Raw genomic sequence first — 228828 nt, 5'->3', positions numbered from 1 at the left:
TAGCATTTATATACAAAGTTTTATGGACCGACAAGGAAGAGAAATAATTTTTCCCTAAGTTATTCAACAATTGAGTGCGATTCTGTAGCAAAGATCAGCGCTCGTTTTCATTAAAGGGCCATTTAATTGAATAAAATACAATTGTAGGTTTGTCATAAAGTTTGATTAAATGAATGGATATCAACTTTGATATGAGAGTAGATCTAAAGAGCATGTTTTGAAAAAAGATTGATCAAAACATGCTCTTATTTAATGTAGCAGATTAAATTTTATATAAAAAAGTTTGATTATTTTTTAAACCCTAGTTGTACTATTGGCCAATTTGTTTAAGTACAGGTTTGTCATAAAGTTTGATTAAAAGCACCTCATGCCACCATTCAAATTCATATTTAAGAAGCAACCATTGAATTAGATGTACTCAAGCGATATTCTGCAACCCCATCCGCCTAGGATTTGTTATTTCTACCATGGTGTTTCAGTTTTATGTTCAATAACTTGTACTACTTTCGGTTCAACAGCTTTTAACATTTGTTCACTTGAACGATTGCTTTTAGGAACATCATCATTATTTTCACCTTGAATTTGTCCTTCAGCCTGTGTATTTGCAATCACATCAATCACTTGTTGTTTAGAGACATTTTTAGATGCTGCAATCTCGACAACAGATTTACCTTTTGCTAATTCTTTTTTTAATTCTGTTGGGCTAATTTTTAGTAAAGAAAACAGTTTTTCATCGTTTAAAAAGGAATCAGCAGTATAATCAGGCTTACCATTTGTAGAGAAAAAACCTTCTACTTTATTGTTTAAAGGTGTAGTCTCACCTCCGATTAGAGAAACACTGATTGTATTGTCTTGAACAAATACCTGGTAGAAAGGTGTTTTTGATCCCTTTTTGGTGTAATTCAACATAAACGTTTTTTGATCCGGGTTCTCCATTTGCTCCATAGCAAACTCGTACTCTTCGATGTTGCCAAACATTTTATCAATTAGATCATCTACCTTCGACCTGATTTCCTGATCGGTTAAGGCAGTGAGTGGTTTCTCCTTTGGCTCCCAATTCTCCTGATTCACGTGTTCAATCGCACCTGTAATACCATTTGTATGAAGGGAAATCTTTTTGCCAATTCCTCCTTTTTCCTGCAGTATGATGCTTGTTTGGACACCTTGAACCTTGCTTGCATTGATAATCTCAAATGATTTTGTTTCGGGAAATGCGTTATACAGCTTCTCTAGTGTTGCTTTGCCATCCTCATCCACCTTGACTTGTTCAACAGTCATTGGTGTTCTAGTAAGCATTTCAATCAGGTTAGGGGCCGCAAATGCTGCGGTTGGAATCAAAATCGCAGTAGCAACTAATCCACTCATTAATCGTTTTTTCATATTTATTTCGCTCCTTTTTCGTTGGAAATATTGAGAATAGGATTGTTCTATTCGTTTGGAAATGGCTGGAGGGCATTCCATAGTTTCTGCCTCTTTGTGCAGATATTCACGGATTTTACGTTCAATTGGCATTGATTTCTTCCATCCTTTCTGGGGGGAGATTACTTAAGTTTTTTCGAAGCACCTGAAGACCAGCATGATACCTGGACTTGACTGTACCCAGAGGAATTTCGAGCAATGTCGCTATTTCCTCAAGTTTATAGTCGTGAAAAAAGCGGAGGACAATCACCGATCGTTGTTTATCGGTCAGTTTTTGGATTGCCTGTGTTATCATTTGCTTCGTCCCATCCATCAACACAGAAGGTTGATCCCAATGAGGCTCTTCCTGAGAAAAGGCACGGATGCGTTCAAAAATTCGGAATCTCCGCCAGCTCTTGACCCGAAATCTCTGCACTTGACGGATTACCAAGCCGTTTAGCCAGAAGTGGAAAGGTCTGTTCGTATCATAGTTAGCAAGTGAGGTCCACATTTGCATATATATCTCATTCATGACATCTTCCCGATCCTGCTGATGATCCACCAGAAAGGAGACTGTCCGGTAGACGTCCTGATAGGTGGCATCATACATCGTACGAAACGCCTGTTGATCACCTTCCTTCATTTTTTGGAGTAATTGGTACATATATTCATTTTGCATTCAGAGGATCCTCCTAAGTAAGCTTACACACTATATTGTCTCTTTATCAAAAAAAGGTTCGGTTCTTTGTTTTTTTGCAAACAGCTGAGTGTCGGCGGCCATCAATCAGGAAGACAATCAGGAGTACAACGACTCTATGCCAGCCGTGGTTCATTTGCTAATAAGCAATCAGGGGATAAACGTGATAATTGGATCATCGATGACTATTTCTGTGAGTGGGAAAGAAAAGAGCTTGGATTGGCCAAATAGTGGTGAATTATCATCGTACAATCGAATATTATTTTAATAGCATTTAACAAGCTGGTTTTTCAGTTCTAGATTTACGTGAAGGTACACCAAAGCGTGAACATTTTAGTAGGGAAGAAGAATTTATTAGAAGACAAGGAATTCCGATTTTACTGGCTTTTTCTTGTTTGAAGTAAATAAATTTCCTAATATTGATTCTTGAACTAATAGGGGCTTTAGTCAATAATGATCTTCCACAATCGGTCGCTTTCCTGAAAACAAGAAAGTTCCTTTTAGATTAATTAGAGTTCGAAACTATCACTATTTTTTAGGGTGTTGAATATCCTTGTATGAAAAAATCTTGCATTGAAATAATAAAATTTATCTTTTATTTATTTTGAATATTCTGTTTTTATTGTTGGTAATCCAGAACAATCTCCTTTATTGCCGTTGGAAGAAACAATTGTCATTGCTGATGAATTAGGTCTAAAACATCCTCCAGACTCTAAAACAAATGAGCCAGTTGTAAAGACAACGATTGTTACTATAACAACGAGTTATTGAAAAGTTTGAGATTGAACGAGTTTATTACGAGCGAAGGCAAATTGATTGGGTCATTGCAACTGATTTGGAGATTACTAGTGAAATGGCTCGGAATATTAGCTATATTCATGAAGGTATGATTAGTTTGTAAAATAAGGGGTGGGGAGGTATTTTTGTTCAAACTTTATTTTAAAGCAACATCTTATATTTACTGTAGCAATAAGTAGACAAATCTCAACAAAGGAATCTAAAGGGAAAATAGAATACAAAATCGATTGGCTTGCGACTAGAGATTTAATATATGTAAAGGGAGTTCCTTGTACATAGATTTTAGTAAGTGCTATTTTATATGGTTTAAAGTAAAATAGTAGTAAGGTATTTCACCATCAACTCAACTAATCTGATTAGTTGAGTTTTATGTTTTTATAGAAAAGCTACTAAAATATTGTAAAGAAGATGTGATGATTAATGGGGAAAATTGCTATATTAGCAGAGAAACCATCTCAAGCAAGAGCATATGCAGACGCCTTTAAAGTGAAGCAAAAAGAGAAAACCTTTATTGAACTGGAACCTTGTGCTACTTTTCCTCATGGTGCAGTTATTACCTGGGCAGTTGGTCATCTTGTTGAATTAAAGGAGCCGAAAGAATATCAAAAGGAATGGGAGAAGTGGTCGCTTGCTTCACTACCGATCATTCCGCAAAAATTTGAAGATAAAGTGGTCTCTAAAATGTATCCACAATTCAATGCAGTCAAAAAAATCTTTAGTGATCCCCAAGTAACAATGATTTATAACTGCTGTGATAGTGAACGTGAGGGTTCAAATATCTTCTACTCACTTTTGAAAATGACAAAAGTAAATAAGCCCGTTAAACGATTATGGATCAATTCATTAGAAGTAGAGGAAATCCGAAAAGGTTTTAATCATATGCAAGGTAATGAGCGGGATTTGCTTATGTACCAAGAAGCCAAAACGCGTCAAATTAGCGATTGGTTAGTAGGTATGAACTGTAGTCGCCTCTATACGCTACTGTTGCAGAAAAAGGGCTTCAAGGGCAGTATCTCCATCGGACGAGTACAATCGCCAACCGTCTATTTAATTTATAAAAGACAGCAGGAAATTGAACAGTTCAAGCCTGAAAAATTTTATGAAATCGAAGGGGTTTTTAAAGCTCAACATGGTGTTTATAAAGGGAAGGCGAAGCTAAAGACAAAAGAGCGGGCTGAGGCAGTGCAGTTATTGCAACAGCATGGGATTGAACCGAATGATACAGGTCTCATTACAAGTGTCACGAACAAAACGAAGCGGATGGCACCACCTAAACTACATGCGCTATCAACTTTACAAGCGGCTGCCAATAAACGTTGGAAATACAGTCCATCACATGTGTTGAAACTTACGCAATCACTTTATGAGAAAAAGCTCGTTTCTTACCCACGTACCGATTCACAGCTCATTACGCATAATGAGTTTGCTTATTTAAATGAATCCTTAGGAAACTATCAGCAGCTCGTGGGAAAAGCATTTCAGCCAATCAATAGAGGGAAGAACAAGCGCTATGTCGACAGTGCCAATGTTGGAGAGCACTATGCGATTATTCCAACGAAAAAAATACCGACGGCCAAAGCGTTGCAATCCATGAATGCTGATGAACGAAATATTTATTTTGAAATCCTCAATACGACACTCGCTATGTTTCATCAGGATTATGAATACGATGAAAAAACGATTATCACGAATGTCAAAAATGTAGAGTTTAAAACAGTAGGGAAAACAGAGCTTGTCAAAGGCTGGAAAGAATTATTTTCAAATGAGACAGAGGTGCAGGCGCGTGAGGAGTCTTTACCTGTTGTCTTCCAAGATGAGCTGGTACAAAGTAAGATTGCTATTGTAGAAGGCACGACAACACCTCCGAAGCCCTATACAGAAGGTCAACTCATTACGATGATGAAAACCTGTGGTAAATCGGTTGAGGATGAAGAGGAAATCGAGGTGCTGCAATCGATTGAAGGGATTGGGACGGAAGCAACTCGGAGTGGCATTATTGAGACGATTAAGAAGCATGGATTTATTGAAGTACGAAAAAATATCGTGAGCATTACACCGAAAGGACAGCTTTTATGTCAGGCAATTGAAGGAACATTATTGTCAAGTCCTTCTATGACGGCCAAATGGGAAATTTACTTACATAAAATTGGCCATGGGGAAGGCTCTGCCAAGCATTTTATTGAGAGCATAGGCAAGTTTATTCATCAATTAATAGCAGAGGTGCCTAAACAGTTAGAGGCACTGACAATTGAAGCGGAGCAGTTTAAACCAGCCGTGGTAAAAGATATTGCCATGTGTCCAGCATGCAAGGAAGGGAAAATAGGCTTGCGTAAAACCTTTTATGGTTGTTCGAATTATAAAAATGGTTGTAAGCAAACGTTCCCACAAAGGCTATTAGGAAAAAAACTAACGGAAAAAAACATCCATGATTTATGTAAGAGTGGGAAAACTGCTATGATGAAAGGCTTTAAATCAAAGAATGGCAAACAATTTAATGCAGCCCTACGTTTGGTAGAAGGAAAAATTGAATTTGAATTTAAAGAAAAGTAAATGCTGTTAGTTTCAAAGGACTTCCAACATGAAAGTAGGATAGTGTGTTTGTATAGGACATGCTATCCTATTTTTAAGTAAATCAGTCACCTAAAAGGAGCGATGTAATGACGACTATAAAAGAAATTGGCAGCTTATGTCTGACGGATAGTGATGGATACATAATTAATCATGCAGATTGGAATAAAATCAACCCTATTTTTCTTGCTGTCATCAACGATGTGGTTCATACCTATCGCACCCTTCTCCAAGATGACTTACATAGCATTTATATAAGGGGATCGATTCCAAAGGGTATAGGTATTGAAGGAGTAGCTGACTTAGACACAATAGCGGTCACGAAGCAAAATCCTAAAAAACAGCAGGTAAAGCGGATAAAAGATGTAGAGCAAGCGTTAACTCAAAACCATCATTGTGTAGATGGGATTGAGCTAAGTGTATTCGGCAAAGAAGATATTTTAAATACGACATCTTTTTCAATCATTAGTTTCATCCTCCAAACCCATAGTATATGTGTGTTTGGAGAGGATTTAATACCTCGATTACCAAGATATAAAGCGAACGAGGCTTTAGCGAATGACCACCTTATCCAATTGCAGGGGCAAATAAAAAATGCCTGTGATGATCTTCAAGATAATTCGGATAGAGAGGATATTAAAGATTGTTGTAAGTGGATTATGAAAATTATAGTAAGAGCAGGGCTTGCACTTGTCATAACGAAGGAAAACACCTATACAAGGGATTTATACCCCTCCTATAAACGGTTCTCAGAATATTTCCCTGACAAGGAAAGCGACATGAGAAGGGCACTTGAATATGCAATAACACCCATAATCGATACGAACGTTTTGTTATTGTTTTTAAATGAATTTGGAACGTGGATGGTCAGTGAAGCGGAGAAATGGTTACAATTCTATAACCCTACTAGAGAATTAAACATGAAAATCGTATAACTCGAGACAAATAGAGAAAGGTAATCACATATGCGTTGTGATTACCTTTTGTTTTTGTTGTTAATTGAAATTTGGTGTTCTGCTTTATCTTTCAAAAGGGTTGTCAATATAAGGGCCTTTAATGGTAATACGCATTAACTGGGTCGCCATAAATTTGGGGGTATAGGGCATATCATTTTCTAACCACCAGACGATTACTTCAAGAAAGGCGGCTGCATAAAAACGGACGGCCATTTCGCGCGGCACGGTCAGCTTTTGGTCGTCAGGCTCCATCATTTGAATGCCGCTCGAGACAAAATTGATAATAATGTCTTTAAGGCCATCGGAGAAATAAGGGATATTTTTTTCTGTGAGATAGACCTTGTATAGTTTACTATTCAGCGCTATTTGTTCAAATAAATGCATAAATGTCTCATGTGGCTGGTCATAATTTGGTAATAAATCAAAATCCTTCTTCTCTTCGAAGGGTGGGTGAATACTACTTACAAGCTCATGCAAGGCTTCTTCTGAGCTTTGATAGAGAAGGTCTAATTTATCACGGTAATGTAAATAAAAAGTGGCACGGTTTAATGTAGCCCGTTGTGTAATATCTTGTACCGTAATCTTTTCATAGCCTTGTTCATCAATTAATGCCACTAGTGCATCTCTTAATAATTGGCGCGTTCTGATGACGCGAGGGTCCATTTTTTTCGACATTTTGAAGCTCCTTGTATTAAATTTTCTATTTAAACAACAGTCCGATTGCAAGTGTTGTGAAAGCATCATTATGGGCTTTGGTGTTGTTTGCCCTTTTTCAATTGCGCGTTATAATTATATTAACGACACCGTGTCGATAATACAACTAGTTGTTAACGTGTTCACGAATTGTTCATTTATATAGAAGAAAGGGAGATTTATGATGGGTCGTTTAAATGGGAAAGTAGCAATTATTACAGGAGCAGCAATGGGAATGGGCGCTTCTGAGGCAAAACTATTTGCACAAGAAGGCGCAAAGGTTATTGCAACAGATGTACAAATCGAGCCCTTGAATAATTTAGTAAAAGAAATTAAAGAAAATGGTGGGGACATTCTTGGTCTTCAACATAATGTTACTTCTGAGGATGAGTGGAAAGCAGTGATTGCCGAGGCTGTAAAGGCATATGGCAAAGTGGATATCCTCGTCAACAATGCGGGCGTTTCATCACCTAAAACAATTGCCAACATGGAAATGGCTGAATGGAATAAAATTATGGATATTAACCTGAATGGTTGTATCATTGGCATGAAATATGTGATTCCTGAAATGCAAAAAGCTGGCGGTGGTTCAATTATCAATATTTCTTCGATCGGTGGAATCGTGGGAATGGCTGGTACAAGCCCTTATACAGCAGCAAAAGGAGCGCTTCGTGTGCTTTCTAAATCGGCTGCGATTGAATATGGTAAAGATAAAATTCGTGTGAATTCTGTTCATCCAGGCATTATTGTAACACCAATGACAGCGCCTACGATGGAAGAGGGCGGTGCATTGCCATACTATCAAGCTTACACGCAATTACCATACTTCGGTGAACCTGAAGATGTAGCTTATGGCGTAGTGTTCTTAGCATCAGACGAATCCCGCTTTATGACAGGCGCAGAGCTCGTAATCGATGGCGGCTGGACAGCCATTTAATCCAATAGCAAAATCAAAACTAGGCATCACTCGACGTGAGCCTAGTTTTTTTATATGGACGAGGGTGAATACCGGCAAATCGAGTGAAGATAAACGCGGTCATACCTGCGATTAAGCAATAAATCCTCGATAACGAGCGATAAACCAAATAAATAAAAGAGAAATCCCTGCTGAAGGAATCCTTGATACATACAAAAATAGCACAGACATAGTGGATATTTGTGCATATCATAAATGGAGTAAGCGTTTTCTTCATTTATATAGAAGAAAGTCAAAACCGAAAATTTCACGATTATGTGAACGTCACGAAAAAAAATTCACAAAAACCTTAACTATTTCATGTGAAATCCGTATAATAAATCAAACAGTACGAAAATTGTCCATATTTCTCGAAAAATTGCGTGAATTTTTTAAATTGTATTGACGTAGGAAACGATAATTTGTACACTGTGTACAGTCAATTGTTTTGTGGAGGAATACAATTAATTTGAAAAAGTTAGGATTTGATAGATATGATCGTGTGTAAATTTGGTGGAACATCTGTAGCAAGTGCAGAACAAATACAAAAAGTAGCAAACATTGTAAAATCTAATCCGGCGCGTAAGATTGTTGCCGTTTCAGCACCAGGGAAACGTTCTGGTGACGATATAAAAGTAACTGACCTATTAATACAATTAGCAAATGCAGCGTTACTACAAGAGAATACAGAGGAAAAATTGCAAACTGTTGTGGATCGTTTTAGAGCGATTGCTGATGGTTTGGGGCTAGATAATGCCATTTGTGACGTAATCGCAGAAGATTTACGTGAACGTGTACAAGGTGACAAAACAAATGTGGAATTATTCATCGATAGTATTAAAGCAGCAGGTGAAGATAATAACGCCAAGCTTATTGCCGCTTACTTTAATGCCATTGGTATGCCCGCACGCTATGTCAGTCCTAAAGAAGGTTTAGTGGTCAATGATTTACCAGAAAGAACCTTTGCATTACCTGAAGCGTATGCTAATTTAGCCCCTTTAAAAGACACAAAAGAAATTATTGTGTTCCCAGGGTTCTTCGGTTACACTAAAGCGGGCGTATTGCGAACATTTGACCGCGGTGGCTCTGATATTACAGGCTCTATTTTAGCAGCAGCCGTTGAAGCGGAGCTGTATGAAAACTTTACGGATGTGGATTGTGTGTTCTCCGCGAATCCGAAAGTCGTCAACGATCCAGTGGAAATTAAAGAAATTACGTATCGCGAAATGCGCGAATTATCATATGCAGGCTTTTCAGTGTTCCATGATGAAGCGTTAATGCCTGTCTACAAGATTGGGGTGCCCGTTAACATAAAAAATACAAATAATCCATCAGCCCCAGGTACACGTATTGTACCAAGCCGTCCTGCAACAGGTCGTCCAGTTACAGGTATTTCGGCAGACAGTGGCTTTTCAACTTTATATGTCTCTAAATATTTGATGAATCGTGAGGTAGGCTTTGGACGTAAGCTACTCCAAATTTTAGAAGATGAAAATATTTCTTATGAACACACACCATCTGGTTTAGACGATATTTCTGTCATCATGCGTTCGAATCAACTAACACCAGAAAATGAAGCACGCATTCTTAGTCGTGTGAAAGAAGAGCTACATGCAGAGTATGTAGAAATGCGTCACGGTTTTTCCATGATCGTGATTGTGGGCGAAGGGATGCGTCATAACACAGGATTAGCTGCCCGTGCTGCCACAGCGATTTCAAAAACTGGCGCAAATATTGAAATGATCAATCAAGGTTCTTCTGAAGTGAGCCTCGTGTTTGGTGTCCTTCAGGAATATGAAAACCGCATTTTACAAGCGTTATATGAAGAGTTTTTTGCCCATGCAAAAGCATAATGACACAATCGTCACTAATCCAAGTGTTTCTTGCTTGGATTAGTGTTTTCTTTTTGCTGAGAATACGGTAAAATCGAGGGCGTACATAGTTGGGAGGGTTATTCGTGAAGAATTTAACAATTGGTATGCTTTTTTCGGTCATTGGAATACTTTTTGTCTGTTTAACGATTATGGATATTTTACCGTCATCGACAAAAACAATGAAAATTGTCTACATAGGCATTGGATGGGTCTTTATTATCATCGGCTCTGTCATCCGCTTTAAGAATCTCAAACAAAAGCAGCAATAACACTTTGAAAATGGAATTGTGACAATCGCCAAAGTTATGATACAATTTCAAAGAAAATAAATAATTTGAGTATTATGAAGTTGTTATTCTGTACAAATGTTCAGAAGGTTCAAATTTTAATAAAGAATCGACCGTACAAATTCTTCTTTGTAAGAATTTGTTTTTTTATGTTCCGTAACAACTTTATCGCGAGGAGGCGATTGATTGCCTATACTTACTAAGGATTGCATTCATATTTTTGACGATTATGTTGCCCTTCAAACAGCTTCAGCCATGAAGGTTGTATCCTCAGCCATGCATAACCCAGGCTTTGGTCATTATACGCATCTGATGAATCGAACGGTGCCTATTACCTATGATGAGCGACAGCCACATCAGGAATTGCTGCAGTTTTTGCAGGCACAGCATTTCCCGCATGACAATACAGTGGCTATGATGACGGCTGTCCAAGCCAAGTTTGCGACTATTCGTGACTTTACATATGAGGGAATCCACCTTGTCATTATGATTACCGCAGGACTTGGCAATGCGGTAGATATTACCCGTGCTTTTCATCGAGAGGAGCAGTATCATCCAGGCACTATCAATACTTGGGTGCTGATCAATGGCAAGCTGTCTGATGAGGCACTTTTTCAGGCAATGATTTCAACTACGGAAGCCAAGGTCAAGGCTTTAGTAGATGAGGGTGTTACAGATCCTACGACAGGCACGCTAGCTACAGGTACATCTACTGATAGCTTGCTTATTGCCTCGACAGAAGAAGGGGACTTCCATCAATATGCAGGTCCCATCACTATGCTTGGTAAGGTCATTGGCTATGGTGTTTATAAAACGATGTGTGAGGCGGTTAGGAAATACAAAAAAGATAAAGAGGAGAGGTCTAAATGATTGCTATCGTGATTGCCTGCATCATAGGGCTTATTTTTGATTTAGTAGTAGGGGACCCTCCGAAGCTTCCTCATCCTGTACGCTGGATTGGACACTTGATTCAATCGCAAACAGCTTTATGGAATAAGGGCAAATGGCGCAAGCTACGTGGGACAGTGATGGCACTTGCTGTTGTTGGCACGACCATGTTTGTGGTGACGCTAATTCTATTACTAAGCTATCAGGTGAGTATCATTTTTGGCATCCTTGTAGAGGGTCTGCTGATTGGTATCGGACTGGCACAGCGGAGCTTGAAGGAGGCGGCGATGGCTGTCTATGAGCCGCTTGTCAAAGGGGATTTTGCCGAAGCACGTGTTAAGCTGTCTTGGATTGTCGGACGTGATACCGATAAACTAGGTGAGGATGAAATTGTGCGTGGTGTGGTAGAAACGGTTTCTGAGAATACAAGTGATGGTGTGACAGCTCCACTCTTTTATGCCTTTCTATTTGGGGCAATTGGTTTATGGGGCTATAAGGCTGTCAATACCTTGGATTCGATGGTGGGCTATAAAAATGAAAAATATAAAGACTTTGGTATGTTTTCAGCCAAGCTTGATGATGTCCTGAATTTTATTCCAAGTCGCATTACAGGCTTACTGATCGTGCTTGGTACGAAAAATGAAACAGATCGTTCGCTTGGAAAGCGCTTAAAGCGTTGGGTACAGGACGCTAAGAAGCATCCTAGTCCAAATAGTGGCTATTTAGAGGCAGCGACTGCAGTGCAGCTTGGTGTACAGCTAGGGGGAAAAAATACGTATCAGGGCGTTGTCTCTCATCGAGCAATTATGGGGGAAAAATTAGTGCCATTAACGAAAGAGCATATTGCAACGTCCATTATTCATATGCGTATTGCCACAGTACTGTTTGCGCTTGTTATGTTAGCAGTGGAGGTGTTAATTTATGCGGTTACCTAATCACGGAGCAAATCCGCAAAATGTTTATCAGCAATTAGGCTTAACGATGCCTGAGGTGGTATATGATTTCAGCGAAAATGTCAATGCGGCAGGACCACCAGCCTTTGTGGAGGCACGTTGGCGTACTTTTTATCCACTAATTCAACGCTATCCAGATCCAGATGGGGAGCCTTTTTTAACGAAGGTCGCAGCTTTTCATCAGGTAGAAAAGAATACGATTTTACTAGGCAATGGGGCTTCAGAGCTTTTTAGTGTACTAGCAAGACGCTATGCCAATAAGCGTGTCATCATTGTGCATCCAACTTTTTCAGAATATGAGCGAACATTGCGTGCTGCAGGTGCTACGATTGTTCCTATTGTCGTGACGGATTTTATTAATTACACATTGCCATTAGAGCAGCTACAGCAGGAAATGATGACGGCAGATGCTGTTTATCTTTGCACGCCTAATAATCCGACTGGCGTACTGCCAAATAAGGAAGATTTACTCGCCTTAATCGCACACGGAGCAATCGTTAACTGTGAGCTTGTTATCGATGAGGCATTTATGGATTGGGTAGATGAGGCGCATTCGCTGATTCAGTTTAGTGCCCAAAACCCACATGTAATTGTCGTTCGTTCGATGACTAAAATGTATGCGATCCCAGGTTTACGACTTGGGTATTTGGTTGCGCATGCTACAATTGTGGGCGCCTTAAAAGAAATGCTACCGCATTGGAATTTAAATGCCTTTGCGCTTGTAATTGGGGCAAGCTGTTTAGACGAGCAGCACTATTGTCAGCAGGCAATTACCTATGCCGCTGCGCAAAGGGAATGGCTGCATCGTTACTTACAGGACAATGGCTGCCAAGTAACGAATAGTGTGACGAATTATGTATGCTTCTCCTTACCGAAAACACAGCAAGCGGACGCCTTTTTCACCTATTGTCTTGCACAGGGTGTTGTGCTGCGTCACACAAAAAACTTTCAAGGTATGCAGGGTGAGTGGTTCCGTATTGGCATAAAAGACATTGCAGCCATGACATCTTTACATAATTGTCTACAAACGTGGTTTAACCTAAATAAGGGGAGAGAAAAGTGACAACTTTTTATCTAGTAAGACATGGGGAAACACACTGGAATCAGGAGCATCGACTACAGGGGTGGCTGGATTCTCCATTAACGGAAAACGGTAGAGCAGCGGCTGAAAAACTTCACAAGCAACTGCAACAGATTCCTTTTACCGCTGCTTATTGTAGTTCAAGTGGTCGTGCAAGAGAGACGATGGCTATTTTGATGGCCAATCGCAAGCTGCCTATTGCCTATGAAGATGATTTACGGGAGATCTATTTAGGGAAATGGCAGGGGCAGACAATCGACGATATACTGGCGACACATAAGCTTGATTATGAGCTATATACGAACTACCCTGCGCAGTTTGTGGCGAGTCATACAGAAAGCTTTGGAGCTGTAACAGAAAGAGCGATGTTTACATTAAAAAAAATAGCAGCCCAACATCACAATGAAACGATCCTCATTGTCTCCCACGCTGTAACGATTAAATGCATTATCAATGCTATTTTACAGCGCAGCATTAGTGAGCTGTGGGCAGCCCCATACATTCATGGGACAAGTGTGACAGTGATTGAACGGCAAGGTCAACAATGGCTTGTGAAGGATATTGGTAATCTACATCATTTACAATAGGAGGTGTCCTACATGGCGCTTATTTTTATTACAGGTGGTGTACGTAGTGGTAAATCCCATTTTGCCGAGCAAGCAGCGCTTCAGCATTATGAGGCACAGACATGTACAGCGAAACGCTTGCTCTATTTGGCCTCGGGTATTGCCTTAGATCATGAAATGGAAAAAAGAATCTTACGGCATCAGGCAGATCGCCAGGCACAGCCTATTCAATGGCTGACGGTGGAGGCTCCCTATGCAATTTCTGAAGTATTTGAGACACTTCAGGATGGAGATGTGGTGCTGTGGGATTGCGTGACAACTTGGCTGACCAATGCTTTTTACGAAGGGTATGACAAGGGGACACCCTGTTTACAACAGCCTGGTTGTTTAGCTAAGAAGCTACAGGCCGTCAAGCAGACGATCCAATCACTACTGAAGAAGGATTTGACTTTTTTTGTGGTATCCAATGAACTGTTTGATGAACCTCCTTATGCTAGTGAGGAAGTAGAATTATACCGACGAACGCTCGGACAGTTCCATCAATGGTTGGTTTCTATGGCACAGGAGGCCTATGAAATGAACTATGGCATTGTAAAGAGATGGAAATAATCAAGAAGGAAGGCAAGAGGATGAAAAATTTTTGGCATAGCCTCCTACTGGCATTTCAATTTTTTACGGTATTGCCAGTACATAAAGAGCTTCCGCTAACAAGGTCCACCATCACAGGCATGTTTGCTTGCTTACCGTGGATAGGTGCTTTAATGGGAACAACGGTGGCAGCTGTGCTTTATAGTCTTATGCAGTGGACAGCCAGCAGTGAAGTGATGCTAGCTTTCACTGTGATAGGGCTATTTGCTTTATGGACAGGTGGTTTGCACTTAGACGGCTTTATTGATATGGGCGATGCCTATTTTTCCTATCGAGATCGAGAAAAACGATTGGAGATTTTAGATGACCCCCGTGTGGGAGCGTTCGGAGTATTGGCTGTGGTGTTTTTATTAATGGGGAAATTTGTTATTCTACATGAGCTTTTAGTGCAGCAGAAATTCGACTTGTGGATGGTACTATTCGTTCCATTTCTAACAAGGGTGGGCATGAGCTTTTATTTTATGTCACTTCATTGCTCAAAGGAAAAAGGTCTTGCTTATTTTTTTAAGTCTCATATGAATGCTAATCGATTAAAAGTGTTCATGCTGTTATCGCTCGTATTGGCGATGACGGTTATTTTTATCAGCACGCAGTTCTTACTTCTTCCTGTTGTCCTAGTCGTCGTTTTAGCCATTGCACTTTTTATTTTTCGACAATTTACGTTGCGTAATTTTGGTGGAGTATCTGGCGATTTACTGGGTGCCTCCATTGAAGGGATGGAGGTTGTGCTATGGGTGACATTGTTACTGTGTGCTTAATACGGCATGCGCCTACAAAAGAGAATCTTGAAAAGCGTTACCTTGGGTGGACGGACGCACCATTAGCAGATACAGCCAAGCTTGCTGTTGTGGATGCATTGGTTAAAAAGGTATATGGCAGTGATCTACAGCGCTGTCGTCAAACGGCTGCTCATTATTTTCCCAATGCTAGCTATCAGGCAGAGGCATCCCTTCGAGAGACGAACTTTGGTGCATTCGAAGGGAAAAACTATGAGGAGCTAAAAATGGATGCTCACTATCGGGCATGGATAGATGATCCAATCCGTACACCCCCTCCACAAGGTGAGGCATTCGATGATTTTATGAAACGTGTTGTAGATGGATTTCATTATTTACCGAAAAATGAGGATAGCTATTATTTAGTGGTTCATGGTGGGGTTATTCGTGCCTTACTTGTTGCCTTTGCGCCAACAGAACAGCCCTTTTGGTCCTATCAAGTGCCACATGATAAACAATTTGTTTTAACATTTACAAGAAAGGCTTGGGAGGAGGGAGCACGATGCATGTCTTTATCGGAGGTGCCTATAACGGCAAAACCGACTATGTGAGGCGCTTGTATGAACCGCAACAGATGGTGATGATTGCTGGTGAACTACCTGAGGTAGCGCCCGCCTGTGATGTCCTTGTCCTAAAGAACTTAGAAAAATGGCTTGTGACACAAAACTTGGAGGAAGATGAACAAATCGTACAAAAGGTGCTAGCAACCTTACAAGAGCTTGAACAGCATTGTACACTCGCACTTATTGTGACGGATATGGGGCGTGGGGTTGTGCCAATGGAAAAACAAGCCCGACAGCTACGTGATACCTGTGGTCGTCTATATCAAGCTTTGTTCAAGGAAGCGGAGCAAGTTGTACGGATTTGGTATGGAATAGCTGAGCCATTGAAGTAAAGTAGACATTCAACAGAAAAGAGGGAATGAAATGGAACGACAAAAATTAAGAAAATTGATTTTGACGGCGATGGTAGCGGCCATCTGTGCAGTAGGAGCAATGATTAAGGTACCAGCGTTTATTTCAACGGCTGCACTGGATTCGGCTCCTGCCTTTTTAGGTGTTGTCTTTCTATCCCCCATCTTAGCAGGGGTTGCTGGATTAATCGGCCATTTTATTACAGCATTAACATCTGGATTCCCCCTAGGACCTTTACATATTATTATTGCGGTAGAAATGTTGATTGTTGTATGGGTCTTCGGGGTGATGCATAAAAAAGGCATGCACTTTTGGAAATGGCCAGTTGCCTTAGTATTAAATGGTATTGTTGCGCCACTACCATTTTATTTTATTATTAGTCCAGCATTTTTCTGGGGTGCTTTAGGTAGTATTCTAATGGCAACGGTGATCAATTTAATCATTGTTGCGGTAGTAATGCCCGTCCTATCAAAGGTTTTTGTGCGTAAGGAAGGTCGTGCACAGTGAGAAATGCGATGAAAGTAGGGGCATTCATTGCGACCATGGATAATGCCGCGGCCATTGGACAAAAACCGCAAGATGTTGTGTCGGCACCAGACCAATTGACAGCCTACATGACAGCCCGTGTAACGTTTTTAGAACAGCTTGCTGCACAGGCACTACCTATTCAAGTTCTACTTGCGAATTTTTCTGGAGATGCCGCATGGCCTCGCTATGAAAAAGGTATACAGCAAGTGTTTACAGAGGCAGGCCTTACATGCCCAGCCATTACGGGGAGTACGGAATCCAATATGCCCACATTGCAGTCAGGCTTAGCTGTTACAATGCTTGGAGAAATTCAGCAGCAGCGTCGAGCATTTGACCACGATCAGCTTAGCTGGTACACCTATGGCCTGCCGCTTGTGGGTGAAGAGGTGTTGGCACAGCCTGAAGATGTGGCGCAGTTGCTGCCTGTTTTCAAGGCATGGCAGTCAGAAATTGTTCAGCAAGTATGGCCAGTCGGATCAAGGGGGCTGCAAGGAGAATTTGCCCGTCTGTTTGGGGAGCGACATGTGGAATGCGCCCTTGATGGTGCAAAATCAGCAGGCCCCTGTACGGTCATTTTGCTAGGCATTGCTCCAGACAATGAATCACAGGCACAAAAAATTTTCCTGCGAAATTTTGAGAAACTACGCATTTCTGAAAAGTGATGGGGCTTGTTTTGGGCAAATGATCGTTTCTTGGGACAGGGCCAGATAATTCAGAGCGAGTGTTATTTTACTTCTGTAGTATCCTTGCTCTGGGTAGTTCCTTACATATTAACAGGATGACGTTGAATCTAAAGTAGCTGGCTGTTGCTTGTAAAGGAAAAGGCCTGCTCTGAAAGGGGAGGAAGTCGCTCTTAAGGAGAGCAAAGAGGCCGCTCCAAAGAAGGATAACCCCGCTCCAAAGTAGAACTTCGCTCTAAAAAGTCACCACCCTCCAAAATCTGCTTAGAAATTAGATTTTTTCTCCTTATGAAGACACTACACCACAATCAAACCACTCCAATAATATTACGAGACCCGAAAAATTATTTATCAAATGGGAATGATTTTCAGTTATAATAAGGAACGAATGGGATTTGAATAGAACGGAGTCGAATGTATGCAGGCAGTTAAACAATTAGGGCAGTATTTGGGGCCTTATAAATTTTTCACGCTGATTGCACCGTTATTGATGGTGCTAGAGGTGACGATGGATTTAATTCAGCCGACCATCATGCAACATATGATCGATACGGGGATTGCCAATGGGGATAATCGTTACGTATTGAATATGTTTGTGTGGATGCTTGGCAGTGCAGTGCTCGGACTTATTGGTGGGGTTGGTTGCTCGTATTATAGCTCGAAGGCGGCGATTCATTTTGCCTCGGATATTCGACAGGTTCTTTATGAGAAGATGATGACTTACTCAGCCAAGGAGCGAGATGCTTTTACAACGGGGAAGCTGATTACGATTTTAACGAGTGATGTGGAAAGTATTCAGCGTGCCTTTATGATGACGCTGCGTATTTTTGTGCGTGGGCCCTTGCTCTTTATCGGCGCAGTCATTATTGTGTTTGTCACAGCACGTGAGCTTTTTTCCATATTGCTCATTATCGTACCATTGTTGGTTATAGCGATGTATTTTTTTACGAAATATTCGGGTGTATTGTATCGTCGTGTTCAGGAGGCCATTGATGCCGTCAATACGAAGCTACAGGAAAATTTGGCGGGTATTCGTGTAGTTAAAGCCTTTCGCCGTGAAACACAGCAGGTAGCACAGTTTGGAGAATTAAATGAGGCGTTGACGAAACGTTTTATTACAGCTGAGCAAATTGTCGGCGTGCTTGTACCCTTTACGATGTTTGTTGTCAATCTAGGGATTGTAGCCGCGCTTTGGCTTGGAGCCATTAAGGTAGACGCGGGTACACTGCAAGTGGGCGTTATTCTTGCGTTCATCAATTATTTAACGATTATTTTAAATGGACTGATGTCCTCTAGTATGGTGCTGATGCAGATAGCGCGAGCCTTGCCTTCAGGAGAACGCATTGTGGACGTGTTAAACAAAGAGATTGCTGTTAAGGAAGCGGAACATGCGCTGACCGATCCAATAAAAGGGGCCATTGACTTTGATCAGGTGAGCTATCGTTACTATGAAACAGCTGAGGATGTCCTCAAAAAGATTTCATTTTCGGTGAAACCAGGGCAAACGGTCGGCATTATTGGGAAAACAGGTAGTGGTAAATCGACGCTGGTGAAGCTATTACCTCGCTTATTTGATCCCTCTGGTGGCGCAATCCGCATAGACGGAAAACCGCTAAAATCCTACTCACTCGCAACCCTACGTGAGCATATCGGATTTACCTCACAGAAAGCATTATTGTTCTCAGGACCGATTGAAAAAAATATTCGTCTCGGTAAGGATGATGCTACAGCTGAGGACATACAGCAGGCATTAGAGGCTGCCTGCGCCAGTGAATTTGTAGAGCGACTTGATAAGGGCTTAGCACATGAATTATCACAGGGTGCTACGAATCTTTCGGGTGGGCAGAAGCAGCGCCTTGCATTAAGTCGTGCGTTTATTCGAAAGCCTGCTATTTTGGTGTTGGATGATACAACGTCAGCGCTCGATAGTGCATCAGAACAACAAGTGCAGCGAGCTATTGCCACCTATTATCAAGACACAACGACCTTCATCGTAGCGTCGAAAATTGCCTCCATTCAGCAGGCAGATGTTATTTTGGTACTAGAGGATGGCGACATTGTTGGGCAAGGAACCCATCAGCAGCTTCTACAATCAAATGCGCATTATCAAGCAATTTATGCGTCACAGCAAAAGGCTGGTGAACAAGGATGAGTCAAGGTCAACCAAAGCAAATGAATTTTGGACGTGGACCGCGTATGGGAGGACCAGCTGAGAAGGCGAAAAATCAAAGGGAGACATTGTCACGTGTGTGGCATTATGTCAAGCAACAAAAAATAGGGCTGTTTTTCTCTATCTTTTTTGTCATTGCCTCGACCTTTTTAAGCCTTGCGGGGCCCTATATGATTGGGCATATTATTGATGATTATATTATGAAAAAGGATATCGACGGAACGATTCGTTTAGGCATCCTATTGGCCGTTATTTTTTCAGTAGCCTCTATTCTGACATGGCTGCAAACCTATGTCATGATTCATGTGGCGATGAAAACCATTCGGACATTGCGTCTCGAATTATTTCAAAAGCTTCAAACACTGACATTACGCTTCTTTGATCGGCGTGCACTTGGGGATTTAATGAGCCGTGTGACCAACGATATTGATAATTTAAATACAGCACTTGCGCAAAGTGTTACGCAAATCGTGTCGTCCATTTTAACTGTAATCGGTGTCAGTATCGCCATGTTTACATTAAGCTGGCAATTAGCAATCGTGACATTGATTATTATTCCGCTGATCGTTTTCACAACCAAGCAAATCATTAAACGCAGCAGTAAAAATTATGCAGCACGACAACGGGATCTTGGGAAGCTCAACGGCTATATTGAGGAAATGATTACAGGTTCGGAGGTACTTACGCTTTTTGGCAAGGAGCAGCAAACGATTGATACGTTCCATCAGCAAAACGAAAATCTACGAAACTCTGCCCAACGAGCAGAAATTACCTCTGGCTTACTAGGTCCGATTAATAACTTTATGAATAATTTAGGCCTTGCTGTCGTCATCGGAACAGGTGCCTTTTTAGCAGTAAAGAGTATTGTTACAGTGGGGATTATTGCCGCCTTTGTGACCTATACACGGCAATTTTTCCGTCCGCTTAATCAGCTATCTAATCTATTAAACACCTTCCAGTCTGCTATTGCTGGGGCAGAGCGTGTTTTTGAGATACTAGATGAACCCTCAGAGGTAGCCGACAAGCCTAATGCGATCAAGACGGCATCGCTCAAGGGGGATGTTGTTTTCAAGCAAGTATCATTTAGCTATGGGCCAAATAAGCCTGTGTTAAAAAACATTGACTTCCATGCCAAGGCAGGAGAGACATTTGCTCTTGTTGGCCCAACAGGCTCAGGCAAAACAACGATTATCAATTTATTAACACGTTTTTATGACGTCGATCAAGGTGAGATTTTAATTGATGGGCATAATATTGAACACTATCAGATGGCGACGATTCGCCAAAGAGTTGGTGTGGTTTTACAGGACACCTATTTGTTCTCGGGAACGATTCGTGAAAATATTCGCTTTGGTAAGCTAGATGCGACAGATGAAGAGGTTGTGGAAGCGGCAAAAATTGCGAATGCCCATCATTTTATCAAATATTTACCTGCCCAATACGAAACACCCGTGCAGGCAGGAGGAGCCAATTTAAGTCAGGGGCAGCGTCAGCTTATTGCGATCGCCCGTGCGATATTAGAGAATGCAGATATTTTAATTTTGGATGAAGCGACATCTAGCGTGGATACCCAAACAGAGGTCGATATTCAAAAAGGCTTACAGCATTTAATGCAGGGACGCACAAGCTTTGTCATTGCCCATCGTCTGAAAACAATCGAAAATGCCGATCAAATCCTCGTGATTCAGCAGGGAGAAATTGTCGAGCAGGGCAATCACCAAGAGCTGATGCAGCAGCAGGGGATCTATCGTCATCTTCAACAAAAACTATTGTTAGAGCAGGTAGAATAGGGAATAATAAAGGTACATCTTCCAGAGGGCGAGGGATTGACATGTATGAATTAAAGACCAAAGAAACCGATGTAAGTGTCATTGAATTTATTGAAAGTGTAGACCATCCAAAAAAGCGAGAAGACGCCTATCGATTATTGGACATTTTTACAGAGGTCACAGGCTATGAAGCCAAAATGTGGGGACCGAGTATTATAGGCTTTGGTAAATATCATTACAAATATCAAACAGGCCATGAAGGGGATGCCCCACTAGCTGCTTATTCCCCTCGCAAAGCGAAAATTAGCTTATATTTTGCTCCAGGGGATGAACGAGAGCAACTTTTACAACAATTTGGTAAACACACAACAGGAAAAGCCTGCGTTTATATTAATAAGCTAGCTGATGTGAATGAAGACATCTTAAAAGCCCTTATACAACAAACGATCGATTTTTTACGAAAAACCTATCCAGATGCTTAATCAAGAGAGCTGCCTATTAGTTAGGTAGCTTTTTTGTATGAAATTTATCTATTTTCTCCAAAAGTTTAGTAGAAATTTATTTTTACCGTGTATCCTTGCAAGTATCAACGAAATGAGGAGATACGTATGAAAAAGAAAGCAAAGAAAATGATTGTCTATATGGGGGCATTGATTGTGCTTGGAATGGTGATAATTTGTATTTATCACTATAGCTTAATACAGAAGGAGTCAGCTATTTTACAACCTAACGGGACATTAAGCAATGTAGATGGTCAAAATTTCCATGTTTATCAGGAGGGGGCTGGCGAGGATACATATATTTTTATGGCTGGCTCAGGTATCGCAGCACCCGTATATGAGCTAAAAGGGCTGTATCGTAAGTTTTCACAGCATCATCAAATTGCAGTAGTGGATCGAGCTGGCTATGGCTATAGCGACGTAGCCCATGATGATAGAGGAATCGATACGATTTTAGCGCAAACACGACAGGCACTTCTGCAAAGTGGGCTTAAACCGCCCTATGTCCTTGTGCCACATTCCATTTCAGGGCTAGAGGCCATTTACTGGGCGCAAAAATACCCAGAGGAAGTAAAGGGCATCATCGCGCTAGACATTGGCCTACCTAGTCAATATGTAAAGCATAAAATGGGGACGGTCGATCGTTGGATGGTGAGAGGCATGCACCTCGCTACTAAACTCGGCTTACATCGACTTTTGCCAACACAGGTCTATAATCCGCAAGTACTTCAACTGTCGTTTTTAACAGCACAGGAAAAGGAAATCTATCAGGCGTTGTCCTTTAAGCAATTTTTTAATGAAGATATGCAAAATGAGCTGTTGCAGGTCTACGAAAATAGTTTACAATCAGAACAGCTCAAAAAGCCGCAAGACACGCCTATCTTACTGATTGATGCGATTGCGGAAGAAAATAAACATTCGAAATATACGAAGCAAAATCGGCAGGATTATGCTGACTTTGCAAAGCAATTCACTTATGCACAGGTGAAAGAGGTCAGTGGGACACATAGTATTTATCTCTATCAGCCAGATGAAATCTATCAACTGGCAATGGAATTTATGAAAACAACGGGTGATGAGAAAGGTCGATAAGTATGAAAGGATTTAGAATCTTAATTATAGAAGACGATCACATGATTGGTGATCTACTGCAAAAAATAGTACAGCGTGAGGGCTATGAGGCAATCTGGAAAACAGATGGCAAGGATATGATGGCGCTGATTCAGCAGGTGGATTTAGTCATAATGGATATTATGCTGCCAGGAGAGGATGGCTATCAATTGAGCAAAAATATTAAACGATTAGGCTTAAATATTCCAATCATTTTTCTATCGGCACGTAATGATATTGAAAGTAAGCTAGAGGGGTTGATGGTCGGCGAGGATTACCTGACAAAGCCATTTGATCCGCGAGAGCTGTTGCTAAGAATGCAAAAAATGCTAGCACAACAGTATGGTACACTTACGCAAATTCAGCATTTATTGATCGATGGGGAGCGCCGTCAAGTATTTCATCATAGTATTCATGATGAAATCGCCCTAACAGCGATTGAGCGAAAAATTTTCTTTTATTTATTTGACAATCGTGACCGAGTATTAACAAAGGAACATTTTTTTGATTATCTTTGGCCGCTCGATGAACGCAATCATAATATTTTGAATGTCCATATTAAAAAAATTCGAACAAAGCTACAAGACCCAGCAGGTACTATTGTGCAAAATATTTATGGAGAAGGGTATCGTTTAAATACCTATAATAAAAAATGACCTTAAAAACAAAATACCGTACTTTGTTATTTGTAGCCATTGGGAGTGTGCCGGTTGTACTATTAGGCATTAGTGTGGCCATGTCAATTTTGTATGACAAGGCCTTTAAAATGAAAAATGACGGCATTCCGTTTCATGAGTCCTATGCCTATCCTGTGATGCTGATTACGTTTGTGCTAGCGTTAGGAATGCTCGCATGGCTATTTTCCACATCGATCCATTCGTTACTATCCAAAATTACACTACTTAATAAAACGATACGAGAACTAGCAAGTAATGAGCGAATACCTGACACGTTAACGATAAAAAGTGAGGATGAAATTGGACAGCTTAGCCAATCTGTCAATCTTTTAATTGAGCGTACAACTTACCGAGAATTAGAGCTTGCCCAGCAGCAGGAGCTTCAAAAAGAGCTGCTACAAAAGTTGCGACATGACATTCATACGCCGTTAACGGCTATCCGTTTGCAGCTGTTTTATCTAGAGGATCAGCTACAGGGGCAGCCCAAATTGGTGGAATCCTTACATGCACAAATTCACTATATCACGAATTTAACGAATGCATTTCAGTTACAGTCCTTTGATACGAGTGAACAGTCCTATGTCATGCAGGAGGAGGTTCAACTTGTCCCATTGTTACAAATGATGATAAAGAAGTGGCAGTATCTATATCGCATGCAGAATATTACGCTGCATTTTCAGCACGATGATTTACAAGCAACTTGGCTTAGCAATGAATTGTGGCTACAGCGTTTATTCGATAATGTCTTTCAAAATACATTAAAGCATGCCCAAGCATCCAAGCTAGAGGTGACGATCAAGGACGGGCAAGTTGTCATGTGTGATGATGGTATTGGCTTTACGACGGAAGATGAGCATGGCGGACTTGGGCTTAAAATCATTCAGGATATTGCTAAAACATTGAATATCGAAGCTTCCTTACAATCAAACAAAAATGGCACGACCTTCTACTTTACACACCAATAAAAAACAACGGCAGCCTTTGCCGTTGTTTTTTCTTTTACACTGATTTTCGTTGCTGTAGTAAGAACAGGGCAAGTCCTAGTAAAATGACCACAATACCGATCCCCTGTTGAACGGAAATCATCTCATCTAAAATAAAATAAGCTAATATACATGTGCCGATTGTTTCGCCTAAAATACTCATGGAAATCACCGTTGTACTTAACCATTTCAATAGCCAATTAAAAATGGTTTGCCCGAAAATCGTTGCAATGACAGCCAGCCCTACAAGGGACCACCAGGTGGAGGCTGAATAATCAAAAAACGATTCTTTCATAAAGAGGGCATAAACGGCTAAAAAGATCGAGCTACTGCCATAGCCGATAATAGAATAGGGAATGAGCGATAAATCCTTGCGCACTGATTGCCCAATAAAAAAGTAGGCTGTAATAATACCTGCCGCAATAAAGGCAAGAATATCGCCATAAAGGGCTTGTCCACTAATCTGGAAATCTTGCCAGCCAATAATGAAGCAGCCGATGATCGCTACGAAGCAGCCAACAATCGCTCCTTTTGAAAATCGCTCTTTAAATAAAAAATAGCTGCCTACTAAAGAGAATAGTGGCTGAAGTGTCACAATGACGGTTGAACTAGCCACAGATGTGTAGTTTAATGATTCAAACCATAACACATAATGACAGGACAAAAATAAGCCTGATAAAATGCCGAGTCCCCATTGTTTTTTCGAGAGACTTGTAAGCTCCTGCCGCAAGCTCTTCTGTGCCAATAAAAATGGAAGAAGTACTAGCATCGCAAAAAATAGTCGATAAAAGGCTGTAATCGCTGGTGGTGCATCAGCTAGCTTAACAAAGATTGCTGAGGTAGATAATGCAAATACTGCAAAAAATAACGAGATGTAATAAAACATGATGTACTCCTAAGCATTTACAAGATTAATAATGACAAACCTATTATAGTGTAGTCCGCATGAATAATATAGGGTTTTTAGAATATTAGCACAAAATAGGTTTATGGAGCTAATTCTGCTCAAGCAAGGATTCAATGACCTGTTTTAATTGCAGAATGAAGGGCTGCTTACTGTCATCTTTTTTATAGATATAAACTGTTTCGATCGCACTGTGAAGCCCATCTAAATCATAAAAATACAGGTCGGGACAAGGATAAAGTGCTAGTAATTTGGTATTTAATACAGCCAATGTATGCTCGATTTCAAGAAAATCTAAAATACTACTAACTGATTTAATTTCCTTCATCGTAAAAGGTACCTGCTTGTCAGTGAGCCATTGTGCTAATGCATGGGTATACATGCAGCCCTTACTTAACACAAGCAATGTGACAGGTGTTCGTTGATCAAAGTCGATGATATGAGCGGAGCTTGAGATAACTTCAAACGTCTCTGTGGCTAGTACATCATAGTGTAGATCGCTATAATGCTTGATTGGATTACTTGTCAATGCACAATCTATTTCCGCCAGATGGACTTTGTGATTTAAGGCTGTACTTGATTCCACAGTGAAATCAACATCTATCGGACTTCGACTAGTTTGCAGTGCGTTCATGATGGATGGTCCATATATTTTTATGGTTGTATGAGATGTACCAACCAAAATGCTCGTTTGTGTAGGGCCGATGGTATGTAAAAAGTCTTTATACTGCTCGGCAACTTTCTTTAAAAACTGTAAATAATGTTGACCTACCTCTGTCAGCTTTAAGCCTTGGGGTGTTCGTTTAAAGACGTCCTGCCCAATTTCACGCTCCATTTTTTTCACCTTTGCTGTTAAGGCAGATTGTGTATAATTGGTGATTTCAGCCGATTTACTCAAGTTTTGCCTCTCTAAAAGCTCCATTTTTAAGGCAATTTCTTCAATGTTCATGTTGTTCCTCACATACCTATAGATTTTTTTAATAGCCGCTATCATTTTCCTCCATTTTACGTACGCTAGCTGTCCACGTACACTCTAGATAATGAAAAGGTAGACTGCAAAAGCAGTAACCTGATGGAGGGTTTTTATGCATACATATTATCGATGGGTCATCTTGCTTGTGGCTACGCTTTCGCAAACAGCCGCAACCTTTGTGACCTACGGAATGGGGCCAGTTGCCTCTTTTTATCAAATGGAATGGCACTTAACGTCCTTCCAGACAGGGCTAATTGTTTCAGCCGTCAATATAGGGCCAATTTTCTCCATGCTGCTATTTGGTTATCTCATGGATAAAAAGGGAGAAAAGCAGATTATTGGATGGGGCTCGATACTACTAGGCATGTCAGCCTTATTGCTAATACCCGTGAATCATTATACGACATTGCTTCTCGTATTAATAGTTGTGGGGATATGGTATGGCAGTGCGCAAACAGGTGGCAGTACTGCTATTGTGAAATGGTTTCCTAACAAGCATCGAGGACTGGCTATTGGGATACGCCAAACAGGTATTCCGATTGGTGGTGCATTGGCTTCCACTTTGCTGACCTATTTGTATCAACATCATCATCTATCCTCTGTCCATTTAGCACAGGGCTTGATGGCGATTGGTGGGGGACTATTATTTTTATTGCTGTACAAAGAACCAAAACAGCATGACTCCGCTACGGCACCTCTCATTCCTTTTAAAGAGAAGATGCGTGCTATTCGGCACAATCGAGCGCTCTATCCTTTATTTTTTGTGGGCATGGTCATGATGTCCCTCCAAATGATTATCATTGCTCACTTTATGAGCTATTTACATCATGAAGGTGGGTATACATTAACCGAGGCGGGGCGCTATTTAAGTCTGATTTTATTTGGTGGGATGTTTGGGAGAATTGTACTTGCTTGGATGAGTGATCATTATTTCGCTCTAAAACGAGAGCCATTATTAGTGCTCGTCATGCTCGCTACATTCCTGATGGTTGGCTTTTTGCCCTTTGTCATACATAGCAAGGGCCTCATGATTTTATTTTGCAGTCTATTTGGGTTTTTAGCGCTTGGCTGGTATTCCATATATATCACTTGTGTCACGGAGCAATCCGATTCGCAAGCAGTAGGACTAACTGTTAGTGCAGCGTTAACGATTAATCAGTTCTTTATTGTCTTGGCACCAACGGTTTATGGTTTATTAGTTACTGTTTTTTCCAGCTATCAGCTCGCTTTGGATGTTATCGCTGTGATGGTTATACTGGGGGCATTTCACTTATACAGAACATCCCAAGGTAGTCTAACTTCTGAAAGTTCGGTAAAATAATGGAAAAGAGGAAATGGAGGTTGCGACGAATGACCAGTTCGATTTGGATTGAGGCAAAGATAGATAAAGTATGGCAGGCGATTACAGAGGAGCAATCCCTCTCCCGATGGTACGCACCAGGCTCCATATGGGACATCCCTATACTAACAGCTGGAGAAAAGATGACATTTACCTTAATGCCAAATGCGCATAACCAGCTTTCTGAAAAACTGCCGATGGAGCTAACGATTCAGCAAGTGAAGAAAAATGAGGAATTTTCCTTCTATCTAGAAGTTCCTGAAACATTGATTGCTATTACGCTAGCCCAACAGGGTAATGGCACTACGGTGAGCTTTAATGCGTCAGGCTATGATGCCTCTCTTGCGAATTTAAAGGCATTGCTGGAGGGGCATGACATTCCTTATCAGTAAGCCTCTCTACGTCTTAGGTCTTAGATGAATTTCGAGCGGAGGGTCGTATTTTAATTTCCTCCCTTCTATATAATGAAATTATTGGTAGATTATACGGTGGGAGGAAATAATAGTGAAAAAATTAGTGGGTTTAGGTGTCGTGATAGGCACGTCAGCATTGGTATTATCGGGGTGCTTTTCCTTTATTCCAAATAAAATGCGAGAGGAAGCCATTTTGGTGGAAAAGGATAAAGCGAAAGCATTAGAGGTAGACATTGATTTAGGTGTTGGCGAAATGAATGTATCGAGTGGTGCAAAGGAATGGGTTGAGGGCAACGCAGAATATAATGTAAAAAAGCTAGCCCCTCAGGTAGACTATGATCTACATGGCGATACAGGAGAAGTGGAAATCAAGCATAAGGGCTCAACGAAGCTGGGGCTCTCCAATATTAAAAACACATGGGCGATTCAACTGAACGACAGCATCCCCATGGATCTAAATGTGGAAACGGGTGCCTCTCTTGCCAATCTTGATTTACAGGGTCTTCAGCTGGAAAAGCTCGATATTGAAGCGGGTGTCGGTGATCTAACGGTTAATCTAGGTGGCGACTGGAAAAAGAGCTTTACAACGACTATTGAAACAGGTGTCGGTCAAACAACCGTTATTTTACCTTCAAAGGTTGGCGTGAAATTAACGACAGAAAAAGGCATTGGCTCGTCTAATGTGGAGGGCCTTATATCAAAAGGGAATGGTGTCTATGTCAACGAAGCTTACGACAAGGCGGATGTCGTGCTAGAGGTCAATTCGGAATTGGGCATCGGGGAAATTACCTTTAAGTTAGATCGATAGAAAATGGAGTAGGCTACTTTCATTGAAGTAGTCTCTTTTTGTATGGCCAAAAAAATAAATAAAAGTGAAACCTTTTGCTTGGATAAAAGACTCTAAGTATGGAAGGAGGGGAAACAAGCATGGAACATGATTTATCTATCGTTAAACAAGCGATTGCGGGGCAGAAGGAAGCCTTTGAACAGCTACTTGTGCTAGAGGAAGAAAAACTATATTACACGGCGTTATCGTATGTTGGTCAAAAAGAGGATGCGCTAGATGCTATTCAAGAAGCGGCATGTAAAGCCTATTTAACCGTTCATCAACTAAAAAATCCAGCATTTTTCTCGACATGGCTGTTCCGCATTTTAATTCATGAATGCTATCGTTTGCTGAAAAAGGGCAAGAAAATGATTCCCTATGAGGAGAGGGAATTATTAGAGCGGTTGCATGATCAGGAGCAGGTCATAGGGAATCCTATTGATTTAGCAGAAGCTATCCAACAATTAAACCATTCCCAGCAGATGGCGCTCCTTTTATTTTATTATCACGATTTACCTATTAAAGAAATTTCAGACATGATGAAAAAGCCTGAGAACACCATCAAAACCTATTTGCATCGTGGTAAAAAACAGCTAAAACGACAATTAGAAAGGAGTGCAATGTTCAATGAAAAAGTCAGTGACCCTACCTGAATTTCCACGGGATGAGGTACGAGCAGCGATTGCACAAGGTATTCAACAAGCACAAGGTAAACCAATTCAAATGAAAAGAAGAAGCAAGCGTAAACCATTCGTATTTATTGCCAGTACTGTTGCCGTTTTTAGTTTAACCATTGGCACAGCCTATGTATCACCAACATTTGCGAGCACATTGTCCAAGCTACCAATTATCGGTTCCGTATTCAATGACTCAGGCTTGCCTGGGCTAAAACAAGCCAGTGAACAGGGACTAACCAAAGCTGTTGGCGAAACACAAACCATCAATGGGATTTCGGTCACAGTAGATGAGGTGCTTTATGATGATTCTCGTATAACGGTTGGGGTAACGATGCAATCTGAGCAGGAATTGAGTGAACTATATTTTGGAGCAGGCTTGGAATTTACCATTAATGGCGCCCAACCAACTGTCAGCTCAGGTAGCTATTCTGAACAGAGGTTAAGTCCTACGGTTCGGACAGGTATTGCGACGTTTGATGTCAAACAGGTTGAGGAAATGCCAGATTTCTTTCAATTGGGCTTAATATTAGCAGGCGAAAAGGGAGAAAAATGGACGTTTTCGACCCCGATTGAAAAGATTACAGAGATTGTCCATGTTCCTGTGAATCATCGACAGCAGTTTGAAGGCATTGAGCTTGATATATCCAACATCTCCTTCAGTCCATCGGGGATCTCCCTTGACTATGAAGCAAAGATGAATGGAATCCTCGATAACCCACCAGCATCTATAGAATTTTTCATAACAGATGGGCAAGGCAGGGAGATCGCCTCTCATTCGGGCGGTGGAAAAGCGCAATTTGATGATGGGGTGTGGAAATTAAGCAGCACGAAAGCCTTTGATCCAATAGCACAACACGTTGGAAAATTAACCATTACGCCTTATGTTGCTATTCCAACAGGGGGTGGGAGCGTTCAAATAGATGCTGATGGCAAAGAAACACATCTTCCATTCAATCCATCAGCCTATAAAGAAGTGAACTTCCAACCATTTACAGTAGAAGTACCCGTACAATAATAGGAGCGTCAAATACATCCTTTGTATTTGACGCTTATTTTATGGTAGTTTTAAGAAAGCAATGTTTCAAAGGAGCGAATAGATTGAAGACCTATACATACAAGCAACCAGCGGCCATCGAGTCAACAGAGGCCGTTAAAATTTTAAATGAAGCGGGGGAGGTATCGTCCACCGTTCAACGCGTGTATTCCAATGCACTAAAAAAAGCATTCGATAAAACGATGGACTATCGTTATTTCGTTCGTTTTGATGTTCACGATCGCAATGGTCAGCCGCTTTTTACGTGTAAAAAAGTATCCCGTCGCGGGCGCGTGCATTTCCGTGGCAAGGATTTGGTAACAGGTAAAGACTATATGATTGCCTATGATGGCTGGCAAATTATGATTCCTGATTTAGTTATTACCGATGGCGAACAGCAGATCAAGCTCAACAAAGAAATGGAGGACTGGTCTGTTTTTACTGTGAATGAGCAGCCTATCGCACGCTGGCAAGCGACTTTCTGCGAGACGCATTTTAACATTACACTACAAATTGAAGACAGCAGTCCCATTCAGCAGGAAGCCTTTTTTATTGCCATCGGACAGGCAGTGCTGTTTGTTGGGGCTTAAATAAAGGTAGATGGAAGAAAGGGCTTGATGAAATGCTAAACATATTACCAGCAAAAGAGATTTATTTACAGGGAAATGAGCATGCCCTACTGCTTTTACATTCCTTTACAAGTCATACAAGAGATATGAAGACAGTAGCCACTGCACTACATAACCAAGGCTATACTTGCTATGCGCCGCTATATCGTGGACATGGCACTCATCCAGAACAGTTATTACACTATCAGGTAGACGACTGGTGGCAGGATGTAGTGAATGCTCATCAATTTTTATTGGATGAAGGCTATCAAAAGATTTCGGTCATCGGTCTATCCATCGGGGGAATTTTCGCATTGAAGCTTGCTCAATTAGAAAGGCTCGAGCAAATCATTGTCTTATCTGTGCCGTTTGATAAGGAGCCAGAGCAATTAAAACAAAGGATTATGGACTATGCCCATAATTACAAAACAATAGAGGGCAAGCCACCACTTCAAATCGCTCAGGAAATGGAGCCATTTGAGAACATGCCATTACATGCAATGAACGTATTCCAAACATTTATCCAAGCAACGATGGAACAGCTTGATAGAATTATCATTCCTATCGCTATCTACTATGGTGAAAAAGACGATGCCTTATACACGCAAAGTGCTGAAACGATCTATCAGCACGTTCATTCATCTAGAAAGCAGAAGAAAGGCTTTGGAAATTCTAAGCATCTCATGACATTAGGACGAGATCAAGAGGCTATCATAAAGGAAATGATAGAATTTCTTCAAATTTAGGGAGAATTTCATTTTATAAAAGGAGTGGGGGTGCTCCGCTTCAAAGAGGGGTAAAAGCGCTCGCTCAAGAGAGAGCCCCGATTCTAAAAAAACAGCCACCTCTAACCATAGAGGGGCTGTTTTACTTATATTTCCAATATCTCGTTCGCTAATTTTTGTCTGCTCATCCAGTAGCCTTGGAGGGTAAAGACAATGAGGGTTGACCCTAGGAAGGCGAGACTTGTGAGGCCCAATGTTAGAAAGTCATAGGACATTGGAGAGCCTTCATCAATGAAGGCTACCATTCTCGTTAAGACGAACCCCAGAAATGTCCCGACCATGAGACCATAAAGGACGAACGATAGGACTTGTGTCAGTATGAGCTTCATCAGCCCATTTGGTGACAGACCAATTAATCGTTGGATGGCATAGTCACTGCGTTTTGTATAAATGGTATGCAGTAATGTTTGGAGGACACCAAGCCCCGTGGCAGCTATTAAAATAACAAAGACGCCAACAAATAAGCTCCACCGTTGGAAGAACATTTCATTGGATTGTGCTAATATGGTCGCTTTATCTGTCAACTTCAGGGCTGGCCAGCGCTGTCCCAAGAATGACAGCTCCACCAATGCCTGCTCTGGGTGGGATGTTTCGACCATAATGTCTTCGATAATTGGGTGATCCTGTGCCGTGAGGAATGATGACCAATCAACGATTAAATCAGCACGGTGAATAGGTGTATCAGTAATTCCTATAATTTGTAACTCACCAGTAGGTATATCCTGCTGGGCCGTAAAATCATAGGTACCCATCGTTACACGATCACCCACTGCCAAATGATAATGCTCGGCAAAGCCCTTTGTCACGACAAGGCCATTTTGTAAATTTCCTTCCTCAATTTGAGGCAACTTCTTTAATTGCATAAATTTCTTAATATCAATGGTTGTATAGTTCTCTGGTAGCCATTCATCACCGAGTTGTAGAGCAATATACGCATTATTACTTTGTGTATACGCGTACTGTACGCTTGGCAATGCTTCTATTTCCTCTATAATTGCAGGCGTGATCGTTGGATCATTTAATTCATTATTGATTTTTATGGCTGTTTCGTATTGTGATTCTGTGTAGGCAAGGTCATTGTGTTGTAAGGTTTTCATTAATGAACTTCCAAAGGTTAAAATAACCATTAATCCTATCATGCTGAGCACCACGGGTATATTTTTGCGTACTTGCGGCATGAGCTGCTGGCATGCTAAATAGGCTTCCTTGCCAAGTACCCTTCGAATCGGCTTTAAAGCCAGATGAAGGATGGTTGTAAATAGATAGGGGATTAGTAACAGTAAAATCCCACATACAAGTAGTGTTCCGAGTAAAATAAACAGGGCACCTTGATCGCTTCCTGTCCCAGCTAAATAGGCTTGTAAAAAGAAGAAGGTAGCTGTCACACCTACAATACTGACAATAATTGTTTTCCATTTTGTCCAACGTAGCTGTAAATTTTCATTATCTGTCGCGATTTGTAATGGCAGTAGTCGAGAGCTTTTCGCTACTTGCCATTTTGTCATCACTTGAAGAATGATGAAGCTGGAAAGGGCAATTAAAAGAATAAACACAATAGGAAGCTCTGTTTTAGCTTCGGGTAAATGCAAAAAGCTAATTAATTGTGGTAGCCAGCTTTTTATTACCACAAGGCTCAGCGTTGTTCCAAGCGTAACGCCAAAGCTAATGATCAGTGATAGTTGGAGCTTGACTATATGTCCAACCTGTTTCACGGATGCCCCGAGAGCCCGTAAAATCATGAGCTGCTCTTTGATTTTATAGAATAATAGCTGGAATGTGGACAGCAATAGGACACTTGAAATGAGTAAAATAAAAACAGATAGTACAATCATAAAAACCATTAAGCTCTGTAAATTTCTTTTAATGACATCGTAATCACTCATAACATCAACACGTAATGTTTCATCCAGTTGTTTGATTTCTGCGCCTACTGCCTTGGCACGCCCCTCATCAGTTTTAATGAGCGCAAATATGCCTGCCGTTTGTGGCTGACTGTTGTTCATCCATGCCTTAACTACGTCATTCGCTAAGAGGATGATATTAGGACTGTCAGTGCCTTTCATCGTCGGTAAAATTTCTTGCACGATAAAATCCTTTGATTGAATATGAATGGAGTCCCCAACTCGTTTGTTGAAAAGACGGGCAACATTTTCCGAAAGAATGGCATCATTCGGTCCAAGATTGACCGCAAAATGGTAGCGACTTTTCACAAGGTCATCATTTTCGACGCCAACGGTATAAAATGCGGTGTACTTTTCATGTTCAACGATTGTGTGAGCTATCGATAAGCGGGACACTTGTGTGACGCCGGCTAGAGTAGAAAGCTCCTCTATTTGATTTGTCGTCAACAATTTTTGCTGATCGGGATTATAACCAACCATTAAATCCATTTCCCCATACAACGCTTGGATGTCTGCCTTCATCTGGCTATTCGCATTCCAAATGTAGACGGTCATCGTCATCACCAGGCAAATTGAGATCGTAATAATACTAATACTCGTTAGGACATTTGCCCAAGCGGCACGAAAAAGCTTGAGGGCAATATTACGCATCGTAAACATTAGCGATCCCCCCTCGTTATTTCCTTGAATTTCATTAGAATACAATCTAAATCCTCTTCATTTTGTCGGTTTTGATAGGAATCCACAATCGCCCCATCATGGAAGAACAATACCCGATTGGCATAGGTAGCCACATAGGGGTCATGTGTGACAAGTAATATCGTTTGCTGGTTCTTTTTTTGCAGAGCAACAAGCAGTTCTAAAATTTCATCTGTTGTATGAACATCCAAAGCCCCAGTTGGCTCATCTGCCAGTAAAATAGGAGGATTGGCAATAATCGCTCGCGCAATGGCGACACGTTGCTTCTGTCCACCAGAAAGCTCATGTGGTCGATGCTTTGCCCAAGCAGCGATGTTTAAGGTTTCCATCATGTGCTGCACACGCATCTTAATCTCCTTGCTAGGAATATCATTTAAAATAAGGGGAAGTGCAATATTATCCTCGACGGTTAAATCCTTTAGCAGATGAAAGGATTGGAAGATAAAGCCGATATTTTCTTTTCGGAATTGCGATGCTTTTGGCTCTTGATAAATAGCCTGCGCTTCCTTGCCAAATAAAAATAATGCGCCATCTGTTGGCTCATCAATGGCACTGATCATATTCAGAAGAGTACTTTTACCAGAGCCGCTTGTCCCCATAATCGCCACCATTTCTCCTTGATAAATGGTGCAATGGATATTTTTCAAGGCATTCACAGTATGATGCTTTTGCTGATAAATTTTGGACATCCCTTCAACACGTAGCACCTCTGTTAAACGTCCTTCAGGGATGGGTATTGCATTAATGACTTCTTTCAGCGGATTGAACCCACTCATCGAGATATGCCCCCTTTAATTGTTGTCGTAATGCATGCAAGCCACGGCGAATATGTGTTTTCACGGTACCTTCAGGGCATTGCAAAATCGCCGCAATATCCTTGACAGAGTAGTCTTGATAAAATCGTAGTAATAGCACCGTTTTGTACTTTTCCTCAAGCCTGCAAAGAGCCTGCCATAAATCCAGCTCTTCTTCGATGTATGTAGGAGATGCACTTGTTAAATCCTCGAAAGTTTGTGGTTCAACAGGCATAACTGTTTTTTTCTTCGCAATATAGGTTTTACAGCAATTTATCATAATGCGGGTAAGCCAAGTGGCAAAATAGTGAGGCTCCTTTAATTGCGGTAGCCCCTCATAGGCTCGAATAATGGTTTGCTGAAAAACTTCTACGGCATCGTTTTCATTTTGTACGTAGACATAGGCCATTCGGTAAAGCTTATGCTGCTCCTGCTCAATGAGCTGATAAAACGCCTGCTCATCACCTTGTTGGGCTAAGGCTACAAGAGTTTGTTGGGTGCTCGTAATGAAAATCGCCTCCTTTTCGACCATTAGACTCAGCAAGTCATCATTTCGATTCAAGTTTTTTATTTTTATTGAGAAACGTCATAAGCATACCCATTTAATAGAAGGTTATCAATTTACTGCTATAATGATAGTGGCTTCATCAAAAAAAGGAGTGAGTTTATGAGCAGAAAGCCTATTTATGTCGAGATAGACATTCAGGCTCCTATAGAGAAAGCATGGGATTATACACAAAATCCTCATCTGCATGAGCAATGGGATTTACGTTTTACATCGATTACATATATGCCGAAAAAAGCACCCGAGGAGCCACAGCGTTTTACCTATGAAACGAAGGTCATGCCAGGCTTACAGGTAAGCGGCTGGGGAGAAAGCAAGGGGGAGCATCATAAAGAAAATGGCACGCGAACATCCTCACTGCATTTTGGTACGCCTCAAAAGCGCTCACCCATAGCGGAGGGAAAAGGCTATTGGCAATATATCCCGCATCAACAGGGGCTGACATTTCTGACCCAATATGATTATGATACACGCTATGGCAAGCTTGGCGTATTCTTTGATTTATTTTTTCGTCCATTAATGGGGTGGGCGACGGCACTCAGCTTTGATGTTTTAAAAAGATGGCTAGAAAAAGGAGAAAATCCTACCGCACAGTATAGACGATTCTTTTTAACAATGCTTCTGTGTCTATTCTTTTGCTTTGTCTGGTTCTATCATGGTCTTGTACCGAAGATCATCCATTTGCATCCGCAGGAATTAAAGATGACCGCTTCATTACTAAACCATGCAGATCAGCTAGTTATGTGGATAGGGGTTGCGGAAATTCTCTTTGCTTTTTGTTGGCTTTACCCGCGAGGAAAACGCTGGCTCTTTGGCATGCAAATCATCGTTTTTCCGCTCTTGACGATAGCTGCTATTGTTGCGGACCCGACAAGTGTACAAGCACCCTTTAATCCACTTACCTTTAATAGTGCTTTATGGGTGTTGTCGATTGTCGGATTTAGCTTAAGTAAGGATGTACCGAGTGCTAAAAGTTGTAAAAGAAAGCGAGGATAACAAGGATGACGATCTATCAAACATTATTAGGGGATGATTTTGCAAGACTTCATCCGATGCTACAACAGCGTTATGCGTTACCAATTGATGAACCATTTTTTGCTAAGGGTGTGATGCATCAAATAAAATCTGGTGCTAAATGGATGTGTCCCTTCTATACACTGGCTGCGAAAACGCGATTTCTGTTCCCAGAGTCAGGGGAGGATATCCCCTTTACTATTTCGAATACATGCAGAGCCCTGCCAAGTGGGGAACTAGACGTGCTATGGGAGCGCACCTTTTATTTCCCGCAGAAAACAAGGCATTTTGATGCAAGGATGACCATTGATCCAATCCAAAAAATTGTGAAAGATTATTTAGGCACACCCGCTCTTTTTTATTCCGATTTGCACTTTACGGTGACACGAGCGGGGACATTGGTCATTCGTTCAGGTAAGCAGCGCTTTGTCCTCTCGCGTTTCGAATGCCCGATGCCTAGACTGTTAGAGGGTCGAGTCATTGTAGAGGAAGGCTTTGATGAATCGAAAAATGTCTTTACCATTCATGTCTCCATCCATAATCCATTCATAGGGAGGCTCATGATGTATGCTGGTGAATTTACGCAACAATCGAAGTAATTTCATTTTTTTACTAGGGATTTTGTTCACGGTGATGTGCTTTGTGCTTAGTGGGCAACCCAATTACTTATGGTTACTAACCGTTGCTCAACTAGTTTTCGTTCCCACCATGGTATCAATGGTTGTGGATGTTCAGAAAGTCGGCACAGCCATTATTTTAGGGATGATGCTAGCCGTTACACTGCTGCATTGGTCGACGGATGGCGTTTTGGTTAATGTTTTGGCAGGCATGTATGTACTGTATACCTTCTATATCGCCATGCAAGGCGTGAAAAGATTTTTACAACGAGGTTTTACAAATATTGCGGAGTTTGCTATCGACATGGGGCTTTTCTACCTAGCCCTCGGTGGTCTGTGGTTTTTCGCCTATGTCACCAACATGGAAACTGGTTTTTCACCATTAATCACGTGGTTAACGGCCATTCACTTTCATTATTCGGCTTGTTTATTACCCATTTCAGTCGGACTTTTAGGTCGATTACATGATAGTAGCGGCTATCGTGTGATGGTGATGATGTTGCTGGCAGGACCAATCCTTGTTGCGATAGGTATTGCCTTTTCCATTCTCATCGAAATCATCGCAGTCGTTCTTTATATTTTCGCCATTTACGGCTTGTTTTTCGTAGCGCTCAAAACAAAGCTTCCGTTTGGACAGGGGCTATTGCTGAGGACTTCCTATGGAGCGCTCTGTCTGACGATTCTTGGATCTTGTCTGTATGTTTACAGTCGTGTCAGCGGAAACGTTTCCATCGGCATTCCAGAAATGCTTCAATTCCATGGTGTGATCAATGGTGTTTTCTTTGGGGGGATAGGGGTCATCGCCTGGCTAATGGCTGTCCCCCCAACAACACAGCGTCCGTTTGAGTTCCCTGTAAGCCAAATTCGCGGGAAACTACATCATGAGAATATACCACACCCTGGCTTGGTCGATGCCTTACAGGATTTTGTCGATACTACAAAGCTACCGCCTGTCATTCCACATTTTTATGAGTATACGACGACCTATCGGCTGCTTTCGACGGTGCAATGGAAGGCTTGGTTTCGACCTTTTGCCTTTCTGTACCAAGGAATGAGCCGTTTGCTCCAACAGCTCAATTTACCCTTTTCCAGTAAGCAAGTTGAGATGACGGGTAGCATTGTTCAGGTCGATTCTGCACGAGATAGCCGTCCGTCTCCACGTGCATGGATTCGGACAATTCATCAGCAAACCGTTTTTGTCGCGATTTATTCGAAGCACACAAGCGACGAAACGACCTATATGAATATAGCCTTACCACTCCCGTTCTCAACAATGGTTGGCATTTTGTATGCCTATGAAGAAAATGGTCAGCTACACCTAACAAGTCGCCATGATGGAGATGCAGGAATTTATTTGGCGATAGGAAAAAATGTGATGAGGCTACCTCTACAGGAGCATTTTCAAATTTCTGCGGTAGATGACAAGACATTGTCAGCACGCCATCAGATGACGTTATTTGGTATTCCATTCCTACAAATTGATTATCATATTAAAAGAAATGCATAGATTGGCAGGAATTTCTTCAACCGAACGAGAAGGTCCTATTATAGAGACAAATATCAAGGAGTGATGGATGGCTTGCGTTTAACAAAAGGAATTTCTGGTTTCGATGCAGCGCATTTAATTCAGCAGGACATGCGCATGTTTCAGTCGATGGTGTACCATTTAGTGACAAGTGAACAACGAGCGAAAGTACGGCAATTTATCGATCAAGCGCCCTTTGTCTATATGCAGGCAGTAATTGAAATCGATGGAGAAACACTGACAATTCTTCATCATCGTTTGATGCCGTATATCGCCTTTGCCAAGCAGGAGGAGAGTAGCTTTACCTTTTTATCCAAGTCTCACCTGCATAAATACTTTCCTATGCGAAAATGCTTGGAAGCGGAAACACTTACAACATTACTAACAAAAGATGAGGCGTTCCATAGCCTATCTGCTATAGAATGGAAATACGTTACTTATTTTAATAGCCAAACCATTGGCGATGTAATGTTCAATAGCTGGGATTAAGTCTAGTACTAAAGGCGCACGATAAAAGATGCTATAAAAAACATTATATTGACCAAGTTATTTCTGGAAATATAGCAAAAATTCCTAAAACCGCTAATCTTCCTAATTAAATGGTAGATTTTTAAGGATGGAATAGATTAGGAAAATAAGGGGTTTTTGCAAATGAAGTTCAAAACAATCAGTAGACGCATTGTTTTTTCCTTTAGCATTGTGATTGCAATCATGATAGGATACATTGTTTACAATTACTTTGCCATCAAGCAAAGCAATGATGCGACAGAGCAAATTGTACAGCAAGAATTACAACTATTAATTATCGATTACGAGCAGGCACAGTCCATTGATTTAAGAATAGCGGCAGCTAGAGGCTATGTGCTTTCTGGGAGAGAAAAGTATAAAGAGATATTTCAGGATAATGTTGCAAAGGAACTAAACAACGAAGAAAAACGATCAGCATTATCTTCCTCACGCGAATTCGGACAATTTGCGGAGATGTCTAAGGAATGGAACCGTTATATTGAGCAAGAGGTATTTGCGGTATATGACCAGGGGAACACCAATCAGGCTACTCAAAACCTCACAAAAATGGATAACACAGCTACGACCATTCGTGAAGGCTACGAAGGTTTAGCAGCGCAACGAAAGCTAGCCATTAATGAGGTAGGGACAGACAGCATTGCCGCTGGAGAGCAGAAACAGCGAATCGCCATTATCGTAGGTATTGTGATTGTTCTTCTAGCAGTGATAATTGAGCTATTAAGTGCTCGTGGTATTTCAAGACCAATCGTGACGTTAACCAAGCGTATGCAACAAATGACTAATGGTGATTTAAGTGAGCCGCCTTTGAAGGTTCAATCGAAGGATGAAGTAGGGCAACTGATGGAAGCGACCAATACGATGTCAGATATTTTAAATCGTCTATTAAAGCACATTCAAACGGTGTCCAATGATGTAGCGGCACATAGTGAGGAGCTTCTTCAGTCAACTTCAGAGGTCAAAACTGGGACAGAGCAAATTGTTCATACGGTTACGGAAATGGCAAGTGGGACAGAATTACAGGCAGATCATGCCTCTGATGTCGCTTCCGTCATGAATGATTTTACTAGCAAAGTCACTACGGTTCATCACGGCAGTAAAGATGTTCAACAGTATTCGCAGAATGTAAAGGCTTTAACACAAGAAGGTAGAAGCTTAATGACCACTTCCACCAAACAAATGGAAGCCATCCAGCATACAGTGAAGGACGCGGTGAATCAGGTAAATGGCTTAAGTAAGCAAACACAGGAGATTTCTAAGCTTGTAGCGGTCATTCAAACGATTGCTGCCCAAACTAATTTACTCGCATTGAATGCAGCGATTGAAGCAGCCCGAGCTGGGGAACAGGGGAAAGGCTTTGCCGTGGTGGCTGACGAGGTTCGGACATTAGCTGAACAGGTCGCCCTCTCCGTTGATGATATTACAGCGATTGTCAGAAAAATTCAGGATGATTCCGATACAGTAACCTCCTCGCTAGAGCAAGGCTATGAGGAAGTCGAAAAGGGCACAACACAAATGGCTGCAACCAATACGACATTCTATCGAATTGCGGATGCTATTGAGGCCATTGCGACAGGCATAGAAGGTATGTCAGTGGAGCTAGCAGAGGTTGTTCACAATACTGTCACGATTAATAAAGCAGTCGATGAAATTGCTGCGGTCTCCGAACAGTCAGCGGCGGGTATTCAGGAAACATCGGCTACCATTGAGCAAACTGCAAGCTCCATGGCGGAAATTAAACATAGTGCCGAGCATTTAGCAGAAATGGCTGAACAACTAAACGCCCTGATTCGTCAATTTAAGCTATAGTAATTAGCTGTGGATTTCAAACTTCCCTCACATTTCATCTGTATACTAAAGCATTGGAAGGTGGAATCATTTTGAGAAAATATTTACTTTTATTATTGATGAGTACTTTATTCATGGCACCCGTTGCCTACGCCCATACGATGGATAAAAGTACACTATTCACGGATGTCCCTGAAACAGCCGCCAATATTCAGGACATTATGGTACTACACAGTATTGGGCTTCTTGGGTACAATGGCAAGGATATGGCCTTAAACCCAACAGACAATCTTTCACGCAAGGACTTTGCAGGCTGGGTAGGTGGCTTTTTCAGCCTTGAGGGAGCAACAGTGGATGAGCTAGCACAAGCAGCTCAAAAAGAGGATTACGTGTCTTCGCTAGAGGGAGATATTACGTACAAGGAAATAAATACAGCACTTTTTCATCATAAACTTGAGCTAGCCAATCCTGATGCAACCATGACGAAAGAAGAGTACATTGCATTCTTAACAAAGCACCTAACATTTGATATGGACGGACATACGCTTATTCAAATGGGCGGCTTTGCAGAAGGACCAACGGGTACGATTGAAGACGTTGTCACAGGTGACCAAACAGGAATCATCATCGACGGTAAAACATACATGCTGTCAGGACACCCTCGCATCTTTGCCGATTCAACAGATGCCAAAAGCTGGGTAGGGCAACAGCTAGAACGTTCTATTTTTACAACAGCAGCGGATCACCATCATGATCATGACGGTGGGCAAGAGGAAAGCCACGGGGATCATGCAGAAGGCCACGGCGACAGCCACGAGCATGAAGCATCCGCCTCCAATGAAGCAACACTACAATATGTGCAAATTAGCACTGCACAAGTGGTAAAAGAGGATGCCAAAGAAATGGAGTCTTCGAACGCTACACCAAGAGAAGAGCAACAAGCAGCCGCAGCAGATGACACAGCATCCAACTCAAACACAGTTTGGATGATCGCTATCCTAGCAGCACTAGCCGCTATTTTTGTTATTGTATTTGTGAAACGCAAGAAATAATGTAAATGAAAAAAAACCAGCAATGACCGAGGGAATTCGGTTGTTGTTGGTTTTTTCATTTTTCCCCACTTTCATTAAACCGTCAAACATTCCAAATAAACACCTGCATATTCCAGCAATTTTACACAAAATTGAATAAGCACAAGCATGTTCGGTATATAAATAGGGTACGAACATTTTTTGGTTAGGAGTGTGTAAATGGCTGTACTTGTGGTGAAGAGGAGCATAATGCATCGTTATCAAAGTATCGGGCAGGCGATTGAAGAGGCGGCGCCTGGGGATATGATTGAAATTCGGGATGGGATTTATGAGGAAAGCTTGGATATTGCCAAGCGGCTGACGTTGTATGGGGTTGGCAATGTGACCATCAAAGGTGGCGTTTTTATTCGCTATCAAACACCTGTTGCGATGCGTAATTTACGGTTCCGGCAAGGGCAGGGGCTATATGTGAAAGGCGATTTACAGCTAGAGAATTGTGTCATTGAGGAGCAATTGATTCGAACGCAGATGATGGTGAGCTATGGTAGTTTGCTGATGAAAAATTGTGCAGTGCTTGCTACGCCACTGAATCATTTTGGTTTGCGTGTGGCGAATGGCTCCAGTGTTATTCTAGTCGACACGACATTTGAGCATCATAGGAAGGCACAGATTATTGCTCAAAACTGTGAGCTGACCTTGACGAATTGTATGCTGTTGGAAGGGAAGAAGCATGGTGTTTTTGCGATTCGCCATGTCAAGCTGACAATGGAGGACTGTGAAATTCATGGGCATGACAAGGCACAAGTAATGGCTGCGTCGAGTGAGATGACGATGACCAATTGTTTAGTGCACCAAGGGCAAGGGGTGGGCATTCAATTGTTTGATAGCACGACTTTCAGGATGGATGGCTGTGAAATAAAAGAGCATCTTGATACGAATATGGTGGTTCATCGCAGTGATCTAATGGTATCTGATTCTATTTTTTCAGATGGTCAAAGTCATGGGTTGTATCTTGGAGAAAAAACCGAAGCTAAGTTCTATGATTGTCAAGTTTCTCGGCATGTCAAGGCGCAGGTGTTGATTGAAAATAGCAAGGTGGAATTTCATACATGTCATGTTCGCAATGGTATGGCTGTCGGACTTACCATTGTGGATGAAGCAAATGTTTCGATGAACCAATGTAAAATTCAAAACCATCAGCAATTTCATATTATTGTTGATGCTAGTGGATTAAAGCTACAGCAATCGATTATTCAATTTGGGCAATCAGGTGGTGTTTATGGTAATGAACATGCCAAAATCATGATGCATCATACAACGATACGAGAGCTGCAAAGCCACCATATCTATATCAACAATGCCCGATTATTTACACAATATTGCACGTTTGAACAAATGGAAGGAAACGGAATCACTTGCATTGATGCAATTTTTGAGATAGCTAATAGCTATTTTAAAGATGGTCAAGAAAGCTCGTATGCCATGATTTGGTCAGATCAATCAATGGGGCGTATTGAAAATTGTAGGGTGGATAAGGCGGCTAGACCATTTTTAGCGCTGTCCAATAAATCATTATTGGAAATGCGTCATACAGATATAGCTGCGGTAAAGGCTCCAGCGGTGGTCCAGGAAAACAGCCAATTATTTGTACAAGGACATGTGCAGTCAGCAACATGGCAGAAGGATGCAGCATCAAAGGTTTCGCAAATGGAGGACATGAAATTAGAAATAATGAAACATGATATTAAAAAAATAATATAAAAGCCGATTATACAAATAAGACAAGTAGTTTCAATTTTGAAATTACTTTTTTTGTGGATTCGCGTATTGATATTTCATATATGTGAAAAATGGGTAAAGGAATACGTTTGGGTTGTTAATTAAATTTAAATTGTGAAAAAAACTATAATTCGACAAAATGCAAGAATATTTTTATAATGGTATAGATGTCTTGTTGCAATTACTGCAATATTTTGAAATATTCCACAGGAAAACTTATACAATCTTTGTATAAGTTATAACCAACATAATAAAAGTTTTTACTGAATGTAAAATAAATATTAAATAAATGTGGATAATAGATTGATTATTTTCTATGTTTAAACCTATAATTAGTAAAAATGGTTCATGCAATAAGATAAATTTTCGTTAATTATGAAATGGGAGTAATGATTTTACAATAATAAATAGAGAGAGTATTGGGGTGATATGAGTATGTTTGGGCTGACAAAAGAAGAAATTATGTTAATGCTAGAGGAGATGGAATTAGCAGAGAAGCACAAGAATGTGATTGCTGATATCTTACATCTAAATAATATGCGAATCGAACAACAACTCGCATTAATGATCCATTTAATCATAGATGAGCGCGAACGAAATATTTCCAACAATACATATCTAAACTAAAAAAATGTCGAAAAATCACAGGTGCTATGTTTGCAACGCCTGTGATTTTTTTGTCAGCCATTTTTATAATTTTTTTGTGAAGCAAATGATGCGATTAGCTTCTGTAAAACCGAGCTGAAGATGAACCCTTAGGCTTTCGTCATTGTCCCATTCACAGTCACTGGCAAACTCTAGACAGCCCCTATGCTTTGCCCATTGCTCACATTTCTCCACAAGCAGTCTTGCATAGCCCTGCTGGCGATATTCCTCTCTCACAAAAAGGCCTTCTAAATAGCCGACTGGACTCGAGTCAGTCCCTTCTACATAGTCTGTTCTTAACTGGCATTGGGCAAATCCAACTGCTTCGTCATCGTCATAGACAAGGAAAATAGCTGCGTTTTCTTCCTTTAGCAGCTGTGTCATCTTTTCGGTAAATTCCTCTCGTGTATGATTGGGCCAGAGCAGTAAGGCTAATGAGGCTGCAGCATGAGCGTCCTTCTGGTTTGCTTGTTGAATCATAAAATCTTCCTCCTTTGTAAAAAATGAAACAATTTGTTTTGAAGTACGTACAAACTAGTAAGCGTTTTTATTTTAAAGCTCTAATTCTATTTTAACAATCTTACTTGAGGGGGGGAATCCAATCATGTCACTCTTACAAACGTTAATTGAACAAGCGAAAAAGCCAAATGGATGGATTGGCTCAACGATGCTACAAATTATGAATTTTGCCCATCGTGGTATGAATGCATGGTTCATCAGGCAAGGAGCTATCAATGACGGTGATCGTGTGTTAGACATAGGTTGTGGTGGTGGGAAAACGCTCCAAATTTTATCCAAATTAAATCCAAATGGTATAATATATGGGATAGATTTTTCCACACAGGCAGTGAAGGAATCAATCAAATTGAATAAAGCAAATGTTGCCAGGGGTAGCGTCATTGTGAAAGAGGCAAGTGTTTCAAGCATTCCATACGATGATCAGTTTTTTGATGCGATTACAGCCTTTCAAACACACTATTTTTGGCCATCCTTGGAGCAGGATGTAGAGGAAGTATGGCGGGTTCTGAAAAACGGTGGGAAATTTATTATCATAGCAGAGCTCTACAAAATGAACTATCATATGAAAGCCTATCAAACACCTGAGGCAACGAAGCAATTATTAGAACGTATCGGTTTTCAAACCGTGTATGTCACCGAAAAATCAAGTAAAGGATGGCTTTGCATTACAGCTATTAAGTAAAGGATACATAAAATGGAGGGTATAAAAATGAAAAGATGTGATTGGGTCAAGCTAGATGAACCTTTGTATGTGGAATACCATGACAAGGAGTGGGGTGTACCTGTCTATGATGACCAGCATTTATTCGAGATGCTTTGCTTGGAGGGGGCACAGGCTGGCTTGAGCTGGTGGACGATTCTCCAAAAGCGTGAAGGCTATCGTGAGGCATTTGATCAATTCGATGTGGAAAAAATTATCCATTATACAGCAGACAAGCTAGAGGAATTGCAGCAAGACACACGGATTGTACGCAATAAATTAAAAATAGCTAGCGTGGTGACAAATGCTAAAGCATATCTCCAAATACAGGAAAAGCATGGCTCATTCTCAGATTATATTTGGGGCTTTGTAGATCACAAACCAGTTTTGAATGAGTGGGCATCCATCAAAGAGGTGCCTGTGACGACAGAAATTAGTGATCGTATGAGCAAGCAATTGAAGAAAGATGGCTTTAAATTTATCGGTAGTACAATTTGTTATTCCTTTATGCAGGCAGTAGGCATGGTAAACGACCATACAACAGATTGCTGCTGTCGACAAAAGGAGCTAGCGGATGGCAATTGAACATATTCGGGCTCAACTAGCCACGCAGGCCACGATTTTTCAAACGGGTGGTATTCGACCTACACATGATTTATTGGAAAGCTGGATTGGCTATGTGGGCTGGTCCTTACCAGAAGAGCAGCCACCATCTGGCTATCAGCCGCTCGCTACGTTTTTTCTAAAAGGTCTACCCTATGTACCGATGGCATTACAGCCTTTTCACTTAGTCACAGTCTTTGTCGATGAACGTCTATTAGATCATCTCATGGAGGATGATCTTAGTTCTTATTTTAATATTAGAACGTACACCTCTTTGGAAGGCTTAGTAAAGCGCGAATGGCAGCATGAACAAATTCGCGCGTTTCCACTCCTACCACAGCATATCACGAACGACTATCCAACATGGGATGGGGGCGGTATTCCTGCTCAATTGGAGGAAGAGATTTTGACGTTGGAGCATGAAGAGCAGCTCGACTATTTTGAGGATATTGTTGAAGACCTCTATCCACTCCATAAAATTGGTGGCTATCCAAGCTTTTGTCAAAGTGGCGTTGATTTCGGTGACGATGCGCCATTTGTCCTCCAAATTGCCTCCGATGCAAAAGCGCGTTTGAACATCGTGGATCATGGTAATTTTTATTTTTTCTACAATCCAACCATCCAGACTTGGCACGTCTATTGTGATTTCTACTAAAGGGATGGCGGCTTGTCTCTTTCATGAATTGTCATCATGATGAACTGGTAAATCAGATATAAGCCAAGGTACGCCCCTGTAATTAGAAAGACAGGGTTTAAGAACACAGCATGGATCGTTGTCATAAAGACTACATCCTCAAGAATAATGTTCGTTATAGCTGTAGCGGCAATCGTGCTAAACAGAATCGCAGCAAGGACACCTAGTATGTTGAAAAGAAGGCGAAAGCTAGCCCATTTGTGCTGAAGATATGCCATAAGGCTGGGGATGCCAATCGTGGCAGTCAGCATGAAAATTGTCATAACATCACATCCTTTCTTTCAGATTGCCCTTGTTCGTTCCTGCATAAACATAGAAAACGATAGGAGGGAAACCGATTGCGATGGCAAGAAGGAGAGTTAAAAAGCACTAGGAAGGTGAAAAAAGTGGAGCATAAAACGATGGTCAAAAATGGCATTGGCTTTGGTTCGGTTTTAGCGATTACGATCTCCTGGAGTGTGCATCACTCCATCATTTGGGCAATCATTCATGGCTGTTTTAGCTGGCTGTATGTTATTTACTACGCCATCATGCGCTAAGCTTGTAGGTCAGCCTATCAACTAAGATGTTGTTTGAATAAAAATAACATTGGGTACATAAAAACAAAGCGTTCATAATTTTTAATGAGCAAGCATAAATAACAAAGTGCTCTTTTCCAAAGTACCAATTGTATGAACGTAGAAGAAAGGTTGATAGAATGACACATCAAGTAACGGCTTTAAGTAATGTTAATGGTAATGCTACAGGCGTGGAAGGTATATTACAAAATGTAGCATTTATTTTATCGACGTTTACGATTCCTTGTCCGCTCCGCGAATATGTGACAAGGTCTGATATTCGTAAACCCTTCCAGCGTATGAAGAAAATAAACACAAAACGCCTTATAGAATGTATCCAACGTTTTGAGCCACGAGCTGTCGTAGTAGATGTTGATTATCTTGGCGATGTGAATAGAGGGAAATTAGAGCCCATTGTCAAAGTCATTGTCAATGAATAGCTGAAAAAATATGAATTCTGCCAGGTATGGTTTCACGAACCTGGCAGAAGATTAAATGTGCTTATAGTGGTAGGATTATGGTATATGAATTGTTGTCAAGTAGGATAATGGAACAGTTACGCGTTTCTAATGGCAATAATTTGCTGGCAATCAATGATAAGTGGTGTTGGTGCTGCTGCCTCTATCTCTAAGAATGTAGCACAGCAAGTTTTAGGATCTAAGCTGATAAAGGAAATTCCTGCAAAGCTACCGCCACCTGCTAAAATAACATCTACCAAAGTACCAGGAGATAAGCATCTTAATAGATGACAAATACAGCCTTTACACTTGTGATCTTTGGAATAATCCTTCTCGTAGTAGTACTCTTCCTCCTCTTTTTTGCAAGAGCAAGAATCCTCCTTATGTTCCCATTTACAATGGTCATCCTTTTCATGACACTTACATCGCTGGTGCTTCTGTTCCCATTTGCAATGCTCATGCTTGTGTTTGCATTTGCATCCTTCTTGTTTGTGTTCACATTTTTTTTCTAAATGACAATAGCATTTTACATATTGTTCACAGCACTTTTCTTTTTTATGATTCCAATTCATATATTGACTATATCTACTATCCTGCATCTTTTAATCTCCCTTTTTGTTAGTTTTTTAGTAATGGTAGCGCTAACCTTTACATTTCTAATCTATGAAGCCACAAACAAAACTTCTTGGTAATTTGCCCTTTGTACAAAAAGAAAATTATTTTTTAATAATTAAAGAGAGAAATAGCTATACATAGCTGTGAGAATAATAACAATTTCAGGGAAAAAGATTGCTAGACTTCCGCCTGTAAATTTCATGGAGAAATGGAGCGAGTGTATGAAAAATGTCCTGCAAATCTTCTTTTTATTCATGTGCTTACTGGTTGTGGTGTCATTGTGGATGGTACAAAGGGAGCCTTCAATTATAACCCCGAGCCCTGAAAGAGCGACTATCTATGCAGAGGAGCTTGGCGAAAAATTACAAGCTACGAATTTTACAAAACAAGTGTTACAGGCGATACGGTCGGCAGGCTACTCGCCTGATAGTACAGTTGGTTATCTAATAGACTCTCCAGCGCATCAAGTCATCACTATTCAATTACACGATGGGGAAGAAATTGATGTAAGTACAGAAAGTGAAATTCAATCGATTATCGATGAGCTAGCTGAAAAGAATAATATGCATCTATTTATGGTTGATGTTCAATTACTAGAGCGTGAATAGTAGAGGGGAGGCACTGTGATCTGTGCCTTTTTACATATATATGGAATTGTAATATAATGATAAAAGAGGTGAGAGAAATGAAAATATTAATATTAGGCGCGAGTGGTCGTGTCGGCAGCCATCTGGTGGAACTAGCAATAAAGGATCAGCATGAGGTCACCCTATTAGTCCGAAATCCCGATAAATTACCGCACCATCATCAACAGCTGTGTGTAATGAAAGGGGATGTTTTAAACAAGCAGGATATCGAGCAGGCAATGCATCATGTGGATGTGGTGGTGAGTGCATTAAATACAGATGGAGGCACTACATTATCGGCTAGCTTACCATTGATTCTTGAAGCGATGACAAAGCAACAGGTGACAAGAATCATTACGATTGGAACAGCAGGGATTCTACAAAGTCGTGTAACGCCGACTCTTCTTCGTTACCAATCAACGGAATCGAAACGAAAATCGACCTTTGCTGCACAGGAGCACCAACGTGTATTCGAACAGCTACAGCAATCTGCAATGGATTGGACAATTGTTTGTCCTACCTATTTACCTGATGGGGCCTGGACAGGAAACTACCGCGTTGAACGCAACTTCTTGCCAGAGGGAGGTAGCGAAATTTCAGTAGCGGATACAGCAGATTTTGCCTACCAACAAATCTTTAGCAAGGATTTTTTGAGAACGCGCGTCGGACTTGCCTACTAGAAAAGGGGAGCTATGGTGAAATATATTCATGCCATCATCGGGATGACAATCATTGTCGTAGGATGTGCCTATCTCAGTACAACCATAGAAGAGGCACCTGTGAGAAATGTGCTGCTGAAAGTCTATGGAGTTATCATTGTTTTCATCGGGTCATTCTACCTCAAAAAAATTGCGAAATTTGGTAAGCAATAAGCACTTTTACATAAGGATAGTCTAAATGGACTTATGACTTTAACCTTTTTTTATCCTAAATCGTCCAAATGATAGCTATTTTAGTGAAAAAATATACTGTTATTTTCCTTTTTATAGAAGGTTTGCTATACTTTATGTCGAATATATCTATTGAAGAGGTGATTGTATGGACAAGGAGATATCAAATAACTATCAATATCCTAAACACCTAACAAGCCTTGATGGAATCGAAACGACAGAATTATATGTCATCAAGATAACAAAGGAACAAGTGGATAGGTTGATTGAGGATATCGATCAAACATTAAAGACGTCGACATGACGTCTTTTTTCATGCCAAAAAAGGCCACCTTCCAAGGAAAGTGACCTCAAAACAGGAGAGCTGTGGAAAGGCTAGATTTGCTTTACACTACTATTTGTATGTAAAAGTAATCTTGTTAGCTAGCCATTTGCCTGAAAGATAGATGAAATTTACTCGATTTTCTAGCAACTCAGTTCACTATCCATATATGTACTACCTCAGTTCTTCTGACATGAAAAGGAGTAATTCAAAGCCAAATAATCGCGGATGATAGTAGGCTGTCCGCCATTTTCAAGACATAGCTTACTGGCAATTTTAATTTCCTTCTGATTATAGTGAGATTGTGCTCCAATCAAAAATATGCCTGACAGTATCAATAATGTACCGATGCCCAACACATATTTTATAACCCTTTTCACTCATCTTACCTCCATTTCGATACGTTCACCCTACTGTCTAACATATGTTGAAGCATGAAAGCATTATGTTTAATTGACAATTTGTATACATTTGTATACAAATAGTTTAAATTAATGTATACAAATGTATACAAAAGGGGTGTTTTAGAAATGAGAGGATCTGGATTTAGAGAGCATATGAGAGAGGGACATCACCGTGGAGGACGCCACAGAGGCATGGAAGGTGCGCCACAGCGAGGAGCAAAAACGTTCCGACGCGGCAAAGCGATTTCATTTTTAGAGATGCTGCATGTGAAGCGAGCTACCATTAAACAGCAATTAGAACAGCCAGAATATCAATCGATTCAGCAAATTTTAGTCGGTGAATTAAAAGCCATCGATCTGGTTATCCAAGAATTTTGCCAGTTGTTTGATATTCAAGAAAATGAAACCAACGACAGTCTACAAGAGGAAGATAACGCACATGAAACAAATGAATAACTATATAGATGAGGTATTTTATCAGGACGATGCCCTATTAGAGGATGTCCTGTCCTCTATTGCCGAAAATGGTATGCCTGCTATTTCTGTCTCTCGATCATCAGGAAAGCTGTTGACGATGCTTGTATCGATTACTAGGTCAAAGGCTATTTTAGAAATTGGTGCTCTTGGCGGCTATAGTGGTATTTGTCTGGCGAGAGGAATGGAAGGGAAAGGCAAACTGACATCCCTAGAGTTAGAGGATAAATATGCACAGCTAGCCGCCAAAAATCTTGACAAGGCAGGCTTTGCCGAGCAGGTAACGTATATGACAGGTCCTGCATTGGATAGCCTTGAAAAGCTTGTGGCAACGGGACAGTGTTTTGATTTTTTCTTCATTGATGCTGATAAGGATAACTATGAAAATTATTTAGCCTATTGCATACAGCTAGCAAGCCCTGGTGCATTCATTGTGACAGATAATGTCCTAGCAGGAGGCAGTGTAGCAGACCCTATGGCTACACCCAAGCGCTATACAGCCATCATGAAAAAGTTCAATGTCACAGTGGCTAATCATCCGCAGCTGGATTCGATTCTTTTACCCATTGGGGATGGTATGACGGTTTCAAAAGTTATAAAATAATGCATATCAGAAATTAACTATTAATGGTAAAATATTGTTAGCAAACGATAAGGGAGAGATGCTTTTGAAGCAAGCACTAGTGGTCATTGATGCACAGCAAGAATTAATCGAGGGAAATCAGGATGAACAAGCCGTCTATCGCAAGGATGAATTGCTTAAAACAATCAATGCCGTTATTCAAAAAGCTATTGAGGCAGGGGCACATATTATCTTTGTACGTGATCAGGATGTAGCGGGTGGAGAAGGGGAAGGCTTTCAAGTACATCAAGCGATCCAAGTACCTACTACCGCTGTTTATTTTGATAAACTGGCTACAAACGCTTTTTATAGGACGGGATTACTCGATTACTTACAGGCCAATGAGGTAGAGCATTTGGTGATGATGGGCTGCAAAACCGAGCATTGCGTGGATACAGCAGTTAGAGCAGCAACTATACAGGGCTTTGATGTCACTTTAGTGGGAGATGGCCATTCAACAAATGGTTCCGACTACTTATCACCAGAAGATACGGTTGCACACCATAATGACATCCTACATGGCCATTATAATGTGGATCATTTCTCACTTGTACGAAACGCCGACGAAGCATTATTTGAACCAACACATAATAGTTATCGCTAATTAAAAAATGACCAAGAATCTAGGCTCTTGGTCATTTTTACATATAGAAGTGATTGAGCAACCAACCTATAACAGTACTGAAGATACCAACTACTATCAAAACCAGCCCATGGGTTGGTGCTTGATAATCCTTTTTAAGTACAATTCCCATACAGATAGCCATGAGCCCACAAAAAGCTTGGAATAGGAGAAGAGCAGCTATCACATTGACCCAACCGATGATTAAAAGTAATCGCTTACTATTGCTTTCATGTACCATTTATTGTTCTCCTTCATCATTGCTATGTAAATAAAGTACCGTACCTAACACGCCTAGTAGTAGGGTTGAAAAAATAATAGACATAATCGCTTGATAGACAATGGCGGTTATAGCCAAAAACAGTAAAATAATCAGTATGAGGAGGCGCAGTAGGAATTTTGTTTTTTTACGAATGGCGAAAAAATCCTGTAGAATAATGAGTAAAAAGCTCACTCCAAATAGGAGAGCATATTCAAGAATGATTAGAGGATGCACATTCGATACACCCTCACCACGAAAGTATTTTAAAATAATTATAGGAATGAGTATGTATTTTAAATACTTGTACCACTGGAAAAGACGATCCATGTTGCTGCCTCCAGCTCAATAGACTGTTTTTACAAATATTGTAACGGAAATTATGAGGCGACACAAGAATCTTTTTTTTCATAGGGCCACTGTGCGAGCAGTGACCCTAAGTATCAAGTCAGGAGGTGTAAGGCTAAAATTAGCTTTACACTATTATATGTATGTGAAAGTAGCTTCAAAAGCTAGTTATCTGCCTGTTCAATAGATTATTTTTTGGAAGGCGACTAAATGGGGCACCAATTGTCGGATGGAAGGCTACTATTCCTGCTAAAGTAAAGATAAGGAAGGTGATAGAAGTGGATTCTTTAACAAGGTTGAATGAGGCGATTACGTATATCGAGGCCAATCTAACAGAGGAAATTGAAGTGCAAGAAGCTGCGAGATTAGCTTATTGCTCGGAATACCATTTTAAACGTATGTTTTCCTTTCTAGCAGGCATCTCGCTATCAGAGTATATTCGTCGTAGGCGTCTGACGCTTGCCGCACTGGAACTATCAGATTCATCTATGAGAATTCTCGATATCGCGATTCGTTATGGCTATCGCTCTGCAGATGCATTTACAAGAGCCTTTCAGCAAATGCATGGCATCACACCATCGGAGGCGAGGCAAAATGGTCAGCACCTAAAAGCGTTTCCACGAATGACCTTCCAACTTACCATACAAGGAGGTTGTGAAATGAATTACCGACTCGAACAAAAAGAAGCGTTTCACATCGTGGGTCTTATGAAAAGAGTACCTATCGTCTTTCAAGGAGAAAATCAAGCGATAACTGAAATGGCACGTGCATTAACAATGGAGGATATTGGGCACCTAAAAAAGCTGTCGAATGTAGAACCAACAGGAATCATCCAAGCCTCCACAAACTTTTCTGAGGACAGAATGGAGGAAAAGGGCGAGCTGGATCATTATATCGGCGTAGCCACAACCGAAACGTCTCACCATTTTTCACAGTTGGATGTACCCGCTTGTACGTGGGCTGTCTTTCAAGCGGTTGGACCATTCCCACAAACACTGCAGGAAACATGGGGGCGCATTTATGCGGAGTGGTTCCCATCATCTGGCTATGAACAGGTTGCTGGTCCAGAAATCGTGCACCATACAAGCACGAATTTTTCCTCACCAACCTTTACAAGTGAAATCTGGATACCACTTCAGAAAAAGAAGCCTCTTGCATAATGCGAGAGGCTTTTACTGTATTTTCGTTCCATTGGGCAGCTGCTGATCGGGCGTTAACAGGATTACATCTCCTTCCACAGGTACACCACCAATGACTAATACCTCTGACTTAAAACCCGCAACGCGACGTGGCGGGAAATTAACAATCGCCACTACTTGCTTCCCAATGATGACTTCGGGTGTATAACGCTTCGTAATTTGTGCGGAAGACTGTTTAATGCCCAATTCTTCACCAAAATCAATTTTCATTTTAATCGCAGGAACCCGAGCCTTTGGCAGTTCCTCAGCCTCTAATACCGTGCCGATTCGTATATCAAGTGCTATAAAATCTTCTATTGTCGCCATCACTGTACTCCTTAAGCTTTTATGACAATGTTAGCATTTAATAGAAAAAAATACAAAAAAGAAGAGCACATAGCGTGCCCTTCTCTCGTTAACGACGATGCTCTACCAGGTCAATCGCACCTAACACAATGTGTGCTAAGCCGAAGCCAAAAATCGTATTGGCCACCATTTTGTTAGAGCCATGTTTTTGCTTCATTGCATAGCCTGCCGCCGTAACAGCTGACCCGAGTATAGTGGGGATTAAACCTTCACGAATTCCATTCATAAATTGATCCCTCCGTCGTATGATTCGGCGTGAGTTTCACACCATACTTACTATGAACGTTTGGCGCGGATACTATACTAGGCATCAACCGTATCAATCATGAAAGCAGTGATCTCCGTTTGATCTGCATTTGTATAGGCCTTGCAAAAAAGAACCACAGCACTTTCTTCATCATCAAACCATAAATAGCGAATTTCTGTTGTAAAACAACTTTGGTCATTCATTTCATACACATCAATAGCTACGGAAGCTTCATCCAGCGGCCATGTTAAGATACCTTGCAAGGCGAAAACCTCCTGCAGAAATATAGCAGTATCCTCTGTTAATATCTTCTCCTGTTGAAGTTTCTCGTATCTATTATGTACTAAATCATCTAAGGTCATTTTTGTTAATGCTTCTATTTTGTCTTTCATTTGCATAGCCTCCCTCCTTATAGTTATTTTACTGGAAAAGGAAAAATTTTGTATAGGTAAATAGGGATTTATTGAAACGAAAAAGAGCGGTTAGCCGTATAATAAACGAAGGGGAGCTGAAAATGAAGTATATAGGCATTGGCACCATCTTGTCCATTCTAGGTGTTATATGCTCCATTCTCATATGGGGTACAGAGAAAGCCCATTTGCTTTCAGGGCTACTCGGTGGAATTTTCATCGTTTCTGCCATGTTATTGTCAGGAGCCATCGCAAGCGGAGATCGAATGCGCGCCAATTTCGCAACAGAAACCAATGAAGACAGAAACGAACGCAATCTTCTCATGAATAATGCGTTACTATTAGCCATACCAAACATTATCGTAGCAATCTTTGTGTATTATCTATGAAGCTAATAGCAGCAATCAATTTAGAATAAGTATTGTATTCAACACATTTAGCATTCAATCCACTGATTTGAATGAGCAACCCATTCTAAGCGATTCTATCGGTCAAAATGAGCAATGTACCCGTCAGATTAGACATTGTATCCGTTACATTTAGCATTCTATCCACCGATATGAATGAGCAATCCATTCTAAGTGTTTCAATCGGTCAAAATAAGAGTTGTATCCGTCAGATTAGACATTGTATCCGTCAAAATTAGCATTCTATCCACCGATTTGAATGAGCATCCATTCTAAGCGATTCTATCCACTGATTTGAATGAGCAACCCATTCTAAGCGATTCTATCCATCAAAATGAGCGTTGTATCCGTCAGATTAGACATTGTATCCGTCAAAATCAGCATTCTATCCACTGATTTGAATGAGCAACCCATTCTAAGCGATTCTATCCATCAAAATGAGCGTTGTATCCGTCAGATTAGACATTGTATCCGTCACATTTAGTATTCTATCCACCGATACGAATGAGCAATCCATTCTAAGTGATTCTATCCATCAAAATGAGCATTCTATCCACCACATTTTACAGGCTATCCACCAATCGTTACATATAAAAATCATAAAAAGTGTCACATCTACCCTAGGTGTGGCTTTTTTTGTTGCATTTAATAGAGAGGAGTACATTTGCAATAGAGAGGTGGTACTATGCAATTAACAGATGGTACACAGATATTTGACACGGACATCATTGATGAGGCTGCTAAAAAGAGGGAGCGTGATGAGCAGGAGCGGGAGATGCTCAACGCCTTTGCCCGCTATGCATACCTACGATATAAGCAAATACGAGACAAAGTAAATCCGCGGAAATGCAAATATATGTATATTCATCAGGTGCGTCAGCAGTTAGCATTACCGGCTAGACTACAACGTGTTTGCAAGCTGCTAACGATGACGGAAGAGGAAGTTCTCTACATTGTTGAATTTGTGCGGAAGTATTTGAAATACGTTAAATAAGCCTCATCTTCATAGATGGGGTTTTTTTACATAATTTCTAGGGAGAATTGTTTCTCAACAACCGCTCCATATAGTATGATGAACGTGTATAAAGGAGTGAGCGTAGTTGAGATTGATTAAATTTCTAGTGGTAATTGCTATATTTGTTGGTGTAGTGGGGTATGGTGTACTACATTTCGGCACAAAATTTGCCTCTGAAAAAATTGTAGATACCTTGTCGACAGAATTAGAAAATAGCGGACAAAAGGAAGAAATCAAAAATACCATTGAAAATGATCCACAATTAAAAGCCTATATGGAAGAGGCGAAAACGGTCGATAGCAGTACATTACCGTTTACGACTAAAGAAGAGGCAACGAAAGTCTTAATTCAAAAAGTGGGCATTACCGATTTGAACGACTTGCGTGTAAAATTGCAGGACGGCTCGATGACGCAGGAAGAAGCCCTGAAAATGGTGGAAGGCAAATTATCCGATGAAGAGATTGCGGCTTTAAAAGTCATTGTCTATAAAGAGCTTTACGAATAACAAACAGCAGAAGCAATTGTTTGCTTCTGCTTTCATTTTCCATTACAGATCTCTGCTGATTGACGTAAATCTCGGACATGAATAAACACATTATTCACCTTCTTGGTAAGAGGGGACGACGTTGCAAATTTCATTCTTTCTACCATCTTTCACTTGTTCTTAAAAGAGCATGCTTCATGGCATGTTCTTTTTTTATGTCCCATTTTTAAAAATTTTCTTTATCTAGTTAGAAAGGACATTAGATGGAAAGAGGGATCGTCATGATTTATCGAGTAGCCAAAAAGGAGAATTATGTGGTTTTGGATAAAGCATTTTTAAAGGATGAGCAATTAAGCTGGAAAGCAAAGGGTCTGCTTGCCTATATGCTGTCTTTGCCAGATGATTGGTCATTTAGTCTTGCAGATTTAGCAATACGTAGTAAATGTGGGCGGGAAGCGACAGCCAAAATTTTGGACGAACTCATAGAGGCGGGCTATCTTCAAAAAGTACAGGAACGAGGAAAAGACGGCAAGTACGGTGGGGTAGAATTTTTCGTCTATGAAGCATCAAAACGTGCTGCTATACCGTCAACGGTCGTACCATCGACGGAAAAGCCCACACTACTAAATAATAATTTACTAAATAATCAATTACTAAAAGATAAAGATGATAAGGAGTCTACTAACACTGCCTACCACTTTTATGTGCAACAAGGCTTTGGCACACAAACAGCCTATATTGCTAGTAAAATTCGTCATTGGCTCACTATTTTTTCAGAGGACATGGTCATCTATGCGATGAAGCTAGCGGTGGTGCATAATGTTTTACGCTGGCGGTATGTCGAGAGCATCTTACAAAATTGGTGCAATCAGAACATAAAGAGTCTTGCAGATATTGCTATCGACCAGCAGCGTTTTCAAGCCCGCAAGCAGCAAGTGTCATCACATTCTAAAGCCAGAAGACGGAAAATCATTCCGCAGTGGTTTCAGCAGCGTGATCAGGAACAAGAATCTCGGCCAACAATTGATTTTGCAGCAGAACGACAAAAAATTTTAGCCCTCTTACGGAGTGAATAAATTCTCCGCATACCATATAGGCTTAATCGATGAAAAGTTATCATGATCCTGTAAAATCATGTGAATTCTTTCCAACGCATCATCAAAGGAGCGTGGGTCATAGTGACGAGTCCAAACAATGGTTGAAAAGACAGTCATGGCTGCATAGAGAGCATATAAACGCCAAAACATATCGTCTGGTGCAGATGAAAAATAGCCATCAATCTGGCCAATACAATAGGGGATACTTTGTCGTCTACTAAACAAGGCAAGATTATAAAAGTCATGATAAGGATCGCCCACATCATAGCCATTAAAATCTATCACCCCATTGTAAGTATGTCCTTTACAAATAATATGACCAAGATGAAAATCATCATGAAGCAGGGTGATGGGGCGTTGCTTTAATAGCGGTAAGTGCGTTTCAATAAAGCGCAATAGTTTAGCTTCTTGTGGAAGTTGATAGGCATCTTGTTGGTATGCCTTCAAATAGGTAGAAAACTTTTTGAGCTGTGTTGTCTCCCAATGAATTATTTGCGGAGGGCTCACTTGATGTATTTTTCTCAATTCTTTCCCCGCCGCAAGACCAAGGTGGAATTGCTCAGAGTCAGAAAGTTCCTGAATAATTTCATCTGCTGGTGTTTCTTCTAAAAAGCTAACGACCATTGCGGATACATTGGCTTCCTGAAACAAGGTATAGTTAACGGCTTTATGTGTTCTTACACCCTGCTTTGCTAACTCTTGGAGCAAGGAAAACTCTACTGCACGTTTGTCATGATGTGCTAGATCTGACAAGCGCACCAAATAGCGCGTTTCACCAACTGTTACCAGATACTTGCTATCAGGTGAATAGCCTTTGTTAATTTTCACTAGCTGTGTAAAGCCGTGTAAGCTTGGTAATTGACGAATAATCTCTACTGCCTGCACACTTTCTTTCCTCGCTTTCAATATTTTAGAAGAACTAAAATACTACAGAAAATAATACTTTGTCAATGCTTGGAAGCGAGAAAAGAGGTTATAAAATCATAATGAAAAAATAGTAAAAGAGCACAACTAACTAGAAAACACTTTTGTGCGCGCATTTACTAATAGTAAGTGGATGTCCTTGTGACATTCACACTTCATAGCTTCGAGGAAAGAGAGGTGAAACGATCGCAGTAGCCTTAAGCGCGAAAAGAAGCTAATAAGCCAAAAAAGGAACCTCTAATTATCTGTTGTTTACCCTAAAAAACCCAAAAGGAAGAAAAGAATAACATAGCATCAGTCGCTAAAAATAATAGGAAAGGACGGTGCAACATGAGTTATGTTATTGAAAAACAGATGATGTCAGGGCTACCGAATCAAGCGCTAACGGCAGTCAAATACGTTGTGGCGCATGAATCAGGTAATGGCAGCAATACAGGTCCAAATGCATTGGAAAACGAAATTGCCTATATGAATCGAAATAAAGCCAATGCCTTTGTTTCTCACTGGGTAGGCGGTGGTGGAAGAATCGTACAAGTAGCCCCAGTCAATCGCGTGCAATATGGCTGTGGACCAAAGGGAAATCCGTATAGCTATGCCCAGGTGGAATTGGCACGGACTGCTGATAAGGAACAATTTAAAAAGGACTATGCGGCTTATATTTGGCTGTTACGTAAGCTTGCGATAGAGGCAGGGATTCCCACTGTTTTAGATGGTAGCGGCAACGGCATTAAGTCACATCGATGGATTGCAGAAAATCTAGGAGGCACTACGCACAAAGATCCATTTGACTATTTAAAAAGTATGGGGATTACAGAAGCACAGTTCCAGCAAGATATTAAAAATGGGCTTGAGGAGGGATTAACAGTGTCACAATATAATGAGCTAAAACAAGAAATAGAAACGTTGAAAAGCTTACTAGCTGAAAAAGCTAGTTTACAAACAAGCAGAGAAGTGGGAGCAGCCCATAAAGAGGCTTGGGAGTGGGCTATTAGCGAAGGCATTATCCGAGGCGATGGAAGTAAGAACATGAATCCAGCAGGCGCCTTAACAAGAGAGCAAATGGCGACCATGCTGAAACGCTATTACGACAAATTTATAGCCAACTAATTGTGTAGGATAAAGCTCCTATGTCATCACGAGCTTTATCCTTTTTCATTGAATAAAGGTTTTTTCAAAATTTTGTCGAATGTAGTAGAAGAGAGGAGGGGTTTTGATGTTAACTAAAATAAGAAAAGTAAAATTTGAACAAGAAAGAAAAAATCCATTATACCAGGTGGTGATGGAATGTCCCGATGGTAAGCAACTCTATGTAAAATTTGATTATACGTATAAAACAAAAAATTTCTGGCCATTAGAAGTGAATTATAATAAAAAGAACTATGGTGCAAAGCTAGCATGGTATACAAATGAAGTCGAGAATATGACAGTGGCTTTATTTCTAGAAACGATTGCTGGTAAAATCAACAAGAAGTATGATTTTAACTTTAAGAAACAATAAAAAAAGCAGCACCTTGTAGGAGCATACTGCTTAAGACTTGTCCATTATTTAGTTGAGATATAAACAACAAGTGCTGCCTCATCAAATGTTACATTTGCGCCAAGTGCTTGACTGACAAAGCGTAAAGGCACCATTGTTGTACCTTGATATATTTCAGCAGGATGGCTGAGTGTGATTGTTGATGCAGAACCATTTGTATCAACATAAGCCGTTTTATTCCCCACACCAATCACAATTTTTTTACTGTCCTTTGTTGCCGTTACTTTTTTCGTTGCATTATCATAGCTAACCGATGCCCCAAGAGATTCAAAGATTGCCTTCATTGGCACTAAGGTTGTGCCATTTTTCATATAAGCGCTAGGCGTATAATTTTGCTTCACGTCATTTAAATAGACAGCAACCTTCGTTAATACAGGTGCTACCGTTGCTTTAGGGGCTGGCGTAGAATAACTTTGACCGCCTGAAGAAGACCCTGCATCATTGCCACCATTGCCATTATGATAATGATAGCCAGAACAAAGCCCTTTAGCCTTTGATTTGTCAGAACAGTTGTGACCGCCATTGCTATCTAAACGCCCTGGATGTGCGCTCGCAATAGAGGCTGTGGTGAAAAATAATGTAAGCATCGCCATCAACAAAACCAATTTCTTCATATAAATCCTCCAATTATCAAAATATGTAATTATTATACTATTGAAAAGAGAATTTTGATATGTTTTTATAGGAAATTAGTTTTAACCCATTAAAAGGCACTACCAGTCAAGATTGGTAGTGCCATTTTGTTATACGGTTAATTGATTTTCGTTTTGGAGATCAATGGCTTTTTGGAGCAGTCGATGCAGAACGGCTGCCAAGGTTGCAATCGTACTGGTTACAAAGATGCTGATAAGTGTCAGCGTAATAATTCCTGTAATATCTTCCTGGCCAGTAAACATTATCATAATTGATGCAATACCTAGCGCAAGGCCGGCTACAATAGTGAGAGCACAATTTTTGATCGTTCTCAAAGCCCGTACAGATGATTTGGAGAACGCTTTATGCTGGTCGATGTTCGTTAAGAGGCGATAGGCCTGATACAACGCCGTGTAATAGGGAATGCATAGTGCATACACATAGAGTAAAAAAAGATAAGACAAATAGGAGGATTCGGGATGTGCCGCTGCATCTCTACTGGCTATCCCAGGTAGCCAAAATAGTCCTAAAGCTAATACAGGGATACCTAGCAGCATAATCACACTCTTTAGGAAAATGGTTGAGCCCTTTTTATGTTTCATACAAAACACCTCACTGGTAATGGTATATTGATTTTAAAATAAAATTTATCGTTTTTCAATAAAAACATATTGCTATTCATTGATTTTTTTCGTTTTAAAAGACATCCATCCTTATAGGATAGATGCCTTTTAAGTGGGATGATTAACATCTTACATATTTACGTTTAAAGCCAATTCTGCCTCGCTCTATTTCCTTTTGAATTGTTTCATAAGCATTTAGCTGTGTGCTTTTCTTGTTGTCTCGCTTCATTTCTACAGGACCAATCGCTTGTGCGGTTGCTACTGCTTGTTCGTGGAGCGGCACATAGGAAATAGCCACTGTGTATAAAAAATTATTCATGGCCGATTTTGTACGTTCGGGTACGTCGTGGATGGTATTTTTCACGACATCCAGCATGTTAGCCAGCTTGCTCTCGGAAAATTCGCTATCCTTGCGATTCCCTAATAGCCAGCAATAGCAGCTCCAGCCCGCAGACATTTTCAGTTCCTCACCACTGGCAATCCACGCATCCGCCACCTCCTGAGCAATCGGTGCCTCTGCTAAAGTAACCGCTACTACATAATCCGACAGCATATAAAAATAAGCTGCCTCCATCCATCGATTAAAATCTTCCACAGTCATGGCTTTTGGATCTGCTATGATGCCAGCAAAGTACATCGCATCATAGTTGCCCGTAGCATAAAGCTCTTCTGCAAGACTCTGATCTATTTTAATTTTCTTCGCAATAGGCTTCATGGCACCTGTTGCCACACCAAATAACGGCTCATGGGCGCCATTTGACATATACATTTTTTTCGTCCGTTCTTTGCCAAGAGCCTCTAGCTCCTGCATCACCAATTCAGCATTCATAATAGCACTTCCTTTTCTTTAAATATCGATTGCCTTGAGACAGCTAGTATTATTTACACCATATAGCGTTTTAGTTCCTTCTAAGTGGTCGCTTAAGAACCGATCCACCATTTGAATAAGCTCTTCAACGGAAAAATCAAGCTCGCCCTGTAGCCAGCTAATGGTAACAGCCGTAATGGATACAGTGAAAAAATGGGTCACAAAACTCATATATTTTTTCTCTACCTCTTGACACATTTCCGCAATTTGCTTCACAAAGTCTTCAATAATGCTATATATTTCTTGATGAAAAAAGCGATTAAAATGCTCATGGCCCATGGAGTTAATAGCATTTAGTGCAAACGCTCGATTTTTTTCTAAGTACAATAATATATCTCGATAGCCTTCTTGCCAAAGGCTTTCATCCTTATAATCATCCAGTAACTCAATTGCCTCTCGCTCTAGTGTCCACTTCAATAAATCATAAATATCCTCAAAGTGATAGTAAAACGTCTGTCGATTTAATTGTGCTTTCTCCATGACTTCCTGTATGGATATCTTTTCTAATGGCTTGAGTACCATTAATTCTTTTAAGACACTGGCTAATTGCCTTTTTGTTTTTTCACTTTTTTTCATACAGATCACCTTTTTTACAATTTTGCATTTTTGTCTGAATTTATACAGATCACGTTATCTGTCTATATCTTGCTCTTCCTTTCTTGATATACAGTATAGTCAGTTCTAATTGGAAAGGAAGAAAAGCATGAAAAAGTCATGGATATTGAGTCCTGTTTTTTGGGTGATAACAGTTATCGTGATGCTGATGATAATGCCTAATCTTGAAAAACTTGTACTAGATAAAGGACAAATCACATTGCCTAGTGACTTAGAGAGTGTCATTGGCACAGAGCTGTTAAACGATATTCAAAACGAAGGGAAGGATACCTATTCGTTTGTCTATGTATTTCATCAAGAAAAGGGTTTAACAGCTACTGATTATTTGGCAATCGAAGGGGTCCTTCATCATTTAAACACAAATAAGCTTCTTATCACAAATGCGCTCTTCCATACAGACAGTGAGCAGGCGGCGAATCAATTGGTTAGTAAAGACCATACAACCGTCATGGCACAATTGTCAATCGATAGAAAGATCGGTACAGCCAGTGAAGCAGCAGCGCTATTAAGGGCGGAAGTAAAAAATTTACCAATGGATACATATGTAACAGGAGCCGATATTGTGATGGATGATTTCTCTGCCACAACCCAAGATGGTGTGAAAAAGACTGAAATCATTGCTATTGTCTTTATCATTGCCATATTAGTGATTATTTTCCGTTCACCGATCATTCCATTGATCTCGCTTTTAACAGTAGGGGTGGCTTATGCTGTATCATTATCCATCATCGCCTTACTTACTAATTATTGGGATTTTCCGTTTTCTAACTTTACACAAGTATTTTTAGTTGTCATATTATTTGGGATTGGTACAGACTACAATATTCTTTTGTTTACTCGCTTTAAAGAGGAATTGGCTAAAACAAATCATGTCTTAAAGGCGATACAAAACACCTACAGAACCGCAGGCAAAACCGTATTACTAAGCAGTTCATCTGTGTTAATAGGCTTTACGGTGTTGTATTTTTCAAAATTTACCTTGTATCAAAGTGTTAGTGGAATCGCGATTGGCATTTGTATCTTATTGGCGGTTTTGATGACATTAAACCCATTCTTTATGGCATTGCTTGGCTTTAAGCTGTTTTGGCCAAGTAAGGTTATATCAGAGCATACTGAAAATAAGCTGTGGGGTTTTTTAGCAAAAAACGCCTTTGCAAGACCTATCGTTGGCATTATCTTTGCCTGTATCCTCACTGTACCATTTATTTATCACTATTCAGGAGAGCTTAATTATAATGATTTAGTAGAAATCGATGACAAATATGAATCGAAGCAGGCAATTAGTTTGATTGAAAAACATTATGAGCCTGGTATGAGTGCGCCCGCCACACTTGTCATCCAACAAAATGAATCGCTCGCAAGCACTGATTATTTACGTGCATTAGATGAATTAACTGGCATTATTGCGAATACACCTGGTGTAGCGAAAGTCTATTCTCCGACACGTCCAGAGGGGGAGCGTATTGCTGATCTTTATGTGAATGAACAAGCAAATACACTACAGGGGGGCTTAGGAGAAGCACAGGAGGGTGTCAGTTCCATTCAAGAAGGACTACAGGATGCCACCAATCAATTATCGAAAGAACAAGATGTCAGTGGTGTCCAAAATTTAATTAATGGCACCATACAATTACAGAATGGGGCTAGTGATTTAACGAATGCTTTACAGGGATTAACGAATGGCTTAGACAATGCAACAAATGGTTCTACCGATTTAATAGACGGGACAGTATCCCTAGAAGCGGGACTTGGGGAGCTTCAGCAAGGGCTCAATCAATTACAAACCTCCTATCAACAAATTGATACGGGCTTTCAACAATATCGTTCCGTTTTTTCTCAAATCGAGCAGCTAATCACGTCCTCTAAACAAGCGTTTGAAGGTATTTTAGGGGCCATGAATGCGTATGTCCAAGCAAACCCGGAAGCAGCAGAAGATGACAACATCCAAACAACTATAAGGACTGCTCAGCAGGGACTAAGTTCGTTAAATGCATTAGATGCTGTATCACTTTCAGCCCATTTTAATCAATTAACACAGACTTTTGGGCAAGCCAATACTTCCTTAGGTAATGCTCAATCAGCCATTGTGACTTTAAAAGCAGGCGCTCGTACTCTAAAAAATGGTGTCAATGATTTATCCCAAGGAATAGGGACAGCAGCACAAGGAGCCAATCAAATAACGACTGGTTCACACAATTTAACCAATGGATTAGCTGAGGTAAAAGCAGGTCAACAGCAATTACAGCAACAATTAATTAGTCTACAGGATAGCATGGTGGAACTGCGCAATGGATTAGGCGAAGGAGCAGAAGGGCTAGAAGATATCTACGCAGGATTAGATGATGCAAATAGCTATTTACATGAATTGTCAAACAAAGAAACAGGGACATTCTTTATACCAGCAGAGGTGTTACAGGGTGAGTTCCAGGAAAGCTTAAATGCCTATATGACCGATGATCGTCATGCCGCAACCTTCATGATTATTCTGGATGTCAATCCCTATAAGGAAGAAGCTATGACGATTATGCGTGACATCAAGCATCGAGTAGACAGCTATGTGGAAAGTTCGTTATTGCAGCAAGCAAACGTCTATTTAACAGGTAAAACAATGAGTAATATCGATTTACAAGAAATTTCTTCAGCTGACTTTATACGAAGTGCAGTACTGATGCTTGCCGGCATTAGCGTGATTTTATGGTTAATCACACGCTCCTTTTTACAAACACTTATTATTAATGCCAGCTTATTAATCGCGACATTTTCCAGCCTTGGTATAACTGAAATGATAGCGAAACAGCTGCTAGATTATGACATGCTTAGCTGGAATGTACCGTTCTTTACGTACATTATGATTGTCTCACTTGGTGTGGATTACTCAATTTTCTTGATGATGCGCTATAACGAGACAGCACAAGCAGGACTGAAGGAAATTATTCCGACAAGCCTACAGATGGGAAGCATTATTTTAGCAGCGGCTGTTATTTTAGGTGGCACCTTTGCTGCATTAATGCCATCTGGCGTTATTACGCTGATTCAGGTAGCGATGGCAGTCATTATTGGATTAGTGATCTTGACGTTTATGATGATGCCAATTTTTATTCCAGCTTGGTTTGGGTTTGCCGACAAAATAAAATTATTCCTAGCAAATAGAAAAGAGAAAAATCTGTAATGTCATCTATTTTTTTAGAATAGAAAAAATACTATTATATGAAATGAAGATGTGGATTTGGTATTTTCCAAATCCACATTTTAGCTAGAGCCTATTCCAAATAAACATAAATTGAGCTGCATCCGATTCGAGGGCAATTTGATGATAGTCTGTTGAATCATCATCTGTAATCAAGCGACCTTTTTGCACGTTTAAAATGGCATGTTTAACAGAGTCTGGATGTTCAATCGTATAGTGGGAGTCTTTTAGAAGAGTGAGGGCAGATCGACATTTATGTTTATCGATGCGCTCATTTTTTCCTTTAAAATACAGCTTAATTAAATAGGGCACATCGTCAATGATTAAACCGAGCTCAGGATTGGAACGCACAATTAAATCGTCACAATACCAATTTGCCTTACCTGGTTCAAACCACTGAACGTTTTTATTTTTTAAGAATTTTATATAGGCTTTAACGGCTTCTTGGTAATTTTTCTGGCGTGCAGGAAGGGCATTATCCACGATGTCGAGTAAATAGGTATCATTAAAACGCTGCTCATGGTATTTTTTTAATCCATCACGCAAGGCTTTCCAATAATCTTTTATTGGATGGTACTCTCCCTGATATTTGATATCCTTCACAAATTTTGTTTTTGCTGCACTTCCCTTCATTGTGAAGTCTGTAAATTGTGTTAAACCAATAGATGGCTTTGTGAGCGTCGTCATTTTTCCATCACCCTTCTTTCATCATCGATGACATACTATAGATTAGTATTATATTGGAAAGGGTACATGTATATGATTGATGGGCTTGTTAACAATCAGCTCCTAACAGTATTCTATTACAATAAGAAAATCAATTTTTTAAAAAAATATGTTTAGATGTGTTTTGACTGGGAATATAAATAGCGAGCTAGTAAAAAGCTCAAAAAAATATTTAGGAGGAATAGAAATGGCTAACAAGCAAAACAATCGCAACAGAAACAACAATGAAAACATGACTGTCGAAGAAGCGGGACGTAAAGGCGGAGAAGCTACCTCCAAAAATCATGACCGTGATTTTTATGAAGAAATAGGACGTAAAGGCGGCGAGGCTACGTCTAAAAATCATGGACATGAATTTTATCAAGAAATTGGCCGCAAAGGTGGAGAAGCTACGGCAGAAAACCACGGCGAAGAATTTTATGAAGAAATTGGCCGCAAAGGCGGAGAAGCTACCTCTGAAAAGCACGACGACGATTTTTATGAAGAAATAGGACGTAAAGGTGGAGAAGCACGCAGTAAACAGCGTAGTAACAACTCCAACGGCAATCAAAATCGTCGAAATAACAATAATAACTAATCACTTTTAAATAGCTTGAAACCCTTCACACACAGGGCGTTTGTAGTTTTAAACTACAGGCGCCTTTTTTGTTGTTAAGTTCCTCTCAATCCACAGGATAAATTTGTTGAATTTCTCCTAATTGTAGTATATATTTAATCCGCTTCTATTTGTTTTTAGAGGAAATGAGGATAGAGAGAATGACACAACTTAAAGATAAAGAACTATTTCAGGTAATTCAATCCGTCGTGCAGGCTGTGAACATGACGGTCAAGATAAAACAAGATGATTCAGGTATTAATATGAGCTATAACTTTATTGGGGATTATGTAGGATTTGATGCGAAACGATTAGTAGAGGCAAGAAATGAACTAATGCTTCCAACTTCACTTGAAATTTATGTCAAAACAATGACCCTTCATGAGCTAGGTCATGCAGTGGATCGACAAGCATTACAGGCGTCACTTCCACGTACAATTGAAATCTTTACGATGAAAAAGCAACATGCCTTAAAAGAAATATATCGTCAGGAACAACTACTAGCCATGCTGATTGAAGAACATGAAATGAATATTCAATTTGAGCAAACGGCTTGGGAAAATGCATGGATGCTTAACCATACACATCACTTAGTTCCTGAAAAGGACTTTGACTATATCAAACAGCATAGCCTAGCGACCTATCAGCGTTTATATGAGCAAGATTTACAAGCTTATCACCATCTTTTGAACCAGCAGATGGTGCAATTAGTTTAGCTAGAAATAATCATTTCATACCGTCGCGGGAATAGATCAAACCAAATAGGGCAATGTAATACTACTTGGAGGTGATCATTTTGACAAAGGGCAAGCAATATAAACGTCAGTCAGAGTTGGCGGAATTAGCGACAGATTTAAGTCCAGATGATTTAGATGTGCGCGAAGAAAATGCTTTAACACAAGAGCAAAAGAAAAATTCGAGCGAAGGAAATCGTTCAAAAAAATCTGCCACACGCAAATCGCAATCATAACGTAAACACCACAATCATTTCCGATTGTGGTGTTAATTTATCTATTGCCACTTTTACATAGAACTGTACTACCGAGCGTTGATTTAATGTTACAATTTATAGAATGAATGAAAGGAGCTGGAATAAATGATTTTATTTATCGTATTTGTTGGAGTTGTCGTTGTCATAGGCATCGTCAGTAATGCAAATAAAAATCACAGCAAATCAAATGAGCACAATCACCATATCCATTCCACTAACGAATTTTCAACTAATGATGCATATCTTTCCTCCCAGGACAGCCAACAGTGTGCTGATTCTAGTGCTACTACGAGTGACTCATCCTGTGGCTCCGGTGGGGAATGAAGGTGGCCCATTCTGAATTATGGAGATATTGCTAGTAAATTGGCTTATGAGAATTCAAAGTAATCGAACTAAGAGCAAATTTTTATAACGTGATCAAAAGCGGAGGAGGTCTGTTTTGCACCGATCTCTTCCGAAGTACATATGTAAAATTTCATCACCTCACCACTAGTAACTATTGTTACTAGAGAAATTGTGAACTGTTCTTTAAGATATAGCGAAAATGAAGCAACAGGCGTAAGATAGAGGAATAGATAGAGAGAATTTGGAGGTAGTAGTTGATATGATTCGATTCGAAAATGATTATGCAGAAGGTGCCCATCCACAAATTTTGCAGCGGTTAGTGGCTACAAATGAAGAACAATCTCCTGGGTATGGTATGGATGAGCATTCCGAAAAAGCAAGAGCGTCTATTAAAAAAGCGATTGCAGCGGAGCAGGCAGACATTCACTTTTTAGTGGGGGGGACACAAACGAATACGACCGTGATAGCGTCTATTTTGCGTCCTCATCAGGGCGTCATTACTGCTAGTACAGGTCATATTGCGGTACATGAAACAGGAGCTATTGAGGCAACTGGTCATAAGGTGCTGACATTGCCTAGCGATGATGGCAAACTAACTGCGGCACAGGTGAAAGCCTGCTATGATGCGCACTGGCTGGATAGCACACATGAGCATATGGTGCAGCCAGGCTTAGTGTACATATCTCACCCTACAGAAAATGGCACGACCTATAGTAAGGCAGAATTAACAGCCTTACGTGAAGTTTGCCGAGACTGTGACCTACCACTGTTTATCGATGGTGCTCGTTTAGGCTATGGTCTAGTGGCACAAGACAGTGATTTATCACTCGCTGATATCGCTAAGCTTTGTGATGTATTTTATATTGGTGGCACTAAAATGGGTGCATTGTTTGGCGAAGCAGTCGTGATTGTTAATCCTGCGTACCAAAGGGATTTCCGCTACATGATCAAGCAAAGAGGAGGGCTGCTTGCCAAAGGTCGATTATTAGGCATTCAGTTCGAAACGCTATTTGAAGATACGCTCTATATGGATATTTCGCATCATGCGGTAGATATGGCAATGCTGATACGACAGGCATTTCTCGATAAAGGCTTCGCAATGCGCTATGATTCAAAAACGAATCAGCAATTTCCAATTTTACCAAACCATCTACTTCCAACGTTAGAAGAAAAATATTCCTTCTCCATTTGGGAAGCATACGATGATACTCATACAGTTGTGCGCTTTTGCACAAGCTGGGCTACGACCAAAGAAAATGTGGATCGTTTACTAGACGACATCCACCAATTAGTATAGCCAATCAAGCTGCACCTTCCGTCAAAGGGTGCAGTTTTTTCCTATTATTCCCTAACTCTTGCTATACTATAAATAACAGGAAAGGTGGAAGCGAATGACTAAATACGTAGCACTTTTAAGAGGTATTAATGTAGGTGGGCACAATAAATTAAAAATGGCTGAATTGAGAGACGCGTTGCAACCATTAGGACTCCAAAATATTCGGACCTATATTCAAAGTGGCAATATCCTGTTTGAATCGAGTGAATCAGAAGAACTTTTACAACAGCAAATTCAAGAGACCATTCAAACTACCTTCACTATCACGAGTACAGTAATCGTTCGTACAGCTGAAGAATTTTGCTCTATTGTGAACAATTGTCCTTTTTCAGATCAAGACTTAGCAGATGCAAGAGCTGTAGCTACAGGGGAAAGTCTCCATGTTGCACTACTTCCAACAGTTCCAACTGAAGAGAACGGTGCTAAGTTATTACAATATGCAAGTGAAAAAGAGCGTTGCATGATCAAGGGGAGAGATGTCTATCTTTTATTTTACGATAGCATTCGCAATGCCAAGCTTAGTCAACAACTGCATAAGCTAGAGGTGCCTGCTACAGTTCGCAATTGGAAAACGATGATGAAGCTTGCGACAATGATTGGTGAGTAGAGAAATTCATCTTTTCTAAAAGGAGGCGTGTTTAGATGAGACGGGATCAAGTAGGTTATTTTATTTATCCTTTTTTATACTTCATTGTTAGAACGGTGAATCAATGGAGGAAGCATGAGTCGATTGCATGGGGAGAAAATGTGACGATGATGGTCATCACAATGGTCTTCATCTATTTCTTTGTTTGGATGTGGAATTGGTCCAAAAAGCCGTATCAATGGGGAAAAAAGAATAATAAAGAAACATAAAGCAAGAGAGCAAATTTCATTTATTGAAATGATGCTCTCTTGTTTTTTATTTGAACTTTTCGGGTTTTGTGGCTTTAATAGAGGCAATTTCTCCACATTGCGTACAGACAGTGAAAATAAGGGGTGAACCTGAGGAAAAGATGGTATTCATGGGTCTTAAAGCAGCATAGCCATCTAATTTTCCTTCAGAAAAAGATTGCCCGCCACAGGCTTTACAACTATATGTATTTGTTTCCATATTCTCACCTCATAATGTAAGTTTAAGGAAATTATAGCATAGAAAAAACTACAGCGATATGCATCACTGTAGTCAGAATTGGTTGATACCCTTTGAGGTTTTCAAAAGTATTATAGCATAACAACTTATTCATTGTATAGATGAAGGAAAATAACTAGATGTTGCGACTTCATGTGACTTTATCGAATTGGCTATTTGAAGGAAAAGATTGGGTGTTTTCTGATTGGTGATATCTTTATTCCTGAAAATATGCTGTTTAACTACGTTATAGACATAGAGAATGTTTAGTGAATCATTTATGCCATCTTCACGATCTTTGTAAAATCAACAAGTTCACAGTGGAGCTATAAAATGCTAAAGGTTATTAGTTTAAAATTAAATAGTTTAATGTTAAACTATTTTACGTTAGGAGAGCTAATTTGCTCTTTTTCGTGTGATTTGAAGGAGGAATTGAAAATGGATCGAGTAAAAAATAAAGTGGCATTAGTGACAGGTGGAGCTTCTGGTATTGGTTTATCAGCAGCTAGCTTGTTAGCAAAAGAGGGCGCGAAAGTAGTCATTGCTGATTTTAATGTAGAGGGTGCTAAAGAAGCAGCAGCAACTTTAGTCAATGATGGGTATGAGGCGGCAGCTGTTTTCCTTGATGCAGGGGATGCTTCCTCCATTGAAGCGGCCGTGAACTTCACTGTAGAACGATACGGCTCATTAACGGTGCTCTTTAATAATGTTGGGCTAACTAACCTGAAGAAAGATTTAGATATATTAAATATTGATTTAGATGAGTGGGACCGCTTAGTCAATGTGAATTTAAAATCCATATTACTAGGAAGTCGTTTTGCCATTCCATATATGCAAAAAGCGGGCGGCGGTTCAATTATTAATACGGCATCCATGGCTGCATTCGCTAGTGACCAAATTCGTACAGCCTATGGGGCAACAAAAGCAGGTGTGGTGAATATGACAAGAAACATTGCCACACAATTTGGGAAGGATCATATCCGTTGTAATGCGGTTGCACCAGGTCTCATATTAACACCTGCCGCAAAAAACAATATGCCAGAAGAAATGCTGGCCATTTATGCGAAATTTAATGCGCTACCATATCATGGGGAAGCGGATGATATTGGCCATGCAGTTGTATTTTTAGCCTCTGACGAATCAAAATTTATGACGGGCCAAACATTACAAATTGAAGGCGGACATTACCTCGCTAACCCAACCATCGCTGATACGAATAACTGGCTAGCATCTTTATAGTTAATCAATAAAAGAGGTTGTCTTAAAATAGACAACCTCTTTATTAGTTGGCACAAGCTTAGCTACATTTGAGGAGCTTCCAACCCAAACTGAGCCCATTCCTCTTTCGCTGGACCATAAATACCTGGAACAGTTAAACCAGCCTGACGCATCAGAACCGTCATTTGACCGCGATGATGACTTTGATGCTGTAGTAAAAATAATAACAGGGAACCATTGGGCATTTGTTGACCAATAAATTCAATCGTTTCAGTCATTGTCTTGTCAGTCCATTGCGATTGTATCGCTTCCACAAAGGCTTCACTCGCTTGGTGATAGCCATCTGCAATGAACTGAGCAGAGGTAGGAACTGGAAAATCCTTTGCTGGGGCTTCAAACGCTAAATTCGAATTCGAGGTAATAATTCGAATTGCAGTAACCGTGTGCCAAGCAACCCGTCCTAAAGTCCAGTTTTCCGGAGTGATTGCCTGATGTAGTGATTCATCTGTTAGATGATTAAGTAATTTTTGCGTAGCAGCGGCTTCAAATGCCCAAGACTGTAAAAAATGATCGATTGTTTGAAACATGAAATCCCCCCCAAAATAGCCTATGATGTCTTATTTTCCTATGCTCCTAAAAGAAAAGCAAGATAAAGCACTGCATAAAGGGGAAGGGCAATCGAGAGCAGGATGTACATGCTCCATTCACCAATCGATAATTTTCGTTGCCACCTCGTTAATTTTAGCTGTCGACAATAGACCATACTAGCAAGTAAAAAAATTAATAAAGTAAAATCCTTTAAGTTATCTAAAAAGATGTTCAGAATATCAGCTCCTTTAGGCATTGGCAATATATGTGCCAACAAGACGTTCAATGACCATAAGCTGAGCCAACATAAAAAGTGCGTTTCTATCTAACATAGAAACGCACTTCCATTTATTCATCTCGAAGGACAATAAAAACACCACTAAAAATTAATAGGGAGCCTATCCAAAAGGAAAGCCCAATCGTCTCTCCTAATAAGAGCCAGCCTAAAAATGTGCCGACAATTGGTTGAAAGAAGAAAAATAAGCCGCCACTAGACGCATTCATTAGTTGAAGCCCTTTATTCCACAATAAAAAACCACCAGCTGTTGAGATAATGCCTAAGTAAAGCAAGCCTCCTGAAATGGTCGGTTGTAAAACACTTGCCAGATCTAAATTCTTTAGCCTTGGAAGGACAAAAGGGGTCAATAACATCACGGCAATCATAGATGTATAGGTTGTGACAACAATTTGTGAGTAATGGCTTGGTACCTTTTTGACGAATACCGACATCAGTGCCCACGTTAAGGCAGCAAGCAGTAAATAGAGTCCACCTAATTGCTGTGTCACATCGATTTGACCATTGCCTACAACGATCCCGACACCAATCGTGGCAAGAGTGATAGACAAGCATTTTTTCAGCGTAATGCTTTCTTTTAAAATCAAACGGGCGAAGACAACCATAAAAGCAGGGGTTGTAGCAGTAATAATTGCCCCCATCTGCGCGGTGGATAGCATTGTGCCCATTTCCTGTGTCACAATTGAAATCGTGTTCCCAATAAGGCCAACAAGAAAAATGATCAGCCAATCTTTTTTAGCTATTTTCCAGGATTGCCTCATCATGACCCCAATGATCCCAAGTGCAATCACCGCGATCAAATAGCGCATCCAAACAAGCTCTAATGGTGGCACAACCTCCACCACTACTTTAACAACTACATACATGGCACCCCAAATACTCGCAGCAAGCGATAAAAAGATAGCACCGATTATTAGATTTCTCATGTTTTTTTCCTCCGTTTTCATAGATACCTATGCCCTTAACGGAGAAAAAGCGCTTCTACCGTTAAGGAAGAAGAAGTGCTGGTACGTCCTGTTCAAATAATGGAGCAAACATCATAATAATCCCACCATCCTCAAGTCATTTTTTATTAGTATAATAGAATAGACATCGTTTTCATAGGGAGATTTCATGAAAGCAAAAAGAGGGGGATGAAAATGGTAATACTTCAATATGTGATGGAAGAGAAGGATTTGCCAATCATAAAGGAGGTCTATCAATCTGTTGGGTGGATGAAACATGATGAACAGATTATCAAACAAGTTTTCGATGCAAGCACACATCAAGTATTCGCTGTGGTAGATGGAAAAATAGTGGGCTTTGCCAGAGCTTTGTCAGATGGCGTCTTTAATGCCGCCATTTACGATGTGATTGTGCATCAAGCCTATCAAGGCACAGGGATTGCTCGTTTACTTCTGGAGGATATGATCGCACAGTTAAGGGAGGTATCCTGCATTCAGTTAATCGCCACAACAGGGAATGAACCGTTTTATGCAAAAATGGGCTTTAGAAAATTGAAAACGGGTATGGCCATCTATAAAAATCAGCAACTAGCTCAAGAATATCTGGATTAAAGGGAAGGGTCGGAAACCCACCAATGGTTTCCGACCCTACATTTTTAGACTGGATGAAATAGCTGTTAGTGGATACCTGCTTATAGTGCCCTACACTCCACTCATTCAAGTTGATTAAATCCTTAAGGAATTTGGGGACAGGGCAATTCCAATCTACATTTGCTATTGTTAGTGGGAAATTATCCTCAGCCGGATTAGGTGTATGGATATTAACTGAATCCAAACCAGCATCCTCCTCTACAAACTCCATCCATATTTGATAAGGTTTTCCCAATGTCGAGAGCCTTTCTGATAAGCGGTTATATAGGGCTATATGTGCTTTGATGTGCTCTCTTCTTATCTTTAAACCATCATTGCCGTACCCGTAAAAATCAAGGTGAATGTGCCACAAATTAAACCAACCTTCTTCGTCAATGTCTACAATAGATAGCTCTGTGGTTGTTTGTCGCCATAAGTTACGGAAATAACGCCTTTTCCCACGAAATTTTTTCAAATTACTGTTCCTCCATTTAAAAAGCTGTTCCTTTCATTACGTTGCCTTTTATTAAAATAAAGGCTTTGGCAATCCACTAAGATGCGCGATAACAGAGATTTGCCCAACATGGTAAGCTTCATGTGAGTAAACATGATGAAACAACCAGTTACGTGTAGGGACGGAAGGTGGCGTCCAACCATCGGAAAACTTCGGCACCTCGACTATTTCATTGAGCTGCGATTCGTCTAATGTATGTAGAATGTCATCTGTATAATTTCTAATTTGAATATAGCTATCTAGTATTTCCTTAGGCGAACAATCATCGTGAAGGTTTAATATACAAGGATTTTTAAGTCCAATTTCATTCACCCAATAGTCTTCGCTACTTGATAAATGAGAAATAATCCATGCTACATTATTTGGATAAAAATCAGATGTCTTAAACCAAAACGCCTCATCAAGTGTCCTTAGGTAAGGTATTAACGTTTTCCTTAGATCATTACGATATGGAAATAGCACATCTATACATCCTTTCTTTTATTAATAGGTTTATTGTAAAGGAGCAAGCACAGGATAGGAAATGAATCCTTTTTTCTCAGATTAAAAGAGGTCTGGAATATTAAAAAAATCACCTAGAGGAAGGTGATTAGATCGGATTGATTTTAAGTTCTCTTAGAATTAAAAGAACGCCCACTCCATACACGATAGAAATGGCTAAAGGTACAAGTGTGAAGGCTTGATCAACAAAGAAGCCACCTAAAATCAGGGCAGAAAAGCAGACGCCTAGAGTCACAAATAAATAAGCCTTACTTTTATAAATCCATATGTATGGCAGAAAATGAGAGCCTGCAAGTAAACCAATTGTAAAGGGAAGATATTCAGGTATGTTCATATACACAATGATAAATACAGGTATGTAAAAAGCTTGAGGAGCGGCAACGATTCCTCCTAACGTCCCTAAAGGATTGCCAGTAGCGTTTAAATTAATCCCAAGAATTTTACTAATGCCTAAACCAATAGGGAAAATGGCACCTAAGCCAAATATCCAACTTAAACGAACCGCTTCGATTGGCAAAACTAAGGGCATTAGAGTAAAAAGTAAAAAGACAACCGCACCAGAAAGTAAAATGGGAAATCCCTTTTTTACTTCAACAATCATTTCCTTTTGTAAATCTTCCAGTGTTTTATCCATCAACGCACCATCCTTCATGAAATAAATAGAATATAACCTATAATATACCAGTATATTTCTATTTTTACCACAGATGATTTGAAATGGAGTTTTTTGTAAAGTTTGAAGGTGATCGAATCCTATGTCCCCCGAAAAATTATGAAGACAAAGATAATTATTAAAATTGTTGAAAACACTTGTAAAGAGAAACGAACATTAGCAATCATTCCTTTCAACTTTCTTACATTTTAAATACCTATGGAGATTTGACAATATTGATTTTGGGGTTACAAAAACGCCATCTTCTCAAACATCAAACATGGCTAAAGGTTACTCGCTTTTTTTTTGTCTCAATGTTAGCATTGTAGAATATTGGAGGTATCATATGGGACGAGATAAAAAATTTTCTGAACAAGACCTTTGGCATCATACGCATCAGCTTTTGCTATCTGTTGGATATCAAGGGTTTACAATGAGCTTGCTTGCACAAAGTATCGGCGTATCAAGGGCCGCAATTTATAAACAATATCCAAATAAAGAAGAACTTATTATTCAATTTATGGTTTGGCAAATGGAAAAAAGCATCGAGAACCTTTCAAATGTTAATTTTTCGCAATCATTTGAACAACAGCTTGAGGACTTACTTGTTCGTATGTTTGATATGCGCGACCTACATCAAATTTTAGGATTCGCCTCACAAATTAATGACGTATCGCTGGTTGTGAAGCAAAAAAAGGAAGTATTAAATAACATGCATGGTGGACTTTACATACCACTTCAACAAGTAATTAAACAGGGGAAGGAAGAGGGGATAATTGCAGAAGATCGTAACAACTTTATTTTACTTAGCTTCATTTTTCAATTGATTGACATGCCAAACCATCTCAATATGCCTATAGAAAGCTTTTTAAAGGAGATCAAATTGCTTATTTTACATGGTATTTCAAAATAAGTAACAAGTATGTCACTTATTTTAGTTACACAGGTGTAACTTTTGTGTATAATGAAAAAGAATTCATATTTAGCAGGATTCAATCTTTGCTCATATGAATTCTATTTCTAATATGGAGGCTACATCATGTTTTTAGCACTAAAAGAATTAAAATATGCGAAGTTCCGCTATGTAATGATGACCACAATTATCATTTTAATCGCATGGCTCGTGTTCATTTTATCAGGACTTGGCAACGGTTTAGCGACTTTGAGTGCCGCTACACTGAAAAATATCGACGCAGAATACGTTGTCTATGAAGAAACAGCAGGGGCTACATTCGCAAAATCGATCCTGTCAGAAAATCTGCAAGATGATTTAGAAAAACAAAAAAATGTAGATAAAGTCGCTGCGTTTGGCGCTTCTACAATAGCAGTCGGCAAAACAAAGTCAAAAGATGCTGATTCGAAGGAAGATGTCGCATTTTTAGGCGTTGAGCCAGACGCATTTTTTATGCCAGAGGTAATCGAGGGTGAAAAATTATCATACGACAACAAAAAAGGTGTTGTTATTAACGATACGTTAAAAGAAGCAGGCTACAAGATTGGTGATATTTTACTAGTAGCAAACTCTGACATGAAATTAGAAGTGGTAGGTTATGTAAAAGGAGAAACCTATAATCACTTACCTGCTATTTTCACAGTACTGGAAAACTGGCGTGATTTTCAATATGCAGCTCCTGGCTCTGACAATGATACGGACAAGGCTGTACAAGCTTTCTTCCTAAAGGCTCCAAACTTAGAAGATCCATCTACTATCGATAAAGCCGTAAAAGATGTTGAAACGGTTACAAAGAAAACAGCAATCAACGGTATGCCTGGTTATAAAGAAGAAAACGGCACTATTATGATGATGCTTGCTTTTTGTATCGTTATCTCTGCATTCATTATTGCTGTATTCTTCTACGTCATTACAATGCAAAAGACACAACAATTTGGTGTCATGAAAGCAATTGGCGCTAGCAATGGTTTCATCGGTAAAGCAATTGTTGCACAAGTAGCGATTCTATCAGTATTAGGTATCGTTATTGGTATCGTCTTCACATACTTAACGGCTAAAATTTTACTAGAGGGTATGCCATTTGACTTAGAACCGACCTTAATCATTACCTATGCGATTGTTTTATTAATTATTGCATTATTAAGTTCAATTGTTTCTGTACGTCAAATCGTTAAAATCGATCCATTAACAGCATTAGGGAGAGTGGAATAAATGGCGCTATTATCATTACAAAATGTTTCTAAAAGCTATAAAGAAGGCGCTAGCACTGTCCAAGCATTAAAGCAAGCAACACTTGAAGTAGAAGCTGGGGAGCTAGTAGCCATTATCGGTCCATCAGGTTCGGGTAAAAGTACACTACTTTCAATTGCAGGCGCTCTATTACAGATGTCAGAGGGTACTCTAGAAATTAACGGCAGGAATATTGTTCATCTTTCAGCAAAACAATTAGCAAGTTTCCGTTTAAAAGAGCTTGGTTTCATTTTACAAACATCTAACTTAGTACCTTACTTAAATGTACTTGATCAATTACTACTGGTGAAAAAAATGGGTGGTAAAGTGACAAAAGATGATAAAGAGTTTGCAAAGCAACTACTTACAGAGCTTGGCTTAAGTGATAAATGTAAAAAAATGCCGAATGAATTATCAGGTGGTGAGCGTCAACGTGTTGCGATTGCACGCGCATTCATGAATAACTCAAAAGTGATTTTAGCCGATGAACCAACTGCTAGCCTTGACTCTAAACGGGCACTTGAAGTCGTAAAGCTTCTTGCCAAAGAAGCAAAAGAACGTAATAAAGCTGCCATAATGGTAACCCATGATGAACGAATGCTACAGTTCTGTGACCATGTATATCGTATGGAAGATGGCGTGCTCACGCAACAATCTTAATCAATACAAAATAGAGGCTGGTATTTAGCTTTCATCAAAAAGGATTCGTGCTTTTGTGTCAGTAAAAGTGCGAGTCCTTTTCGTTATAGAAAGGAATATTAAATGATTTTTATTGTTAAAACGATCAACCTAAGCTAGGAAAAACATTTGATGATTATGCACGTTTATCAAGCCTCTTCAAAAACTACTACGCAGGTCTTTGGGATGGAACCCTACAATAATCTGTATGCTTTAAAGCCTGTTTTTGATGCCATAACGGAGTATGCTAGGCTGCATAATAAAGGCGGATTTCATGCGTTTATCCCTGATACAAAGGAAGGAATAGCAGAGAGCCGAAACTTTTGCTCACTCTATGGCATTGATGTGGAAGCTGCCACAGGTTTATCCAATGGGGCTTTTACCTGTTATTTTTTAAATATAAATGTTTTTAATCAAGAGTACATATTTAGAAAAGCTACCTTTATATTGAATATGCCATTTTCAATATAAAGGTAGGATAAAAAAATTAATATTTGACTTTAGTGATAATAGGGGTTTCAACTCTACTATTCAATTTTTGGAATAGCCAGATAGCAAGGAATAAAGCCATGCTTACAGTACCAAAACCGACCCAATTCAAATTTAGGACAGAGGTATGACTGATGACAAACCCGCCTAATGCAGACCCCAGTGCAAAACCGAATTGGATAAAGGAGGTATTTATGCTGAGGGCAATGTCTGGATTTCGAGGTACTAGTGTAACAAGAAGGAGCTGCTGGGCAGGAGAAATACTCCAAGTTGCTACCATAAAAATCATTAAAATCAAGATCAATACAAAGAGATTGATACCAGCTAGTGCGAATAAGAGGAGCGTTACTGCTTGTAACAGCAAGCCAAAACAAATGGTAAAACGCGAACCCTTTGCATCAGCCAATTGCCCGCCCACTCTTGAGCCAAGAAAGCTACAGATGCCAGCTAAAAATAGAATGCCACTAATTTCGGTCATAGAAAGAGGGGATGTGGCTTGTAAGAAAGGCGTAATATAAGTAAATAGGGTAGCGTAGCCACCGACATAAAATAAAGTAATCGCCAGGGCAGTTAGAATTTTTGAATCTTTTAAAATCGAAAGCTGCGACCTGAGTGTAACAGCTTCTTCCTCTTTGATAACTGGAATTTTTTTATAGATGATAAGCAGTGGAAGAATAGTTAATAAACCGATCAGCATAAATAAAACTCTCCATCCAACTATTTCGCTAAAAAATGTGCCAATTGGAACACCCAGCACGAGCGAACTACTTAGTCCCATCAAAATGATGCCGATAGCACGGCCTCTTCGTTCTTTTTCAACTAATCGAGTAGCTACTGCCATGGCTACCACTGTAGCAATTCCTCCGCTAACCCCTTGAATAATTCGTATCCCTAGTGCGTACTCAAAAGAAGAGCTGATAAACATGAATCCGTTACTAATAATGAACACACTAACGTTAGCCATAAGCAACTTTTTGCGATCCACATTGATCGTGAGCGCAATGAGAATTGGAGCGAAAATAGCTGCTGCTAGGGCAAATAAAGTCACTAATAACCCAGCTTCTGAAATCGTTACTCCAAAGTCGACGGCAATCATTTCAATAACGCCTGTAATAATGTACTCAACGGTTCCGATTAGAAAAACAATGAGTGATAAAACATAGATAATCAGCTTATTTTTCAACTCAATTCACGCTTCCTTCAGCTATTTATAATAGGTATTTGTATCTCCATTAATTGGACGTTTTGGGTTGTAGATAATGGTAAATAGATTTCTCTACCTGGTTCGTTTTCCTTGACTTGATAGTTATTTTCTACAATCCAGTTAGCTAAATCAACACAGGCTGTACAAGCAAAGTTAGAATCTGAACGAAAGGTCATTGTGGCCATCATTGGCTCAGAAGGAAGAGTCCGTAGTTGAAATGTTTCAGGGAATGATGAAAGCTCCTTGGTTAAAAAATAGCCGACTTCAAATTCAAACTCGTCTTCTTTCTCCTCTATTTCTTTCCATAAAACAACCTGAGGACTTTGAGCTAATTGGCGCATTTCCTTTGTGAGTAATTGATTAAATGTACGAAACAGATCTGGAATATCTTCTTCTCTCCCGCGTGCTTTCAAAGAAAGGAATTGCTGAGCATCCACTGCCTTGATGCGGATTTCTTGATCTGATTCCACCTGACCCTCTCGTTCTAAAAGTTGCATACGTTCTTCAATTCGTGCAAGCTTGGCCTGTTCCGTCTGGATAATATGTTGAATCTCACTTTTTTTCAGCTTAAACATCCCTTGTATATCTTTTAACGAAATATCTTCGTGGAGCAAACGTATAATTTGTGGCAAGGTAAACCCCAATTCCTTATAGAGAAAGATCCGATTGAGCTCTAGTAGCTGGTCTGCTGAATAGTATCGGTAGCAAGTATCAAGGTCCACCTTTCTCGGCTTTAATATGCCAATCTGATCATAATAGCGCAATGTTTTCAAGGATACTTTGCTTAGCCTAGAAAATTCACTGATTTTAAACAAAATATCACCTCCAATCTAATAACTTAATGCAAGTATACAGTTTCCTGTGCAGGGGAAAGTCAAATGCTTTTTAAATAACCTTACTACAATCTAATGTAGTAAGGCGCTTGTGAATATTTCAATGAATGTTAAATATATAAATAACAATAATAATATAATTAAAAACAACTATTATTTATTGTTAATCAATAAATTTCGTGTTAAATTTATAGTGTCATTAAATAAGTGAGGTGCTTTCAATGAATGTTAAACCAGGTTTAACATCTTTTTTAAAGGTAATAATTCTTCTGGCTGGGATGGCCATTCTTGCCCTATGTATATTTTTTGTACCTCCTATGGCTCATTTCGCATCGAGTTTGTATCCGAATTTTTACCCAATGAATTATCTCATTTTCATTGTGATGTATGGATCGGCTGTACCTTTTTACATTGCTCTCTATCAGGCTTTTAATCTTTTACGGTACATTGAAGCGAATACAGCTTTCTCGGAATTATCTGTAAAAGCATTAAAGTACATAAAGTGGTGTGCGATAATAATCAGTGGCTTGCATGTCTTAGCTTCACCCCTTTTTCATTTTATAACAAACAAAATGGATCCTCCTTTTGGAATAGTGGGACTCCTCATCATTTTTGTTTCACTAGTTATCGCCATTTTTGCGGCTGTCCTCCAGCGGCTTCTACAAGAAGTGACGAATATAAAATTAGAAAATGATTTAACGGTCTGAGATGGATGATATGGTGATATTAGCCAAACGAAAACTGCTCATAGAAGAGATGTAGAACCTATAAGTTAGAATTCGGAATCCTATGGAAGTTTAATAGTGACGCAAGTAAATTTCTAGATAGATATGTAGTTTAATCTTTTAAGGGGGCTGATCCACTTTTATTCTACTTTTGCTATACTTTATGAAATTGAATAGTATAGGAGGCTATAAAAGTGGATTGGAAGATAAAAAAATTTGATGAATTAACCGTAAAAGAACTATATGAGATACTGAAGGTTCGTGCGGAAGTTTTTGTTGTAGAGCAAAAATGTGTCTATCAGGATCTAGATTCAAAAGACGAAAATGCTTATCATTTATTTGGTGAAGACCAAGGAGAGGTAGTTGGGTATTTAAGAATTCTACCCAAAGGAATAGCATATCAAGAAGCAGCAATCGGAAGAGTGTTAACAAAGCAAACCTACAGAAAAAAGGGATTGTCTCTGGAAATGGTTAAAAGAGCAATTGATTACATTCTAGATGATATTGGAGAAGACGCAATCCGCATTTCTGCGCAGGCATATTTGCTAAAATTCTATGAGGGCTTCGGATTTGAAAAGACATCAGATGTTTATTTAGAAGATGGAATAGAACATATAGAAATGCTATATAAAAGGCTGTAATTATCAGACACCTTGCGTTTAAAGAGGAGGATAGCCCTCGAATAGAAGGATAGAATTCAAAAAGTGGAGGATAAAACTGAAAAAGTAGCGGATAGAACGCTCAAAGTGAAGGATAGCCCTCGAATAGCAGGATAGAATTCTAAAAGTGGAGGATAAAACTGAAAAAGTAGCGGATAGAACGCTCAAAGTGGAGGATAGCCCTCGAATAGCAGGATAGATTTCTAAAAGTGGAGGATAAAACTGAAAAAGTAGCGGATAGAACGCTCAAAGAGGAGGATAAAACTGAAAAAGTAGCGGATAGAACGCTCAAAGAGAAGGATAGCCCTCGAATAGCAGGATAGAATTCTAAAAGTGGAGGATAGCCCTCAAATAGCAGGATAGAATTCAAAAAGTGGAGGATAAAACTGAAAAAGTAGCGGATAGAACGTTCAAAGTGAGGGATAGCCCGCAAATTAGGAGGATAGCCCTCAAATAGCAGGATAAAATACTAAAAGATGATAAAATAGCAGATTAACAAATTGTAAAAATTGAGCGCTATCCGAGCATAAGGATAAGCGCTTTATTTTTTTCTTGAACTTTTAAGCCCTTAAACTAGTATTTAACCTTCAACCCTAGTAATGAAGCAAAACCTATGGCTTGTTCAGTAGAGACTTCACACCCATTTAAACTTTCTGGAGTTACTTGAAGTCTTTTAAATTTACATGTACTGATGTCTATTCCTTTTAAGGGAGTTTGAGAGAAATCAACATCATTTAGATCACTTTCCTGAAACGCTACTTTATTAAGTAAACAATCATAAAAATTCGCACCTTGCAGGGAGGTGCTATCAAATAGCACTTGTTTAAAGCGCACTTCGGGGAAATTGCATAAGTTTGCAAGGCAATTTTCAAATGAAACATTGCCGAGGTTTGCTTCAGTTAAATTCAACCCTAATAATTTACAGTTTTTGAAGGCCACTCTATGAATGATGCCTTCACTTAAGTTAGTGTTAGATAAATCACAGTTTTCAAAAATGACGTCCGTTAAATCAATTTTTTGAAAGGTACAATCGATGAATGTGACATTTTTAAAGATAACATTAGAGACGATTAATCGTTCAATATCCTCGTGAGCAATGACCGTATCCGTAATCTTGCAATTTGTTAAATAGGGTTCCTCCTCATAAAAAATATCCTGAAAATTTGCTTTGTCAAGATTCGGGGATATTTTTGGTGATATAAGTTGGAAATTGTATGACATATTAGCACACCCTTCAAATATAAATAAAAGCTTCTCCTATTTAGTATAAGTGTAAACCTAAAATAAGAACACCGTCTATACGGTGCTCTTATCTGGTTTATACAAAGGATTCACCATCTTACTAAAAACGGAGGCTAGCACCTGTTGAAACAGCATACCGAACACAACAGGCATGGCGACTTTACCTGGAAAGTACGTTGTGGCCACGATGACACCGACAGCAATATTTCTCATGCCACCCGTAAAAACAAAGGTTGCCATTTGTGGACCGTCTTTTAACAGATATCGACCAATGAGGTAAGCAAATAGATAGCCTGATACTGCAAGGAAGAACACTAAAAGCACCACGAAGAAGAGATGCATGTTGATATCCTTTAAGTAGGGAGCAATGGCACTGCTATTAATCAGTATGACAGCAAAGCTTTGAAAAAGGAGCAAGTTTTTTACCGATTTTTTGAGGGATGGCTCCTTTCGAAAGTTCATTCACTAAGATACCTAAAATCGTGGGTAAGACAATCATCCATAGTAAATTCAGAATCAGGGATGCCACATCCAACTCAATTTTTTCACCCGAAACGATATAGAGGATGAAGGGGAGGATGATGGGTGAAAGGAGCGTATCAATTAAAATAATTGATAAGCCTAACGGTAAGTTCCCTTTGCAAATATTGATCCAAATAACACTCGTTACACCTGTTGGAAGTGCAACTGCTAAGACAAAACCAACAGTCAACAAATGGTCATCAAACAAAACAGTGGATAAGAAATAAGCCCATAAAGGCATCAAGAGATGAAGAAAAAGAATGGAGAATAAAATAAGAACTGGATGCTTCATGAAAATTTTTACATCTTTAAATTTCATATGTAAGCTTCCTGAGAATGTCATGAAGGCAAATAGCCAGGAGACGAGGAATAATAAATGATGTCCAATACTTTCTAAGAATACACCTACAATTAAACTTAATGGTGTCAGGATCGCAATGTATTTTTGGAGAAATACATTTAGTTTTTCTAACATACAAAGACCTTCTTTTTTTATCTGATTTTATCACTTTTATTATAATCGTAGGTAAATTTACCGCAAAAAAAGCAGAAGATTTACTCCTGCTAAGAATTTACATGTTTTTTATTGGTTTCTTTAGTGAACGGCATCCATACAATGCCTACAATCAATAAAATATTACCTGTCCACCTAACCCATAAATAATAAGGCTGGTCTTTTAAAAAGTACAACGAAGCTAGGATAATAACCATCCCAATACCAATCATTAATTTTAAATAAATCGGAGTTTTTGCCATTCTCCTGCCTCCTTTCTATCTTTTCATGAATATATATCTATATCACTCTTTTACCTATCCAATGCGCAGTAAAGACAATGGGGAAAAATAGTATGCCAAAAGGCAGGCTTATCAAAACGATATGCCAAGTAAGGATGCCACTAGTAAACAAAGATTTAAATAAAATAATGCTATAGGGAATAATGATGATGGCTGATGTTATAGCTCCTGGTGTAACAGAACGAAATAAGAGCGATTGTCCAATATGGGTAAAAGCATGGATAAAGAAAACAAGTGTAACAGCTGTGAAAAAATAGATAGTAAAAGTGACTCCGTTTAGAAAATAGTAGTTAGCCAGAATGGTAGAGAGACTGACAAACAAGAAGATAAATAAGACAGCAACCGCAAATTGTGCGGTGCTCATTGAAAATTGTTTTACCACTTTATCGGCTAATTTTTGGGGTAATCTTTCATACAGCTTATGACGATTATGATGTAACCATTTCTCTACCATAATAATTTCTTCAAAATCGTGAATAATAAATAAAATAGGAAACAACCAAATTAGTGTTTGAACATTCAACCATTCCATATGAATACCTCTCTCCTTATCTCTATGCTTGAAGTGTGACTGAAAATACCATATTTATATAATATATGTTAATAATAACATATTGAAAATAGAAAAAGTGTAAGCAATTATTGAATCTAATTAAAAAGAAATCGGGGATGAAGCTGTGAGTGAAATCGATAAACGTAATAGACTAAACAAGGAACCATTCTCATATCAAACGACAAAAAAGGGGACTGTCGTTATTTATTATGAAGGGAAGCACATTAAAATCGTCAAGGAGAAAGAGGCTGAGCGTCTACTAGCAAAAATTCAGCAGGTGGAGGGGCAGATAAAGGAAATCCAGCTATTGTTAGCTAAAATGACGGGAAATTTTAAACGAGGTAACGAGAAATTGGCTAAACATAAAAAGGGAATGAAGGCTGAAAAAGGTTTATTGAGATAATAATTATGCAAAGCTAATAGTAACATATTGAATTGGTTTTTCCTTTTTAAGGCAGGCGTTAAGGGGGCTATTACGATTATTTACTGTATGGTTCTCTTTAATAAAAATACAAGCACTTGCTTTGTCCAATGAGAAGGGAAGATAAATTAACGCACAATTAGCGGATTTGAATTTTTTGTTAATTATTAGCTCATTTTACCATTTTGTCGATAACCTGTGTTATTCTATATTAGAATAATAAATTAGGAGGCGGTAATATGTATTACAGCAATGGTAACTATGAAGCTTTCGCACGTCCTAAAAAACCTGAGGGAGTCGATAAAAAGTCTGCTTATCTGATTGGCTCGGGACTAGCCTCACTGTCAGCAGCATGTTTTTTAATTCGTGATGGCCAAATGAAAGGTGAGAACATTCATATTCTTGAAGAGTTAGATATTTCAGGAGGAAGTCTAGATGGCATACTTAATCCGACGAGAGGGTTTATTATTCGCGGTGGACGAGAAATGGAAGATCATTTTGAATGCTTATGGGATTTATTCCGTTCCATTCCCTCGTTAGAAGTAGAAAATGCTTCCGTTTTAGATGAATTTTACTGGCTTAATAAAGAGGATCCTAATTATTCAAAATGTCGATTAATGAAGGATAGAGGCCAAAGACTTGAGGATGATGGCAAGTTCACTTTATCAGACAAATCCTCAGAAGAAATGATTAAATTATTCTTTACGCCTGAGGAAAAATTAGAGGACAAAAAAATCACAGATGTTTTCTCAGATGAATTTTTTGAATCGAATTTTTGGCTCTATTGGTCCACGATGTTTGCGTTTGAAAAATGGCATTCTGCGATGGAGATGCGTCGTTATATTATGCGTTTCATTCATCATATTGGCGGATTACCAGATTTATCGGCCTTAAAATTTACAAAGTATAATCAGTATGAATCGCTCGTGCTGCCAATGATTAAATACTTAGAAAGTCATGATGTTGATTTCCAATATAATACGGTTGTAGAAAATGTTTTAGTTGATAAGGTAGGAGACAAAAAAGTAGCTCATACATTGGTGTTAAGAAAAGATGGTGTGAAAAAGAATATTGAACTAACAGAAAATGAGTTAGTGTTTGTGACAAATGGTAGTATTACAGAAAGTACAACATACGGGGATAATAATACGCCAGCCCCTATCAATAAAGATTTAGGTGGCAGCTGGTCCCTGTGGAAAAATATCGCTGCCCAAGGTGAAGAGTTTGGTCGACCAGAAAAGTTCTGCGATAATCTGCCAGAGGAAAGCTGGTTTGTTTCAGCTACCCTTACAACATTAGATGATCGAGTGGCTCCATATATTGAAAAAATCAGTAAAAGGGATCCATACGCTGGTAAGGTTGTAACAGGAGGGATTGTCACAGCTACCGATTCTAATTGGATGCTAAGCTATACATTGAACCGCCAACCTCACTTTAAAAATCAACCAAAGGACCAGTTAGTTGTTTGGATTTATGGCTTACTTTCAAACAAGCCAGGTGATTTTATTAAAAAAAGTATTACAGAATGTACAGGCATTGAGATAGCACAAGAGTGGTTATACCATATGGGTGTACCAGTGGATGAAATTCCAGACATTGCACAAAATTCTTGCAATACGATTCCATGCTATATGCCTTACATCACTTCTTATTTCATGCCAAGAGCAATGGGTGATCGTCCACTTGTTGTGCCAGAAGGATCAGCTAATTTAGCCTTTATTGGCAACTTCAGCGAAACAGCAAAAGATACAGTCTTTACTACGGAATATTCCGTAAGAACGGCGATGGAGGCGGTCTATCAACTATTAACGATTGACCGAGGTGTGCCAGAGGTGTTTGCGTCTGCCTTTGATGTTCGCACATTATTAGCATCAACGGCTCGTTTGCTGGATGGTAAAAAACTAACAGATATTGATGCACCATTTATCTTAAAGCAAATCGGTAAATTGGGTATTCATAAAACAAAGGATACAATCATCTATGATTTACTGAAAGAAAGTAAACTAATATAGTGTTAAAAAGAGACAAAGCAGTTTGAGGGGCTTTGTCTCTTTTTTTATAGCCAGTCTTTTACATAGGCAAGTAAACCGATAAACGCACCTACCCCCATGCCAATAAAGACAGGCACTATGAGGTTGGCTTTCTTGTGTACGGTTTTCATTTCTTCCATTGAAATCCCTTCTTTCTCATCACATACTTAAAATTCTAAGCGCATCGTCTGGTTCGTATCCTTGAACCCGTTTTTTTCATATAAGGATTTAGCGCCTTTATTTTCAGTCAATACATTTAACTCCAGATAGTCCAAGTGACGATAGGCTGCCCATTTTTTCGCTTCATCTAATAAAGCAGACCCAATTCCTTTGTTTTGGTAATGCTTGCCAACAATCACATCCACAATAAAAGCATATTTGTGCTCAACCAAGCAAGTATAGGGTGGGGTCGTCGTTTCTTTAATAAGTAAAAAGCCTACTACTTCGTTCTCCAATGTTGCGATTAAAATATCTGAATCATCCTCAATGATCGTAAACCTGATAAAGTTGGCATCTTGTTTGGCAGGTTTGATATATTTAGGTTGAAGAATCGACATCTCTAAAAAAAGCTCTTGGTATAAACGCTCAATTTGTGGAATTTCATCGAGCGTTGCAGTTTTTATTTCCATACTATCCCTCCGTCAGTTTAGTATCATAGTAAGTAATATTTTACATTAATGGTTGATTAATAGAAAGGAGAAGGCACATGAGGTTATGGCATATAGATTTAATTGCGTATCTACCAAAAGGACAACTACTGTCGCAGTGGAGAGAGCTAAATAGCATATTTGCGAAAGAGGATCAGCATATACTGATTAATTATATATACGAATACCCAAAAGAAGATTTGTATTTGTATACAGAAAAAGTCATGGATGAAATGAAGAAGCGGGGTTATCAAATTCGAACCTACGAAAAAAAGAATAACTACTTTAAGGGTTTGGGCCCAGTAAAGGATAGGAGACCCTTTCAACAGCATCATAATCAGGAATATCTTGAAATATGTTTTTATAATTTAAAGGAGAAATTTATAAGAGGCCAGAAGGATTATGAAGAGGAATTGTATCAGCAATTATGCACATATATAAATAACGTGCTTTAACTAGGAGGGTTATACATGTTAAGAGCGATTATATTTGATGTAGATGGAACGATTTTGGATACGGAGCAAGCGATTTTACAGTCATTGCAAAGAACCTTACGAGAAGAAACAAAACAGGACTATCCCTTTGAGGCATTACGATTTGCTTTAGGCATCCCAGGAAAAGATGCATTGCAGAGGCTTAACGTGGATGACATAGAGGCTGTGCATCAGAAATGGTCTGCGGCTGTGCTTGATTTTTCACATGAAGTGGCTGTTTTCGAAAGTCTAGAGGAAGTTATTCAGCACCTTGCAACAAAGCCACTACAATTAGGGATTGTCACTTCTAAAACAGCGCAAGAGGTAGTGGATGAATTTGAGCCGTTTGGGTTAAGTGAGTATTTCCAGCATATTGTAAGTGCCAGTGATACGGTAAAGCATAAACCACACCCAGAGCCGCTGTTAAAATGTCTGGACGCATTACAGGTAGCACCAGAAGAGGCCATCTATATTGGTGATTCTATCTATGATTTTCAATGCGCAAAGCAGGCAGGCGCCAAATTTGCCCTTGCCCATTGGGGAGCCAAATCCACCATTGGCTTTGAGGAGGCAGATTACGTTTTTTATGAGCCAAAGGATATTTTAGCAATCGTTAAGTAGCATGAAAAATAGAAGATGGTGTCCTAGATTTCACACCATCTTTGCCTATGAGGAAGGTAAATAGTTAAGAAGGTTAAGACAGTCAAATTCCTTAAATCTACACTCACATGAGATAAAATAATCGAGCGTAAGCTTTTTGCTTTTAGATAAGTAATGACCCACACGATACCTGCTATGGATAAATAGATATACAAATGATAGGATTTACTAGCATAAGAACAGGTGGTAATTTAAAAAAGGTCTGCATCAGTAATTTTTCCGAAGGATGAAAAAGTTAATGATACGATTATTCAACACATAGTTAAAGATTTTATAAAGAATGTTTCTAAAGCAGAAAAGGTAACATTGAGTTGCGAGGTAGCCCTTATTACTTTATTGAACAAACAGACTTTATCGATTCAAAGCAAGGTTTTTCTTTTAGTCTCTGTTAGTAATGATATCTGGCCCGCTCTTATGTGGAGCATCGGCATCATGGTCATCGCATATTTTTTCGCCATTAAACAATTTAAACGCCAGTTAGGCTAAATTCGTCATTATTAAATAAGCCATACGAAAAAGTCGATTTCTTATTGTATAGGAAATCGACTTGTTCTCGCTTCTATTCAATCTATATGGATAAAGACCATGCTAATTTCGAAAATGATTTCGTGCTAGAAGGGTTGCTGACTGATATTCAGAAGGCAAATCATCCTCAAAATAAATCGCTTCTACTGGACAAACTAATTCACAAGCTCCACAATCAATGCAAAGATCTGGATCAATTACATATTGGGTATCTGTCATAACAATGCAATTTACTGGACAGACATCCAAACAGACAGCCGCTTTTTCATCCCTGCATAATTCTGTAATTACAAATGCCATTATAAATCCTCCTATACAGACAACTGGTGTTTTAATTCTTCGGGTGAGTGTTTCCAATACGCTTCATTAAATTCAGATAAAAACTGAAAAAGTAGCCTTTTTGAATGACTATCCATATGCTGCAAGTGAAATTTCCCTTTCAGTGCCTTATCTAAAAAATTTACCTGCTCTGGCAAAGATTTATAGCCAAGCTTAATACGACGTTCTTCTTTTGATACCCGTACTTCACTTGCGGTACATCCCGCATAATAGGGGCCATTTTGATTAACCTGAATCGCTACCCAAACTATCCAATAACGATAATAATCGCTACTAGCATGAGCTAGATCAGGTGAAAAACGAACTTTTTTTTCAATTTTACTTCGTCCGTGTAAGGCTTCTAAATCTATAAACACGTGCTCTTTTTCACAATCTATAATAATTGACGTTACATTATTTAGATCAAGGGTACCTACTCCGTAACCTCCATCTCCGTCAGTTGAATCGTTACTTAAAATTGTAAAATGCATTTTCTCCTTCATAGAAGTCACCTCGACACATTTGTATTTCCTTATTAATAAATAGTTAATCGGTCTGAACATACAGTTTTTGCTCATAGCAAAAACGCATAAAAAAAACATCACTGTACGCTACGTTGTACAAGATGTTCTACCTGTTGGTAATTTTTCAAGTACAAATCTAACAAACACATTACGTATAGTTTTATAAATTAAGATACTTGAACGTTTTAGTAGTAATTTTTTTCTATACGTAATGGTTGTCTAGGATTTTTCCTCATACTTTTATCGTTAAAAAGTATAAATACAATATAACGTCTAACATCAATGATTGTCTTCAGACTAATGTCTGAAATGTTATGTATTGGAAATTTAACGATAATACAGTGATTGGACCTTTAATTAGCAGAAGGTTGTTGCTATAAATTTTGCCATTCCGTTTTAATTGGTAGAAACCAAGCAGCTGAAAAGGAACTAAGACTCCTGACTCCTGAAAACAGCTATTTTTTCTATAAAGGAAAAAAATTGCTTGTTGTTGTAACAATAATAGTGTACGATACATAGTATAAGTTATACAGTGTATATCATATAGTAAGTGGAATTGAGGTGAGTGAATGAGTACGTTACTGAATTCATTAATGACAGAACTTAGGAGAGGAACACTGACATTAGCCGTTTTAAGTCAATTACGAACACCGCAGTATGGATATTCACTTGTTCAATTATTGGAAGATTCGGGCATTAACATCGATCAAAGTACCTTATATCCATTGCTTCGCCGTTTAGAAAAACAAGAGTTAGTGACAAGTAGCTGGGAAACCTCTGAGAGTAGACCCCGCAAGTATTATGTCTTAAGTGAATTTGGATTAGACGTCTTTTTGCAATTGAAACGAGAATGGATTAATAATTCAAAAGAACTTTATGAGCTACTAAAAGGAGATGAGGATAAAGATGAATCTGACTGAAATTTATATTCAAGAAGTCACGCGGAGGCTCCCTGAAAAAAATCGTGAGGATATCGCACTTGAGTTACGATCAACCATTGGGGATATGCTGCCTGATGATTACAATGAGCATGATGTAAAGGAAGTGCTGGAAAAGTTAGGGAATCCAGCGGCGTTAGCGAGCGGTTATCGTGATCAACCAATGCATTTAATCGGCCCTCGCTATTTTGATGTATACCTCTCGTTACTAAAAATGATTATTCCCATTGCCGCTGTCATTGCGGTAATCTCAATGATAGCTGAATATTTTATTAGTTTTGGCGGGGAAGAGGCGGTTATGAATGCTGTCCTCAATATGATGGGTGAAGGAATATGGAGAATCATTGAAGTAGGCATACATGTCTTTTTCTGGCTAACGGTCGTATTCGTCATTTTGGAACGTACTGATAAAGGAAAAGAGCAGCATCCATTATCAGCAAGTCTTAAAAAATGGACTCCCGAAGATCTGAAAACCGTCATTTATATTCCTAAGAAAAAGGCAATTACCAAGCTTGAAGTATTTGGCTATTTAATGTGGACGGCCATTTGGGCAACTTTTTATTTTTATGCAAATCATCTTTTAGGTATATATGAAGATGGTGGAGAGGGTCTCGAATTCGTAATGCCAGCTTTAAATCAGGATGTTTTACTTCATTATTGGCCTATTGTGATCGTTGTCATTGCTCTCGAAATTGGCTTAGCTCTCTACAAACTACTGAAAGGGCAATGGACGAAAAAGGTGGCAATCTTTAATACAATTGTGGAGCTTTTCGCAACCGTTGTATTCATTGTGATAGTAAGTAATCCGAATTTTATGAACCAAGAAAGTATCGCGTACATGAGTAATTTATTTACCACCTCTACTAAGCAATTTGAAATATGGCTAATTGGCGGCATAATCATTATATTTGTTGTATCTGCGGCAATCAGTATATTCGACGGCTTCCGCAAGGCTCGAATCCGTTAATTCATCGTTGTTTATCAACCATGGATACTTTACTTAAAGATGGCCTCCGTATTGAGCCATCTTTTTCTTTTGAAATCTATGTAGGATGAAGTGAAATTACATAAATAAACAGTGGGGGAATTAAAATGGATTTACTAATTGGAATAGCAATTGTACTAATTGTGTTTTTCTCTTCAAGCATAATAGAGAGAAAGTTAAAATCGATTGAAAGGCAAAACAATCGCATAATAGAAATACTAGAAGAAATAAGAGATGGAAAATAAATAGATCGTCTAGGAACAGCGAAATTTAGTATTACGATGAAATACCCCATCAAAGTAAGACAAGCTTTGATGGGGTGCTTTTATGATTCACAGATAAAAAAATCGCATGACATTCAATAAAGGGACAAGCCTATGATTTTAATGGGAAGGTATTATTCAGGCGGATATTTATACGTTTTGAGATGTGTGTGATGAATCAATTTAACATCAGGTCCTGAAGAAATTTCATAGGTCATTCGATCCTTTCCAATAGGAATCCATTGTCCGCCATCCGTAGGTTCAATTTCAAATGTAATTTGCATTTGAAAGCCTCGGAAATGATTTCTTTTTGTATCAATTACTTCAATTTTCCAAGGCGTAATATGAGGGGAAACATCCTTTCTAATCTTTGAATAATAATTGGTCAAATCTTCGTCAATATAAGGAGTAAGCAAAAGCATGAGCATATCCTGCAATCTCAGCTCGTTAGAATCCTGTGTTAGTTCAGCTGTTGAAGCGGGTATGGTTTGAAATGAAGTAATTAGTACAAGGGAGAATATAAAAAACAGTAAAATCTTTTTCATTTTCTTCCAAACACCTCTTTGTGATCTTTCCCTAATGCATTGTATTGTTACCTTTATGGAATGAAGTATGTATGATTGAAGTAAAAGTGTTCGAGTATAGGTTATACAAACAATTGAAGATATTTCCTGACATGACGATTGACAAAAAATAAGGAGTGATACGGTTCATCATAATAAATGGTGTGGAACCAATCATTTTGTCGGAGCCTTCTATATTTTGTCGGAGCCTTCTATATTTTGACCAACATAGGTATTCGATAGAAAATTTAAAATAACCTCTAACATAAATCTACGTCCCATCATAACGAATTAATTTTATATTGGATGGCGATGACGTGTGCAATAGGCAAAAAATAGAAGGGGCACGGATAGAAGTGCCCCTTAGTAACAAATCGGGAGGTGCCATGTTAAACGAATCTGTTTAACACTACTTCTATTTATATGATAAGATTACTTGGTTTTATAGACCATCATCTTGCATATGCTAAAATTTACACATCGTAGCGAAGAATAGCTGTTATCCAGTCCTTTACTAATAGTTGCCATTGGAGCTGTGAACTATCTAAGGGAAGAGAAAGACTTTGCAGCTCTTTAGGGAGCAAGTGTATTTTATGACGTATTATTTCATTGTCAGGTGATTCTGTATCAATAAATAAAAGATAGCGTCCGATTAAATCTTCCTTATACATAGATGGATAATCAAGGGCTTTTAATACACGTGTAGAAAATTCCACACCATTTATCCTTACTTCAAAATGTCCCCGCACATTAAATTCACAGTGAATATGTGTACCAGATAATCGACGTAGCGCTTGTAGGAAAGCAGCTAATGTTCTTTCACTAATGAAAGAGGTTTTCCAATAGTATTGACTTTCTTCATGTTTACTTGAATTAGCATCATATGTATCATATCTTATTTCTAATGTTTCTTCGGCTTCGTCAGATTCTTTCCTAGTGAGGTAGTGCCGAGCAATTTTTTTAATGGTGTGATGATCTAAGTCACATCCATAGCTGAGAATAGTTACTTGTCTACGCTGTGCTTTGGCAAATAACCGCATTTCTAAATTTGCATCACTATTTAAATCCCAGCCATAGCGTGGATTGTAATGAATACACGTACTTTTGTTCATTGCGACCTCCTTTTTGCCATGTCTACTAACATTATAAATAATTTTGTCTAATTTTCCCTATTTTTCTTTTAAAAATGAAACTTTTGGATTTTAAGTTTCGTATAAACTGGAAAATACTTTTTTTAGGAGGTAATTATGGCTAAATGGAGAGGCACAATCTTTCTTTGTACATTGCTATTAACAGCCTGTACAGCAGAAACCGTTCAACCTAAAGACCAAATACAGGAAGAGCAAAACGATGAAAATATTGTGGTCACAAAGGATGGCAAAATAACCTTTGAGATTAAGAATGAGATTGGTGTTCCACCAGAAAAAGTAGAGGCTATAAAGGATGAAATTGTAACAGCATACGACCACATAAAGGCTTCTATACATACTTCCTACACGCCATCCGAGCACATAAACGTATGGTTTAAGGAAGACGGTCTATCCTGGGGGCTTGCATCGAAAATCGAACTAGTTGGCGTTCAAGAAGATTCCTATCCACTTGTCCATGAAATGACCCATTCTTTACTTGGCTATGGCAACAATTTTGGATCAGACCATGGCTATTTTACACAAGAGGGTTTTGCAAGTTATATGGAGGAGCAATATGGGAAAAAAGAACAATTTTCCTTTGAAAAATTCATGAAGCATTATTTGGATTCAGATAAGTTAATTCCTATTAGTAAGTTAATTGATCCAAATCAAGATGATGTCTATTTTCGCCCAGCACTTTCAAGTGAAGAACAGAATCGAGTCATGATGGAGATGAGCTACACGCATGCGGCATCATTTGTTAAATTCTTAATTGATACCTACGGACTCGAAAAGTTTGAACATATATACAACGAGAAAGAACTAGCGCAAAAATTAGAGGAAGTTTACGGGAAGAGTAGTAGTGAGTTAGAAAAGGAATGGTTAGCATTTATTCAACAACAACAAGGATTTACGCATGAGGAAAAGTTAAAATCGGGATTCTTTTATGATATGAATACAACTCTTCTTCAAATAGATCCAAAATATTTTGCCAATGAATAATATTTTCTAAATTATTCAAGTAAACCCAAGTGCTCTTTATTCGGAGCTCGTGGGTTTACTTGTGTATGAATTCGGATGAAACTGTCTATGTAATAAATGAACGCCCAGTAAAATGAACAGACCACCAATGATTCTTAATAATATATTTTTGAGAAATACAGTATCGTCAACCGTAATGACAATCAACATAGGGCCAACCATAATCAATGCAATGCCTAACAATGCTTTAATTACTCTCATCATGTAAAATTCACCTCAAATTTACCATTTCAGATTTGATTATCGCACGATTGTCTGAAAAGGAAAAGGGTCACTAGGCTGGTAAAGTGACCCTAATAAAATAGCTAGTATGACCTTACAGAACTTAGGAGTCTGTAAAAGGGTTAGGTGCTAATTGGGATGATTAGTACATGAAAGAAGCGCCAACAATAATTAAAAGAATGAACAGAACGACGATTAATACGAATGTTGAACCGTAATAGCCGCCACCGCCAGAGTCGCCGCCATAATAGCAGCTGTTGTTCATGTTACCTACGTTTCCATTGTATCCCACTGAAAATCCCTCCTTTCTACAACTTATAATATGTATGCTTGCAGAAAGGAGAAATGGTATTTACCCTATGGTTCTAAAAAATGCTGAAAACATTCTTGTAGAAGAAGGTTTTTTATTTACTTAATTTTTATTTTTTTACATAATTAGAGAGTAGTGTTAGATTTACAAGTGAAGTTAGAAAAGAAAGTGGGCGTTACATGCTACGGGAAAAGCTAAAGCAAAAAATCATAAGTGAACCAACCGAATGTATGGCTTATTTAACAGAATTAGTGAAGTCAAATCGAATTTATGATGGGGAAGTATTGGCAATCATTATAGATATTATAAAAAATGGACCTGATCAATTAACCAACACACAGTGGGATGTTTTGTTAGATAAGGGTTTATTACCTGATCTCTATGTAGAATGTGATAGCTGTGAAGATACCATTCCCTGGTCAGAAATGTACCGTGCGATCTTCATAGCGAGAGATCATTATTGTCCCTTTTGTAGATATATAGAAAATAAAGAGAATACAAGGTTATTAGACTAGGATGGTAGAGGCAACAATGAAATGGTTCATGATAACTGCCGAATGGCTATTGTTTTTATATGTGGTAATTTGTCTATTGAGCTTTAACATAATTCACCTTGGAAACCTTCTCTATGTGGATATGCCGCATGAAGAAGCGATGACTGTGACAACATCCTTTGCGCAGACCTCACTGTTCATTATAGGAATAGGTGCTGTTTGTTTCTACTATATGAAGTATTTAAGGGGGAGTAATGCTTATAAAAGATCAAAGGCAGTGATCTGGGGAAGTCTATTTACCTGCCATGCATTGGCAAGCTGCTTTTATTTGTTCATGCGATATGGGCTGATATGGAATCAGCATGAAGCAATGGAGCTTTTATTATCGACGGTCATTAGTTTCATTTTAACCATTCAGGCAGTTATGAAATATTACAGGTGTTAAAGGACCGAAACTGGATTGTGTATAAAATGCAGGATATAGGTGAGAAATATGAAAAGAGGATTTAAACGCATTATGTTAATTATATTTACAATTATCATTTCATTATTTGTGTTGATTCTTACTTTGAGTTTTATTAATCATAAAATACAATTATCAAAAGAAGAGGTACGATTTGTTCCAACTGGGCAACTTGTAGAAGTTAATGGTCATCAAATGCACGTTTATACAGAAGGAAAAGGAGAAGATACACTTGTTTTTATGTCTGGTGGTGGTACGAGCTCACCTGCATTAGATTTTAAATCACTTTATACTTTGTTAAGCGATAAATATAAAATTGTTGTTGTTGAAAAAGCAGGTTATGGATTTAGCGAAGTCACAGATATTGACCGAGATATTGATACAATTCTAGCTGAAACAAAAGAGGCACTTTTTAAATCAGAAATTGAAGGTCCATATATTTTACTCCCGCATTCGATGTCTGGCATTGAAGCCTTGAAATGGGCGCAAGATTACCCTGATGAAATAAAAGCTATTATTGGATTAGATATGGCTGTTCCTGCTGTATATGAAGAAGTATCTATCAATATGTTCCTCGTTCGATTAGGTGCTTTTACTGCTAAGACTGGTTTGACCAGATGGATTCCAAATCTATCGGAAAGTGATGCAATAAAATATGGGAATTTAACAGATGAAGAGAAAGTGTTGTATAAAGTAATTTTTTATCGAAGAACATTGACTAAAGATATGGTTAATGAAATAGATTATATAAAAGCAAATGCGAAAAAAGTCAAAGAAGCTGGAATCCCGAACATGCCTATGCTTTTGTTTTCATCGAATGGTGTGGGGACTGGTTTTGACAATCAAAAGTGGAATGGAATTCAAAATGACTTTATTAATAGGATTGATAAAGGTAAATTGATAGAGTTAGATTCATCTCACTATATTCATAGTATTGACTATGAGCGAATAGCTGAGGAATCAGAGGCCTTTATAGAAAGTTTACATCGTTACTAGCGGAGCGCATTAATTAACTAATATTGAGTTGCAAATGCAGCTCTTTTTTCTTTATTAAACTAACGGAGTAGTTTAGTACTATAAGAAAGTAATATATAAGGAGGCCACATGAAAAAAATAATATTATTTTTTTCCCTACTAGCTGTTTTGTTAGTTACTTCGGGTTGTTTGAATGAAATGGGTGGGCAAAAAATAACTGTACAGAAACGAACTGGTGAAGAAAATATTTTTGAAGACTTTAAAGAAGTCAATCAAAAAAACAAGTGGAAAAAGCGATTGAAATAGTGGAAAATGCTAATTGGATAAATAAAAAAATAGAAATGGCACGCTATGCTGACTACCAATTTCAATTTCCATTTAAGAACAGTAGCGAAATCGCTTTGGGTTAGCCAAAATGGTGAAAATTTAGAAATTGTTACGGATAGTGATAATTATGTGAAATTAACAAAGCAAGATTCAGAAAATCTCTATGAAGTTTTACTAGGGGAAAAATTAATAAAATAATGTCATGTCTTAAATACGCTTCAACTAACAAAGTCTTAACCTTAACTTAAAGACCAATGGTAGTTTAGTTTGAAGAGCTTTGTTTGACTTGCGTCCAACAAACAGGGCCAGATTGCTGAATAACATTCTTTAACGAAAGGTTCGAAAACGATGCTTTGGAGATTTTTAAAGTTACACTACATTTTAAAAACAGCATCTATTGTGCATACATATGGAAGCTGCTCTTTTTCAGCGTAGATGTTGACATAAAATGTGATTTTTGCGTTGCCAAAAGTATGCGTTTCTTCTTTATCTGCATACACTTCAAAAAAATCAATCGTGTAATGTTTATATCCATCTTTCTCCATGTAACACCAAACTTCATCAGCTTTTCGTGGATCAAGGCCTTTAGTATGTAAAAACTCGACAAGCGTATTATTTTTCATAATTTGCTCCGCATAAAAAATACAATCCTCACATAGGCAATGATCGACAGTACCAACAAGTTCTCTCTTCGCATAAAATTGCTCATTTAATTGTTTCGTGTTCATGATGTCCTCCAATAGATTAATGGTTTGATTTTATCAATAATTCAAAAATTTTTGCACATTTATTTATTCATATAACGAAGTAGAGTGTTGAAAATAAATGTAATATACTTAAAAAAATGTATGGATAATATATGTTATAATAGTTATTAATTACACAATTATCGATTAAATAGTTTCAAGGAGGTTATTTATGAAAATAACCGAAGGCTACGGCAAAGTGATGATAGATGATTTTGAATTTTATGGTGAAATTAAACAAGATAAATGTTCTAAATGCAAATATAATTTAGTATATTACGATGATTTTGATTCTTATTTTTGTCCTAATTGTAATAGTTGGACTGAATCAAAATGTAGTGACCCTACTTGCAAATATTGCTCTAATAGACCAGAAACACCTTTAACTCGCAAATAACGAAATTAAACTCCCCTGAAGGTACTTAATCATCTTTCATTGTCTATGGAGACATGCTAATTTTGACCTTCGTTGATGGCTAAATGAATGCTCAGTAATAAGGAGATTACAATTTTAAACTCATAATATTTTATCAAAATGAAAAGAGAAAGATTGTTGTTCCAGAACTTAGGTAAAGAGAATTTGAAGGACTTTACCAGGAGGTTTCTCAAAAATGAAAAACGAAGAAAATAAGACAAATAAATTCATGCCAAACATAAACTACGATGATACAACTAACTGCGAACATGACATTGAATCTGATATAGTAGTTGGAAATTCACCATGCCCTTGCTGCGAGTTTATTACAATTCCGAACAATGGCGATGCCCTTGCTTATATTTGCCCCGTATGTTTTTGGGAGATAGATTTGTTTATTCAAAGTAATGTTGAGGCAAGTGACCAAAACCATGGCTTAACATTGACTGAAGCAAGAAAAAATTATCAAAGTTTTGGGGCAGTATTGCCCATGTTAAAGAAGTCTTGCAGACAACCAAAAAAATATGAATATCCAACAAAATGAAGAAGCAGATTTAAAGTTGATTGGAGTGGAAAACAGCGACTATGGGAGGAGCGAAGCAAACCCTCCAGAATGCGTACGTCTGAAACAGAAATCAACGGTTTTAAATTGTTCAAGATTCGGGCGCGATTTTGCAATAAGGAACAGCGCTCGTATTCATCTGGATCTTCACATAAAAAATATTGTGTTGTTACTTTATGTTTTGATTCATATATACCCGAAAGACTCAGGAAGCTATTGAACAACTATTATCAAATTTATCTTGAAAAAATCTACCACAATTGTGCGCATTTCTTTAAAAAGGAATGCGTCTTTTTTAATACGAAATAAACAAAAACTTCGCGTTATTAGTGTGTAAAGAATGGAAATCCATGATGTAGGAAATAATGTAGTTCTCGAATGCAAATTACAATTCAAAAGAAAGCAAATCAATACGGAGGTAAAAATGACTGTTCTTGATTGTATCATAATAGGCGGAGGTCCTTCTGGGTTAAGTGCTGGCTTAACTTTAGGAAGAGCTAGGAGAAATATTGCATTAATGGATGATGGGACAAATAGGAATAGAGTGACACAGGCGTCACATGGATTTATTACGCGTGATGGGATAAAACCAGAAGCATTTAAAGAATTAGCGTTAAAAGAGTTGGTGAATTACCCGTCCGTCTCCTATCTTAATGCGACAGTTACTGAAATTATAAAGGATATAGGTAATGAGCGATTTACTGTCAAAACATCTACGAGTCAGGAATTTGTTTCAGAAAAAATCATCCTCGCCACCGGTGTTCAAGAAATATTTACTATACCAAGTATAAGAAAGTTTTATGGAAAAAGTCTATTTAGTTGTCCGTATTGTGATGGCTGGGAGCAAAAGGATAGGCCATTAGTGGTGATGGCAGAAAAAGAAGAGCATGTACTGCATTTGACTAAGTTGATTTATAATTGGTCACAGGATTTGGTTGTCTTAACGAATGGAGCTCACCTATCTAAAGAAGGTAAGATGGAGTTACAAAAACACAATATCAAAATAATATCAGAAAAGGTAAAAGAACTCATAGGTAATGATGGGTACTTGCAAAAAATAGAGTTTGAATCAGGAGCCACCATTATAAGGTCGGGTGGATTTGTGGCCCCCTCTTATTATCGCCCCAATCAGTTTGCTGAGAAGCTTGGCTGTGATATTGACGAAGATGGAAAAGTCATAACAGATGGTGTTGGTAGAACAACTCAAAAAAATGTATATATTGCAGGGGAAACCGAAAGATCTAAACCTTCCACTTTAATGATTTCAGCTGCCAAAGGTAATAAAGCTGCTGTTTCAGTAAATACTGATTTAACGATGGAACGCTTTTGATGACGTCATAACACTTGGAATAGGATCTTAGCAAAACATATCAGCTAATGTATTCTCAATATTGTGTTAGAGTTACTATAAGAAATGACGAAGAACGGATTTTACTTGTAGAATCCGTTTTTCTTGTTCCAAAACTTATAGTTTTACAAGGTAGGGTAACAACTAAAACCAATAAAAAAAGCTCGGGGGAAGAAAAACATGAAACAAGTGGGGACTCTATATTTTTTCTGTGGAAAAATGGGAGCAGGAAAATCAACAAAATCAAAACAATTGGCTAAAGAAAAAAATGCGGTACTTTTATCTGAGGATGAATGGCTTTCCTCTCTTTATCCCAATCAAATCACATCATTTGAGGACTATTTAAAATTATCGGCACAGCTCAAGCCGATGGTGAAAAAGCATGTCCAAGACATATTGAGTGTTGGTACGCATGTAGTAATGGATTTTCCAGGTAACACTCAAAAACAGCGAAAGTGGTTTTTGGATATAGCGTCAGGCGTCAATGCAAACCATCAACTAATCTACCTTAATTTAAATAACCAGCAATGCTTGCGTCAAATTGCGCAAAGGCGTAACGAACAACCCGAAAGAGCAGCTTTTGACACGGAAGCGACGTTTATTGAAGTTACTAAATTTTTTGAAACACCAGAAGCTTCTGAGGGTTTAAATATATGGGAGTTTAGTGGGAAAGAATAACACAGAATTTTAGCAACAGAAAAAATTAGCTGAACTAAACCGCCTATAGAATTGTCATATGTAATTTATGCAGTTTATAAAGAATTTTTTAAAATTATATTGACAAACTATTTTTTTTCTGTAAAATGAAAAACAATTCAAAAATATTTGTATAGAACAAAGGCTATGAAAAGAAGTAGTATCAATTATTTTTACGAACAGAAAGTTACCGGTCGATGAGAGGTGCATGTAAAACGATTGAGAATTCATCTTGGAGCTGTGTACCGAAAGGATTATTCTAAGTAGGCTACGCCGGTAAGCACCCGTAATCATGTGCGAGAGTATCGTCAAATGACCGTACTTCTTAAGGTAAGTAATGTGAATTGCTTATAAATTAAAGGTGGTAACACGAGTTGAATCGTCCTTTTGGTTAATCCAAAAGGGCGTTTTTTTTATTCCTTTTTTGAGCAAGTATTTGAAAATCTAAACGTATGAGGAGTAAGCATTATGAAAGATAATCATCAAGATTCACAACTAAAGCGGGAATTAAGTACGCGTCACATGCAATTAATTGCACTTGGCGGGTCCATTGGGGTCGGTTTATTTTATGGCTCTAGTTCAACCATTCAAATGGCGGGACCATCTATTTTACTAGCTTATTTAATTGGCGGGTTAGTTATTTTCACCATTATGCGTGCATTAGGCGAAATGGCAGTAGCAGAACCTGTATCAGGCTCATTCAGTATGTACGCGAATAAATATTTAGGGCGCTTTGCTGGTTTCTTATCTGGATGGACATATTGGTTCATGTGGATTGTCGTGGGCATGGCAGAACTAACAGTTGTCGGTGTATATATTAACTACTGGTTTCCAGATATTCCACAATGGGTAACTGCCCTTGTCGTACTTGTGATGATGACGCTTGTAAATTTAGCAAATGTAAAAGCATACGGAGAATTCGAATTCTGGTTTGCGATGATTAAAGTTGTGGCAATTATCGGGATGATCGTCCTAGGATTAGCCATTATTTTCTTCGGTGTCGGCAACCACGGTGAAGCAATTGGCTTTGATAATTTATGGGCACATGGTGGCTTCATGCCAAACGGTTTCCATGGTATTTTAATGTCACTTGTATTAGTTATGTTCTCATTTGGTGGGGTTGAGTTAGTGGGTATTTCTGCAGGAGAAGCAAAAAATCCTAGCAAGTCTATTCCATCAGCGATTAACAACATCGTTTGGCGTATTTTAATTTTCTACATTGGGGCATTAGGCGTTATGATGGTTATTTACCCTTGGAACGAAGTTGGCTCAGAAGGTAGCCCGTTCGTTCAAATTTTCGATTACGTTGGCATCCCTGCTGCGGCTCACATTATTAACTTTGTCGTCATTACAGCTGCAATGTCTGCCTTTAATAGTGGCTTATATGGTTCAGGACGTATGCTACACAACTTATCGGTACAAAAAAATGGTCCAGAATATTTTAAAACAGTAAGCAAAAACGGTAGTCCGAGTCGAGGGATTTTATTTTCATCAGCTGTGTTATTAATCGCAGTTGTCTTAAACTATGTAGTACCTGAAAAAGTGTTCATCTATATTTCTGCTGTTGCGACGGTTGCTGTTATTACAAGCTGGATGATTATTTTATTAGCACAATTGAAATTTAGGAAGTCAAAAACGAAAGAGGAAGTAGCCAAACTGAAATTCAAAATTCCGCTTTACCCACTTTCTACGTATATTGCTATTGTATTTTTATTAATGGTGATTGTGTTAATGGCGTTTATTCCAGATATGCGTGTTGCCCTATATGTGGCACCAGTTTGGTTTTTCATCTTATTTATTGGCTACAAAGTAATACATGTTAAAAAGTAGTGACATCAATACATTTAGCTGATACTTCTACAGCGCAAACGCTTGGTTGAAAATATACTCGATTCGTTACACCTATCTAAGGATTAATAATTTTTATCTATTAGTAAACATACTTTCTTGAATGTGAAGAGTGCCTTTCTTTATGAATAGGTTCGTAATAAAATTGATCTGTATTTAGACAAAAAAGGAGGGGCATGATGGAAGTAATATATTTGGCTGGTGGATGTTTATGGGGCGTACAAGCTTTTATAAAAACACTACCAGGAGTTACGTTTACAGAAGCGGGAAGAGCGAATGGAACAAGTCGTACGCTTGAGGGCGATTATGACGGGTACGCTGAATGTGTAAAAACAGAGTTTGATCCAACAGTTGTAACCATTCGAGATTTAATGGGCTATTTATTCGAAATCATTGATCCTTACAGTTTGAATAGACAAGGACAGGATGTTGGTGAAAAATATAGAACAGGCGTATATAGTGAAAATCCTGAGCATTTAAAAGAGGCGAAGGCATTTCTTAGAGAGCGAAATGATTACGAGCTTATAATGGTTGAAGTGTTGCCCCTAACAAATTATGTCAGAAGTGCAGAGGAACATCAAGATAGATTAACCAGATGTCCAAATGATTATTGTCATATTGGAGCAGAAATTTTAAATAAATATAAATAACGGAATTTACAAGACCTTTCTTTTTAAACTACACAACAGTTTTGAGGGGGAAGTGGATGACACTATCTATTCTGTTTGTCTGTAAAATGAGAGAGACAGCTATTTGTAAACATTATACCTAAAAATGATAGTTAGAATAAGGAAGATAGTGTATTGGTATATAGTATTGAACAATGTATTATCAAATCAATACATCACTATTATTTTTTAAAGATAAAGCCTGTATCTTCAATTACCAAGTAATTATGGATACAGGCTTTTTTTGTGGCCTTTTAATAAAGATTGATAATAATTAAGTTCGATTAGTTATAATAAATTTTTGATGAAAAAACTGTATGAAATAAGCAGGAACTAAAAATTATTTGGAGAAATTTAAAAGTATAGTTCAAATTAATGAAGAGGATTGTTATATAATGGAGGACGGTAATTATGAACATTTATAATACAGTTCCATATTTTTTATTAAACTACAAGCCTTCGGAGCGGTTCTTAAAACACTACCATGAAAAGTTCTCCCAACACTTCAAGGAATATTTTCTGTATCATTGTAAAAATGCAGATGAGAAGATTAAAAACGCAATTCAAAAATATCCTTCCAAAATGAGTGAGATAAAGGAATCGAGTGGAAAAATCGAAAGTCTAATTCAACAAGTTGTGTTAACTTACAGACAAAAATATAATGTCGAGTTCACTAAAGATGTACATATTATTGTTGGAGCATATGGGTCAAATGCATTTACACATCGTCAAATTATTCCTGAAGTGACTTTTTGTTTAGAAAAGCTCTCTTCTAATGATAAGCATTTAAAAGTAATTATTGCTCATGAATTTGGTCATACGCTTCATAATATTTTATCAGATCAGGAGGGTATGGATTGGTCTAAAGTTCAGTGGTTTCATCCCTTTACAGCGCTGTTTCAGGAAGGTTGTGCAACGTATTTTTCAGAACAAGTTGCTGATGCTGATAAATCGGTCTATTTTTTATACGATGATAATGGAGAAGAATGGTTAAGATTTGCAGAGGAAAACAAAAATGATATTATCACTACTTTTTTGGATGATATAAACAAACGTACACAATCTGAAATTATTCATGAATGGTTTTCAATTAATGGAGGTTCCAACTTTGGTTTCACACGTTTAGGGTATTTTATTGGCTACAATGTGATTCAAATCTTAATTGAAAAGTATCAAGAGAAAGAGGCTGTTACACTTTGGAAAGAATCTACCTTCAATAAAGAAATAGAGAATGTGCTTTTAGAACTTACTTAAAATGATTTATTTAGAGTTAAGTTATTTGACATTCGGGCGCGATTGTCGAGTAACAGAGGATGAAAATGAACAAGCTTTTTATAAAAAACAAACTTAAAACTGCTAAAGAAGAGTCCATTTTGAACAATCTCTTTCAAAATGGATTCTTCTTATTTATCTTAAAACAAGTATTTACGAGAGGTGTTGCTCGAACTTATTTCAACTTGCTTCTCTGAATAGGAAATAACATATCTTTATCTCTCATCGCATTTGTAAACATGCCATTACGATACACAACTGGATTCCCTTTAATCCTTCCACTAGCTTTAAGCTAAAGAAATAAAGAACATACCCTATCTATGATGGCATTGACAGTAGAAACTTTAAGGTCATCTTCAATATATTCGTAATCTAATCTCCACATTTCCATGAAATCTATATGGGTTTTTGAGCCACAATTTGAAGTTAGTAAGAACATCAGGTTTACCGTCTAAAATATCCAACCCTTTTAACTTCAAATACACAATGCATAAGTTGTAGTAGTATGTTCTTATCGTATTAGGAGAATACTTCTCGTTCTGCTCTTGCTTGTATCCTATCAAGATATTCTTTTACCAATGATTTAAAACTACTCCCTTGCAGTATAGATTTCCAATAAAAAATTCACCGTTCATTTTGTTCAAGAGGTTTTGGTCCAATGTAGAGGTTAGGCTGTTTTAACAGATTTTTTGATGAGTAATTGAATTTGGCTAAAGTTAACTATAGAAAGTTGCTATATCGTAAATGTAGCAGCAACTTCATTAGAGCGTGAATTGCAGAAAAATTAAAGTTTCCATTTTCAATCCCTTTGATGAAATATGGTAAAATGGACAAAAGCATAAGGTTTGGAGGGATGATGTTGGCAGAAAAAAGGTTAAAAGTTTGTGAAAAAGGACATCCATTTTACAAAAGCACAGATTGTCCAAGCTGCCCTACCTGTGATCAGGAAAATAAACCTAGCAGTGGCTTCCTTTCCAAATTGAGTTCACCTGCAAGAAATGCATTCGTACACGCAGGTATTGATACGTTGGAAAAACTATCAATGTATACGGAAAAGGATATCTTAAAACTGCATGGTATTGGACCAGCCTCCTTACCGATTATGAGATCATCATTGAAAGAAGAAGGCTTGTCATTTAAATAAGTGAGGGGGAAGACAACAATGTCAACGAAAGAATTATCACAAGAGCAAACCGAGGAACTAATTAATACTTTGCAAGTTCGCTTCGAGAAAAATACATCTCGTCATGAAGGGCTTGATTGGGCAAATGTCCGAGCTAGGCTGGAGGCTAATAGGGAGAAACTATGGTCGCTCCACGAAATGGAGGCAACAGGCGGTGAACCAGATGTAGTAGGCTATGATGCAAACACGGACGAGTTCATTTTTTATGATTGTTCTGCGGAAAGTCCTAAAGGTCGCAGAAGTTTATGTTATGACCGTGAAGCATGGGAATCTAGAAAAAATCACAAGCCTGAAAATACGGCTATGGATGTTGCAAAGGAAATCGGCATTGAGCTGTTAACAGAGGAGCAATATCGCCAACTACAGGAGCTTGGCAAGTTCGATTTAAAAACATCAAGCTGGGTACAAACACCTGACAACATTCGCAAACTAGGCGGAGCTATCTTCTGCGATCGTCGCTATGACATGGTCTTTATGTACCACAATGGGGCAGAATCCTACTATGCGGCAAGAGGCTTCCGTGGATCGTTAAGAGTTTAAGAAACAAAGGCATATGTCCGATCTGCGGATGAGCATATGCTTTTTTCTATGGAAATATAGTTATGCCAATGTCTTTCTAGTTAGCTATAACCTTTAGTAGTGTATGATAAACTAAAAGGGGAGGTGGAAAGTTATGTTAAATTGTTTAAAAATTATTTTTTCCATCACAGGCATATCTCTCGCAGCTTACGGACTAATCACACAAGATTTCCAATTGAATTACCTCATGATATTGTTCTTAGGCCTTTTCATGTTCACTTTAGGCATTCAAGAATTTCAAAAACAGCGAACAGTTTATGGTTGGTTCCTAATGGGGGTATCTATATTTTCAATCTATGTGTCCGTTCAAAGCTTTGTCTTGATTTAAAGGAAGCAGCCACTGATTTTCGTAATACCATACATCGATCAAGTCCTTCCAGCCATTTTCATAAATCACTTCCATAATGGCCCTTCATCTGAGGGGTTTTTGTTAAAATTGCATGGCATTTTTTATTCTGTCGATGTCATCAGGAAATGCAAATGTTTTTCCACCGCTTTAACCGTTTCATTATACCCTATAAGAAATAACAAAATGAATAATAAGATTATTTTCTTCATTATTTCCCTAGATACTTTATAGATTTGATGGGTCAGACTCGCTCATCGCTCATATCAGATATTTTTATGTTATAATTTACATAAATTACATAATGAGGTGATAAGATGGAGAATGAAAAATTGGTTTGCAAGGTTTGTGGTCGAGATAAATTTACGACTGGACAGGTGGGAGGTACTACAAGCCAAGGCAATATAAGACCTATTGGCGCAATTATGGCAGTAGGGTCACCACTCCAAATGACTTTTTGTAAAAACTGTGGCGAAGTTGCTTCATTTAAAGTAGTAAAACCACAGAATTTTAAATAATCGTTGAAAGGATCATTGATAGGAAAGTGATCCTTTTTATATAGTGGACGTTTAAAAGGGGATAAGGATTTAAAAGCATACATGATGTTCGACTTTGGTTAATTGAATACCATGATATGAAACCTCTTACAAGACAAACACCCTCTAATTCGTTAAAGGGTGTTTTGCTAATAAATACTAGATCGAGTTTCGATAAGCTCTCAAAGTTGAATGTAAGTTTGAATTCGAACTTGCGATTGATTTTTTATAGTTATACATACCTAATGGGCTTAAATGATTAGAACTAGATCCTAATAACCCTTGCTTTACAGCGCTTTTTAACGTTTCAATTTGTTTGCTAGATAGTTTAGAAGTTTTACTTTCTTCAAGAATTTTATTGACATTATTTATTTTTTCTTGATCCTCTTTTGATGTAGCTTTCACTTCCTTGCTCATTTGTCGCGTCAACCCATAATACTTAGACGAGGACTTTCGGGACATTAAATATTGCATAGTGGAAAATTTCGTTGTCATCATGATACATTATCACCTTCCTATTCACATTTTTAGTTCCATAGTTGTTATCGTACTGGAATTGAAAAGATTTAGTATATTTACTTTTTTTAGTAATTTGAGTTCGAGCTTAGTTAACTTAATGATAAAAACTTAGAGTTGTCAAAACTGAGGTAGAATTTCTCTAGGATTCATCCCAATTATTAATCAGTTAAGATCCTTTCATATGGTCAAGAATTTATTTACTACATTATTACTATGCAGCTAATTAAATAATGTGCTATTTTCAAAAATATTGTTGGATCTCCTTGCAATACAGTAGTTGACAGCATTTTCTTTATCAATATTTAGTATTTAATTAATTCTATATAAATAAGAAGTTCAATCATTTAAATAAATAAACGACTTTTTAATTAATAAATTGTATTATTGCATATTTTTTTCAAAATTATAGAAAATGTATGGTGAATTTTTGTAACATACAAGATACAATACTTACTAGGGAGGTAAATTTATGAAAAAAATATTCAATGTGCTTTTATTATTAATTTTTACTTTTATCTTATCAACTTCTATACCTGTATTAGCCAATGAAACAGTTAAAGCAGAAGGAGAATTTGATGAATTTGGTATCAGGAATCATAATTTAATCAAAAATGAGTTTGATCCTATTAATCCATCGGATGGATGGGAGACAATACATTCAAAGAATAGTGTTGAATTAAATAAAAAGTGGACTATTACATTTACTGGTAGCACTGTGAGTGTCGATAAAATTGCTGGAATCGTAATTGAAAAAGATGGTAGCTTTCTTCCTGTGAAAATTGAGTTACACCTAAATGAAAATAAGGCGACTATAGAAACGGTAAAAGATTATTTAGGAGATCAGTCATATACCGTAAGGGTATTTCTTGAAAATGGACTAAAATATAAAATGGATTTTACTACCAAATCCAAACATTTAAATTCCTCAAATTATGGAAACTCAACTGGTAATCTTCTAAACGGAGGCATTGTAGCAGAAGATAATGACTGGATTTATTATGCTAACTCGAGTGAAAACAATACTTTATATAAAATAAATAAGTCCGATTCAACCAAAATTAAATTAAGTGACTTAGAGTGGGTATCACATATCAATGTTCTTGAAGGGTGGATATACTTCTTTAGTGCTCAAAATGAAGACAGTATGGGTTATATACATAGAATCAGAACTGACGGTACGGACCTGCAAAAGATAACTACTAGCAATGACATTTTCAGAGTTAGTAATAATGGCTGGATTTATTTTAAAGATATGATGCCAGCTAATAATGGCAATGGCTATTTTAAAATAAAACACGATGGTACACATCGTCAAATAATAATGAGTGATGAATATTATTATCATACTCCGATTATTGAAAATGACTATATACTCTATACGTTTGGTGATTCAACCCAACTTGTTTTATATAATCTAATTAATAATAGTAATTCGATAATCACTACTGATATTCATACAATTTTTAATTATATATTAGTTGATGATTGGATTTATTATCAGAACGGAATTAATAAAATTTACAAAATGAAATTGGATGGTTCTGATAAATCTGAAGTAATAGATAATGTAGGAATTTTTAATATAAATAGAGATTATATTTATTTCACCAATTCTGATAATTATATCTATCGAATGAATATGGATGGATCAAATATTCAACAATTAAATAGTATGCCATCTCATAATATAAATATAATTAATGACTGGATTTATTTTGAAGATCAAGAGTGGAATTATTACCGTATGGGGCCAGATGGTTCATTATTACAAGAAGTAAATTAAACACTAGATTCTTCTAGAGAATACATTGCACTGCGGAATTATTAAAATATATTTAAGCAAGTCACCCATTTGAAAACCTAAATGAATGGGTGACTTTTTATTTTGAAGAATATATCTTTCTTTAATATAGACAGTATACTATGGTTAGATTCTCTGCTTTGCTCACACCTTTTCGAATAAAGTTGAAGAAGGTAAGACATCAATGCTTTAATGAGTATTGACCCATATGTTTTCTACAATTCTTTCTATACTAGTAGAACAGCAGAAACAACCCAATCAGGCACAATAACGTGGTCATCAAGCAATACAGGTGTTGCAACAGTTCATTCTAGTACAGGTGAAATTACTGCTCACACACCAGGCATCACAACCATTTCGTATACAAGTAGGAATGATAAAATGAATTCTCTGAGTCTCACTGTATATGATGAGGCAACAGCAAAAAGCCCAACATATTCGCAAGTACTGCAAATGGATGAAGTAATAACAGCTTCAGTAGGAGCAGGCTCATCTGCAACAGCAACAAACAAAAGTTTTGTAGCTGAACCAACAAGTGTAGCGACAGTGAATACTACAACTGGCCAAGTAACAGCTATAAGTGCAGGTAGCTCAGTTATTACGTATGTAGGAATGGATGCTAATGGCGTAGTAATTGAAAAAGGTACGACAACTGTGACAGTTCATCCACAAGCAGCAGTAACAGCAATACCCATGGTGCCAGCACCTTATTCAGTTATTGGCTGGGGCTCAGCAGCAACTAATTTTACGCCTCCAGGAGTCGGACAATCCATCATCTGGACTGTAACAAATGGTACAGGAGCTGCAACAATTCAGCAAAGTACAGGGGCTATAAGAGGTGTCAATAATACTGGGTCGATGACATGGATTTTTAATTTCCAATAGAACAAATTTTACAAGCTAAAGGATGCGTCTAGCGACGTGTCCTTTTATAGTGCCGTTCATTCGTTTGAGGGTGGTTTATTTGAAATAGATTTTGTCAATACGATTATTTTACTCTTGGCATATCTATTATTATTATTATTATGGTTGGTTTCTTTAGCTATAATTTTATGTTCACACGAAAAAGCTTGTTATATCCCATTTCGAGTGGTCGTCTCAGAGAACAAAAGTTAATTCTTTGATCGGTGAAACACCTAAACCTATAGTAAAGGATGGTGATAAAATGCCATTTACAAACGTAACCTTAAAGCAGCAGTACGTGACTATCTTAAACAAGAAGTGGACAAAAAGCTTATTGATATATCACACCTTGAAAAGTTTGACGCTGGTACACTGACTAACGGTGATTTAAAGGGGGAGGAAATTATCATTACGCAACGAACATACTAAAAATCATAAGACCGGCAAAGCTATTTTAGGCGAGCTGAACTTAATACATAATAAAAAGTGACGATTCTGTGAAAAATATTGTTGAATTTAATAACGAAACTTAATGACAATGTCAAGTCTTTTAGTTTGAATTTCACTAAAATGTTGCTTTTATTATATAAAAAAATAAAAAATGCGCCAAATAATGACGGTATAAGTGGCGTGATTTGGCGTACTTTCTAAATAATTAATTTAACACCGCCAAAAAATGGCGTTGTAGGCGTCAGATAGTGACGTAAACATAATGTTGAATTACTATTTTGAGAAATGGTAGGATGGGTTTAACTCGAGGATTACTAAATTGCTATAGCCACTAGTTTAACTATAAGGAAAAGGTGATTTATACAATGAAAAAACAATTTCATACGTGCTAATAAGTTGTTTATTTTTTGCATTTAATCTAACTCCGGCTTTTGCTAGTAGTAATGAAGATCACACAATTGAAAACATTGTTTTTCAAGAAAGTTCTAGTGTTAATGAAAGGGTAATTAATACCTTAGATGAAAATGGAATAGAATATACTATAGAAGAAAATAATATTATCCTCAAAAATCCTTCTCCTGAATTGGTGGAAGAAGCAAACGGTTTAGTAGAAAAAAGCTTTTTAAATGAAGTAAACTCACAAGAAAATACCATTAATCAAATTTCTCCATTTGCTGCTACGTATCCAACAAATTGGGTACATAATCCACTTTACGACACATAGGGTAGTACTACAATTGAAAAAGCTGGTAAAGTAACTGTCGCCGCAGCAGTATCGTATTATTTAATTAACGTTACAAGTATCTACAATAAATTTGTAAGATCTGTAGTAGCAGCGGTTGGAACTTTCTTCTTTGTAAATGGTGGGACAACGGATAAAGTATACTATACTTCAACACATGCTTGGAGAGAGTTAGGCCCTGGTTCATTCAGTCCAACTAATGGGCAATTCTTAGGTGACTATGAAATAATGAGATATGAAAAAATAACAAATGCTGCAGGGGATATCGTTGATAGAAATACACGTTATGCGAAATCGACTGTTATTGAACCGATTTTTTAATAATATTAATAAAGCATAAAAATTAAGTGTTTACTTACTAGTTTTAGAGCTTGGATAAAGGAGGAACAGATGTATAGAGCTTTATTAAGATATATCGCTGCTATTTTTGTTTTGTTAATAAGTTCTTACTTTATTTTTGATGAATCATTTATGAAGGCACTTAAATTTACAATTCTTATGGGTATAATTTTCGTAGTATTTGAATTTCTTGATAAAAACAGAGATAAAAAGAAGGACTAAACATGTATCATTTCCAAAGCCCAGGTAATCAATTAATTTTGAGCCGGGGCTTTTTTTATGTTTTTATTTACTGTCTCTCTTACTTTTTACATAAAATCAGAAAATCTCTTAGTGACCAAATGAAGAAAAGTAATGGTAAAACAGTGATGAATAAAAACCCTAAAATGAATGAAATCATAGTGATTTCTTCGCTATCAGTTGCCATAACACCGATGAAAAGCCCTAATGGACTAGTCGCACAAAAAATCAATAAATTGGTCACGCAGGTAATGATAAAGATAAAAAATGGGTATACATAATAATCCGAACGATGTGAACGTCATTTAACTCACCTCAATTTCAATTCTGAAAATTGCCCTTTAGAATGTTAGACCTTCAAAATCTTAACAATGTATTGCTCTAATTCATCTATGTAATTATTTCCACAAACTAATACGTGATAAAATGTAAAACCACTATCCGTTACACAAATAAGTCACCAAAATCACAAAAAAGTCACATTCCCCCCGAAAACCCACGAAATCAGGCGAAAAGCATGTCTTTGTACATTCACACAAAACCTTGCTATAATAAGGTTTGCGAATACATAGGAAAGAGGGTAAAAGCATGAACGCTTATGATGAATATATGAAGCAGGTTGTGAAGCCGATGCGTGAGGAGCTTGTGGAGGCTGGTTTTACGGAGCTGACGACTGCGGATGCGGTGAATGAATTTATGGCGGAGACGAAGGGAACTTCGTTAGTGGTGATTAACTCGGTTTGTGGTTGTGCGGCAGGGCTTGCTCGTCCAGCGGCGCGTGAGGCAATTGCAGCGGTGAAGCCAGATCATCTTGTGACGGTGTTTGCGGGGCAGGATCCAGAGGCGACTGCGGCGATGCGTGGTTATTTTGAGGATGTGCCACCTAGCTCACCATCTATGGCGATTTTAAAGGATGGGGAGTTGGCTTACTTTATCCCACGTGAACAAATTGAGGGATTCCCTGTGGAGCAGATTGTCTCTCATTTAACTGGCGTGTTAGAGCAAACATGCGAGAACTAAAAACGATTGTGACGACAGCGGGCAGACCAGACGATGTATCGATGGCGCTCGCTGCTTTTGCGTGTCAAGAATTAGGTGCTGCGTTTGAGCCACGAAACAAGCGCTCTGTTCGCAAAATTTCCCAGGAGTTGCAGGCACATGTGATGGTCGCTGGGAAGAATCGCTTCGAGTATTATGCCTATGGGGCGCAGGAGCCGTTTTTCTTTCACCCCAATTCTGCGGCGTTTCGATTAAAGCGTGTGGCCCGTGGTGAGGCAGAGCCTTTTTTGGAAGCGGCACAGCTTCAACTGGGGGATTCGGTGTTGGATTGTACGTTAGGTTTAGCGGCAGATGCCATGTTAGCGGCTTATACAGTGGGTGAAGCAGGTCGTGTTGTGGGACTGGAAGCAAATCCAAATGTAGCGTTTATTGTTAGACAGGGGATGCAAGCCTATGATACATCCGAGCTACCGTTAACTGCCTGTATGCGACACATCGAGGTAATACAGTCTGAGGCTGTTCGCTATTTAAAAACCCTACCAGACAACGCATTTGATGTGGTTTATATGGACCCAATGTTTGAGAAGGTTATAGAAGAGGCCAATAATTTTCAGGCATTACGGTTAGCAGGGGAGCATGTCACATTAACCGATGAATGGGTTTATGAAGCCAAGCGTGTAGCGAAAAAGCGTGTGGTGTTAAAGGCACATTTTCGCTCAGAGTGGTTTGCGACCTATGGCTTTCAGCAGCATGAACGGATCACTGCAAAATTTCATTATGGTGTGTTAGAGGTATAGAGGCTTGTTCTTGAGACAAGCCTTTTTTTAGTATATGGTAATAAAAGAGGAGGGTGGAATAATATGGTGAACAATGATAGACGAACTCCCTTTGAGCTAGAGTTGCTGGCGAATGCACAATCGTTGATCTGCACAAAACCGCCTATTCCATGGGCCTATGAAACGAGTATTGCTGCCAATGGTGTTTTGGCTTGCGGTTGGGATCATGAGGAAAACATCGTGCTAATTAGTGGCTCTGGCTATAGTGTCACTGAGCCTATAACAGGTCGTCGTCTTCATCGAGAACGAGACGTGGATGAAACCTACGACAGAATGAGTGATGACCGTTTAACGTTTCAATTGCCTCAGGGGACAATATCTATTTTCGGCTTTGAAGCTGGGGATGGGATTCATGTGACAGCAGATGGCTGGCAGGTTGAAGTTATTTATCCTTGGTGGCCACGTGCAACAGTGGTACTCGATTATCTTTATACAACTAATTATACTTATTTAAAAAATGCGACAGCTATTGATTTACAGCGATTGGATGGCATGATTAAATGTGGATTTTCGCCATCTGGCAAGCATTTAATAATAATGGGCTCAGGCGGTGCATTGATTTATTCGAGAAAGGGATGAGGTCATGGATGATGAACAAAATGGCTATGTTTCCATATGGGCTGGTCATTTTACAAGCGAAGAACAGTTACATACATATCTTGCCACTGTCTATCAGGGAGAAGATGAAACGGACGAAGCCTTTTCACAAAAATTAGCAAAGCTTTTTTTACCAGAAAATCAGCACCGTACTTGTGAGGAAGAGTTTAAAGCACTTTATGATGAATTCTACAATCAATTTGAATACGATTTCGGCTTAACCTTCGACGAGGATTTTTGTGAAGCACTATTTTACGAAGCAGCTTCAAATCAACTTAAGCAACTACTTTGTGATGAATTTTCCTATTCGCAGCAATTTAAACATCAAGTGCTAGCCAAAATGGGCAATGAACTACAGAAAGCTTATAATGCAATAATTTTACTATATGACATGAAATATGAGGGTCACATTCAATCTGTAAGCCATGAAGCGTTTCATATCGATTTTGTATGCTCTATTAAATTACAAATGTGATGAAAGGAGGTTTTGATGATGTTACCAGCTCCTCGTTAAGCCCGTGGTCCACCTTGGTTCAATAACAACGATCTTACTTATAAAAGGAGCGATGTAAATGATTGGACCAAGAAAAAAGACAAGTGATGAACGCATGCAGATTGCCCATTCGATTGCACAACAAGTTCTCGCAAAATATGGAGGAAATGTTCGAGCAATTGGTATTTATGGCTCGTTGGCTAGAAAATCAGATGGTCCGTTTTCTGACATTGAGCTTAAGTGTGTCTGTCATCAATTAGAGCACAGCTATAGCTATGAATGGACAGCAGGAGATTGGAAGGCAGAGGTTAATTTCGATCAAGCAGAAGTGATTATCGAAGAGGCAATAACGGTTCAGGAAGATTGGCCATTAACAAATGGGAAGTTTTTCGATTTACAGCCACTTTATGATCCTTCGGGCTTTTTTTTAGAACTCAAAGACAAAGCGGCCACTGTGGAGAATGCCCGATTTAAGGAAGCAATTTGCAAAACCATTGTAGAAGAAATGTATGAATACATGGGGAAATTAAGGAACATAGCTGTTCAGGGTCCCACTACATTTTTGCCGATACTGGCGATGAAAATAGCGATGACAGGTGCCATGATAGTAGGATTACACCATAGGCAGTGCTATACAACATCTGCACAAGTATTACCTGAGGTTTTAGCGATGGATGATCAGCCACACGGGTTAAAAGCATTAGCTGAAATGGTCATGACAGGCAATCTAACGAATCCTCAGCAAATCATAGCTGCCTGTGAAAACTTTTGGCAAACACTTCTCCAATGGACAGCTGAAAAGGGTTATCAGATTAAATGCTCTAAGGAGATTCCTTGGTAAATTTTTATAGACCTTTACTTTTATAGTATAAGGTGCTATAATAGAACACGTGCTATTTTAGGTAGCATATTTCCGTAATCTGGCATTCTGCTTTTTGTTTTTGTAGATACTTATTCACACTGGCGCATGCTTTGGGGCTGCAAGGACGCAAAAGATGGTAGGGTTTGCGTTGCTTAAGTTAGAAGGCACACAGTGGAATTTTACCGCGGTGATGAAACGATTTGGTTTCAAGATAATATTCCCCAGACGATTGGGTTGAGACTTTTACAATTTACGAGAATGTTACCTATAATACTAAAGGGGTAGTTTCGCAACAGCGAGGCTGCCCCTTGTCTAATTTTAAGGCCAGTCATGTCCAACCCTGACAGGCCTTTTTGGTATACATTACCGTTTACTCTCTTCCATAAATAAGTGATAATAAAAGCATGAATTTTAGTAAAAATCTAAATTCTGCCTAAAGAAATCAGAAAAATCAAAAAGGTGAGGGATGTCAATGGGAAATATCGACACACTATCGACGAATGTCGTGACACAATTAGAAGAAATGGCTACACGGCAAGACAATATGGATCAGCTAGTATCACGCTATTGCCAAGAAAGACTGCTTTATCGCCTATCCGTATCCTCCTATGAAGATCAATTTTATCTAGATGGGGATCTACTATTATTTGCTTTAACAAATGGATTGGTGAAGCCTTCCAATGAAGTCACGCTGACAGCTCAAGCAAGCGTTCATCAACACGATATAGTGAAACAGGCCTTTAAAGAAATTTGCTCACTAGCAATACCAGCGGATGGCATTGAATGGGATGCACAGCGGATCGAATCGTCTGTATCGAGTGACAATATTCAATTAAGCATACCAGCTACATTGGGCAAAATGACTGTATACATAGAAGTTTGGATTACCTTTAAAGAAAACATGCGAATAACACCAAAGGCCATTAATTTTCCGAGCTTGCTAGACAATAAGGCTGCGGTAGTTTATACATATCCAACAGAATTCGTACTGGCACAAAAATTTATTAAAATTTACCAGTACCCAGCATTAGAAAAGACTGAAAAAACAATAAATGAAGTACAACAATTGCTACAAACGCAAACTATTGAAGGACGAAGATTGCAGACGTATATTGTGGACTTATTTGATCGTCATCATTTTACAATCGAGCTAACTTCTACACTCGAGATGACAGGGATTCTGAAACAATTCTTTATCCCTATTTATGAAGCTATTTTGGCTGAGGACGAATTTTTCAAGCAATGGAACAATCGAGCTTGGCAATGAAGAGAGGGACCCGCAAATCATCTACGGTTTGCGGGTTTTTGCATGGCTATTATTCAGTAATTTATTAGGGGGATACATTTGTATGTCTCATGAATGGTTTCTTCTTTTTATTAAAATGTAGCTAAAGTGTATCTGTTGCACGAATAGATAAAGTTGAATCGTATTATGTCATGAAGGAGGTTAGGTGAAAAATATGATAAAGTTTGCTGGCTTAAGTGTGCAAGAAATTGTTCAAACATATAGTGACACCCTCATACGAATTGCTGTGCAACAGACCAATAATATGGCTGAGGCGGAGGACATTGTGCAGGAGGTTTATATGACACTGATGAGGCAGAACAAGCCCTTCGCTCATGAAGCACATTTAAAGGCTTGGCTTATAAAGGTGACATTTAATAAGTGCAAGGATTATTTTAAGTCCTCACGTGTGAAGAAGACGGTACCCATTACAGACGAAATGGCCTTTATTGCAAAAGAGGAGCAGATGGTTCTTACTGAAATTTTTGAGCTTCCTTCAGAAGAGAGAGTCATTGTTTATTTACATTATTACGAGGGCTATACAACTGCAGAAATGGCTGAGTTATTAGAGATCAACGTAAATACAGTAGGCTCAAAGCTCAGAAGGGCACGAATGAAGCTGAAAACGATTCTAGAAGAGGGGAGCAAAGTATGATGAATGCTTATAAGAATGTGATGAAGCAGATTCATGCTTCTGAGGAATTTAAGCGTAAGATGCAGGAAGAGATGATGAAATATGAAAAGAGGTCCTTTATGAAAAAAGTAAGAATTAGTGTTGGAAGCTTAGTAGCCTGTGCAGTGATTGCTGTCCTTGCTATGGTAAATATCAATCATGATACACCAATTGATTTGACGGAGAGAATTGTTGCGGACCATTCAGCTCCTGCAGCAAGTGCGCTAGTAAATATCGAAGGGACCATTACGGAAGTTGGAGAAGATGGGCTGAGCTTTACATTGGATAACGGTATGGAAGTAGTCGTGACAGATAAAACCAAAATAGGAATAGATGGACCGACAGCACCACCTAAGGAGGAACAGCTATTTGAGCCTACTTTTAGAGTAGGTAATTTAATTGGTGGCTATACAGAAGATACCTCCTCAAACCCAGTTCAGGCTGCTGCCATTTATACAAATTGGAATTTTGAACATCCAATACGATAAAGATTTAGATGCGCAAAAAAGAATTTCCGAGGGGAAATTCTTTTTTTATAGCTTCTGGTTAACTATTTATTCCTTTTTATCCTAAAAACGAGATTGAATAATACTATTTATAAAGAAATGATTATTTTTATACAAAAAAGTATTGTCTAAAGAGAATATTGTCACTATAATTTACGTAATAGTCTCACATTTCCGAATTGCGAAAAATAATACGCATTATGGAAAAAATATCATACTAGGGGGATGGGCTATGAAAAGAAATTTAATGGTGTTGCTTACAATTATGGCAGCTTTCACGCTAGTTTTAGCGGGTTGCGGCTCGAAAGACAATACATCATCAGGTGATGGAGATAGTAAAAAAGTTTATAAGGTAGGTACTGAGGCTACATTTGCACCTATCGTATCTCTTGATGATAAAGGGAATATTGTAGGGATTGATGTGGATGTACTTCAAGCAATCGCGGATGAAATGGATTTTGAAGTGAAGTGGGAAAGTATTGGTTGGGAGCCTGTATTCCAAACAATTAAAAATGGTGAAACAGATATTGGTGGTGCAGGGATTACAATTACGGACGAGCGTAAGGAAACATTTGATTTTACTGAGCCGTACTACGAATCTCAATTATTAATCGTGGTGAAGGAAGATTCAAAGATCCAATCATTGGATGAATTAAAAGATAAAAAGATTTCTGTACAAATTAATGCAACTGGTCATATGGCTGCCAAAAAGCTACAGGGTGAATCTAGTCCCAACATTTTTGCTTTCGAAAATCAACCAATTGCTATTCAAGAGATGCTGAATGGCAACGTAGAAGCGGCGATTGGAGATAATTCAGTTGTTTATGAATATATCAAGGCACATCCAAATGACAAAATCAAAGTAATTAAAGATGATTCCTTCGAAAAAGAATACTATGGTTTCATGGTTCAAAAGGGGAACAAAGAGCTTTTAGATAAGTTAAATGAAGGCCTTAAAAAGATTAAAGAAAACGGTAAGTTAAAAGAAATTACAGGTTCAGACTTTTAGTAAAAAATAAACCGTAGAAGCTCACCTCAAGGGGAGTTCTACGGTTTATTTTTTAGGTGCTAGTCTTGCGCTTCAGCAACTGTTTTGACCCGTTCTAAAAATTGTACGACTACTTTGTCCGATGCAAACAATAAAAATAATTTGACGAACCACTTTAACGCATTATTTGTTACGGAATAAGTAAAGGAAGTCTCTGTTTCATTTATTTTATTTAATTCATAGTAAGCCGTAATTTCAAACAAATTAGCGAGTACAAAGCCTACTTTCAATATTTTTTTATCAGGTGTATTCGAATATTCCAATGTTTCTACATCATACGTTTCGATACGTTTTCCTTCTTTATATTTTTGGCGATAAATACTGCCAACCCCTTCTTCTGTTACTTTTACAGGCTTGTTTTCAATTACCTGTGGCATAATCTTCTGCATGTCAGCTAAAGAGCCATCAAGTAATGTCCAAACGTTTTCGATGGGGGCATTTATGTTTATAGTCTTTGTCCATGTTTTCATCCAAACACCTCTATTTTCAAAATTACTTATCTATGCTGTAAATTAAACTAATTAATAAATGTAAGTATACTAAATTTTAACGGTAGCCACATGATTATTAACATTTGAGGGGATCAGGGAGAGAAAAACAAAAAAGATTGAAGCCAATGTAGCTCCAATCCTTCTTATTTACATATTCATCCTATTAGTGGAATAGCTATGTGTTAGTTTTCATCTTTTATTTTCCAATCGTTATAAACGATATCTTGAAGTACATTTTTCAGTTGTACAAATTGCTGCTCTGAGATATTCGATTGCTTCATCACTTGGCGAGACACTTCAGGTAGTTTCCTTCTTACATCTACGCCTTCCTTGGTTAAATATATTTTCATTAATCGTTCGTCCTCCTTAGAACGTTCACGACAAATGTAATTCTTTGCCTCTAATTTTTTTAACAACGGTGTTAATGTTCCTGAATCTAAAAATAAACGTTGGCCCAATTCTTTCACCGTTATCTGTTCGTTTTCCTCTAAAGCTAATAAAGTGATATAGCCTGTATAAGTAAGATCGTAAGGCTTCAATAATAATGTATATTGCCGAGTGATTTCCTTTGATGTTGCATACAAAAGAAAGCACAGCTGATTATCTAAATGATTAGGCATAAAAATCCCCTCTTAAAGTTCTTCTACTACCATTTATATTAAAAATAAAGTTCCTACTTGTCAAACGCAATTAAATTGTGTACAATTCAATTTGTAAAAATTAGATTGTACACAATTTAATTAATAACAAAAGATAAGGGGTTTTCAGTTATGAAAGAATTATACGCAACTACAATGATTAATGAAGGTGGCCGTAGTGGCACATCCTATGCAGAAGATCAATCTTTATCGTTAAAAATTGCACCACCAGGCTCCAAATTAGCCGAAGTGACAAACCCAGAACAATTATTTGCGGCTGGCTATAGTGCTTGCTTTAATAGTGCATTAGATTTAATCAAACGCCAAAAGAAACTAAAAAATGCATCAACCATTAAAGTAACAGTGAAATTAATGGAGCAAGCTTCTTTTGACTATGTGCTTGCAGTGGAAATCGAAGGGCATATTGAAGGACTAGCAGTGGAGGAAGCACAGGAATTATTAGAGGTCACACATACGGTATGCCCATATTCAAAAGCAACAATGGGCAATATTAATGTAACAATAAAAGCAGTTTAAATTGTGAAAAGAGGGAAACTACATGTTATCAACTACACCATTAAAACAAATTATGCAAATGCGTAAATCTGTTCGTAAATACAATGCAGAGACTAAAATTCCGCGTGAAACAATCATGCAGCTGTTGCAGGATGCTACTTCAGCACCTTCTTCAAGTAATATGCAGCCATGGCGCTTTCTTGTCATTGATGATAAGGAAATTCAGAAGAATATCAACTTCTTTTCATTTAATCAAGAGCAAATCGAAACAGCCTCTGCCATTATTGCTGTCATTGGTGATATAGAGATGTATGTAAATGCTGAGGAAATCTATGCAAAAAACGTGGAGCTGGGCTATATGCCAGAACCAATTGCCAATAAGCTTGCACAAGATGCGCTGACAATGTATGGTTCAGCACCAACAAAAACATTAGAAAATATCGTACACTTTGATGCTGGCTTAGTATCGATGCAAATCATGCTATTAGCGAAGGAAATGGGCTATGATACCGTTCCGATGGGTGGGTTTGATAAAGCAAAATTCGCTGAATACATGGAATTACCAGCAAATGAAATTCCTATTTTATTATTAGCCATTGGTGAAGCGGCAGCCCCAGCATATGGTTCTTCACGCCTACCAATAGACCGCATTGTTCGTTTTAATAAATAGTTTCAAGCAATGTCCTTGATACACTTGAGGACATTGCTTTTTTAAAGATTTTTTAGGAGGGAATAGGATGTCTTCATTAACTTTTATTTTAAGCTTAGTCGTAGCAGCTGAGCATTTGTATATTATGTATTTAGAAACGTTTGCAACTACTTCTAAAAGAACAGCAAAAACATTTAATCTGTCTGAAGAAGCGTTAGAAAATGCAAATGTTCAAGTTCTTTTCAAAAATCAAGGGGTTTATAATGGTCTGATTGCGATCGCCTTATTGTATGGATTATTTTTGTCACATCAGCAAACTGAAATTGTTGCCATTTTTTTAATCTTTGTATTCATTGTCGCTTTGTATGGTAGCTTAACAAGCTCTAAATCGATTCTATTAAAACAAGGTGGACCTGCTATTTTAGCACTTATTAGTTTATTTTTCTCGTAAACTTAGGTAGAGTTTTTCATAACATCCTAACTTTTTAATAAAGGGGTAAAATAGATGATGCTTAAAAATAGAAAAGTAATAGTAACAGGTGCAGCTTCTGGTATAGGAAAAGAAATTGTTAAACAATGTTTAGATGAAGGTGCTTCAGTACTTGCTTGTGATATTAATGAAGACGCCTTAATGGCATTAAAACAATCAATGAATGTCCCCTCAGATTTGTATACATATCAATTAGATGTAAGTATTTATGAAGAAGTTGTCAATTTTTTTGGAAATTTGGAAAGAGAACATTGTGATGTGGATAGTTTAGTTAATAATGCAGGGATTTATTTGGGTAAGAATATACTGGATTATCAAACTGTGGAAATTGATAAAGTCATAGATATAAATTTAAAGGGATGTATTTATTTTTCTCAAATGTTCGGGAAATATCTACTTCAGAGCGAACGTAAGGGAGTCATCGTGAATATGTCTTCTGTATCAGGTATGGAAGGCAGTTCAGATGCAATATATGGACTCTCAAAAGCTGCTATATTGGGATTAACTAAAAGCTGTGCAGTGAATTTCTCACCATACATCAGAGTTAATGCCATTGCTCCTACAATGGTAAACACTCCTATGATGGATTCAATACCTATTTGGAGAAAAGAGGAATATTTAAATCATCAGCTCATCGATACACCTGTAATGCCTGAAGATGTGGCTGATACTGTTATTTTCCTCTTGTCAGATAGATCAAAGCATTACACAGGTGCGACATTTGATATTAATAATGGTGGATATCTAAGGTAGTTCAAAAACTTATTCAACTGTTTTGCCAAATTAATTATTTACTCAGAAATTTGGCGCTTTTCTCAAATAGGAAAGCGTCTTTCCTCATGGAAACAAAACAAAACAAATGGGATGTTGAGTTGTTCATTAGAAGTTGTTCAATGAAAGGAATCGCTACATGATTTTTGATTAGGGAGGGGTTAGTTCAGTTGATCAAAATGTAGTTTGTCAGTCGAAGAGGCTTGGTGCTCAAATATTAATGCCATTTTGAAGCAGAAGTAATAATATAAATATGTACCCCTAGGTCAATGAAAAAGGTACTTTTGCAATGCAGAGACAAAAGTACCTGAAAACTTCTATATTAGGGTTTTAAAACCACTTTAATGCAACCTTCTTGCTTTGTATCGAATATTTCATAAGCATGTTTTGCTTTTTCAAGGGGGAGTACATGTGTAATGATATCACCGACATTCACTTTTCCTTCAGCCATTAGGTTATAGACATGGGGCATGATATGAACAACTGGAGCCTGTCCAGTACGAATCGCTACATTGCGTTGGAATATATCTCCAAGTGGGAAGGCATTGTATCGACCGCCGTATACACCGGTAATTTGGATTGTTCCTCCTTTACGTACAGCTTGACTGGCTGTGACAAGGGCGCCCATAGCCCCACCTTGAAGTTTTACCCCACTTGCAAGAAATTCTAGAGGCGTCATTTTTCCGCTCATCCCTACGCAATCAATGACAACGTCTGCACCACCCTTGGTAATCTCTTTCAAGTATTCGCCACAATTTTCATGGTCTTCAAAATTAACGATTTCCACATTATTTGTCTTCTTTGCATGTTTAAGACGATACCCAATGTAGTCAACTGCGATTACTCTTTCTGCTCCTTTCAGCCAAGCAAATTTTTGTGCTAGCAGTCCAACAGGTCCGCAGCCAAGAATAATAACAGTATCTCCTTTCTTTACACCAGCATTATCTACACTCCAAAAAGCAGTAGATGCGGCATCGGCAAGGAGAATAAGACTTTCATCAGGAACTTCTGATTGCTCTGGAATTTTGAAAGGGATAAAATTACCATAGGGCACTCGCATAAACTCTGCCTGTCCTCCTGGAAAACCGCCTGTTGTGTCTGAATAACCAAAGTAGGCACCCATTTCGCCATTATCGTTTGCATTATCACATTGACTTTCTAGATCATGATTGCAGTACCAGCATTCCCCGCATGCAATATTAAAAGGAATGACAATCCGGTCACCCTTTTTAACCTTCGTCACATCTTTTCCAACTTCTTCTACAATACCCATTGGTTCATGACCAATGACATAATCTTGTCCAAGATTCGGAATCATACCATGAATCAAATGCAAGTCTGACCCGCAAATGGCAGTAGTGGTTAAACGAACAATAATATCATCGGCTTTTTTTATTTTAGGGTCTTGTACTTCTTTAACCTCAACATTTTTTACACCTTGAAAAGTGACAGCTTTCATTAAAAAAATCCCTCATTTTCGTTTATTTTTTCGGTGGGGTAGGGAACATTCCTTTTCGATTCATATCTTTAGGGAATAAATCCAACTGGGCAATACTAATCGCATTTTCTGCTGATTTAATATCCAGTTCCTTTTGACCTGCAAGATCATAAGGTTTTAGCCATTCTTTTTTTACCATCAGTTCAGAAATTTCGAAATATAAATCAACCATGACATCCAGCTGAGTTCTCAAGATTTTCTGAAGAGCAGGAGAAGCTGTTTCTGTTAAGGCAATTGAAAGATTCCGGATACCCGTTTTGGTTGTAAGTAAAAACTCAAGAGCAATCCCCGAATCAGTTAGTTCAGGCATTCCAACTGAATTTATAGGATCTAAATAGTCTTGCATACAATTGTCCTCCTAATATTCCAATTCCGATTTTGAGTAGAGCTTAACCATAGCAGTGAGTGCCGGGGTAGATAATTTTACATTTTTGTCCAATAACGCTCTTAAATCATCATCAAAGACCACACCTTGACTCAGCTTCGATTTAAGTAAACTAGTTGTCATAAAGTTAATGACTTCATGAAATTCCATAGTTTCATGAAGTGCTAATTTTTTCTCAAACACGTAATTCGCACCTCCATAATTTTCTTTAAAAAGTCTTCCCTGTAGCAAGTCTATTTATGCAAATTCACATTGGATTAAATCTAAGACTATATTGATAGATAGAATCTGATTTAACAGTGAATTTCCTCCATTCTTTTCACTCAACCCATTTTTTACATTACCTATGTGAAAATCGTAATACCAAAATTCAAGACGAATGTGGGGTGTCAATTGCAAATCATAGGTTAATTTTTTACACAAAAAACGCTTGAAACCTTATGAAAATTGGTTTTATGCGTTTTTCTCTTTGTCTAAAGAAAATGCGGGATGTATCCTAAAGGGCGCTTTTTTGAAATAAGGGAAGCTTCTATTTTTCATAAATGGGTCATTTAGATGGAAGAAGGGAGCAACACTTTTTTAGATAAATTTATATAAAATTGGATATAAAAAAGGACCTTCAGTCTCTATAGCTGTCAGGTCCTTATTTTTTATACTATTTCATTTGTTTTTTTTTAATATCTTCTACTTTGGTAAACTTCAAGGCAACAAACAAGCCCAATACACTCTGGATATAACGCTTTGAGCTTCAATGGTTCATCATCTTTGAATGTAACCATAAATTTGCTTAACACGCCGCCAAGAATTATTAATATTATATTAGTCCCAACAAGCCAACTGTGTGCATGCATTACTATACATTGTAATGTAAAGAAAAATAAAAAACCCCAAAAGCTGCATATAACAGGCTTTTAGGGCTTTGTAGGGTACATATTACAAAATAAAAAAATTAGTCCGTGAAACATAAAGATGATAAGTAACCTAACATTAATAAAAGACCAATACCCATTGCGATGCTCATGCTTTGTACCTCCTTTAAAAAAACGACACATTATTCATAAATATTGTACAATGAATTATAGAAATATGAAACCTTTTAATGGCGAGAACGTATATAATAATAGGAGAATTACCAATTTGTACATAAAGAGTAGGTGACAATAAATGAAAACGTGGGTTAAGAAAAGTATAGTCATCATGGTTGCGTTTTTAACATTTGGTTTAATAACGCCTACACATGAGATTTGGGAAGCATTTGATCAAAATCCTTCGAACCGTGCATCCATCGGCCCTTCATCAGGGACAAGCACTGCTTTAGCTGCTGAGCATGATGATAGCAGTGACGAGCAGCTACAGATACAAGAGGAAGCGATTGATTATAATGCCTTACTGGTGGATGCAGCTAGAGAACAATCGTACATAAAATTTGGCACAAAAATTGGTCCAAAAATTAGCAATGAATTCGACAGCATCATCTTCCCGAAAATGGAGGAAGCCATTGCAATGACAGTGGCTAATCTTGATGATCAAACTGCTGCATCTTTAACCATCTCTGAAAGGCCAAGTGGTAATTACGGTGAGAAAATTTTCAATGTCATCAACAATGAAACAGGCACAGATTTAATTCGCTTCCATGTGCGCACAGAAAAAAGACCGCAGGAAGGCTACTACTACAACTTCCATTACCACAGTGTCGAGGACAACTTCATGGCACACAACAACCTTGGCGATATCTATTGGGAAAAAAACACACCACCTAAGTGGTTGTCATAGTATATAAGGGTTTAGGGGCTGTCTCTTAGAGATTAGCCCCACTTTTAGCCCCAATTTCGATAGCGCGGTCAAAAGTATCGATAATTCTATCTTCCATTTCTCTCAATACATGACCGTATGTTGTGTAAATCATTTCAGGCGTGTTCCCTAAACGTTCGGCAATAGCCCTTACTGGTACACCATCGTTCATTAATATTGTTGCATGTGAATGTCTAAGAGAATGGAGTGTACACTCCTTTAATCCAGCGCGTTGAATGATTCTTTTAAATCCTTTGTGTAACGTTGTTAATGGCATTGGTATCATACTTTCCAAAGAGTGGAATACATAGTCTTCATCTTCTAGCTTTTTCCCGAATGATAGTAATTTTTCTTTGATTACTTTTTGATAACGACTTAACTGATCAATTACATTTTTACCAACTTTGATTTTGCGTTCACTATTTTTTGTTTTAGTTGACCCCGTACCATATCTAGTTCTATTTCGCATAATACTAATTGTATGTGTCTCAAAGTCAATATCCTTCCATTGAAGACCTAATGCTTCACCTTTACGCATTCCTGTATAAGACAGTAACAGTAAAATTGAATAGTACGTTTCATCCTCATTATCTTTTGTGTAAGTAAGCATTGTACTTAGTTGATCAGATGTAAGTACCGATAACTCAGCTTCTTTTTTCCGAGTAGAAGGTAAGCTTACTCCTTTAAATTTGTTTCGAGGAATTAACTCATCTTCAACCGCCGCATTAATAGCGATTAAAAAGATTGAGTGTATTAGTCGGATTGAGCTAGGTTCATATTTCTTTTCTAAGGCATTTATTAAACTTTTTTGATATGTTAATCTGTCTAGTTTTTGTAATTTGAAATGACCAATATACGGTTTGATATTAAGCCTTATAATGATTTCGCGTTGGGTTATTGTTCCGAGTTTCCACTTGCTTTTATTGGATTCGTACCAAATATCTAGCCATTGTGTTACAGTTAGGTTATCATTTTCTATATATTTTGTTTCACCACGCAGCGTTTGAGCCTTTACATCCACAAGGGCTTTTATCGCTGCTTTTTCTGTTTTATAACCACTTTTTTTCTTCTCTTTACGTTTTCCAGTTATTTCATCATAGTATTTGTGGCGGAACATCCACAATTTTTCACCTTTATTATTGAGGTAAGAATAGACTTCTTTTTCCTTTGTTGATTTAACTAATTCCAATTTAATTACATTCCCTTCCTCGCTTTTGGTGAGCATGTGTGTAGGGATGATTAATGATTAGTTTTGACTTTTAATTCTTTCTATCGCATTTGTATAACTAATTTCAAGTTGTTTTTCAATTTCTATTTTCTGTTCTTTTATAGCTTGGGATAAACGATTTTTGTGTTCTAAAAAAGCAAGTTCTTGGGCTTTATCATTTTCTAATCTTTGTCTGAGTTGTGAGGTATGCAGTTCGATATTCTCGAGTTTCTTATAGACTTCAACTTGTCTTTCCAATATAGATATTTGTTCTTTTGTGTTACCTTCTTGATCCAGAGAGTCAATTTCTTGCTTCAATGCAGCACTTTCTTTTGTTAATTCCTCCTTTTCTTTCTTTAAAGATTCCAACATTACTTTCGTGTCCAAATTAAACGTTTGGGTAGATCGAATATGCAAATCTAAGTTGTCGATTTCTTTTAACAAACTACAATATTCTGAAACGACCTTTTCTAAGCCTTCCTTTTCATGAACATATCCAGCTTTTTTCATTAAATCAAAATGGGGAACATCTAGTACTTTTGCAATTTTTTCAAGTATTTCTGGAGAAGCATTTCTATCTCCTAATTCAATTTGGGATAAGTAAGTGTATGACAATTCTATTTTTGTAGCTAATTGTTTAAGTGTTAATCTATTTTCTTTTCGCTTTTCACGAATAAATTCTCCTATTTCCATAAATGACAACTCCTTTTAATGGGATTATACATCCAAATTCTCCTTTTTGCAAAAATAAAATCAGGTTAGAGGTAAAGTATATTGCAAATTGCGTAACTGTGTGTATAATATAAATTAATTACGCAATTTAGCGTAATAAAAACATTTAATAAATAGTTACGCTTATCGCAGAATTCGGATTAATATTATTGAAAGGGGTGATGTTATGTTTCCGGCAAAATTAGAGGTAGTTGTAGATGAACAGTTAGTAAAGGATGAAGTGAAAAAACAAGTTAGTTCGATAGTATTCAATCAATTATGGTTTGTAGATTTAGAAAAAATTGCTGAATTAAGTTCTATGTCTAAACGATATCTAGAAGATGAAGTGATAAGTGATGTACGAATGAAGGCGATTGAGATTAGAAAGAATCGCAAAAGATGGTGGCCAGCTGAAAAAGCTTTTGAAGTAATTATGGAAATCACAAGTGAATGGTAAATAAATAAAATGCTTTTGGTGAGCGTGTACAGGAATAAACAACAAATGTCGTAGCAACAAGGTGGTGAAATCTTGGCAATTTATGATAAAGACCAAATTACATTGGTAAATGAAGATGGAATTCCAGAAGAATTGAAGAGTCGAAGACAGTGGGTGCTTTGGCGTGCTATCTACAATAATGAAACAAGCAAATTTGATAAATTACCATTCCAAATCGATGGTAGTCCAGCGAGTTCTATTGACTTGGCAACATGGAATGATTTTGAAACTATCCTTCAAATTTATAACGAAGGAGATTCAAAAGGAAACCAATATGATGGAATCGGGTTCGTTTTAAGTTCACTTGATCCGTATCTCGTAGTGGATATAGATGATATAGAAGATGTGAACAACTTAGACGAGTTAGCATCCGAAATTACTTCTATGTCATTTGCAGAACTGTCTCCATCGAAAAAGGGAGTGCATGTTTGGTTTAAGGCAAAACACAATAAAGAGCGACATAAAAATAAGGATGCTAAAACAGGTTATGAGGTATACGAAACATCGAGGTATATGACAGTAACAGGCGAGTCAATTAACGATTTGCCAATCAATGATGGCAATCTACAGTTAGATACTTTCTTGGATAAGGTGCTTAAACGTGAAAATGTTGTTAGTCCACAATTAAATAAAGCACCAACAGGTAAGGCTGCACTTCCAGAAGGTGAAATTATTAAACGTATTTTAGCCAGCCAGCAAAGTGAGAAATTCATCAAATTACTATACGGAGGATGGGAAAGTGATTACAACAACGACCATTCGACTGCAGATATGGGGCTAGCAAATATATTAGCCTTTTGGTGTAACAAAGATTTTAGCATGATGGAATCGATTTTTAGAAAAAGTGTATTAGGTCAACGTGAAAAATTTGATCGTCCGACAAACGGAGTCACTTATGGCATCGAATTATTAAATAAAGCAATAGCAGAATGTGGAGATACCTTCACATTAGAAGAAAAACCTGAAAAACAATTTGAATGGTTTGTTAAAAATCCTAATGGCACAACGAGTTTTTTACATCATGTATTAGGAAAAATCATTAAAGAAGAATATTCAATTGTTCGTTATCCAAATATGCACGGAGAATTATATTTTTATCATAAAAAACGCGGTATCTATGAGCAAGATGCTAGTGGTAAAGCAATAAAAGGTATTATTCGTCATTATGATGAAACGTTGAAAAACAATCAAATTAATGAAGTGCTGCGTTATATAGAAGAAACATGTTCAGTTGTGAAAGAAGTAAACACAAATTATATTGCAGTAGGGAATGGTTTGATTGATTTTAAAGAAAAAAAGCTAATACCTTTTACATCAAGACATTTTGTGCTGCAGAAGATTCCCACAAATTATGTATTTGATGCATACGACGATTTTGTTGCAAACACTTTAATTAAAGTTACCGAAAACCATTTGCCAAGTATCGAAAATATCAAAGAAATGTTGGCTTGTATTGCCTATCCAGGCATTCTAGTTCCGCGACTTTGGTATCTGTATGGAAAAACAGCAAGCAACGGAAAATCATCTTTAATTAATATGATTTATCAAACGTTTAATTCAGAGGGCGGAAACATTTCAGCTGTGAGTCCTCACAAGTTATCGAGTAATAACTTCTCCAGTGCTGCTATATACGGAAAATTGGCAAATGTAACTGATGATAACCCAGATTTTCAAATTGAAGATAGCGGGGATTTAAAAACAATAATAACTGGGGGTCCAACACAAATTGAGCGTAAAGGGAAGGATTCTATAACAGTTCGCATAACGGCAACTATGGTTGTAGCTTCTAATCACTTACCTAGATTCGCAGAACAAGGGAATGCTATAAACCGGAGACTGTGGATACTTCCTTTCAATCACAACTTTAGTAAAGATGCGGATTGTTTATCTGATGTGGAGACTCAAGAAAAAATATCATCTCAATCTGCAAAAGAGTATGTCCTAAAATTAGCGATTGAAAAGGCTTTTGAAATGTTGAGTAATCCGAGTTCAGAAAAATTAACGGCTAATGAAAAGTGCCATGAAATATTAGCGATGTTTGTAGAACAAAATGATCCGTGGCTAGATTATTTTGCTGAATTCGATGTAAATTACTTTGTTGAACAGGCTGGAGAAACTGTAATTAAAGATTATCAAGAATGGTGTAAGAGTAATATGGTAACACCATTAACAAATAGTAGATATAAAGATTTAGTCTGTACTCGTTTGTCGATGGAGTGGAAGGATAAACGTGTGTTAATAAATAGCACATCGAAGGTGAAAAAAGGTTTTAAATTAAAACCGCAACAAGAATCGCAACAAAATAGCAACTTTTTTAAGTTGGACAACCATTGATATATAAGGGTTTCTTGACAAACAAGGTGAAAATGTTGCGTGTTGCGGAAAGAAATCTGTTTATCCATTGGGTATGTAACAGTAAAAGTATAGGTGTTATTTAACATACACCCTTTATATTTTTATGATTTTCTAAGCAACAAATAATAAAAGGTGAATAAAGCCTTGATATTACTGATTTTCTTCCGCAACATTTCCGCAACAAAAACGCAACGTGTTGCGACAAACAAAAAAAGGAGTTTAGTCAATGTCATTCAAACAATGGGTTTTACAATTTACTAATGAAGATTCACCAATAGGTGACCTGGCTCGAGATAATAAACAAGATCCGAAGTTCCCGGATAGTAATTCATATGAAATATTGTACAGTTATTTACTTTCTCAAAATGCTAGTTATTTATGTTTACAGTCATTTGAAAAGGCATGGAAATTATATAAAAACGGAGGAATTGAAATGACATTCAAAAATTGGTTATTAAACTGCTCGGATTATGGTAAATACGGTTGTTTAACGGTGGATATTGAAAATGATAAATCATTCCCAGACACTAACGATTATTTAGAGATGTCCAATTATCTTGTTGAAAAAAATGCTGGTGAGATGTCTAAAAACTTATTCAACCAAGCATATGAGGAATACAGCTCATGAAATTAGAAAAGTATGAAATTGAAGTAATAGAAAACTATTGGATAGACATTGAAGAAATTAAAAAGCGCGTGAAACATCGTGAATATGAAGTTTTGCAATCTGGTGAAAACCCTGCTGAAAATGCTTTTGTAGAAAGACATACAACAATTATTAATGGTATTGAGCAACTTTATAGTGAACTCGACGAAGATTTAAAAACTATTGTTGATATGCGCTACTGGAATCCAAGTGGTATTTCTGAAGACTGGTTAATCATTGCAGATCGTTTGTATATGTCTAGGAATCAGGTGTTAAAGAAACGTAAATGGTTGATTAAAAAAACTGCTGAACGTATTTACTGGGTTTAGTTGAAAGGAGGGTGTGCTGCATGAATCAAACTACAATTTCAGAAGCATTCGGTGAACAATTGTCCCTTGTTACATCTGACACACCTTATGCGATTGAAAGTGATTCAGATACTTTTATTTCTGAACTAGAACATAAAGTTAGGAAGTGTATGTATTCATTATGGATGGATGCCAATGCAAACAAGCTAGCAAACTATTTAGAGAAGAAACAAGCAGCACACTTTGCCCAGCTGTACGAATTTAGTTATGGCATTCCTTCTTATGATAACGATGATCCTTTTTCTAGTAGGACAGATACACTTGCTTTAATGATTATCGATGAAAAGGCTGCATATAAGAAACGAATAAACCGCATTAGGCTTCAATACAAGCGTTTCAATGAGATATGTGAATCATTAAGTACGGAAGATAAAGAGCTGTTTATAAGTTATTTTGAGCATTCTCAAAAGGTAGATTATGAGAGTTTAAGGAATGCTGTTATAAAAAATCTCACAATAATTAATGAACATTATTTGTGTGATGAGCAATTAGCAGAGGAACAAACAAAACAGATTAGTGAATCTATCGATGGGCCAGCTCAACAAATTGTGTTGAAGCCTGATATGGCAAAAAGAAGTAGACGTCAAAATAAGATGCGTAGTTTGTTTACACAAGGGAGGTAAGGGGATGACAAAATCATTCGGACTGTATAATCCAGGTACCAATCTAAGAATGATACAAGATGCTTATAAAATCATGGATTATATTGATCGTTTAGAAAGTATTGAACATGACGAGGCAAGTAGTCTAGAGAGAAGACAAGTTGCTGCAAAAGAGAAGTCGTTTCAAATGAAAGATCTAGAAGATTTGAAATCGTACATGAAAAATAGTAAACATGATTTCACTAAATTGGTTTATTACAAATACATTGAAGGTTATTCATTGGAAGAAGTTGCGCATGTGTTAAATAAGAACTATGGTAGCGTAGCTAAAGTACATGCTGCATTTACCGAATATATGAAGAATCCAAAGGAAGAACCTATTGTAAATCCAATTCCCAATTTCAATGAATACTTGGAACAACTAAGGGAGTTAATAAACCCTAAATATGAAACTTGTTGTACTCATTGTGGATGCACTACAACAATCCCACATGAGCTGACCAGAAAAATATTCGCTAATGAATCTAGAAGAGAAAGAGTAAAAACTGGAAGATAGAAAGGGGAACAATATGAAAGAACTACGATGCACAAAATGTGGAAAGCTATTACTTAAAGCTGCTAAAGAATATGAAGCAAGTGTTTCTCAATGTGACTTAGAAGTTCAATGCACACGATCAAGCTGCAAAGCTATTAATCATTACAAAGTTAAATAACCTTAGAGACTCTAGAAGTCCATGACTGCACAGCAATGTGTAAGTTATGGACTTTTTATTTTATTGAAAGGGGGAATGCCTATGTTTGTTCATGACTGATTAATCAGTATCTACATTAAAAATTGGAGGGATAAATTATGTTAAGAAAAAAACGCGATTTAACTGATATTAGAAAGGAGATGGACCAAGTAAAGTTTAAGGTTCATCAATATACACAGGATCTCAAGTTACTACGTGGTAAACGTAATGACCTGGAGAATGAACAAGGAAAAGAATCAATGCACACGAGCATTGAAGAAACCGTAGAACGTGTACAACTCTTAAAAGATGTGAATGATCAAATACTTCAAGCAGAGAAAGAACTAGATGCTTGCTTAATAGAGCAAAACCAATTAGATGACGAAGTTGTATCGATTATCGAAGCAATAAAAGTTACTCGTAATGAGGAAGTGGTGCAATTCGATAAAGAAGTTTCTCGTGTAGAAAAATTAACAAAGCAATTACAGAATGAAGTTGATAAATTAGCTGAACAACGTAGGAAGATTATTAAAAATAACCAAAACATTCTTAGAATAGCAGAAAATTATTTAAACAAAACGAAGGCTCAAGCAATAACTGCGAAAGAATATGATTCAACCTGTGGTGATCAAGCACGACAAATAAGAAGTTTATTGGTTAAAAAAGCTGGACATGAGTGGGATACCATTGCGTAGGGGGTAGCCCCCCTCCATTCGTTTCCTATATGGTGGATGGCCCTACACCGGCTGCCCGCTTTCTGGGCATAGGAATCCCCACTTGAATTATTTTTAGAAAGTCGAGGTGATATTTATGGCCGGACCAAGAAAACCGATTGATCTATTAGTACGAACTGGACGAAAACACTTTACAAAACAGGAAATAAAACAGCGTATTGATCAGGAAAGACGTGTGTTAGGACCAACGGAGAATATAAAGCCGCCTTCATATTTAACAGCTGCGCAAAAGCATGAGTTCGATGAAATCTCTGCCCAATTGGTGGAATTAAACATGTTTAGTGAGCTTGATTTGGACAATTTAGCGCGATATTTGGACTCAAAATATCAATATTATGAAGTGTTGAAAGGGTTAAAAAAAATCAAACCTACTTCAGTTATTGAAACTGAATATGGGAAACAAATAGTTTCAAATGAGCATCATGCCAGCTTAGTTAGAACAAAAAATATGTTATTCAAAGAGTGTCGAGCAGCTGCACGTGATTTAGGGCTAGATATTTCCTCTCAAATGAAATTGAGTATTCCAAAGGAAGTAGAAAAAGAATTAAGCGAATTCGAGAAGAGGTTCGGGGAACGAATTCGAGGAGGACTTATATGGAGAAAGCAATATATGGACTAGCTGCCGATTTTGAGGCTGTTCATTGGGATATAAAAGGTAAGAATGTGGAATATTTTCACGTTGAACCAAGCACAGTTAAGTATGCGGATAATGTAGCATTTACATTAGAACATGAACCAAAAGAGATCATAACAACTACTAAAGACCAGGAAAACGGCCAGCTAATATTGGTACAAAAAGGACCATTACTATTCTTTAAATTCGTTCCAACAACCAAACATGGTGAACGTTTTTATCGATATGTTAAGTTACAAAGGTTACGAAAATGTAGCTATATTTTCAAAAAGATCTTAAGTTATCGTGACGTACACAATGAGAAAAAATTAATGTGGGTTATGGATTCTAAAGAGAAGATATTAATTAATCATGGCACTGTATTTGAAATTTGCTTAACTAACAGCCCACGTGATAATACCACTTTTTGTACCACTGATGTAAATGATCCAAGGTTAAAGGGGATTAATTGGATCACTAATGTGGAACTAAAAGGCGGTTCATATTGGGAACAACATCTTGAAACGGAAGAATTGAAAGATATGATAGAAGAATTCGATTTGACTTCCAAACGAATCGATCATTTATTAAGTAAAAACTACAACAAAATTCTCATATCAAACGAGAAATGAAAGTAGGTGAAAAATTATGGCAAGTTTAGGAAGTCTGGAAGTCAGTCTTAGTTTAAATGCATCAAACTTTAATGGTACTGTAACACAGGTAAATCGAAATATGAAGGCTATGGGTAGTGAGTTACAAGCTATTAAAGCAAAAGGTTTAGAGTATGAAAACTCGCTAACCGGTCTCACTCAAAAGCAAAATGTTTTATCTCGATCGTTTGACGCAGCTTCAATTAAGTTACAGGAACAGCGAAGAAGATATGATGAACTTTTAGCATCTGGCACTGCATCCTCTGCTCAAATTGAAAGACAAGCTAATGCAGTTAACCAAGCACAAGCGCAATACAATCGCTTGGAACGTGAATTAACAGAGGTTACAAATCAATTACGTATCCAGTCATCACAATGGACTCAAGTTGGACAGAGATTTCAAGATGCAGGAAGCAAGATGAAATCATTTGGTGGAAACATGACCGCCATCGGAAAAGATTTGTCATTGAAAGTTTCAGCTCCAATGGCAGCACTTGGGGTCGGTGCTGTGAAAGCAGCTGTGGATTTTGAAAGTGCATTTGCAGGGGTAAACTCTTGCCCTCTCTATTAGAAATAATAGGGTAATTAAATCGAGCAAAAACGGTAAAGGCTAAGTGAATTTTTGTGGTTTGTTACTCTTCCACAATTTATATGTTAATACCGTGGTAAACAGGAACATCACCTGTCACCGTAACGCATAGGGGATGAGCGCTAAGAGAGCAATAATTCCCCCACGAGTGCTTGACACCTTACCATTAAGTTGAAGGTGAAAATATATGCTGAACCGGGTACGAATTGCCGTACCATTATGCGAGGAAACTCCCGGAAGTAGAGGATAAAAAGCCTTTACGATAACAAATTGAAGAAAAACCGTAGATGCAACTGAATCAGAATTTCAATTCTTCTCAGACGAAATACGAAACATGTCTAAAGAGATTCCAGCTGCTGCTACAGAGATCGCGAAGGTAGCTGAAGCCGCAGGGCAACTCGGCATTAAAAACGATGCAATCATAGGCTTTACAAGAACCATGACAGACATGGGTGTTGCGACAAATATGTCTGCAGATGAGGCAGCGACTGCTCTTGCACGGTTTGCGAACATCACTAAAATGTCCCAGCAGGACTTTGACAAACTAGGCTCAACAGTAGTTGATCTTGGTAATAACTTTGCTACAACAGAATCTGAAATCGTAGAAATGGCCCTACGTTTGGCTGGGGCAGGTGCTCAAATTGGCATGTCTGAAGCTGACATTCTCGGTCTTGCTACAGCGCTTAGTTCGGTGGGTATCCAAGCTGAAATGGGTGGTTCTGCGCTTTCTCGTGTTATGGTCCGTATGCAAGTTGCGGCATCCACAGGGCTTGGCAAAACGGAAGAACTATCAAGAAAAACAGGTATGTCTTTACGTGAGTTACAAATGCTTGCTGCTAACAACAGTATGGATTTCACGTCTTTAGCTGACTCATTAGGCATGACTAATAAGGAAATGAAGAACATTGTTAACGCAGGTGTTCCGTAATGCTATGACTAAAGGATTTCATCGTTCAAGGACTATCTTGCATCCAACCAATGAAACGCTTGTGATGTACAAAACGTGTCTTGAGTTGTTGGATGAACACTTTGCTGGAGAACCAGCGCGCCAGTTATCTGTCCGTATTTCCAACTTAGATCGCAAGCACAGTATTCAGTTAGATTTATTCGATGAGCGAAAACCTCAGAGACAATTAATTGGCCCTACCATGGACGCCATTAGAAATAAATTTGGATCAACTGCAATATTACGTGCTGTGTCATTTACTGGAGCAGGGACAGCTATAAACCGTGATCGTTTAGTTGGCGGACATTTAGCATAGGAGTGATTGGATGATAAAAGATCGTGGAAACATTAAATGGGCATCCATGATGATGCCTGAACATTTGGATGGACTTAGGGAATACAAAAAAGGCTTCACAGAGCAGCCGAGAGAACTAGCTGAATGGGAACTAGAAGAAATACAACAAATAATTGATCAAGCGTATAGTCAACAACTAGATATTAAATTAGAAGCGTGGCAGGATAACAAAATCATACAATGGAATGGAACTATCAAAACAATTAATTTTAATACTAATGAACTCATACTTGATACACTACTTAAAACAAAACGTATTCCAATTCAAAACATACATTCAGCTCAATTAGAAGCTGATTATTATGATTAAACCTGATCAGCGACAGTTGTTACACAAATACTTACTAATTGAACTAGCAGTGAAGTCCCTACAGATTGATTATCAAAAAACAGAACAATTTAAAATGAAAATTGTATTTCTTCCCCTTATGGATGCCCTTTTAAAAGATTTGCGCCAAGAGTATTTCGATCTCAAAAGACAGCTGGTTCACCAAAAGATACGGGTCATAGGATGGACTAATGTAGATGAATATTTCAGTGATGTACAAATAGCAACTGCTGGCAATGATGTTGTGCTTCGATATGCCAACCAAGCACTAAAGACTCAAGTAGAAAAATTATTGATCAATCAAATTAAAGGTTTCGATTTCGATAAAGTTCCAAAAGCAATAAACTGATAACTAGGCGCTCGAAAGAGTACCTGGTTATTTTAATGCAAATCTTATTTATATTTGGTAGGACAGCAATAGCCAATGCTTTATTTTATAATTTAATAGTTTTCAAATACTTTTTTAATTGTGCTTTATTAGAGTTTAACTCAATTAATATAAAAAATATAAAACAAGCAATTGTCTCTTTCTATAATTCTAAAAAACATACAATACAAGAAACATAGTGAAAGGAGGTAATTTTTATGAGTAAGGATAAATGTAGGTGCAAAGGATATAAATGTATGTGCAAATACAAAGAGAGATATAATAGCCTATGTTCTGAAACGAATACAATTTATTCAGCTTTTAGGGCTGATACTAGTGGTTCATTAGATCAAATATTAGATGGAACACTTCCTGTAGAAAAAGTCTTTTTCAAAAATGAAATATTTGACATTGAAAATGAATATGATTCATCTACTTCTACATTTACCGCAAAACATTCTGGTGTATATCATTTTATTGCAAGCCTTCATTTTCTACCTCTTTCTTTCGTTAAAGATTTTCAGGTACGAGTACAAATTTTCGTTAATGGTTCAGTAAACGCTGCTGACGTTGAATTTCAAGGAACTGAATCTTCATTTACTCTTGGTATAGAAATTAATTCTATAGTTCAATTAAATGCAGGAGATTATGTAGAGGTATTTGCTTCAAGTACCATACGTGGAATTCTTGTGCAAGACCTAGGAAATACTTTCGCGGGAGCTAGATTTCCCTCTCCTGTAGAATAATAGATATTTATATATACCAAAAATGTATAAAATAATTATTCTATAAAAGCTAAGTATATAAAGTTATCTTTAAAAAACATTGCCATTTATCCACTGGACGTTTCTATATTCCTCATGACTAGTCAAACTATAACTAAGTTATAACTGGATATAGTATGGTTAGAACCTAGACTATTCTGCAAAGTTCAGTATCTTGAAAAGACAAATACAGGATCATTAAGGATCACATCATTTAAAGGATTTAACTTTGATAAAGTTCCAGAAGCTATAAACTAAAACCAGGTGCTCGAATGAGTACCTGGTTTTAATATTATTATATACCTAAAAGCTGTTTCTTCTTTGCATCAAATTCTTCCTGTGTTAAAATACCAGCATCCATTAGTTCTTTTAATTTGATCAATTCATCCGTTGGAATTGATGATGGTGTAGAAGGGGGAGCTGCTTGTGTAGTCTCTTCCTCTTCAGCAAGAATTAATAACGAAAGTTTTTCAAGATCCTTCTTATCACACTTAATAACCAACGGAATCTTCTCTCCATTTTCTCTTTTTAAGAAAAGAGTGGCCACAGATTTATCCTTCCCAGTATTGGCGCCCATAGCACCTGCTATAGCTCCAGCATTGCCAAATTTACTACCGATTACTGTCCAACCTGCTATATCAAGAGCACTCTTTTGAATGTTTTCGACACGTTCCCATCTAACTAACATAAAAGTTTCGGGCTCTTTGTTGTCAATCAGAATATCTACATATCCATGCTTAGTTTGTCTAAGTACGTAACTAAAACCACGATCTTTCAATTGTTCTTTTCCATTTAAGATGTTCATGTTTAGCTTGATTGCTTTAGGTTCCTTTTCTTTCTTTTTAGGTATTGTTTTTTCTGGAATGCCAAAGATATTTTCAAGCTCATTCGCGAAAGGTTTTGTTGCATTATCATTAGTTAGTTTGAGTTTAATCTCATTCTTTAAATAGGTGAAATCAACTTCTACAGCAAATATTTTTCTGTTAACGACTAAGTTACTAATTGCATTTACATCATAAGAAACAAACGTTTTTCCTTTTTTATCTTTTTCCAATGTAAGCAATCTTTTAGTAGTCAATAAGAATAAAAAGTACGTTAACTTTTTTGAACCTGTTGTTGCAGATATTATCTGTTCATCATCCTCAATATGAGTTGACAAAATATCTATATCTTCTTCAACAAGCGAAATAACTTGTTTACCAGCTGGCTTTAATAAATCTCTAATTTGTTCTTGTATAATCAAGTACATTTCCTCCTTCCTTATAGCTTGTTGGTAATACAATAAAATTGTATCAATACTGGTAGGTGTTGTCAGTATGTAAAAATGATAGGTAAAAGTACCTGAGAATTAATATGAAGATTAATGTACACCTGTCCGTTGGTTGTTTTTATAAAATAAAATAAGCGAAAAAATCGCTCCCCCAGTCGCTCCCCCAAACCCCCAGTAAAAAATCACTGATTATCGAAAGTTGAAAACAAAACAAAAACCCCGCAAACACTTGGTATACCAAGGTTGCGAGGTTTAAGAATCCGAAGAATTCTAACGTTAAAAAATTAACGAGAGTAGAACTCTACGATGAATGCTTCGTTGATTTCAGCTGATAATTCAGAACGCTCTGGAAGGCGAGTGAATGTACCTTCTTTTTTGTCAGCATCGAATGTTAAGTAGTCAGGTACGAAGTTGTTTACTTCAATTGCTTCTACTACTACAGCAAGGTTTTGAGATTTTTCACGAAGAGAAATCGTTTGACCTGGTTTTACGCTGTATGATGGGATATCAACGCGTTTGCCATCTACTAAGATGTGACCATGGTTAACTAATTGACGAGCTCCACGACGAGTACGAGCTAAACCTAAACGGTAAACTAAGTTGTCAAGGCGAGTTTCAAGAAGGATCATGAAGTTTTCACCGTGAACACCTTTCATTTTACCAGCGCGGTTAAATAGAGTACGGAATTGACGTTCGTTCATACCATACATATGACGAAGTTTTTGTTTTTCTTGAAGTTGTAAACCGTATTCTGATAATTTTTTACGTTGGTTTGGACCGTGTTGTCCTGGTGCGTAAGGACGTTTTTCGATTTCTTTACCTGTACCGCTTAGTGAGATACCAAGACGACGTGATAATTTCCAAGATGGACCTGTATAACGAGACATATTGTTGTCTCCTCCTTTAAATTTGGTTTTTTTGTTGTAAAACAAAAACCAGTAGTACCCGTTCTTACACGCATTTTATTTTCATGTACTTTCGCCTATGCAGCCGTTAGGTTACACAATACACCATCTAATTTTCATTACTGATCATCTAAGTAGTTGTACATCAGAAAATAGAGGAATAAAATACAATCATAAGCTTATACCACTGCTGCGTTTATTTTACACAACCTCCATTGTAACTGCTTAGGACAAGGACGTCAATTATTAGCTAGTAAAAAAATATAAAAGAACATAGTAGGAAATTCCTCACTACCTATTTTAAATAATATGGAAATAGTTAATGATACGCTGTGTTATGTAAATTGTAAAAGTAAGGGATAATTACATAGTCAAAATGACACAAATTATGTATAATATATTATAAGTTAATAGTAATTGATTTGGACGTTATATAGAAAAGGTGATTTCATGACAGACCATTTACAAACGCTAAAATATATAAAATCTGATGTTTTGAGCTTTTGGGTGAGTTCTTATGAAGAACAAACTAGTTTTAATGGGTATTTTTGTTCATTGAAACAGTTTCTAAAGAAGCGCTTGAAAATTGATAATGCTGCTTTTCTTAGTTTTGAAGGTAATTCTTTAATCCCAATCGAAGAAATGGCTTCATTAACAATAGAAACAAAGCTAAATGCTGTGTCATGGCTGATGATCGAAGCTAGTTTTTATCAACAAAAAGTAGTGAAAATTCCTTATATTTTGAAAGCAAGACAGGCCTATTCAATGATGACAGATATGGTGCTTTTCCAAGCAGAGGGCAAAAATCCCATTGGTATATTACTTGTGGAGGCAACAGAGTCTTGGACAGACTTTATGACCTCGGAGTATGGTGAAGAGTGTATAGAAATACTTTCAAAGGTTCTTCAAATGATTAGAGACAATTTAGATGTCAAAATAAATGAAGACCAATATAGAAAACTATATAACATGACTGATTTGTTTCATTCAACAATGGATATTGATTTAATTTTAGAAAATGTATTAAAAAATATACGGGATAATTTTCCAGAGTTTAATGTGGAGCTTATTTTATCGAATGATCAAGATCGACACACGACCATCGATATTAAGCTTTTTGATTATTTATCAGAAAGACCTGCTACAATTGAAGCCTTTGTATCAGGAGAGTTAACGACAGAGTTAGCGAGCGATTTAAATTGTCGGTTGTTAAATGCACCGATTAAGGGCAGGCAAGCTATTTATGGCATCTTGCAAGTAAGTGCTCCCACCACTTATCTTTTTTCAACAACCGAAAAAGATTTTGTACGGATGCTGGCACAAGCTTCAGGAAATGCACTTGAAAATGCAAAATTATATCATCAATCGCATCGCCTCGTAAGTGACTTACAACTCATCAATGAAACTTCGCATCGTTTAAATATGCGAATTGACATTCATGAAATGTTACTTTTCCTACAAAAGCAGTTACTGAAATCCTTTCAGCCAATGGAAGTATGTTTCGCATTTAAAAAACACGAGACATTTGAAATAACAGGTGCAAGTACCTCCTTGTTCCATTCAGAAAACGGTCAAAGTTATATAAAACATGTTGAACAACACTTTGCTCAAACGAATGATCCACTATTTGTTGCCGATTTCAGCCGTCTAACTCCTAATCAAATTGAGTATCGCTCTATTATGGCGATTCCTATACTTATGGAGGAAAAGATTAATGGTTTTAGTATCGTCTTACATAAAGAGCCATATTTCTTTTCATTCGATAGTTTCAAATTAATGCAATCTTTAATTCACCATTCATCGTTAGCCATTGCAAACTCAATTTTACGAACACAGCTTCAGGAAATGGTCGATTTGGATCATTTAACGAAACTGTATGCCCGCAGTTACCTCGATCAGTTTGTAGAAAAATCACTTGAATATGATCAATCGGGTATGTTCTTGTTAATTGATATTGATAATTTTAAACGCATTAATGATACGTATGGTCACCAAGTTGGAGATAAAATTCTTGTTCAGATTGCGGTTCAATTAAAAGAGACTATTGGAAGCCGGGGGATTTGTGCAAGATGGGGTGGAGAAGAAATGTCTGTCTATGTCCCCAACATCGATGAAAAAGAAGCTTTGGAATTAGCATCAACCATTGTGGAAGTCATCCCAAATGCCACAGATCCACAAGTAACCATTTCTGCGGGTCTTATAACATGGGATGAGCGAGATCGACCAGCATTCCAATCTGTGTTTTTACATGCAGATACAGCCTTGTATGAAGCAAAAAACAGCGGGAAAAATCGCTTTTGTACTCACAATGGATCGTTCCAAACGAATTCATAGGATTGATAAAGCAAAACGTAAATGGTTGTTTAAATAAATTGCCCTGAAATGACAATATAAAACATTTCAGGGCAATTTTTAATATTGTATTATAAATGATTAAGGAGTGTTTTAACAAAAGCCTCTAGGCCATTACGATCTTGCTCTGAAAATCGATTCACGATAGGGCTATCGATATCTAACACACCAATAATTTCACCTTGCTTCATTAGCGGTATAACAATTTCAGACTGCGATGCAGCATCACAGGCAATATGCCCTGGAAAATCATGTACATCTTTTACAACAACGGTTTCTCTTGTTGCCACAGCTGTACCACAAACACCACGCCCAATAGGAATTCTAACACAGGCAGGAAGACCCTGGAATGGCCCTAACACAAGTTCATTATCCTGCAAGAGATAAAAACCAACCCAGTTAATGTTCGTTAAAAATTGATTTAACAGGGCAGAGGCATTACTTAAATTGGCGATTTGGTTGGTTTCACCAGTTAATAGTGCATCCAATTGTTTTGATAATGTCAGATATTGGTCAGCAATTGATCCTTCGTAATTAATTTGTGTAAACATATTAAGCACCTCGTTTAAAAGTTATTTATATTGGTAATATAACATTATAGTGTTGATGTAAATCTTCTGTGCAATGTGCATCTGAACCAAATACATATGGTAGTTTAATAGTTTGACTATAATTGATAAGAGCAAATGGTGGATAAGGCTCCTGACAATATTGTTTACTTAAACCAGCACTATTTAAATCTAATTCATAGCCCGCGAATTTCATGCTGTCTAATACTTCTTTGATACGTGGGGTGTCATTGATTTTTTCGTTGTGCGCTAGTTGGAATTTATGAATAAGTGATGGGTGCCCAATCCGTTTTGGTTTGTATGGACCAAGATCTGCTCTAATCGATTGTAGGACAGTATCATAATATAAATCATATACCTGTTCAACAGAGCCAACTTTTTTAGAAAAATCAATAAAGCATTCAGAAGAAAAGTCGATACATACAAAGGTATCTTGCCATTTTAAAAAATGGACTGATAAAATAGCGTCATCTAAAAGATGTCCATAGGTATCAAGGAATTGACGAGTTTCTTGTTCGTAGCCTTGGATGTAGTCAACTTCTAGTCCGATGCGGATACGAATATCTTGTGCATACTGTTGTTGCAGATGTTGCAATTCTTCAATGTAAGACATGAGATCATCAGGATTCATGCCACTATCTTGTTGCGGGGTTGGATCGACAAAACTTTTGGGCAATGGGGCGTGTTCTGTAAATGTTATATCTGTGAAATGTTGAGAAATTGCTTTTTCAATATATTGCTTGAATGAGTCCGTAGTGCCATGTGGACAAAAAGGACTATGTATATGCCCATCACGTTTCATAATTTACCACTCCTTTAGCTCTATAGATACGCTATTTAAATATTTCACAATAGCGAAAATACAGTTTTCTGAAAAACACTTAAATTTTAGTACAAAAGGCGAAAACATAGTATATAATAAATACAACTAGCCAATTCGTTTATTGTAGAATAGGAGGCTTACGATGGAGTATATCATCATTCCGATTATCCTACTATTAATTTTAGCCATAGTAGGATTTATGATGCGAAGAAAACATGTTGCAATTATTGCAAAACTAGAAAATGAAAAATTACAAATACAACATAATCCTATAAATGAAGAAATTTCAAAAGTAAAATCTTTAAACATGAACGGTGAAACGGAAGAAATGTTTGAACGATGGCGCAATACTTGGGATGAAGTCATCGACGTACATATGACTAAAATCGATTCTCTCCTATTTGATGCTGAGGATCAAATTAATCGACTTCGTTTTAAAAGGGCAACTTTAATAGAACGTGAAATTGAAGATTACATTGAGAAATGCGACCAAGATAAAAATAAAATTTTAGAAGAACTGAATGAATTAATTGGCAGCGAAGAAAAAAATCGAATTGAAATCGAACAATTAAAAGAATACTATCGCTCTGCAAGAAAGACATTGCTGGCTCATCAGCATTCATTCGGTGTAGCATTACCTGCATTAGAGAAGAAGCTAGAGACATTTGTTCAAAAATTTGAAGAGTTCGATGTCCTAACAAATGAAGGTAATTATTTGCAAGCGCGAGAAATTGTCATTAGCTTAAATCAAGAATCACAGCAGACATTCGAATATATTAATGATGTTCCAACCATCTTAACGGAAATTCAAGTAAAGCTACCAGGTGCGGTGCAGGAATTGCGTAATGGTCAGCGTGAAATGGAAGACCAATCTTACTATTTACAGCATTTAGAATTGACAGATGCACTGAATAAATATGAAAAAGAATTTGATGCATTAAAACTCGAACTTGCAGAGCTGAATTTAAAAGTTGTTAAACCTCGTGTCACAGAAATAAATGAAGAAATCGATCATTTTTATGATTTACTTGAAAAAGAGGTTATTGCTAAAAATTATGTAGATCAAAATTGTGACCGTTTATTAAGCTCTATTACCAATGTCATTTCTTCAACAAAATTAGTGAATGACGAGGCAACTTATGTACAGCAAAGTTATCATTTAAATGAAAAGGATGCCGAAATTCCAAAAGCCGCTTTAAAACAATTGGAAGCGCTGCAACGTCGCTATGATCTATTAGCTATGCGTGTCAGGGAAGAAAAATCGGCTTATTCTAGCTTACAGGAAGAGTTAATCGAAATTAGTGAAGAGCTTGAACGAATTCATGAAGAACAAGGTCATCTATCGAATACAATGAAGAAACTTCGAATAGACGAAAATAAAGCACGCGCTCAAGTCGAAAACTTAAAGAAAATATTACAGGATACTGACCGTTTATTGAACAAGGCAAATATTCCAGGAATTCCTGAGGAGATGGATGCACGACTCGATGAGGCAGCAGAGCACATCTATGTTGTCATGCAAAGCTTGCAAGAAGTACCACTTAATATGGGTACTGTTCATAATAATCTAAATGCAGCTACACTCTGTGTAGAGGATGTTAGAGTAAAGGCACATGAGTTAATCGAAAATGTGATGCTCATTGAGCGTATTATTCAATACGGTAATCGCCATCGCGCATCGAACCCAAAATTGAACGGACGTTTAAGAGAAGCAGAAGAGGCTTTCCATCAATTCCGTTATGCAAAGGCTTTAGAAGAAGCAGGTACAGCAGTGGAAGAAATGGAGCCGGGTGCCTTAAAGCGTATTCAAGAAATGGTTGCCGAAGATTTCATAGCAAAATAATTCAAAAAAATTTTTGAGCTGTCTAAAAAGTATAGCGATTACTTTTTAGACAGCTTTCTATTTATTGCTTAGATTAGGATGTGATTCAGTATGAAACTGTCGATCAAAAAAATGAATGAACATTTCGTAAGTGAAATTTTACAATGGCAATATGTAACACCTTACGATTTTTACAATAATGAATTATCGGGTGAAAATATACAAGAAATGCTTGATAATCCTTACTTTGCGATCTTTAATAATCATAGTGAATTAATTGGCTATTATTGTACAGGTAAAGCAGCCCAAGTGCCAAAAGGGAAAGGTGTTGGTGCGTATGAAGAATACTGTATAGATATTGGAATTGGGTTGAAGCCAAATCTAACGGGTCAAGGATTAGGAACGGCATTTTTTTCGTTTATTGTTCAAACAGTTCAGGAAGAACATCAGCTGCCATTACGTTTAACTGTTGCCCTATTTAATAAGAGAGCAATCCATCTTTATGAAAAATTTGGTTTTGTTAAAGCAATTGAATTTAGTACACCAACAGAGTTTGTCACGATGGTGAAAAAAATGTAGGATTCAATTAAAAATTAAATAATCGTTAAAGTTAGTGGTCAATCGCCAAAGATTGCGTTATGATAAATACCGTTAAATCAACGTTTTGAAAGTGTGTGAAAAGTTATGGTTAATACAATTTATTTAGATAATAGTGCAACAACTAAGCCTTTAAAAGAGGTTATGCAAGCATTTATGGTTGTGAATGAGCAGTATTATGCCAACCCTGCTTCCATCCATGCTATGGGTGTTGAAGCAAATGATTTATTAATACGTGCGCGTGAGCAAGTAGCAGATATTTTGCAGACAGAGGCAAAAAATGTGCTATTTACTTCAGGTGGTACAGAATCAAATAATGCAGCTATTTTTGGCATAGCACGTAGTAATACGCATATAGGAAAGCATATTTTAACGACTGAAATCGAACATCCATCAGTGTTAGAAACAATGAAACAACTTGAAAAAGAAGGCTATAATGTTGAATATCTTCATGTCGATCGAAATGGTGTGATTTCTCTAGATGAGCTTCGTACTAAAATACGAAAAGAAACAATTTTAGTTAGCATCATGCATGTGAATAATGAAATGGGTGCAATTCAGCCTATAAAGGAAGCAGCAAAAATGATTCATGAAATGAGTCGTGCTGTCTTTCATGTTGATGCTGTGCAAAGCTTTGGAAAATTAGCAATATCCTTTAAAGAAGAAGGACCTGACTGTATTTCTATCTCTGGCCATAAAATTCATGGCTTTAAAGGCTCAGGAGTGTTAGCATTCCGTAAACCCATAAGATGGCAGCCTTTTGCTCTTGGTGGAGGTCAGGAATTTGGTATGCGTAGTGGTACTGTAGCAGTTCCGCAAGCTGTTGCTTTAGCGAAAGCGGCTCGACTTGCTGTTGAAACCATGAATGAACGCACAAAAAAATACCGTCAATGGCATGATGAAATCCGAACTCAGCTAGAAAGTTATGGCGAAGCAGTCCATGTTTTATCAACCCCACAGGGAGCTGCGCATATTGTGTCATTTAGTGTTCGTGATTTAAAAGGGGAAGTCATTATTAATGCTATGCAAAAACGTGGTGTCATTGTGTCGACATCAAGTGCATGTTCTTCCAAGCAAACGAAAACAAGTCATGTCGTCGAGGCGCTTCACCTTGATGAGCATTATAAAAAAGGCGTGATTCGCCTTAGCTTTGGCGCACATAACACAATAGAAGATATAGAAAACTTTAAACAAGTACTAGCAGAAGTAATGTTGGAACTCAAAGGAGAAAATAAGTAAATGATTTGGAAAGAAATTTTAATTAGATATGGTGAGCTTTCTACAAAAGGTCGCAACAAAATGGATTTTATCCGCCGTTTACGTGAAAATATTCGTCATGCCTTTGCAGATTTAGGACAACTGCATATTCGCACAGAACGTGACCGTATGTTTATTGCCATAGAAGACGAAGCACAAATGCAAATGCTAATTACAGGTTTACCTAAAATTTTTGGTATTCAATCATTTAGTCCTGTCGCTGCATGCGAAAAAGATATGGACAGTATGAAAAAGCTCGCTATCACGATTATGGAGACATTTAAAGACGAGCCCCATACATTTAAAGTAGAGGTAAAACGTACTGATAAAACATTTCCTTTAGAATCTCATGCCATCCAACGTGAGATCGGTGGCTATGTTTTACCGCAATTTCAAAATTTATCTGTTAAAGTGAAGCAGCCTGATATTGAGCTACGTGTAGAAGTTCGCCATGATGCAACTTATATGATGGCACAAGTCTTACCTGGTGCAGGTGGAATGCCAGTAGGATCAAATGGCAAGTCTTTATTAATGCTATCTGGTGGTATTGATAGCCCTGTTGCTGGTTATTTAATGATGAAGCGTGGTGTGCGATTAGAGGCTATTCACTTCTTTAGTCCACCTTATACAAGCCAAAATTCATTGGAAAAGGTTAAAGTGCTTGCCAATGAATTAACAAAATTTGGTGCTAGTATTCGTTTGCATGTCATTCCTTTTACTGAAATACAAGTTCTTATTAAAGAAAAAGTACCTTCTAATGTATCGATGACGACAACTCGCCGAATGATGTTGAAGGTTGCTGATCAGGTGCGTGAGGAAATTGGTGCACTTGCTATTGTAACGGGTGAAAGTCTTGGACAAGTAGCGAGTCAAACGCTTGAAAGCTTAACAGCAATAAACGCAGTAACAAATACACCTATCCTTCGTCCACTGATTTCAACAGATAAATTAGAAATTATTGATATTGCGGAAAAAATCGGCACATACGAAACATCTATACAGCCATTTGAAGATTGCTGCACGATTTTTACACCAGCTAGTCCAAAAACAAAACCGAAGCTTGAAAAGGTTGAGCATTATGAAAGCTTCTCTGACTTTGATGAATTGATCGAGCGAGCAGTGAAGAATCGCGAGGTCTATATTTTCCCTAAGAAAGAGGAACAGCAAGATAAATTTGCAGATCTACTATAAGGATTTAAAAGCCGTCTCAAAGCCCATTTTGAGACGGCTTTTTTGTATGGATAGCGTTATTCCAATAGAGGTACAATTTACCTCTAAATTTTTTGTATTAAAAATCTAATATCGCACATTCTATATTCACAAGGAGGTGAGAAACATGGCTTCAAACAACAACCGTAGTTCAAACCAGCTTGCAGTACCTGGTGTACAACAAGCACTAGATCAAATGAAATACGAAATTGCACAAGAATTTGGTGTTCAATTAGGAGCTGAAGCTTCAGCTCGTGCCAACGGTTCCGTTGGTGGTGAAATCACTAAACGTCTTGTACAAATGGCAGAATCTCAATTAAAAGGTATGCCAAACAACAACCAATAAATGCTGATTAAGCATTTATAAACTTAAAACCAGTGACCGTAAAAGGCACTGGTTTTAGTTTGTTTATTGATCATTTATTTATACAAGATAGGGATTTAAATGTAGCTACTGTATAATCAACATTTTTGCTTTGACAAATAGCTGAAATAACCGCAACACCATCAACCCCCGTTTGAAATACAGAATGTGCATTTGCGAAATTTATTCCGCCAATTGCTACAATTGGTAATTCAGGATGCAGAGAATGAGCCTCCTGTAAAAAAGATGTGCCACATGGTGGTTGAGCATCGCTTTTAGAGGACGTTGGGAAGATTGGGCCGATGCCGACATAATCAGCTTGATGGTTCATAGCTATTTGCAATTCTTCCTCGCTATGGACAGATACACCAAGAATCATGTTCCCAATTCTTTTACGTGCTACACCTACAGGTAAATCATCTTGCCCGATATGAACACCATCAGCTCCGAGTCGTATCGCTAGATCAACATCGTCATTAATGATAAAGGGCACATTATAGTGATGACATAGTTGTTGACATTGGCGTGCAAACTGTTCATAGGCAAGTCCCGTTAATGCGTGAGGACCTTTTTCACGAAATTGAAACATTGTAATGCCTGCTTGCAAGGCTTTTTCGAGGATATAGATAGGTTCTTCTTGAGAAGGAACATTGCTCGTACCCATAATAAAATAAAGCTGCAAATCCTCACGTTTCATGAATAATCACCTCACAGGCTTCCTTATGCTGTTGATAAGCAAAATGATTAGTGGGTCCATGACCATTTCCAATCGATAAATTATACATAATAGCTAATTGAATAAATTTTTTAGCTTCTATAATGGCATTTTCCAGAGCAAATCCTTGTCCAAGAAAAGCAGTAAGTGCTGCGGAAAATGTACATCCAGTACCATGCGTATTTTTTGTTTGGATGCGAGGAGACTGCATCGAAAAAGAACGCCCATTTTTTAAAAATACGTAATCAATGGCATAAAGTGGATCTGCTAAATGACCACCTTTAATGATGACACATTGTACACCTAGCTGTAACAAGCTTTGAGCTACTTCTTTCATATCTTCAAAATGATGAATAGATCTCCCAGTAAGTGTCTCTGCCTCGGGTATATTGGGCGTAACAACCGTAGCAAGTGGTAATAAAGTTGAGCGTAAGGCATCGATAGCTTCTGGCTGTAATAGGCTTTCCCCACCTTTTGCAATCATCACTGGATCAACAATCAGTGGAATGTTTAGCTCCCTGATCTTGTGTGCAATTGCTGTGATAATTTCTGAGGAATAAAGCATTCCTGTTTTAATCGCAGCGATTGGAAAATCTTCTACTAAGGCTTCTAATTGTTTTTTTATAAAGGAAACGTCAATCGGGCAAACACCTGTTACACCCAAAGTATTTTGAGCAGTTAGAGCAGTAATAACAGAAGTACCAAACACTTCTAATTCCTGAAATGTTTTTAAATCAGCCTGTATACCCGCGCCACCACCACTATCTGAGCCAGCGATTGTTGTTACAATATGCATGAAGCTGCACCATCCTTTGATAAGCGATGTATAGCATTGAGTAAGGCTATTTGAAAATCACCAATGTCTGCAGTAAATGCGGATGCCAGTACACCTGCTTTTTTATAGTAAGTAAGTGTTTCTGTTAATTGTTGGTAAGGATTATGGCTTACACTATAGGCTGCGCCACAAATTGCGCTAAGTAAACAACCTGTACCCGTTACTTCCGTCATTTGTGGATGACCACCAGCAATCCATTGGCTATGCTTGCCATCAGTTATAAAATCGTGTTCTCCTGTGACAATAACAATGCATTGATAGCGTTGAGCCAATGATGTGGCTTCTAATTCCATAGCGATAGTGCCATGACCACTATCGACACCTTTTTGTTGCCAATTTACACCAGCTATTGCTGCTAGCTCGCCGAGATTACAGCGAATCACCGCAAATTGTATGTTTTCCAGTAAGTATCTTACGGTTTCCTTACGATAAGTTGTGGCTCCAACTCCGACAGGATCTAAAATAACAGGAATACCAAGTTTATTGGCTTTTTCGCCTGCTAATAACATGGCACTTTTTGTGCGATCATTAAGTGTTCCAATATTAATTAATAATGCTTGAGCAATGGCCACCATCTCCTCTACCTCTTGGCAGTCATCGGCCATTACTGGTGAAGCACCTATCGCCAATAAACCATTTGCTTGAAAATTTGCCACTACATAATTGGTAATACAATGGATAAGTGGTTGCTGTTGACGAATTGTTTGAAAAATCATTGTAGTCCTCCTTTAGGGATGGACGTAAGCATGCAAAAAAGGCTCTTTTTGTGTAAAAATGCACGAAAAGAGCCTTTCATCTGAAAACGATGTTTATTGCTCCCTACGTCAGTATTAACTAACAGGTTCAAAGGGTCAGGTTTTACCTTCTCAACTCTTACGAGTCCCCCTGCAATCTTGCTTTTAGTTGACCAAAATGTACCATACTTTTCAGTTGTATTCAATAGCAAGTTTTCCTATAGATAAAATGTGACCGATGCCATATAGGAGAGTATGATAGTTGTCATGACTTTACCGAAATTAAGCACAAACCATTGAAAATGCTGAAAAAAGAGTCTTATAATGTGTCATAACAAAAGGGGGCAATTGCCATGAAAAGACAAGATTTAGTTGCACCAGAATGGTATAACATAGTAGAGGAAATTGAAAAATATGCTCAGGATGCAACCAAAAATGCTTTAATTATTTATGAGGAAAACCAAGACATCCAATGTATTACATATGCACATTTATTGGAAAAAGCGAATCAAGCAGCACATGTATTCACTAAGCAAGGTTTAAAGAAAGGTGATGTCATTTTAGTGATGGTACCACGTTCAGTGGAAGCATATATAGTGTATATTGCTGCATTGAAAGCGGGTTTAACGATTATTCCAAGTTCTGAGATGTTAAGAACAAAGGATATTGAGTATCGAATTCATCATGCAAATGCTAAAGCAGTTATTGCATTCGAACCCTATATTGAACAGTTCGATAAAGTTGGAAATTTACAAGACATACTGCAATTTGTCATAGGGAATGCACATGAACCTTGGCAGAACATACTTGAAAAAATGAATAATCAACCTACAACCTACATAAATCCTATCCCAACAAAAAGTACAGACCATGCATTTTTAGCCTATACAAGCGGAACAACAGGAAATCCAAAAGCAGCAGTGCATACGCATAGTTGGGGCTATGCTCATTTACGAACAACAGCACCACATTGGTTGGGGGTACAAGAAAATGATATTGTTTGGGCGACTGCAGCACCAGGATGGCAAAAATGGATATGGAGTCCGTTTCTAGCTACTTTAGGTAGTGGTGCTACTGCATTTGTCTACAAAGGTAAATTTGAAGCAGCTTGTTATTTAGCATTGCTTGAGCGATTCAAAATCAATGTATTATGCTGTACACCAACTGAATATCGTTTTATGGCAGCGCTTGAAGATTTATATGAATATGATTTAAGTGCGATTCGCCAAGCTGTATCAGCTGGTGAGCCATTAAATAGTGAGGTCATTAGAGTATTCTTGGAAACATTCAAATTACAAGTGCGAGATGGCTATGGACAAACAGAAAATACATTATTGGTAGGCACAATGGTAGGAATGGACGCAAGAGTTGGGTCGATGGGAAAACCTACTCCTGGCAACACTGTTGAAATTATTAATGATTTGGGCAAACCCGTTGCAATCGGAGAAGTTGGTGATATTGCTGTTCATCGTGAAACACCAGCCCTCTTTAAAAAATATTTAAATGATCCTGAACGTACAAATTTACAATTTCGTGGGGATTGGTATATTACAGGAGATCGTGCCTATAAAGATGAAGATGGCTACTTTTGGTTTGACGGACGAGGAGACGATGTTATTATTTCCTCAGGCTATACAATTGGCCCTTTTGAAGTAGAGGATGCTTTAATGAAGCATCCAGCTGTAAAAGAGGCTGCTGTTATAGCGAGCCCTGATAAAGTAAGAGGAAATATTGTCAAGGCATTTATTGTTCTGCGCGATGGTGAAAAAGGTGATGGAGCGCTTATTCAAACACTCCAAAGTCATGTTAAATCATTGACTGCTCCTTATAAATATCCACGTGCTATTGAATTTGTAGAGGAACTACCAAAAACATCTTCTGGGAAAATTAGACGTGTCGAATTACGACAACAAGAAATTAAACACCTCCAATTCTAATTCATTTCCTAGGAAATAATGTCGAAAATCAAAGTTCATCAAAGGTATGGACTTTGATTTTTTTATTTTTTTTAGGTAAGGTAATATGAGGAAATACATAGCTTAAAGCTTTTTGTGTTTAATTATTGCAAAAAAATGAAACAAATTGGCAAGTCATACGTATTACGTGTTGAGGAGGCGGAAAGACATGAATGTAAAAAGGTGGGTTGCTTTAGTAGTGGCAGGTGTTCTCTTACTATTTTCGTTAGGAATTAATACCATTTTTGCGCTATTTAAAGCAGATTTCCTAGGTAATTTTGATAGCTTAATGGCAGGTAATAGCTTAGATGTATATGAAAATGTCATTGAAGGGGAAAATTTTGATAAGCGAATTGCTTATTTAAAGGTAGATGGAACGATTCAAGATATCGGCTCAAGTACATTGTGGCAACCAGTTGCCTATGATCATCAATTTTTCTTAGAACAATTGGATAATATTTTATATGATGAGTCCATACAGGGTGTTGTCTTAAGCGTTAATTCACCAGGTGGTGGTGTAAAGGAATCTGCAGATATCTATAAAAAGCTACTAAAAATCAAAGAAGAACGACAAATACCAATTTATGTATCGATGGATTCTATGGCAGCTTCAGGTGGTTATTATATTTCGGCACCAGCAGATAAAATATTTGCCCATCGTGATACAATAACAGGTTCTATTGGTGTCATCATGCAATCTATTAACTATCAAGAGCTGGCTGAAAAAGTAGGGGTCAAATTTGAGACGTTTAAATCAGGAGAGCATAAAGATATGCTAAGTCCAATGCGTGAAGTGACAGAAGAGGAACGTGCAATGATGCAAGATATGATTAATGAAACGTACGAAGAATTTGTAGATATTGTAGAGCAGGGACGTAATATGTCTGAAGCAGAAGTGAAGAAGGTTGCAGATGGTCGTATTCTTGGCGGTACAAAAGCGCTTGAAGCAGGGTTAATTGATGAAATTGGTGATGAAGAAGCGGCCATTGCAGCTCTTCGTGAGGATTATGGACTTGAAGATGCGGCTTTATTTGAGTATTCATACGATATGGGTGGCTGGCAATCATACGTAGGTATGAAAATTGGCTCCATGTTCGGTCCCTCTGCCGAGGAAAAAATGCTAATGAAAATCATGACGGACTATAGCGCACCGAAAATGATGTATCTATATGGGGAATACTAGGAGGGAGCACAATGACAAACAATGAAATTGTTATGCAAGGTTCACCCTCATTGGAAAATGGCTTCTATATAAACACTTCAGGAGAATCAGCAAATGAAAAAAACTATGCATTAAAAACTGCTGGTTTTTGGGTACGATTTTGGGCATTTTTATTAGATGGATTCATTATTTCTGCTGTAGGAGGAATACTCGTCAATCCTATCTTTTATTTAATGGATTGGTCCTTATCTGATTCTGTTTGGTATGCGCCGATTTCTATTATTACAGCAATTTTCTACTATAGTTATTTTGTGCTGATGACAAAGTTCTTTGGACAAACGCTAGGGAAAATGGTGTTTGGATTACGTGTCATTTCATTAAAGCACGATCAGTTAACTTGGTCAGATGTGTTATTCCGTGATTGGATTGGTCGTATCATCAATAATATTTTTATGCCACTGTATATTTTGGTAGTGATTTTGCCAGAAAATCAAGGCTTACATGATTATTTTGCCGATACAACAGTGGTGCACGAAAAAATCTTTATTGAAAAGGCTTTAACACCGACTACATTACCAAAACAAGAAGAACATGTAGAAATTACGGTGCAAGAAGAAAAAATAGACCTCGCCAAGCTAGAGGAAAAAAATGAACAATAAACATAAGACTGTCTCAAATTAGGAGACAGTCTTATCTATTTCTAAGTATGTAAGCTATCATAGTTGCAATTAATTCCCTTCATTTAGTAATATTATGTACATATGATGATTAGGAGGCGTTTAGATGGCACAAGTAACATTTAAAAATGGTCCAGTGACACTAGTAGGAAATGAAGTAAAGGTGGGCGATCAGGCTCCAGATTTTACGGTATTAGCGAATGACCTATCACCTGTAACATTAAATGATTCAGAAGGAAAAGTTCGTTTATTTAGTGTTGTACCATCATTAGATACTGGTGTATGTGATGCGCAAACACGTCGATTCAATGAGGAAGCAGCGAACTTAGGTGATAATGTAGTCATTTATACAGTATCTGTGGATCTTCCATTCGCTCAAAAGCGTTGGTGTGGTGCAGCAGGTATAGATGCAGTCCAAACTGTATCAGATCACCGCGACCTTTCATTTGGTGAGGCATATGGCGTATACATTCAAGAATTACGTCTTCTGACACGTGCAGTATTCGTTGTGGATGCAAACAATAAAGTAACATATGTTGAATATGTACCTGAAGCTACAGATCATCCAAACTATGAAGCGGCCATTGCAGCTGTCAAAGCACTAGCATAATAAGCTGCTTTTAGGCTAAGATAATACTAGACAAAGGGGCTGTGACAAGTGTTTGTCACGGCTCTTTTCTGCGTGAAAGGAAGTTAGATATGGAAAATATCGAAAAGTTATTTGGTTTGCTAAATGCGCATGCCGAAAAAATCGAAAAAGAACACAATATAACGTTACTAGAAGGATTATTAGATGGGTTAGAGGCATGGCTTGATGGCGAAGTTGATTTTTCTCAAAAAGATGCAACAAAAGAGGATATTCGTAAAGCTATTCAAATTGCTATTTTAAAAGGGATGCGCAAAGGCTCACAGCCGAATCATCAAATGACTCCTGATACGTTAGGGCTATTAGTGGGCTACTTTGTGGAGCAGATTTTTGCAGAGCGTCTTGAAAATGAAAAGATCTCGATCATGGACCCAGCAGTAGGCACGGGCAATTTATTACTGACGGTTATGAATTTATTAGATGGAAAAGTGGAAGCAACAGGTGTAGAGGTGGATGAGCTACTTATTCGCCTTGCTGCTGCAACTGCTGACTTAACAGAACAACCTATTTCTTTATACCGTCAAGATGCCTTAGAAGATTTATTGGTCAATCCGGTTGATGCCGTTGTTTGTGATTTACCTGTAGGTTATTATCCAAATGAAGAAGTGGCGCTCGATTATGAATTATGTCCAGCGGAGGGGATGAGTTATGCCCATCATTTATTCATCGAGCAATCAATGAATTATACAAAGGATGGCGGCTATTTATTTTTCCTTGCACCCTCTCATCTGTTTGAGTCAGAGCAGTCTAAGCAATTACACAAATACATTCAAAAACATGCGTGGATTCAAGCGATTATTCAATTACCTGATTCTATGTTTGCGAATAAATCATTAGAGAAGAGCATTGTGATTTTACAAAAACAATCGAAGGAATTGAAAGCACCTAAAGAAGTACTATTAGCTAAAGTACCAAATATGCAGAATAAACAGGCACTTGCGCTATTCTTTGAAAAAGTGAAGATGTGGAAAGAGGGCAAGTAATTGCTCTTGAGTGCAAGTAAAAAGGTATCCTATATAAGGATACCTTTTTATGTATTACAAATTAGTTTTCAGGCGTACGGATAACTAGTACGTCACATTTAGCTGAACGTACAATTGCCTCAGATACAGAACCGATTAGGAAGCGTTCTACTGCATTTAGACCAGTTGCACCACAAATGATTAAATCTGCGTCTACGATGTTAGAAAGCTCTTTTGTTATGATATTTTTTGGAGAGCCATACTCGATGATAAGATTAACATTCGTTAAACCTTCATCTTCAGCTTGCTTTTTGTAACCATTTAATAGTTCTTCAGAAAATGCTTGAGCACGCTCTGCAATGGAACGGTCATATGCTTCGATAGCAGCAAATGAACGAGTATCGATTACATTTACTAGATTTAACACTGCACCTTCGTTTCGTTTTGCAACATCAATTGATTTACGAAACGCGTATTCAGCTTCTTTTGAACCGTCTACTGCAACAACAATGCTTTTATAATGATTAGCCATTTGAAAAACCTCCCTGATTTGTATATGTTGATTATACCAAATGATTTTCTAAAGGAAATACTTTCCGCAAGAAAAATTATGAAAATGTGAAGGCATTTCATGTAGAAATGTTCATTAATTATAAATATCTAATTCCCACTATTTGCAGTGTGTAAACGTTTTTTGATTGATTTCAACTACACATGAATCAGGTCCATTAACGGTTACTTAGACTCCTTTTTAGTTTTTAAATATAGTAATTTATAATGATATACAACGTTTGAATATTTGTTAATTTGGAAATCTTATAAATTTTATCTGTATTTGCATTAGTTAAAGCTTTTTTTGCAATTGTTTGGTAATATGGAAGTGCAAGGGGTGCATCAAGTTTAGTTACATAAATGATGCTTATTTCTTACGTTATGGAAGGGGATAGGAAACAATGAAGATTGGTATTCCAAAGGAAATTAAAAACAATGAAAACCGAGTAGCAATGACACCAGCAGGAGTTGTCACTTTAACACATGCAGGACATGAAGTGTACATTGAAACAGGAGCGGGGCTAGGTTCAAGCTTTACGGATGCTGATTACATTGCAGCAGGTGCTCATATTGTTCAAACAGCTAAAGAAGCTTGGTCACAAGAAATGATTATGAAGGTAAAAGAACCTGTAGCTTCTGAGTATGATTACTTCTACGAAGGTCAAATTTTATTCACTTATTTACATTTAGCGCCAGAGGTTGAATTAACTCAGGCACTTTTAAATAAAAAAGTTGTAGGAATTGCCTACGAAACAGTACAATTAGCAAATGGTTCATTACCTTTGTTAACACCAATGAGTGAAGTTGCTGGTAAAATGGCTACACAAATTGGAGCACAGTTCTTAGAGAGAAACCATGCTGGTAAAGGTATTTTACTAGGTGGTGTATCAGGTGTACAACGTGGAAAAGTGACAGTAATTGGCGGTGGTATTGCAGGTACAAATGCTGCAAAAATTGCTGTTGGTATGGGTGCTGATGTGACAGTTATCGATTTAAGCCCAGAACGTTTACGTCAATTAGAAGATATGTTTGGACGTGATGTTCAAACATTAATGTCTAATCCATATAATATTGCAGAATCAGTGAAAGATTCAGATTTAGTTATTGGTGCGGTATTAATCCCAGGCGCAAAAGCACCGAAACTTGTATCGGAAGAAATGATTCAGTCAATGCAAGCCGGCTCTGTTGTAGTCGATATCGCAATTGACCAAGGTGGTATCTTTGCAACATCTGACCGTGTGACAACACATGATGATCCAACCTATGTGAAGCATGGCGTTGTACACTATGCAGTTGCAAATATGCCTGGTGCGGTACCACGTACTTCTACAATTGCTTTAACAAATAATACAATTCCATATGCACTTCAAATTGCCAACAAAGGCTACAAACAAGCTTGCCTTGATAATGCAGCACTGAAAAAAGGTGTGAATACATTAGATGGACAACTTGTTTATAAAGCAGTGGCAGATTCGCAAGGACTACCATTTGTCAATGTGGATGAATTAATTCAATAAACTTTGCTAGACAGAGAAAAAGGAAGCACACTAGTTGCTTCCTTTTTTTGCATTATAGAATGATTAAATCTTTCGGGAATTTTGTTAATACTTCAACGCCATCTTTTGTAACGACAACATCATCCTCAATACGTACGCCTGTTACATCTGATTTATAAATGCCAGGCTCAATCGTAAAGACCATACCTTCTTCCATCGTCATCTCATTGGCACCTGTAACAGATGGAAATTCATGCACAGAAATACCAAGACCATGTCCAAGGCGGTGGGTGAAATATTCACCATAACCAGCCTCTGTAATTGTATCACGCGCAATTTTGTCTAAGTCCATCGCACGAACACCTGGTTTTACTGCTGCGACAGCATTTGTATTGGCAGCTAAAACAGTTTGATAAATTTCCTTTTGTGCTTCACTAGGCTCCCCAAAAGCTACAGTACGTGTAATATCTGAGCAATAGCCATCGTAAATAACGCCAAGGTCAAATAGTACCATATCACCTTTTTCAATTTTACGTGCACCTGGCTTCCCATGAGGAGAGGCAGTTTTTGGACCACTCAATACCATTGTTTCAAAAGACATTTTACAGCCTTTATCTTGAATGGCACTTTCGATTGCTGTTAGGATTTCCATTTCTGTTTTACCTTCAGCAATTTCCTTGCAACCGATTTCAATTGCATAATCGGCCAATTCAGCAGCTTTACGTAATTTTTCTAATTCACTTTTATCTTTGATTACGCGCATCGCATTAATTTTTTCGTCAAGACGCACAAAGCTAGCTTGAGGGAAAGATTGCTGTAAAGCTTCCAAGCGCTCAACAATGAGTTGTGCTTTTTCGATAGCAAATGTAGCTGGGGTGATTTGGCGTGCTACAATCGCTTGAGCAAGAACTTCCATCGAATTTTCTGTATCTTGATGACCAATTACCTCATAAGACCAACCAGCAGCCTTTGCATCTGGAATCTCCATTTGTGGACAAATTAGAAAAGGCTCCGCATCTTTAAAAATCATGACTCCTAGTAATCTTTCATGTGGATTACTTTTAAAGCCTGAAACGTAAAAAACATTGTCAGGTGTTGTTACGAATGCTGCATCGATATGATTTTGCTGCAAGTAACGTTGGATTTCTTCAACCTTTGACATCAATATGTCCTCCTTTTATTGCATGGGAAATTTTACGTAAGAAAGCTTCGACTGTTGAAAAAAGTAGCGAGGTTTCTTATCGAGTACTGAATAATTATGCTCTAACAGGGTATAAGGCTGTTAGAGAATACTACCATTATTCTCTGTACAAGCATATCAAAAAAAGGGAAAAAGCGCATGGGTAGCGAATTAAAATGTTGAACTGTACTTTGTTAATCGAGGAGGATGTTAAGATGAAAATAAGTTATCATGGACATTCAGTTGTCAAAATTCAAACAAATGGAAAAACGATATTAATTGACCCTTTTATTAATGGCAATGGGCAAACAGACTTAAAAGTGGCTGATGAAGCGCCAGATATTATTATACTTACACATGGCCATAATGATCATGTTGGAGATACAGTAGAATTAGCGAAGAAAAAAGATGCGCTAGTCATTGCGCCAAATGAGCTGGCTAATTGGATTTCTTGGCAAGGTGTAAAAACACACCCGATGCATATAGGTGGTGCAAAGGAATTTGACTTTGGTAAAGTAAAGTTTACACAAGCCTTTCATGGCTCTTCTTATGTAACAGAAAATAACGAAATAATTTATATGGGCATGCCTGCTGGACTATTATTATTTATTGAAGGATTAACAATTTATCATGCGGGCGATACAGCTCTTTTTGGTGATATGAAACTAATTGGTGAACGACATCCAATTGATATTGCATTCTTACCAATTGGTGATAATTTTACAATGGGGCCAGAGGATGCAGCGTGTGCAGTTTCGTTTTTAAAGCCGAAAATTGTCGTACCGATTCATTACAATACATTCCCACCAATCGAGCAAGATCCACAAATTTTTGCAGATTTAGTACAAAATACAGAAGTTCAAATTTTGAAAGCTGGCGAAAAAGTAAACTGTTTCTAATCGTTGGTAATGCTGTACTATATGAATTGACACCACGCTGGTAGTTGAAATGATGGGGAAAGTTAAACAATTTCATCACTTTATATTAAATATTTTCATAAAAAATATGGTACACTAAGAGCAGAATTGAAGCTTAGGAAATAGGTGATATTTTGTCTACAAAACATGAGAAAATTTTACAATACATCGAATCACTACCCGTGGGCGATAAAATTTCAGTACGGCAAATAGCAAAGGAAATGCAAGTGAGTGAAGGAACAGCTTACCGTGCAATTAAGGAAGCTGAAAATCGTCGCTTAGTAAGTTCTATTGAACGTGTTGGAACAATTCGTATTGAGAAAAAAAAGAAAGAAAATATTGAGCGCTTAACTTTTGCAGAAATTGTTAATATTGTAGATGGCCAAGTTTTAGGTGGTAAATCAGGTCTACATAAAACACTAACAAAATTTGTTATTGGGGCTATGCAATTAGAGGACATGATGCGTTACACTGATGCAGGTAGCTTATTAATTGTTGGTAACCGTATTAAAGCACATGAGAATGCCCTTCGAGCGGGGGCAGCTGTTTTAATCACCGGCGGTTTTGATACTACGGAAGATAATAAGTTGCTTGCAGATTCATTAGATTTACCAATTATTTCAACAAGCTACGATACGTTTACAGTAGCAACAATGATTAACCGGGCAATCTATGACCAATTGATTAAAAAAGATATTCTTTTTATCGAAGACATTTATGTACCGATGACTGACACTGCAGCATTAAAAAATGATGAAACAATTCATCATTTCCAGAAGCTGAATGAACGTACAACCCATGGTGCATTTCCTGTAGTTACCCACCAAAATAAATTGGTCGGTATGATTACCGTAAAAGACGTCATTGGTCGTGAAGAAAACGAGCTTATTGAAAAAGTAATGACGAAAAACCCAATTGCTGGCTCCATGAAAATGAGTGTCGCTTCGGCAGGGCATCGAATGATTTGGGAGGGGATTGATCTCTTACCAATTGTAGATGACGACAATATTTTACAGGGTGTTATTAGCCGTCAAGATGTACTGAAGGCGTTGCAATTAGCACAAAGACAGCCACAGCATGGTGAAACGATTGATGATTTAGTGAAAAATGAAATGAAGGTATTAGGTGATGAAGAACTCATCGTTGAATTTAAAGTCACACCACAAATGACTAATCAATATGGAGCAATTTCATACGGTGCTTTTACAACTTTACTAGCTGAGGTCGGTTCATTCGCATTAAAACGACGTAAACGTGGAGATGCAGTGGCAGAGAATATGACTATTTACTTTATTAAACCAGTCCAAATGGAAAGTACGCTAACTGTTAAGCCTCGGATTTTAGATATGAGTCGTAAGTTTGTGAAGATGGATTTTGAAGTGTATAATCAACAAATGCTTGTTGGTAAGGCAATGATGATGTTCCAACTATTAGAACGTTAAGTATTGAAAAGGGATGGCCTAGCGCAATTGCTTGGTCATCCCTTTGTTACATATATTATTGATTAATGCGGAATTCTTCCTCAACAAATTGTCCATAATGACGTGCTTTTTTTATATTTTCTACAATAACTAAGATGCCGAGCGCGGCAAGAATTGCTACAATAATAAATGTAAATAAGCTCGGGAATAAATAAGCTTGATTTAAAGCAAATGACAATATTAAGGAACCTAAGCCGATGTTCGCTTTGCTTTTATACCAGTTTTTAGCAATAGGTAATGGAGAACGGAATTGTTTTGTTTTAAAATAAAAATAAAAAACAAAAGATATGATAATCGCAAACACAAATATTAAATTGAGCATAGTAAACCTCCTAGCATAACTAGACATTATTGTAACGATAATTATGTAAAAATGCTAACGGTTCTTACTATCATTTTGGGGGAAATTATTGTGAAAAGACAAATCATCGACACAATTGAGGCCAATGAAACCATTATTATCCATCGCCATGTACGTCCTGATCCTGATGCTTATGGCTCACAGCAAGGCTTAAAAGAGATTATTTTAGCCAATTATCCTGAGAAAAAGGTTTTTGCTGTAGGGGAACATGATGCTTCTTTATCTTTTATGGCACAGCCTGATGAAATAGCGGATGAAGTGTATGAAAATGCTTTAGTTATTGTCACTGACACGGCTAATACAGAGCGTGTTGACGACCAACGCTACACAAAAGGAAAAATGGTGATAAAAATTGATCATCATCCAAATGATGATGCTTATGGTGATCTTTTATGGGTGGACACGACAGCAAGCTCTTGTAGTGAAATGATCTATGAATTATATGAAGAGGGCAAGGAAGTAGCAAACTGGAAACTTTCAGATGCTGCTGCACGCTTATTATTTGCAGGAATAGTGGGCGATACAGGCAGATTCCAATTCCCAAGTACAACAGCTAAAACATTTAAAGTTGCTGCGGATCTGATTACATATGATTTTGATCGAAACCAACTATTTGATGGCATGTACGAAATGGAGCAAAAATTACTTAATTTACAGGGATATATTTATCAAAACTTTACAATGGATGAGCATGGAGCTGCGTATGTGAAGCTAACAAAAGAATTACTGGCAGAACATGACACAGTGCCATCTGAGGCTTCTTTATTAGTAGGCTGCCTAGGCAGTGTTAAAGATATATGCTCATGGGTTGTTTTCATTGAAGAAGGGGATCAGATCCGTGTACGATTACGTTCGAAGGGTCCCGTTATCAATACATTAGCAAAAGAATTTAACGGTGGCGGACATCCGCTTGCATCTGGTGCTACTGCCTATTCATGGGAAGAAGCAGACCACGTTATTGCAAGATTAAAAGAGATTTGTAAAGCCTATCATTAACAGAGAAAAGGAAGGGATTCATTTGACACATGTATATACAAAGATGCATACGAGCGCGGATTTATTGAAAAGCACAATTCGGCTTGAGCAATTGATTCCTTTTTTACAAGAACAAAAGACACAAGCCTGTGCAATCGTTAATACGAAATTGTACGGGCTTTTGCCTTTTTGTAAAGCATTGCAGCAAGTAAATATCCATGCGGTTATAGGGCTTTCGGTTAACGTTCAGTGGCATGATAAAACGCTGCCCCTCGTCCTGTATGCGCAGACACAGGAGGGCTATCAACATTTATTAAAGATTAGTAGTGCGATTTCAATTAGACAAGATGATATGCTGCCTTGGAAATGGCTTGAGGGATATTCAGCAGGTTGTATAGCGCTACTTTCTTCAGACGATTTAACAGATGTAGATGACTGGCAGGCAATGGTTTCTGCTTTGGTCCAACTGTTTAACCATCACCTCTATATGGGGATTGCTAGACCTGGAGGGATAAAAGCTGAACAAGAAGATGATTTCGTTTCTTGGTGTGAAGAACATGCTATTGCACTTGTAGCATCTCAAAGCTGTTATTTCTTGCGTCCAGAAGATCATTTTGCTTATGAAGTAGCAAGAGCAATTGATACAGGAGAAAAGCTTGGTAATACTATGCAAACAGCTGATGTACAGGGCTATTTTGCCCCAACAGCATTCGAATGGCAAAATTGGTTTGCGGATCGTCCAGATTGGCTTGATGCCAGTACGAAAATGCTTGCTTGCTGTAAAGCTGATTTACCAAAAATGCCTGTGCAAATGCCTAAATTTCCTGTACCTGAAGGTGAAACAGCTGAAAGCTTGCTTGTTAAAGAAGCATTTACTGGATTAGAAGAGCGATTCAAGCAACTGGCAATACCCGGTGCTTACCATGAACGATTACAGTATGAACTAGAAATTATTTGCTCTATGGGCTTTGCTGACTATTTTTTGGTTGTGGCGGATTTTATGCGATATGCAAAAGAAAATCGAATTTTGACGGGACCTGGACGTGGTTCCTCAGCAGGTTCGCTTGTGGCATATAGTCTTTCGATTACCCAAGTAGATCCACTTGCCTATGGTTTATTATTCGAACGTTTTTTAAATCCTGAAAGAATTACCTTACCTGATATTGATATCGATTTTGTTGATAGTAAAAGGCATCAAGTCATTCAGTATGTTGCCCAAAAGTATGGCAAAGCAAATGTCGCACAAATTATTACATTTGGTACATTGTCTGCAAAAGCAGTTGCCAGGGATGTTGCACGAGTATTTGGCTTTGATGCGGAAATACTAGAAAAAATTTCGAAGATGATTCCAAATAAGCCGGGAATTACATTACAAAGAGCTGTAGCAGAGTCACAGGACTTTCAAGGCTGGTTAGCGGAGAATGATAAGCATTTGCGTTGGTACGAAGTGGCGTTAAAATTGGAGGGCCTACCAAGAAACTCGTCTATACATGCAGCTGGTATTGTCATCGCTCCATCGCCTTTAGTGAATACTGTACCGATTGAAGAAGGGCATGATGGTATTTATAGTACCCAATGGCCAATGGGAGATATTGAAGCATGTGGTCTCGTCAAAATGGATTTTTTAGGCTTGCGCAATCTTACTATTTTAGAGCAAATACGTTGGTCAATTTATAAAGCTGGTGGTCCTTGGATAGAATTTGAGCGAATCCCACTGCATGATGACAAGACGTTTCAACTATTACAAAGAGGGGATACGCTGGGGATTTTTCAATTAGAATCAGACGGTATGAAGCAAGCCTTGCGTGATATCTGCCCTACAACCTTTTTAGATATTGTGGCTGTAAATGCACTTTATCGCCCAGGTCCAATGGATTTTATTCCTGTCTATGCAAAACGGAAGGCTGGCAGAGAAATGGTAACGATGCCACATCCAGTGCTAGAGCCTATTTTACAAGAGACCTTTGGTGTGATCGTTTATCAAGAACAAATTATTAAAATTGCATCAGTACTGGCCGGCTTTACAATGGGACAGGCAGATTTGCTTCGCCGAGCAGTGAGTAAAAAAAATCGACAAGTTTTAGAGGAGCAACGCACAGCATTTGTTCAGGGGGCGCTACGCCAAGGCTTTGAGCAGCGTTTAGCTGAAGAAGTATACGAACTGATTGTACGCTTTGCGGATTATGGTTTCCCTAAAAGTCATGCTGTGGCCTATAGTGTTATTTCCTATCAAATGGCTTATTTAAAGGCGCATTTCCCTCAAAACTTTTATGCAGCGTTATTATCAAATGCCACGGGAAATGTAGAAAAGATTCAACAATTTGTCCATGAGGCAAAAGATAAGGGCATCCCATTTTATCCACCTTCATTAAAAAGTAGTACGAAATATTTTATGGTGGAAAAGGAAGGCATTCGCTACAGCTTATCAGGAATTAAAGGTGTGCCTCATACATTTATAGAAAAAATACATGGACTCCGTCAAACAAATCCAGAGGTATTAAATAACCTATTTGATCTAGCTGTTGCCTTAAGTGCGCAGCATTTTAAGCCAAAAGTGTTGGAATCATTGATATATGCTGGGGCGCTTGATTATCTAGAAAAAGATAGAGCCGTCCTCATCATTACAGTTGAGGCAGCTTTGAAACACGCGGAACTTTTAAGGCCAACTGAAGATATTGATTTAGCATCAGCAATGGCATTTAGTTTTGGTAAACCAAAATATATGCAGGCAGAAGCAATGTCCCAGAAGGAAAAATTGATGCATGAAAAAGAGAGCTTGGGCTTTTATATTTCTACCCATCCAGTTGCACAGGAAAGACTCTTCTGGGCGGATATCAATAGTACCTGTCGAGAGTTGAAGCAGAAGCGTGATGGTACCTCCATAAAAATGATTGGTCTGATTGAAGAAGTGAAGAAAATCCGTACGAAAAAAGGTGAGCAAATGGCTTTTGTTCAGCTACAGGATGAGTTTGGAACAGTTTCCACTACATTTTTTCCACAAACCTTTCAGTTGGTCCAAGACCTGCTGGTAGAGGAGGAAATGTTATGGATTGAAGGTGTTTTAGAAAGACGTTTTGGCAAGCCGCAAATCAAAGTAAAACATGCGCAAACGACGAAAAAGATATAAAATGAAACAAGAAATTAGAAACTGCATTAAATTTTATGCAGTTTTTTCTTTACTTTTGCACAGTTATTTTGTAAGCTAGAGTCAACGTTAAAAAGTGGTCAGACCACTTTTTTGATAAGGGGAGTTAGTCGTATGGATAAAAAAACCGAACAAAAAAAAGTGTTTTTAGAAATCGTCCAACAACTACGTCAACTCATTAAAATGGAAAAAATTCAAGCAGGTGAGAAGCTACCTTCCGAACGAGTTCTATCAGAGCGTCTAGGTGTCGGGCGATCCTCTGTGAGAGAGGCTTTGCGAAGCTTAGAGTTGCTAGGGCTTATTGAAACGAGACATGGTGGTGGTACTTTTCTTGCGTCCACACATAAGCATCAGCTCGTAGAAATACTGTCGATGTTTATATTAGAAGATGAAAAATCAAAAAAAGATGTCGAATTAACGCGACAAATTCATGAAATGGAAGCAATCCGCGTAATAAGTTGTACAGAGATTCTTCGCACACTACCTGTGTGGGATAGTTTTTTTGTGAAACTAGAAATAGAAGGTACAATTAATTGTCGAGATATTTTAAGAGAACTATTAATTACGACAGGTAATCGTCTTTCATTAAAAATCTGGTTTCAATTAGCAGCTTATGATGGCGACCGTTTAAATCGAAACTCAACAGAAGATGAAAAATTAATCATTCAAACGATGTTGAAATCGATGCAGCTGGGTTACGAAAAAGAAGCATTAAAAGCTTATGAGCAGTGGATGAGTACTGTACAGAGCATTTAGACAACAACAAAGGGGGAGTCGAACATGGCAATACGTAGCTTATTTAGTGGTAATCGAAAAAAGAAAGAGGACGGGCAAGAAAAGGCATTTCCAGAAGGGTTAATGACAAAATGTCCTGAATGTCGTCACATTCAATTAACAAAAGAATTAGAAAAAAATCATAAAGTATGTACAAAATGTAGTCATCATTTCAAAATGACTGCTCAAGAACGTGTGGACTATTTCTTAGATGAAGGCTCATTCGAATCCATGGATGATCATTTACAAACAAGTAATCCCCTTAATTTCCCAGCGTATGTTGAAAAAATTACAGCAGACCAAGAGAAAACAGGCTTGAATGAGGCTGTCCTAACAGGCGTTGGTACAATAGATGGGGAAGAAATTGTCGTAGCGATTATGGATTCGCACTTCCGTATGGGGTCAATGGGCTCTGTAGTCGGTGAAAAAATTACGCGAGCAGTAGAGAAGGCAACTGAACTAGGTGTACCATTTATTATCTTTACCGCTAGTGGTGGTGCTCGTATGCAAGAGGGCGTATTATCATTAATGCAAATGGCGAAAACTAGTGTCGCATTAAAACGCCACAGTGATCAAGGCTTATTGTTCATCTCCATCTTAACGCATCCAACAACAGGCGGAGTTTCAGCAAGCTTTGCTTCTGTTGGTGATATAAATATTGCAGAGCCACAGGCATTGATTGGCTTTGCAGGGCGACGTGTAATTGAAGAAACTGTACGAGAAAAACTACCAAGTGATTTCCAAACAGCAGAATTTTTATTAGAGCATGGTCAGCTTGATGCCATTTTCCATCGCAAAGATTTACGTAAACAAGTTTCTTTACTTGTAAAAATGCATACGAAAGGCGGCGTACAACATGTCTAAAAATTTAGCATTTGAAGAACCTGTCGTACAATTACGTGAGAAAATTGATGAATTAAAAACAATTGCTGCTGAAGCAGAAGTTGATATGTCTGGTGAAATCGAGAAGCTTGAAACACGTTTATCACAATTAGAGCAATCGATTTATGCCAATATGAAGCCGTGGGATCGTGTGCAAGTAGCAAGGCATCCAGAAAGACCTACAACGCTTCAATATATTGAAGCAATGTGTGAAGATTTTATTGAATTACATGGTGATCGTACATTTGGTGATGATGCAGCCATTCTTGGTGGAATTGCCATTTTCGAAGGGCAACCAGTAACAATAATTGGACATCAACGTGGTAAGTCTACTAAGGAAAATATCCGTCGTAATTTTGGTATGCCTCATCCAGAGGGGTATCGAAAAGCACTACGCTTGATGAAGCAAGCTGAAAAATTCAAACGACCAATTATTTGTTTTATTGATACAAAAGGTGCTTACCCAGGGAAAGCTGCTGAGGAACGTGGTCAAAGTGAAGCAATCGCTAGAAACCTTGTAGAAATGGCTGGCTTAACTGTGCCTGTAATTAGTATCGTTATTGGTGAAGGAGGAAGTGGTGGTGCATTAGCATTAGGTGTAGCAAACCGTGTCTTTATGCTTGAGAACTCGACTTACTCTGTTATTTCGCCAGAAGGAGCGGCATCTATTTTATGGCGTGATGGTAGTCTGGCTAAGCAGGCAGCAGAAGCCATGCGTATCACAGCACCTGATTTGAAAGAACTTGGTGTAATTGATGGCATTATTCCTGAAATTATTGGTGGAGCACATCGCAATGTAGCAAAACAGGCCCTTTCTATTAAAGAATGCATTAGTGACACACTTCATGCATTAAATTCTTTAAATGGAGCACAATTAGTTGAAGATCGCTATGAAAAATTTAAAAAAATTGGACAGTATACAGAAGTGTAAATCTGTTTGTAAAAAGATGAATGTTGTTTGCTTTAATAGGATATAAAATTTAAAAGCTATATATTTGCTCGTTAAGAGACAAAATTTGTTTCTTAACATATTAAAAAGCTATAAAAATGAAAGAAGATAATAGCGCATAATAAACGCCAGACTTCTTGAAAAAATGTTAGATTTAGGATGTTTTTAGGTGGAAAGAGTGTGTGAAAGCGCATTCTTTTCATTTTTTATGTAAAAGTTATGTTTTTGTATCCCCAGAACCCTTACATAGTTTGTTTTTTCATGTTAATGTGAATAATAATAGTAACTGCAGGAGGTTCGACAATGAAAAAAATTGCTGTATTAACTAGTGGTGGAGATGCGCCTGGAATGAACGCTGCTATTCGAGCGGTCGTTCGTAAGGCAGCATTTCATGGAATTGATGTTGTCGGAATTAAGCATGGTTATGAAGGCTTAGTAAAAGGATTTATGGAAGAACTTGATTTAGGTGCAGTTGGTGGTATTATCCAACGAGGTGGCACGCATTTGAATTCGGCAAGATGCCCAGAATTTAAAGAAGATGCTGTTCAGCAACGAGGTATTGAGAATTTACGAGCTGCTGGTATTGAAGGACTTGTTGTCATTGGTGGTGATGGATCTTATCGAGGTGCCATGGATTTGGTGAAAAAAGGCTTCCCTGTTGTAGGGGTACCTGGAACAATTGACAATGATATTCCTGGAACGGAATATACGATTGGCTTTGATACAGCCCTAAATACAGTTGTAGAATCCATTGATAAAATCCGAGATACTGCTACATCCCATGAAAATTCTTTCATTGTAGAGGTAATGGGACGTGATGCAGGAGATATCGCTTTATGGGCAGGTCTAGCTGCTGGTGCTGAAACAGTTTTAATTCCAGAAGAAGATTATAATTTAGATGATATTGTCGCACGCTTAGATCGTGGTGCTGCACGTGGTAAAAAGCATAGTATTATTATTGTGGCAGAGGGTGTTATGTCAGGAAGTGAGCTGGCAAAACTGTTAAAAGAAAAAACAGGAAAAGAAACACGTGTTTCAGTATTAGGTCATATCCAACGTGGTGGATCACCTACAGCAAGAGATCGCGTATTAGCGAGTCAGTTTGGCGCACATGCAGTTGAATTACTTATGGAAGGCAAGGCTGGTCGAGCAGTAGGTATTCGCAATCATCAAGTCATTGATTATGATATGCCAGAGGCTTTTGAAAAGAATCATGAGGCTGATGTAAGCCTATATACACTAATGAAAGAACTATCAATATAATTTGTTATAAAACGGAGTGGGCAAAAATGAGAAAAACAAAAATCGTATGTACAATTGGACCTGCAAGTGAGTCACCAGAAATTTTAGAAAAATTAATCGAAGCAGGTATGAATGTAGCCCGCTTGAATTTTTCACACGGATCACATGAGGAACATGCAGGGCGTATTCATTTAATTCGTGAAGTGGCACAAAAATTAAATAAACCAGTGGGAATTTTACTTGATACAAAGGGACCAGAAATTCGTACACATAACATGAAAAATGGCGAGCTTAATTTGTCAGCAGGTCAAGTAATTGATATTTCAATGACAGAAGTAGAAGGTACTGAGACGAGCTTTTCTGTCACATATGAGCGCTTAATTGAAGACGTTGAGCAAAATTCAATTATTTTACTTGATGATGGACTAATTCAACTACGTGTATTAGCAACGGATATGGAAAAAGGATTAATTCATACAATTGTTGAAAATGCTGGCGTACTAAAAAATAAAAAGGGTGTTAACGTACCAGGTGTTTCTGTACAACTACCAGGTATCACAGAAAAAGACGCACAAGATATTTTATTTGGTATCGAACAAGGTGTTGATTTTATTGCTGCTTCATTTGTTCGTCGTGCAAAAGATGTTCTTGAAATTCGTGAATTGCTTGAACAAAATGGTGGTAGTCATATTCAGATCATCCCCAAAATTGAAAACCAAGAGGGTGTCGATAACATCGATGAAATCATCCTGGTATCTGACGGTTTAATGGTTGCTCGTGGAGATCTTGGTGTTGAAATTCCAGCAGAAGAAGTACCACTTGTACAAAAGAAATTAATTCTAAAATGTAATCAAGTTGGTAAACCGGTAATTACGGCAACTCAAATGTTAGATTCCATGCAGCGTAACCCACGACCAACACGTGCAGAAGCAAGTGATGTAGCCAACGCAATTATTGATGGAACAGATGCTATCATGTTATCTGGTGAAACTGCCGCAGGTCTTTATCCAGTTGAATCAGTACAAACGATGAATAAAATTGCACAACGCACTGAAAATTCATTAGATTATCGATCAATTGTTTCTACACGTAGTCGTGAGAAAGAAGCAAATATGACAGAGGCAATTTCACAAGCTGTAGCTTATACTTCTATCAATTTAGGGGTGAAAGCCGTATTAGCTCCAACAGAAAGTGGTAATACAGCGAGAATGATTGCAAAATATCGACCAGGAGTGCCAATTGTTGCCGTAACAGGCTCTACAAATACAGCTCATACATTAACACTAGTATGGGGCGTATACCCAATTGTGTGTCAACGCGTGACAACAACAGATGAAATTTTAGAACTAGCTGTGGATGAAAGCTTGAAGCATGGTTTTGTTACACATGGAGACGCAGTTGTCATTACAGCAGGTGTACCTGTAGGTGAAGCGGGTACAACAAACTTAATGAAAGTTCACATTATTGGAGATTTACTTGCACGTGGACAAGGGATCGGAAAAGCATCAGTTGTTGGTAAAACAGTAGTTGCTAAAAATGCTGCTGAGGCACTTGCCTACGATACAGACGGATGCATCCTTGTTACAGTCGGTTCAGATCGTGATATGATGCCTGCTCTAGAAAATTGTATTGGCCTAATTACGGAAGAAGGTGGACTTACTAGCCATGCAGCAGTTGTAGGGTTAAGCCTAGGTATTCCAGTAATCGTTGGTGTAAAAGAAGCAACTACATTAATCCGTCATGGTCAAGAAATTACAATGGACGCTGAAACAGGTGTGATATACAAAGGACATGCAAGCGTTCTTTAATAATTAACAAAAAGCTCTAGTGCGGTTTGTTGTACTAGAGCTTTTTCATAAAGGTTGTACACACACTTTATGGAAACTATTAATTTCTTTCTTTAACAGAAGTTGCTTTCTCTTAGAATAGGTCTATTCATTTTTTTATGAAACTAAACGGGCTATAATAACGTATAGAAGGTATAGCTTTTCAAGTAGAAAGGAGAAAAATATGCGAAAAATTTTTCTTGGTTTCATTGTCTACACATTAGCCGAATTGACGTTATTAATAGTCATTGGACAAAATATTGGTGTTTTAAGTACATTATTGCTCATTATTGCTACGAGTGTGATTGGGATTTATGTCATGAAAAATAAAGGTATGAACTCTGTTAAAAATGTGAAAAATACATTGGCACGCGGAGAAGCGCCAGGAGCTGCATTAGTGGATACTTTTTTAACTTTTGGTGGTGGTTTGCTTTTAGCGTTACCTGGATTTTTAACAGATGTCATAGGGTTATTCCTACTCATGCCATTTTCTCGAAAAATGTTCCAACCCATTGTCTATTACTGGATGCGTAAAAAAATGAAAAAAGGTCAATTCATCATCGTTCAAAGATAGAGTTTTCTTTCAGTTTTACAGCTAGAAATAAAAAGATAGGGCTCAGTAATATACCATAAAAGCCAAATAATAGAATAGAGGCAGCGCTGATAAAGAATGTATGGAATGTGCGTAGCTGAAGCGTATTGGACCAAAGCATCGAATCGGCTAGCTGCCTTGTTAATTGTACAAATAAATAGAGTAGTAAAATGGCCACACATAAAAAGGTATTGCCATTGAAATAAAAATAAATGCTCATTGGCACAAGAAAAACGCCAATTCCGAAAAACGGTAGTACATCTGCAAATGCTACAATAAATGCTTTAATAATGGCTTGTTCAAATTGAAGGATCATAAAGCCAGCACAAAGAATAAGTAGGGTAATCGTAAATAATTGAAACTCTACAAATAAGAAATAATGAAAAAGTTGCATGATTTTTGCAAAATGAGATTGCCACTCTTGACGATATTTTTTAGGCACATATTGAAAGAACCAATAGCGTGATTTACGTGTTTCTAAAAGCGCAAAGTAATAAGCGACCAAAAAGATGAAAACCTCAATGACATGCTTCATTAATAATTGAAAAAGATCTGCTGTATATACGATGATGGAATCGAAAATGGACAGTGATTTTTCTTTTAAAACTTGTACAAACATGGATTCATATTCACTGAAAAGCGGGAAATTTTGTAAAGTCTCTCGAATTTCTGGGAAAATGACGATAATACTGTTAATAGATATGACAACTAGTAGAAAAATACAGGTTAATATTAATACTTCCACAATAATTGCTGCAATCCAATACGCAATCCTACAATATTTGTGTAAAAAATTTATGATAGGATACGTCGAAAATGATAAAAAAATTGCGAGTGACACAGGTAATACAAACCAAAGTATGACTAAATAAAAAATAAATAGCAAAACGCTCGTAGTTCTTTCGTATGAAAAATACTTTAAATTCCTCATTTTTACAAATTCACCCCAAACCAATTGATAAATTAATGTCAAAATATACAAAAAAATCTCTTTAGGACAATTATATAGTCGTTCGGACGTCTTTTTCTTTATTTGGAGGATTTTCATTCACAAAGCTGTCAAAAATGATTATAATAGCAATGTAAGCGATTTACTTAATGGTTCATATGAGCAAAATTCGTAAATGCAACATAAAAAACGCATTTGCAACAAAAAAATAAGTATGAGGGAGCGATAATTTATGTCAGCAACTAAAGGTTTAGAAGGTATCGTAGCAGCGGAATCTAAAATCAGTTCAATTATCGATGACACACTTACATATGTTGGTTACAACATTGATGATTTAGCAGAAAATGCGTCATTCGAAGAGGTAATTTACCTGTTATGGCATACTCGTTTACCAAAAGAGGACGAGCTAGCTGAATTAAAACAACAATTGGCAGACAACATGTCAATTCCGCAAGCGATTGTCGACCAATTTAAAACATACCCACTTTCAACTGTACATCCAATGGCTGCATTGCGTACTGCAGTATCTTTACTTGGTGTATTCGATGAAGAAGCGGATGTTATGGATCCAGAAGCAAACTACCGTAAAGCAATTCGTCTACAAGCTAAAATTGCTACAGTAGTAACTGCATTTGCACGTGTTCGTAAAGGTTTAGAGCCAGTTGCGCCAAAACCAGAATTAGGATATGCGGCAAACTTCTTATACATGCTAAAAGGTGAAGAGCCAGAAGCTATTGAAATTGAAGCATTTGACAAAGCATTAGTGTTACACGCTGACCATGAATTGAATGCATCTACCTTTACAGCACGTGTATGTGTAGCTACATTATCTGACGTTTATTCAGGTGTAACTGCAGCGATCGGTGCATTAAAAGGACCACTTCATGGTGGAGCGAATGAGCAAGTTATGAAAATGTTAACTGAAATTGGCTCACTTGAAAATGTTGAATCTTATATTCAAAATAAATTAGACAACAAAGAAAAAATCATGGGCTTCGGTCACCGTGTATATCGTAAAGGCGACCCTCGTGCTCCGCATTTACGCGTAATGTCTAAAAAATTAACTGAGCTAACTGGTAAACCAGAGCTTTACGAAATGTCAGTTAAAATCCATGACATGATCGTAGAACAAAAGAAATTACCTGCAAACGTAGATTTCTTCTCTGCGTCAGTGTATGATTCTTTAGGTATTGATCATGACCTGTTCACACCAATTTTCGCAGTATCACGTACTTCAGGTTGGGTGGCACATATCCTTGAGCAATATGCTAATAACCGCCTAATCCGTCCACGTGCTGAGTATGTTGGACCAGGCATGCAAAAATATGTTCCAATCAGCGAGCGCTAATTTGGAAAATATGCTAGAATGTTTGGGACTGTGTTATCACTAACACAGTCCTATGATTATGAATTTAGGAGGCAACAGAATGTCAAACAAAATTGTAGTTGAAAATGGCGTACTTAATGTACCAAACAATCCAGTAATTCCTTTCATCGAAGGTGATGGAATTGGTCCAGATATCTGGGCAGCAGCATCACGCGTAATTGACGCAGCAGTAGAAAAAGCTTATAACGGTGAAAAGAAAATTGAATGGTTAGAAGTTTTAGCTGGTGAAAAAGCATTTAACCAAACTGGTGAATGGTTACCACAAGAAACTTTAGACAAAATTAATGAATACTTAATCGCAATCAAAGGTCCTCTTACTACACCAATCGGTGGTGGTATCCGCTCTCTTAACGTAGCATTACGTCAACAACTTGACTTATATGTATGCTTACGCCCAGTACGTCACTTTGATGGAGTGCCTTCTCCAGTTAAACGCCCAGAAGACGTTGATATGGTTATCTTCCGTGAGAACACTGAAGACATCTACGCTGGTATTGAATTCGAATCTGGTTCAGAACAAGCTCAAAAAATCATCAACTTCCTACAATCTGAATTTGGTGTAAATCAAATCCGCTTCCCAGAAACTTCTGGTATCGGTGTTAAACCTGTATCTAAAGAAGGTACTGAGCGTTTAGTACGTTCTGCTATCGAATACGCAATTAAACATAAACGCCCATCTGTTACTTTAGTTCATAAAGGTAACATCATGAAATTCACTGAAGGTGGATTCAAAAAATGGGGTTATGAATTAGCAGAAAAAGAATTTGCTGATCAAACTTTCACTTGGAACCAATACGATGCTATCAAAGCTGAACAAGGTGAAGAAGCAGCAAACAAAGCTCAATCTGATGCTTTAGCAGCTGGCAAAATCTTAGTGAAAGATTCTATCGCTGATATCTTCTTACAACAAATCTTAACTCGTCCAACTGAGTTCGATGTAGTAGCTACAATGAACTTAAATGGTGACTATATTTCTGATGCTTTAGCTGCACAAGTTGGTGGTATCGGTATCGCTCCAGGCGCGAACATTAACTATGTTACTGGCCATGCGATCTTCGAAGCTACTCACGGTACAGCTCCAAAATATGCTGGTTTAGATAAAGTAAACCCATCTTCAGTATTACTTTCAGGTGTATTAATGCTTGAACACTTAGGATGGCAAGAAGCTGCTGACATGATCACTCAATCTGTTGAGAAAACAATTTCTTCTAAAGTTGTTACTTATGACTTCGCACGTTTAATGGACGGCGCTACAGAAGTGAAATGTTCAGAATTCGCTAATGAGTTAATCAAAAACCTATAATTTTCTATTCTACAATAGAATTTATCGCTAAAGCGGATGCTTTTTTCTGCCGATATAATTAGGGTGACAGTAAATTTTAATTGAATATTTACGATAAACTTGTTTAATTGAGGGAGTGAGATGGAAGTCTCCTCCCTCTTTTAAAATATATAACCTAATTTTAAAGGAGCGTATTCAAATGTCTCTGAAACGAAAAAAAATCTCAGTTATCGGTGGCGGTTTTACAGGCGCTACTGCAGCATTTTTAGCAGCTCAGAAAGAACTTGGTGACGTCGTATTAGTGGATATTCCACAAGTAGAAAACCCAACAAAGGGTAAGGCGCTAGATATGTGGGAGGCAGCACCAATACAAGGGTTTGACTCTTATGTGCAAGGTACTTCCAATTATGCAGATACGGCGAATTCTGACGTAGTGATCATTACCGCTGGTGTTGCACGTAAACCAGGTATGAGCCGTGATGACCTTGTTCAAATCAATCAGAGTGTTATGAAAACTGTTTCAAAAGAGATTGCTACGCATTCACCAAATGCTACAATCCTTGTACTGACAAATCCAGTTGATGCCATGACATACACAGTATACAAAGAAACTGGCTTCCCTAAAAACCGTGTAATTGGTCAATCAGGTGTTCTTGATACGGCTCGTTTCTGTGCATTTGTGGCAGAAGAACTTAAAATTTCAGTGAAGGATATTACTGGTTTTGTATTAGGTGGTCACGGTGACACAATGGTACCGTTAACACGTTATTCATTTGCTGGTGGTATTCCGTTAGAAACACTTATTTCTGCTGAACGTTTAGAAGAAATTGTTGACCGAACGCGTAATGGTGGAGCAGAAATTGTCAACTTACTTGGTAACGGCTCTGCCTATTATGCGCCTGCTGCGGCACTAATAGAGATGGCTGAAGCTATTGTAAAAGACCAAAAACGTATTTTACCATCTATTGCTTATTTAGAAGGCGAGTACGGCTATCATGATTTATACTTAGGTGTTCCTACATTACTTGGCGAAAACGGTATTGAAAAAATCTTTGAGCTAGAATTAACGGACAAAGAAAAAGCAGCTTTAGATCAATCGGCAGAAGCAGTTCGTAATGTGATGAAAATTTTAGTGTAGAATATCAGTCTAAATCTTAAAGCGAGTAGGGAATGTTCCTGCTCGTTTTTTTATGTTTCCAGGGTTGAGAAAGGTAAGGTTCTTCTGCTTTTCATTGTACTTTTAGCATAAAATTGATACTATGAATGTAGTATGATAGAAAAGGGGTTGGCGTATCTTTGCTTCAAAAAAATAGTAAACTTGGTCTCACAATCGATGAAATTACAGTTGGCGAGAAAATCCATATCACTGAAAAAATTGAAGATAGGGATCTATTGCTTTATTTAGGCCTTACAAACGATAGTAACCCGCTTTATATTCAACATGATTATGCGGCTATGACACCTTTTCAAAAGCCAATTGTGCCGACAATTATGTTAAATGGTATTATTACATCAGCTGTGTCAAAGTATATTCCAGGACCAGGTGCACGAATTATTGAGCAACATTTGAAATATTTAGGACCTCTCTATCATTATGAATTGTTCGATACGCTATTAGAGGTTACAGCAATCAATAAATATGACAATACCATCACTGTCTCTGTCCACTCCTATAATGAGCAGAAACAGCTTGTAATTGAAGGTTTATTGCTTGTGACTCCACCACTTGCGCTATAGACGTCTTGAGATTTGAAATGGGGGTTTCAAATCACTAACGGAGGCATTAGACATGACAAAAACGATTTTAGTAATTGAAGATGAATTTTCGATTGCAACATTATTGAAATATAATTTAGAGCAGGCAGGCTATGAAGTAGAGACGGCTGCTGATGGTCAGGAAGGGCTTGAAAAAGCAATCGCTTTACAGCCAAATTTAATTCTTTTAGATTTGATGCTTCCAAAACTAGATGGCATGGAGGTCTGTAAACAAATACGACAGCAACGTATGAATACGCCAATTATTATGCTAACTGCGAAAGATGACGAATTTGATAAAGTTCTTGGTCTTGAGTTGGGAGCAGATGATTACATGACAAAGCCTTTTAGTCCTCGTGAAGTTTTAGCGCGTGTCAAGGCTGTATTAAGACGTTTCACGCAAAACGTTGTCGCAGATGATAAGGATGAGGCGCAGGAAAAAATGTATGAGTTTGGACAACTGCGCGTGTACCCAGAGCGATTTGAAGTATTTTTACAGGATGAGGCACTGGAATTTACACCAAAAGAGTTTGAGCTACTCATCTATTTACTTGAAAATAAAAATCGTGTATTAACACGTGATCAGCTATTAAGTGCTGTATGGAAATATGATTTTGCTGGCGATACTCGAATTGTGGATGTACACATTAGCCACCTTCGCGATAAAATTGAAGAAAATAGCCGTAAGCCGATGTTTATAAAAACAATTAGAGGTCTTGGTTATAAATTTGAGGAGCCGAAAACGACATGAAATCGATGAGCAACCGCTTATTCTTGACATTCATGCTTTTACTTGGAACGATACTAGCTGTCCTAATGATTGTTATAGGTCAGCTTTTTCCTGTTTATATAAAGCAATATAACGAGCAAGCATCCACTGAGATAAGGACATCAATGGACCAAGTAATCGATGAACGCAAAATGGATTTAACAAAGGAAGATCAGGAAGCCTTGTACGCAGCTCAGGCTATGGAACGAGACGAATCCTTATTGAACTATGTCCGTGCTCGCCTTTACGGAGTACTGGCTATTCTCTTTACCATCACGTTGATATTAATAGCAATTATAAGTCGTTATATGATACGTAACTTTACAGCACCGATTGATAATGTGACCGACACGGCCCTTGAGCTTGCAAAGGGTAACTATCGTGCGCGTGCTCAAGAAAATGAACATGAGCGGATGATCCCACTGAGTCATTCCATAAATATATTGGCACGGAATTTGCAAGATATTACAACGATACGTGAAGTAGAGGAAGAAAGACTGAAAACCTTAATTGAAAATATGGGAAGCTCCCTAATGATGATTGGTCGTGAGGGGAATATTTCCATTGTAAATCGAGTATTTCTAGAACGCTTTGGAATGCAGCTTGATGATGTCCAAGGAAAGGTTTTTCGTACAATAGGCTTACCTAAATCATTAGAACAATTTATCGATCATGTCTTTCTGACAGAAATGCCTTATCGACAACAAATTAAAATGGAAGTCCAGCAAGAGCTTTATAACAAAGAAGTTTATGGGGCACCAGTCATCGGGGATCATGGGCGATGGCTTGGCGTTGTTATCGTTATGCATGATATAACGGAACTAGTTCGATTAGAACAAATTCGGAAAGACTTTGTTGCGAATGTATCACATGAATTACGCACACCTATTACATCTATTAAAGGCTTTTCAGAAACTTTATTGGATGGGGCCTATAAAGACGAAAAAATGCTGATTTCCTTTTTGGAGATTATATATAAAGAAAGTAATCGACTTCAAATGCTGATTCAAGATTTACTAGAGCTCTCAAAGATCGAGCAGCATGGTTTTACTGTCAATATTATGCCGATGGGCTTACAGGATGTTCTAATTCGTGGAGCAGAATTGACAGCTCCGCGTTTGGATGAAAAAAATATGAGCTTCCAGGTGGATATCGAACGAGATGTCCAGGTTATGGGGGATGCCAATCGTATCATTCAGATTGTGACGAATTTAATTACCAATGCGATTACATATTCACCTGAAAACACAACTGTTTCTATTCGATTAAAGGAAAATGAAACACATGGCATTATCGAAATAGAGGATCAAGGGATTGGAATTGAAAAGCATGAAATCGCCCGCGTTTTTGAAAGATTTTATCGAGTGGATCGAGCGAGAAGTCGTAATTCTGGTGGAACAGGCTTAGGGTTAGCGATTGTTAAGCATTTAGTCGAGGCGCATCATGGCCGAATTCAAGTAGAGAGTGAAGTCGGCATAGGAACTAAAATGATTGTCATGATTCCGAAAAATTAACAAATCCTTTACATGAACAACACGTTACATTCATATTTGGGCACTATACTTATCTCTAGAAACCCCCAATATGATTGTTAAGACGATGACCATAAAAATCTAATAGAAGATTTTTAAATGCTTTATATTCGCCCAGAAAGAATTTAGTGTTTTTTAAACACTAGGTTCTTTTTCTGTTTTACAGGGAAGGTAAATAGGTGTAAAGTATAGTAGCATAACGTTTAACAACCATCTTACCCGCGATTGTCTGTTAGACGAACACTTTGACAGTCAGTGAATCAACCTTCTTATCATTCGAATCGTGTTTTCCTGACTGTTGAGGCACAGAAAAAAATGAGAGAAGGATGACCATGAAAATCGTCAAAAGTATCGTGCAAATCGGCTATCTTTATATCCTATTATTAATCGGAAATACTATTGCACGCCTACTTCATTTGCCGATTCCAGGGAGTATAATAGGACTTGTCCTATTATTTTTGCTGTTACAGTTTCATATAATTAAGCTTGAATGGATTGAATTAGGAGCAGCCGTACTATTAAGTGAACTCTTATTATTCTTTATTCCATCTGCCATCGGTGTTATTGATTATCATGCCTTATTCGGTCTGCAGGGAATGAAGGTTGTGCTGGTCATTGTCGTGAGTGCCATTGTGGTAATGTTTGTTACGGGGTATACAGCACAATGGCTAGAGCAGCGAAAGAAGGGTGATGCGATATGACTTTATTAATCGCCATTGTCAGCTTACTTGGGACGGTTGCTATTTTTTATATTTGTAAAATGTTTTATAAAAAATATAAAAAAGAATGGCTGACACCTATGCTGATTACACCTTTAGTCATTATAGGTATTTTACTACTGACAGGTATATCTTATAAATCCTACAATTCTGGAGCGAGTGTCTTAACAAATTTACTAGGACCAGCAACCGTTGCGTTTGCCGTTCCTATATATAAAAATGTCAACCTATTAAAAAAACACGCATTTGAAATTTTCATCAGCATTGCTGTTGGTTCTGCGGTTGCTATTGTGTCATCCTTTATGATGGCTCTATTTGTGGGCTTAAATGATGAGTTGGTGCATAGTTTAGTGCCACGTTCTGTCACAACTCCTATTGCGATGGATATTTCTAATATGATTGGTGGTTCTCCTACGCTTACAGCTGTTTTCGTTATGACGACTGGTATTTTAGGGAGCTTGTTAGCACCAATCGTTATCAAAGTATGTCGTTTCCACAGGCCTTCATCTAGGGGCTTAATGCTTGGTATGGGTGCACATGGAACGGGTACATCTAAAGCATTTGAATTTGGAGAGCTAGAAGGCACCTTTGCTAGTCTAGCGATGATCGTTGCTGCATTAATTAGTATTGTATTATCCACTACCGTTTTCCCAGTATTTGAACATCTGGTTATCAATATCCTGTTGCCATAAAAGGTAACAGGATTTTTTTGCAATAATAAGCTTTTGTTAAGCGTGTGATACAGAGGATTCTGTCCTTTACAATCATTATATGAAAATATTTTGAAACTTTTTATAAAGGTTCACCGTAAACAATAGTACTAAGCAAAAGGAGGAACAGACATGAGTGTGAAAAGGACACTAATGATTGTTGGACTTGGAATATTTGGAATTATTGCACTTATTACAGTTTTTACATCATGGTACACGGTAGATGAATCAGAGCAAGCTGTGGTTATTACATTTGGTCGTGCCGATGATACAGTAACAAATCCAGGTCTTCATTTTAAATTACCTTGGCCCGTCCAATCCGTAGAAATTTTGTCAAAAGAAACGTTTAGTCTGCAATTTGGTTATAAGCAAAATAAAGCAGGTGAGTTAGAGGCATACGACGCCGAAACAAAAATGATTACAGGGGATGAAAATATTGTCTTAACAGACCTTGTTGTTCAATGGAAAATTACAGAGCCTAATAAGTTTTTATTTAATTCGCAAGATCCAGAAAGAATACTACATAGCGCGACATCGAGTGCCATTCGTTCTATCATCGGAAGTTCTTCTATCGATGCAGCGTTAACAGAAGGTAAAGCTGACATCGAAGCAAATACTCGCCAATTATTAGTTTCTCTTATTGAAAAATATGATATTGGAATAAGCGTTTTAGGTGTGAAATTGCAAGATGTAGAATTGCCAAATAAAGATGTGCGTGCAGCATTCACTGCTGTAACAGATGCACGTGAAATGAAAAATACAAAAATAAACGAAGCTGAAAAATATGAAAACCAACGCATTAATGAGGCTCAGGGTGAACGTGATGCGATTATGTCCAAGGCTAAAGGTACTAAAACAGCCCGTATCGAGCAAGCTCAAGGGGATGTAGCCGTCTTTAATAAAATGTATGAGCAATACAAGGGAAATCAGCAAATTACAAGAGAGCGATTAATATTAGAGACGCTTGAAAATGTCTTGCCAAAAGCCCAAATTTACATTATGAATGATGACGGTAGTACGATGAAGTATTTACCACTTCAGCAACTACAGCCTCAACAGTCGCAACAGACACAAACAGAGAAAAAAGAGGGGAGCGGTAACTAATGGACCAAAAAAATAAGGATCTAGAAAAATTCCTCAATTTCTTATCTGGTAAAAGTAAAAAAGCTGCTCCTTCAGAAGGTGATTCGGGGGACAATGTAGTTAAAATGTCGAAGAAAGGACCGAAGAATCCTAAAAAATATATCTCTCTAGCTGTAACATTGACGATCATATTCGCTCTAGCGATTACTTTATTAGCGAATATTTATATCGTTAAAGAATCAGAGTATGCAGTTGTTCGGCAGTTTGGAGAAGTTGTTAAGTTTGAACGTGAACCAGGTTTAAATATGAAAATTCCTTTTATTCAAAGTGTCACGAAGTTACCAAAAAACCAAATGACATATGAGATTTCGGAAGAAGAGATTAATACAAAGGATAAAAAACGAATTATTATTGATAATTATGCTGTATGGCGTATTACGGATCCTAAGCTATTAATTTCGAATGCTGGTACGATAGAAAAAGTTGAATCACGTATGGAAGAATTCATTTATTCTGTTATTCGCTCTGAACTTGGCCGAATTAACTATACTGAGATCATAAATGATGAGGATTCTTCTCGAGGCAGCATAAACGATCAAGTAACTGAACGTGTTAATGAACTTCTTTCCAACGATAACTATGGTATTGAAGTAGTAGATGTGCGTATACGTCGCATTGATTTACCAACAGAAAATGAACAATCCGTTTTTACGAATATGATTTCAGATCGTGAATCAATTGCCCAAAAGTACTTGTCAGAAGGAGATGCACAGAAACGTCGTATTGAGGCACAAACAGATCAACAAGTACAAGAAATGCTTGCTAAAGCAAGTAAAGAAGCTGCTTTAATTCAAGCTGAAGGAGAAGCAGAGGCTGCAAAGATTTACAATAAATCTTTCTCTCAAGATCCTGAATTTTATTCTTTATACCGCACACTAGAATCGTATAAGAAAACGGTTGGGGAAGATACGGTTATTATCTTGCCAGCTACTTCACCATATGCCAACATCTTGTCTGGTTATATAAAATAAGTTTAAAGTCGTCTCTGTCTTGAAGGAGACGACTTTTTTGTTGCACTAGAATTATAACTATCCGTGAAATCAAATTATTATAGGAAGAAAATAATAGAAATTTATAAGTTTGTATTCCCCAATCAGCTATAATTTGATAGAATGATAATGTTTAAAAAAGAATGGTTGGGGGTAAGGGCTTTGAAATTACAAATTAGCAAATGGCTCCAAAATTTAGGGATTGCTTGTAGTATAGCTTCGATAGTAACACTTCTCTTCCGTCTATCCGATTTTTCGTGGGTGACGAAGAGTGTTTATCATATACCAGTATTTTTTGTTTGTATCTTTTTAGTCAGTATTATTATTGCAGATGATGTAAGAAACCTTTTTAAGAAATTATTTTGGTATGAAAAAAGAAAGGTCAAGCGTCCTATTTGGCAAGTTGGAATTGGCTTAATCTTCTTTTTGGCACAAATTAGTACAGTAATGGTATTTAATCAAGAGCTAACATATCCACAATTAGGCGGCATGCCGTTATTCCTTGTGTTTGCTTTTATGAATGCATTTATATTAACTGTCATCTATGAAGAAGTTTTTTATCGTACTTCAAATCAATAACAACTATTAGGAACTTTCATTTACAGGAGACTTGTCCTTGAATGAAAGTTTTTGCTTTTTAGTAATGGATGTAATAAGTAAATTATTAACATTTGTCAGTATTGCCCTTATTTAATCTGTAGTACAGTCAAGTTATTGAGAATAGTCAATGACTAAACTTGATAGGCGGATGCATACATACCATATTGAATTTTTTAACCTAGTTTTAACCTTTAGTATGTATGATAAGCAAAGATTCATTTTAATAGGAGGTAATAAAGATGAAAAAGGTCGTGTTTGGAAGTGCTTTAGCAGTCGGATTATTATTTAGTGGGGCAGGGCAATCCTCTGCTAATAGCCTAATTCAACCAATTGATATTCAAGGCATGGATCTAGAATCGGCATTACAGGCAGTTCAATCGCAGCGAGCACAGCTGTTCGAAAATCAGCTTAAGGATCAACTAGAGGGGATTCATCAACGAAATCAGCAGCTAGCTGATTTGAATGCACAGCAAGGTCAAATGGATGTTTTAAGTAATTCACAGCAAATGGATATGCTCCGTTTACAAAGCATGAATAGTAAACGGAATGAGGCTTTTGATGTAATGACTAATTTTGTGAAAAAAATGCAGGATAGTCGTTCATCTATTATAGGTAATATGCGTTAAGGGTGTTAAAATATTTTAAACAAGTCAACCGCCGTGCGCGCGGTTGGCTTTTTTGAATGAAAAGAAATGCTAAAGTAGTGGATAGAGACTTAAAATTGGTGGATAAACCATTAAAAATAATGGATAACCTTGAGGATGGACGCCTGCTTTTTTTACTTGAAATGTATTGTTATGATAAAGTAGAAGTAGAAGACAACGCAGGAGGATAAAATCATGACCAAGGAAAAATTACTATTATTGGACGGTAATAGTTTAGCGTATCGCGCGTTTTTTGCGTTGCCATTGCTAACGAATGATAGTGGCATTCATACGAATGCTGTATACGGCTTTACAACAATGCTACAAAGAATATTAGAGGAAGAACAGCCAACCAAAATATTGGTTGCTTTTGATGCTGGGAAAACAACCTTCCGCCATGAAACTTTTACAGAATATAAAGGAGGACGTCAAAAGACTCCACCAGAATTATCAGAGCAATTTCCTTATTTACGAAAGCTCATTGATGCGTATGGTATTAAGCAATATGAGCAGGAATTATATGAAGCGGATGATATTATCGGAACGCTTGCTAAAGAGGCTTCATCACAGGATATGGATGTCATCATCGTTTCTGGAGACCGTGATTTAACTCAGCTGGCGACAGAGCAAGTAACCGTTTATATAACGAAAAAGGGTATTACGGAAATAGAGAAAAATACACCAGCCTTTATTGCGGAAAAGTACGGATTAACGCCGCTCCAAATTATTGATATGAAAGGCTTGATGGGGGATTCCTCCGATAATATTCCTGGTGTACCAGGCGTCGGGGAAAAAACGGCTGTAAAATTATTAAAAGAGCATGGCTCCGTTGAAGCACTTTATGAAGCAATGGATACATTGAAAGCTTCTAAAATGAAGGAAAAGCTTGTAGCTAATGAAGAGCAAGCCATCATGAGTAAGAAACTGGCAACGATTTATACGGATGCTCCAATCACCATTTCACTGGCTGATCTTGCCTATAATGGGCCAAAAGAAGATGAATTAATCAATGTGTGGCGTGAGCTTGGCTTTAAATCGCTGCTTGATAAAAGTGACTTTACAGTGCAAGAAGAAGAACAGGCGCCTCTCGATTATGACCTTGTCCAGGAAGTTCGACCTGAGGATTTAAAAGACGTGATGGCTGTGCATGTAGAGCTTGAAAACGAGCACTATCATACCTGTCAGCAGCTAGGAATTGCCTTATCAGATGGCGTAAAGACGCAATATATTCCATTTGATAAAGCAGCAAAATCAGATATTCTCCGTCGTTGGCTAGAAGATGCCACAAAAATAAAATATATGTCCGATTCTAAGGCAGCTCAAGCATCATTAAAGCGAGCTGGGATTCAATTAGCTGGCGTTGACTTTGATTTGCTACTTGCCTCTTATATTAATAATCCAGCATTAAGTGGCGATGATATCGCAACACTTGCAAGGGAACTAGGCTACTATGATGTCCAAGCAGATGAAGCGGTATATGGAAAAGGTGCCAAGCGTGCAATACCTGATCTGGACCAACTTGCACAGCATGTTAGCCGTAAAGCTTTTGCAGTATGGTCATTACAGCCGAAACTGGAAGCCTTATTAAAGGAAAATGAACAATTCGATCTTTATAAAAACCTAGAGCTACCATTGGCAGGAATTTTAGGTGAAATGGAAAGCGAAGGGATTACGGTTAACCGCGCTACGTTAGAGCAAATGGGGCAAGAGCTTAATGATAAACTTGTGGTAATTGAGCAAGAAATTTATGCAGAAGCTGGAGAAACCTTTAATATTAATTCACCAAAACAATTAGGTGTGATTCTATTCGATAAGCTAGGGCTACCTGTGATTAAAAAGACTAAGACAGGCTATTCAACTGCTGCAGATGTCCTAGAAAAACTACAGTCAGAGCATGCTATCATCGAACATATTCTGTTGTATCGCCAACTTGGAAAATTACAATCCACATATATTGAAGGCTTACTAAAGGAGATTCATGAATCAGATAGTAAAGTGCATACGCGCTTCCAGCAAGCTTTAACTGCAACAGGGCGTTTAAGCTCAACAGACCCAAATTTACAAAACATCCCAATTCGTTTAGAGGAGGGCCGCAAAATTCGTCAAGCCTTTGTACCTTCAAAAGAGGATTGGATATTATTTTCTGCTGACTATTCGCAAATTGAATTACGCGTTCTTGCACATATGTCAGAAGATCAAAACCTTGTTGAGGCTTTCCGTGAAGGAATGGACGTTCATACACGTACAGCTATGGATGTATTTCATGTGTCAGAAGATAAGGTAGATAGTAATATGCGTCGCGCAGCGAAAGCTGTTAACTTTGGAATAGTCTACGGTATTAGTGATTATGGTCTATCCCAAAACTTAGATATTACGCGTAAGGAAGCAGCTAATTTTATTGAAAAGTATTTCGCAAGTTTCCCTGGTGTAAAACAGTACATGGATGACATTGTACAAAATGCGAAATTTAATGGTTATGTGACAACGATATTAAATAGACGCCGTTATTTACCGGATATTACAAGTTCAAACTTTAATTTAAGAAGCTTTGCTGAGCGTACGGCGATGAATACGCCAATTCAAGGTAGTGCAGCGGATATCATTAAAAAGGCAATGATTGATATGGATGCTCGATTGAAAAAAGAAAAGATGCAGGCAAAACTGCTGCTTCAAGTGCATGATGAACTAATCTTTGAGGCACCAAAGGAAGAGATTGCCTTGCTAGAAAAAATAGTACCAGAAGTCATGGAGAACGCTATTGAGCTTGCTGTACCGCTTAAAGTAGATTTTAACAATGGCTCAACTTGGTACGAGGCAAAATAAGGAGGGATTCAAATGCCTGAATTACCAGAGGTAGAGGGTGTCGTCCAGGCATTGAAGCCAACAGTTGAAGGACGTACCATTCAACAGGTTCAGCTTTCCGAACGAGTACATTTCTCTTTTAGTGAGGGTAAACAATGTATTGTCAAACAAGCAGAGCCTGATGCATTTGAAAGTACTTTGTCCCAGATGACCATTACCAAAATTGAACGAAGAGCAAAATATATTTTCTTTCATTTGATGAAGGATGATGTTCCATATGTTCTTGTTAGTCACTTAGGGATGACAGGTGCTTGGTTTGTTGTGAATTCACCCGATGAAATTAATGAGGCGAAGTTTCAAAAGCATATCCATGCAACATTTGAAATGGCAGATGGAGGATACTTGATTTATTCAGATATTCGCCGTTTTGGTGAACTTCGTTTTCTGACAAAAATTGAAGATCATGCGCCATTGACAAAAATGGCACCAGAGCCATTTGATGAGCATGCATGTGAATTTTTTATAACAAAATCTAAGCTACCGAAATATGAAAATAAAGCTGTAAAAGAAGTAATTATGGATGGGCAAGTCATTTCGGGCTGTGGCAATATTTATGCAACAGAGGCATTGTTTGCTCAGAAAATTCACCCTGCACGCAAAATGAGCCGCATTAGTGAAAAGCGGAAGCGAGCATTATTTGAGGAGATTGTTGCCGTCCTACGTCAAAGCATTGAAGCGGGTGGTTCAACTATTTCTGATTATCGGAATATTAATGGGGAAGCAGGGAGTATGCAGAATCGATTAAAAATGTATGGGAAAAAGGTATGTCCAACATGTGAAACGGCAACAAGTCAAATGACAATTGGAGGGCGCACCTCTGTCTATTGCCCAAATTGTCAACATTAAAGGGGATTTAGCAATGATTATCGGACTTACAGGAAGTATTGCAAGTGGAAAAAGTACAGTAGCTAAAATGATGAGCGAACTGGGTTTACCGATTGTTGATGCAGATGTCGTAGCACGAGATGTCGTAGAACCTGGAACAGAGACATTAGCTTTGATTGCTGAAAGTTTTGGACAAGCTATCTTGCTTGAGGACGGCAATTTAAATCGAACTATGCTGGGTGATATCATATTCCATGAGCCTGCCAAACGCAAAACGTTAAATGATATCATGCATCCAGCAATCAGAAAAGAAATGTTACGTCAGCGTGATGCCTATTTAGAAGCAGGACATGAACATGTTGTGATGGACATTCCTTTGTTATTTGAGAGTAAGCTTCAACATTTTGTGGAACGTATCATTGTGGTATCGGTCAGTGAAGAAGTTCAGCTTCGACGTTTAATGGAACGAAATAATTTAACTAAAGAAGATGCATTGGCACGTATACACTCTCAACTGCCGATGTCTGTCAAAGAAAAGGGTGCACATGCGGTCATTTATAATAACGAAAATATAGAAAGTACAGCAGAACAATTAAAAAAAATCCTGCATTATTGGGATGTTATTTAATGAGTTCTTCTATGATGCGTAGCAAGCCGATCTTGCTACGCATTTTTTTATGGGGAAACGCCATAATAAAGAATAATTTTTCAGAAAATAAGAACTTTTATATTCTCAATATATAATGTTCATCTTTTTTAAAATTGTGTTATACTAATCACCATAAAGTATATAATTAATTAATCTGAGTATGTACTCACAGGAGGATATTATAAATGACAGTATCAATTGCTATTAATGGTTTCGGGCGTATCGGACGTATGGTTTTCCGCCAGGCTATCGTACAACAAGATTTAAACATTGTTGCAATTAACGCAAGCTATCCTGCAGAAACGTTAGCACATTTGATTAAGTATGACACAAATCACGGAACATTTGAAGGTACGGTAGAACCAGCAGGCGATGCTTTAGTTGTAAATGGTAAACGTGTTCAAATTATTAGTGAACGTGATCCTTTAAAATTACCTTGGTCTACAATGGGTGTAGATATCGTTATTGAAGCTACAGGAAAATTTAATGAGCGTGATAAAGCAGCTATGCACTTAGCAGCTGGCGCGAAAAAAGTAATCTTAACAGCACCGGGTAAAAACGAAGATGTAACAATTGTTTTAGGTGTAAATGATGACAAATTGGATATTGCTAAACATGATGTTATTTCAAATGCTTCTTGTACAACAAACTGCTTAGCGCCAGTAGCAAAAGTATTGAATGACACATTTGGTATTGAGAATGGTTTAATGACAACAGTTCATGCTTATACAAATGACCAAAAGAACTTAGACAATCCGCATAAAGATTTACGTCGTGCACGTGGATGCGCCCAATCCATTATCCCAACATCTACAGGTGCAGCGAAAGCATTAAAATTAGTTTTACCTGAATTAGAAGGTAAAATTCATGGTATGGCACTTCGTGTTCCAACACCAAACGTATCTTTAGTTGATCTTGTAGTAGATTTAAATACAGATGTAACAGTTGATGCAGTCAATGCAGCATTTGTAAAAGCGGCAACAGAAGGTCCAATGAAGGGTATCCTTAATTTCTCTGTTGAGCCATTAGTATCTTCTGATTACAATACAACAACTTATTCTTCAACAGTTGATGGACTTTCTACAATGGTGTTAGGCAACCGCAAAGTAAAAGTACTTGCTTGGTATGATAACGAGTGGGGCTACTCTGCACGCGTTGTTGACCTTGTAAAAAAAGTGGCAAATGCTTTAGAAACGGTAAACGCGTAATAATTTCTATAGAGAGCACATTGAAATCGAAAAGGTTTCAATGTGCTCTTTTTTTACAGAAACTTTTCTTGTACTTCAGGTGCTTTAGATTTATCATGAGCTCACAAACGTGAATGCACTTTTCTTACATGTAGGAAATTTGTTATAATAGATATATTAAATTGTTGTAAACCAGGAGAGTAATTATATGAGATGTCCATCTTGCCAATTTAACGGAACGCGTGTTGTGGATTCGAGGCCAGTAGATGATAATAAAGAAATTCGTAGACGTCGTGAATGTGAGTCATGTGGCTTCCGTTTTACAACGTTTGAAAAAATTGAAGAGACACCATTAGTCGTTGTGAAAAAAGAAGGTTCACGAGAAGAGTTTAGCCGTGAGAAGGTGCTTCGTGGGCTTATTCGTGCTTGTGAAAAACGTCCAGTGGCACTTGATGTGCTGGAGGAACTTGTTCTGTCCATTGAAAAAGATCTTCGTCGTATTGGAAATTCGGAAGTACGCTCAGAAGATGTTGGCGAAATGGTCATGGACCGCTTAGCCAAAATTGATGAGGTTGCCTATGTGCGTTTTGCGTCGGTCTACCGTCAGTTTAAAGATATCAATGTCTTTATTGAAGAAATAAAAGACATTATTCAACGTCAAACGGAGAAGAAATCATAGCAAACAGAGAGGATGAATGCCGTTGATTCATTTATATAAGGAATTGCAGCCTGGCGATCCTTTCGACATTCGTCTACCTCATGCATTTTCTACACAAGAGCGTCAATTAGTTACATTATTTTATCAACCATTAACGGGATCAGAGCCAGTTAGCCTCTATTTAACATTATGGGCAGAAGCAGAGCAAATGCCAAAGCAGCAAATGACACATTATTATTTAATGAATGTGCTAGGGCTACCAATTGGTAAAGTGTTTGAGGCTCGTATTGCTTTAGAAGCTATTGGTTTGCTGCGTACATGGAAAAAAGAAAATGCTGGTGAGCGTAGTTTTTTATATGAGCTACAGCGCCCATTAGATGCAGATAGCTTTATGAAAGACCCGCTGCTGTCGATGTTTTTGTTTAGTAAAATTGGAGAGCAGGCTTATCGCAACTTACGTCAGCGCTTTATGTCACCTGTAAAGGACACGGCGTTTAAGGATGTATCTCGTGCTTTTATTGATGTCTACAAGCCTGTTCATGCCAATATTCCATCAGATTTACAAGTGGATACGAGTCCTAAGGATAAACAAAAAGTGTATCCATTTTATTTGGAGCAATTCGATTTTGATTTATTGCAAGCCGGTTTGTCTGAGCAATTGGTACCTTCCAATTTGTTGACATTTGAAGTGCGTGAAGCCATAGCCAAGTTGGCATTTTTATATCATTTAACAGCCCTTGATATGCAAAAAGTAGTCATACTTGCTTTAGATGATGATTTAGGCATTTCTCAGGAACGTTTACGAAAGGCTGCTGCTGATTTTTATAAATTAACCGTATCCAAGGAGCCGCCAAAACTTGCCCGTGTCACCGATCCTCTACCAGTAGCAGAAGCGGGACAAAAAACCAAGGATCAGGAACTTCAACACTATTTAGAAACAACGGCGCCTGTCCAAGTTTTAAGAGATATAAATAATGGTAAAGAACCATTACAAACCTCAGTCCAACTTGCAGAAAATTTAATCGTTCAACATGGCATGCCAATTGGAGTGGTTAATGCATTGTTAGAATACGTTATGCTAACAACAGATATGAAGCTCCCTAAAAAATATGTGGAAACGATTGCTGATCATTGGGTACGAAAAAATGTCCAGACCGCTAAGGAAGCAATGGAACTTGCACGTCAAGAGCATGATAAATATACAGCTTGGAAAAACAAGCCGCAAACGTCCAATAAAACGAGTCAACAGACAAAAGGACGTTCAAGATATCAACGTGAAGAAAAAGTGCCTGAATGGTTCTATAAACGAAATGATAAATCCGATGCAGGAGAATCCCCGATTGATCATACTGATTTTGAAAAAGAAAGACAAAAAATTCTTGAAAAATTAGGGAATATACAAAATAAGGTAGGTGAATGACAATCGAACCCATTAATGGACCACTAAAACGAGCAATTAATGTACCTTCATTTCAAGCACGATATGAAGCGATGCGACGAGAAATTTTAGAACATCCGCGTGTGGAGGAATTTATAGCTCAACATGCAGAAGAACTAAACTACGAGAACATTGAGCGAAACCTACCAAAGCTTCAAGAATATATTAGTCAATCTACTGTGTGCTGTGGCTGTGACAATACTGACAATTGCACAAATTATTTAAAAGGCTTCATCCCGCAGTTAAGAGTTGTCAGAAAGTCGTTAGAGATTGATTATGTCCAGTGTGAGCAAAAGATACGTGAGGACGAGCGCCGAGATGTTGCCAACATGATCGCTAGTATGCATATGCCAAAGGATGTATTGCAAGCTACAATAAGTGATTTATTTATAGATGACCATTCACGAATCGATATTGCCAATAAAGCAACAGATTTTGTAGATAGTATAATAGAAACAGGAAAACTACCGACAAAGGGCTTTTATTTATACGGTGAGTTTGGTGTAGGGAAGTCCTTTGTACTTGGTGCTTTGGCCAATCAATTAGCTAGAATTAAAGTTAAATCTGTGGTAGTTTTCGTTCCAGAGTTTTTACGAGAAATGAAAAATGCCATTGGCGATAATACATTGAATGAGAAAATTGATTATATTAAAAAGGCTCCTGTCTTAATGCTAGATGATTTAGGCGCGGAGACAATGACTGCCTGGACACGTGATGAAATATTGGGGACTATTTTCCATTATCGGATGGCAGAGCAATTGCCAACTTTTATTACGTCTAATTTTAACTATGAAGAATTAGAGCATCACTTAGCTCAGTCACAAAAAGGTGATATTGAGGTTGTCAAAGCGGGACGTATTATGGAGCGAATTAAAGCCCTAACCGTGCCGATCGAAATGCGAGGCAAAAATCGTCGGATGTAACATTGATAGTTGCATTTTTCGACAATCGAGCGTATACTGACTCATATACTTAATATCAATATGCATTGATGAGGACATGAATTTTGTGTATCAGCTTTTAGAGAGGGAAGTCATCGGCTGAAAACTTCCTAGTATGGGCACATTATTTACTACCTACTGAGCAGCGAAAGGGATAATCTTTCGCCGGTCCCTAGCCCGTTAGCTAGCCTTGAGCTTCGTCTGACTTTATGTAAGTCGGAAGGAAGAAGGGTGGAACCACGAGCATACGCTTCGTCCCTTTTGTGAGGGACGGAGCTTTTTTTATTTTTCTCAGATTTCATTGAAATAGTGGTGGCTCCGCTCATATAGGGAGATAAGTCGCTCGCGAAAGTGGTTAACTTGCTCATAGAGAGTAAGAAAATACTCAGAAGCATGAAGATGCCGCTCCGATTGCACTGAGAAATGCTTAAAAAAGCAATGACTCCGCTCAAACCAAGCCGTAGAGTCACACAAATATTGCTCCAGCCAATCATCAAGCATGATGTATTTATCAAAAACAAAGGAGTGCAAAGATTATGTCAGAAATGATTAAATTAACTTTCCCAGATGGCGCTGTAAAGGAATTTGCAAAAGGCACATCAACGGATGACGTAGCATTATCTATTAGCCCTGGCTTACGTAAAAAAGCGTATGCAGGTAAAATTAATGGTGTGTTAGTGGATTTAAAAACACCAATTGAAGAGGATGCAACTATTGCAATCATTACACAAGATGATGAGGCAGCACTTGAAATTTTACGTCACTCAACTGCCCATTTAACAGCGCAAGCTATTAAACGTCTATTCCCAGATGTAAAGCTTGGTATTGGTCCGGTAATTGAAGGTGGTTTCTACTATGATATCGACTCACCAACACCAATCACTGCTGAAGATCTACCAGCCATTGAAAAAGAAATGAAGAAAATTATTGCTGAAAACCTTGAGGTGGAACGCAAAAATGTAAGCCGTGCTGAAGCACAAGCCCTTTATGAAGAAATTGGCGATGAGTATAAATTAGAATTACTTGAAGCCATTCCTGCAGATGAGCAAGTATCTATTTATTATCAAGGCGAGTTTTTTGATCTTTGCCGTGGTATCCACGTACCATCTACGGGTAAACTTCGTGAATTCAAGCTTTTATCATTAGCGGGTGCTTACTGGAGAGGGAACTCTGATAACAAAATGTTACAACGTATTTATGGTACAGCGTTCTTCAAAAAAGAGGAATTAAAACACCACCTTCAAATGCTAGAAGAAGCAAAAGAACGTGATCACCGTAAAATCGGAAAAGAATTAGAACTGTTTACAACTTCCCAAAAGGTTGGCCAAGGTTTACCACTTTGGTTACCAAATGGTGCAACAATTCGTCGTGTTATTGAACGTTATATTGTCGATAAAGAATTATCACTTGGCTATAAGCACGTTTATACACCAGTATTAGGTTCTAAAGAGCTTTATCAAACTTCTGGTCACTGGGATCATTATCAAGATTCAATTTTCCCACCAATGGAAATGGATAATGAAACATTAATTATGCGTCCAATGAACTGTCCTCACCATATGATGGTGTACAAAAACAGCATGCATTCATATCGTAATCTACCATTGCGTATTGCAGAGCTTGGCACAATGCACCGTTACGAAATGTCAGGGGCGGTTTCAGGCTTACAACGTGTTCGTGGGATGACATTAAATGATGCCCATATTTTTGTTCGCCCAGATCAAATTAAAGCGGAATTCCAAAAAGTAGTACAGTTAATTTTAGAGGTTTATAAAGATTTCGATCTTAATGATTACTCATTCCGTTTATCTTATCGCGACCCAGCAGATACTGAGAAATACTTCGATGATGATGCAATGTGGGAAAAAGCACAAAGCATGCTAAAAGAAGCAATGGATGAACTTGGCTTAGACTACTTTGAAGCGGAAGGTGAGGCTGCATTCTATGGTCCTAAACTTGACGTTCAGGTAAAAACAGCGATTGGTAAAGAAGAGACTTTATCTACAGTTCAATTAGACTTCTTATTACCAGAGCGCTTCGACCTAACTTATGTTGGGGAAGATGGTAAGCCTCATCGTCCAGTTGTTATCCACCGTGGTGTTGTATCAACAATGGAACGTTTTGTTGCCTTCTTAATTGAAGAATACAAAGGAGCATTCCCAACTTGGTTAGCACCAGTACAAGTTGAAGTTATTCCAGTATCGAATGAAGCTCACTTCGACTATGCAAAGCAAATTGAAGAGCAACTGACAGCAGCTGGTTTACGTGTGGAAATGGATGATCGTGAAGAGAAGTTAGGCTATAAAATCCGTGAGGCACAAATGAAAAAGATTCCTTATATGCTTGTTATCGGGGATAAAGAGGTTGAGGCAAATGGCGTGAATGTTCGACGTTATGGCTCGAAAGATTCCGAAACAATTAGCTTTGAGGATTTCCTAGCAGCTATTAAAGCAGAAATTACAAAATAAGCTTTAACTAGAGACCCTTGCTTGCCAAAGTGAGGGTTTCTGTATAAAATAAATCTTGCATTTGTATAGAAGAGCTTCATTTTGGTTATGTTAGCACTGATAAGAAAATAAATATTTGACAGCTTATCATATACATGCTAATATAATTAAGGTTAATGAATACAAAGTTTGTGGTTGAAGTAGAGGCTGCCCGCTTCTCACCTGATACAACGCTTTAAAGGCTGTGAACAGGTATGACACGTTGAATTGTTTTGCGTAGACTTGCGCATGCACATATAGCGGGCGGACATCTTCAAAAATGTCCGTCCTTTTTTTATGGACATGACGAGAGGATGTACCGTTCAACCGGGCAAGGCTTTGCCCAAACCATGTATTCGCGACAACTACTTGGAGGTGGATTACTATTAGCAAAGACATGTATGTAAACGAAGGCATTCGCGCACGTGAACTTCGATTAATCGATCACAATGGTGACCAGCTTGGTGTAAAGACACGTAATGAAGCGCTAGAAATCGCCGCTCGTGTAAACTTGGATCTTGTCCTTGTGGCCCCTCAAGCCAAGCCGCCAGTCGCTCGTATCATGGACTATGGTAAATTTAAGTTTGAACAGCAAAAGAAAGACCGTGAAATTCGTAAGAATCAAAAGGTCATCGTAATGAAAGAGGTTCGTTTGAGCCCAACAATCGATGAGCATGATTTCCAAACGAAGTTACGTAATGCGATTAAATTCCTTGAAAAAGGCGATAAAGTAAAATGTAGCCTACGTTTCAAAGGTCGTGCGATCACACACAAAGAGATTGGTCAACGTGTGTTAGATCGTTTTGCTGAAGCTTGTGCTGAAGTATCAACGGTAGAACAAAAACCGAAGATGGAAGGCCGAAGCATGTTCTTAGTTCTTCAACCAAAGAACGAGAAATAATATTAGACGAACAGTTTAGGAGGAATTCGACATGCCAAAAATGAAAACTCACCGTGGAGCTGCGAAACGTTTCAAAAAAACGGGTTCAGGTAAATTAAAATACGACCGTGCTTATGGAAGCCACTTATTCGCAAACAAATCTACGAAACAAAAACGTCACCTACGTAAAGCAAACATCGTATCATCTGGTGACTTCAAACGCATCAAATCTTTACTTGTTTACATGAAATAATTGACTACAAAAAAATACTAACATTCATTTTTAAATGAAAAGCAGGAGGTAATTCATATGCCACGCGTAAAAGGCGGAACAGTGACGCGCAAACGTCGTAAAAAAGTATTGAAATTAGCTAAAGGTTACTATGGTTCAAAACATACATTATACAAAGTTGCTAACCAAGCAGTAATGAAATCAGGTCAATATGCATACCGTGACCGTCGTCAGAAAAAACGTGATTTCCGTAAATTATGGATCACTCGTATCAACGCAGCTGCTCGTATGAACGGTCTTTCTTATAGCCGTTTAATGCACGGTTTAAAAGTTGCAGGTATTGAAGTTAACCGTAAAATGTTAGCTGACCTTGCAGTAACTGATGCTACAGCATTCACTCAATTAGCAGACGCTGCTAAAAAAGCAGTAGCTAAATAATAGCTGACAACATTCACTATTATTTCTGCACCGAAAGCTTAGCGACAGGTGTGAAATATCATAAGTGCAATAAAAAGACTGATGGGTTTTTCCATCAGTCTTTTTTGTGTTAGATTAATAGTATCACGGTTTTAAAGGAGTAAGAGATGGGACAAGCATTATTAGCTTATATGAGCATTGTATCAATTGTATTGCTCATTTTAATGGGGATGGATAAATCACGAGCAAAGAATCATGAATGGCGTATAGCAGAGCGTACATTATTTACACTAGCCATAGCAGGAGGGGCAGCTGGGGGTGTATTGGGTATGTATTTATTCCGCCACAAAACACGTCATAATCGTTTTGCATTTGGTTTTCCCCTACTTGCAGCCATACAAATTTTTATCATTGTGCAGCTCTGGACATAAATGAGAATAATTAAAACACATCCTCATGACGGGGATGTGTTTCGCATAAGCTGTTCAATGGGCTGCTTCCAATTGATTTTGGCGCTTGGATAGTTCAATAATATTTCTTGCTGCAAATATTCAAAGTCGCTTTTGCTGAAGCCTTGTAATGTTGCAGCATCACGCGCACCGACGAAAATGGTTACAACCTCAAATGCATCCTCTGTTGTGCCTAGGTATTTTTCACCTTCAAAAAGAGCACCCTTATAGGAAATAAAGAAATTTTTTCGGACATTTTTAACGTCATCATAGAAATAATACTGGCCTTTTTCATAGGCTTCATCAAGTTTGCGTTTAGGATCGGTTATATAACGAATCGCTTTGTAAAATACATAAATAATAAGCGCTATTACAGCAAGTCGAATTAGTAACGGCAACATGTTTAAATTTCCCCCTTGAAGAAAGGTTATTCTTTCCTATACGATTAGAAGGGTCAAATAGTTTCACTTTTTTATAAAAAATTTTTTAGAAATTTAGGAGAAAAAAATGAATTTACAACAATTGTTTACCATGCAAAAAGAGCTTGATGATTTTATCGAGCAAACACAAAATATTCAGCAAGATGTGTTTCAGGAAAAGGGCTTAGCCTTACTAGTGGAGCTAGCTGAGCTTGCTAATGAAACACGTTGCTTTAAATTTTGGAGCACAAAGGGACCATCAGCACGTGAAGTCATTTTAGAAGAATATGTAGATTCGATTCATTTTATCTTATCTCTTGGCTTATTAAAGGGCTATACATCGATTGAAATGTGGCCTTTCGTAGAAGAAAACAAAGATTTAACAGCTACTTTTTTAGAAACACAAAGTGTTATTTTAGCATTTATTCATCAACCTACAGAGGAGCGTTATTTAGCTATTTGGCAATACTATGGGTTACTAGCGTATAATCTCGGTTTTACATTTGAGGATGTGGTGGGTGCTTATCTTGAAAAAAATCAAGAAAATTATCATCGGCAGCGTTCAGGTTATTAAAGTAAGAAATACACCAATTTTCAGACGATTAAGCTAGGAATATTTCGGTAAACGAAGTATAATAAAATAGATACAAGAAGTAGGAGGCAAAAGGATGACACAACTAGATCCAACATTACAAATGTTTAAAGATTTAACAGATGCGAATGGTATCGCAGGTAATGAACGTGCACCGCGTGAGGTCATGAAAAAATACATTGCACCATATGCAGATACTGTAGAAACAGATAACTTAGGTAGTGTCATTGCTAAAAAAGTTGGCGATGAAAACGGTCCTAAAATTGTTGTAGCAGGACATTTAGATGAAGTAGGCTTCATGGTTACACAAATTGATGACAAAGGCTTTATCAAATTCCAAACAGTAGGTGGCTGGTGGAGCCAAGTTATGCTTGCACAGCGTGTAACAATTACTACACGTAAGGGCGATGAAGTAATTGGGGTTATTGGTTCAAAGCCACCTCATATTTTACCTGCTGATGTACGTAATAAAGTAGTAGACATCAAAGATATGTTTATCGACATTGGTGCAGCTTCTAAAGATGAAGTTCTTGAGTGGGGCGTACGTCCTGGCGATATGGTAACACCGTACTTTGAGTTTAATGTAATGAAAAATGATAAGTATCTATTAGCTAAAGCTTGGGATAACCGTATCGGCTGTGCAATCGCGATTGATGTTATGAAAGCGTTACAAAATGAAAAGCACCCTAATATTCTTTATTCTGTAGGGAATGTACAAGAAGAAGTTGGACTTCGCGGTGCAAAAACTGCTACACATAAAATCCAACCAGATATTGGATTTGCAGTGGACGTAGGTGTAGCAGGAGATACGCCTGGAGTTACAGCCAAAGAATCAACGAGTAAGATGGGGGCAGGCCCTCAAATCGTTGTGTATGATGCATCTATGGTTTCACATCGTGGCTTACGTGAATTCGTATTAGATGTAGCAGATGAGCACAATATTCCATATCAATTTGAAGCGATGGCTGGCGGTGGTACAGATGCTGGCTCCATCCACGTAACAGCAAATGGTGTACCAGCACTATCAATCGGTATTGCAACACGCTATATTCATTCACATGCAGGTATCCTACATCGTGATGATTATGATAATGCCGTTAAATTAATGGTAGAAGTCATTAAAAAATTAGACCGTGATGCAGTCAATAAAATTACTTTTGACTGATACTGCTAAATAGATATAGCATGATTTTGCCTTCTAACAAAATGTTAGGAGGCTTTTTTACTCATTCCAAGGCCAATTAGGACTTGCTAATATTTTATAGAAATCAAAATATAAATTAATGGAAAATATCTGCGAGTAAACTGACAGTTGCTTTTAACTGAGCAACAGCCAAAGTATGTTAAGTTAGCTTATGATAAGAACCATTGCTAGCTTCTAGAAACGTTTAGCGGGCCGAGATTACTGAGAATGAGTGAAGGTGGATAGGTTTCAAGAGGTGTATAGGAGCTACAAGCGAGTTCTTGTGAAGAATAGGGTATTTCCTTTTATACCATCCAAGAAACACCCCGATTTCGCTATAAAGAATTTTCTAAAAGCTGTAAGATACTTTTCCCCATTTCAAGAGGATTGGTTGCAAGTATAGAGGATCGATAATTGGATAGAATCACGACACCTGTTTGCTGTTTTTTATTAAACCCTAGATAACTAGAGAAGCCTTTTGTTGATCCGTTATGCCAAATAATATCGTCTTCAAGTACCCATCCTAATCCGATGCTTACATCTTTTGAAATAGTATGAGTAGCTTGGTGTGTTAATAAATAGCCTGAATTTCGATTGCCCACGTGTATTTTTAAAAATTTTAATAAATCATCAACAGTGGATCGTATAGCGCCCGCTGCCATAAATTCATTCATTTCAAGTGGGGGCTTGTTATGTCCCCGAACAGAATATCCCTTCAATACGGTTTTTTCTTTAGAGGGGGGGATAGAAATAAAGGTATTCGTTAAATTTAAAGGTTCTACGATTCTACGAGTAATGGCTGTTTCAAAGTCAGTGTGAAGTTCATTTGCTAATAAATATCCTAAAAGGCCCATTCCTACATTAGAATATCTAAACTTAACTTTAGGCTCCTGGGTATGGGTTTTAAAATACTGTATTGCCTCATTCAATGAGTAGGGACAAAAGGGGTCACGAGGTGTTTGGTTATCAAAAAGATTATAGATGTTCTTCAGTACACCAAATCCCGGTAGACCAGATGTGTGATTTGCCAAATGCCTCAAAGTTACAGGGTGATTGTCGGGAATTTCAGAAAAGTATTTGGCGATAGAGTCTTCTATCTTCACGATTCCTTCTTGAATCATTTCCCCAAGCATGGATGTTGTGAAAACTTTAGAGATTGATCCAATTTCATAGATATAGGGTTTTTTATCATATGTGACATTTGAGCCGTTGAATATAAAAGCAGCATCTAGATTACGACAAATAACACCAATGGATAGGATTACATTCGGACGAGTCTTTACGTAAGGATAAGCAATTTTAAAAATATCCTTTTTTAAATCATTTAAATCCACAAATATTCCTCCTTTTCCATCGCTAATTTTTTTGAGCGCTAGAGACAATAGCATGGAGCTTCGTAAATATTTCTTTTAATTGCAGTAAATCCTCTTTAGCGAGCTGTGAATAGTATTTATTGATAATGGCTAACTCAATTTTTTCCTGTTTTTGAAAATAATCAAAGCCCCGCGTATCTAACTCGATGATGATTTCTCTACGATCCTTTTTATTTACGGTTCTTTTTATAAAGCTCTCCTGTTCTAGTCTTCCTACTAATTGACTTACAGCACTAGCAGAGGTCCCCATCAACTTTGCTAATTCGAAGGTTTGCAAAGGACCATGTGTTTGAAGAAGGCTTAAAAATAGTGCTTGCTTTGTAGTTAATGTTTCGTCTAATAGGGTGGAAAATTCTTCTGTTAGCATCACATTTGTTTCATACTCTACTTGGTTCAGCTCTTTGACCAGCTGTATCAGCTCGTTTTCCATTTCTTTCACCGCCTAAATAGTTAATATACATTAATTATGAATGCATATAAACTATAATGCAATTATTTAAGAATATGTTTGTTTAATAAAAAAGGAAATATGCATAAATATTCGTTTTGACGAATTTTCGTCACATTTAATAACAAATGAATAATAATTAAAATTTATTATAAAAATTCAGTTGATTTTATATTTATGCATGTTATACTAATTTCAACAGCAACGATATAAGGAGCGAAGGCTATGAAATTACTCGAAGAAGTACAGTTAAAGTTAGTGACTAGTTTAAAAGGAAAAGATCTACTAACTTTGCTAGACTATACAAGTCAAGAGGTTCAAGATCTTATTGAATTAGCAACACAGCTTAAAATGATTACAAAAGAGGGGAAATGTCCAAGATTACTAGAAGGTAAAACGCTTGGTATGATTTTTGAGAAACATTCAACTCGTACACGTATTTCATTTGAAGTTGGTATGAATCAATTAGGTGGGAAAAGCATGTTTATGCATGCGCGTGATTTGCAAATTGGTCGTGGTGAATCAATTTACGATACAGCGCATGTATTATCTGGCTATTTAGATGGCATTATGATTCGCGCAAACTCTCACAAAATGGTCAAAGAGCTGGCAGAGCATGCAGCAATCCCTGTCATCAATGGATTAACGGATATTTATCATCCCTGCCAGGCATTAGCTGATTTAGAGACGATTGCAGAAAATAAAGGCATGTTAAAAGGACTTAAAATTGCCTATGTAGGTGATGGCAACAATGTAGCACACTCACTCGTAGTAGCTTCAGCACACGTTGGCATGAATGTAGCTGTTGCGACACCTGTAGGGTATGAATGTGATGGGGAAGTCATCGCTAAAGCACAGGCCATTGCGGCAGCAAATGGCAGTACGATTATGATCACGAATGATCCTGTTGAAGCAGTATTAAATGCAGATGTCGTCTATGCTGATGTTTGGACATCTATGGGGCAAGAGGAAGAAACAGCAAAACGTTTACAAGATTTTGCTGGCTATCAAATTAATGATGAGCTAGTAGCCTATGCAAAACCAAATTATATGTTCTTACATTGCTTACCAGCACATCGTGAGGAAGAGGTTGCGACTTCAGTTATTGACGGACCTAATTCTTACATCTTTGAGCAAGCCGAAAATAGATTGCATGCTCAAAAAGCTGTATTAGCATCGATTTTAGCTTAAATATAGACATATGCTTTCTCGAGTTGAGAAGTACGATAGATAGAGTTTACATGGACAACAGAGGGTGTTCATGTGAATAACATAAAAGTGGTAGGCAGACAGAGGGATGTTCACCACGTGCGATGTTTGTTGTCAAGATGGATGGCTACATCGCTACATAGGAAAGTAACCTGGGAGAAGCTGGGTTACTTTTTTCTTTGTCAAAAATATAAAACATAGTTTTCTTATAAGTTATAGAGAAAATAAGGGATTATTTATATAATAGGTTAAATAAGTAATGAAGGGGTGAACTCCTCGTGAATATAGATCATATCGAGGCATTTTTATATGTTGTCCATTACAAAAGTATCCATAAAGCAGCCAATGCATTATTTCTTTCACAGCCAACTGTAACTGCACGTATTAAGTCATTAGAACGAGAGCTAGGTGTTGAGTTATTTTACCGAGATGGAAGAAGTGTGAGCGTATCAGAGAAAGGGAGAGACTTTTTACCATTTGCCACGCAAATTGTGCAAACATTTCAGCAAGGAAAGAAGCAATTAGAAGAAACGCAGGAGACCGATGAGGTATGTATTGGTGCAAACGGCGTAACAGCCCAGTATTTCTTAGCCTATGCATTGCCTAAATGGAAAGAGCAATTCCCTTATTTGCGTTTTCAATTATTTACAGGTTCCACAACAAACATTTTAGAAAAGCTACAAAGCCACCAAATTCATCTCGGCTTTATTCAATATGTACATGGGGATGGCATTGAGAACGAGCTTTTATTGAACAATACAGTGAAACTTGTCAAACACCGTGATCACCCATTACAACTAGATGAACTTATTCAAGCAAAAGAATTAGCTCAACAGAAAATGGTGTTTTTTGAATGTGGGGCGTTTGATTGGAATTATGTGCATAAAATGTTCGAGGTAGAGGGAGTAGCAGCCAATATTGAAGTACGAACAGATCATTTAGAAGTTGCCAAAGAATTTATTCGGACAAAAGACTATCTAAGCTTTTTACCACATCTATGCATCAAAAAGGAACTGGAAAGCGGTGAATTTGTGGAGATAGACGTCAAGCATTTACTGGATATGAATCAACATATATTTTTAACCTATAAAGAGAAAGAGACGTTGCCATCAGCCTTTTGGCAGACAATTTGTGAAACAGCTAAGCATTATGAAGGCATAGAAGACACGTATTGATAAAATATTTTATCACCACATAAAATTTTTTCTATTACTGGACCTATTGCATATCGTCGAAAGGAACGGTAATATCATTCTCAATCCAATAAAACATACTTAACCACTATGTTTAGTAAAGTAAAAAATGAGGAGGAAATGACATGGCTAGACAGGATAAAATTCGATTTGGAGCAATTATTCATGGGGTAGGAGGAAATATTTCTGGTTGGCGTCATCCAAAGGTGGCGAGCAATCAAAGTGTAAGCTTACCTTTCTATATTCAACAGGCTCAGAAAGCAGAGCAGGGAAAATTTGATGTAGCATTTATTGCGGATGGTTTATTTATTAACGAAAAATCCATCCCTCATTTTTTAAATCGATTTGAACCTATTACAATCTTATCGGCTTTAGCAGTAGCGACGAAAAACATTGGATTAGTTGGAACAGTCTCAACTTCCTATAGCGAACCATTTACAGTAGCACGCCAATTCGCTTCATTAGATCATATTAGTGCTGGGCGTGCTGGATGGAATGTTGTAACGACACCATTAGAAAGTACTGCTTTGAACTATAACAAAACAATCGACCAACATCCTAGCCATGCAGAACGCTATCAAATTGCGGAAGAATACTTAGAGGTTGTCAAAGGCTTATGGGACTCGTGGGATGATGATGCGTTTATTGCAGATGTCAACAAAGATCAATTTTTTGATCCAGAAAAATTACACACATTACATCATAAAGGGCGATATTTTTCAGTCCAAGGACCACTCAATATTGGTCGAACAAAGCAAGGCCAGCCCGTTATTTTCCAGGCTGGGTCGTCTGATGCAGGCATTCGATTAGCTGCAAAAGAGGCAGATGCCATTTTCACACGTGGGGCCTCTATTGAAGAGGCACAGAAATTTTACTCGAGAGTAAAAAAAGAGGTGGCAACATTTGGACGAAATCCCGAAGAAGTAAAGATTTTTCCAGGTATATCACCAATTATTGGCGATACGGTGGAGCAAGCAGAGGCGAAATATCAAGAAATTGTTGAGTTAGTTTCCATAGACCGTGCTCTTGCATATCTTGGACGTTACTTCGACCATCATGATTTTACCCAATACGATGTGGATGCACCGTTTCCTGAGTTAGGGGATATTGGAGCCAATAGCTTTAGAAGCACAACCGATTATATTAAACGATATGCTAAGCAAGAGGGTTTGACATTACGTCAAGTCGCTTTACGCGAGGCGACACCAAAAACAGCCTTTTTTGGGACAGCTGAGCAAGTAGCAGATCTTGTACAAGAATGGTTTGAAAAGAAAGCAGCAGATGGCTTTATTATTGGCGTGACAGTCCCTGGTGCTCTTGAAGATTTTGTTGATAAAGTAGTGCCAATTTTACAAGCAAGAGGGCTTTATCGTAAAGACTATGAGGCAGATACTTTGCGAGGGAATTTAGGTTTACCCTTCAAGGAAAGTCGCTATGTTAAACAGTCTGTCTAAAAACCTAGTAAATTGATTTGAATAAAAGAGATTGGGAGTGATTGTATGAGTTATACATTAGGCATATTAGATCAAAGCCCTATTATTGAAGGAGCAAGCAATGAACAAACATTACAAAAAACGGTGGCTTTAGCACAACGAGCTGAGCAGTTAGGCTATTCACGTTTTTGGGTATCGGAGCATCATCATACAGAATCATTAGCAGGCTCTTCTCCAGAAGTATTAGTTTCTTATTTACTTGCCAAAACCAAATCCATTCAAATTGGATCAGGAGGGGTTATGCTACAGCATTATAGCCCCTATAAAGTAGCAGAAAATTTCCATGTTCTAGCATCATTGGAGCCAGAACGTGTAGATTTGGGCATTGGTAAAGCCCCTGGTGGCTTGCCACTTTCCACGAAGGCTCTACAATATGGCACACTCAATCAAGGGGAAGATTTTGAAGAGAGACTAATATTTTTACAGCAATTGATCGAACAAACCATACCAAAAGAGCACGAACTATATGGCATACAAGCAACGCCGATACCGCAGAAAAAGCCAGCATTATTTTTACTAGGTGCTAGCCCAGAAAGTGCTACTCTTGCAGGGAAACTTGGCATTGCCTTCGTCTTTGCTCGATTTATTAATAGCGACAATAAGGTTTTGGCACAAGCAGCTTCAACCTATCGCAGTCATCATCCAAACGGTATTTTTGCGCTTTCCATTGCCGCACTTGCTGCTCCAAGCAAAAAGGAAGCGAAAGAGCTAATTGGAGATCAAAAAATCACAAAGGTCCATTTAGCAAGTGGCAGAAGCTTGACACTACAATCAGTAAAGCTAGCAGAGAAATTTGGTCAGGAATCAGGAGAGGAATACACGGTGGAGCAGTATGAGGCCGATATTTTATACGGTACAGCAGAAGACATTAGAGCCAACTTAGATGACTACCATGTACGATTCCAAATTGATGAATTTATTTTGCATACACCCATCTTGAAGGAATTTGAACGTCAACGTTCGTTTGAGCTTTTAAGTCCTGTCCATTTGCAATTACAACAAAAGGTGAAGGCAATCTAAGGAGGTCATGAAATGACAAAAAGTTTAGATATAATCATTTGGTCGAAGCAAGGTTGTAGTTATTGCGAGGAAATAAAAGCATATCTACAAGAACGACATATTTCCTACAAAACAGTTGATGTCACGTCTAATGATATATTCAGAGACATCCTTGATATAAAGTATGGTGTTCGACATGTGCCTGTTGTAGAAATCGGGTCAAGTGAAACAGGTATCTATAGAGCTGTAACGGAAATTGGATTAGAACATCTACAGAAGGCATTTGCTGTGAATCTACCCTCATATGCATAACAGAAGGAGAGAGGAATCTTATGAAAAAAATATCATTTTATTTGCTACTTGTGCTAGCAGCGCTATTAACTGCTTGTGCAAACTCAGAAAAAACAATTGGTGACGCAAGTGCTCAAAAAACAGCACAGAGTGGCAAGGATGTTCAAAAAATTATAGTTGGTACGGGAACTCAGTTTCCAAACATCTGTTTTTTAGATGACAAGGGAAATTTAACTGGTTATGATGTAGAGCTTGTTCGTGCAATTGATGAGAAGCTACCAGAATATGAGTTTGAATTTAAAACAATGGAATTCTCCAATTTATTACTAAGTTTAGAAACAAGAAAAATAGATTTTATTGCCCATCAAATGGAAGTTAATAGTGAGCGTGAAGAGAAGTTTTTATTTAATAAAGAGCCGTATAATGTTTTCCCATTAAAGGTGACAGTCAACGAGAAAAATAATGCCATTCAATCCATTGATGATTTAAAAGGGAAAAATGTGAGTGTTTCACCAACAAGTAATTCTGCTGTTTTTATTGAAAAGTATAATAAAGAGCATAATTTAGGAGCCAATATCGTTTATTCTTCTGGCTCAGTTGATGTTAATAATCAACTTGCAACGGGACGAATTGATGCCATTATTACCACACCGTTTGCTGTTCGATACTATAACGAAAGCAATGAGGCACAGCAAAAGGTTGTAGGTGATGCATTATTAAATTCAAAGGTCTACTTTTTACTCAATAAAGATGAAGTGAAGTTACAGGAGCGCTTAGATGAAGCAATCGTTGAATTAAAGAATGAGGGGGTAGTGAGTGAGCTTAGTAAAAAGTGGTTGGGTGATGATTATACAGTAGACTTCTAATGAACAGGAAAGGAAGATGGCAGTATGGAAAATAACTTTGATGTCGTGCTAATTGCGGAAGTACTTCCAATATTGCTTCAGTATTTACCCATAACTTTCGAGATTCTAGTATTCTCCATACTTTTTGGTATGATGCTTGGGATTGTGCTAGCCATACCAAAGCTACTTCACATACCGATATTGAAGCAAATTATTACAATCTATATATCCTTTATTCGTGGTACACCCATTTTAGTGCAGTTGTTCTTAGTATTTTACGGTATACCCGCATTGTTAAAGCTCATTCATATTGATATGACACGAATGGATGCAATGTATTTTGTTATTATTACGTACACATTCAGCAATGCGGCAGCCTTTGCCGAAATATTTCGTGCAGCAATTTTAACCGTTGATCGGGGTCAAATGGAGGCGGCCTATTCAGTAGGCTTAAGTGGATCACAGGGTTTTATGCGAATTGTTTTGCCACAGGCAATACGTGTTGCTTTTCCAAATATAGCAAATACAATGATTAGTTCATTAAAAGATACATCGTTAGCATTCTCCATCGGTGTAATGGATATGGTGGGGAGAGGAGAAACCTTGATTGCTTCTACGACACGAGCGTTTGAAATCTATGTAGCTTTGTCAATTGTTTACTATGTCATCGTGATAATCCTTGAAAAAGTATTTAAACTTAATGAACGCTATTTTAATCGCTATATGCCAAAGGAGCTTGCTTCACAATAGGGGGAATATGCTATGACCATTGATATCGCTTTTATAGTAGAAGCATTACGAGAAATTAGTAAAGTAATACCGTTAACCTTATTCATGACTATTACACCTGTTTTATTAGGAATCGTTATTGGCATAAGTGTAGCTTTCGTGCGCATTCAACAGATAAAAATAGTCTCGTCTGTCCTTAATTTTTATGTTTCATTTTTCAGAGGAACACCTATCATTATGCATATCATGCTCGTTTATTTTGGCTTGCCAATGCTAGTTGATAGTGTAGCTAATTTGCTTCATTTAAAGATACAATCAAATTCTATTCCTATTTTATTTTTTGTCATACTAGCCTTAACACTTAGTGCAGGGGCTTATGCCTCAGAAATTATTCGTTCAGGGATATTAGCTGTACCTAAAGGACAATTAGAAGCAGCATATGCGATTGGATTAACATTTCCTCAAGCGATGCGACGTTATATTTTACCACAAGCATTTGGGCAATCTATTCCCAACTTGACGAATGTTTTTATTGGTTTTTTACATGCTACATCATTAGCATTTTTCCTATCCATTAAAGAATTGACCGGTGTGGCAAATATTATTGCTTCCATGAACTTAAAGTTTTTAGAGTCATTTATTGCTGTTGGTCTTATTTATTGGGGAATTTCCATCATAGTAGAATGGGTTTCACACCGTATTGAAAAAAGAGTAACAGCCTATAGTAAGGGCGGTTTTTCATCATAGAAAGGGGAAATTAGAATGACAGTAGCGGATATTGTGATTGAACATTTACAAGAGGAAGATTATGCAAGCTATCTTGAGGTTTTAGTTGAGAGCTATGCGCAATATGAAAAGGACTATGAAGACCCAGAGCACTGGCAATCATATTTAAGTGATATCCGTGCTTCGGTTGGTAATCCGAATGCAGAGACAATTCTTATTGCAAAACGCGGAGATGACATATTAGGTGGATTACAACTATTTACAGATGCAGGGAAAGCGTATGGCTTGCCAGAGCTAAATATTCAATCGACGATTGTGCGCTTATTAGGTGTGCATCCAAAAGGAAGAGGGCAAGGGGTTGCTAAGAAATTATTAAATGAAAGTTTTGCCTTTGCTAGAAAGAGACAGGATCAGGCACTTTATTTACACTCAGGTGATATGATGCAGGCAGCCATTAATCTTTACTTATCATTAGGTTTTGTGCGAGATGAGTCGAAGGAATTTTACAAGGGAGATATATTAGTCAAGAGCTTCCGTTATGATTTATAATGATAAACCCGCTGATGCTCTAGTCAATCAGCGGGTTTTAATGTTAATTATAGAGTGAAAATCTTTCCTGGATTCATAATGTTAAGTGGATCAAGCGCTGCTTTTATGCTTTTCATGACGACTAAAGAGGTACCATGCTCAGTGGCTTGATATTTCATTTTCCCAATGCCAACACCATGCTCGCCCGTACATGTACCACCTCGAAGTAGTGCATATTGCACGATTTGTTCATTGAAGCGATCCGCTTTTACCTGCTCCTCGGCGTCATTTGGATTTAACATTAAAAGTGCATGGAAATTTCCATCGCCCACGTGGCCAACAAGCCCACCTGCGAGTCCAACATGATCAAGCTGTTCTCGTGCATATAAAATGGTTTCGGCAAGCACAGAGATTGGTACACAGACATCCGTTGACATGAGCTTCTTACCAGGATAAGCATGAATATATGCATAGGCTAAAGAATGTCGTGCTTCCCAAAGCTTGTTACGAGCAGCATTATCTTGCTCGAATTCGACGGATAGACAGCTGTAGTCCTCAAAAATTTCTGTAGCAAATGCGATGTCCGCATGCATACCCGCTTCGTTTCCATGGAATTCTAAAAACAATGTTGGTTTTTCGCTAAAGGATGTATCGTTATAGACATTGGCCTGCTTCATAGAGGATTCATCGACCAATTCCACTCGACCAATTGAAATACCAGCCTGTAATAAGGCGGTAACAGCACTCACAGCATCTCCAACTGTGTCAAAAACAGCTCGCCCTGCTATCACAAATTCAGGTATCCCATACACTTTTAACGTTAACTCCGTAAAGCAGCCAAGTGTTCCTTCTGAGCCAACAAATAGTCCATTCAAATGATAACCAGAAGAGGATTTCGCGGCTAAATTACCTGTATGGATGACAGAGCCATCTGCAAGGACAACCTCTAAATCACGAACCTGATCACGCATAACACCGTAACGCACAGCAGTCGTACCACTCGCATTCGTCGCAGCCATGCCACCTAGTGTTGCATCTGCACCTGGATCCACTGTGAATTGTAGCCCGTGTTTTTTTAACTCCTTATTCAGTTGAGAGCGTGTCACGCCAGGCTGAACTTTTACAAGAAGGTCGTCAGGTCGAACTTCTAAAATCGTATTCATTTCAGAGAAATCAATAGAAATACCATGTGCAATAGGAATCGCGTTTCCTTCTAAGCTGGAGCCAACACCGAATGGTACAACTGGTACACGTTGAGCATGTGCAATTTTTAAGATGGCACTGACATCAGCTGTGGAACGGGGAAAGACAACGATATCAGGTAATCTCATCATATGATGTGATTCATCCTTTCCATGTAGCTGTCGTACCGTTTCGTTTGTTGACACTTGTTCTTCTAATAAAACCTGTTTGAGTTGATTGACAAGTAATTCTACTGCAACAGTCATTCCAATCCCTCCAAATTTTCTGATAAGTAAAACTTTATCACGCATTTATTGGAAATGGAATGCACAGTTCATTAAAAATCAGTTAGCAAATACTTTTTCTAGTTTTTGAACAAATTCATCTTGTTCAGATGGACTGGATTGCTTCCACCATTTTTCAAAAAACACCCCAAGCCCTGGTAATAAATGCTCTTCTCCACGATTAATAGCATCTTCCACAATGTCTTTGAATTCTGCGGCAGATTGACCATGTACATTCGCTGTAATTGCATCTCTTATTTGAAAATTCATCTATATCGCCTCCTTAGTAGTAATTTGTCCAACTATCGTTTAAATATGTATGAAATACCAAAGAAAATAGATAATTTTTGCAATAACTTTAGAGGAATTATGACTAAATATGCCAGGCATTTTATTCTTTCTGCGCGCTGAAATGTTGAAAATGGGCATTAGCTCTCAAACAACATGACAGTCTAAGATTGTGTTACCTAGGAATATTAAACTGTGCACAGTTGACAGGAAGAGTGGTATGTCCATTCGCAACAATCACAAGCTTTCATTCACACAATCTTTTGAAGAAATTTTAGAGGCTGTGCAACCAATGATTACAGCCATTTTTAAGCAGCTTCATATTTACAAGGATTTTGATTACTATCGTCATATTGCTTCTATTGCGGTATGGAGGGCATGGCTAAAAGCAGATCCAGCAAAGGGACAATTTTCTGCTTATCTTTATTCTTCGATAAAAGGTGAGATTCTAAATGAATTATCAAAGGAAAAAAACTATTCAGAGCGAATAACGGTTGTTGATGGTGAAACACTTAATTTTATTCTTAGTGACTTGGAGGGATGGGACAATCAAAAAAATCCTAGCTTACTTGAAATTAAGTTGTCTCAGCTTAAGCAGATAGAAAGAGAAATATTACTACTTTATTATGTAGAAGGTTACAGTGATCAAGAAATAGCTAATGCATTAGGCTTATCCGCTGTTGCTATTAAAAAAAGAAGAGGTAGAATCATTCAGAGATTGAAACGTCAACTTTCCAGGGTGGAATAAAGAACTAAAAATATCAAAAGTATGCTAATATTGAAATAAAATGAATATTAGCATACTTCACATAGGTGCATACAAATTCCGATAAAAGTGTTATGATTTGTAAGAAGTCAAAGAAATATACAATTCAAATTTAAATAATCGATATAGATAGATAAAATTTCCTAGTGAATGTTTATATAGTAGTATGGAGGGTTTGGAGTGGAGAGATGGTTTAATCAGATAGAGAAAAAAGAAATTTGGTACATGGTATTACCCTTATTACTTGTCATACCATTACTGAGCTTTAGCAATCAAATATATGGTGTTTTCCAAGGTAACATGTATCAAGATATGAAATTGGTGATACAAATATTAATCATTGTTTTTACAATGGCAATTGCGATCCAATCCTATTTAGTATTTTCACACTTATTATCCAATCAAACTTTATACATAGGAAACATGTTTTTCATTATTGCCTTATTAGAATTAGTTAGCTTGTTTTTTAGCCAATCTAGAGAATGGTACTTTATGAACGAGCCCCTACATATATTAATGCGTTTATACTTAGCCATTGGATTTATACTTATTATTTTAAACCCTAAAAAGCGATTAACCATGAATCATCGGATACTGACATATGGTTGTTCGATGCTTTTCGTTCTAGGAAGCGTTTTTCTGGCCTATAATTCGCCCAAAGTATTGCCTAAAAATTGGTTAGATACGATTGATAATATGGTACACCTAATTGCTATTATTCTTCAAATTTTAACCATTGCTATTGTTAGTACATATGTAAAAAAATTACCAAAGCGTTCCATGTGGCTAATTAGCGCAGCTATTTCCCTTATTGTGAGTGATGTCTTCTTTATTGTTAGTCAAGATCAAAATGCGATATGGGATTTCTCAGCACTGATCTATCAGTTTTTAGCATTCTATTTTTTCCTAAAGGCGATTTATTATACATCTGTGGAAAAACCCTTTCAGCAGCTGTTGAAAATTAAAAAGGATCTTGAACAATCTCAAAAGGAGCTTCGATTTCAAGCTTATCATGATGATATTACATTGTTGCCAAATGAACATTTTTTACTTAAGACGTTAAAAGAAAATTTACATGAACATAAAGCGCAAAAGGCTATCATTGCCATAGAAATTGATCGCTTTGCGGCGATTCGTTCGTCCATTGGGATTAGTAACTCTAATAAAATGATGAAACTTGTTGCAGAGCGAATTCAATCGATTGTACCTCCCCATTATTTTGCAACTAAACTGCGTGAAGGACAATTTGTTATTTATATTGACCATGTAAAGACGATTGAGGAACTACTACAATTTTGCTTAAATCTTAAAAGTGCCATGACAGATCCTTTACAGGTCCAATTACTTTCATTGAATGGCAGTCTAAATATTGGGATTGCTCTCTATGAGGAGCAATGGACTGGTGAAGAGCTATTAATGCATGCACAGTTAGCGATGCGAGAAGCTAGACAAATACCTCAAAGATTTCTTTTTTATAAACCGTACATGTCTAAAGGTATTGCAGATCGAATATTGTTAGAGCAAGACTTACATAATGCGTTAGCCAATAATGAATTTTATTTAGACTATCAACCACAGGTCAACTTAAAAACAGGCACCATTGAATCGGTCGAAGCTTTGGTTCGCTGGCGTCATCCAACTCGGGGCTTTGTTCCACCTGATATCTTTATTCCTATTGCTGAAGAATGTGGCCTTATTATCCCACTAGGTAAATGGATTTTAGAAACCGCATGCACTCAAGCGAAAATATGGGAGAAACAAGGCTTACCTTCGATGAAAGTGGCAGTGAATTTATCACTTGGCCAGTTATTTCAACAGGATTTAGTAGAAATGGTACAAGATATTTTACATCGTACCAATTTAGATCCGTCATTTTTACAATTAGAAATTACAGAAAGTATGACGATGAATATTGATCAAATGACACAGCTATTACATGAGTTAAAGGCATTAGGCATCCAAATTGCTGTAGATGATTTTGGAACAGGTTATTCCTCTCTATCTTATTTAAAGGAATTCCCAATTGATTGTTTAAAAATTGACCGCACATTTGTGAGAAACGTGCCACATAATCCAAATGATGAAGCACTTGTTTCCATGATTATTTCGATGGCTAAACATTTACGTTTGAAGGTTGTGGCAGAGGGCATTGAAGAAGTGGAGCAATTATCTTTTCTAATAGATGGTGGCTGTGATTATATTCAGGGCTATCTATTCAGTAAGCCAATATCCCCACAGCAAATTACCGAAACCTATAAAGATTTACATCATCGTGTGGAGGAAGTATTAACACAACTTCAATATATTGAAGATTATAGTATTTAAAAAAAGAACCTGCTTATTACTATTGAGTAAGCAGGTTCTTGCTTTTAGTGAACGAGATATTCTTCTTTTAATTCGGATATAGCTACTTCAGATCGCTCTTCTAAAGAACGGCGTAGGTGAACTGTCGCTGTTTTTTCATCATCGTGGAGCTGATCGATCCAGATGGAAACGCCATTATAGCTCACTTCAAATTCTAAAGGTGAGGCGACAATTTCTTGTGCACGTTGAAAATCCAACTGAAGCCCCCCCTTATTTTTTCTGCTTATTCTTATTTTGCGTGACTGTGTTAATTAGCTCCATAAACTCTTGAGAAAATTCCTCACTCACCTTGTTTGGTGCAATCTTTTGGTTTTTTGGCGTTTGAGGTAATGAGCCTTTATTATTGCTTTGACCTTGTTTATTGTCTCTTCCCATGTGAGTTGCTCCTTTCCTGTTGATATACATTAATATGGCTTTGAAATGAACTTTTTATCCCGTCAGCACAGATCGCACTTCACAAGGAAAAATTCGCATAGCTCTTTGTTGATTGCGAACAATAATGTGTATTAAGATTTTTTAACAGAAAAATTATCGTTTAATAAAACCCAATTTTGAGGAAACGGGAATCCTAATGCCCAATAACTAATGCCACGTAAATTGTAATGTTTAGTCATGTCGAATTTGGCTTGTGCACTTCTCGCATCTTCAAACCATACCTCGTGCTGCCTTCCTTGCTCATCAACATATCGATAAAAAGGAGATTGGGCCGTTGGATCATATTGGATTGTTGCCCCGTACTTGATGGCCCTATTGAGCGCTTCCTGTGGGCTAAACGTTTCGGCTTCCTGGCCTTTGACATGAGGTAAGAGCCAATCACGCGCATACAACTCAAAGCCCAATAAGATTTTATCAGCCGGTATTTCAGTTAAAGCATACTCCACGACTCTTCGCATTTCATTAATCGGGGAAATGGCTTGTGGAGGGCCAAGACGATAGCCCCATTCATATGTCATTAATACAACAAAATCTGCTATTCTCCCATGTGCTTCGTAATCATGCGCTTCATATAATGTCCCAGTTTGTGAAGCGCTTGTTTTAGGGGCGAGTGCTGTTGAAACCAAATAGCCTTTTGGATGAAGTGTATCTACAGCCAGTTGAATAAAGGCATTGAAATTTTCACGATCAGCAGGTAAAACATTTTCAAAATCAATATTTAATACTTGATAACCTTTATCTTGCATCACCTGTAATACATTATTCATGACCTTTTTACGTAACTCTGCATTGGACAAGACGACATGTGCTAAATTAGAGCCTTCTTCTGTAGAAGTAAAATTAGTGAGCGTTAACATAGGGATAATATGCTTAGCCTTTGCTGCCGCTATCATATTTTCATCATGAATGGGCTGTAATGTCCCATCTTCCTTCATCTTATAAGCAAAAGGACTAAAATAAGTTAGTAGATGACCAATAGCATTAATGGAGTCTACAGCTTCATCTGAAGGTTGGTAGGAATAAGCATTGACTTCAATCGTTGGTAATTTTCTGGGAATCATCAATTGTGAACCAACATAAAGCATATTGGGATTGTTTAGTTTATTTTCTATAGCAATGGCTTGAACGGTCGTACCATAGCGCTGTGCTATTTGCCATAAAGTTTCTCCTGGCTGCACGATATGAACAATGGGTGGAATAATTAATTTCGTTCCTGGTGTTAATTGATCGGGATTCGTTAGATGATTTTCTAATATGATAGATTGCAAGGGAACGCTAAATTTCTGTGCGATTGACCATAACGTATCTCCTTTTTGAACGGTATAAATTGTATAAGGAGAAGGGATAACCAGTGATTGTCCGATGGCTAATTGATCAGGAGTAGCTAATGCATTTAATTGGCTAATAGATTGAACGGGTACAGCATAACGATTAGCGATTTGCCACAGTGTTTCGCCAGCACTTACCACATGGATAAGCATAGAACACCTCCAACACGTTGTTATTAGTGCATCATATGTTTCAAGTGTGAAAAAGAGTATTTTAGTGTGAGTCCAGTAAAATAGTTGAAAAGTCAAATTCTTTCTCAATGAGTTGCATAGGATAAGTATCATTGTGAGAAAGGGGCTTGATGTTGAAAAAGGCGAAGCTCACAGGAAGAATCGTCACGCCTGAAGATTCGGATTATGAACAAGCGAGAACGAATAATAATTTAACTAATCCCAAATATCCGAGTGTCATTGTGTTTTGTCAAAAAACGAAAGATGTGGTTAATGCCTTAAAATGGGCTAGAGAAAACAATGAGCCTTTCAGAATTCGAAGTGGTCGTCATAGCTATGAAAATTTTTCTTTAGTAAATAAAGGGCTTGTCATTGATGTAAGTGATATGAATGATATTTCGGTAAATCTCTCAGAAATGACGGCTAGGATTGATGCTGGAGCTAATATGGGAAACGTATACCGTACATTATGGGAGCATGGTGTTACCATTCCTGCTGGTACAGAAAGTAGTGTTGGGGTGGTCGGTTTAACCCTTGGTGGAGGGATTGGGATGCTATCACGACCGTTTGTATTAACTTGTGACAATCTTATTGAAATCGAAGCGGTGGTTGCTAGTGAACAGGAGGGTGCTCAGGTAATCAGAGCGAATAAGCAACAACATCATGATCTTTTTTGGGCAAGTCGTGGTGGAGGAGGCGGCAATTTTGGTATCGTCACTTCTTTGACATTCAAGCTTCATGCGATTAATGACGTATCACTCTTTTCTATTACATGGGGATGGGATGACTTTGAAGTGGCCTTTGATGCATGGCAAAAATGGGCTCCCTATACAGATAAGCGTCTAACCTCACAGATTGAGCTAAAAACAAAGGAAGTAGGTGAGATAGTCGCACAAGGTGAGTTTATAGGAACAGCAGCTGAATTAAAGAAATTGCTTCGCCCTCTTAGAAAAACAGGCTTGCCAACAAGTATTTGGATAAAGGAAGTGCCATATAGCAAGGCAATAGAATTTTTTGATTTACCAAGCGGTAATCAGCCTGCCTTTCGAAAAAGATCAGGGTCATTTTTGGAGAGACCGTTTCCATATAAGGCGATTCAGAGAATGAAAGAATTTTTAGCCCATGCACCTAATTCAAATACAACAATATGGCAACAGTCTTTAAGAGGAGCAGTAGGTGAAATTGCTCCCCAGCATACAGCCTATTACTATCGCAATGCGATAATAGCTCAAGAATATAATACTTCCTGGAAAAACCCAAAAGAGGAAGAACAAAATATTAAGTGGGTAGAAAATTTACGTCAAGCTTTATCACCTTATACGTCTGGTGATTATGTGAATTTTCCAGATCGATATATTAAGAACTGGCATACAGCCTATTACGGACGCAATTTTAGAAGGCTTCGTGAAGTGAAAACAAAATATGATCCCTATAATGTATTTCAATTTCAGCAGAGTATCCCACCTATAAGAAAGTGGTTGTAGCTGGAGAATGGAGCAGGTGAAGCGGCACTCCTGCTTCTTTTTGATTTTCACGTTTTAGCTTGATAAATACTGTATAAGGGGTCACAATAAAACTATTACATATATTTCTAAAAGGATGATTGGAATGGAAAATATTGTTGTTCGTAATAATGTAACAATACTCGGACATGGAGACCAACCGCTTATTTTTGCACATGGATTTGGCTGTGATCAAAATATGTGGCGTTTCATTACACCTGCATTTATGGACAAATATAAGATTATATTATTTGATTATGTAGGCTCAGGTAACTCAGATATAAATGCCTATTCATCAGAAAAATATCAATCGTTACAGGGCTATGTACAAGATTTATTGGACATTATTGAAACGCTATCATTACAAAATAGTATTTTTGTAGGGCATTCCATTAGTGCCATGATAGGACTGCTCGCATCTATCCAGCACCCTGACTATTTTAAGAAATTGATTATGATTGGTCCTTCTCCCTGTTATTTAAATGATGATGGTTATCGAGGGGGATTTGAGCGAAGTGATATAGCAGAGTTACTAGACATGATGGAAATGAACTTTACAGGTTGGGCTAGCTATATGGCACCTATTGCAATGAGTAACCCTGATCAGCCAGCATTAACACAGGAACTGAAGCAAACCTTTATAGCAGCAGACCCTATCATTGCAAAAGAATTTGCTGAGGTCACATTTTTATCTGATCATCGAAGTGAATTACCAAAGGTCTCCGTTCCTTCGTTAATTATCCAATGCTCGGAAGATAGTATTGTGCCAATTAGTGTAGGGGATTATTTACATCAGCATCTCAAAAATAGCACGTTACAATTAATGGAAGCAAAAGGTCATTATCCACATATTAGTCACCCAAATGAAACGATACAATGTATTGCAGATTTTTTGTAAGGAAAAATGAAAGGATTTTCAACAATGGAAAAACGACTCAACAATGCACCATGTGGATTTCTTTCCATCACACATGAAGGGCTTATTTCAGAAATCAATCAAACCCTGCTAGATTGGATCGGCTATGAGCAAGAGGAATTATTACATATGCATCTAGAAATTCTTCTATCTACGCCCAATAAGATGATTTTTCACTCTTATTTTTATCCTACGATTAATCTAGAGGGGCAAGTAGAGGAATTATTCATTCATCTCAAACAGAAGGACGGAATGTCGGTTCCGTTTTTAATGAATGCTAAATTGTACAAAGAGGATTTGGTAGAGCGCATTGATTGTATTTTAGTAAAGATGAAAAAGCGCATAGATTATGAACAAGAATTACGATCAGCCAAAAAACTACTTGAGGCTGCCTACCAAGAAAAGGATCGTGCATTAGCTAATTTGGAGCAAATTCATGTAGAAATAGAACTTCAACAGGCGAAATTATTGGAAATGAATGCTGCTTTAGTAGAATTATCAATGACTGATAAACTGACTGGCTTGAAAAACAGGAGATTTTTCCAGGAACAACTCGAACAACATTTTAATCGTTTTCATGAGACAGCAGTACCTTTTTCGTTATGCATTTTAGATATCGATCATTTCAAAAAGGTCAATGATACATATGGTCATCAAATTGGAGACGATGTCCTCGTTCAATTGGCACAACTATTACAAATACAAGTACGTCTGGAAGATATCGTCGCTCGTTATGGTGGGGAGGAGTTTATGATCATCTTACCAGAGACCGAGATACCTGTTGCAAAAGAAATCGGCGAAAAAATTAGGCACACCGTGGAGCAGGATGGTTGGCCAACAGGTCATCTTACGATCAGTATGGGAATTGCCACAGTAACTTCAGAAGATACAGAGACGACATTGATAAAAAAAGCAGATAAAGCATTGTATGGATCGAAAGAGCATGGACGAAACAAAGTCACTCATTTTCATGAGATAAAGTGAATAGCCTTTACAATTCGGCTATTAATTTTTGAATAGAAGGAAGATCTGCTGGGGCAAATGGGAGGTCAAGCAATTGGTTGCGGGGAACCCATCTTGCTTCAGCATGTTCTAGAATTTGGGGTGTGCCTTTTATAATTGAAGCTTTGTATGTTTCTAAATGAACAAAAAATTGTTCGTATTCATGGAGTGTTACAGCCACTAGTTTACCTACTTGAATCAGACAGTTAAATTCCTCAAGGATTTCTCGATAAAGTGCCTGTTCAGGTGTTTCACCCTGCTCTATTTTACCGCCAGGGAATTCCCAATAGTTTGCTAATACCATTTGGGGATTTCTTAAAGCACAGAAAATTTCTTGTTGCTCATTTTCAATAATAGCCCCTACTACATGTATTGTTTTTTTCATTATATACCTCACTTTGTGTCTTCATTAGATGTGTATGATTATAGCATGTTTAAGTTGTACGCCACTTGCCACCACAGGAAAATAACAGTTTTCTTACTTAGCTATGAAATTTGCCATTTCGTAGGGTATAATAGTGGTCAATATATAGGAAAAAGGCGGTAAGAGGTACGATGAAGAGAATTGAATCTACGCAAAATGCGTTAGTGAAATATTGGAAAAAGTTAGCAACAACAAGAAAAGAGCGTGAACGTTCGGGTGAATTCCTAGTAGAAGGCTTTCATCTTGTTGAAGAAGCATTAAAAAATAAAAAGCAAGTATTACAAATTATAGTGCGTGAAGGTATAGATTTACCAATGTTATGGCCAATCGATGATATAGCTATTGTAGAGGTATCGACTGCGGTAGCGAAGGAATTCGCGGAGACAGAAACTTCTCAAGGTGTTTTTGCTGTATGTAAACAGCCCGTCTTAGAGGATAATGTGATGACTACTTGGCGAAAAGTGTTATTAATTGATGCTGTCCAAGATCCTGGTAACATTGGAACGATGATTCGTACAGCAGATGCTGCAGGTTTAGATGCTGTAATTTTAGGAAAAGGCTGTGCCGATCTTTATAATCCTAAAACACTTCGTGCTGCTCAAGGCTCCCATTTCCATATTCCGGTAGTGCGTGGAGATTTAGCAGAATCGATAGATATATTACAGGATCAAGGTGTACCAGTATTTGGTACTGCATTAGACGAGGAAGCGGTGCCATATAGTGATATTCAGCATACGGGTGCATTTGCGATTATTATGGGGAATGAAGGAAGTGGCATTCAGCCTCAGTTATTAGCGATGACAGATCAAAATATGATCATTCCTCTTTTTGGACAGGCTGAATCATTAAATGTCGCAGTAGCAACAGGTATTGTTTTATATGGCTTTGCCAAGTAATTAATTGTTCATTGTGGGATTGAGGCAGTTGTCTCTTGATTTGCTACAGCCCATTATTGTATAATTTATTCTAAAATGTATGTTTAAATAATAAATGCTTTGACCGGGAAGTAGTAAAGATTGTGAATGGACGACAGGGAGCGTAGGCCAGAGATTGAGAGCCAACGCCGTATCAATGCAGTTTTGAATTCAGCCCGCGAGCAGCTACCGGGACCAGTGTAATGCTGTAAAGGTAAGCCGGCTTTATCAAGTCGTTATGTCAATGAAGTGATTGTAAGGCTTTGCTTTGCAATAACTAGGGTGGTACCGCGAAAATGTCCTCGTCCCTTTTTAGGGGCGAGTTTTTTTATGCCTAAAAAGCAGGCATTTATTTTCTGAGGAGGTTTTAACATGGAAGAGCAATTAAAACAATTAGAGCAAGAAGCACTTGCTAAAATTGAAGCAGCTGCAAATTTAAAAGAATTGAATGAAGTACGTGTTGCGTATTTAGGAAAAAAAGGACCTATCACTGATTTACTAAAAGGGATGGGCAAATTATCAGCTGAAGAACGTCCGAAAATGGGTGCTTTAGTGAATAATGTTCGTGAAAATGTAACGGCAGTATTAGAAACAAAGATTACCGTGTTGGAAGAGGCAGCCATTGCTGAAAAATTAGCGAGTGAGTCGATTGATGTCACTTTACCAGGTCGAGAAATTAAAGTGGGGAATCGTCACCCTTTAACACGTGTCATTGAAGAAATTGAAGATTTATTTATTGGAATGGGCTATGAAATTGCTGAAGGTCCAGAAGTGGAGAAGGATTACTATAACTTTGAAGCACTAAATTTACCAAAAGGACATCCAGCTCGTGATATGCAAGATTCGTTCTATATTTCCGAGGAAATATTATTACGTACCCATACTTCACCAGTACAGGCTCGTACGATGGAAGCCAAAAAAGGTGAATCGATTCGCATAATTTGTCCTGGTAAAGTATTCCGACGTGATAATGATGATGCAACACATTCACATCAGTTTATGCAAATTGAAGGTTTAGTCATTGGCGAAAATATTCGCATGAGTGACCTAAAAGGAACACTAGATACGTTAGCAAAAAAAATGTTTGGTGCAGACCGCGAAATTCGACTACGTCCGAGCTTCTTCCCATTTACTGAGCCATCAGTAGAAATGGATATCTCTTGTTTCAAATGTGGTGGAGCAGGCTGTAACGTATGTAAGGGCACTGGCTGGATTGAGATTCTAGGAGCAGGTATGGTGCATCCAAACGTATTAGAAATGGCTGGCTATGATCCAAAGAAAGTATCTGGATTTGCATTTGGTATTGGTGCAGAACGTATTGCGATGTTGAAATACGGTGTTGACGATATTCGTCATTTCTATACAAGTGACACTCGCTTCTTATCACAATTTGAGCGAACAGAAGCGTAAGGGGGATAAAACATGTTAGTATCATTAGAATGGTTAAAAGATTATATCAAT

Annotated in this window: 267 protein-coding genes, 2 pseudogenes, 1 riboswitch and 2 other annotated features (2 of these 272 only partly in view); of the genes and pseudogenes, 196 read left to right on the top strand and 73 right to left on the bottom strand. The window is 37.9% G+C overall.

Features of this window, described 5'->3' with window-relative positions; all coding sequences use genetic code 11:
* Positions 1-47 carry the 3' end of a hypothetical protein gene (locus QH639_RS12725; protein ID WP_281116155.1) on the top strand. 637 nt of this gene lie to the left of the window's left edge, so 47 of the gene's 684 nt are visible here — the last part of the coding sequence; the start codon falls outside the window, past its left edge; its stop codon occupies positions 45-47.
* Positions 48-462: 415 nt separating this feature from the next.
* Here QH639_RS12725 and QH639_RS12720 read toward each other — a convergent pair whose 3' ends face one another.
* Both QH639_RS12720 and QH639_RS12715 read right to left on the bottom strand, forming a co-directional pair.
* Positions 463-1512 carry a hypothetical protein gene (locus tag QH639_RS12720; protein WP_237900492.1) on the bottom strand — a complete coding sequence of 350 codons (1050 nt, stop codon included), beginning with the start codon at positions 1510-1512 and terminating at the stop codon, positions 463-465.
* Complete coding sequence (locus QH639_RS12715) at positions 1502-2077, bottom strand: sigma-70 family RNA polymerase sigma factor (protein WP_103117924.1); 576 nt, start codon at positions 2075-2077, stop codon at positions 1502-1504. Before QH639_RS12715 ends, QH639_RS12720 begins: the two co-directional genes overlap by 11 nt.
* Positions 2078-3313: 1236 nt before the next feature.
* Here QH639_RS12715 and QH639_RS12710 point away from each other — a divergent pair.
* Both QH639_RS12710 and QH639_RS12705 read left to right on the top strand, forming a co-directional pair.
* Positions 3314-5443: a type IA DNA topoisomerase gene (locus QH639_RS12710; RefSeq protein ID WP_237900496.1), complete on the top strand. Its 2130-nt coding sequence runs from the start codon at positions 3314-3316 to the stop codon at positions 5441-5443.
* A gap of 107 nt (positions 5444-5550) precedes the next feature.
* Positions 5551-6396 carry a nucleotidyltransferase gene (locus QH639_RS12705; RefSeq protein ID WP_259418971.1) on the top strand — a complete coding sequence of 282 codons (846 nt, stop codon included), beginning with the start codon at positions 5551-5553 and terminating at the stop codon, positions 6394-6396.
* Positions 6397-6480: 84 nt separating this feature from the next.
* Here QH639_RS12705 and QH639_RS12700 read toward each other — a convergent pair whose 3' ends face one another.
* Complete coding sequence (locus QH639_RS12700; protein WP_009371039.1) at positions 6481-7092, bottom strand: TetR/AcrR family transcriptional regulator; 612 nt, start codon at positions 7090-7092, stop codon at positions 6481-6483.
* A 202-nt stretch (positions 7093-7294) separates the two neighbouring features.
* Between QH639_RS12700 and QH639_RS12695 the strand changes: the two genes are divergently transcribed.
* The 19 genes from QH639_RS12695 to QH639_RS12605 all read left to right on the top strand — a co-directional run bounded on the left by QH639_RS12695 (position 7295) and on the right by QH639_RS12605 (position 24451).
* Positions 7295-8047: a glucose 1-dehydrogenase gene (locus tag QH639_RS12695; protein ID WP_237900502.1), complete on the top strand. Its 753-nt coding sequence runs from the start codon at positions 7295-7297 to the stop codon at positions 8045-8047.
* 512 nt (positions 8048-8559) lie between these two features.
* Positions 8560-9918 (top strand): aspartate kinase, encoded by a 1359-nt coding sequence (locus QH639_RS12690; protein WP_048390622.1) that lies wholly within the window; start codon positions 8560-8562, stop codon positions 9916-9918.
* Positions 9919-10022: 104 nt separating this feature from the next.
* Positions 10023-10208: a hypothetical protein gene (locus tag QH639_RS12685; protein ID WP_131519919.1), complete on the top strand. Its 186-nt coding sequence runs from the start codon at positions 10023-10025 to the stop codon at positions 10206-10208.
* Positions 10209-10412: 204 nt separating this feature from the next.
* Complete coding sequence (locus QH639_RS12680) at positions 10413-11096, top strand: adenosylcobinamide amidohydrolase (RefSeq protein ID WP_281116154.1); 684 nt, start codon at positions 10413-10415, stop codon at positions 11094-11096.
* The gene (gene cbiB / locus QH639_RS12675; protein ID WP_103117929.1) at positions 11093-12049 is read left to right on the top strand and encodes an adenosylcobinamide-phosphate synthase CbiB; all 957 of its coding nucleotides are present in this window, start codon (positions 11093-11095) and stop codon (positions 12047-12049) included. Before QH639_RS12680 ends, cbiB begins: the two co-directional genes overlap by 4 nt.
* Positions 12036-13130, top strand: a complete 1095-nt coding sequence (locus QH639_RS12670; protein WP_281116153.1) for a pyridoxal phosphate-dependent aminotransferase — start codon at positions 12036-12038, stop codon at positions 13128-13130. The genes cbiB and QH639_RS12670 overlap by 14 nt, the downstream gene beginning before the upstream one ends.
* On the top strand, positions 13127-13735 hold the full coding sequence (locus tag QH639_RS12665) for a histidine phosphatase family protein (RefSeq protein WP_281116152.1): 609 nt from the start codon (positions 13127-13129) through the stop codon (positions 13733-13735). The genes QH639_RS12670 and QH639_RS12665 overlap by 4 nt, the downstream gene beginning before the upstream one ends.
* Positions 13736-13747: 12 nt before the next feature.
* The gene (locus tag QH639_RS12660) at positions 13748-14323 is read left to right on the top strand and encodes a bifunctional adenosylcobinamide kinase/adenosylcobinamide-phosphate guanylyltransferase (RefSeq protein WP_281116151.1); all 576 of its coding nucleotides are present in this window, start codon (positions 13748-13750) and stop codon (positions 14321-14323) included.
* A 20-nt stretch (positions 14324-14343) separates the two neighbouring features.
* Positions 14344-15120 carry an adenosylcobinamide-GDP ribazoletransferase gene (cobS, locus tag QH639_RS12655; protein ID WP_281116150.1) on the top strand — a complete coding sequence of 259 codons (777 nt, stop codon included), beginning with the start codon at positions 14344-14346 and terminating at the stop codon, positions 15118-15120.
* Positions 15093-15689 carry a histidine phosphatase family protein gene (locus QH639_RS12650; protein WP_259418966.1) on the top strand — a complete coding sequence of 199 codons (597 nt, stop codon included), beginning with the start codon at positions 15093-15095 and terminating at the stop codon, positions 15687-15689. Before cobS ends, QH639_RS12650 begins: the two co-directional genes overlap by 28 nt.
* Positions 15641-16033 carry a bifunctional adenosylcobinamide kinase/adenosylcobinamide-phosphate guanylyltransferase gene (locus tag QH639_RS12645; RefSeq protein WP_131519927.1) on the top strand — a complete coding sequence of 131 codons (393 nt, stop codon included), beginning with the start codon at positions 15641-15643 and terminating at the stop codon, positions 16031-16033. The genes QH639_RS12650 and QH639_RS12645 overlap by 49 nt, the downstream gene beginning before the upstream one ends.
* A gap of 31 nt (positions 16034-16064) precedes the next feature.
* Positions 16065-16559 carry an ECF transporter S component gene (locus tag QH639_RS12640; protein ID WP_048390640.1) on the top strand — a complete coding sequence of 165 codons (495 nt, stop codon included), beginning with the start codon at positions 16065-16067 and terminating at the stop codon, positions 16557-16559.
* Positions 16556-17242 (top strand): hypothetical protein, encoded by a 687-nt coding sequence (locus tag QH639_RS12635; protein WP_281116149.1) that lies wholly within the window; start codon positions 16556-16558, stop codon positions 17240-17242. The genes QH639_RS12640 and QH639_RS12635 overlap by 4 nt, the downstream gene beginning before the upstream one ends.
* A 436-nt stretch (positions 17243-17678) precedes the next feature.
* Positions 17679-19412 carry an ABC transporter ATP-binding protein gene (locus QH639_RS12630; RefSeq protein ID WP_281116148.1) on the top strand — a complete coding sequence of 578 codons (1734 nt, stop codon included), beginning with the start codon at positions 17679-17681 and terminating at the stop codon, positions 19410-19412.
* Complete coding sequence (locus tag QH639_RS12625; RefSeq protein ID WP_281116147.1) at positions 19409-21220, top strand: ABC transporter ATP-binding protein; 1812 nt, start codon at positions 19409-19411, stop codon at positions 21218-21220. Before QH639_RS12630 ends, QH639_RS12625 begins: the two co-directional genes overlap by 4 nt.
* Before the next feature lie 41 nt (positions 21221-21261).
* Positions 21262-21681 (top strand): DUF1801 domain-containing protein, encoded by a 420-nt coding sequence (locus QH639_RS12620; RefSeq protein ID WP_004228761.1) that lies wholly within the window; start codon positions 21262-21264, stop codon positions 21679-21681.
* Between the two features lie 126 nt (positions 21682-21807).
* Positions 21808-22791, top strand: coding sequence for an alpha/beta hydrolase (locus tag QH639_RS12615; RefSeq protein ID WP_281116146.1), 984 nt, complete (start codon positions 21808-21810; stop codon positions 22789-22791).
* Positions 22792-22793: 2 nt separating this feature from the next.
* Positions 22794-23465, top strand: coding sequence for a response regulator transcription factor (locus QH639_RS12610; RefSeq protein ID WP_066038510.1), 672 nt, complete (start codon positions 22794-22796; stop codon positions 23463-23465).
* Positions 23462-24451: a sensor histidine kinase gene (locus QH639_RS12605; protein WP_259418961.1), complete on the top strand. Its 990-nt coding sequence runs from the start codon at positions 23462-23464 to the stop codon at positions 24449-24451. The genes QH639_RS12610 and QH639_RS12605 overlap by 4 nt, the downstream gene beginning before the upstream one ends.
* Before the next feature lie 34 nt (positions 24452-24485).
* Here QH639_RS12605 and QH639_RS12600 read toward each other — a convergent pair whose 3' ends face one another.
* Complete coding sequence (locus QH639_RS12600) at positions 24486-25355, bottom strand: DMT family transporter (RefSeq protein ID WP_131519934.1); 870 nt, start codon at positions 25353-25355, stop codon at positions 24486-24488.
* Between the two features lie 109 nt (positions 25356-25464).
* Entirely contained in the window at positions 25465-26322 is an 858-nt protein-coding gene (locus QH639_RS12595; protein WP_281116145.1) for a LysR family transcriptional regulator, read from the bottom strand.
* A 136-nt stretch (positions 26323-26458) separates the two neighbouring features.
* On the opposite strand from QH639_RS12595, the gene QH639_RS12590 reads away from it, so the two are divergent.
* The 7 genes from QH639_RS12590 (at position 26459) to QH639_RS12560 (ending at position 31988) form a co-directional block, all read left to right on the top strand.
* Positions 26459-27667: an MFS transporter gene (locus QH639_RS12590; protein ID WP_131519936.1), complete on the top strand. Its 1209-nt coding sequence runs from the start codon at positions 26459-26461 to the stop codon at positions 27665-27667.
* 29 nt (positions 27668-27696) lie between these two features.
* Positions 27697-28077 (top strand): SRPBCC domain-containing protein, encoded by a 381-nt coding sequence (locus QH639_RS12585; RefSeq protein WP_281116144.1) that lies wholly within the window; start codon positions 27697-27699, stop codon positions 28075-28077.
* A gap of 112 nt (positions 28078-28189) precedes the next feature.
* Positions 28190-28906 carry a toast rack family protein gene (locus QH639_RS12580; RefSeq protein WP_131519937.1) on the top strand — a complete coding sequence of 239 codons (717 nt, stop codon included), beginning with the start codon at positions 28190-28192 and terminating at the stop codon, positions 28904-28906.
* A gap of 119 nt (positions 28907-29025) precedes the next feature.
* Entirely contained in the window at positions 29026-29577 is a 552-nt protein-coding gene (locus QH639_RS12575; RefSeq protein WP_131519938.1) for a sigma-70 family RNA polymerase sigma factor, read from the top strand.
* Positions 29552-30616, top strand: coding sequence for a DUF4179 domain-containing protein (locus tag QH639_RS12570; protein WP_131519939.1), 1065 nt, complete (start codon positions 29552-29554; stop codon positions 30614-30616). The genes QH639_RS12575 and QH639_RS12570 overlap by 26 nt, the downstream gene beginning before the upstream one ends.
* An 83-nt stretch (positions 30617-30699) precedes the next feature.
* A complete protein-coding gene (locus tag QH639_RS12565) occupies positions 30700-31224 on the top strand; it encodes a tubby C-terminal domain-like protein (protein ID WP_048390662.1) in 525 nt (174 codons plus the stop codon).
* A 32-nt stretch (positions 31225-31256) separates the two neighbouring features.
* The gene (locus tag QH639_RS12560; protein WP_131519940.1) at positions 31257-31988 is read left to right on the top strand and encodes an alpha/beta hydrolase; all 732 of its coding nucleotides are present in this window, start codon (positions 31257-31259) and stop codon (positions 31986-31988) included.
* 125 nt (positions 31989-32113) lie between these two features.
* Here QH639_RS12560 and QH639_RS12555 read toward each other — a convergent pair whose 3' ends face one another.
* From QH639_RS12555 to QH639_RS12545, 3 genes are read right to left on the bottom strand one after another with little or no spacing between them, the layout of a single operon-like run.
* On the bottom strand, positions 32114-34588 hold the full coding sequence (locus QH639_RS12555) for an ABC transporter permease (protein ID WP_281116142.1): 2475 nt from the start codon (positions 34586-34588) through the stop codon (positions 32114-32116).
* Positions 34588-35316, bottom strand: coding sequence for an ABC transporter ATP-binding protein (locus QH639_RS12550; protein WP_371824167.1), 729 nt, complete (start codon positions 35314-35316; stop codon positions 34588-34590). The genes QH639_RS12555 and QH639_RS12550 overlap by 1 nt, the downstream gene beginning before the upstream one ends.
* 52 nt (positions 35317-35368) lie before the next feature.
* On the bottom strand, positions 35369-35953 hold the full coding sequence (locus QH639_RS12545) for a sigma-70 family RNA polymerase sigma factor (RefSeq protein ID WP_054548753.1): 585 nt from the start codon (positions 35951-35953) through the stop codon (positions 35369-35371).
* A 135-nt stretch (positions 35954-36088) separates the two neighbouring features.
* Between QH639_RS12545 and QH639_RS12540 the strand changes: the two genes are divergently transcribed.
* From QH639_RS12540 to QH639_RS12505, 8 genes are all read left to right on the top strand, one after another.
* Positions 36089-36982: a DoxX-like family protein gene (locus tag QH639_RS12540; RefSeq protein ID WP_281116139.1), complete on the top strand. Its 894-nt coding sequence runs from the start codon at positions 36089-36091 to the stop codon at positions 36980-36982.
* Between the two features lie 5 nt (positions 36983-36987).
* Complete coding sequence (locus tag QH639_RS12535) at positions 36988-37599, top strand: DUF4166 domain-containing protein (RefSeq protein ID WP_259418953.1); 612 nt, start codon at positions 36988-36990, stop codon at positions 37597-37599.
* Positions 37568-39124, top strand: a complete 1557-nt coding sequence (locus QH639_RS12530; protein ID WP_281116138.1) for a YndJ family protein — start codon at positions 37568-37570, stop codon at positions 39122-39124. The genes QH639_RS12535 and QH639_RS12530 overlap by 32 nt, the downstream gene beginning before the upstream one ends.
* A gap of 63 nt (positions 39125-39187) precedes the next feature.
* The gene (locus QH639_RS12525; RefSeq protein ID WP_259418951.1) at positions 39188-39631 is read left to right on the top strand and encodes a hypothetical protein; all 444 of its coding nucleotides are present in this window, start codon (positions 39188-39190) and stop codon (positions 39629-39631) included.
* Positions 39632-39793: 162 nt separating this feature from the next.
* A complete protein-coding gene (locus QH639_RS12520; RefSeq protein WP_281116137.1) occupies positions 39794-41476 on the top strand; it encodes a methyl-accepting chemotaxis protein in 1683 nt (560 codons plus the stop codon).
* Positions 41477-41547: 71 nt separating this feature from the next.
* Positions 41548-42507, top strand: coding sequence for a hypothetical protein (locus QH639_RS12515; protein WP_281116136.1), 960 nt, complete (start codon positions 41548-41550; stop codon positions 42505-42507).
* A 228-nt stretch (positions 42508-42735) separates the two neighbouring features.
* On the top strand, positions 42736-44247 hold the full coding sequence (locus QH639_RS12510; RefSeq protein WP_227744846.1) for a right-handed parallel beta-helix repeat-containing protein: 1512 nt from the start codon (positions 42736-42738) through the stop codon (positions 44245-44247).
* A gap of 453 nt (positions 44248-44700) precedes the next feature.
* Positions 44701-44892, top strand: coding sequence for a hypothetical protein (locus QH639_RS12505; RefSeq protein WP_048393895.1), 192 nt, complete (start codon positions 44701-44703; stop codon positions 44890-44892).
* Between the two features lie 63 nt (positions 44893-44955).
* Here the strand turns inward: QH639_RS12505 and aac(6') are convergent, their stop codons facing one another.
* Positions 44956-45390 carry an aminoglycoside 6'-N-acetyltransferase gene (gene aac(6'), locus QH639_RS12500; protein ID WP_131519950.1) on the bottom strand — a complete coding sequence of 145 codons (435 nt, stop codon included), beginning with the start codon at positions 45388-45390 and terminating at the stop codon, positions 44956-44958.
* A gap of 124 nt (positions 45391-45514) precedes the next feature.
* Here aac(6') and QH639_RS12495 point away from each other — a divergent pair, with 124 nt between their 5' ends.
* The 3 genes from QH639_RS12495 to QH639_RS12485 are packed head-to-tail and all read left to right on the top strand — an operon-like array spanning position 45515 to position 47387.
* A complete protein-coding gene (locus QH639_RS12495; RefSeq protein ID WP_048393890.1) occupies positions 45515-46111 on the top strand; it encodes a class I SAM-dependent methyltransferase in 597 nt (198 codons plus the stop codon).
* 27 nt (positions 46112-46138) lie between these two features.
* Positions 46139-46714 carry a DNA-3-methyladenine glycosylase I gene (locus QH639_RS12490; RefSeq protein ID WP_131519951.1) on the top strand — a complete coding sequence of 192 codons (576 nt, stop codon included), beginning with the start codon at positions 46139-46141 and terminating at the stop codon, positions 46712-46714.
* A complete protein-coding gene (locus tag QH639_RS12485) occupies positions 46704-47387 on the top strand; it encodes a DUF1963 domain-containing protein (RefSeq protein ID WP_131519952.1) in 684 nt (227 codons plus the stop codon). The genes QH639_RS12490 and QH639_RS12485 overlap by 11 nt, the downstream gene beginning before the upstream one ends.
* Here QH639_RS12485 and QH639_RS12480 read toward each other — a convergent pair.
* The gene (locus tag QH639_RS12480; protein WP_131519953.1) at positions 47384-47689 is read right to left on the bottom strand and encodes a transposase; all 306 of its coding nucleotides are present in this window, start codon (positions 47687-47689) and stop codon (positions 47384-47386) included. The two genes, QH639_RS12485 and QH639_RS12480, sit on opposite strands and share 4 nt — an antisense overlap.
* A gap of 75 nt (positions 47690-47764) precedes the next feature.
* On the opposite strand from QH639_RS12480, the gene QH639_RS12475 reads away from it, so the two are divergent.
* On the top strand, positions 47765-47965 hold the full coding sequence (locus QH639_RS12475) for a hypothetical protein (RefSeq protein ID WP_131519954.1): 201 nt from the start codon (positions 47765-47767) through the stop codon (positions 47963-47965).
* A gap of 158 nt (positions 47966-48123) precedes the next feature.
* Positions 48124-48423 (top strand): GPW/gp25 family protein, encoded by a 300-nt coding sequence (locus tag QH639_RS12470; RefSeq protein WP_048393880.1) that lies wholly within the window; start codon positions 48124-48126, stop codon positions 48421-48423.
* Positions 48424-48539: 116 nt separating this feature from the next.
* On the opposite strand, the gene QH639_RS12465 is transcribed toward QH639_RS12470, so the two are convergent.
* On the bottom strand, positions 48540-49040 hold the full coding sequence (locus QH639_RS12465; RefSeq protein ID WP_131519955.1) for a hypothetical protein: 501 nt from the start codon (positions 49038-49040) through the stop codon (positions 48540-48542).
* 237 nt (positions 49041-49277) lie between these two features.
* Here QH639_RS12465 and QH639_RS12460 point away from each other — a divergent pair, with 237 nt between their 5' ends.
* The 4 genes from QH639_RS12460 to QH639_RS12445 all read left to right on the top strand — a co-directional run bounded on the left by QH639_RS12460 (position 49278) and on the right by QH639_RS12445 (position 50876).
* A complete protein-coding gene (locus tag QH639_RS12460) occupies positions 49278-49664 on the top strand; it encodes a hypothetical protein (RefSeq protein ID WP_131519956.1) in 387 nt (128 codons plus the stop codon).
* 77 nt (positions 49665-49741) lie between these two features.
* Complete coding sequence (locus QH639_RS12455) at positions 49742-50362, top strand: NAD(P)-dependent oxidoreductase (RefSeq protein WP_131519957.1); 621 nt, start codon at positions 49742-49744, stop codon at positions 50360-50362.
* A gap of 12 nt (positions 50363-50374) precedes the next feature.
* Positions 50375-50554: a hypothetical protein gene (locus QH639_RS12450; RefSeq protein WP_193767314.1), complete on the top strand. Its 180-nt coding sequence runs from the start codon at positions 50375-50377 to the stop codon at positions 50552-50554.
* Between the two features lie 166 nt (positions 50555-50720).
* Positions 50721-50876: a hypothetical protein gene (locus QH639_RS12445; protein ID WP_016993988.1), complete on the top strand. Its 156-nt coding sequence runs from the start codon at positions 50721-50723 to the stop codon at positions 50874-50876.
* Between the two features lie 197 nt (positions 50877-51073).
* Here the strand turns inward: QH639_RS12445 and QH639_RS12440 are convergent, their stop codons facing one another.
* Positions 51074-51274 (bottom strand): hypothetical protein, encoded by a 201-nt coding sequence (locus tag QH639_RS12440; protein ID WP_016993987.1) that lies wholly within the window; start codon positions 51272-51274, stop codon positions 51074-51076.
* Between the two features lie 150 nt (positions 51275-51424).
* On the opposite strand from QH639_RS12440, the gene QH639_RS12435 reads away from it, so the two are divergent.
* The 3 genes from QH639_RS12435 to QH639_RS12425 all read left to right on the top strand — a co-directional run bounded on the left by QH639_RS12435 (position 51425) and on the right by QH639_RS12425 (position 52998).
* Positions 51425-51754 (top strand): hypothetical protein, encoded by a 330-nt coding sequence (locus tag QH639_RS12435; RefSeq protein ID WP_131519958.1) that lies wholly within the window; start codon positions 51425-51427, stop codon positions 51752-51754.
* Entirely contained in the window at positions 51738-52376 is a 639-nt protein-coding gene (locus QH639_RS12430; RefSeq protein ID WP_281116135.1) for an O-methyltransferase, read from the top strand. Before QH639_RS12435 ends, QH639_RS12430 begins: the two co-directional genes overlap by 17 nt.
* A 64-nt stretch (positions 52377-52440) precedes the next feature.
* Positions 52441-52998 (top strand): isochorismatase family protein, encoded by a 558-nt coding sequence (locus QH639_RS12425; protein ID WP_131519959.1) that lies wholly within the window; start codon positions 52441-52443, stop codon positions 52996-52998.
* Between the two features lie 37 nt (positions 52999-53035).
* On the opposite strand, the gene QH639_RS12420 is transcribed toward QH639_RS12425, so the two are convergent.
* Both QH639_RS12420 and QH639_RS12415 read right to left on the bottom strand, forming a co-directional pair.
* Positions 53036-53257: a hypothetical protein gene (locus tag QH639_RS12420; protein ID WP_131519960.1), complete on the bottom strand. Its 222-nt coding sequence runs from the start codon at positions 53255-53257 to the stop codon at positions 53036-53038.
* Positions 53258-53605 carry a hypothetical protein gene (locus QH639_RS12415; protein WP_237900542.1) on the bottom strand — a complete coding sequence of 116 codons (348 nt, stop codon included), beginning with the start codon at positions 53603-53605 and terminating at the stop codon, positions 53258-53260.
* A 296-nt stretch (positions 53606-53901) separates the two neighbouring features.
* Between QH639_RS12415 and QH639_RS12410 the strand changes: the two genes are divergently transcribed.
* Entirely contained in the window at positions 53902-54783 is an 882-nt protein-coding gene (locus tag QH639_RS12410; RefSeq protein ID WP_131519961.1) for an AraC family transcriptional regulator, read from the top strand.
* Between the two features lie 12 nt (positions 54784-54795).
* On the opposite strand, the gene csaA is transcribed toward QH639_RS12410, so the two are convergent.
* The 3 genes from csaA to QH639_RS12395 all read right to left on the bottom strand — a co-directional run bounded on the left by csaA (position 54796) and on the right by QH639_RS12395 (position 55812).
* The gene (gene csaA / locus QH639_RS12405) at positions 54796-55128 is read right to left on the bottom strand and encodes a chaperone CsaA (RefSeq protein ID WP_004228641.1); all 333 of its coding nucleotides are present in this window, start codon (positions 55126-55128) and stop codon (positions 54796-54798) included.
* Between the two features lie 88 nt (positions 55129-55216).
* On the bottom strand, positions 55217-55393 hold the full coding sequence (locus QH639_RS12400; RefSeq protein ID WP_004228639.1) for a hypothetical protein: 177 nt from the start codon (positions 55391-55393) through the stop codon (positions 55217-55219).
* Positions 55394-55470: 77 nt separating this feature from the next.
* Positions 55471-55812: a DUF7668 domain-containing protein gene (locus QH639_RS12395; protein WP_131519962.1), complete on the bottom strand. Its 342-nt coding sequence runs from the start codon at positions 55810-55812 to the stop codon at positions 55471-55473.
* A 116-nt stretch (positions 55813-55928) separates the two neighbouring features.
* Between QH639_RS12395 and QH639_RS12390 the strand changes: the two genes are divergently transcribed.
* The 4 genes from QH639_RS12390 to QH639_RS12375 all read left to right on the top strand — a co-directional run bounded on the left by QH639_RS12390 (position 55929) and on the right by QH639_RS12375 (position 58806).
* Positions 55929-56213: a DUF5316 domain-containing protein gene (locus QH639_RS12390; protein ID WP_048393866.1), complete on the top strand. Its 285-nt coding sequence runs from the start codon at positions 55929-55931 to the stop codon at positions 56211-56213.
* Between the two features lie 703 nt (positions 56214-56916).
* A complete protein-coding gene (locus tag QH639_RS12385) occupies positions 56917-57225 on the top strand; it encodes a hypothetical protein (protein WP_004228634.1) in 309 nt (102 codons plus the stop codon).
* Between the two features lie 106 nt (positions 57226-57331).
* Positions 57332-57751, top strand: coding sequence for a hypothetical protein (locus QH639_RS12380; RefSeq protein WP_131519963.1), 420 nt, complete (start codon positions 57332-57334; stop codon positions 57749-57751).
* A 260-nt stretch (positions 57752-58011) separates the two neighbouring features.
* Positions 58012-58806, top strand: a complete 795-nt coding sequence (locus tag QH639_RS12375; RefSeq protein WP_131519964.1) for a DnaD domain protein — start codon at positions 58012-58014, stop codon at positions 58804-58806.
* Here the strand turns inward: QH639_RS12375 and QH639_RS12370 are convergent.
* Complete coding sequence (locus QH639_RS12370) at positions 58792-59712, bottom strand: phosphotransferase family protein (protein ID WP_131519965.1); 921 nt, start codon at positions 59710-59712, stop codon at positions 58792-58794. The genes QH639_RS12375 and QH639_RS12370 overlap by 15 nt on opposite strands.
* 369 nt (positions 59713-60081) lie before the next feature.
* On the opposite strand from QH639_RS12370, the gene QH639_RS12365 reads away from it, so the two are divergent.
* Both QH639_RS12365 and QH639_RS12360 read left to right on the top strand, forming a co-directional pair.
* Positions 60082-60858: an N-acetylmuramoyl-L-alanine amidase gene (locus QH639_RS12365; protein ID WP_048393857.1), complete on the top strand. Its 777-nt coding sequence runs from the start codon at positions 60082-60084 to the stop codon at positions 60856-60858.
* Between the two features lie 106 nt (positions 60859-60964).
* Entirely contained in the window at positions 60965-61249 is a 285-nt protein-coding gene (locus tag QH639_RS12360) for a hypothetical protein (protein WP_048393855.1), read from the top strand.
* A 44-nt stretch (positions 61250-61293) separates the two neighbouring features.
* Here QH639_RS12360 and QH639_RS12355 read toward each other — a convergent pair whose 3' ends face one another.
* The 4 genes from QH639_RS12355 to QH639_RS12340 form a co-directional block, all read right to left on the bottom strand.
* On the bottom strand, positions 61294-61902 hold the full coding sequence (locus tag QH639_RS12355) for a copper amine oxidase N-terminal domain-containing protein (RefSeq protein ID WP_131519966.1): 609 nt from the start codon (positions 61900-61902) through the stop codon (positions 61294-61296).
* A gap of 129 nt (positions 61903-62031) precedes the next feature.
* Positions 62032-62523: a DUF2975 domain-containing protein gene (locus tag QH639_RS12350; protein WP_131519967.1), complete on the bottom strand. Its 492-nt coding sequence runs from the start codon at positions 62521-62523 to the stop codon at positions 62032-62034.
* Positions 62524-62665: 142 nt separating this feature from the next.
* Positions 62666-63373 carry a DNA alkylation repair protein gene (locus QH639_RS12345; RefSeq protein WP_131519968.1) on the bottom strand — a complete coding sequence of 236 codons (708 nt, stop codon included), beginning with the start codon at positions 63371-63373 and terminating at the stop codon, positions 62666-62668.
* Positions 63374-63391: 18 nt separating this feature from the next.
* Positions 63392-63988 carry a TetR/AcrR family transcriptional regulator C-terminal domain-containing protein gene (locus QH639_RS12340; protein ID WP_131519969.1) on the bottom strand — a complete coding sequence of 199 codons (597 nt, stop codon included), beginning with the start codon at positions 63986-63988 and terminating at the stop codon, positions 63392-63394.
* Between the two features lie 127 nt (positions 63989-64115).
* Between QH639_RS12340 and QH639_RS12335 the strand changes: the two genes are divergently transcribed.
* Positions 64116-67196 (top strand): MMPL family transporter, encoded by a 3081-nt coding sequence (locus QH639_RS12335; RefSeq protein WP_281116133.1) that lies wholly within the window; start codon positions 64116-64118, stop codon positions 67194-67196.
* Between the two features lie 84 nt (positions 67197-67280).
* Here the strand turns inward: QH639_RS12335 and QH639_RS12330 are convergent, their stop codons facing one another.
* Positions 67281-67901, bottom strand: coding sequence for a hypothetical protein (locus tag QH639_RS12330; protein ID WP_281116130.1), 621 nt, complete (start codon positions 67899-67901; stop codon positions 67281-67283).
* A 226-nt stretch (positions 67902-68127) separates the two neighbouring features.
* Between QH639_RS12330 and QH639_RS12325 the strand changes: the two genes are divergently transcribed.
* The 7 genes from QH639_RS12325 (at position 68128) to QH639_RS12295 (ending at position 72062) form a co-directional block, all read left to right on the top strand.
* Positions 68128-68517 (top strand): KGG domain-containing protein, encoded by a 390-nt coding sequence (locus QH639_RS12325; RefSeq protein WP_131519972.1) that lies wholly within the window; start codon positions 68128-68130, stop codon positions 68515-68517.
* Positions 68518-68696: 179 nt separating this feature from the next.
* Entirely contained in the window at positions 68697-69251 is a 555-nt protein-coding gene (locus QH639_RS12320; RefSeq protein WP_112117949.1) for an integrase, read from the top strand.
* 71 nt (positions 69252-69322) lie between these two features.
* Positions 69323-69505, top strand: coding sequence for a hypothetical protein (locus QH639_RS12315; RefSeq protein WP_227744851.1), 183 nt, complete (start codon positions 69323-69325; stop codon positions 69503-69505).
* A 126-nt stretch (positions 69506-69631) separates the two neighbouring features.
* Positions 69632-69850: a hypothetical protein gene (locus tag QH639_RS12310; RefSeq protein WP_054549407.1), complete on the top strand. Its 219-nt coding sequence runs from the start codon at positions 69632-69634 to the stop codon at positions 69848-69850.
* A gap of 280 nt (positions 69851-70130) precedes the next feature.
* Complete coding sequence (locus QH639_RS12305; protein WP_281116128.1) at positions 70131-71168, top strand: threonine aldolase family protein; 1038 nt, start codon at positions 70131-70133, stop codon at positions 71166-71168.
* 94 nt (positions 71169-71262) lie between these two features.
* The gene (locus tag QH639_RS12300; RefSeq protein ID WP_281116127.1) at positions 71263-71814 is read left to right on the top strand and encodes a DUF1697 domain-containing protein; all 552 of its coding nucleotides are present in this window, start codon (positions 71263-71265) and stop codon (positions 71812-71814) included.
* 35 nt (positions 71815-71849) lie between these two features.
* Positions 71850-72062: a hypothetical protein gene (locus QH639_RS12295; protein WP_281116126.1), complete on the top strand. Its 213-nt coding sequence runs from the start codon at positions 71850-71852 to the stop codon at positions 72060-72062.
* 46 nt (positions 72063-72108) lie between these two features.
* Here the strand turns inward: QH639_RS12295 and QH639_RS12290 are convergent, their stop codons facing one another.
* Entirely contained in the window at positions 72109-72300 is a 192-nt protein-coding gene (locus QH639_RS12290; RefSeq protein ID WP_131519977.1) for a hypothetical protein, read from the bottom strand.
* 456 nt (positions 72301-72756) lie between these two features.
* Between QH639_RS12290 and QH639_RS12285 the strand changes: the two genes are divergently transcribed.
* Positions 72757-73557: an SDR family NAD(P)-dependent oxidoreductase gene (locus tag QH639_RS12285; RefSeq protein ID WP_281116125.1), complete on the top strand. Its 801-nt coding sequence runs from the start codon at positions 72757-72759 to the stop codon at positions 73555-73557.
* 62 nt (positions 73558-73619) lie between these two features.
* Here QH639_RS12285 and QH639_RS12280 read toward each other — a convergent pair whose 3' ends face one another.
* The 3 genes from QH639_RS12280 to QH639_RS12270 all read right to left on the bottom strand — a co-directional run bounded on the left by QH639_RS12280 (position 73620) and on the right by QH639_RS12270 (position 75345).
* Positions 73620-74123, bottom strand: a complete 504-nt coding sequence (locus tag QH639_RS12280) for a DinB family protein (protein WP_048393832.1) — start codon at positions 74121-74123, stop codon at positions 73620-73622.
* Positions 74124-74161: 38 nt separating this feature from the next.
* Positions 74162-74380 (bottom strand): hypothetical protein, encoded by a 219-nt coding sequence (locus QH639_RS12275; RefSeq protein ID WP_281116197.1) that lies wholly within the window; start codon positions 74378-74380, stop codon positions 74162-74164.
* 92 nt (positions 74381-74472) lie between these two features.
* Complete coding sequence (locus tag QH639_RS12270; protein ID WP_131519980.1) at positions 74473-75345, bottom strand: DMT family transporter; 873 nt, start codon at positions 75343-75345, stop codon at positions 74473-74475.
* Positions 75346-75558: 213 nt separating this feature from the next.
* On the opposite strand from QH639_RS12270, the gene QH639_RS12265 reads away from it, so the two are divergent.
* Positions 75559-75975: a GNAT family N-acetyltransferase gene (locus QH639_RS12265; RefSeq protein WP_281116124.1), complete on the top strand. Its 417-nt coding sequence runs from the start codon at positions 75559-75561 to the stop codon at positions 75973-75975.
* Here QH639_RS12265 and QH639_RS12260 read toward each other — a convergent pair.
* The 3 genes from QH639_RS12260 to QH639_RS12250 all read right to left on the bottom strand — a co-directional run bounded on the left by QH639_RS12260 (position 75908) and on the right by QH639_RS12250 (position 77642).
* Positions 75908-76468, bottom strand: coding sequence for a hypothetical protein (locus QH639_RS12260; protein WP_281116123.1), 561 nt, complete (start codon positions 76466-76468; stop codon positions 75908-75910). The two genes, QH639_RS12265 and QH639_RS12260, sit on opposite strands and share 68 nt — an antisense overlap.
* A 51-nt stretch (positions 76469-76519) precedes the next feature.
* Entirely contained in the window at positions 76520-76969 is a 450-nt protein-coding gene (locus QH639_RS12255) for a DinB family protein (protein ID WP_281116122.1), read from the bottom strand.
* 127 nt (positions 76970-77096) lie between these two features.
* On the bottom strand, positions 77097-77642 hold the full coding sequence (locus QH639_RS12250; RefSeq protein ID WP_131519983.1) for a DUF7010 family protein: 546 nt from the start codon (positions 77640-77642) through the stop codon (positions 77097-77099).
* A 364-nt stretch (positions 77643-78006) separates the two neighbouring features.
* On the opposite strand from QH639_RS12250, the gene QH639_RS12245 reads away from it, so the two are divergent.
* From QH639_RS12245 to QH639_RS12230, 4 genes are all read left to right on the top strand, one after another.
* Positions 78007-78573, top strand: coding sequence for a TetR/AcrR family transcriptional regulator (locus QH639_RS12245; protein WP_048393822.1), 567 nt, complete (start codon positions 78007-78009; stop codon positions 78571-78573).
* A gap of 126 nt (positions 78574-78699) precedes the next feature.
* The gene (locus QH639_RS12240) at positions 78700-79824 is read left to right on the top strand and encodes an ABC transporter permease (protein WP_281116121.1); all 1125 of its coding nucleotides are present in this window, start codon (positions 78700-78702) and stop codon (positions 79822-79824) included.
* Positions 79825-80502, top strand: coding sequence for an ABC transporter ATP-binding protein (locus QH639_RS12235; protein WP_281116120.1), 678 nt, complete (start codon positions 79825-79827; stop codon positions 80500-80502). It begins immediately after the preceding gene.
* Positions 80503-80652: 150 nt separating this feature from the next.
* Positions 80653-80991, top strand: coding sequence for a hypothetical protein (locus tag QH639_RS12230; protein WP_281116119.1), 339 nt, complete (start codon positions 80653-80655; stop codon positions 80989-80991).
* 16 nt (positions 80992-81007) lie between these two features.
* Here QH639_RS12230 and QH639_RS12225 read toward each other — a convergent pair whose 3' ends face one another.
* Together QH639_RS12225 and QH639_RS12220 are read right to left on the bottom strand one after the other, a co-directional pair.
* Positions 81008-82192 carry an MFS transporter gene (locus QH639_RS12225; protein ID WP_281116118.1) on the bottom strand — a complete coding sequence of 395 codons (1185 nt, stop codon included), beginning with the start codon at positions 82190-82192 and terminating at the stop codon, positions 81008-81010.
* A 17-nt stretch (positions 82193-82209) separates the two neighbouring features.
* Positions 82210-83028 (bottom strand): MerR family transcriptional regulator, encoded by an 819-nt coding sequence (locus tag QH639_RS12220; protein ID WP_281116117.1) that lies wholly within the window; start codon positions 83026-83028, stop codon positions 82210-82212.
* 239 nt (positions 83029-83267) lie between these two features.
* Here QH639_RS12220 and QH639_RS12215 point away from each other — a divergent pair, with 239 nt between their 5' ends.
* Together QH639_RS12215 and QH639_RS12210 are read left to right on the top strand one after the other, a co-directional pair.
* Positions 83268-83753, top strand: a complete 486-nt coding sequence (locus QH639_RS12215) for a DUF2975 domain-containing protein (protein ID WP_131519987.1) — start codon at positions 83268-83270, stop codon at positions 83751-83753.
* Between the two features lie 212 nt (positions 83754-83965).
* A complete protein-coding gene (locus QH639_RS12210; RefSeq protein ID WP_259418933.1) occupies positions 83966-84412 on the top strand; it encodes a GNAT family N-acetyltransferase in 447 nt (148 codons plus the stop codon).
* Between the two features lie 591 nt (positions 84413-85003).
* Here the strand turns inward: QH639_RS12210 and QH639_RS12205 are convergent.
* The 5 genes from QH639_RS12205 to QH639_RS12185 all read right to left on the bottom strand — a co-directional run bounded on the left by QH639_RS12205 (position 85004) and on the right by QH639_RS12185 (position 87521).
* Positions 85004-85651, bottom strand: a complete 648-nt coding sequence (locus QH639_RS12205) for a pentapeptide repeat-containing protein (RefSeq protein WP_131519989.1) — start codon at positions 85649-85651, stop codon at positions 85004-85006.
* A 75-nt stretch (positions 85652-85726) separates the two neighbouring features.
* Positions 85727-86014 (bottom strand): hypothetical protein, encoded by a 288-nt coding sequence (locus QH639_RS12200; RefSeq protein WP_281116115.1) that lies wholly within the window; start codon positions 86012-86014, stop codon positions 85727-85729.
* A 37-nt stretch (positions 86015-86051) separates the two neighbouring features.
* Positions 86052-86669 (bottom strand): bile acid:sodium symporter family protein, encoded by a 618-nt coding sequence (locus tag QH639_RS12195; RefSeq protein WP_281116114.1) that lies wholly within the window; start codon positions 86667-86669, stop codon positions 86052-86054.
* A gap of 89 nt (positions 86670-86758) precedes the next feature.
* Positions 86759-86950, bottom strand: coding sequence for a hypothetical protein (locus QH639_RS12190; protein ID WP_054549391.1), 192 nt, complete (start codon positions 86948-86950; stop codon positions 86759-86761).
* A gap of 37 nt (positions 86951-86987) precedes the next feature.
* Entirely contained in the window at positions 86988-87521 is a 534-nt protein-coding gene (locus QH639_RS12185) for an HXXEE domain-containing protein (RefSeq protein ID WP_281116113.1), read from the bottom strand.
* Positions 87522-87666: 145 nt separating this feature from the next.
* Between QH639_RS12185 and QH639_RS12180 the strand changes: the two genes are divergently transcribed.
* Entirely contained in the window at positions 87667-87945 is a 279-nt protein-coding gene (locus QH639_RS12180) for a hypothetical protein (RefSeq protein ID WP_259418931.1), read from the top strand.
* Between the two features lie 257 nt (positions 87946-88202).
* Positions 88203-89975, top strand: a complete 1773-nt coding sequence (locus QH639_RS12175; protein ID WP_066038265.1) for an oleate hydratase — start codon at positions 88203-88205, stop codon at positions 89973-89975.
* Between the two features lie 185 nt (positions 89976-90160).
* Here QH639_RS12175 and QH639_RS12170 read toward each other — a convergent pair whose 3' ends face one another.
* The gene (locus QH639_RS12170; protein ID WP_281116112.1) at positions 90161-90622 is read right to left on the bottom strand and encodes a GNAT family N-acetyltransferase; all 462 of its coding nucleotides are present in this window, start codon (positions 90620-90622) and stop codon (positions 90161-90163) included.
* Positions 90623-90699: 77 nt separating this feature from the next.
* Between QH639_RS12170 and QH639_RS12165 the strand changes: the two genes are divergently transcribed.
* From QH639_RS12165 to QH639_RS12155, 3 genes and pseudogenes are all read left to right on the top strand, one after another.
* Positions 90700-91095 (top strand): pyrimidine dimer DNA glycosylase/endonuclease V, encoded by a 396-nt coding sequence (locus tag QH639_RS12165; protein WP_048393800.1) that lies wholly within the window; start codon positions 90700-90702, stop codon positions 91093-91095.
* A 15-nt stretch (positions 91096-91110) separates the two neighbouring features.
* Positions 91111-91734 (top strand): HAD family hydrolase, encoded by a 624-nt coding sequence (locus QH639_RS12160; RefSeq protein WP_281116111.1) that lies wholly within the window; start codon positions 91111-91113, stop codon positions 91732-91734.
* Positions 91735-92112: 378 nt separating this feature from the next.
* Positions 92113-92259, top strand: a pseudogene (locus QH639_RS12155) (ABC transporter permease); the annotation flags it as partial.
* A gap of 102 nt (positions 92260-92361) precedes the next feature.
* Here QH639_RS12155 and QH639_RS12150 read toward each other — a convergent pair.
* Both QH639_RS12150 and QH639_RS12145 read right to left on the bottom strand, forming a co-directional pair.
* Positions 92362-92598, bottom strand: coding sequence for a DUF362 domain-containing protein (locus QH639_RS12150; protein WP_004228537.1), 237 nt, complete (start codon positions 92596-92598; stop codon positions 92362-92364).
* A gap of 11 nt (positions 92599-92609) precedes the next feature.
* Positions 92610-93119, bottom strand: a complete 510-nt coding sequence (locus tag QH639_RS12145; RefSeq protein ID WP_131519998.1) for a YwhD family protein — start codon at positions 93117-93119, stop codon at positions 92610-92612.
* A gap of 590 nt (positions 93120-93709) precedes the next feature.
* Here QH639_RS12145 and QH639_RS12140 point away from each other — a divergent pair.
* The 3 genes from QH639_RS12140 (at position 93710) to QH639_RS12130 (ending at position 95308) form a co-directional block, all read left to right on the top strand.
* A complete protein-coding gene (locus tag QH639_RS12140) occupies positions 93710-94060 on the top strand; it encodes a PadR family transcriptional regulator (RefSeq protein WP_048393791.1) in 351 nt (116 codons plus the stop codon).
* Positions 94047-95045, top strand: coding sequence for an HAAS signaling domain-containing protein (locus QH639_RS12135; protein ID WP_281116110.1), 999 nt, complete (start codon positions 94047-94049; stop codon positions 95043-95045). The genes QH639_RS12140 and QH639_RS12135 overlap by 14 nt, the downstream gene beginning before the upstream one ends.
* 125 nt (positions 95046-95170) lie before the next feature.
* On the top strand, positions 95171-95308 hold the full coding sequence (locus tag QH639_RS12130) for a hypothetical protein (RefSeq protein ID WP_193767304.1): 138 nt from the start codon (positions 95171-95173) through the stop codon (positions 95306-95308).
* 152 nt (positions 95309-95460) lie between these two features.
* On the opposite strand, the gene QH639_RS12125 is transcribed toward QH639_RS12130, so the two are convergent.
* Together QH639_RS12125 and QH639_RS12120 are read right to left on the bottom strand one after the other, a co-directional pair.
* On the bottom strand, positions 95461-95871 hold the full coding sequence (locus QH639_RS12125; protein ID WP_131520000.1) for a DUF3888 domain-containing protein: 411 nt from the start codon (positions 95869-95871) through the stop codon (positions 95461-95463).
* Between the two features lie 491 nt (positions 95872-96362).
* Positions 96363-97001, bottom strand: a complete 639-nt coding sequence (locus QH639_RS12120; RefSeq protein WP_131520001.1) for a hypothetical protein — start codon at positions 96999-97001, stop codon at positions 96363-96365.
* Positions 97002-97136: 135 nt separating this feature from the next.
* Between QH639_RS12120 and QH639_RS12115 the strand changes: the two genes are divergently transcribed.
* Positions 97137-98021 (top strand): gluzincin family metallopeptidase, encoded by an 885-nt coding sequence (locus QH639_RS12115; protein ID WP_281116109.1) that lies wholly within the window; start codon positions 97137-97139, stop codon positions 98019-98021.
* Between the two features lie 36 nt (positions 98022-98057).
* Here QH639_RS12115 and QH639_RS12110 read toward each other — a convergent pair whose 3' ends face one another.
* Together QH639_RS12110 and QH639_RS12105 are read right to left on the bottom strand one after the other, a co-directional pair.
* Positions 98058-98264, bottom strand: a complete 207-nt coding sequence (locus QH639_RS12110) for a hypothetical protein (RefSeq protein ID WP_131520003.1) — start codon at positions 98262-98264, stop codon at positions 98058-98060.
* 160 nt (positions 98265-98424) lie between these two features.
* Positions 98425-98547, bottom strand: a complete 123-nt coding sequence (locus tag QH639_RS12105) for a YjcZ family sporulation protein (RefSeq protein WP_081456919.1) — start codon at positions 98545-98547, stop codon at positions 98425-98427.
* Positions 98548-98771: 224 nt separating this feature from the next.
* Between QH639_RS12105 and QH639_RS12100 the strand changes: the two genes are divergently transcribed.
* The 5 genes from QH639_RS12100 to QH639_RS12080 all read left to right on the top strand — a co-directional run bounded on the left by QH639_RS12100 (position 98772) and on the right by QH639_RS12080 (position 101049).
* Complete coding sequence (locus QH639_RS12100) at positions 98772-99107, top strand: hypothetical protein (protein ID WP_131520004.1); 336 nt, start codon at positions 98772-98774, stop codon at positions 99105-99107.
* A 16-nt stretch (positions 99108-99123) separates the two neighbouring features.
* Positions 99124-99531, top strand: a complete 408-nt coding sequence (locus QH639_RS12095; protein ID WP_259418929.1) for a hypothetical protein — start codon at positions 99124-99126, stop codon at positions 99529-99531.
* A 48-nt stretch (positions 99532-99579) separates the two neighbouring features.
* Positions 99580-100545 (top strand): alpha/beta hydrolase, encoded by a 966-nt coding sequence (locus QH639_RS12090; protein WP_259418928.1) that lies wholly within the window; start codon positions 99580-99582, stop codon positions 100543-100545.
* A gap of 108 nt (positions 100546-100653) precedes the next feature.
* Positions 100654-100830 carry a hypothetical protein gene (locus tag QH639_RS12085; protein WP_193767305.1) on the top strand — a complete coding sequence of 59 codons (177 nt, stop codon included), beginning with the start codon at positions 100654-100656 and terminating at the stop codon, positions 100828-100830.
* A gap of 45 nt (positions 100831-100875) precedes the next feature.
* A complete protein-coding gene (locus QH639_RS12080; RefSeq protein WP_281116106.1) occupies positions 100876-101049 on the top strand; it encodes a hypothetical protein in 174 nt (57 codons plus the stop codon).
* Between the two features lie 176 nt (positions 101050-101225).
* On the opposite strand, the gene QH639_RS12075 is transcribed toward QH639_RS12080, so the two are convergent.
* Complete coding sequence (locus QH639_RS12075; protein ID WP_131520006.1) at positions 101226-101579, bottom strand: hypothetical protein; 354 nt, start codon at positions 101577-101579, stop codon at positions 101226-101228.
* A gap of 190 nt (positions 101580-101769) precedes the next feature.
* Between QH639_RS12075 and QH639_RS12070 the strand changes: the two genes are divergently transcribed.
* The 11 genes from QH639_RS12070 (at position 101770) to QH639_RS12020 (ending at position 111032) form a co-directional block, all read left to right on the top strand.
* A complete protein-coding gene (locus tag QH639_RS12070) occupies positions 101770-101994 on the top strand; it encodes a hypothetical protein (protein WP_048393782.1) in 225 nt (74 codons plus the stop codon).
* Between the two features lie 214 nt (positions 101995-102208).
* On the top strand, positions 102209-102556 hold the full coding sequence (locus QH639_RS12065) for a CPCC family cysteine-rich protein (protein WP_259418927.1): 348 nt from the start codon (positions 102209-102211) through the stop codon (positions 102554-102556).
* Between the two features lie 442 nt (positions 102557-102998).
* Complete coding sequence (locus tag QH639_RS12060; protein WP_259418926.1) at positions 102999-103904, top strand: NAD(P)/FAD-dependent oxidoreductase; 906 nt, start codon at positions 102999-103001, stop codon at positions 103902-103904.
* Between the two features lie 198 nt (positions 103905-104102).
* On the top strand, positions 104103-104600 hold the full coding sequence (locus QH639_RS12055; protein ID WP_259418925.1) for a P-loop nucleotide/nucleoside kinase family protein: 498 nt from the start codon (positions 104103-104105) through the stop codon (positions 104598-104600).
* A gap of 156 nt (positions 104601-104756) precedes the next feature.
* Positions 104757-105008: a binding site (T-box leader), on the top strand.
* A 78-nt stretch (positions 105009-105086) separates the two neighbouring features.
* Positions 105087-106448, top strand: a complete 1362-nt coding sequence (locus QH639_RS12050) for an amino acid permease (RefSeq protein ID WP_112117983.1) — start codon at positions 105087-105089, stop codon at positions 106446-106448.
* 197 nt (positions 106449-106645) lie between these two features.
* Positions 106646-107116 (top strand): peptide-methionine (S)-S-oxide reductase, encoded by a 471-nt coding sequence (locus tag QH639_RS12045; protein WP_281116196.1) that lies wholly within the window; start codon positions 106646-106648, stop codon positions 107114-107116.
* 429 nt (positions 107117-107545) lie between these two features.
* Positions 107546-108388 carry a DUF5700 domain-containing putative Zn-dependent protease gene (locus QH639_RS12040; protein WP_281116105.1) on the top strand — a complete coding sequence of 281 codons (843 nt, stop codon included), beginning with the start codon at positions 107546-107548 and terminating at the stop codon, positions 108386-108388.
* An 874-nt stretch (positions 108389-109262) separates the two neighbouring features.
* On the top strand, positions 109263-109550 hold the full coding sequence (locus QH639_RS12035) for an RNA polymerase alpha subunit C-terminal domain-containing protein (RefSeq protein ID WP_281116195.1): 288 nt from the start codon (positions 109263-109265) through the stop codon (positions 109548-109550).
* Between the two features lie 18 nt (positions 109551-109568).
* Positions 109569-110129: a DUF4256 domain-containing protein gene (locus QH639_RS12030; RefSeq protein ID WP_281116104.1), complete on the top strand. Its 561-nt coding sequence runs from the start codon at positions 109569-109571 to the stop codon at positions 110127-110129.
* A gap of 133 nt (positions 110130-110262) precedes the next feature.
* A complete protein-coding gene (locus tag QH639_RS26385) occupies positions 110263-110496 on the top strand; it encodes a DUF3953 domain-containing protein (RefSeq protein WP_131520384.1) in 234 nt (77 codons plus the stop codon).
* Positions 110497-110831: 335 nt separating this feature from the next.
* Positions 110832-111032 (top strand): hypothetical protein, encoded by a 201-nt coding sequence (locus QH639_RS12020; RefSeq protein WP_131520383.1) that lies wholly within the window; start codon positions 110832-110834, stop codon positions 111030-111032.
* A 177-nt stretch (positions 111033-111209) separates the two neighbouring features.
* Here QH639_RS12020 and QH639_RS12015 read toward each other — a convergent pair whose 3' ends face one another.
* Entirely contained in the window at positions 111210-111467 is a 258-nt protein-coding gene (locus QH639_RS12015) for a hypothetical protein (protein WP_225340930.1), read from the bottom strand.
* Between the two features lie 571 nt (positions 111468-112038).
* Between QH639_RS12015 and QH639_RS12010 the strand changes: the two genes are divergently transcribed.
* The 13 genes from QH639_RS12010 (at position 112039) to QH639_RS11950 (ending at position 123304) form a co-directional block, all read left to right on the top strand.
* Complete coding sequence (locus tag QH639_RS12010; protein ID WP_259418922.1) at positions 112039-113352, top strand: DUF5050 domain-containing protein; 1314 nt, start codon at positions 112039-112041, stop codon at positions 113350-113352.
* A 210-nt stretch (positions 113353-113562) separates the two neighbouring features.
* On the top strand, positions 113563-114255 hold the full coding sequence (locus QH639_RS12005; protein ID WP_281116103.1) for an Ig-like domain-containing protein: 693 nt from the start codon (positions 113563-113565) through the stop codon (positions 114253-114255).
* An 853-nt stretch (positions 114256-115108) separates the two neighbouring features.
* On the top strand, positions 115109-115447 hold the full coding sequence (locus QH639_RS12000) for a hypothetical protein (RefSeq protein ID WP_281116101.1): 339 nt from the start codon (positions 115109-115111) through the stop codon (positions 115445-115447).
* 581 nt (positions 115448-116028) lie between these two features.
* The gene (locus QH639_RS11995) at positions 116029-116325 is read left to right on the top strand and encodes a hypothetical protein (protein ID WP_281116100.1); all 297 of its coding nucleotides are present in this window, start codon (positions 116029-116031) and stop codon (positions 116323-116325) included.
* Between the two features lie 307 nt (positions 116326-116632).
* Positions 116633-117064, top strand: a complete 432-nt coding sequence (locus QH639_RS11990) for a BrxA/BrxB family bacilliredoxin (protein WP_004228455.1) — start codon at positions 116633-116635, stop codon at positions 117062-117064.
* Complete coding sequence (locus QH639_RS11985; protein ID WP_281116099.1) at positions 117052-117840, top strand: class I SAM-dependent methyltransferase; 789 nt, start codon at positions 117052-117054, stop codon at positions 117838-117840. The genes QH639_RS11990 and QH639_RS11985 overlap by 13 nt, the downstream gene beginning before the upstream one ends.
* Before the next feature lie 63 nt (positions 117841-117903).
* A complete protein-coding gene (locus QH639_RS11980) occupies positions 117904-118458 on the top strand; it encodes a hypothetical protein (RefSeq protein WP_259418920.1) in 555 nt (184 codons plus the stop codon).
* A gap of 4 nt (positions 118459-118462) precedes the next feature.
* Positions 118463-118951 carry an immunity 22 family protein gene (locus QH639_RS11975; RefSeq protein WP_131520376.1) on the top strand — a complete coding sequence of 163 codons (489 nt, stop codon included), beginning with the start codon at positions 118463-118465 and terminating at the stop codon, positions 118949-118951.
* 97 nt (positions 118952-119048) lie between these two features.
* Positions 119049-119810, top strand: coding sequence for an ANT(4')-I family aminoglycoside nucleotidyltransferase (locus tag QH639_RS11970; protein ID WP_131520375.1), 762 nt, complete (start codon positions 119049-119051; stop codon positions 119808-119810).
* Positions 119811-120303: 493 nt separating this feature from the next.
* Positions 120304-121098 carry a nucleotidyl transferase AbiEii/AbiGii toxin family protein gene (locus QH639_RS11965; RefSeq protein ID WP_259418917.1) on the top strand — a complete coding sequence of 265 codons (795 nt, stop codon included), beginning with the start codon at positions 120304-120306 and terminating at the stop codon, positions 121096-121098.
* A 193-nt stretch (positions 121099-121291) separates the two neighbouring features.
* Entirely contained in the window at positions 121292-121771 is a 480-nt protein-coding gene (locus QH639_RS11960; protein ID WP_259419187.1) for an RNA polymerase sigma factor, read from the top strand.
* Entirely contained in the window at positions 121768-122277 is a 510-nt protein-coding gene (locus QH639_RS11955; RefSeq protein WP_066037867.1) for a hypothetical protein, read from the top strand. Before QH639_RS11960 ends, QH639_RS11955 begins: the two co-directional genes overlap by 4 nt.
* 250 nt (positions 122278-122527) lie before the next feature.
* The gene (locus tag QH639_RS11950; protein WP_004228443.1) at positions 122528-123304 is read left to right on the top strand and encodes a basic amino acid ABC transporter substrate-binding protein; all 777 of its coding nucleotides are present in this window, start codon (positions 122528-122530) and stop codon (positions 123302-123304) included.
* 59 nt (positions 123305-123363) lie between these two features.
* On the opposite strand, the gene QH639_RS11945 is transcribed toward QH639_RS11950, so the two are convergent.
* Positions 123364-123813: an SRPBCC family protein gene (locus QH639_RS11945; RefSeq protein WP_237900634.1), complete on the bottom strand. Its 450-nt coding sequence runs from the start codon at positions 123811-123813 to the stop codon at positions 123364-123366.
* A 203-nt stretch (positions 123814-124016) separates the two neighbouring features.
* Positions 124017-124454: a MarR family winged helix-turn-helix transcriptional regulator gene (locus tag QH639_RS11940; protein ID WP_054549302.1), complete on the bottom strand. Its 438-nt coding sequence runs from the start codon at positions 124452-124454 to the stop codon at positions 124017-124019.
* A gap of 150 nt (positions 124455-124604) precedes the next feature.
* Between QH639_RS11940 and QH639_RS11935 the strand changes: the two genes are divergently transcribed.
* From QH639_RS11935 to QH639_RS11920, 4 genes are all read left to right on the top strand, one after another.
* Positions 124605-125009, top strand: coding sequence for an Ohr family peroxiredoxin (locus tag QH639_RS11935; protein ID WP_281116098.1), 405 nt, complete (start codon positions 124605-124607; stop codon positions 125007-125009).
* Positions 125010-125031: 22 nt separating this feature from the next.
* Complete coding sequence (locus tag QH639_RS11930) at positions 125032-125658, top strand: nitroreductase family protein (protein WP_066037868.1); 627 nt, start codon at positions 125032-125034, stop codon at positions 125656-125658.
* A 67-nt stretch (positions 125659-125725) separates the two neighbouring features.
* Complete coding sequence (locus tag QH639_RS11925; protein WP_237900636.1) at positions 125726-126088, top strand: DUF1304 domain-containing protein; 363 nt, start codon at positions 125726-125728, stop codon at positions 126086-126088.
* A gap of 57 nt (positions 126089-126145) precedes the next feature.
* Positions 126146-126880 (top strand): SDR family NAD(P)-dependent oxidoreductase, encoded by a 735-nt coding sequence (locus tag QH639_RS11920; protein WP_281116194.1) that lies wholly within the window; start codon positions 126146-126148, stop codon positions 126878-126880.
* A gap of 340 nt (positions 126881-127220) precedes the next feature.
* Here the strand turns inward: QH639_RS11920 and QH639_RS11915 are convergent, their stop codons facing one another.
* Genes QH639_RS11915 through QH639_RS11905 form a run of 3 tightly spaced genes read right to left on the bottom strand, consistent with a single transcriptional unit; the run spans position 127221 to position 128964 of the window.
* Positions 127221-128357 (bottom strand): zinc-dependent alcohol dehydrogenase, encoded by a 1137-nt coding sequence (locus tag QH639_RS11915; RefSeq protein WP_281116097.1) that lies wholly within the window; start codon positions 128355-128357, stop codon positions 127221-127223.
* A 22-nt stretch (positions 128358-128379) separates the two neighbouring features.
* Positions 128380-128742, bottom strand: a complete 363-nt coding sequence (locus QH639_RS11910) for a spore coat protein (RefSeq protein ID WP_048394572.1) — start codon at positions 128740-128742, stop codon at positions 128380-128382.
* A gap of 12 nt (positions 128743-128754) precedes the next feature.
* Positions 128755-128964 carry a hypothetical protein gene (locus QH639_RS11905; RefSeq protein ID WP_016993944.1) on the bottom strand — a complete coding sequence of 70 codons (210 nt, stop codon included), beginning with the start codon at positions 128962-128964 and terminating at the stop codon, positions 128755-128757.
* A gap of 981 nt (positions 128965-129945) precedes the next feature.
* On the opposite strand from QH639_RS11905, the gene QH639_RS11900 reads away from it, so the two are divergent.
* Entirely contained in the window at positions 129946-130554 is a 609-nt protein-coding gene (locus tag QH639_RS11900) for a YpjP family protein (protein WP_036080766.1), read from the top strand.
* A 25-nt stretch (positions 130555-130579) separates the two neighbouring features.
* On the opposite strand, the gene QH639_RS11895 is transcribed toward QH639_RS11900, so the two are convergent.
* Both QH639_RS11895 and QH639_RS11890 read right to left on the bottom strand, forming a co-directional pair.
* Positions 130580-131761, bottom strand: a complete 1182-nt coding sequence (locus QH639_RS11895) for a site-specific integrase (RefSeq protein WP_281116096.1) — start codon at positions 131759-131761, stop codon at positions 130580-130582.
* 57 nt (positions 131762-131818) lie between these two features.
* Positions 131819-132472, bottom strand: coding sequence for a helix-turn-helix domain-containing protein (locus QH639_RS11890; RefSeq protein ID WP_281116095.1), 654 nt, complete (start codon positions 132470-132472; stop codon positions 131819-131821).
* A 205-nt stretch (positions 132473-132677) separates the two neighbouring features.
* On the opposite strand from QH639_RS11890, the gene QH639_RS11885 reads away from it, so the two are divergent.
* The 15 genes and pseudogenes from QH639_RS11885 (at position 132678) to QH639_RS11815 (ending at position 143016) form a co-directional block, all read left to right on the top strand.
* On the top strand, positions 132678-132947 hold the full coding sequence (locus tag QH639_RS11885; protein WP_281116094.1) for a hypothetical protein: 270 nt from the start codon (positions 132678-132680) through the stop codon (positions 132945-132947).
* Positions 132948-133019: 72 nt separating this feature from the next.
* Positions 133020-135320, top strand: coding sequence for a phage/plasmid primase, P4 family (locus QH639_RS11880; protein ID WP_281116093.1), 2301 nt, complete (start codon positions 133020-133022; stop codon positions 135318-135320).
* Positions 135321-135567: 247 nt separating this feature from the next.
* Positions 135568-135969: a YozE family protein gene (locus tag QH639_RS11875; protein WP_281116092.1), complete on the top strand. Its 402-nt coding sequence runs from the start codon at positions 135568-135570 to the stop codon at positions 135967-135969.
* Entirely contained in the window at positions 135966-136316 is a 351-nt protein-coding gene (locus QH639_RS11870; protein WP_281116091.1) for a hypothetical protein, read from the top strand. Before QH639_RS11875 ends, QH639_RS11870 begins: the two co-directional genes overlap by 4 nt.
* Before the next feature lie 20 nt (positions 136317-136336).
* Positions 136337-136978, top strand: coding sequence for a hypothetical protein (locus QH639_RS11865; RefSeq protein WP_281116090.1), 642 nt, complete (start codon positions 136337-136339; stop codon positions 136976-136978).
* A 4-nt stretch (positions 136979-136982) separates the two neighbouring features.
* Positions 136983-137513 (top strand): hypothetical protein, encoded by a 531-nt coding sequence (locus QH639_RS11860; protein ID WP_281116089.1) that lies wholly within the window; start codon positions 136983-136985, stop codon positions 137511-137513.
* A gap of 294 nt (positions 137514-137807) precedes the next feature.
* Positions 137808-138383: a hypothetical protein gene (locus QH639_RS11855; protein WP_281116088.1), complete on the top strand. Its 576-nt coding sequence runs from the start codon at positions 137808-137810 to the stop codon at positions 138381-138383.
* Positions 138384-138498: 115 nt separating this feature from the next.
* Positions 138499-139041 (top strand): phage terminase small subunit P27 family, encoded by a 543-nt coding sequence (locus tag QH639_RS11850; RefSeq protein ID WP_281116087.1) that lies wholly within the window; start codon positions 138499-138501, stop codon positions 139039-139041.
* Positions 139017-139667: a hypothetical protein gene (locus QH639_RS11845; RefSeq protein WP_281116086.1), complete on the top strand. Its 651-nt coding sequence runs from the start codon at positions 139017-139019 to the stop codon at positions 139665-139667. The genes QH639_RS11850 and QH639_RS11845 overlap by 25 nt, the downstream gene beginning before the upstream one ends.
* Positions 139668-139683: 16 nt before the next feature.
* A complete protein-coding gene (locus tag QH639_RS11840) occupies positions 139684-140256 on the top strand; it encodes a hypothetical protein (RefSeq protein ID WP_281116085.1) in 573 nt (190 codons plus the stop codon).
* Positions 140257-140560: 304 nt separating this feature from the next.
* A pseudogene (locus QH639_RS11835) lies at positions 140561-141202 on the top strand (phage tail tape measure protein); the annotation flags it as partial.
* Between the two features lie 4 nt (positions 141203-141206).
* On the top strand, positions 141207-141536 hold the full coding sequence (locus QH639_RS11830) for a DinB/UmuC family translesion DNA polymerase (RefSeq protein WP_281116084.1): 330 nt from the start codon (positions 141207-141209) through the stop codon (positions 141534-141536).
* Between the two features lie 10 nt (positions 141537-141546).
* The gene (locus tag QH639_RS11825) at positions 141547-141885 is read left to right on the top strand and encodes a YolD-like family protein (RefSeq protein WP_281116083.1); all 339 of its coding nucleotides are present in this window, start codon (positions 141547-141549) and stop codon (positions 141883-141885) included.
* Entirely contained in the window at positions 141878-142252 is a 375-nt protein-coding gene (locus QH639_RS11820) for a YhjD family protein (protein WP_281116082.1), read from the top strand. Before QH639_RS11825 ends, QH639_RS11820 begins: the two co-directional genes overlap by 8 nt.
* Before the next feature lie 236 nt (positions 142253-142488).
* Positions 142489-143016: a C1q-like domain-containing protein gene (locus tag QH639_RS11815; RefSeq protein WP_281116081.1), complete on the top strand. Its 528-nt coding sequence runs from the start codon at positions 142489-142491 to the stop codon at positions 143014-143016.
* A gap of 313 nt (positions 143017-143329) precedes the next feature.
* On the opposite strand, the gene QH639_RS11810 is transcribed toward QH639_RS11815, so the two are convergent.
* Together QH639_RS11810 and rpsD are read right to left on the bottom strand one after the other, a co-directional pair.
* Positions 143330-144277 carry an SHOCT domain-containing protein gene (locus tag QH639_RS11810; RefSeq protein ID WP_281116080.1) on the bottom strand — a complete coding sequence of 316 codons (948 nt, stop codon included), beginning with the start codon at positions 144275-144277 and terminating at the stop codon, positions 143330-143332.
* Positions 144278-144588: 311 nt separating this feature from the next.
* Positions 144589-145191, bottom strand: coding sequence for a 30S ribosomal protein S4 (rpsD, locus tag QH639_RS11805; protein WP_016991579.1), 603 nt, complete (start codon positions 145189-145191; stop codon positions 144589-144591).
* Between the two features lie 468 nt (positions 145192-145659).
* Between rpsD and QH639_RS11800 the strand changes: the two genes are divergently transcribed.
* The gene (locus QH639_RS11800) at positions 145660-147543 is read left to right on the top strand and encodes a sensor domain-containing diguanylate cyclase (RefSeq protein ID WP_131521325.1); all 1884 of its coding nucleotides are present in this window, start codon (positions 145660-145662) and stop codon (positions 147541-147543) included.
* A gap of 89 nt (positions 147544-147632) precedes the next feature.
* Here QH639_RS11800 and QH639_RS11795 read toward each other — a convergent pair whose 3' ends face one another.
* On the bottom strand, positions 147633-148112 hold the full coding sequence (locus QH639_RS11795; protein WP_259419420.1) for a GAF domain-containing protein: 480 nt from the start codon (positions 148110-148112) through the stop codon (positions 147633-147635).
* A gap of 25 nt (positions 148113-148137) precedes the next feature.
* Entirely contained in the window at positions 148138-148932 is a 795-nt protein-coding gene (gene hisJ / locus QH639_RS11790; protein ID WP_131521327.1) for a histidinol-phosphatase HisJ, read from the bottom strand.
* A gap of 163 nt (positions 148933-149095) precedes the next feature.
* Here hisJ and ezrA point away from each other — a divergent pair, with 163 nt between their 5' ends.
* The 5 genes from ezrA (at position 149096) to QH639_RS11765 (ending at position 154184) form a co-directional block, all read left to right on the top strand.
* Positions 149096-150796 (top strand): septation ring formation regulator EzrA, encoded by a 1701-nt coding sequence (gene ezrA / locus QH639_RS11785; RefSeq protein ID WP_131521328.1) that lies wholly within the window; start codon positions 149096-149098, stop codon positions 150794-150796.
* 90 nt (positions 150797-150886) lie between these two features.
* Positions 150887-151354, top strand: a complete 468-nt coding sequence (locus QH639_RS11780) for a GNAT family N-acetyltransferase (protein WP_131521329.1) — start codon at positions 150887-150889, stop codon at positions 151352-151354.
* Between the two features lie 105 nt (positions 151355-151459).
* Positions 151460-152611 (top strand): cysteine desulfurase family protein, encoded by a 1152-nt coding sequence (locus QH639_RS11775; RefSeq protein WP_131521330.1) that lies wholly within the window; start codon positions 151460-151462, stop codon positions 152609-152611.
* The gene (gene thiI / locus QH639_RS11770) at positions 152612-153820 is read left to right on the top strand and encodes a tRNA uracil 4-sulfurtransferase ThiI (protein ID WP_131521331.1); all 1209 of its coding nucleotides are present in this window, start codon (positions 152612-152614) and stop codon (positions 153818-153820) included.
* A gap of 145 nt (positions 153821-153965) precedes the next feature.
* Positions 153966-154184 (top strand): alpha/beta-type small acid-soluble spore protein, encoded by a 219-nt coding sequence (locus QH639_RS11765; protein ID WP_004226165.1) that lies wholly within the window; start codon positions 153966-153968, stop codon positions 154182-154184.
* A 70-nt stretch (positions 154185-154254) separates the two neighbouring features.
* Here QH639_RS11765 and thiE read toward each other — a convergent pair whose 3' ends face one another.
* The 3 genes from thiE to thiM are packed head-to-tail and all read right to left on the bottom strand — an operon-like array spanning position 154255 to position 156468.
* Positions 154255-154899 carry a thiamine phosphate synthase gene (thiE, locus tag QH639_RS11760; protein ID WP_131521332.1) on the bottom strand — a complete coding sequence of 215 codons (645 nt, stop codon included), beginning with the start codon at positions 154897-154899 and terminating at the stop codon, positions 154255-154257.
* Positions 154889-155713 carry a bifunctional hydroxymethylpyrimidine kinase/phosphomethylpyrimidine kinase gene (gene thiD / locus QH639_RS11755; protein WP_131521333.1) on the bottom strand — a complete coding sequence of 275 codons (825 nt, stop codon included), beginning with the start codon at positions 155711-155713 and terminating at the stop codon, positions 154889-154891. The genes thiE and thiD overlap by 11 nt, the downstream gene beginning before the upstream one ends.
* On the bottom strand, positions 155701-156468 hold the full coding sequence (thiM, locus tag QH639_RS11750) for a hydroxyethylthiazole kinase (RefSeq protein ID WP_131521334.1): 768 nt from the start codon (positions 156466-156468) through the stop codon (positions 155701-155703). The genes thiD and thiM overlap by 13 nt, the downstream gene beginning before the upstream one ends.
* An 83-nt stretch (positions 156469-156551) precedes the next feature.
* Positions 156552-156649: riboswitch (TPP riboswitch) on the bottom strand.
* Positions 156650-156839: 190 nt separating this feature from the next.
* On the opposite strand from thiM, the gene mbcS reads away from it, so the two are divergent.
* The 5 genes from mbcS to QH639_RS11725 all read left to right on the top strand — a co-directional run bounded on the left by mbcS (position 156840) and on the right by QH639_RS11725 (position 161909).
* Positions 156840-158423, top strand: a complete 1584-nt coding sequence (gene mbcS / locus QH639_RS11745; RefSeq protein WP_131521335.1) for an acyl-CoA synthetase MbcS — start codon at positions 156840-156842, stop codon at positions 158421-158423.
* Between the two features lie 187 nt (positions 158424-158610).
* Entirely contained in the window at positions 158611-159624 is a 1014-nt protein-coding gene (gene sppA / locus QH639_RS11740; protein ID WP_131521336.1) for a signal peptide peptidase SppA, read from the top strand.
* 11 nt (positions 159625-159635) lie between these two features.
* Positions 159636-160262: an RDD family protein gene (locus QH639_RS11735; protein WP_131521337.1), complete on the top strand. Its 627-nt coding sequence runs from the start codon at positions 159636-159638 to the stop codon at positions 160260-160262.
* Between the two features lie 124 nt (positions 160263-160386).
* Positions 160387-160890, top strand: a complete 504-nt coding sequence (gene tpx, locus QH639_RS11730; protein WP_131521338.1) for a thiol peroxidase — start codon at positions 160387-160389, stop codon at positions 160888-160890.
* An 89-nt stretch (positions 160891-160979) separates the two neighbouring features.
* A complete protein-coding gene (locus QH639_RS11725) occupies positions 160980-161909 on the top strand; it encodes a class I SAM-dependent methyltransferase (RefSeq protein WP_281116079.1) in 930 nt (309 codons plus the stop codon).
* 61 nt (positions 161910-161970) lie between these two features.
* Here the strand turns inward: QH639_RS11725 and QH639_RS11720 are convergent, their stop codons facing one another.
* Complete coding sequence (locus QH639_RS11720) at positions 161971-162420, bottom strand: universal stress protein (RefSeq protein WP_004226191.1); 450 nt, start codon at positions 162418-162420, stop codon at positions 161971-161973.
* Positions 162421-162841: 421 nt separating this feature from the next.
* Here QH639_RS11720 and ald point away from each other — a divergent pair, with 421 nt between their 5' ends.
* Positions 162842-163957 (top strand): alanine dehydrogenase, encoded by a 1116-nt coding sequence (ald, locus tag QH639_RS11715; RefSeq protein ID WP_004226195.1) that lies wholly within the window; start codon positions 162842-162844, stop codon positions 163955-163957.
* A 52-nt stretch (positions 163958-164009) separates the two neighbouring features.
* Here the strand turns inward: ald and QH639_RS11710 are convergent, their stop codons facing one another.
* Positions 164010-165098, bottom strand: coding sequence for a M24 family metallopeptidase (locus QH639_RS11710; RefSeq protein WP_131521340.1), 1089 nt, complete (start codon positions 165096-165098; stop codon positions 164010-164012).
* 233 nt (positions 165099-165331) lie between these two features.
* On the opposite strand from QH639_RS11710, the gene QH639_RS11705 reads away from it, so the two are divergent.
* Positions 165332-166015: a metal-dependent hydrolase gene (locus QH639_RS11705; protein WP_281116078.1), complete on the top strand. Its 684-nt coding sequence runs from the start codon at positions 165332-165334 to the stop codon at positions 166013-166015.
* 152 nt (positions 166016-166167) lie between these two features.
* Entirely contained in the window at positions 166168-167475 is a 1308-nt protein-coding gene (locus QH639_RS11700; protein WP_004226205.1) for a DRTGG domain-containing protein, read from the top strand.
* A gap of 55 nt (positions 167476-167530) precedes the next feature.
* Here the strand turns inward: QH639_RS11700 and QH639_RS11695 are convergent, their stop codons facing one another.
* Complete coding sequence (locus tag QH639_RS11695; RefSeq protein ID WP_048393558.1) at positions 167531-167836, bottom strand: YtpI family protein; 306 nt, start codon at positions 167834-167836, stop codon at positions 167531-167533.
* Positions 167837-167926: 90 nt separating this feature from the next.
* On the opposite strand from QH639_RS11695, the gene QH639_RS11690 reads away from it, so the two are divergent.
* From QH639_RS11690 to QH639_RS11655, 8 genes are all read left to right on the top strand, one after another.
* Positions 167927-168871 (top strand): DHH family phosphoesterase, encoded by a 945-nt coding sequence (locus tag QH639_RS11690; RefSeq protein WP_131521342.1) that lies wholly within the window; start codon positions 167927-167929, stop codon positions 168869-168871.
* A gap of 22 nt (positions 168872-168893) precedes the next feature.
* Positions 168894-171977: a DNA polymerase III subunit alpha gene (dnaE, locus tag QH639_RS11685; protein ID WP_131521343.1), complete on the top strand. Its 3084-nt coding sequence runs from the start codon at positions 168894-168896 to the stop codon at positions 171975-171977.
* A gap of 132 nt (positions 171978-172109) precedes the next feature.
* On the top strand, positions 172110-172751 hold the full coding sequence (locus QH639_RS11680) for a FadR/GntR family transcriptional regulator (protein ID WP_048393566.1): 642 nt from the start codon (positions 172110-172112) through the stop codon (positions 172749-172751).
* Between the two features lie 24 nt (positions 172752-172775).
* Positions 172776-173633, top strand: coding sequence for an acetyl-CoA carboxylase, carboxyltransferase subunit beta (accD, locus tag QH639_RS11675; protein WP_281116077.1), 858 nt, complete (start codon positions 172776-172778; stop codon positions 173631-173633).
* The gene (locus QH639_RS11670) at positions 173626-174582 is read left to right on the top strand and encodes an acetyl-CoA carboxylase carboxyltransferase subunit alpha (RefSeq protein ID WP_131521344.1); all 957 of its coding nucleotides are present in this window, start codon (positions 173626-173628) and stop codon (positions 174580-174582) included. The genes accD and QH639_RS11670 overlap by 8 nt, the downstream gene beginning before the upstream one ends.
* A gap of 321 nt (positions 174583-174903) precedes the next feature.
* Positions 174904-175863 carry a 6-phosphofructokinase gene (gene pfkA / locus QH639_RS11665; protein ID WP_048393573.1) on the top strand — a complete coding sequence of 320 codons (960 nt, stop codon included), beginning with the start codon at positions 174904-174906 and terminating at the stop codon, positions 175861-175863.
* Between the two features lie 26 nt (positions 175864-175889).
* On the top strand, positions 175890-177650 hold the full coding sequence (pyk, locus tag QH639_RS11660) for a pyruvate kinase (RefSeq protein ID WP_281116076.1): 1761 nt from the start codon (positions 175890-175892) through the stop codon (positions 177648-177650).
* Between the two features lie 202 nt (positions 177651-177852).
* On the top strand, positions 177853-178242 hold the full coding sequence (locus QH639_RS11655) for an FxsA family protein (RefSeq protein WP_281116075.1): 390 nt from the start codon (positions 177853-177855) through the stop codon (positions 178240-178242).
* Here QH639_RS11655 and QH639_RS11650 read toward each other — a convergent pair.
* The gene (locus tag QH639_RS11650; protein WP_048393721.1) at positions 178226-179191 is read right to left on the bottom strand and encodes an AI-2E family transporter; all 966 of its coding nucleotides are present in this window, start codon (positions 179189-179191) and stop codon (positions 178226-178228) included. The genes QH639_RS11655 and QH639_RS11650 overlap by 17 nt on opposite strands.
* 250 nt (positions 179192-179441) lie before the next feature.
* On the opposite strand from QH639_RS11650, the gene citZ reads away from it, so the two are divergent.
* The 25 genes from citZ to QH639_RS11525 all read left to right on the top strand — a co-directional run bounded on the left by citZ (position 179442) and on the right by QH639_RS11525 (position 203745).
* Positions 179442-180557: a citrate synthase gene (gene citZ, locus QH639_RS11645; protein ID WP_004226238.1), complete on the top strand. Its 1116-nt coding sequence runs from the start codon at positions 179442-179444 to the stop codon at positions 180555-180557.
* Between the two features lie 79 nt (positions 180558-180636).
* The gene (icd, locus tag QH639_RS11640) at positions 180637-181899 is read left to right on the top strand and encodes an NADP-dependent isocitrate dehydrogenase (RefSeq protein WP_048393581.1); all 1263 of its coding nucleotides are present in this window, start codon (positions 180637-180639) and stop codon (positions 181897-181899) included.
* Positions 181900-182077: 178 nt separating this feature from the next.
* Positions 182078-183016 carry a malate dehydrogenase gene (gene mdh / locus QH639_RS11635; RefSeq protein WP_281116074.1) on the top strand — a complete coding sequence of 313 codons (939 nt, stop codon included), beginning with the start codon at positions 182078-182080 and terminating at the stop codon, positions 183014-183016.
* Positions 183017-183174: 158 nt separating this feature from the next.
* On the top strand, positions 183175-183615 hold the full coding sequence (locus QH639_RS11630) for a MaoC/PaaZ C-terminal domain-containing protein (RefSeq protein ID WP_004226245.1): 441 nt from the start codon (positions 183175-183177) through the stop codon (positions 183613-183615).
* 52 nt (positions 183616-183667) lie between these two features.
* A complete protein-coding gene (locus tag QH639_RS11625) occupies positions 183668-184384 on the top strand; it encodes a response regulator transcription factor (protein WP_131521346.1) in 717 nt (238 codons plus the stop codon).
* On the top strand, positions 184381-185916 hold the full coding sequence (gene pnpS, locus QH639_RS11620; RefSeq protein WP_131521347.1) for a two-component system histidine kinase PnpS: 1536 nt from the start codon (positions 184381-184383) through the stop codon (positions 185914-185916). The genes QH639_RS11625 and pnpS overlap by 4 nt, the downstream gene beginning before the upstream one ends.
* A gap of 350 nt (positions 185917-186266) precedes the next feature.
* On the top strand, positions 186267-186635 hold the full coding sequence (locus QH639_RS11615) for a CidA/LrgA family holin-like protein (RefSeq protein WP_131521348.1): 369 nt from the start codon (positions 186267-186269) through the stop codon (positions 186633-186635).
* A complete protein-coding gene (locus QH639_RS11610; RefSeq protein WP_237898453.1) occupies positions 186632-187345 on the top strand; it encodes an LrgB family protein in 714 nt (237 codons plus the stop codon). Before QH639_RS11615 ends, QH639_RS11610 begins: the two co-directional genes overlap by 4 nt.
* Before the next feature lie 150 nt (positions 187346-187495).
* Entirely contained in the window at positions 187496-188467 is a 972-nt protein-coding gene (gene hflK, locus QH639_RS11605) for an FtsH protease activity modulator HflK (protein ID WP_131521350.1), read from the top strand.
* Positions 188467-189477 carry a protease modulator HflC gene (hflC, locus tag QH639_RS11600; RefSeq protein ID WP_131521351.1) on the top strand — a complete coding sequence of 337 codons (1011 nt, stop codon included), beginning with the start codon at positions 188467-188469 and terminating at the stop codon, positions 189475-189477. Before hflK ends, hflC begins: the two co-directional genes overlap by 1 nt.
* 147 nt (positions 189478-189624) lie before the next feature.
* Complete coding sequence (locus tag QH639_RS11595; protein ID WP_193767386.1) at positions 189625-190074, top strand: DNA polymerase I; 450 nt, start codon at positions 189625-189627, stop codon at positions 190072-190074.
* Between the two features lie 260 nt (positions 190075-190334).
* On the top strand, positions 190335-190721 hold the full coding sequence (locus QH639_RS11590; RefSeq protein ID WP_131521353.1) for a hypothetical protein: 387 nt from the start codon (positions 190335-190337) through the stop codon (positions 190719-190721).
* Between the two features lie 56 nt (positions 190722-190777).
* A complete protein-coding gene (locus QH639_RS11585) occupies positions 190778-190930 on the top strand; it encodes a hypothetical protein (RefSeq protein WP_193767387.1) in 153 nt (50 codons plus the stop codon).
* Positions 190931-190934: 4 nt separating this feature from the next.
* Positions 190935-193562 (top strand): DNA polymerase I, encoded by a 2628-nt coding sequence (gene polA, locus QH639_RS11580; protein ID WP_259419410.1) that lies wholly within the window; start codon positions 190935-190937, stop codon positions 193560-193562.
* 12 nt (positions 193563-193574) lie between these two features.
* A complete protein-coding gene (gene mutM / locus QH639_RS11575) occupies positions 193575-194447 on the top strand; it encodes a bifunctional DNA-formamidopyrimidine glycosylase/DNA-(apurinic or apyrimidinic site) lyase (protein WP_131521355.1) in 873 nt (290 codons plus the stop codon).
* Positions 194448-194460: 13 nt separating this feature from the next.
* On the top strand, positions 194461-195054 hold the full coding sequence (gene coaE, locus QH639_RS11570) for a dephospho-CoA kinase (RefSeq protein ID WP_281116073.1): 594 nt from the start codon (positions 194461-194463) through the stop codon (positions 195052-195054).
* Between the two features lie 206 nt (positions 195055-195260).
* On the top strand, positions 195261-196283 hold the full coding sequence (locus tag QH639_RS11565; RefSeq protein WP_004226274.1) for a glyceraldehyde-3-phosphate dehydrogenase: 1023 nt from the start codon (positions 195261-195263) through the stop codon (positions 196281-196283).
* A 187-nt stretch (positions 196284-196470) separates the two neighbouring features.
* On the top strand, positions 196471-196941 hold the full coding sequence (gene nrdR, locus QH639_RS11560) for a transcriptional regulator NrdR (protein WP_004226277.1): 471 nt from the start codon (positions 196471-196473) through the stop codon (positions 196939-196941).
* A gap of 16 nt (positions 196942-196957) precedes the next feature.
* Positions 196958-198340, top strand: a complete 1383-nt coding sequence (locus QH639_RS11555) for a replication initiation and membrane attachment family protein (protein ID WP_227744956.1) — start codon at positions 196958-196960, stop codon at positions 198338-198340.
* Between the two features lie 2 nt (positions 198341-198342).
* Entirely contained in the window at positions 198343-199281 is a 939-nt protein-coding gene (gene dnaI / locus QH639_RS11550; RefSeq protein WP_227744960.1) for a primosomal protein DnaI, read from the top strand.
* A 554-nt stretch (positions 199282-199835) separates the two neighbouring features.
* The gene (gene thrS, locus QH639_RS11545; RefSeq protein ID WP_103118643.1) at positions 199836-201767 is read left to right on the top strand and encodes a threonine--tRNA ligase; all 1932 of its coding nucleotides are present in this window, start codon (positions 199836-199838) and stop codon (positions 201765-201767) included.
* 415 nt (positions 201768-202182) lie between these two features.
* Complete coding sequence (gene infC, locus QH639_RS11540; protein ID WP_016994853.1) at positions 202183-202686, top strand: translation initiation factor IF-3; 504 nt, start codon at positions 202183-202185, stop codon at positions 202684-202686.
* 31 nt (positions 202687-202717) lie between these two features.
* On the top strand, positions 202718-202918 hold the full coding sequence (gene rpmI / locus QH639_RS11535) for a 50S ribosomal protein L35 (RefSeq protein WP_004226312.1): 201 nt from the start codon (positions 202718-202720) through the stop codon (positions 202916-202918).
* A 57-nt stretch (positions 202919-202975) separates the two neighbouring features.
* Positions 202976-203335, top strand: a complete 360-nt coding sequence (gene rplT, locus QH639_RS11530) for a 50S ribosomal protein L20 (protein ID WP_025114500.1) — start codon at positions 202976-202978, stop codon at positions 203333-203335.
* Between the two features lie 146 nt (positions 203336-203481).
* Positions 203482-203745 carry a DUF1294 domain-containing protein gene (locus QH639_RS11525; protein WP_048393614.1) on the top strand — a complete coding sequence of 88 codons (264 nt, stop codon included), beginning with the start codon at positions 203482-203484 and terminating at the stop codon, positions 203743-203745.
* A 23-nt stretch (positions 203746-203768) separates the two neighbouring features.
* On the opposite strand, the gene QH639_RS11520 is transcribed toward QH639_RS11525, so the two are convergent.
* Positions 203769-204164: a hypothetical protein gene (locus QH639_RS11520; protein WP_004226335.1), complete on the bottom strand. Its 396-nt coding sequence runs from the start codon at positions 204162-204164 to the stop codon at positions 203769-203771.
* Positions 204165-204270: 106 nt separating this feature from the next.
* Here QH639_RS11520 and QH639_RS11515 point away from each other — a divergent pair, with 106 nt between their 5' ends.
* Both QH639_RS11515 and QH639_RS11510 read left to right on the top strand, forming a co-directional pair.
* Positions 204271-204756 carry a dUTP diphosphatase gene (locus QH639_RS11515; protein ID WP_054549960.1) on the top strand — a complete coding sequence of 162 codons (486 nt, stop codon included), beginning with the start codon at positions 204271-204273 and terminating at the stop codon, positions 204754-204756.
* Positions 204757-204850: 94 nt separating this feature from the next.
* Positions 204851-205939, top strand: coding sequence for a M42 family metallopeptidase (locus QH639_RS11510; protein ID WP_016994857.1), 1089 nt, complete (start codon positions 204851-204853; stop codon positions 205937-205939).
* 353 nt (positions 205940-206292) lie between these two features.
* On the opposite strand, the gene QH639_RS11505 is transcribed toward QH639_RS11510, so the two are convergent.
* Together QH639_RS11505 and QH639_RS11500 are read right to left on the bottom strand one after the other, a co-directional pair.
* On the bottom strand, positions 206293-207291 hold the full coding sequence (locus QH639_RS11505) for a serine hydrolase domain-containing protein (RefSeq protein ID WP_281116071.1): 999 nt from the start codon (positions 207289-207291) through the stop codon (positions 206293-206295).
* Between the two features lie 22 nt (positions 207292-207313).
* Entirely contained in the window at positions 207314-207760 is a 447-nt protein-coding gene (locus tag QH639_RS11500; protein WP_131521360.1) for a MarR family winged helix-turn-helix transcriptional regulator, read from the bottom strand.
* Positions 207761-208003: 243 nt separating this feature from the next.
* On the opposite strand from QH639_RS11500, the gene argF reads away from it, so the two are divergent.
* The 9 genes from argF to QH639_RS11455 all read left to right on the top strand — a co-directional run bounded on the left by argF (position 208004) and on the right by QH639_RS11455 (position 215812).
* On the top strand, positions 208004-208969 hold the full coding sequence (gene argF, locus QH639_RS11495) for an ornithine carbamoyltransferase (protein ID WP_131521361.1): 966 nt from the start codon (positions 208004-208006) through the stop codon (positions 208967-208969).
* A 296-nt stretch (positions 208970-209265) separates the two neighbouring features.
* A complete protein-coding gene (locus QH639_RS11490) occupies positions 209266-210162 on the top strand; it encodes a LysR family transcriptional regulator (protein ID WP_131521362.1) in 897 nt (298 codons plus the stop codon).
* A gap of 143 nt (positions 210163-210305) precedes the next feature.
* Positions 210306-211634, top strand: coding sequence for an LLM class flavin-dependent oxidoreductase (locus QH639_RS11485; RefSeq protein ID WP_281116070.1), 1329 nt, complete (start codon positions 210306-210308; stop codon positions 211632-211634).
* Between the two features lie 45 nt (positions 211635-211679).
* A complete protein-coding gene (locus QH639_RS11480) occupies positions 211680-212693 on the top strand; it encodes an LLM class flavin-dependent oxidoreductase (RefSeq protein WP_281116069.1) in 1014 nt (337 codons plus the stop codon).
* Between the two features lie 12 nt (positions 212694-212705).
* Positions 212706-212984 carry a glutaredoxin family protein gene (locus QH639_RS11475; RefSeq protein ID WP_131521365.1) on the top strand — a complete coding sequence of 93 codons (279 nt, stop codon included), beginning with the start codon at positions 212706-212708 and terminating at the stop codon, positions 212982-212984.
* Between the two features lie 20 nt (positions 212985-213004).
* Positions 213005-213829: a transporter substrate-binding domain-containing protein gene (locus QH639_RS11470; protein WP_131521366.1), complete on the top strand. Its 825-nt coding sequence runs from the start codon at positions 213005-213007 to the stop codon at positions 213827-213829.
* A 24-nt stretch (positions 213830-213853) separates the two neighbouring features.
* Positions 213854-214558, top strand: a complete 705-nt coding sequence (locus QH639_RS11465; RefSeq protein WP_237898440.1) for an amino acid ABC transporter permease — start codon at positions 213854-213856, stop codon at positions 214556-214558.
* 12 nt (positions 214559-214570) lie between these two features.
* On the top strand, positions 214571-215284 hold the full coding sequence (locus QH639_RS11460) for an amino acid ABC transporter permease (protein WP_131521368.1): 714 nt from the start codon (positions 214571-214573) through the stop codon (positions 215282-215284).
* A gap of 15 nt (positions 215285-215299) precedes the next feature.
* Positions 215300-215812, top strand: a complete 513-nt coding sequence (locus QH639_RS11455) for a GNAT family N-acetyltransferase (protein ID WP_131521369.1) — start codon at positions 215300-215302, stop codon at positions 215810-215812.
* A gap of 47 nt (positions 215813-215859) precedes the next feature.
* Here the strand turns inward: QH639_RS11455 and QH639_RS11450 are convergent, their stop codons facing one another.
* Both QH639_RS11450 and sspI read right to left on the bottom strand, forming a co-directional pair.
* Complete coding sequence (locus tag QH639_RS11450) at positions 215860-217239, bottom strand: FAD-binding oxidoreductase (protein WP_131521370.1); 1380 nt, start codon at positions 217237-217239, stop codon at positions 215860-215862.
* 78 nt (positions 217240-217317) lie between these two features.
* Positions 217318-217527 (bottom strand): small acid-soluble spore protein SspI, encoded by a 210-nt coding sequence (gene sspI, locus QH639_RS11445; protein WP_004226361.1) that lies wholly within the window; start codon positions 217525-217527, stop codon positions 217318-217320.
* A gap of 238 nt (positions 217528-217765) precedes the next feature.
* Here sspI and QH639_RS11440 point away from each other — a divergent pair, with 238 nt between their 5' ends.
* Positions 217766-218293 (top strand): RNA polymerase sigma factor, encoded by a 528-nt coding sequence (locus QH639_RS11440; RefSeq protein ID WP_237898428.1) that lies wholly within the window; start codon positions 217766-217768, stop codon positions 218291-218293.
* 198 nt (positions 218294-218491) lie between these two features.
* Positions 218492-220636 carry a bifunctional diguanylate cyclase/phosphodiesterase gene (locus QH639_RS11435; protein ID WP_281116068.1) on the top strand — a complete coding sequence of 715 codons (2145 nt, stop codon included), beginning with the start codon at positions 218492-218494 and terminating at the stop codon, positions 220634-220636.
* A 44-nt stretch (positions 220637-220680) separates the two neighbouring features.
* On the opposite strand, the gene QH639_RS11430 is transcribed toward QH639_RS11435, so the two are convergent.
* The 3 genes from QH639_RS11430 to QH639_RS11420 all read right to left on the bottom strand — a co-directional run bounded on the left by QH639_RS11430 (position 220681) and on the right by QH639_RS11420 (position 222591).
* Complete coding sequence (locus tag QH639_RS11430) at positions 220681-220872, bottom strand: H-type small acid-soluble spore protein (RefSeq protein ID WP_004226369.1); 192 nt, start codon at positions 220870-220872, stop codon at positions 220681-220683.
* Between the two features lie 13 nt (positions 220873-220885).
* Positions 220886-221050 (bottom strand): YfhD family protein, encoded by a 165-nt coding sequence (locus QH639_RS11425; protein ID WP_004226371.1) that lies wholly within the window; start codon positions 221048-221050, stop codon positions 220886-220888.
* A 131-nt stretch (positions 221051-221181) separates the two neighbouring features.
* Entirely contained in the window at positions 221182-222591 is a 1410-nt protein-coding gene (locus QH639_RS11420; protein ID WP_281116067.1) for a glycoside hydrolase family 18 protein, read from the bottom strand.
* 152 nt (positions 222592-222743) lie between these two features.
* Here QH639_RS11420 and QH639_RS11415 point away from each other — a divergent pair, with 152 nt between their 5' ends.
* The 3 genes from QH639_RS11415 (at position 222744) to QH639_RS11405 (ending at position 226011) form a co-directional block, all read left to right on the top strand.
* Entirely contained in the window at positions 222744-224093 is a 1350-nt protein-coding gene (locus QH639_RS11415) for an FAD-binding oxidoreductase (protein ID WP_281116193.1), read from the top strand.
* A gap of 124 nt (positions 224094-224217) precedes the next feature.
* Positions 224218-225009, top strand: coding sequence for an alpha/beta fold hydrolase (locus tag QH639_RS11410; RefSeq protein WP_131521374.1), 792 nt, complete (start codon positions 224218-224220; stop codon positions 225007-225009).
* Between the two features lie 24 nt (positions 225010-225033).
* Positions 225034-226011 (top strand): sensor domain-containing diguanylate cyclase, encoded by a 978-nt coding sequence (locus QH639_RS11405; protein WP_131521375.1) that lies wholly within the window; start codon positions 225034-225036, stop codon positions 226009-226011.
* 7 nt (positions 226012-226018) lie between these two features.
* Here QH639_RS11405 and QH639_RS11400 read toward each other — a convergent pair whose 3' ends face one another.
* Entirely contained in the window at positions 226019-226414 is a 396-nt protein-coding gene (locus tag QH639_RS11400) for a (deoxy)nucleoside triphosphate pyrophosphohydrolase (protein ID WP_131521376.1), read from the bottom strand.
* 170 nt (positions 226415-226584) lie between these two features.
* Here QH639_RS11400 and QH639_RS11395 point away from each other — a divergent pair, with 170 nt between their 5' ends.
* From QH639_RS11395 to pheT, 3 genes are all read left to right on the top strand, one after another.
* A complete protein-coding gene (locus QH639_RS11395) occupies positions 226585-227349 on the top strand; it encodes a TrmH family RNA methyltransferase (RefSeq protein ID WP_131521377.1) in 765 nt (254 codons plus the stop codon).
* Positions 227350-227439: 90 nt separating this feature from the next.
* Positions 227440-227680 (top strand) — a binding site (T-box leader).
* 59 nt (positions 227681-227739) lie between these two features.
* Complete coding sequence (pheS, locus tag QH639_RS11390; protein WP_004226385.1) at positions 227740-228777, top strand: phenylalanine--tRNA ligase subunit alpha; 1038 nt, start codon at positions 227740-227742, stop codon at positions 228775-228777.
* Positions 228778-228789: 12 nt separating this feature from the next.
* Positions 228790-228828 carry the 5' portion of a phenylalanine--tRNA ligase subunit beta gene (gene pheT / locus QH639_RS11385; protein WP_237898413.1) on the top strand. 2379 nt of this gene lie beyond the right edge of the window, so the window shows 39 of its 2418 coding nt (coding positions 1-39); its start codon is at positions 228790-228792; its stop codon lies beyond the right edge, outside the window.

It is taken from the genome of Lysinibacillus sp. 1 U-2021, from assembly GCF_029916965.1.
GTDB lineage: Bacteria > Bacillota > Bacilli > Bacillales_A > Planococcaceae > Lysinibacillus > Lysinibacillus capsici.
Note: the sequence above shows the minus strand (reverse complement) of the source record. Positions and strands in the feature narration are given on the sequence as shown.

Excerpts from the sequence above, each read along its gene's own strand:
- QH639_RS12720 (WP_237900492.1), bottom strand. The coding sequence starts at position 1,512 with ATGCCAATTGAACGTAAAATCCGTGAATATCTGCACAAAGAGGCAGAA.
- QH639_RS12715 (WP_103117924.1), bottom strand. The coding sequence starts at position 2,077 with ATGCAAAATGAATATATGTACCAATTACTCCAAAAAATGAAGGAAGGT.
- QH639_RS12710 (WP_237900496.1), top strand. The coding sequence starts at position 3,314 with ATGGGGAAAATTGCTATATTAGCAGAGAAACCATCTCAAGCAAGAGCA.
- QH639_RS12705 (WP_259418971.1), top strand. The coding sequence starts at position 5,551 with ATGACGACTATAAAAGAAATTGGCAGCTTATGTCTGACGGATAGTGAT.
- QH639_RS12700 (WP_009371039.1), bottom strand. The coding sequence starts at position 7,092 with ATGTCGAAAAAAATGGACCCTCGCGTCATCAGAACGCGCCAATTATTA.
- QH639_RS12695 (WP_237900502.1), top strand. The coding sequence starts at position 7,295 with ATGGGTCGTTTAAATGGGAAAGTAGCAATTATTACAGGAGCAGCAATG.
- QH639_RS12690 (WP_048390622.1), top strand. The coding sequence starts at position 8,560 with ATGATCGTGTGTAAATTTGGTGGAACATCTGTAGCAAGTGCAGAACAA.
- cbiB (WP_103117929.1), top strand. The coding sequence starts at position 11,093 with ATGATTGCTATCGTGATTGCCTGCATCATAGGGCTTATTTTTGATTTA.
- QH639_RS12670 (WP_281116153.1), top strand. The coding sequence starts at position 12,036 with ATGCGGTTACCTAATCACGGAGCAAATCCGCAAAATGTTTATCAGCAA.
- QH639_RS12660 (WP_281116151.1), top strand. The coding sequence starts at position 13,748 with ATGGCGCTTATTTTTATTACAGGTGGTGTACGTAGTGGTAAATCCCAT.
- cobS (WP_281116150.1), top strand. The coding sequence starts at position 14,344 with ATGAAAAATTTTTGGCATAGCCTCCTACTGGCATTTCAATTTTTTACG.
- QH639_RS12650 (WP_259418966.1), top strand. The coding sequence starts at position 15,093 with ATGGGTGACATTGTTACTGTGTGCTTAATACGGCATGCGCCTACAAAA.
- QH639_RS12645 (WP_131519927.1), top strand. The coding sequence starts at position 15,641 with ATGCATGTCTTTATCGGAGGTGCCTATAACGGCAAAACCGACTATGTG.
- QH639_RS12640 (WP_048390640.1), top strand. The coding sequence starts at position 16,065 with ATGGAACGACAAAAATTAAGAAAATTGATTTTGACGGCGATGGTAGCG.
- QH639_RS12630 (WP_281116148.1), top strand. The coding sequence starts at position 17,679 with ATGCAGGCAGTTAAACAATTAGGGCAGTATTTGGGGCCTTATAAATTT.
- QH639_RS12625 (WP_281116147.1), top strand. The coding sequence starts at position 19,409 with ATGAGTCAAGGTCAACCAAAGCAAATGAATTTTGGACGTGGACCGCGT.
- QH639_RS12620 (WP_004228761.1), top strand. The coding sequence starts at position 21,262 with ATGTATGAATTAAAGACCAAAGAAACCGATGTAAGTGTCATTGAATTT.
- QH639_RS12615 (WP_281116146.1), top strand. The coding sequence starts at position 21,808 with ATGAAAAAGAAAGCAAAGAAAATGATTGTCTATATGGGGGCATTGATT.
- QH639_RS12610 (WP_066038510.1), top strand. The coding sequence starts at position 22,794 with ATGAAAGGATTTAGAATCTTAATTATAGAAGACGATCACATGATTGGT.
- QH639_RS12605 (WP_259418961.1), top strand. The coding sequence starts at position 23,462 with ATGACCTTAAAAACAAAATACCGTACTTTGTTATTTGTAGCCATTGGG.
- QH639_RS12600 (WP_131519934.1), bottom strand. The coding sequence starts at position 25,355 with ATGTTTTATTACATCTCGTTATTTTTTGCAGTATTTGCATTATCTACC.
- QH639_RS12595 (WP_281116145.1), bottom strand. The coding sequence starts at position 26,322 with ATGAACATTGAAGAAATTGCCTTAAAAATGGAGCTTTTAGAGAGGCAA.
- QH639_RS12590 (WP_131519936.1), top strand. The coding sequence starts at position 26,459 with ATGCATACATATTATCGATGGGTCATCTTGCTTGTGGCTACGCTTTCG.
- QH639_RS12585 (WP_281116144.1), top strand. The coding sequence starts at position 27,697 with ATGACCAGTTCGATTTGGATTGAGGCAAAGATAGATAAAGTATGGCAG.
- QH639_RS12575 (WP_131519938.1), top strand. The coding sequence starts at position 29,026 with ATGGAACATGATTTATCTATCGTTAAACAAGCGATTGCGGGGCAGAAG.
- QH639_RS12570 (WP_131519939.1), top strand. The coding sequence starts at position 29,552 with ATGAAAAAGTCAGTGACCCTACCTGAATTTCCACGGGATGAGGTACGA.
- QH639_RS12560 (WP_131519940.1), top strand. The coding sequence starts at position 31,257 with ATGCTAAACATATTACCAGCAAAAGAGATTTATTTACAGGGAAATGAG.
- QH639_RS12555 (WP_281116142.1), bottom strand. The coding sequence starts at position 34,588 with ATGTTTACGATGCGTAATATTGCCCTCAAGCTTTTTCGTGCCGCTTGG.
- QH639_RS12550 (WP_371824167.1), bottom strand. The coding sequence starts at position 35,316 with ATGTCCAAAATTTATCAGCAAAAGCATCATACTGTGAATGCCTTGAAA.
- QH639_RS12545 (WP_054548753.1), bottom strand. The coding sequence starts at position 35,953 with ATGGTCGAAAAGGAGGCGATTTTCATTACGAGCACCCAACAAACTCTT.
- QH639_RS12540 (WP_281116139.1), top strand. The coding sequence starts at position 36,089 with ATGAGCAGAAAGCCTATTTATGTCGAGATAGACATTCAGGCTCCTATA.
- QH639_RS12535 (WP_259418953.1), top strand. The coding sequence starts at position 36,988 with ATGACGATCTATCAAACATTATTAGGGGATGATTTTGCAAGACTTCAT.
- QH639_RS12530 (WP_281116138.1), top strand. The coding sequence starts at position 37,568 with ATGCTGGTGAATTTACGCAACAATCGAAGTAATTTCATTTTTTTACTA.
- QH639_RS12525 (WP_259418951.1), top strand. The coding sequence starts at position 39,188 with ATGGATGGCTTGCGTTTAACAAAAGGAATTTCTGGTTTCGATGCAGCG.
- QH639_RS12520 (WP_281116137.1), top strand. The coding sequence starts at position 39,794 with ATGAAGTTCAAAACAATCAGTAGACGCATTGTTTTTTCCTTTAGCATT.
- QH639_RS12510 (WP_227744846.1), top strand. The coding sequence starts at position 42,736 with ATGCATCGTTATCAAAGTATCGGGCAGGCGATTGAAGAGGCGGCGCCT.
- QH639_RS12505 (WP_048393895.1), top strand. The coding sequence starts at position 44,701 with ATGTTTGGGCTGACAAAAGAAGAAATTATGTTAATGCTAGAGGAGATG.
- QH639_RS12495 (WP_048393890.1), top strand. The coding sequence starts at position 45,515 with ATGTCACTCTTACAAACGTTAATTGAACAAGCGAAAAAGCCAAATGGA.
- QH639_RS12490 (WP_131519951.1), top strand. The coding sequence starts at position 46,139 with ATGAAAAGATGTGATTGGGTCAAGCTAGATGAACCTTTGTATGTGGAA.
- QH639_RS12485 (WP_131519952.1), top strand. The coding sequence starts at position 46,704 with ATGGCAATTGAACATATTCGGGCTCAACTAGCCACGCAGGCCACGATT.
- QH639_RS12480 (WP_131519953.1), bottom strand. The coding sequence starts at position 47,689 with ATGACAATTTTCATGCTGACTGCCACGATTGGCATCCCCAGCCTTATG.
- QH639_RS12470 (WP_048393880.1), top strand. The coding sequence starts at position 48,124 with ATGACACATCAAGTAACGGCTTTAAGTAATGTTAATGGTAATGCTACA.
- QH639_RS12465 (WP_131519955.1), bottom strand. The coding sequence starts at position 49,040 with ATGCAGGATAGTAGATATAGTCAATATATGAATTGGAATCATAAAAAA.
- QH639_RS12460 (WP_131519956.1), top strand. The coding sequence starts at position 49,278 with ATGAAAAATGTCCTGCAAATCTTCTTTTTATTCATGTGCTTACTGGTT.
- QH639_RS12455 (WP_131519957.1), top strand. The coding sequence starts at position 49,742 with ATGAAAATATTAATATTAGGCGCGAGTGGTCGTGTCGGCAGCCATCTG.
- QH639_RS12450 (WP_193767314.1), top strand. The coding sequence starts at position 50,375 with ATGGTGAAATATATTCATGCCATCATCGGGATGACAATCATTGTCGTA.
- QH639_RS12445 (WP_016993988.1), top strand. The coding sequence starts at position 50,721 with ATGGACAAGGAGATATCAAATAACTATCAATATCCTAAACACCTAACA.
- QH639_RS12435 (WP_131519958.1), top strand. The coding sequence starts at position 51,425 with ATGAGAGGATCTGGATTTAGAGAGCATATGAGAGAGGGACATCACCGT.
- QH639_RS12430 (WP_281116135.1), top strand. The coding sequence starts at position 51,738 with ATGAAACAAATGAATAACTATATAGATGAGGTATTTTATCAGGACGAT.
- QH639_RS12420 (WP_131519960.1), bottom strand. The coding sequence starts at position 53,257 with ATGGTACATGAAAGCAATAGTAAGCGATTACTTTTAATCATCGGTTGG.
- QH639_RS12415 (WP_237900542.1), bottom strand. The coding sequence starts at position 53,605 with ATGGATCGTCTTTTCCAGTGGTACAAGTATTTAAAATACATACTCATT.
- csaA (WP_004228641.1), bottom strand. The coding sequence starts at position 55,128 with ATGGCGACAATAGAAGATTTTATAGCACTTGATATACGAATCGGCACG.
- QH639_RS12400 (WP_004228639.1), bottom strand. The coding sequence starts at position 55,393 with ATGAATGGAATTCGTGAAGGTTTAATCCCCACTATACTCGGGTCAGCT.
- QH639_RS12395 (WP_131519962.1), bottom strand. The coding sequence starts at position 55,812 with ATGCAAATGAAAGACAAAATAGAAGCATTAACAAAAATGACCTTAGAT.
- QH639_RS12390 (WP_048393866.1), top strand. The coding sequence starts at position 55,929 with ATGAAGTATATAGGCATTGGCACCATCTTGTCCATTCTAGGTGTTATA.
- QH639_RS12385 (WP_004228634.1), top strand. The coding sequence starts at position 56,917 with ATGCAATTAACAGATGGTACACAGATATTTGACACGGACATCATTGAT.
- QH639_RS12375 (WP_131519964.1), top strand. The coding sequence starts at position 58,012 with ATGATTTATCGAGTAGCCAAAAAGGAGAATTATGTGGTTTTGGATAAA.
- QH639_RS12365 (WP_048393857.1), top strand. The coding sequence starts at position 60,082 with ATGAGTTATGTTATTGAAAAACAGATGATGTCAGGGCTACCGAATCAA.
- QH639_RS12360 (WP_048393855.1), top strand. The coding sequence starts at position 60,965 with ATGTTAACTAAAATAAGAAAAGTAAAATTTGAACAAGAAAGAAAAAAT.
- QH639_RS12355 (WP_131519966.1), bottom strand. The coding sequence starts at position 61,902 with ATGAAGAAATTGGTTTTGTTGATGGCGATGCTTACATTATTTTTCACC.
- QH639_RS12350 (WP_131519967.1), bottom strand. The coding sequence starts at position 62,523 with ATGAAACATAAAAAGGGCTCAACCATTTTCCTAAAGAGTGTGATTATG.
- QH639_RS12345 (WP_131519968.1), bottom strand. The coding sequence starts at position 63,373 with ATGAATGCTGAATTGGTGATGCAGGAGCTAGAGGCTCTTGGCAAAGAA.
- QH639_RS12340 (WP_131519969.1), bottom strand. The coding sequence starts at position 63,988 with ATGAAAAAAAGTGAAAAAACAAAAAGGCAATTAGCCAGTGTCTTAAAA.
- QH639_RS12335 (WP_281116133.1), top strand. The coding sequence starts at position 64,116 with ATGAAAAAGTCATGGATATTGAGTCCTGTTTTTTGGGTGATAACAGTT.
- QH639_RS12330 (WP_281116130.1), bottom strand. The coding sequence starts at position 67,901 with ATGACGACGCTCACAAAGCCATCTATTGGTTTAACACAATTTACAGAC.
- QH639_RS12325 (WP_131519972.1), top strand. The coding sequence starts at position 68,128 with ATGGCTAACAAGCAAAACAATCGCAACAGAAACAACAATGAAAACATG.
- QH639_RS12320 (WP_112117949.1), top strand. The coding sequence starts at position 68,697 with ATGACACAACTTAAAGATAAAGAACTATTTCAGGTAATTCAATCCGTC.
- QH639_RS12310 (WP_054549407.1), top strand. The coding sequence starts at position 69,632 with ATGATTTTATTTATCGTATTTGTTGGAGTTGTCGTTGTCATAGGCATC.
- QH639_RS12305 (WP_281116128.1), top strand. The coding sequence starts at position 70,131 with ATGATTCGATTCGAAAATGATTATGCAGAAGGTGCCCATCCACAAATT.
- QH639_RS12300 (WP_281116127.1), top strand. The coding sequence starts at position 71,263 with ATGACTAAATACGTAGCACTTTTAAGAGGTATTAATGTAGGTGGGCAC.
- QH639_RS12295 (WP_281116126.1), top strand. The coding sequence starts at position 71,850 with ATGAGACGGGATCAAGTAGGTTATTTTATTTATCCTTTTTTATACTTC.
- QH639_RS12290 (WP_131519977.1), bottom strand. The coding sequence starts at position 72,300 with ATGGAAACAAATACATATAGTTGTAAAGCCTGTGGCGGGCAATCTTTT.
- QH639_RS12285 (WP_281116125.1), top strand. The coding sequence starts at position 72,757 with ATGGATCGAGTAAAAAATAAAGTGGCATTAGTGACAGGTGGAGCTTCT.
- QH639_RS12280 (WP_048393832.1), bottom strand. The coding sequence starts at position 74,123 with ATGTTTCAAACAATCGATCATTTTTTACAGTCTTGGGCATTTGAAGCC.
- QH639_RS12275 (WP_281116197.1), bottom strand. The coding sequence starts at position 74,380 with ATGCCTAAAGGAGCTGATATTCTGAACATCTTTTTAGATAACTTAAAG.
- QH639_RS12270 (WP_131519980.1), bottom strand. The coding sequence starts at position 75,345 with ATGAGAAATCTAATAATCGGTGCTATCTTTTTATCGCTTGCTGCGAGT.
- QH639_RS12265 (WP_281116124.1), top strand. The coding sequence starts at position 75,559 with ATGGTAATACTTCAATATGTGATGGAAGAGAAGGATTTGCCAATCATA.
- QH639_RS12250 (WP_131519983.1), bottom strand. The coding sequence starts at position 77,642 with ATGGATAAAACACTGGAAGATTTACAAAAGGAAATGATTGTTGAAGTA.
- QH639_RS12245 (WP_048393822.1), top strand. The coding sequence starts at position 78,007 with ATGGGACGAGATAAAAAATTTTCTGAACAAGACCTTTGGCATCATACG.
- QH639_RS12240 (WP_281116121.1), top strand. The coding sequence starts at position 78,700 with ATGTTTTTAGCACTAAAAGAATTAAAATATGCGAAGTTCCGCTATGTA.
- QH639_RS12235 (WP_281116120.1), top strand. The coding sequence starts at position 79,825 with ATGGCGCTATTATCATTACAAAATGTTTCTAAAAGCTATAAAGAAGGC.
- QH639_RS12230 (WP_281116119.1), top strand. The coding sequence starts at position 80,653 with ATGATTATGCACGTTTATCAAGCCTCTTCAAAAACTACTACGCAGGTC.
- QH639_RS12215 (WP_131519987.1), top strand. The coding sequence starts at position 83,268 with ATGAATGTTAAACCAGGTTTAACATCTTTTTTAAAGGTAATAATTCTT.
- QH639_RS12205 (WP_131519989.1), bottom strand. The coding sequence starts at position 85,651 with ATGTCATACAATTTCCAACTTATATCACCAAAAATATCCCCGAATCTT.
- QH639_RS12200 (WP_281116115.1), bottom strand. The coding sequence starts at position 86,014 with ATGCATCTCTTCTTCGTGGTGCTTTTAGTGTTCTTCCTTGCAGTATCA.
- QH639_RS12195 (WP_281116114.1), bottom strand. The coding sequence starts at position 86,669 with ATGTTAGAAAAACTAAATGTATTTCTCCAAAAATACATTGCGATCCTG.
- QH639_RS12190 (WP_054549391.1), bottom strand. The coding sequence starts at position 86,950 with ATGGCAAAAACTCCGATTTATTTAAAATTAATGATTGGTATTGGGATG.
- QH639_RS12185 (WP_281116113.1), bottom strand. The coding sequence starts at position 87,521 with ATGGAATGGTTGAATGTTCAAACACTAATTTGGTTGTTTCCTATTTTA.
- QH639_RS12175 (WP_066038265.1), top strand. The coding sequence starts at position 88,203 with ATGTATTACAGCAATGGTAACTATGAAGCTTTCGCACGTCCTAAAAAA.
- QH639_RS12170 (WP_281116112.1), bottom strand. The coding sequence starts at position 90,622 with ATGGAAATAAAAACTGCAACGCTCGATGAAATTCCACAAATTGAGCGT.
- QH639_RS12165 (WP_048393800.1), top strand. The coding sequence starts at position 90,700 with ATGAGGTTATGGCATATAGATTTAATTGCGTATCTACCAAAAGGACAA.
- QH639_RS12160 (WP_281116111.1), top strand. The coding sequence starts at position 91,111 with ATGTTAAGAGCGATTATATTTGATGTAGATGGAACGATTTTGGATACG.
- QH639_RS12150 (WP_004228537.1), bottom strand. The coding sequence starts at position 92,598 with ATGGCATTTGTAATTACAGAATTATGCAGGGATGAAAAAGCGGCTGTC.
- QH639_RS12145 (WP_131519998.1), bottom strand. The coding sequence starts at position 93,119 with ATGAAGGAGAAAATGCATTTTACAATTTTAAGTAACGATTCAACTGAC.
- QH639_RS12140 (WP_048393791.1), top strand. The coding sequence starts at position 93,710 with ATGAGTACGTTACTGAATTCATTAATGACAGAACTTAGGAGAGGAACA.
- QH639_RS12135 (WP_281116110.1), top strand. The coding sequence starts at position 94,047 with ATGAATCTGACTGAAATTTATATTCAAGAAGTCACGCGGAGGCTCCCT.
- QH639_RS12130 (WP_193767304.1), top strand. The coding sequence starts at position 95,171 with ATGGATTTACTAATTGGAATAGCAATTGTACTAATTGTGTTTTTCTCT.
- QH639_RS12125 (WP_131520000.1), bottom strand. The coding sequence starts at position 95,871 with ATGAAAAAGATTTTACTGTTTTTTATATTCTCCCTTGTACTAATTACT.
- QH639_RS12120 (WP_131520001.1), bottom strand. The coding sequence starts at position 97,001 with ATGAACAAAAGTACGTGTATTCATTACAATCCACGCTATGGCTGGGAT.
- QH639_RS12115 (WP_281116109.1), top strand. The coding sequence starts at position 97,137 with ATGGCTAAATGGAGAGGCACAATCTTTCTTTGTACATTGCTATTAACA.
- QH639_RS12110 (WP_131520003.1), bottom strand. The coding sequence starts at position 98,264 with ATGATGAGAGTAATTAAAGCATTGTTAGGCATTGCATTGATTATGGTT.
- QH639_RS12105 (WP_081456919.1), bottom strand. The coding sequence starts at position 98,547 with ATGAACAACAGCTGCTATTATGGCGGCGACTCTGGCGGTGGCGGCTAT.
- QH639_RS12100 (WP_131520004.1), top strand. The coding sequence starts at position 98,772 with ATGCTACGGGAAAAGCTAAAGCAAAAAATCATAAGTGAACCAACCGAA.
- QH639_RS12095 (WP_259418929.1), top strand. The coding sequence starts at position 99,124 with ATGAAATGGTTCATGATAACTGCCGAATGGCTATTGTTTTTATATGTG.
- QH639_RS12090 (WP_259418928.1), top strand. The coding sequence starts at position 99,580 with ATGAAAAGAGGATTTAAACGCATTATGTTAATTATATTTACAATTATC.
- QH639_RS12085 (WP_193767305.1), top strand. The coding sequence starts at position 100,654 with ATGAAAAAAATAATATTATTTTTTTCCCTACTAGCTGTTTTGTTAGTT.
- QH639_RS12080 (WP_281116106.1), top strand. The coding sequence starts at position 100,876 with ATGCTGACTACCAATTTCAATTTCCATTTAAGAACAGTAGCGAAATCG.
- QH639_RS12075 (WP_131520006.1), bottom strand. The coding sequence starts at position 101,579 with ATGAACACGAAACAATTAAATGAGCAATTTTATGCGAAGAGAGAACTT.
- QH639_RS12070 (WP_048393782.1), top strand. The coding sequence starts at position 101,770 with ATGAAAATAACCGAAGGCTACGGCAAAGTGATGATAGATGATTTTGAA.
- QH639_RS12065 (WP_259418927.1), top strand. The coding sequence starts at position 102,209 with ATGAAAAACGAAGAAAATAAGACAAATAAATTCATGCCAAACATAAAC.
- QH639_RS12060 (WP_259418926.1), top strand. The coding sequence starts at position 102,999 with ATGACTGTTCTTGATTGTATCATAATAGGCGGAGGTCCTTCTGGGTTA.
- QH639_RS12055 (WP_259418925.1), top strand. The coding sequence starts at position 104,103 with ATGAAACAAGTGGGGACTCTATATTTTTTCTGTGGAAAAATGGGAGCA.
- QH639_RS12050 (WP_112117983.1), top strand. The coding sequence starts at position 105,087 with ATGAAAGATAATCATCAAGATTCACAACTAAAGCGGGAATTAAGTACG.
- QH639_RS12045 (WP_281116196.1), top strand. The coding sequence starts at position 106,646 with ATGGAAGTAATATATTTGGCTGGTGGATGTTTATGGGGCGTACAAGCT.
- QH639_RS12040 (WP_281116105.1), top strand. The coding sequence starts at position 107,546 with ATGAACATTTATAATACAGTTCCATATTTTTTATTAAACTACAAGCCT.
- QH639_RS12035 (WP_281116195.1), top strand. The coding sequence starts at position 109,263 with ATGTTGGCAGAAAAAAGGTTAAAAGTTTGTGAAAAAGGACATCCATTT.
- QH639_RS12030 (WP_281116104.1), top strand. The coding sequence starts at position 109,569 with ATGTCAACGAAAGAATTATCACAAGAGCAAACCGAGGAACTAATTAAT.
- QH639_RS26385 (WP_131520384.1), top strand. The coding sequence starts at position 110,263 with ATGTTAAATTGTTTAAAAATTATTTTTTCCATCACAGGCATATCTCTC.
- QH639_RS12020 (WP_131520383.1), top strand. The coding sequence starts at position 110,832 with ATGGAGAATGAAAAATTGGTTTGCAAGGTTTGTGGTCGAGATAAATTT.
- QH639_RS12015 (WP_225340930.1), bottom strand. The coding sequence starts at position 111,467 with ATGAGCAAGGAAGTGAAAGCTACATCAAAAGAGGATCAAGAAAAAATA.
- QH639_RS12010 (WP_259418922.1), top strand. The coding sequence starts at position 112,039 with ATGAAAAAAATATTCAATGTGCTTTTATTATTAATTTTTACTTTTATC.
- QH639_RS12005 (WP_281116103.1), top strand. The coding sequence starts at position 113,563 with ATGAGTATTGACCCATATGTTTTCTACAATTCTTTCTATACTAGTAGA.
- QH639_RS11995 (WP_281116100.1), top strand. The coding sequence starts at position 116,029 with ATGTATCATTTCCAAAGCCCAGGTAATCAATTAATTTTGAGCCGGGGC.
- QH639_RS11990 (WP_004228455.1), top strand. The coding sequence starts at position 116,633 with ATGAACGCTTATGATGAATATATGAAGCAGGTTGTGAAGCCGATGCGT.
- QH639_RS11985 (WP_281116099.1), top strand. The coding sequence starts at position 117,052 with ATGCGAGAACTAAAAACGATTGTGACGACAGCGGGCAGACCAGACGAT.
- QH639_RS11980 (WP_259418920.1), top strand. The coding sequence starts at position 117,904 with ATGGTGAACAATGATAGACGAACTCCCTTTGAGCTAGAGTTGCTGGCG.
- QH639_RS11975 (WP_131520376.1), top strand. The coding sequence starts at position 118,463 with ATGGATGATGAACAAAATGGCTATGTTTCCATATGGGCTGGTCATTTT.
- QH639_RS11970 (WP_131520375.1), top strand. The coding sequence starts at position 119,049 with ATGATTGGACCAAGAAAAAAGACAAGTGATGAACGCATGCAGATTGCC.
- QH639_RS11965 (WP_259418917.1), top strand. The coding sequence starts at position 120,304 with ATGGGAAATATCGACACACTATCGACGAATGTCGTGACACAATTAGAA.
- QH639_RS11960 (WP_259419187.1), top strand. The coding sequence starts at position 121,292 with ATGATAAAGTTTGCTGGCTTAAGTGTGCAAGAAATTGTTCAAACATAT.
- QH639_RS11955 (WP_066037867.1), top strand. The coding sequence starts at position 121,768 with ATGATGAATGCTTATAAGAATGTGATGAAGCAGATTCATGCTTCTGAG.
- QH639_RS11950 (WP_004228443.1), top strand. The coding sequence starts at position 122,528 with ATGAAAAGAAATTTAATGGTGTTGCTTACAATTATGGCAGCTTTCACG.
- QH639_RS11945 (WP_237900634.1), bottom strand. The coding sequence starts at position 123,813 with ATGAAAACATGGACAAAGACTATAAACATAAATGCCCCCATCGAAAAC.
- QH639_RS11940 (WP_054549302.1), bottom strand. The coding sequence starts at position 124,454 with ATGCCTAATCATTTAGATAATCAGCTGTGCTTTCTTTTGTATGCAACA.
- QH639_RS11935 (WP_281116098.1), top strand. The coding sequence starts at position 124,605 with ATGAAAGAATTATACGCAACTACAATGATTAATGAAGGTGGCCGTAGT.
- QH639_RS11930 (WP_066037868.1), top strand. The coding sequence starts at position 125,032 with ATGTTATCAACTACACCATTAAAACAAATTATGCAAATGCGTAAATCT.
- QH639_RS11925 (WP_237900636.1), top strand. The coding sequence starts at position 125,726 with ATGTCTTCATTAACTTTTATTTTAAGCTTAGTCGTAGCAGCTGAGCAT.
- QH639_RS11920 (WP_281116194.1), top strand. The coding sequence starts at position 126,146 with ATGCTTAAAAATAGAAAAGTAATAGTAACAGGTGCAGCTTCTGGTATA.
- QH639_RS11915 (WP_281116097.1), bottom strand. The coding sequence starts at position 128,357 with ATGAAAGCTGTCACTTTTCAAGGTGTAAAAAATGTTGAGGTTAAAGAA.
- QH639_RS11910 (WP_048394572.1), bottom strand. The coding sequence starts at position 128,742 with ATGCAAGACTATTTAGATCCTATAAATTCAGTTGGAATGCCTGAACTA.
- QH639_RS11900 (WP_036080766.1), top strand. The coding sequence starts at position 129,946 with ATGAAAACGTGGGTTAAGAAAAGTATAGTCATCATGGTTGCGTTTTTA.
- QH639_RS11890 (WP_281116095.1), bottom strand. The coding sequence starts at position 132,472 with ATGGAAATAGGAGAATTTATTCGTGAAAAGCGAAAAGAAAATAGATTA.
- QH639_RS11885 (WP_281116094.1), top strand. The coding sequence starts at position 132,678 with ATGTTTCCGGCAAAATTAGAGGTAGTTGTAGATGAACAGTTAGTAAAG.
- QH639_RS11875 (WP_281116092.1), top strand. The coding sequence starts at position 135,568 with ATGTCATTCAAACAATGGGTTTTACAATTTACTAATGAAGATTCACCA.
- QH639_RS11870 (WP_281116091.1), top strand. The coding sequence starts at position 135,966 with ATGAAATTAGAAAAGTATGAAATTGAAGTAATAGAAAACTATTGGATA.
- QH639_RS11865 (WP_281116090.1), top strand. The coding sequence starts at position 136,337 with ATGAATCAAACTACAATTTCAGAAGCATTCGGTGAACAATTGTCCCTT.
- QH639_RS11860 (WP_281116089.1), top strand. The coding sequence starts at position 136,983 with ATGACAAAATCATTCGGACTGTATAATCCAGGTACCAATCTAAGAATG.
- QH639_RS11855 (WP_281116088.1), top strand. The coding sequence starts at position 137,808 with ATGTTAAGAAAAAAACGCGATTTAACTGATATTAGAAAGGAGATGGAC.
- QH639_RS11850 (WP_281116087.1), top strand. The coding sequence starts at position 138,499 with ATGGCCGGACCAAGAAAACCGATTGATCTATTAGTACGAACTGGACGA.
- QH639_RS11845 (WP_281116086.1), top strand. The coding sequence starts at position 139,017 with ATGGAGAAAGCAATATATGGACTAGCTGCCGATTTTGAGGCTGTTCAT.
- QH639_RS11840 (WP_281116085.1), top strand. The coding sequence starts at position 139,684 with ATGGCAAGTTTAGGAAGTCTGGAAGTCAGTCTTAGTTTAAATGCATCA.
- QH639_RS11830 (WP_281116084.1), top strand. The coding sequence starts at position 141,207 with ATGACTAAAGGATTTCATCGTTCAAGGACTATCTTGCATCCAACCAAT.
- QH639_RS11825 (WP_281116083.1), top strand. The coding sequence starts at position 141,547 with ATGATAAAAGATCGTGGAAACATTAAATGGGCATCCATGATGATGCCT.
- QH639_RS11820 (WP_281116082.1), top strand. The coding sequence starts at position 141,878 with ATGATTAAACCTGATCAGCGACAGTTGTTACACAAATACTTACTAATT.
- QH639_RS11815 (WP_281116081.1), top strand. The coding sequence starts at position 142,489 with ATGAGTAAGGATAAATGTAGGTGCAAAGGATATAAATGTATGTGCAAA.
- rpsD (WP_016991579.1), bottom strand. The coding sequence starts at position 145,191 with ATGTCTCGTTATACAGGTCCATCTTGGAAATTATCACGTCGTCTTGGT.
- QH639_RS11800 (WP_131521325.1), top strand. The coding sequence starts at position 145,660 with ATGACAGACCATTTACAAACGCTAAAATATATAAAATCTGATGTTTTG.
- QH639_RS11795 (WP_259419420.1), bottom strand. The coding sequence starts at position 148,112 with ATGTTTACACAAATTAATTACGAAGGATCAATTGCTGACCAATATCTG.
- hisJ (WP_131521327.1), bottom strand. The coding sequence starts at position 148,932 with ATGAAACGTGATGGGCATATACATAGTCCTTTTTGTCCACATGGCACT.
- ezrA (WP_131521328.1), top strand. The coding sequence starts at position 149,096 with ATGGAGTATATCATCATTCCGATTATCCTACTATTAATTTTAGCCATA.
- QH639_RS11780 (WP_131521329.1), top strand. The coding sequence starts at position 150,887 with ATGAAACTGTCGATCAAAAAAATGAATGAACATTTCGTAAGTGAAATT.
- QH639_RS11775 (WP_131521330.1), top strand. The coding sequence starts at position 151,460 with ATGGTTAATACAATTTATTTAGATAATAGTGCAACAACTAAGCCTTTA.
- thiI (WP_131521331.1), top strand. The coding sequence starts at position 152,612 with ATGATTTGGAAAGAAATTTTAATTAGATATGGTGAGCTTTCTACAAAA.
- QH639_RS11765 (WP_004226165.1), top strand. The coding sequence starts at position 153,966 with ATGGCTTCAAACAACAACCGTAGTTCAAACCAGCTTGCAGTACCTGGT.
- thiE (WP_131521332.1), bottom strand. The coding sequence starts at position 154,899 with ATGAAACGTGAGGATTTGCAGCTTTATTTTATTATGGGTACGAGCAAT.
- thiD (WP_131521333.1), bottom strand. The coding sequence starts at position 155,713 with ATGCATATTGTAACAACAATCGCTGGCTCAGATAGTGGTGGTGGCGCG.
- thiM (WP_131521334.1), bottom strand. The coding sequence starts at position 156,468 with ATGATTTTTCAAACAATTCGTCAACAGCAACCACTTATCCATTGTATT.
- mbcS (WP_131521335.1), top strand. The coding sequence starts at position 156,840 with ATGAAAAGACAAGATTTAGTTGCACCAGAATGGTATAACATAGTAGAG.
- sppA (WP_131521336.1), top strand. The coding sequence starts at position 158,611 with ATGAATGTAAAAAGGTGGGTTGCTTTAGTAGTGGCAGGTGTTCTCTTA.
- QH639_RS11735 (WP_131521337.1), top strand. The coding sequence starts at position 159,636 with ATGACAAACAATGAAATTGTTATGCAAGGTTCACCCTCATTGGAAAAT.
- tpx (WP_131521338.1), top strand. The coding sequence starts at position 160,387 with ATGGCACAAGTAACATTTAAAAATGGTCCAGTGACACTAGTAGGAAAT.
- QH639_RS11725 (WP_281116079.1), top strand. The coding sequence starts at position 160,980 with ATGGAAAATATCGAAAAGTTATTTGGTTTGCTAAATGCGCATGCCGAA.
- QH639_RS11720 (WP_004226191.1), bottom strand. The coding sequence starts at position 162,420 with ATGGCTAATCATTATAAAAGCATTGTTGTTGCAGTAGACGGTTCAAAA.
- ald (WP_004226195.1), top strand. The coding sequence starts at position 162,842 with ATGAAGATTGGTATTCCAAAGGAAATTAAAAACAATGAAAACCGAGTA.
- QH639_RS11710 (WP_131521340.1), bottom strand. The coding sequence starts at position 165,098 with ATGTCAAAGGTTGAAGAAATCCAACGTTACTTGCAGCAAAATCATATC.
- QH639_RS11705 (WP_281116078.1), top strand. The coding sequence starts at position 165,332 with ATGAAAATAAGTTATCATGGACATTCAGTTGTCAAAATTCAAACAAAT.
- QH639_RS11695 (WP_048393558.1), bottom strand. The coding sequence starts at position 167,836 with ATGCTCAATTTAATATTTGTGTTTGCGATTATCATATCTTTTGTTTTT.
- QH639_RS11680 (WP_048393566.1), top strand. The coding sequence starts at position 172,110 with ATGGATAAAAAAACCGAACAAAAAAAAGTGTTTTTAGAAATCGTCCAA.
- accD (WP_281116077.1), top strand. The coding sequence starts at position 172,776 with ATGGCAATACGTAGCTTATTTAGTGGTAATCGAAAAAAGAAAGAGGAC.
- QH639_RS11670 (WP_131521344.1), top strand. The coding sequence starts at position 173,626 with ATGTCTAAAAATTTAGCATTTGAAGAACCTGTCGTACAATTACGTGAG.
- pfkA (WP_048393573.1), top strand. The coding sequence starts at position 174,904 with ATGAAAAAAATTGCTGTATTAACTAGTGGTGGAGATGCGCCTGGAATG.
- pyk (WP_281116076.1), top strand. The coding sequence starts at position 175,890 with ATGAGAAAAACAAAAATCGTATGTACAATTGGACCTGCAAGTGAGTCA.
- QH639_RS11655 (WP_281116075.1), top strand. The coding sequence starts at position 177,853 with ATGCGAAAAATTTTTCTTGGTTTCATTGTCTACACATTAGCCGAATTG.
- QH639_RS11650 (WP_048393721.1), bottom strand. The coding sequence starts at position 179,191 with ATGAGGAATTTAAAGTATTTTTCATACGAAAGAACTACGAGCGTTTTG.
- citZ (WP_004226238.1), top strand. The coding sequence starts at position 179,442 with ATGTCAGCAACTAAAGGTTTAGAAGGTATCGTAGCAGCGGAATCTAAA.
- icd (WP_048393581.1), top strand. The coding sequence starts at position 180,637 with ATGTCAAACAAAATTGTAGTTGAAAATGGCGTACTTAATGTACCAAAC.
- mdh (WP_281116074.1), top strand. The coding sequence starts at position 182,078 with ATGTCTCTGAAACGAAAAAAAATCTCAGTTATCGGTGGCGGTTTTACA.
- QH639_RS11625 (WP_131521346.1), top strand. The coding sequence starts at position 183,668 with ATGACAAAAACGATTTTAGTAATTGAAGATGAATTTTCGATTGCAACA.
- pnpS (WP_131521347.1), top strand. The coding sequence starts at position 184,381 with ATGAAATCGATGAGCAACCGCTTATTCTTGACATTCATGCTTTTACTT.
- QH639_RS11615 (WP_131521348.1), top strand. The coding sequence starts at position 186,267 with ATGAAAATCGTCAAAAGTATCGTGCAAATCGGCTATCTTTATATCCTA.
- QH639_RS11610 (WP_237898453.1), top strand. The coding sequence starts at position 186,632 with ATGACTTTATTAATCGCCATTGTCAGCTTACTTGGGACGGTTGCTATT.
- hflK (WP_131521350.1), top strand. The coding sequence starts at position 187,496 with ATGAGTGTGAAAAGGACACTAATGATTGTTGGACTTGGAATATTTGGA.
- hflC (WP_131521351.1), top strand. The coding sequence starts at position 188,467 with ATGGACCAAAAAAATAAGGATCTAGAAAAATTCCTCAATTTCTTATCT.
- QH639_RS11595 (WP_193767386.1), top strand. The coding sequence starts at position 189,625 with ATGTTTAAAAAAGAATGGTTGGGGGTAAGGGCTTTGAAATTACAAATT.
- QH639_RS11590 (WP_131521353.1), top strand. The coding sequence starts at position 190,335 with ATGAAAAAGGTCGTGTTTGGAAGTGCTTTAGCAGTCGGATTATTATTT.
- QH639_RS11585 (WP_193767387.1), top strand. The coding sequence starts at position 190,778 with ATGAAAAGAAATGCTAAAGTAGTGGATAGAGACTTAAAATTGGTGGAT.
- polA (WP_259419410.1), top strand. The coding sequence starts at position 190,935 with ATGACCAAGGAAAAATTACTATTATTGGACGGTAATAGTTTAGCGTAT.
- mutM (WP_131521355.1), top strand. The coding sequence starts at position 193,575 with ATGCCTGAATTACCAGAGGTAGAGGGTGTCGTCCAGGCATTGAAGCCA.
- coaE (WP_281116073.1), top strand. The coding sequence starts at position 194,461 with ATGATTATCGGACTTACAGGAAGTATTGCAAGTGGAAAAAGTACAGTA.
- QH639_RS11565 (WP_004226274.1), top strand. The coding sequence starts at position 195,261 with ATGACAGTATCAATTGCTATTAATGGTTTCGGGCGTATCGGACGTATG.
- nrdR (WP_004226277.1), top strand. The coding sequence starts at position 196,471 with ATGAGATGTCCATCTTGCCAATTTAACGGAACGCGTGTTGTGGATTCG.
- QH639_RS11555 (WP_227744956.1), top strand. The coding sequence starts at position 196,958 with ATGCCGTTGATTCATTTATATAAGGAATTGCAGCCTGGCGATCCTTTC.
- thrS (WP_103118643.1), top strand. The coding sequence starts at position 199,836 with ATGTCAGAAATGATTAAATTAACTTTCCCAGATGGCGCTGTAAAGGAA.
- infC (WP_016994853.1), top strand. The coding sequence starts at position 202,183 with ATGTATGTAAACGAAGGCATTCGCGCACGTGAACTTCGATTAATCGAT.
- rpmI (WP_004226312.1), top strand. The coding sequence starts at position 202,718 with ATGCCAAAAATGAAAACTCACCGTGGAGCTGCGAAACGTTTCAAAAAA.
- rplT (WP_025114500.1), top strand. The coding sequence starts at position 202,976 with ATGCCACGCGTAAAAGGCGGAACAGTGACGCGCAAACGTCGTAAAAAA.
- QH639_RS11525 (WP_048393614.1), top strand. The coding sequence starts at position 203,482 with ATGGGACAAGCATTATTAGCTTATATGAGCATTGTATCAATTGTATTG.
- QH639_RS11520 (WP_004226335.1), bottom strand. The coding sequence starts at position 204,164 with ATGTTGCCGTTACTAATTCGACTTGCTGTAATAGCGCTTATTATTTAT.
- QH639_RS11515 (WP_054549960.1), top strand. The coding sequence starts at position 204,271 with ATGAATTTACAACAATTGTTTACCATGCAAAAAGAGCTTGATGATTTT.
- QH639_RS11510 (WP_016994857.1), top strand. The coding sequence starts at position 204,851 with ATGACACAACTAGATCCAACATTACAAATGTTTAAAGATTTAACAGAT.
- QH639_RS11500 (WP_131521360.1), bottom strand. The coding sequence starts at position 207,760 with ATGGAAAACGAGCTGATACAGCTGGTCAAAGAGCTGAACCAAGTAGAG.
- argF (WP_131521361.1), top strand. The coding sequence starts at position 208,004 with ATGAAATTACTCGAAGAAGTACAGTTAAAGTTAGTGACTAGTTTAAAA.
- QH639_RS11485 (WP_281116070.1), top strand. The coding sequence starts at position 210,306 with ATGGCTAGACAGGATAAAATTCGATTTGGAGCAATTATTCATGGGGTA.
- QH639_RS11480 (WP_281116069.1), top strand. The coding sequence starts at position 211,680 with ATGAGTTATACATTAGGCATATTAGATCAAAGCCCTATTATTGAAGGA.
- QH639_RS11475 (WP_131521365.1), top strand. The coding sequence starts at position 212,706 with ATGACAAAAAGTTTAGATATAATCATTTGGTCGAAGCAAGGTTGTAGT.
- QH639_RS11470 (WP_131521366.1), top strand. The coding sequence starts at position 213,005 with ATGAAAAAAATATCATTTTATTTGCTACTTGTGCTAGCAGCGCTATTA.
- QH639_RS11465 (WP_237898440.1), top strand. The coding sequence starts at position 213,854 with ATGGAAAATAACTTTGATGTCGTGCTAATTGCGGAAGTACTTCCAATA.
- QH639_RS11460 (WP_131521368.1), top strand. The coding sequence starts at position 214,571 with ATGACCATTGATATCGCTTTTATAGTAGAAGCATTACGAGAAATTAGT.
- QH639_RS11455 (WP_131521369.1), top strand. The coding sequence starts at position 215,300 with ATGACAGTAGCGGATATTGTGATTGAACATTTACAAGAGGAAGATTAT.
- QH639_RS11450 (WP_131521370.1), bottom strand. The coding sequence starts at position 217,239 with ATGACTGTTGCAGTAGAATTACTTGTCAATCAACTCAAACAGGTTTTA.
- sspI (WP_004226361.1), bottom strand. The coding sequence starts at position 217,527 with ATGAATTTTCAAATAAGAGATGCAATTACAGCGAATGTACATGGTCAA.
- QH639_RS11440 (WP_237898428.1), top strand. The coding sequence starts at position 217,766 with ATGTCCATTCGCAACAATCACAAGCTTTCATTCACACAATCTTTTGAA.
- QH639_RS11425 (WP_004226371.1), bottom strand. The coding sequence starts at position 221,050 with ATGGGAAGAGACAATAAACAAGGTCAAAGCAATAATAAAGGCTCATTA.
- QH639_RS11420 (WP_281116067.1), bottom strand. The coding sequence starts at position 222,591 with ATGCTTATCCATGTGGTAAGTGCTGGCGAAACACTGTGGCAAATCGCT.
- QH639_RS11410 (WP_131521374.1), top strand. The coding sequence starts at position 224,218 with ATGGAAAATATTGTTGTTCGTAATAATGTAACAATACTCGGACATGGA.
- QH639_RS11405 (WP_131521375.1), top strand. The coding sequence starts at position 225,034 with ATGGAAAAACGACTCAACAATGCACCATGTGGATTTCTTTCCATCACA.
- QH639_RS11400 (WP_131521376.1), bottom strand. The coding sequence starts at position 226,414 with ATGAAAAAAACAATACATGTAGTAGGGGCTATTATTGAAAATGAGCAA.
- QH639_RS11395 (WP_131521377.1), top strand. The coding sequence starts at position 226,585 with ATGAAGAGAATTGAATCTACGCAAAATGCGTTAGTGAAATATTGGAAA.
- pheS (WP_004226385.1), top strand. The coding sequence starts at position 227,740 with ATGGAAGAGCAATTAAAACAATTAGAGCAAGAAGCACTTGCTAAAATT.